205 protein-coding genes (2 of these 205 running past the window's edge) are annotated in these 225574 nt (G+C 71.8%); 87 read left to right on the forward strand and 118 right to left on the reverse strand.

Annotation, left to right across the window (positions count from 1 at the left end; translation table 11 throughout):
• The 5 genes in view from ACI2LY_RS02665 to ACI2LY_RS02685 are tightly spaced (at most 15 nt apart) and all read left to right on the forward strand, a layout consistent with a single transcriptional unit that may run on beyond the window.
• On the forward strand, positions 1–209 hold the 3' end of the coding sequence (locus ACI2LY_RS02665; protein WP_404705503.1) for an exo-beta-N-acetylmuramidase NamZ domain-containing protein. It extends 958 nt beyond the left edge of the window; the window shows 209 of its 1167 coding nt (coding positions 959–1167); its start codon lies beyond the left edge, outside the window; it ends in the stop codon at positions 207–209.
• 15 nt (positions 210–224) lie between these two features.
• On the forward strand, positions 225–1205 hold the full coding sequence (locus ACI2LY_RS02670; protein ID WP_404705504.1) for a GNAT family N-acetyltransferase: 981 nt from the start codon (positions 225–227) through the stop codon (positions 1203–1205).
• Positions 1202–2521 (forward strand): ABC transporter substrate-binding protein, encoded by a 1320-nt coding sequence (locus ACI2LY_RS02675; protein ID WP_404705505.1) that lies wholly within the window; start codon positions 1202–1204, stop codon positions 2519–2521. The genes ACI2LY_RS02670 and ACI2LY_RS02675 overlap by 4 nt, the downstream gene beginning before the upstream one ends.
• On the forward strand, positions 2515–3483 hold the full coding sequence (locus ACI2LY_RS02680) for a carbohydrate ABC transporter permease (RefSeq protein WP_404705506.1): 969 nt from the start codon (positions 2515–2517) through the stop codon (positions 3481–3483). Before ACI2LY_RS02675 ends, ACI2LY_RS02680 begins: the two co-directional genes overlap by 7 nt.
• A complete protein-coding gene (locus tag ACI2LY_RS02685; protein ID WP_393912363.1) occupies positions 3480–4349 on the forward strand; it encodes a carbohydrate ABC transporter permease in 870 nt (289 codons plus the stop codon). The genes ACI2LY_RS02680 and ACI2LY_RS02685 overlap by 4 nt, the downstream gene beginning before the upstream one ends.
• Positions 4350–4358: 9 nt before the next feature.
• On the opposite strand, the gene ACI2LY_RS02690 is transcribed toward ACI2LY_RS02685, so the two are convergent.
• Positions 4359–4538: a DUF6480 family protein gene (locus ACI2LY_RS02690; protein WP_389005494.1), complete on the reverse strand. Its 180-nt coding sequence runs from the start codon at positions 4536–4538 to the stop codon at positions 4359–4361.
• A 102-nt stretch (positions 4539–4640) separates the two neighbouring features.
• Positions 4641–5501 carry a UbiA family prenyltransferase gene (locus tag ACI2LY_RS02695; RefSeq protein WP_404705507.1) on the reverse strand — a complete coding sequence of 287 codons (861 nt, stop codon included), beginning with the start codon at positions 5499–5501 and terminating at the stop codon, positions 4641–4643.
• A 131-nt stretch (positions 5502–5632) separates the two neighbouring features.
• Here ACI2LY_RS02695 and ACI2LY_RS02700 point away from each other — a divergent pair, with 131 nt between their 5' ends.
• Positions 5633–6691, forward strand: coding sequence for a type III polyketide synthase (locus ACI2LY_RS02700; RefSeq protein ID WP_404705508.1), 1059 nt, complete (start codon positions 5633–5635; stop codon positions 6689–6691).
• A gap of 18 nt (positions 6692–6709) precedes the next feature.
• On the opposite strand, the gene ACI2LY_RS02705 is transcribed toward ACI2LY_RS02700, so the two are convergent.
• From ACI2LY_RS02705 to ACI2LY_RS02715, 3 genes are all read right to left on the reverse strand, one after another.
• Positions 6710–7762, reverse strand: coding sequence for a hypothetical protein (locus tag ACI2LY_RS02705; protein WP_404705509.1), 1053 nt, complete (start codon positions 7760–7762; stop codon positions 6710–6712).
• On the reverse strand, positions 7752–8702 hold the full coding sequence (locus ACI2LY_RS02710) for a protein phosphatase 2C domain-containing protein (RefSeq protein WP_404705510.1): 951 nt from the start codon (positions 8700–8702) through the stop codon (positions 7752–7754). The genes ACI2LY_RS02705 and ACI2LY_RS02710 overlap by 11 nt, the downstream gene beginning before the upstream one ends.
• Before the next feature lie 167 nt (positions 8703–8869).
• Entirely contained in the window at positions 8870–9535 is a 666-nt protein-coding gene (locus tag ACI2LY_RS02715) for a VWA domain-containing protein (RefSeq protein WP_404705511.1), read from the reverse strand.
• Between the two features lie 320 nt (positions 9536–9855).
• On the opposite strand from ACI2LY_RS02715, the gene ACI2LY_RS02720 reads away from it, so the two are divergent.
• The 4 genes from ACI2LY_RS02720 to ACI2LY_RS02735 all read left to right on the forward strand — a co-directional run bounded on the left by ACI2LY_RS02720 (position 9856) and on the right by ACI2LY_RS02735 (position 15071).
• Entirely contained in the window at positions 9856–10236 is a 381-nt protein-coding gene (locus tag ACI2LY_RS02720; RefSeq protein ID WP_404705512.1) for a hypothetical protein, read from the forward strand.
• On the forward strand, positions 10233–13418 hold the full coding sequence (locus ACI2LY_RS02725; RefSeq protein WP_404705513.1) for a tetratricopeptide repeat protein: 3186 nt from the start codon (positions 10233–10235) through the stop codon (positions 13416–13418). Before ACI2LY_RS02720 ends, ACI2LY_RS02725 begins: the two co-directional genes overlap by 4 nt.
• A gap of 118 nt (positions 13419–13536) precedes the next feature.
• The gene (locus ACI2LY_RS02730) at positions 13537–14061 is read left to right on the forward strand and encodes an isoprenylcysteine carboxyl methyltransferase family protein (protein ID WP_404705514.1); all 525 of its coding nucleotides are present in this window, start codon (positions 13537–13539) and stop codon (positions 14059–14061) included.
• Positions 14058–15071 carry an NAD(P)/FAD-dependent oxidoreductase gene (locus ACI2LY_RS02735; RefSeq protein WP_404705515.1) on the forward strand — a complete coding sequence of 338 codons (1014 nt, stop codon included), beginning with the start codon at positions 14058–14060 and terminating at the stop codon, positions 15069–15071. The genes ACI2LY_RS02730 and ACI2LY_RS02735 overlap by 4 nt, the downstream gene beginning before the upstream one ends.
• Positions 15072–15080: 9 nt before the next feature.
• Here ACI2LY_RS02735 and ACI2LY_RS02740 read toward each other — a convergent pair whose 3' ends face one another.
• Positions 15081–15935 (reverse strand): YqjF family protein, encoded by an 855-nt coding sequence (locus ACI2LY_RS02740; protein WP_404705516.1) that lies wholly within the window; start codon positions 15933–15935, stop codon positions 15081–15083.
• Between the two features lie 164 nt (positions 15936–16099).
• Between ACI2LY_RS02740 and ACI2LY_RS02745 the strand changes: the two genes are divergently transcribed.
• Both ACI2LY_RS02745 and ACI2LY_RS02750 read left to right on the forward strand, forming a co-directional pair.
• Positions 16100–16822 (forward strand): SDR family NAD(P)-dependent oxidoreductase, encoded by a 723-nt coding sequence (locus ACI2LY_RS02745; RefSeq protein ID WP_404705517.1) that lies wholly within the window; start codon positions 16100–16102, stop codon positions 16820–16822.
• Between the two features lie 39 nt (positions 16823–16861).
• On the forward strand, positions 16862–17959 hold the full coding sequence (locus ACI2LY_RS02750; protein ID WP_404705518.1) for a glutamate--cysteine ligase: 1098 nt from the start codon (positions 16862–16864) through the stop codon (positions 17957–17959).
• Between the two features lie 159 nt (positions 17960–18118).
• Here ACI2LY_RS02750 and ACI2LY_RS02755 read toward each other — a convergent pair whose 3' ends face one another.
• From ACI2LY_RS02755 to ACI2LY_RS02810, 12 genes are all read right to left on the reverse strand, one after another.
• A complete protein-coding gene (locus ACI2LY_RS02755; RefSeq protein ID WP_404705519.1) occupies positions 18119–18529 on the reverse strand; it encodes a hypothetical protein in 411 nt (136 codons plus the stop codon).
• A 47-nt stretch (positions 18530–18576) separates the two neighbouring features.
• A complete protein-coding gene (locus ACI2LY_RS02760) occupies positions 18577–18879 on the reverse strand; it encodes a gas vesicle protein K (protein WP_404705520.1) in 303 nt (100 codons plus the stop codon).
• A gap of 21 nt (positions 18880–18900) precedes the next feature.
• Positions 18901–19134: a gas vesicle protein gene (locus ACI2LY_RS02765; protein ID WP_404706467.1), complete on the reverse strand. Its 234-nt coding sequence runs from the start codon at positions 19132–19134 to the stop codon at positions 18901–18903.
• Between the two features lie 2 nt (positions 19135–19136).
• Complete coding sequence (locus ACI2LY_RS02770; protein ID WP_404705521.1) at positions 19137–19919, reverse strand: GvpL/GvpF family gas vesicle protein; 783 nt, start codon at positions 19917–19919, stop codon at positions 19137–19139.
• Entirely contained in the window at positions 19912–20322 is a 411-nt protein-coding gene (locus ACI2LY_RS02775; protein WP_404705522.1) for a gas vesicle protein, read from the reverse strand. The genes ACI2LY_RS02770 and ACI2LY_RS02775 overlap by 8 nt, the downstream gene beginning before the upstream one ends.
• Positions 20323–20379: 57 nt before the next feature.
• Positions 20380–21552, reverse strand: coding sequence for an SRPBCC family protein (locus ACI2LY_RS02780; RefSeq protein ID WP_404705523.1), 1173 nt, complete (start codon positions 21550–21552; stop codon positions 20380–20382).
• Positions 21545–22087 (reverse strand): hypothetical protein, encoded by a 543-nt coding sequence (locus tag ACI2LY_RS02785; RefSeq protein ID WP_404705524.1) that lies wholly within the window; start codon positions 22085–22087, stop codon positions 21545–21547. Before ACI2LY_RS02785 ends, ACI2LY_RS02780 begins: the two co-directional genes overlap by 8 nt.
• 46 nt (positions 22088–22133) lie before the next feature.
• Positions 22134–22391, reverse strand: coding sequence for a gas vesicle protein GvpG (locus ACI2LY_RS02790; protein ID WP_404705525.1), 258 nt, complete (start codon positions 22389–22391; stop codon positions 22134–22136).
• Positions 22392–22431: 40 nt separating this feature from the next.
• Positions 22432–23145: a GvpL/GvpF family gas vesicle protein gene (locus ACI2LY_RS02795; protein WP_404705526.1), complete on the reverse strand. Its 714-nt coding sequence runs from the start codon at positions 23143–23145 to the stop codon at positions 22432–22434.
• A 4-nt stretch (positions 23146–23149) separates the two neighbouring features.
• The gene (locus ACI2LY_RS02800) at positions 23150–23602 is read right to left on the reverse strand and encodes a gas vesicle structural protein GvpA (protein ID WP_393598024.1); all 453 of its coding nucleotides are present in this window, start codon (positions 23600–23602) and stop codon (positions 23150–23152) included.
• Positions 23603–23670: 68 nt separating this feature from the next.
• Entirely contained in the window at positions 23671–23979 is a 309-nt protein-coding gene (locus ACI2LY_RS02805; protein WP_393598022.1) for a gas vesicle protein, read from the reverse strand.
• Positions 23980–24192: 213 nt separating this feature from the next.
• Complete coding sequence (locus tag ACI2LY_RS02810; protein ID WP_404705527.1) at positions 24193–24534, reverse strand: STAS domain-containing protein; 342 nt, start codon at positions 24532–24534, stop codon at positions 24193–24195.
• 364 nt (positions 24535–24898) lie between these two features.
• On the opposite strand from ACI2LY_RS02810, the gene ACI2LY_RS02815 reads away from it, so the two are divergent.
• Positions 24899–25918, forward strand: a complete 1020-nt coding sequence (locus ACI2LY_RS02815; RefSeq protein WP_404705528.1) for a DUF2993 domain-containing protein — start codon at positions 24899–24901, stop codon at positions 25916–25918.
• 24 nt (positions 25919–25942) lie between these two features.
• Here ACI2LY_RS02815 and ACI2LY_RS02820 read toward each other — a convergent pair whose 3' ends face one another.
• On the reverse strand, positions 25943–26737 hold the full coding sequence (locus ACI2LY_RS02820) for a TetR/AcrR family transcriptional regulator (protein ID WP_404705529.1): 795 nt from the start codon (positions 26735–26737) through the stop codon (positions 25943–25945).
• 237 nt (positions 26738–26974) lie between these two features.
• On the opposite strand from ACI2LY_RS02820, the gene ACI2LY_RS02825 reads away from it, so the two are divergent.
• The 3 genes from ACI2LY_RS02825 to ACI2LY_RS02835 all read left to right on the forward strand — a co-directional run bounded on the left by ACI2LY_RS02825 (position 26975) and on the right by ACI2LY_RS02835 (position 30470).
• On the forward strand, positions 26975–28687 hold the full coding sequence (locus ACI2LY_RS02825) for an MFS transporter (protein WP_404705530.1): 1713 nt from the start codon (positions 26975–26977) through the stop codon (positions 28685–28687).
• Between the two features lie 79 nt (positions 28688–28766).
• Positions 28767–29888: an aminotransferase class V-fold PLP-dependent enzyme gene (locus ACI2LY_RS02830; protein WP_404705531.1), complete on the forward strand. Its 1122-nt coding sequence runs from the start codon at positions 28767–28769 to the stop codon at positions 29886–29888.
• Between the two features lie 72 nt (positions 29889–29960).
• The gene (locus ACI2LY_RS02835; RefSeq protein ID WP_404705532.1) at positions 29961–30470 is read left to right on the forward strand and encodes an SRPBCC family protein; all 510 of its coding nucleotides are present in this window, start codon (positions 29961–29963) and stop codon (positions 30468–30470) included.
• A 3-nt stretch (positions 30471–30473) separates the two neighbouring features.
• Here ACI2LY_RS02835 and ACI2LY_RS02840 read toward each other — a convergent pair whose 3' ends face one another.
• Positions 30474–30716, reverse strand: a complete 243-nt coding sequence (locus ACI2LY_RS02840; protein ID WP_404705533.1) for a DUF6479 family protein — start codon at positions 30714–30716, stop codon at positions 30474–30476.
• A gap of 210 nt (positions 30717–30926) precedes the next feature.
• On the opposite strand from ACI2LY_RS02840, the gene ACI2LY_RS02845 reads away from it, so the two are divergent.
• Positions 30927–31097, forward strand: a complete 171-nt coding sequence (locus ACI2LY_RS02845) for a DUF5670 family protein (RefSeq protein WP_399713745.1) — start codon at positions 30927–30929, stop codon at positions 31095–31097.
• A gap of 81 nt (positions 31098–31178) precedes the next feature.
• Here ACI2LY_RS02845 and ACI2LY_RS02850 read toward each other — a convergent pair whose 3' ends face one another.
• Positions 31179–32180: a mechanosensitive ion channel family protein gene (locus ACI2LY_RS02850; protein WP_393598005.1), complete on the reverse strand. Its 1002-nt coding sequence runs from the start codon at positions 32178–32180 to the stop codon at positions 31179–31181.
• 276 nt (positions 32181–32456) lie between these two features.
• On the opposite strand from ACI2LY_RS02850, the gene ACI2LY_RS02855 reads away from it, so the two are divergent.
• Complete coding sequence (locus ACI2LY_RS02855) at positions 32457–32636, forward strand: hypothetical protein (protein WP_393912343.1); 180 nt, start codon at positions 32457–32459, stop codon at positions 32634–32636.
• Between the two features lie 5 nt (positions 32637–32641).
• On the opposite strand, the gene ACI2LY_RS02860 is transcribed toward ACI2LY_RS02855, so the two are convergent.
• From ACI2LY_RS02860 to ACI2LY_RS02890, 7 genes are all read right to left on the reverse strand, one after another.
• Positions 32642–34762: an alpha-galactosidase gene (locus ACI2LY_RS02860; RefSeq protein ID WP_404705534.1), complete on the reverse strand. Its 2121-nt coding sequence runs from the start codon at positions 34760–34762 to the stop codon at positions 32642–32644.
• Between the two features lie 10 nt (positions 34763–34772).
• Complete coding sequence (locus ACI2LY_RS02865) at positions 34773–36785, reverse strand: beta-galactosidase (protein ID WP_404705535.1); 2013 nt, start codon at positions 36783–36785, stop codon at positions 34773–34775.
• Entirely contained in the window at positions 36782–37669 is an 888-nt protein-coding gene (locus ACI2LY_RS02870; RefSeq protein ID WP_404705536.1) for a carbohydrate ABC transporter permease, read from the reverse strand. The genes ACI2LY_RS02865 and ACI2LY_RS02870 overlap by 4 nt, the downstream gene beginning before the upstream one ends.
• Positions 37666–38571: a carbohydrate ABC transporter permease gene (locus ACI2LY_RS02875; protein WP_404705537.1), complete on the reverse strand. Its 906-nt coding sequence runs from the start codon at positions 38569–38571 to the stop codon at positions 37666–37668. Before ACI2LY_RS02875 ends, ACI2LY_RS02870 begins: the two co-directional genes overlap by 4 nt.
• Entirely contained in the window at positions 38558–39913 is a 1356-nt protein-coding gene (locus tag ACI2LY_RS02880) for an ABC transporter substrate-binding protein (RefSeq protein ID WP_404705538.1), read from the reverse strand. Before ACI2LY_RS02880 ends, ACI2LY_RS02875 begins: the two co-directional genes overlap by 14 nt.
• Before the next feature lie 245 nt (positions 39914–40158).
• Positions 40159–41151 carry a LacI family DNA-binding transcriptional regulator gene (locus tag ACI2LY_RS02885; RefSeq protein WP_404705539.1) on the reverse strand — a complete coding sequence of 331 codons (993 nt, stop codon included), beginning with the start codon at positions 41149–41151 and terminating at the stop codon, positions 40159–40161.
• 52 nt (positions 41152–41203) lie between these two features.
• Complete coding sequence (locus ACI2LY_RS02890) at positions 41204–42115, reverse strand: alpha/beta fold hydrolase (protein ID WP_404705540.1); 912 nt, start codon at positions 42113–42115, stop codon at positions 41204–41206.
• A gap of 116 nt (positions 42116–42231) precedes the next feature.
• On the opposite strand from ACI2LY_RS02890, the gene ACI2LY_RS02895 reads away from it, so the two are divergent.
• Complete coding sequence (locus ACI2LY_RS02895; RefSeq protein ID WP_404705541.1) at positions 42232–42834, forward strand: TetR/AcrR family transcriptional regulator; 603 nt, start codon at positions 42232–42234, stop codon at positions 42832–42834.
• Between the two features lie 23 nt (positions 42835–42857).
• Here the strand turns inward: ACI2LY_RS02895 and ACI2LY_RS02900 are convergent, their stop codons facing one another.
• Positions 42858–43331, reverse strand: a complete 474-nt coding sequence (locus ACI2LY_RS02900) for a MarR family winged helix-turn-helix transcriptional regulator (protein ID WP_389005552.1) — start codon at positions 43329–43331, stop codon at positions 42858–42860.
• Positions 43332–43428: 97 nt separating this feature from the next.
• Between ACI2LY_RS02900 and ACI2LY_RS02905 the strand changes: the two genes are divergently transcribed.
• The gene (locus ACI2LY_RS02905; protein WP_404705542.1) at positions 43429–45558 is read left to right on the forward strand and encodes an MMPL family transporter; all 2130 of its coding nucleotides are present in this window, start codon (positions 43429–43431) and stop codon (positions 45556–45558) included.
• Positions 45559–45611: 53 nt separating this feature from the next.
• Here the strand turns inward: ACI2LY_RS02905 and ACI2LY_RS02910 are convergent, their stop codons facing one another.
• Complete coding sequence (locus ACI2LY_RS02910; protein ID WP_404705543.1) at positions 45612–45995, reverse strand: VOC family protein; 384 nt, start codon at positions 45993–45995, stop codon at positions 45612–45614.
• Positions 45996–46074: 79 nt separating this feature from the next.
• Here ACI2LY_RS02910 and ACI2LY_RS02915 point away from each other — a divergent pair, with 79 nt between their 5' ends.
• Together ACI2LY_RS02915 and ACI2LY_RS02920 are read left to right on the forward strand one after the other, a co-directional pair.
• A complete protein-coding gene (locus tag ACI2LY_RS02915; RefSeq protein WP_404705544.1) occupies positions 46075–46407 on the forward strand; it encodes an antibiotic biosynthesis monooxygenase family protein in 333 nt (110 codons plus the stop codon).
• A gap of 77 nt (positions 46408–46484) precedes the next feature.
• Positions 46485–46820, forward strand: coding sequence for a hypothetical protein (locus ACI2LY_RS02920; RefSeq protein WP_404705545.1), 336 nt, complete (start codon positions 46485–46487; stop codon positions 46818–46820).
• A 21-nt stretch (positions 46821–46841) separates the two neighbouring features.
• On the opposite strand, the gene ACI2LY_RS02925 is transcribed toward ACI2LY_RS02920, so the two are convergent.
• On the reverse strand, positions 46842–47900 hold the full coding sequence (locus tag ACI2LY_RS02925; protein ID WP_404705546.1) for an enoyl-CoA hydratase/isomerase family protein: 1059 nt from the start codon (positions 47898–47900) through the stop codon (positions 46842–46844).
• A gap of 182 nt (positions 47901–48082) precedes the next feature.
• Here ACI2LY_RS02925 and ACI2LY_RS02930 point away from each other — a divergent pair, with 182 nt between their 5' ends.
• Both ACI2LY_RS02930 and ACI2LY_RS02935 read left to right on the forward strand, forming a co-directional pair.
• Positions 48083–48430 (forward strand): tetratricopeptide repeat protein, encoded by a 348-nt coding sequence (locus ACI2LY_RS02930; protein ID WP_404705547.1) that lies wholly within the window; start codon positions 48083–48085, stop codon positions 48428–48430.
• A 96-nt stretch (positions 48431–48526) separates the two neighbouring features.
• Positions 48527–49171 (forward strand): peptide deformylase, encoded by a 645-nt coding sequence (locus ACI2LY_RS02935; RefSeq protein ID WP_404705548.1) that lies wholly within the window; start codon positions 48527–48529, stop codon positions 49169–49171.
• 8 nt (positions 49172–49179) lie between these two features.
• Here the strand turns inward: ACI2LY_RS02935 and ACI2LY_RS02940 are convergent, their stop codons facing one another.
• Positions 49180–50610, reverse strand: coding sequence for a dihydrolipoyl dehydrogenase family protein (locus ACI2LY_RS02940; RefSeq protein ID WP_404705549.1), 1431 nt, complete (start codon positions 50608–50610; stop codon positions 49180–49182).
• Between the two features lie 194 nt (positions 50611–50804).
• Here ACI2LY_RS02940 and trxA point away from each other — a divergent pair, with 194 nt between their 5' ends.
• Positions 50805–51197, forward strand: coding sequence for a thioredoxin (trxA, locus tag ACI2LY_RS02945; protein WP_389005569.1), 393 nt, complete (start codon positions 50805–50807; stop codon positions 51195–51197).
• A gap of 1 nt (position 51198) precedes the next feature.
• On the opposite strand, the gene ACI2LY_RS02950 is transcribed toward trxA, so the two are convergent.
• Positions 51199–52197, reverse strand: coding sequence for a LacI family DNA-binding transcriptional regulator (locus ACI2LY_RS02950; RefSeq protein ID WP_404705550.1), 999 nt, complete (start codon positions 52195–52197; stop codon positions 51199–51201).
• A gap of 164 nt (positions 52198–52361) precedes the next feature.
• Between ACI2LY_RS02950 and ACI2LY_RS02955 the strand changes: the two genes are divergently transcribed.
• The gene (locus tag ACI2LY_RS02955) at positions 52362–53024 is read left to right on the forward strand and encodes a TetR/AcrR family transcriptional regulator (RefSeq protein WP_404705551.1); all 663 of its coding nucleotides are present in this window, start codon (positions 52362–52364) and stop codon (positions 53022–53024) included.
• A 17-nt stretch (positions 53025–53041) separates the two neighbouring features.
• Positions 53042–54214: an FAD-dependent oxidoreductase gene (locus tag ACI2LY_RS02960; RefSeq protein WP_404705552.1), complete on the forward strand. Its 1173-nt coding sequence runs from the start codon at positions 53042–53044 to the stop codon at positions 54212–54214.
• Here ACI2LY_RS02960 and ACI2LY_RS02965 read toward each other — a convergent pair.
• Positions 54126–54869 carry a TetR/AcrR family transcriptional regulator gene (locus ACI2LY_RS02965; RefSeq protein WP_404705553.1) on the reverse strand — a complete coding sequence of 248 codons (744 nt, stop codon included), beginning with the start codon at positions 54867–54869 and terminating at the stop codon, positions 54126–54128. The two genes, ACI2LY_RS02960 and ACI2LY_RS02965, sit on opposite strands and share 89 nt — an antisense overlap.
• 102 nt (positions 54870–54971) lie before the next feature.
• Here ACI2LY_RS02965 and ACI2LY_RS02970 point away from each other — a divergent pair, with 102 nt between their 5' ends.
• Positions 54972–55535, forward strand: a complete 564-nt coding sequence (locus tag ACI2LY_RS02970; RefSeq protein WP_389005579.1) for an NAD(P)H-dependent oxidoreductase — start codon at positions 54972–54974, stop codon at positions 55533–55535.
• A 65-nt stretch (positions 55536–55600) separates the two neighbouring features.
• Here the strand turns inward: ACI2LY_RS02970 and ACI2LY_RS02975 are convergent, their stop codons facing one another.
• A complete protein-coding gene (locus ACI2LY_RS02975; RefSeq protein ID WP_404705554.1) occupies positions 55601–56569 on the reverse strand; it encodes an SDR family NAD(P)-dependent oxidoreductase in 969 nt (322 codons plus the stop codon).
• Between the two features lie 134 nt (positions 56570–56703).
• Here ACI2LY_RS02975 and ACI2LY_RS02980 point away from each other — a divergent pair, with 134 nt between their 5' ends.
• The 9 genes from ACI2LY_RS02980 to ACI2LY_RS03020 all read left to right on the forward strand — a co-directional run bounded on the left by ACI2LY_RS02980 (position 56704) and on the right by ACI2LY_RS03020 (position 65509).
• Entirely contained in the window at positions 56704–57705 is a 1002-nt protein-coding gene (locus ACI2LY_RS02980; protein WP_404705555.1) for an alpha/beta hydrolase, read from the forward strand.
• A gap of 31 nt (positions 57706–57736) precedes the next feature.
• A complete protein-coding gene (locus ACI2LY_RS02985) occupies positions 57737–58183 on the forward strand; it encodes a type II toxin-antitoxin system PemK/MazF family toxin (protein ID WP_350906899.1) in 447 nt (148 codons plus the stop codon).
• A 384-nt stretch (positions 58184–58567) separates the two neighbouring features.
• A complete protein-coding gene (gene egtA, locus ACI2LY_RS02990) occupies positions 58568–59905 on the forward strand; it encodes an ergothioneine biosynthesis glutamate--cysteine ligase EgtA (protein WP_404705556.1) in 1338 nt (445 codons plus the stop codon).
• Complete coding sequence (egtB, locus tag ACI2LY_RS02995) at positions 59902–61236, forward strand: ergothioneine biosynthesis protein EgtB (protein ID WP_404705557.1); 1335 nt, start codon at positions 59902–59904, stop codon at positions 61234–61236. Before egtA ends, egtB begins: the two co-directional genes overlap by 4 nt.
• On the forward strand, positions 61236–62015 hold the full coding sequence (gene egtC / locus ACI2LY_RS03000) for an ergothioneine biosynthesis protein EgtC (RefSeq protein ID WP_404705558.1): 780 nt from the start codon (positions 61236–61238) through the stop codon (positions 62013–62015). The genes egtB and egtC overlap by 1 nt, the downstream gene beginning before the upstream one ends.
• Positions 62012–62971 carry an L-histidine N(alpha)-methyltransferase gene (egtD, locus tag ACI2LY_RS03005; protein ID WP_404705559.1) on the forward strand — a complete coding sequence of 320 codons (960 nt, stop codon included), beginning with the start codon at positions 62012–62014 and terminating at the stop codon, positions 62969–62971. The genes egtC and egtD overlap by 4 nt, the downstream gene beginning before the upstream one ends.
• Positions 62972–63129: 158 nt before the next feature.
• The gene (locus tag ACI2LY_RS03010) at positions 63130–63342 is read left to right on the forward strand and encodes a dodecin (protein ID WP_030817079.1); all 213 of its coding nucleotides are present in this window, start codon (positions 63130–63132) and stop codon (positions 63340–63342) included.
• Positions 63343–63455: 113 nt separating this feature from the next.
• Positions 63456–63650 carry an antitoxin gene (locus tag ACI2LY_RS03015; RefSeq protein WP_031182137.1) on the forward strand — a complete coding sequence of 65 codons (195 nt, stop codon included), beginning with the start codon at positions 63456–63458 and terminating at the stop codon, positions 63648–63650.
• Positions 63651–63754: 104 nt separating this feature from the next.
• Positions 63755–65509 (forward strand): NlpC/P60 family protein, encoded by a 1755-nt coding sequence (locus ACI2LY_RS03020; RefSeq protein ID WP_404705560.1) that lies wholly within the window; start codon positions 63755–63757, stop codon positions 65507–65509.
• A gap of 98 nt (positions 65510–65607) precedes the next feature.
• On the opposite strand, the gene ACI2LY_RS03025 is transcribed toward ACI2LY_RS03020, so the two are convergent.
• From ACI2LY_RS03025 to ACI2LY_RS03035, 3 genes are read right to left on the reverse strand one after another with little or no spacing between them, the layout of a single operon-like run.
• Complete coding sequence (locus ACI2LY_RS03025; RefSeq protein WP_393912312.1) at positions 65608–66357, reverse strand: succinate dehydrogenase/fumarate reductase iron-sulfur subunit; 750 nt, start codon at positions 66355–66357, stop codon at positions 65608–65610.
• The gene (locus ACI2LY_RS03030; RefSeq protein WP_404705561.1) at positions 66354–68300 is read right to left on the reverse strand and encodes a fumarate reductase/succinate dehydrogenase flavoprotein subunit; all 1947 of its coding nucleotides are present in this window, start codon (positions 68298–68300) and stop codon (positions 66354–66356) included. The genes ACI2LY_RS03025 and ACI2LY_RS03030 overlap by 4 nt, the downstream gene beginning before the upstream one ends.
• A gap of 2 nt (positions 68301–68302) precedes the next feature.
• Positions 68303–68974, reverse strand: a complete 672-nt coding sequence (locus ACI2LY_RS03035; protein WP_389006008.1) for a succinate dehydrogenase — start codon at positions 68972–68974, stop codon at positions 68303–68305.
• A 118-nt stretch (positions 68975–69092) separates the two neighbouring features.
• Between ACI2LY_RS03035 and ACI2LY_RS03040 the strand changes: the two genes are divergently transcribed.
• Positions 69093–69977, forward strand: a complete 885-nt coding sequence (locus tag ACI2LY_RS03040) for a LysR family transcriptional regulator (RefSeq protein ID WP_404705562.1) — start codon at positions 69093–69095, stop codon at positions 69975–69977.
• A 104-nt stretch (positions 69978–70081) separates the two neighbouring features.
• Here ACI2LY_RS03040 and ACI2LY_RS03045 read toward each other — a convergent pair whose 3' ends face one another.
• The 3 genes from ACI2LY_RS03045 to ACI2LY_RS03055 form a co-directional block, all read right to left on the reverse strand.
• Positions 70082–72223: a putative bifunctional diguanylate cyclase/phosphodiesterase gene (locus ACI2LY_RS03045; RefSeq protein ID WP_404705563.1), complete on the reverse strand. Its 2142-nt coding sequence runs from the start codon at positions 72221–72223 to the stop codon at positions 70082–70084.
• Complete coding sequence (locus ACI2LY_RS03050; RefSeq protein ID WP_389005602.1) at positions 72220–73032, reverse strand: SAM-dependent methyltransferase; 813 nt, start codon at positions 73030–73032, stop codon at positions 72220–72222. The genes ACI2LY_RS03045 and ACI2LY_RS03050 overlap by 4 nt, the downstream gene beginning before the upstream one ends.
• A 230-nt stretch (positions 73033–73262) precedes the next feature.
• The gene (locus ACI2LY_RS03055; protein ID WP_404705564.1) at positions 73263–74210 is read right to left on the reverse strand and encodes an SCO0930 family lipoprotein; all 948 of its coding nucleotides are present in this window, start codon (positions 74208–74210) and stop codon (positions 73263–73265) included.
• Between the two features lie 809 nt (positions 74211–75019).
• Between ACI2LY_RS03055 and ACI2LY_RS03060 the strand changes: the two genes are divergently transcribed.
• A complete protein-coding gene (locus ACI2LY_RS03060; RefSeq protein ID WP_389005605.1) occupies positions 75020–75148 on the forward strand; it encodes a hypothetical protein in 129 nt (42 codons plus the stop codon).
• Between the two features lie 30 nt (positions 75149–75178).
• Positions 75179–75937, forward strand: a complete 759-nt coding sequence (locus ACI2LY_RS03065; protein ID WP_404705565.1) for a DUF4239 domain-containing protein — start codon at positions 75179–75181, stop codon at positions 75935–75937.
• A gap of 96 nt (positions 75938–76033) precedes the next feature.
• Here ACI2LY_RS03065 and ACI2LY_RS03070 read toward each other — a convergent pair whose 3' ends face one another.
• Positions 76034–76939, reverse strand: a complete 906-nt coding sequence (locus tag ACI2LY_RS03070) for a hypothetical protein (protein ID WP_404705566.1) — start codon at positions 76937–76939, stop codon at positions 76034–76036.
• A 333-nt stretch (positions 76940–77272) separates the two neighbouring features.
• On the opposite strand from ACI2LY_RS03070, the gene ACI2LY_RS03075 reads away from it, so the two are divergent.
• Complete coding sequence (locus ACI2LY_RS03075) at positions 77273–77962, forward strand: class F sortase (protein WP_404705567.1); 690 nt, start codon at positions 77273–77275, stop codon at positions 77960–77962.
• A gap of 32 nt (positions 77963–77994) precedes the next feature.
• On the opposite strand, the gene ACI2LY_RS03080 is transcribed toward ACI2LY_RS03075, so the two are convergent.
• Positions 77995–78834 (reverse strand): polysaccharide deacetylase family protein, encoded by an 840-nt coding sequence (locus ACI2LY_RS03080; protein WP_404705568.1) that lies wholly within the window; start codon positions 78832–78834, stop codon positions 77995–77997.
• Between the two features lie 140 nt (positions 78835–78974).
• Here ACI2LY_RS03080 and ACI2LY_RS03085 point away from each other — a divergent pair, with 140 nt between their 5' ends.
• Positions 78975–79448 carry a universal stress protein gene (locus ACI2LY_RS03085; protein ID WP_135784989.1) on the forward strand — a complete coding sequence of 158 codons (474 nt, stop codon included), beginning with the start codon at positions 78975–78977 and terminating at the stop codon, positions 79446–79448.
• Here the strand turns inward: ACI2LY_RS03085 and ACI2LY_RS03090 are convergent.
• Entirely contained in the window at positions 79384–80631 is a 1248-nt protein-coding gene (locus ACI2LY_RS03090) for an MFS transporter (protein ID WP_404705569.1), read from the reverse strand. The genes ACI2LY_RS03085 and ACI2LY_RS03090 overlap by 65 nt on opposite strands.
• A gap of 109 nt (positions 80632–80740) precedes the next feature.
• Between ACI2LY_RS03090 and ACI2LY_RS03095 the strand changes: the two genes are divergently transcribed.
• Both ACI2LY_RS03095 and ACI2LY_RS03100 read left to right on the forward strand, forming a co-directional pair.
• The gene (locus ACI2LY_RS03095) at positions 80741–81661 is read left to right on the forward strand and encodes a LysR family transcriptional regulator (RefSeq protein WP_404705570.1); all 921 of its coding nucleotides are present in this window, start codon (positions 80741–80743) and stop codon (positions 81659–81661) included.
• A gap of 90 nt (positions 81662–81751) precedes the next feature.
• Positions 81752–83173 (forward strand): amino acid permease, encoded by a 1422-nt coding sequence (locus ACI2LY_RS03100; protein ID WP_404705571.1) that lies wholly within the window; start codon positions 81752–81754, stop codon positions 83171–83173.
• Here ACI2LY_RS03100 and ACI2LY_RS03105 read toward each other — a convergent pair whose 3' ends face one another.
• A complete protein-coding gene (locus ACI2LY_RS03105; protein ID WP_404705572.1) occupies positions 83174–84277 on the reverse strand; it encodes a CapA family protein in 1104 nt (367 codons plus the stop codon).
• Between the two features lie 228 nt (positions 84278–84505).
• Between ACI2LY_RS03105 and ACI2LY_RS03110 the strand changes: the two genes are divergently transcribed.
• From ACI2LY_RS03110 to ACI2LY_RS03120, 3 genes are all read left to right on the forward strand, one after another.
• The gene (locus ACI2LY_RS03110) at positions 84506–85051 is read left to right on the forward strand and encodes a sigma-70 family RNA polymerase sigma factor (RefSeq protein ID WP_404705573.1); all 546 of its coding nucleotides are present in this window, start codon (positions 84506–84508) and stop codon (positions 85049–85051) included.
• A 135-nt stretch (positions 85052–85186) separates the two neighbouring features.
• Entirely contained in the window at positions 85187–85711 is a 525-nt protein-coding gene (locus ACI2LY_RS03115; protein WP_404705574.1) for a hypothetical protein, read from the forward strand.
• A gap of 184 nt (positions 85712–85895) precedes the next feature.
• Entirely contained in the window at positions 85896–86549 is a 654-nt protein-coding gene (locus ACI2LY_RS03120) for a zf-HC2 domain-containing protein (protein WP_404705575.1), read from the forward strand.
• A gap of 3 nt (positions 86550–86552) precedes the next feature.
• On the opposite strand, the gene ACI2LY_RS03125 is transcribed toward ACI2LY_RS03120, so the two are convergent.
• Both ACI2LY_RS03125 and ACI2LY_RS03130 read right to left on the reverse strand, forming a co-directional pair.
• On the reverse strand, positions 86553–87416 hold the full coding sequence (locus tag ACI2LY_RS03125; protein WP_404705576.1) for an Fpg/Nei family DNA glycosylase: 864 nt from the start codon (positions 87414–87416) through the stop codon (positions 86553–86555).
• Positions 87417–87458: 42 nt separating this feature from the next.
• Entirely contained in the window at positions 87459–89534 is a 2076-nt protein-coding gene (locus tag ACI2LY_RS03130; RefSeq protein WP_404705577.1) for a SpoIIE family protein phosphatase, read from the reverse strand.
• A gap of 177 nt (positions 89535–89711) precedes the next feature.
• On the opposite strand from ACI2LY_RS03130, the gene ACI2LY_RS03135 reads away from it, so the two are divergent.
• Together ACI2LY_RS03135 and ACI2LY_RS03140 are read left to right on the forward strand one after the other, a co-directional pair.
• Positions 89712–91124, forward strand: a complete 1413-nt coding sequence (locus ACI2LY_RS03135; RefSeq protein WP_404705578.1) for a lipase maturation factor family protein — start codon at positions 89712–89714, stop codon at positions 91122–91124.
• A gap of 84 nt (positions 91125–91208) precedes the next feature.
• Positions 91209–92552: an amidase gene (locus ACI2LY_RS03140; protein ID WP_404705579.1), complete on the forward strand. Its 1344-nt coding sequence runs from the start codon at positions 91209–91211 to the stop codon at positions 92550–92552.
• Here ACI2LY_RS03140 and ACI2LY_RS03145 read toward each other — a convergent pair.
• The 8 genes from ACI2LY_RS03145 to ACI2LY_RS03180 form a co-directional block, all read right to left on the reverse strand.
• Positions 92549–93031 (reverse strand): GNAT family N-acetyltransferase, encoded by a 483-nt coding sequence (locus ACI2LY_RS03145; RefSeq protein ID WP_404705580.1) that lies wholly within the window; start codon positions 93029–93031, stop codon positions 92549–92551. The two genes, ACI2LY_RS03140 and ACI2LY_RS03145, sit on opposite strands and share 4 nt — an antisense overlap.
• A 53-nt stretch (positions 93032–93084) precedes the next feature.
• Complete coding sequence (locus tag ACI2LY_RS03150) at positions 93085–93258, reverse strand: hypothetical protein (RefSeq protein WP_107030878.1); 174 nt, start codon at positions 93256–93258, stop codon at positions 93085–93087.
• A gap of 301 nt (positions 93259–93559) precedes the next feature.
• Complete coding sequence (locus ACI2LY_RS03155) at positions 93560–95098, reverse strand: SDR family NAD(P)-dependent oxidoreductase (protein ID WP_404705581.1); 1539 nt, start codon at positions 95096–95098, stop codon at positions 93560–93562.
• A gap of 147 nt (positions 95099–95245) precedes the next feature.
• Entirely contained in the window at positions 95246–96577 is a 1332-nt protein-coding gene (locus ACI2LY_RS03160) for a wax ester/triacylglycerol synthase family O-acyltransferase (protein WP_404705582.1), read from the reverse strand.
• 146 nt (positions 96578–96723) lie between these two features.
• Complete coding sequence (locus ACI2LY_RS03165; protein ID WP_404705583.1) at positions 96724–99042, reverse strand: GH92 family glycosyl hydrolase; 2319 nt, start codon at positions 99040–99042, stop codon at positions 96724–96726.
• 126 nt (positions 99043–99168) lie between these two features.
• Positions 99169–100389, reverse strand: a complete 1221-nt coding sequence (glgC, locus tag ACI2LY_RS03170; protein WP_404705584.1) for a glucose-1-phosphate adenylyltransferase — start codon at positions 100387–100389, stop codon at positions 99169–99171.
• A 52-nt stretch (positions 100390–100441) separates the two neighbouring features.
• Positions 100442–101593, reverse strand: a complete 1152-nt coding sequence (gene glgA / locus ACI2LY_RS03175; protein ID WP_404705585.1) for a glycogen synthase — start codon at positions 101591–101593, stop codon at positions 100442–100444.
• Positions 101594–101633: 40 nt separating this feature from the next.
• Entirely contained in the window at positions 101634–102371 is a 738-nt protein-coding gene (locus ACI2LY_RS03180; protein WP_404705586.1) for a (2Fe-2S)-binding protein, read from the reverse strand.
• Positions 102372–102574: 203 nt separating this feature from the next.
• Here ACI2LY_RS03180 and ACI2LY_RS03185 point away from each other — a divergent pair, with 203 nt between their 5' ends.
• Complete coding sequence (locus tag ACI2LY_RS03185) at positions 102575–103666, forward strand: DMT family transporter (RefSeq protein ID WP_404705587.1); 1092 nt, start codon at positions 102575–102577, stop codon at positions 103664–103666.
• A gap of 3 nt (positions 103667–103669) precedes the next feature.
• Here ACI2LY_RS03185 and ACI2LY_RS03190 read toward each other — a convergent pair whose 3' ends face one another.
• Positions 103670–104863, reverse strand: a complete 1194-nt coding sequence (locus ACI2LY_RS03190) for a transglycosylase family protein (RefSeq protein WP_404705588.1) — start codon at positions 104861–104863, stop codon at positions 103670–103672.
• A gap of 284 nt (positions 104864–105147) precedes the next feature.
• Here ACI2LY_RS03190 and gndA point away from each other — a divergent pair, with 284 nt between their 5' ends.
• The gene (gene gndA / locus ACI2LY_RS03195; RefSeq protein ID WP_404705589.1) at positions 105148–106587 is read left to right on the forward strand and encodes an NADP-dependent phosphogluconate dehydrogenase; all 1440 of its coding nucleotides are present in this window, start codon (positions 105148–105150) and stop codon (positions 106585–106587) included.
• A 416-nt stretch (positions 106588–107003) separates the two neighbouring features.
• Here the strand turns inward: gndA and ACI2LY_RS03200 are convergent, their stop codons facing one another.
• From ACI2LY_RS03200 to ACI2LY_RS03235, 8 genes are all read right to left on the reverse strand, one after another.
• Positions 107004–107339, reverse strand: coding sequence for a GNAT family N-acetyltransferase (locus ACI2LY_RS03200; RefSeq protein ID WP_389005660.1), 336 nt, complete (start codon positions 107337–107339; stop codon positions 107004–107006).
• Between the two features lie 31 nt (positions 107340–107370).
• Positions 107371–107790 carry an aspartate 1-decarboxylase gene (gene panD, locus ACI2LY_RS03205; RefSeq protein WP_404705590.1) on the reverse strand — a complete coding sequence of 140 codons (420 nt, stop codon included), beginning with the start codon at positions 107788–107790 and terminating at the stop codon, positions 107371–107373.
• 624 nt (positions 107791–108414) lie between these two features.
• Complete coding sequence (locus ACI2LY_RS03210; protein ID WP_404705591.1) at positions 108415–109497, reverse strand: hypothetical protein; 1083 nt, start codon at positions 109495–109497, stop codon at positions 108415–108417.
• Positions 109498–109547: 50 nt separating this feature from the next.
• Positions 109548–109856, reverse strand: coding sequence for a DNA-binding protein (locus ACI2LY_RS03215; RefSeq protein ID WP_404705592.1), 309 nt, complete (start codon positions 109854–109856; stop codon positions 109548–109550).
• Positions 109853–110596: a hypothetical protein gene (locus ACI2LY_RS03220; RefSeq protein WP_404705593.1), complete on the reverse strand. Its 744-nt coding sequence runs from the start codon at positions 110594–110596 to the stop codon at positions 109853–109855. Before ACI2LY_RS03220 ends, ACI2LY_RS03215 begins: the two co-directional genes overlap by 4 nt.
• 277 nt (positions 110597–110873) lie before the next feature.
• Positions 110874–111665, reverse strand: coding sequence for a hypothetical protein (locus ACI2LY_RS03225; RefSeq protein WP_404705594.1), 792 nt, complete (start codon positions 111663–111665; stop codon positions 110874–110876).
• A 109-nt stretch (positions 111666–111774) separates the two neighbouring features.
• Complete coding sequence (locus ACI2LY_RS03230; RefSeq protein WP_404705595.1) at positions 111775–112485, reverse strand: Crp/Fnr family transcriptional regulator; 711 nt, start codon at positions 112483–112485, stop codon at positions 111775–111777.
• A gap of 153 nt (positions 112486–112638) precedes the next feature.
• Entirely contained in the window at positions 112639–116958 is a 4320-nt protein-coding gene (locus tag ACI2LY_RS03235; protein ID WP_404705596.1) for a hypothetical protein, read from the reverse strand.
• Positions 116959–118146: 1188 nt separating this feature from the next.
• Between ACI2LY_RS03235 and ACI2LY_RS03240 the strand changes: the two genes are divergently transcribed.
• The 6 genes from ACI2LY_RS03240 to ACI2LY_RS03265 all read left to right on the forward strand — a co-directional run bounded on the left by ACI2LY_RS03240 (position 118147) and on the right by ACI2LY_RS03265 (position 123228).
• Positions 118147–118446: a hypothetical protein gene (locus ACI2LY_RS03240; RefSeq protein WP_404705597.1), complete on the forward strand. Its 300-nt coding sequence runs from the start codon at positions 118147–118149 to the stop codon at positions 118444–118446.
• A gap of 89 nt (positions 118447–118535) precedes the next feature.
• Positions 118536–119147 (forward strand): Crp/Fnr family transcriptional regulator, encoded by a 612-nt coding sequence (locus ACI2LY_RS03245; protein WP_404706468.1) that lies wholly within the window; start codon positions 118536–118538, stop codon positions 119145–119147.
• Positions 119148–119315: 168 nt separating this feature from the next.
• Entirely contained in the window at positions 119316–120053 is a 738-nt protein-coding gene (locus ACI2LY_RS03250; RefSeq protein ID WP_404705598.1) for a hypothetical protein, read from the forward strand.
• A gap of 51 nt (positions 120054–120104) precedes the next feature.
• Complete coding sequence (locus tag ACI2LY_RS03255) at positions 120105–122321, forward strand: hypothetical protein (protein WP_404705599.1); 2217 nt, start codon at positions 120105–120107, stop codon at positions 122319–122321.
• Positions 122318–123010: a hypothetical protein gene (locus tag ACI2LY_RS03260; protein ID WP_404705600.1), complete on the forward strand. Its 693-nt coding sequence runs from the start codon at positions 122318–122320 to the stop codon at positions 123008–123010. Before ACI2LY_RS03255 ends, ACI2LY_RS03260 begins: the two co-directional genes overlap by 4 nt.
• Positions 123007–123228: a hypothetical protein gene (locus tag ACI2LY_RS03265; RefSeq protein WP_404705601.1), complete on the forward strand. Its 222-nt coding sequence runs from the start codon at positions 123007–123009 to the stop codon at positions 123226–123228. The genes ACI2LY_RS03260 and ACI2LY_RS03265 overlap by 4 nt, the downstream gene beginning before the upstream one ends.
• Before the next feature lie 200 nt (positions 123229–123428).
• Here ACI2LY_RS03265 and ACI2LY_RS03270 read toward each other — a convergent pair whose 3' ends face one another.
• The 10 genes from ACI2LY_RS03270 to ACI2LY_RS03315 form a co-directional block, all read right to left on the reverse strand.
• Complete coding sequence (locus ACI2LY_RS03270) at positions 123429–125054, reverse strand: AMP-binding protein (protein ID WP_404705602.1); 1626 nt, start codon at positions 125052–125054, stop codon at positions 123429–123431.
• 3 nt (positions 125055–125057) lie between these two features.
• On the reverse strand, positions 125058–126065 hold the full coding sequence (locus ACI2LY_RS03275; RefSeq protein WP_404705603.1) for an acyl-CoA desaturase: 1008 nt from the start codon (positions 126063–126065) through the stop codon (positions 125058–125060).
• Positions 126066–126070: 5 nt separating this feature from the next.
• Positions 126071–126904 (reverse strand): SDR family NAD(P)-dependent oxidoreductase, encoded by an 834-nt coding sequence (locus ACI2LY_RS03280; RefSeq protein ID WP_404705604.1) that lies wholly within the window; start codon positions 126902–126904, stop codon positions 126071–126073.
• Positions 126901–128232 carry a protoporphyrinogen/coproporphyrinogen oxidase gene (locus tag ACI2LY_RS03285; RefSeq protein ID WP_404705605.1) on the reverse strand — a complete coding sequence of 444 codons (1332 nt, stop codon included), beginning with the start codon at positions 128230–128232 and terminating at the stop codon, positions 126901–126903. The genes ACI2LY_RS03280 and ACI2LY_RS03285 overlap by 4 nt, the downstream gene beginning before the upstream one ends.
• A gap of 4 nt (positions 128233–128236) precedes the next feature.
• Positions 128237–129286 (reverse strand): AfsA-related hotdog domain-containing protein, encoded by a 1050-nt coding sequence (locus ACI2LY_RS03290; protein ID WP_404705606.1) that lies wholly within the window; start codon positions 129284–129286, stop codon positions 128237–128239.
• On the reverse strand, positions 129283–130680 hold the full coding sequence (locus tag ACI2LY_RS03295) for an NAD(P)/FAD-dependent oxidoreductase (RefSeq protein ID WP_404705607.1): 1398 nt from the start codon (positions 130678–130680) through the stop codon (positions 129283–129285). Before ACI2LY_RS03295 ends, ACI2LY_RS03290 begins: the two co-directional genes overlap by 4 nt.
• On the reverse strand, positions 130677–131687 hold the full coding sequence (locus tag ACI2LY_RS03300) for a 3-oxoacyl-ACP synthase III family protein (RefSeq protein ID WP_404705608.1): 1011 nt from the start codon (positions 131685–131687) through the stop codon (positions 130677–130679). The genes ACI2LY_RS03295 and ACI2LY_RS03300 overlap by 4 nt, the downstream gene beginning before the upstream one ends.
• Complete coding sequence (locus ACI2LY_RS03305) at positions 131669–135637, reverse strand: type I polyketide synthase (protein ID WP_404705609.1); 3969 nt, start codon at positions 135635–135637, stop codon at positions 131669–131671. Before ACI2LY_RS03305 ends, ACI2LY_RS03300 begins: the two co-directional genes overlap by 19 nt.
• 3 nt (positions 135638–135640) lie before the next feature.
• Positions 135641–141490 (reverse strand): SDR family NAD(P)-dependent oxidoreductase, encoded by a 5850-nt coding sequence (locus tag ACI2LY_RS03310; RefSeq protein ID WP_404705610.1) that lies wholly within the window; start codon positions 141488–141490, stop codon positions 135641–135643.
• Between the two features lie 443 nt (positions 141491–141933).
• Positions 141934–142782 carry an alpha/beta fold hydrolase gene (locus ACI2LY_RS03315; protein WP_404705611.1) on the reverse strand — a complete coding sequence of 283 codons (849 nt, stop codon included), beginning with the start codon at positions 142780–142782 and terminating at the stop codon, positions 141934–141936.
• Between the two features lie 370 nt (positions 142783–143152).
• Here ACI2LY_RS03315 and ACI2LY_RS03320 point away from each other — a divergent pair, with 370 nt between their 5' ends.
• The 5 genes from ACI2LY_RS03320 (at position 143153) to ACI2LY_RS03340 (ending at position 147649) form a co-directional block, all read left to right on the forward strand.
• Positions 143153–143404 (forward strand): acyl carrier protein, encoded by a 252-nt coding sequence (locus ACI2LY_RS03320; protein WP_404705612.1) that lies wholly within the window; start codon positions 143153–143155, stop codon positions 143402–143404.
• Positions 143401–144276 carry a class I SAM-dependent methyltransferase gene (locus ACI2LY_RS03325; RefSeq protein ID WP_404705613.1) on the forward strand — a complete coding sequence of 292 codons (876 nt, stop codon included), beginning with the start codon at positions 143401–143403 and terminating at the stop codon, positions 144274–144276. Before ACI2LY_RS03320 ends, ACI2LY_RS03325 begins: the two co-directional genes overlap by 4 nt.
• A 62-nt stretch (positions 144277–144338) precedes the next feature.
• Positions 144339–145664, forward strand: a complete 1326-nt coding sequence (locus ACI2LY_RS03330; protein WP_404705614.1) for an NAD(P)/FAD-dependent oxidoreductase — start codon at positions 144339–144341, stop codon at positions 145662–145664.
• A complete protein-coding gene (locus ACI2LY_RS03335) occupies positions 145661–146671 on the forward strand; it encodes an SDR family oxidoreductase (protein ID WP_404705615.1) in 1011 nt (336 codons plus the stop codon). The genes ACI2LY_RS03330 and ACI2LY_RS03335 overlap by 4 nt, the downstream gene beginning before the upstream one ends.
• Before the next feature lie 57 nt (positions 146672–146728).
• Entirely contained in the window at positions 146729–147649 is a 921-nt protein-coding gene (locus tag ACI2LY_RS03340) for an SDR family NAD(P)-dependent oxidoreductase (RefSeq protein ID WP_404705616.1), read from the forward strand.
• 15 nt (positions 147650–147664) lie between these two features.
• Here the strand turns inward: ACI2LY_RS03340 and ACI2LY_RS03345 are convergent, their stop codons facing one another.
• The 8 genes from ACI2LY_RS03345 to ACI2LY_RS03380 form a co-directional block, all read right to left on the reverse strand.
• Positions 147665–148411, reverse strand: a complete 747-nt coding sequence (locus tag ACI2LY_RS03345; protein WP_404705617.1) for a 4'-phosphopantetheinyl transferase family protein — start codon at positions 148409–148411, stop codon at positions 147665–147667.
• Complete coding sequence (locus tag ACI2LY_RS03350; RefSeq protein ID WP_404705618.1) at positions 148408–148725, reverse strand: helix-turn-helix transcriptional regulator; 318 nt, start codon at positions 148723–148725, stop codon at positions 148408–148410. The genes ACI2LY_RS03345 and ACI2LY_RS03350 overlap by 4 nt, the downstream gene beginning before the upstream one ends.
• Before the next feature lie 266 nt (positions 148726–148991).
• Positions 148992–149822 (reverse strand): sterol desaturase family protein, encoded by an 831-nt coding sequence (locus ACI2LY_RS03355; protein WP_404705619.1) that lies wholly within the window; start codon positions 149820–149822, stop codon positions 148992–148994.
• 1 nt (position 149823) lies between these two features.
• Positions 149824–150537, reverse strand: a complete 714-nt coding sequence (locus ACI2LY_RS03360) for a FadR/GntR family transcriptional regulator (RefSeq protein ID WP_404705620.1) — start codon at positions 150535–150537, stop codon at positions 149824–149826.
• Positions 150538–150617: 80 nt separating this feature from the next.
• Positions 150618–151769: a galactonate dehydratase gene (dgoD, locus tag ACI2LY_RS03365; RefSeq protein ID WP_404705621.1), complete on the reverse strand. Its 1152-nt coding sequence runs from the start codon at positions 151767–151769 to the stop codon at positions 150618–150620.
• A 32-nt stretch (positions 151770–151801) separates the two neighbouring features.
• Entirely contained in the window at positions 151802–152413 is a 612-nt protein-coding gene (locus ACI2LY_RS03370; RefSeq protein ID WP_404705622.1) for a bifunctional 4-hydroxy-2-oxoglutarate aldolase/2-dehydro-3-deoxy-phosphogluconate aldolase, read from the reverse strand.
• Positions 152401–153147, reverse strand: coding sequence for an IclR family transcriptional regulator (locus ACI2LY_RS03375; protein ID WP_404705623.1), 747 nt, complete (start codon positions 153145–153147; stop codon positions 152401–152403). The genes ACI2LY_RS03370 and ACI2LY_RS03375 overlap by 13 nt, the downstream gene beginning before the upstream one ends.
• 3 nt (positions 153148–153150) lie before the next feature.
• A complete protein-coding gene (locus ACI2LY_RS03380; RefSeq protein ID WP_404705624.1) occupies positions 153151–154059 on the reverse strand; it encodes a sugar kinase in 909 nt (302 codons plus the stop codon).
• A 126-nt stretch (positions 154060–154185) separates the two neighbouring features.
• Here ACI2LY_RS03380 and ACI2LY_RS03385 point away from each other — a divergent pair, with 126 nt between their 5' ends.
• Positions 154186–155535 carry an MFS transporter gene (locus tag ACI2LY_RS03385; protein WP_404705625.1) on the forward strand — a complete coding sequence of 450 codons (1350 nt, stop codon included), beginning with the start codon at positions 154186–154188 and terminating at the stop codon, positions 155533–155535.
• On the opposite strand, the gene ACI2LY_RS03390 is transcribed toward ACI2LY_RS03385, so the two are convergent.
• On the reverse strand, positions 155519–155884 hold the full coding sequence (locus ACI2LY_RS03390; protein WP_404705626.1) for an STAS domain-containing protein: 366 nt from the start codon (positions 155882–155884) through the stop codon (positions 155519–155521). The two genes, ACI2LY_RS03385 and ACI2LY_RS03390, sit on opposite strands and share 17 nt — an antisense overlap.
• Positions 155885–156056: 172 nt before the next feature.
• Between ACI2LY_RS03390 and ACI2LY_RS03395 the strand changes: the two genes are divergently transcribed.
• Both ACI2LY_RS03395 and ACI2LY_RS03400 read left to right on the forward strand, forming a co-directional pair.
• On the forward strand, positions 156057–157535 hold the full coding sequence (locus ACI2LY_RS03395; RefSeq protein ID WP_404705627.1) for a sugar porter family MFS transporter: 1479 nt from the start codon (positions 156057–156059) through the stop codon (positions 157533–157535).
• Between the two features lie 51 nt (positions 157536–157586).
• A complete protein-coding gene (locus ACI2LY_RS03400) occupies positions 157587–158579 on the forward strand; it encodes a helix-turn-helix transcriptional regulator (protein WP_404705628.1) in 993 nt (330 codons plus the stop codon).
• Here the strand turns inward: ACI2LY_RS03400 and ACI2LY_RS03405 are convergent.
• The 7 genes from ACI2LY_RS03405 to ACI2LY_RS03435 form a co-directional block, all read right to left on the reverse strand.
• Positions 158570–159508 (reverse strand): SDR family oxidoreductase, encoded by a 939-nt coding sequence (locus ACI2LY_RS03405; RefSeq protein WP_404705629.1) that lies wholly within the window; start codon positions 159506–159508, stop codon positions 158570–158572. The genes ACI2LY_RS03400 and ACI2LY_RS03405 overlap by 10 nt on opposite strands.
• Positions 159509–159582: 74 nt before the next feature.
• Entirely contained in the window at positions 159583–160425 is an 843-nt protein-coding gene (locus ACI2LY_RS03410) for an SDR family oxidoreductase (protein ID WP_404705630.1), read from the reverse strand.
• A gap of 63 nt (positions 160426–160488) precedes the next feature.
• Positions 160489–161385 (reverse strand): sucrase ferredoxin, encoded by an 897-nt coding sequence (locus ACI2LY_RS03415; protein ID WP_404705631.1) that lies wholly within the window; start codon positions 161383–161385, stop codon positions 160489–160491.
• Between the two features lie 7 nt (positions 161386–161392).
• Positions 161393–162598 carry a cupin domain-containing protein gene (locus ACI2LY_RS03420; RefSeq protein WP_404705632.1) on the reverse strand — a complete coding sequence of 402 codons (1206 nt, stop codon included), beginning with the start codon at positions 162596–162598 and terminating at the stop codon, positions 161393–161395.
• Complete coding sequence (locus ACI2LY_RS03425) at positions 162595–162957, reverse strand: BatC protein (protein ID WP_393591147.1); 363 nt, start codon at positions 162955–162957, stop codon at positions 162595–162597. Before ACI2LY_RS03425 ends, ACI2LY_RS03420 begins: the two co-directional genes overlap by 4 nt.
• A gap of 165 nt (positions 162958–163122) precedes the next feature.
• The gene (locus ACI2LY_RS03430) at positions 163123–163710 is read right to left on the reverse strand and encodes a lytic transglycosylase domain-containing protein (protein ID WP_404705633.1); all 588 of its coding nucleotides are present in this window, start codon (positions 163708–163710) and stop codon (positions 163123–163125) included.
• 126 nt (positions 163711–163836) lie between these two features.
• Complete coding sequence (locus ACI2LY_RS03435) at positions 163837–164652, reverse strand: SAM-dependent methyltransferase (protein WP_404705634.1); 816 nt, start codon at positions 164650–164652, stop codon at positions 163837–163839.
• 45 nt (positions 164653–164697) lie between these two features.
• Here ACI2LY_RS03435 and ACI2LY_RS03440 point away from each other — a divergent pair, with 45 nt between their 5' ends.
• Positions 164698–166131, forward strand: coding sequence for a PP2C family protein-serine/threonine phosphatase (locus tag ACI2LY_RS03440; RefSeq protein WP_404705635.1), 1434 nt, complete (start codon positions 164698–164700; stop codon positions 166129–166131).
• A gap of 6 nt (positions 166132–166137) precedes the next feature.
• On the opposite strand, the gene ACI2LY_RS03445 is transcribed toward ACI2LY_RS03440, so the two are convergent.
• The gene (locus ACI2LY_RS03445; protein WP_404705636.1) at positions 166138–166578 is read right to left on the reverse strand and encodes an ATP-binding protein; all 441 of its coding nucleotides are present in this window, start codon (positions 166576–166578) and stop codon (positions 166138–166140) included.
• Between the two features lie 162 nt (positions 166579–166740).
• Between ACI2LY_RS03445 and ACI2LY_RS03450 the strand changes: the two genes are divergently transcribed.
• The 3 genes from ACI2LY_RS03450 to ACI2LY_RS03460 are packed head-to-tail and all read left to right on the forward strand — an operon-like array spanning position 166741 to position 168728.
• A complete protein-coding gene (locus tag ACI2LY_RS03450) occupies positions 166741–167619 on the forward strand; it encodes a helix-turn-helix domain-containing protein (RefSeq protein ID WP_404705637.1) in 879 nt (292 codons plus the stop codon).
• Positions 167616–167873, forward strand: a complete 258-nt coding sequence (locus ACI2LY_RS03455; RefSeq protein ID WP_389005716.1) for a DUF397 domain-containing protein — start codon at positions 167616–167618, stop codon at positions 167871–167873. Before ACI2LY_RS03450 ends, ACI2LY_RS03455 begins: the two co-directional genes overlap by 4 nt.
• A gap of 48 nt (positions 167874–167921) precedes the next feature.
• Positions 167922–168728, forward strand: a complete 807-nt coding sequence (locus tag ACI2LY_RS03460; protein WP_404705638.1) for an SAM-dependent methyltransferase — start codon at positions 167922–167924, stop codon at positions 168726–168728.
• Between the two features lie 91 nt (positions 168729–168819).
• On the opposite strand, the gene proP is transcribed toward ACI2LY_RS03460, so the two are convergent.
• A complete protein-coding gene (proP, locus tag ACI2LY_RS03465) occupies positions 168820–170316 on the reverse strand; it encodes a glycine betaine/L-proline transporter ProP (RefSeq protein ID WP_404705639.1) in 1497 nt (498 codons plus the stop codon).
• A 187-nt stretch (positions 170317–170503) separates the two neighbouring features.
• Here proP and ACI2LY_RS03470 point away from each other — a divergent pair, with 187 nt between their 5' ends.
• Positions 170504–172012, forward strand: coding sequence for an MFS transporter (locus ACI2LY_RS03470; RefSeq protein WP_404705640.1), 1509 nt, complete (start codon positions 170504–170506; stop codon positions 172010–172012).
• 16 nt (positions 172013–172028) lie between these two features.
• Here ACI2LY_RS03470 and ACI2LY_RS03475 read toward each other — a convergent pair whose 3' ends face one another.
• The 3 genes from ACI2LY_RS03475 to ACI2LY_RS03485 all read right to left on the reverse strand — a co-directional run bounded on the left by ACI2LY_RS03475 (position 172029) and on the right by ACI2LY_RS03485 (position 175819).
• Positions 172029–173162: an amidinotransferase gene (locus ACI2LY_RS03475; protein WP_404705641.1), complete on the reverse strand. Its 1134-nt coding sequence runs from the start codon at positions 173160–173162 to the stop codon at positions 172029–172031.
• Positions 173163–173283: 121 nt separating this feature from the next.
• Positions 173284–174399 carry an aromatic acid exporter family protein gene (locus tag ACI2LY_RS03480; protein WP_404705642.1) on the reverse strand — a complete coding sequence of 372 codons (1116 nt, stop codon included), beginning with the start codon at positions 174397–174399 and terminating at the stop codon, positions 173284–173286.
• A gap of 124 nt (positions 174400–174523) precedes the next feature.
• Positions 174524–175819, reverse strand: coding sequence for a PP2C family protein-serine/threonine phosphatase (locus ACI2LY_RS03485; protein WP_404705643.1), 1296 nt, complete (start codon positions 175817–175819; stop codon positions 174524–174526).
• 114 nt (positions 175820–175933) lie between these two features.
• On the opposite strand from ACI2LY_RS03485, the gene ACI2LY_RS03490 reads away from it, so the two are divergent.
• Positions 175934–177121 carry an epoxide hydrolase family protein gene (locus ACI2LY_RS03490; RefSeq protein WP_404705644.1) on the forward strand — a complete coding sequence of 396 codons (1188 nt, stop codon included), beginning with the start codon at positions 175934–175936 and terminating at the stop codon, positions 177119–177121.
• A gap of 62 nt (positions 177122–177183) precedes the next feature.
• Here the strand turns inward: ACI2LY_RS03490 and ACI2LY_RS03495 are convergent, their stop codons facing one another.
• Positions 177184–178203: an SRPBCC family protein gene (locus ACI2LY_RS03495; RefSeq protein ID WP_404705645.1), complete on the reverse strand. Its 1020-nt coding sequence runs from the start codon at positions 178201–178203 to the stop codon at positions 177184–177186.
• Positions 178204–178206: 3 nt separating this feature from the next.
• Complete coding sequence (locus ACI2LY_RS03500; protein WP_404705646.1) at positions 178207–179043, reverse strand: histone protein; 837 nt, start codon at positions 179041–179043, stop codon at positions 178207–178209.
• A gap of 260 nt (positions 179044–179303) precedes the next feature.
• Here ACI2LY_RS03500 and ACI2LY_RS03505 point away from each other — a divergent pair, with 260 nt between their 5' ends.
• The 8 genes from ACI2LY_RS03505 to ACI2LY_RS03540 are packed head-to-tail and all read left to right on the forward strand — an operon-like array spanning position 179304 to position 183147.
• On the forward strand, positions 179304–179657 hold the full coding sequence (locus ACI2LY_RS03505) for a gas vesicle protein (protein ID WP_404705647.1): 354 nt from the start codon (positions 179304–179306) through the stop codon (positions 179655–179657).
• Positions 179658–179681: 24 nt separating this feature from the next.
• Positions 179682–180143, forward strand: a complete 462-nt coding sequence (locus ACI2LY_RS03510) for a gas vesicle structural protein GvpA (RefSeq protein ID WP_404705648.1) — start codon at positions 179682–179684, stop codon at positions 180141–180143.
• 3 nt (positions 180144–180146) lie between these two features.
• Positions 180147–180860: a GvpL/GvpF family gas vesicle protein gene (locus ACI2LY_RS03515; protein ID WP_404705649.1), complete on the forward strand. Its 714-nt coding sequence runs from the start codon at positions 180147–180149 to the stop codon at positions 180858–180860.
• A gap of 15 nt (positions 180861–180875) precedes the next feature.
• Positions 180876–181124 carry a gas vesicle protein GvpG gene (locus ACI2LY_RS03520; protein WP_404705650.1) on the forward strand — a complete coding sequence of 83 codons (249 nt, stop codon included), beginning with the start codon at positions 180876–180878 and terminating at the stop codon, positions 181122–181124.
• A gap of 45 nt (positions 181125–181169) precedes the next feature.
• Positions 181170–181715 (forward strand): gas vesicle protein, encoded by a 546-nt coding sequence (locus tag ACI2LY_RS03525; protein WP_404705651.1) that lies wholly within the window; start codon positions 181170–181172, stop codon positions 181713–181715.
• On the forward strand, positions 181708–182505 hold the full coding sequence (locus ACI2LY_RS03530; protein ID WP_404705652.1) for a GvpL/GvpF family gas vesicle protein: 798 nt from the start codon (positions 181708–181710) through the stop codon (positions 182503–182505). Before ACI2LY_RS03525 ends, ACI2LY_RS03530 begins: the two co-directional genes overlap by 8 nt.
• Positions 182502–182747 (forward strand): gas vesicle protein, encoded by a 246-nt coding sequence (locus ACI2LY_RS03535; RefSeq protein ID WP_404705653.1) that lies wholly within the window; start codon positions 182502–182504, stop codon positions 182745–182747. The genes ACI2LY_RS03530 and ACI2LY_RS03535 overlap by 4 nt, the downstream gene beginning before the upstream one ends.
• Positions 182737–183147, forward strand: a complete 411-nt coding sequence (locus tag ACI2LY_RS03540; RefSeq protein WP_393912246.1) for a gas vesicle protein K — start codon at positions 182737–182739, stop codon at positions 183145–183147. Before ACI2LY_RS03535 ends, ACI2LY_RS03540 begins: the two co-directional genes overlap by 11 nt.
• Before the next feature lie 21 nt (positions 183148–183168).
• Here ACI2LY_RS03540 and ACI2LY_RS03545 read toward each other — a convergent pair whose 3' ends face one another.
• Positions 183169–185493 carry an FdhF/YdeP family oxidoreductase gene (locus ACI2LY_RS03545; RefSeq protein WP_404705654.1) on the reverse strand — a complete coding sequence of 775 codons (2325 nt, stop codon included), beginning with the start codon at positions 185491–185493 and terminating at the stop codon, positions 183169–183171.
• An 83-nt stretch (positions 185494–185576) separates the two neighbouring features.
• Positions 185577–186095 carry an SRPBCC family protein gene (locus ACI2LY_RS03550; protein ID WP_404705655.1) on the reverse strand — a complete coding sequence of 173 codons (519 nt, stop codon included), beginning with the start codon at positions 186093–186095 and terminating at the stop codon, positions 185577–185579.
• A gap of 119 nt (positions 186096–186214) precedes the next feature.
• Here ACI2LY_RS03550 and ACI2LY_RS03555 point away from each other — a divergent pair, with 119 nt between their 5' ends.
• Positions 186215–187216 (forward strand): SDR family NAD(P)-dependent oxidoreductase, encoded by a 1002-nt coding sequence (locus ACI2LY_RS03555; RefSeq protein ID WP_404705656.1) that lies wholly within the window; start codon positions 186215–186217, stop codon positions 187214–187216.
• An 18-nt stretch (positions 187217–187234) separates the two neighbouring features.
• Here ACI2LY_RS03555 and fxsT (ACI2LY_RS03560) read toward each other — a convergent pair whose 3' ends face one another.
• The 9 genes from fxsT (ACI2LY_RS03560) to ACI2LY_RS03600 form a co-directional block, all read right to left on the reverse strand.
• Positions 187235–190204, reverse strand: a complete 2970-nt coding sequence (gene fxsT / locus ACI2LY_RS03560) for an FxSxx-COOH system tetratricopeptide repeat protein (RefSeq protein WP_404705657.1) — start codon at positions 190202–190204, stop codon at positions 187235–187237.
• 153 nt (positions 190205–190357) lie between these two features.
• Positions 190358–193369, reverse strand: coding sequence for an FxSxx-COOH system tetratricopeptide repeat protein (fxsT, locus tag ACI2LY_RS03565; protein WP_404705658.1), 3012 nt, complete (start codon positions 193367–193369; stop codon positions 190358–190360).
• A 55-nt stretch (positions 193370–193424) separates the two neighbouring features.
• Positions 193425–197282 carry an FxSxx-COOH system tetratricopeptide repeat protein gene (gene fxsT, locus ACI2LY_RS03570; protein ID WP_404705659.1) on the reverse strand — a complete coding sequence of 1286 codons (3858 nt, stop codon included), beginning with the start codon at positions 197280–197282 and terminating at the stop codon, positions 193425–193427.
• Positions 197279–198286: a hypothetical protein gene (locus ACI2LY_RS03575; protein WP_404705660.1), complete on the reverse strand. Its 1008-nt coding sequence runs from the start codon at positions 198284–198286 to the stop codon at positions 197279–197281. Before ACI2LY_RS03575 ends, fxsT (ACI2LY_RS03570) begins: the two co-directional genes overlap by 4 nt.
• Positions 198283–199308, reverse strand: a complete 1026-nt coding sequence (locus tag ACI2LY_RS03580) for an AAA family ATPase (protein WP_404705661.1) — start codon at positions 199306–199308, stop codon at positions 198283–198285. Before ACI2LY_RS03580 ends, ACI2LY_RS03575 begins: the two co-directional genes overlap by 4 nt.
• A complete protein-coding gene (locus ACI2LY_RS03585; RefSeq protein ID WP_404705662.1) occupies positions 199305–200552 on the reverse strand; it encodes a toll/interleukin-1 receptor domain-containing protein in 1248 nt (415 codons plus the stop codon). The genes ACI2LY_RS03580 and ACI2LY_RS03585 overlap by 4 nt, the downstream gene beginning before the upstream one ends.
• A gap of 22 nt (positions 200553–200574) precedes the next feature.
• Positions 200575–201459 (reverse strand): DUF4231 domain-containing protein, encoded by an 885-nt coding sequence (locus ACI2LY_RS03590; RefSeq protein ID WP_404706469.1) that lies wholly within the window; start codon positions 201457–201459, stop codon positions 200575–200577.
• Positions 201460–201511: 52 nt separating this feature from the next.
• Entirely contained in the window at positions 201512–202777 is a 1266-nt protein-coding gene (locus ACI2LY_RS03595) for an FxsB family cyclophane-forming radical SAM/SPASM peptide maturase (RefSeq protein ID WP_404705663.1), read from the reverse strand.
• Between the two features lies 1 nt (position 202778).
• A complete protein-coding gene (locus ACI2LY_RS03600; RefSeq protein WP_404705664.1) occupies positions 202779–202982 on the reverse strand; it encodes a hypothetical protein in 204 nt (67 codons plus the stop codon).
• Positions 202983–203263: 281 nt separating this feature from the next.
• Here ACI2LY_RS03600 and ACI2LY_RS03605 point away from each other — a divergent pair, with 281 nt between their 5' ends.
• Positions 203264–204466 carry an MFS transporter gene (locus tag ACI2LY_RS03605; protein WP_404705665.1) on the forward strand — a complete coding sequence of 401 codons (1203 nt, stop codon included), beginning with the start codon at positions 203264–203266 and terminating at the stop codon, positions 204464–204466.
• A gap of 55 nt (positions 204467–204521) precedes the next feature.
• Here ACI2LY_RS03605 and ACI2LY_RS03610 read toward each other — a convergent pair whose 3' ends face one another.
• From ACI2LY_RS03610 to ACI2LY_RS03620, 3 genes are read right to left on the reverse strand one after another with little or no spacing between them, the layout of a single operon-like run.
• Entirely contained in the window at positions 204522–207308 is a 2787-nt protein-coding gene (locus ACI2LY_RS03610; RefSeq protein ID WP_404705666.1) for an amino acid adenylation domain-containing protein, read from the reverse strand.
• A gap of 14 nt (positions 207309–207322) precedes the next feature.
• The gene (locus tag ACI2LY_RS03615; RefSeq protein ID WP_404705667.1) at positions 207323–208147 is read right to left on the reverse strand and encodes an SDR family oxidoreductase; all 825 of its coding nucleotides are present in this window, start codon (positions 208145–208147) and stop codon (positions 207323–207325) included.
• Positions 208144–208848: a thioesterase II family protein gene (locus ACI2LY_RS03620; RefSeq protein WP_404705668.1), complete on the reverse strand. Its 705-nt coding sequence runs from the start codon at positions 208846–208848 to the stop codon at positions 208144–208146. Before ACI2LY_RS03620 ends, ACI2LY_RS03615 begins: the two co-directional genes overlap by 4 nt.
• Positions 208849–209332: 484 nt before the next feature.
• Between ACI2LY_RS03620 and ACI2LY_RS03625 the strand changes: the two genes are divergently transcribed.
• The 4 genes from ACI2LY_RS03625 (at position 209333) to ACI2LY_RS03640 (ending at position 214643) form a co-directional block, all read left to right on the forward strand.
• Entirely contained in the window at positions 209333–211870 is a 2538-nt protein-coding gene (locus ACI2LY_RS03625) for a beta-ketoacyl synthase N-terminal-like domain-containing protein (RefSeq protein ID WP_404705669.1), read from the forward strand.
• Entirely contained in the window at positions 211863–212621 is a 759-nt protein-coding gene (locus ACI2LY_RS03630) for a thioesterase II family protein (protein ID WP_404705670.1), read from the forward strand. Before ACI2LY_RS03625 ends, ACI2LY_RS03630 begins: the two co-directional genes overlap by 8 nt.
• Before the next feature lie 89 nt (positions 212622–212710).
• Entirely contained in the window at positions 212711–213958 is a 1248-nt protein-coding gene (locus ACI2LY_RS03635) for a condensation domain-containing protein (RefSeq protein ID WP_404705671.1), read from the forward strand.
• Positions 213945–214643 (forward strand): hypothetical protein, encoded by a 699-nt coding sequence (locus ACI2LY_RS03640; RefSeq protein WP_404705672.1) that lies wholly within the window; start codon positions 213945–213947, stop codon positions 214641–214643. The genes ACI2LY_RS03635 and ACI2LY_RS03640 overlap by 14 nt, the downstream gene beginning before the upstream one ends.
• On the opposite strand, the gene ACI2LY_RS03645 is transcribed toward ACI2LY_RS03640, so the two are convergent.
• A complete protein-coding gene (locus tag ACI2LY_RS03645) occupies positions 214618–216336 on the reverse strand; it encodes a non-ribosomal peptide synthetase (RefSeq protein ID WP_404705673.1) in 1719 nt (572 codons plus the stop codon). The two genes, ACI2LY_RS03640 and ACI2LY_RS03645, sit on opposite strands and share 26 nt — an antisense overlap.
• 191 nt (positions 216337–216527) lie before the next feature.
• On the opposite strand from ACI2LY_RS03645, the gene ACI2LY_RS03650 reads away from it, so the two are divergent.
• A complete protein-coding gene (locus ACI2LY_RS03650; protein ID WP_404705674.1) occupies positions 216528–218072 on the forward strand; it encodes a condensation domain-containing protein in 1545 nt (514 codons plus the stop codon).
• 37 nt (positions 218073–218109) lie between these two features.
• Here ACI2LY_RS03650 and ACI2LY_RS03655 read toward each other — a convergent pair whose 3' ends face one another.
• The 5 genes from ACI2LY_RS03655 to ACI2LY_RS03675 form a co-directional block, all read right to left on the reverse strand.
• On the reverse strand, positions 218110–219105 hold the full coding sequence (locus ACI2LY_RS03655; RefSeq protein WP_404705675.1) for an aldo/keto reductase: 996 nt from the start codon (positions 219103–219105) through the stop codon (positions 218110–218112).
• Between the two features lie 125 nt (positions 219106–219230).
• Positions 219231–219686 carry a GNAT family N-acetyltransferase gene (locus ACI2LY_RS03660; protein WP_404705676.1) on the reverse strand — a complete coding sequence of 152 codons (456 nt, stop codon included), beginning with the start codon at positions 219684–219686 and terminating at the stop codon, positions 219231–219233.
• A gap of 59 nt (positions 219687–219745) precedes the next feature.
• The gene (locus tag ACI2LY_RS03665) at positions 219746–221035 is read right to left on the reverse strand and encodes an ATP-grasp domain-containing protein (RefSeq protein WP_404705677.1); all 1290 of its coding nucleotides are present in this window, start codon (positions 221033–221035) and stop codon (positions 219746–219748) included.
• Positions 221036–221038: 3 nt separating this feature from the next.
• Positions 221039–222274 (reverse strand): hypothetical protein, encoded by a 1236-nt coding sequence (locus ACI2LY_RS03670; RefSeq protein WP_404705678.1) that lies wholly within the window; start codon positions 222272–222274, stop codon positions 221039–221041.
• Positions 222271–223587 (reverse strand): acetyl-CoA carboxylase biotin carboxylase subunit family protein, encoded by a 1317-nt coding sequence (locus ACI2LY_RS03675; RefSeq protein WP_404705679.1) that lies wholly within the window; start codon positions 223585–223587, stop codon positions 222271–222273. The genes ACI2LY_RS03670 and ACI2LY_RS03675 overlap by 4 nt, the downstream gene beginning before the upstream one ends.
• Positions 223588–223796: 209 nt before the next feature.
• Between ACI2LY_RS03675 and ACI2LY_RS03680 the strand changes: the two genes are divergently transcribed.
• On the forward strand, positions 223797–224588 hold the full coding sequence (locus ACI2LY_RS03680) for a class II aldolase/adducin family protein (RefSeq protein WP_404705680.1): 792 nt from the start codon (positions 223797–223799) through the stop codon (positions 224586–224588).
• A gap of 29 nt (positions 224589–224617) precedes the next feature.
• On the opposite strand, the gene ACI2LY_RS03685 is transcribed toward ACI2LY_RS03680, so the two are convergent.
• Positions 224618–225574: the 3' portion of an MFS transporter gene (locus ACI2LY_RS03685; protein ID WP_404705681.1), read on the reverse strand. Its footprint extends 240 nt past the window's final position; the window shows 957 of its 1197 coding nt (coding positions 241–1197); its start codon lies off the right edge, out of view — the gene reads right to left on this strand; its stop codon occupies positions 224618–224620.

Here is a 225574-nt window from a genome sequence, read left to right on the forward strand (position 1 = left end):
CCCCCGTACGCACCGCCGTCGCCATGCTCGGCACGCTGCGGCGGCTGTACCCGGACGACTTCGCCTGGTCCGGTGACTTCATCGACCGCCTCTGGGGCTCCGACGAACTGCGGCGTACGGTCGACGCGGGCGGGGACCCGCTGGCGCTGTGCGAGCCGCCCGCACCGCCCGGCCGGTGGGCCGGTGACGACGTACTCCTCTACCCCTGACACGGAAGGACGTCGATGACCGATCCCACGACGAGGGCCCGGACCCTGATCCGCGGGTTCCGGGCGGGTGACGGTCCGCCGCTGGTGGCGGCGTGGTGCCGGAGCGCGCCCGCCGACCCCATCACCGCGGACCGCTTCCGCTCCCTGGTGCTGCTCGACGCCAACTTCGACCCGGCCGGGCTCCGGGTGGCGGAGGAGGACGGGCACCTGGTCGGCGCGGCCTACGCGGTGCGTCGACTGACCCCGATGACCGGCACCGACCTGGAACCCGAACAGGGCTGGCTCCCCTTCTTCTTCGTCGACCCGGCCGCCCGAGGGCGCGGTGTGGGACGGGAGTTGCTCACCGACGCCCTGGACTGGCTGCTCGCCCACGGCCGCACCCGGGTCGACTTCGCCCCGTACACCCCGAACTACTTCCTCCCCGGTCTGGACGCCGGGACCTACCCGGAGGCGGCCGCTCTGATGGAGTCCCTGGGCTTCCGCACGGTGGACGAGGCGGTGGCGATGGACCGCTCGCTGACCGACTACGCCCTCCCGCCGGAGGTCGCACGGCGGGTCGGCGAACTGACCCGGCACGGCTATGAGTTCGACACCCCCACCGACGACGACCTGCCCGCGCTCCTCGCCCTCGCCGCCGTCCACTTCGTCCCCGACTGGGCGCGCGCGATCCGGGAATGCCTCCTGACCGGCGCCCCGCTGGACCGGATCGTCGTCGCCCGGGACCCCTCGGGCCGTCTGGTGGGCTGGGCGATGCACGGCACGTACGAGTCGGCCGTCGAGCGGTTCGGCCCGTTCGGGGTGCTGGACGAGATGCGCGGGACGGGGCTCGGCGGGGTGCTGCTGCACCTGGTCCTGGAGCGGATGCGGGCGCGGGGCGCGGGGTCGGCGTGGTTCCTGTGGACCGACCGGGAGTCGTCGGCGGCCCGGCTGTACCGCCGGACCGGATTCGGCACCACGCGGGTGTTCCGCGTGCTGCGCCGGGAGGCGGCCCGGTGATCGGGGCACCGCACGGGCTGAGCCGCCGCCGCTTCGCGCTCGCCGCGACCCTGCTCGCGGCGGGCTGTGCCGCCCCGCACCAGGGCACCGGACGGCCCGGCGACCCCATCGTCCTCACCGTGCTCTCCCACTATGCGAGCGGTGAGCTGAAGGCGGCCCTGCAGGGCCCGGTCGACGAGTGGAACGCCACCCACGACCGGGTGAAGGTGCGCACCAAGGCCGTCGAGTTCAACGACCTGCTGACCACCTTCATGGTCCGGCAGGCCGCGGGCCAGGGCGCCGACATCCTCCAGCCGTACTGCCTGTGGAACGGCCAGCTCGTCCGCGCCGGAGTTCTGCGGCCCGCCCCGCCCGAGGACGCGGCGGAGATCACCCGCGGCTACGGCGCGGCGGCGGTCGGCTCCGCGTCGGTGGACGGCCGGGTCTACGGCTACCCCACCGAGGCGCAGACCTACGCCCTCTACTACAACCGGCGCCTGCTCCGCGAGGCCGGTATCGCCCATCCCCCGCGCACCTGGCGGGAGTTGGAGGACACCGCGTACCGCACCACCCGACGCGACCGGTACGGCAACACCCTGGTCCAGGGCTTCGGCCTCTCCACCTACGACGACTCCACCACCGTCGGCCAGACCCTCGCCCTGCTCAACGCGTCCGGGGGCACCTTCATGTCCCGGGACGGCAGGAGCACCGCCATCGACTCTCCGTCCGGCCGGGCGGTGCTCGACCTGGAGCACCGTCTCGTCAGCCGGGGGGCGAGCGCGCCCGGCGTCAACGTCTACAAGGCGTTCCAGTCCGGGCAGGTGGCCATGGTGATCAGCGCTGGATGGTGGACCGGCAGCCTGAAGTCCCAGATGGGCGACGCCTATCGGGACGTGGCCGTGGCCCCGGTGCCCGTCCCGGAGCTGGGCGACAAGCCCGCCACCCTCGCCACCGGGTTCATGCTGGGCGTCAACACCTCCAGCCAACACCCGCGTGAGGCATGGGAGTTCCTGCGCTGGCTCAACACCGAGAAGGTGAGCCCGCGCAACGGGGCGGCCGCGACACGGATGAGCGCTCTCCAGGTGTCGGTGGGCTCCCTGACCGGCCGCGCCGACGACATGCGGACCCTGCTCGGCACGGGCGGCGACCCCAACCTGCGCCCGTTCCTCGACGCGTTGGGGTACGCGGTGCCGGAGCCGAACGTGCCGGGCGCGCAGCAGGCCAAGTCGCTGCTGCGCAAGAACATCGAGGCGTTGTGGACGGGCCAGCAGTCGGTCGAGCAGTCGCTGCGCACGATCCGCCGCCAGGTAGACCAGGAGGTGTCGCGCTCATGGTGAACGCCCTGACCCCGGAGACGACCGCCCGGCCACCGCGCCCGCGCTCCGTCGGCCCGGCCCGGACGGCCGTGGACCATCGCGGCCGGGCCCGCCGTCATCAGGCGGTCGTCGCCTATCTGTTCCTGGCGCCGGTACTGCTGTTCTTCGCCGTCTTCCTGATCCTGCCGCTCGGCTTCGCGCTGCTGCTGTCGATGTCCCGCTGGGCCGGGTTCGACCTCGGCGACATCCGGCCGGTCGGCCTGGACAACTTCACGAGCCTCTTCGCGGACGGCTCGACGTTCCTGACGCCGATCCTCACCAACACCCTGCTGTTCGCGCTGGGCACCGTGGCCCTCGCGCTGGCGGGCTCGGTGCTGGTCGCCACCTGCATCGACAACCTGCGCTTCCAGGGGCTGTGGCGCACCCTGTACCTGCTGCCGATCGTCACCACGGTGGTCGCCGTCGGCAATGTGTGGAAGTACATGTACGAGCCGGGCGGCCTGGTCAACGGCGCCCTGAACGCCGTCGGGCTGGACTCGGTGGCGTTCCTCCAGGACCCGGACACCGCGCTGCCCGCGGTGGTGGTCGTCCAGGCGTGGGCGTCGGTCGGCTCGGCGATCCTCATCCTGACCGCCGGGCTGAAGTCCATTCCGGGGTCGTACTACGAGGCGGCCGCGCTGGACGGGGCCGGTCCGGTGACCGTCTTCTGGCGGATCACGCTGCCGCTGCTGCGGCCGTCGCTGCTGTTCGTGTGCGTCACCCAGTTCATCACCGGGCTGCAGTCATTCGCGCTGATCATCGTGATGACCAAGGGCGGTCCCGGTGACGCGACCAACGTGGCCGCGCTGGAGATGTACCGGCAGGCGTTCTCCTACGGTGACTGGGGCACCGCGAGTGCCGCCGCCTTCGTGCTGTTCGTGGTGATCCTGCTGGTCACCCTGGTGCAGTTGTGGATCTTCCGGCGCAAGGGGGAGGACGCGTGATCCGCCGCCGTTTCCCGTGGCTGTCGTACCTGCTGGTCGTGACGGGCGCCGTGCTCACGGTAGTGCCGTTCCTCGACATGGTGATGACGTCGTTCAAGGGGCCGGGTGAGTCCGGCACGCTGCCGTACCGGTTCCTGCCCGAGGCGTTCGACCTGGGCAACTACCGGGCGGCGGTCGACCAGCTCGATCTGCCGGTGCTGTTCCGCAACAGCGTGATCGCCACGACCGTGATCAATGTGTCGGTGCTGCTGACGTCGTCGCTGGCGGGTTACGCGCTCGCCAAACTCCGCTTCCCCGGCCGGGACTTCATCTTCCGGCTGGTGCTGTCGACGATGATGTTCCCGCCGTTCCTCTTCTTCATCCCGCACTTCCTGATCCTGGTGCACTGGCCGCTGGCGGGCGGCAACGACCTGCTGGGGCGGGGCGGGGCCGGGCTGACCGTGAGCATCGTGGCGCTGGCGATGCCGTTCCTGGTCAACGGCTTCGGGATCTTCCTGATGCGCCAGTTCATGGTCTCGATCCCGGACGAGGTGCTGGAGGCCGCGCGGATCGACGGGGCCGGGGAGTTCGCGGTGTGGTGGCGGATCGTGGTGCCGCAGACCAAGCCGGTCATGGTGACGCTGGGGCTGCTGACGTTCGTCGACGCCTGGAACGAGTACATCTGGGCGCTGCTGGTGTCGACGGCGAACCCGGCCGTGATGACACTGCCGGTCGGCATCCAGCTGCTCCAGGACTACGTGGACCCGACGCGCACGATGCCGATCGTGATGGCGGGCCTGGTCCTGAGCATCTTGCCGGTGCTGGTCCTCTTCCTGCTGCTCCAGCGGCATTACATCAGGGGGATCATGCTCAGCGGCCTGAAGTGAGCGCGCCTCTCACAGGTCGACCATCCTGACCAGGAAGAACGCGGCGATGAGCGCGCAGCCGAGGAGGATGAGGAACAGCCACACCCGGGGGTGCTCGAAGGGGCCGCCGTCCGGCCGCTCGGGGTGGGCCTCGGCGGTCGATCCCTCGACAGGCGGGGTCTCGCCGGGCGGCTGCAATGAGTCGGGCATGGTTCACCTCTGTTCACCTGCGACGACGCCACCACCGGCGCCGGGCGACACATGGGTACTTCGCTCCGCCGGAGCCGCGCGGATGCGGCCCGGTCCCCCTTCTCAGGATGCCTCGGTCCCCAGGCCGCCGCTGCCGAGCAGCAGTGCCACGTCCAGCACCGCCACGGCGACCGCCGCCGCGAACGCCGCCCGCGCACGGCGGCGGCCCAGCACCGTCCCGGCCACCGCGATCAGCCCGGCGCCCGCCAGCGCGGCCAGCTGCCGCGCGCCGGGCCGTCCGGCGGGTCCGAGCGCCAGCAGGGCGGAGGCGGCGACCAGGGGCACCGGCAGCAGCAGTCGTACGCGCTCCGGGCCCAGCCGCTGCGGCCAGCCCCGTACGCCGGTCGCCAGGTCGTCCCGGATGTCCGGCAGCACATTGCCGAGGTGGGCCCCGACGCCCAGCAGCGCCCCGGCGGCGACGACCCACCACGCGGGCCACGGCCGTCCCGGCAGCCCCAGGGTGACGAAGGCCGGGAGCGCGGCGAACGCCACCGCGTAGGGCGCCCAGGACCAGCGGGTGGCCTTGAGCCGCAGGTCGTACGCCCAGGCCGCCGCGACGGCGGTGAGGTGCACGGCGCCCGCCGACCGTCCGCAGGCGAAGGAGAGGGGTACGCACAGGGCGAGGGCGGCGCACGCGGCCGTCCACACCTGCCCGGGCTCGATCGCGCCGTCGGCGACGGGTTTGCCCCGGCGGCCCACCGCGAGGTCCCGGCGCGCGTCGAAGGCGTCGTTGCACCAGCCGATGGACAGCTGCCCCGCCAGTACGGCGCCGGTGGTCAGCAGGCAGCGGCCCGGTTCCTGACCGGCGTTCACCGCCATCGCCGCCGTCAGCGCGGTGACCACCACCAGCGGGCCGGGATGGCAGGCCCCGGCCAGGGCGGAAACCGTGCGGACCGGGAACGTCGACTGCTCGGGAGTCACCACCCGGCGATCGTAGGAGCCCACCCGGCGCACCACGATCAGGAACCGCCGGACGGGCGATCTCTGGTGCCGGGGTACCGGTCGCGGGAAGGACTGCTGAGTCCACCCCGGGCCGGTCGACGTACGGGAGCCTCATGACGCGGATCGCCGCCGTGCACGGTGCCCTCGCGCCGTATCGCTTCGCCCAGTCCGAGATCACCGACATGGTGGCCCGTGCCTGTCTGCCCGAGGGCGCCGACCGCGAGCTGCTGGACCGGCTGCACCAGAACGCCGGGGTCCGCTCCCGCCACATGACCCTGCCGCTCGACCGGTACGAGACGCTGGACGGCTTCGGCGCCGCCAACGAGATCTTCATCGCCACCGCCACCGATCTGGGCGCCAGGGTGGTCCGGGAGGCGCTGCGAGAGGCCGGGCTGACGGCGGCCGACGTGGATCTGCTGGTCTTCACCTCGGTCACCGGTGTCGCCGTCCCGTCCGTCGACGCGCGGGTGGCGGGCCGCCTGGGACTGCGGCCGGACGTGCGGCGGGTGCCGCTGTTCGGGCTGGGCTGTGCCGGGGGCGCGGCCGGGCTGGCCCGCGTGCACGACTTCCTGCTGGGGCGGCCGGACCAGGTGGCGGTGCTGCTGTCGGTCGAGCTGTGCTCGCTCACCCTCCAGCGCGGCGACGCCTCGACGGCCAACCTGGTCGCCACCGGCCTCTTCGGCGACGGCGCCACCGCCGTGGTGGCCCGCGGCGCCGGTCGCGCGGACGGGTGCATGGGCCCCACGATCGTGGACGCCCGCAGCCGTCTGTACCCGGACGCCGGTGGCGCCCTGGGCTGGGACATCGGGGACTCCGGCTTCAAGGTCGTCCTCGACCCGGAGATCCCCCAGGTGCTGCGCCGCCATCTCGCCGACGACGTCGAGGAGTTCCTCGGCGACCACGGCCTGAAGCCACAGGACGTGACGGGCTGGGTCTGCCACCCCGGCGGCCCCCGCATCCTGGAGGCCGTCACCGACGTACTCGACCTCCCCACCGAGGAACTCGCCCTGAGCTGGCGCCACTTGGCGGAGGTCGGCAACCTCTCCTCGTCCTCCGTCCTCCACGTACTACGCGACACCCTCACCGACCGCCCCCCACCGTCCGGCACGCCGGGGCTGCTGCTGGCGATCGGGCCGGGGCTGGCCTGCGAGTTGGTGTTGTTGCGCTGGTGAGTGAGGGCAGCCCCCGGACTACCGCCCCGACACCCTCAGATTGATCGGCTTCCGGTCGCGGACCTCGCGGGAGGGGGGCGGTGTCGAGAGCGGCGGCTCGGGCTCCGCCGGGTCCGGGTCGACTCGAGTGGTCTGCTCGGGTTCCTCGGTGCGCTGGTCCAGGTCGAGATACAGCGGCCTGGTGTCGCCGGTCTCCTCCGGGAACAGCGGGGTCTGCAGCGCCTCCCTGCCATGGTCACTGAGGGCATGGAGCCACTCGCTCAGCACCGGCCGCGTACGGCGCGCCCCGGCCGCGTCGGAGAAGAGCCTGCGCACCGCGGCCTCCTGGTAGCGGTCCAGACTCTCGGGAACCGGGTCCAGGCCGTCGCCCGGTACGAGATAGGGGTTCTGGGCGATGATCCGGGTGACCGCGAGGGCGGTCTTGTAGGCATCGCTGTCGAAGTCGTGCTGGGACGGCGGGGTGAGCGGGTCACTCCAGTCCGGTGTGTCGGTCGCGGGCAGAACCGTCACACCGTCGACCGGACGGAAGCCGTCGCAGTCCAGGAAGAACACCCGGGGTTCCGGCCGCAGACTCCACAGCACGTTGGCGTGCGAGATGTCGCCCACGACCATTCCCCGGCGATGGAACCAGTCGACGACCCGCGCACAGGCCAGCGCCAGAGCGCGACGCTCCGGCGGCGTGGGCTGAGGGATCGTCCGGTAACCGACCTTGGACGGCCGGATCAGATACTGCAGTTCCAGCAGCTTGCTCGTCTCCTGCGGTGTCCGCCACGAGAACTCGCCCGGCGCACGACGCATCAGGAACCCCACACCGCGTCCCCGGTCGGTGACCCGGCTCAGCGGCCATGCCGCGATCGAGTCGAGGAACTCGCGCTCCACCGGCGCCAGGCGCTGACGGAACGCCGCGAGCACGGCGAGCGCCTCACCGTTGGTCCCCGCGGGGTCCCGGTATCTCTTGCACAGGACGTCGGTCCCGGCCAGCTCGAGTACCTGGCCCTGGCCTCCGCTGCCGACCAGACTTCCGAGGGGAAGGGAGGACAGCTCGATGTCCGCCCCGCCGTCAATCCGCATCGCCCGGTCCTCTCTCCCAGAGACACACGACCGTGCGGTCGTCGTCGTACGACTTCGCCCGAAGCTGCGCCTGCCACAGGAAGTCCGACGGCGCCGGGACCTCTCCCCTCCCCCAGTGACCGGCGAGCCGGTCGGCGAACTCGCGTTCCTGGTGCAGCGGCCCGGTCATCCCGTCGGTGGCCACCATCAGGACGTCCGCCGGGGACGAGGAGAACAGCAGCGTCTCCACGGTGTCGTAGGAGCCGGGCAGTGCGGCGGTCCGCGGGTCGAGAAGCGGCGCGGGCTCGGACTCCTGGTCGCCCCTCGTCCAGGCACCGCCGCGGCACACATGGAGGCCACCGTCTCCGACGCTCAGCAGGAGACGTTCCCGGATGGCGGCCAGGACCGGTACCAGCAGGACGTGGAGCGTGGTCGCGTGGTCCCGGTCGTGGTAGCGGTCGCCCGCCTGGGCCCGCCACTTGGGCCGGAGTTCCCCCACCGCCTGTCCGATGATCTTGTTGGCGAGGCCGTTGAGCTGGGGTTCGTCCCGTTCCCGCAAAGCCCGGTGTACGGTCTCCGCCTGCTCGTCCAGATTGGCGACCGTCTGGTGCACGAGATCCCGCGAGGCCACATGGGAGCGCCCGGCCGAGCTGACGCCGTCCGCGACGGCCAGCACCAGCATCTCCGTGTCGGGCGGGCCGATACGCGCGATCGCCATGGAGTCCTGCCGACACTGCCCTTCCCAGCGATGGGAATCTCCCCGCACCGAGACTCCCAGAGCTGTCAGCCGACCGACGGCTATCCCGTCCAGCAGCATGTCCGGTGCCAGCGCCGCGAGTCGGTCGCCGCTCCGCATCGACGGCTTGGCGCGCGGATACGGCGGATAGCTGGGGGGCCGCCTTCCGATGTGCTCGGCCACACCGCGCAGTACACCGGGTTCCGGCCCGGCGCTCTCCGCCACCGCCACGGCTCCCGCCGGGGAATCCGGCGCCGTGTGCTCACCCGGGGTCTCCCCGTCGGGCCTTGGACCGGCGTCCGGTCCCGTCGCCACCTCGGGAGCCGGATGCGCGGGCCTCGGCGCCGCCGCGGCGCGAGCCGGATTCCCGTCGCCGTGCTCGACGGCGCCGTTCACAGCTTGTCCAGGGAGAGAGAGCTGAAGCCGGGCACCTGGTCATCGACCTGGAGGGTGAATCCCCGGTTCTCACGGGACGAGACGCTGGCCGCCGAGGTGACGATGGACCGGGTGAGGCTGGTGGCGAACTCGCGCAGGGCCATGGCGGGGCGCACGGTCGGGTCCTGCTGGATGAACGCCTTGAAGTTGCCCACCTCGGCCAGAATGGCGGGGTCGGCGTCGCCGATGCCGAAGGCGATGATCTTCGGCGCGAAGGCGGCGGAGTTCAGGTCCCGGAGCGAGGTCTGCCAGTCCGGGTCCGTCGGCATACCGTCCGAGAGGAAGAACACGACCGGCCTGAAGACCTGATGCCCCTGGTTCTTCAGCAGGTTGACGTCCTGCTCGATCGTGTCCCTCAACAGCCGGAAGGCCGCGCCGTAGGAGGTGACGCCGCCGCCCGACAGCGAGGGCAGCGTCTCCAGTTCGCTGAGGTCGGTCAGCGGCTGCAGGACGGTGGCCTCAGTGGAGAAGGCCACCAGGCAGAACCTGGTCTTGTCCGCGACGCTGGGATTGGTACTGATCTCCGCATGCAGCTCGGGCAAGGAAGTGTTCAGGGTGTCCACGCCTTCGCCCATCATGGAACCGGACTCGTCGCACACGAGGTAGAAGGGAAGGAGCTGCATGGCCTGTCTCCCGAGTCGTAGCAGGTGACGACTGAGCCGTCGCCGACCGCTTTGGGTAACTCTCCTGTTTGACGTGACTCCATCGGCAATGATGCGTGAGCGGTGTCGCCGCGACCCACCGCGCACGGGCGTTCAGGCCAAGATACCGTGACATCTCGTGCCACGACCGGGCGTTGAACAGGTCCGCTTCTGTCGAGCGAGGCGATCGGGGCCGCCGACCCGGTCTCGTCCGACGGTCCGTCAGAACTCCGGACGCGCACGGTGGTTTCGCCTAACATGAGGGGATCTGGAGCGCACGCGGACCGGGCGGGGGAACGGGCATGCACATCAGGATCGTCTCGGACGAGGACGAGCAGGCACTCACGGACCTGCGGTCCTGGCTCCGCCGTGATCCGGCCACCCGCACGCTCGCCGTGACACCGGTCTCCGGGACCGGGCCGACGATGAACGCGCTGGAGGCGCTGGACATCGTCCTCGGGCACGCCGTGGACATCGCGAACTTCGCCATCGCCTACGCGACATGGCGATCGACGCGGGCAACCGGCGCGCGCACCGGGGCACGCACGCTCGCACACGGCGGCTCGGCCAACGACATCGGCGACCTCACCGCCGAGCAGCTCACCGAACTGATCCGCGCGCTGGAACGCGAGGCCGCGAGCAGGGAGGCGGACGATCCCGACGAGGACCTTGCTCCGTCATGACGGAGGGCGGGGCATCCGCTTGCCGGGCGGTTCTCCTCGGTGTCGACACCTACGACCACTTCGGCGACCTGGGCGGCATCCGGAACAACGTCCCCGCACTGAGCGCCCAGCTCACCGACGCGGTGGTCGGCGGCATCCCCCGGGAGCACTGCGCATGCCTCCCGGCCGACAGTTCGCAGAGCGCCGTCCTCGACGCCGTGCAGCGGGCCGCCGAGGAGGCCGAGGACCTGCTGCTGGTCTACTACGCGGGCCACGGTCATCTGCACCGCGACGGCGAGAGCCTGCTGCTGTCCACGAGGACCTCGCACCACAACAGCCCGCACCGGTCCGTCCCTTACGCCGAGATCCGCGCCCATGTGACCGCCTCGCCCGCACGGCGCAAGGTCGTCGTCATCGACAGTTGCTTCAGCGGACACGCGCTGCACATGGACGGCTCCCCCGCCGTGCCGAAGACACAGCTCGCGATCGCCGGTGCCTGCGTCATCACCTCGGCCGCGGAGACGCAGCGGTCGCTGTGCACGCCGGAGGGCAGCGTCTTCACGCTGGAGCTGGTCAAGCTGCTCCGGCACGGGCTCACGGGCCCGTTGTCCGACGACCGCCGAGGGGAGGACCAGTCACATCTGACCACGGCGGACATCTACGAGGCACTGCGCGACCGTCTTCGCGGCAAGAAGGTGGACGGCCGGGCCGTTCCGGAACCCCATATGGCCACCCTCGACGGCGGCCACGGCATCCCGCTCGTCCGTAACCGCGCGTACCGCGAAGCACCGGTGGGACCTCCCGGCCCGGCGCGGGGGTCGCACACGGCGTTCGCGCCCAGCCCGCACTTCACGGGCCGCGAGGAGGAGATCAGCGAGCTGATCCGAAGAGCCTCCACGCCTCCGGCCATCTGTCTGATCCACGGTCGCAGCGGACAGGGCAAGTCCGAGTTGCTGCGCGCCACGGCGGCCCGCATCGCCCACCTGTTCCCGGCGGGCTGCATCGAGGTCGATCTGCGCGGCTGGACGGAGGGCGAGCAGCCCCGAGATCCGTACGACGTCATCGGCGAGCAGCTTCAGCACATCGGCTACGAGCCGGAGCGCATCCCCCGGGACCGCACCGCGCGTACGGAGGCATGGCGGCTCTTTCTGAAGAACCGCCGCCTGCTGCTGCTTCTCGACAACGTCCGTGACGCGGTCCAGCTCCGGCCCCTGCTACCGGGAGCCGGAGCGCAGAGCGTGCTGTTCGTCTCCAGCCGCAACGAGCTCACCGACCTGACCGTCGACTGGAGCCACGCGCTGGCCCGGCTGCCGGGAGCGGACTGTGTGGCGGTCTGGCGCAAGATGGGGGTCACCCAGGACGGGCCGCGTCTCGTCGAGTTGGCGGAGCGTATCCACGGCAGCCCGTACGCCCTGGGGGCCCTCGCCACGGCGCTCAAGCGCGGCGCCGCCCCCCGCTCCCTCCTCGCCTCACTGACCGGGGCCACTCCGTTCCGGCTGTATCCGGAACTCGACGCCATCGAACTGGCGGCCTTCACCAGCGCCTACGACGCGCTCGATCCCGAGCTGCGTGAACTCGTCCATCACTGCGCCTGGCATCCGGGGCCCGACTTCGGTCCGGACGGGATCGCCGCGATGGCGGGACGGCCGGTGGTGGAGGTGGACATCCGGCTCACGCGCATCGAGCAGCTGCTGATCGGCAAGCACGCCCGGTACACCTTCCATGAACTGAGCCGGATCTACGCCCGCCGACGCGCGGCGGAGGAGACCGGCGGAAAGGGCGAGCGCCAGAGCCGGGAGAACCTGTTCGCCTTCCTGATGAACGGTCTCGCGGTCAGAGGACGGATCATCCGGGACAGCGAGACCGGTCCGGAGAGCGACCCGGAGGAGGCTCGCCGCTGGCTCGACCACCACGCGAGGGAACTCTCCGCCGCCGCCCGTGCCGCGCTGGATGACGGCTGGGACCGCGCCCCGGACTTCCTGCTGGAACTCGGCAGATGGCACTACCTCGAGGGATCGTACGGGGACGCGGAGGCCCTCTCGCGGCTGGTGCTGGAACACGTCACCCCCGCCACTCCCCTCCACGTGGACGCGCTGCGCGACCTGGGCGATGTGCACCGCGCCCAGGGGCTCTACGACGAGGCGACATCCCTGTACCGCGACGCGCTGGTCTCCAGCGGCGCCCTACGGGACCCGCGCCGCCAGGGCGATGTCACCCGGGGACTGGCGGATGTGCACTACGCCCGCGGGGAGTACCCCGAGGCGGCCACCGACTACCGGGCGGCGCAAGCGCTGTACCGGGAACTGGACGACACCCGGGGTCAGGCCGGTGCGATCAACGGACTCGGCGACGTGCACTACGCGCAGGGCCGGTACGCCGAGGCCGAGGAGGCCCACCGGCAGGCCCTGCTCCTGTACCGGAAGGTGGGAGACCGTCGCGGCCAGGCCGATGCCACCAGCGGACTGGCCAACATCCACTACGTCCAGGACCGGTACGCCGAGGCCACCGTCTCCCACGAGGAGGCCCTGGCCGTCTACGAGGAGCTGGGCGACGGACGCGGCCAGGCCAATGCCAGGCGGAGCCTGGGCGACATCCTCTATGTCGAGGGGAAGTACCGCGAGGCGCTCTTCTCGTACGCCCAGGCATACGAGCTGTACGAGCGGCTGGGCGACCGGCATGGCAAGGCGGGCGCCCTGAGCGGTCAGGCGGAGGTGCACTACGCGCAGGGCCGGTACGGGCAGGCGGCCGAGACCCACCGGGAGGCGTTCGGCGTCTACGAGCAGCTGGGTGACCGGCACGGCAAGGCCGGGGCGCTCGGCGCCCTGGGGGACGTGTACTGCGCGCAGCGGGAGTACGGCCGGGCGGTCGACGCCTACGGCCACTCCCGCGACGTCTGCGAGGAGTTGGGCGACCGACGCGGTGTGGCGGACGCCGACCGGGGACTCGGCGTGGTCCGGTACACGCTGGGCGACTACGAACGGGCGGCACAGGCGTACGAGCGTGCGCTGACCCTGTACGACGAGCTGGGTGACCGGCGCGGTCAGGCCACCGTCCTGCGCGACCTCGCTCATACGGCGCTCCTCCTCGGCAGTCCGGAAGCGGCCGTGGAGAAGGCCCGTCGGGCCCGCGACCTCTTCACGGAGCTCGGGCGTTTCGACCGCGTCGATGTCATCGACCGGCTCCTGGAGGAGCTCGCCGGTTAGCCATCCGGCGCAAGCCGCGGCTCATCCGCCCGCTCGTCCGGGTGTGTCGCCGACCGATGCCGGTCGGACGCCGCACCATCGTCGAGTAGCGCGTCGGCGAGTGGAAGGCATGGGGCACATGGCCTGGTACGCACTGCTGGTGGCCGCCGTCGCGGTCGAGCGGGTCGCCGAGCTTGTCGTGGCGCGGCGGAACGAGCGGTGGAGCAGGGCTCGCCGGGCGATCGTGGCGGGTGACGGGCACTATCCGGCGATGGTGGCGCTGCACGTGGGGCTGCTGGTCGGGTGCCCGTTGGAAGTGTGGCTCGGCGGGCGGCCGTTCGTGCCCGTGCTGGGGTGGCCGATGCTGGCGGTGCTGGTGGGGGCCCAGGGGCTGCGCTGGTGGTGCATCGGGACGCTGGGGCCGCGGTGGAACACCCGGGTGATCGTCGTACCGGGTCTGCCGCTGGTGGCGCGGGGGCCGTACCGGCTGCTGCGGCATCCGAACTACGTGGCCGTGGTGGCCGAGGGGCTGGCACTGCCGCTGGTGCACACGGCGTGGGTGACGGCGGCCGCGTTCACGGTGCTGAACGCCGCCGTGCTGACCGTGCGCATCCGGTGCGAGAACCAGGCGCTGGCCGCGGCCGACGCGCCGGTTCCGGCGTGATCGACGTCCTGGTCGCCGGTGGCGGCCCGGCGGGGCTGGCCGCGGCCGTGCACGCCAGGCTCGCCGGGCTGACCGTCGTGGTGGTCGAGCCGCGCACCGCGCCCGTGGACAAGGCGTGCGGGGAGGGTGTGATGCCGGGCGGGGTCGCCGCGCTGCGGGCGCTCGGTGTCGAGGCGGCGGGCCGGGAGCTGCGCGGCATCCGCTACGTGGACGGCGTCCGCCGGGCCGAGGCGCCCTTCCGGGGCCGCCCGGGGCTGGGCGTGCGCCGTACGACCCTCCACCAGGCGCTGCACGAGCGGGCGCTCGCCCTGGGTGTGCGGATCGAGCACGGCAAGGTCGGCGAGGTGGTCCAGCGCCCCGACCGTGTCACCGCCGCCGGGATCACCGCCCGCTGGCTGATCGCCGCCGACGGGCTGCACTCCCCCGTCCGCCGCCGCCTCGGGCTGGAGCTGCCCGGCGGTGCGCGAGGCCGCTACGGACTGCGTCGGCACTACCGGGTCGCCCCCTGGACGGACTTCGTGGAGGTCCACTGGTCCGGCCGGGGGGAGGCGTACGTGACCCCGGTCGCCGACGATCTGGTGGGGGTCGCGGTCCTCAGCCGCGTCCGGCGCGGGTACGACGAGCATCTGGCCGGTTTCCCGGCGCTCACCGCCGCGCTGAGCGGGGCTCCCGCGACCGAGGTGCGCGGTGCCGGACCGCTGCTGCAGCGGGTGCGGCGCAGGGTCGCGGGCCGGGTGCTGCTGGTCGGGGACGCGGCGGGGTATGTGGACGCCCTCACCGGGGAGGGCATCGCGCTCGCCCTGGCGACGGCCGAGGCCGCCGTGCAGGCGGTCGCGGCCGGGCGGCCGGAGCGGTACGAGCGGGACTGGACCCTGCTCACGCGGCGCCACCGCCTGCTGACCAGGGCGTTGCTGGCCGCGAGCAGCCGTCCGGGCACCGCCCGGCTGATCGTGCCCGTGGCGTCCCGGCTGCCCCCGGTGTTCGCGGCGGCGGTGCACGCGCTCCGGTAGCCGGGTTCGCTACTCGTCGTCCTCCGGCAGCCGCTCGCCCTCGGCCTGCGAGGGAGTCGTGCGCGGCACGTCGGGGTGGATGGTCCGGCCGGGCCTGCCGTCGGTCTCGGGGTCCGGGTCCCGCTCGCCCTCTGCCTGGGACGGGGTCCATTCGCTCATGACCGGCCTCCTTGTCGGGTGTTCGGTGGGATCGGGGGGTCGTACGGGCCGGGTCGCGCCCACCCATGCGTGGCTGACGCGGGCGGAGAACCGCGCCACGGGCTCGCCGCGCGGGGCCGGGAGCCCCGCCGCGCCGGTGACCGTCTGCTCCAGCGCCTCGACCTCGGCCCCGGCCAGCGCCCACGGCTCATGCCCGACGGGCGTCTGCCAGAACACACCCAGCCGTCGGCTGTACGCGTGCCACCGCGAGGTCAGCCACTTGTCGAGCCCCGTCGGCGCGACGGACGCGCCGGGCCGCACGGTCAGGCGGTAGGCGGCTCCCCCGCTCCGGCGTGCCCCGGTGTACGTGACCGTGTCCCCGTCGGCGGAGACACGCAGGTCGGCCCGGTGGTAGGGCACACCGAGAGCCCGGCCCGCCAGGAACGGCGGGCAGGTCACGTCGAGGGAGAAGAACCACACACCGTCCCGCCCGCGCACATAGGTCCGCAGGTTGGTCTCCGCGAAGGTCGGGAGCGCGGGCAGGCCGAGCACGCGGACGTCCGCCATGAGGAGCGGGGTGAGGGTGACCCACGCGGCGCCGTCGTACTCGTCCACGACGAGCCCCTCGGGCAGCAGCGCCTGGACCGTCCGCGGTTCGTAGGGCCAGCTGACGAAGGTCTGCGTCAGCCAGCGGGCCCGCAGCACCGGCACACGGTTGGCCACCATGGACGGCGAGTTTCCCCGCGCGGGACCGCGGAAACGCCCTCGCGGGAGGCTGTCGTGTCCCGGCCGTCGCGTTCCGGCCGTTCAGGAACGGCCGATCTGGGAACTGCGGGAGGTACGCGAAGCGCCCCCGCCCGCGCCGACCTCGTCCAGGGAGAGATCCGGCCATGAACCACGTCAAGCCTCTCGCCCTGGTCACGGGCGCGTCCAGCGGTATCGGCTTCGAGCTGGCCAAACAGCTCGCCGAGCGCGGTTACGACCTGATCATCAACGCCGAGAACGACACCCGGCTACGGCAGGCGGCCCAGGAGATCCGGGCGGTGGCCGAGGTCTCCGTGGAGCCGGTCCGGGCCGACCTGCGCCACTACGACCAGGCCGAGGAGCTGTGGACGGCGGTCACCGCGACGGACCGTCCCCTGGAGGTCGCGGTGCTGAACGCGGGTGTGGGGCAGGGCGGTGCCTTCGCGGACACCGATCTCGAGGACGAGCTGGAGATCGTGGACCTCAATGTGCGCGCGACGGTGCATCTGGCCAAGCGGGTCGTGCGCGCGATGGTCTCCCGCGGCCAGGGCCGCATCCTCGTCACCTCGTCCGTCGCCGCCGCCACGCCCGGTACCTTCCAGGCCGTGTACAACGCGTCGAAGTCGTTCGTGCAGTCCTTCACCCAGGCGTTGCAGAGCGAGCTGAAGGACTCCGGCGTCACCCTGACCGCGCTCATGCCCGGCCCGACCGAGACCGAGTTCTTCCACCGGGCGGAGATGGACGACACTCAGGTCGGCCAGGGGGAGAAGGGCGACCCGGCGGAGGTCGCGCGGGAGGGACTGGACGCCCTTTTCGAGGGCAAGGACAAGGTAATCGCGGGGTCCGCCGGGACCGACGGGACGCACTGAAGGGGACCGGTCCCCGGACCGGCCAGGGAGGACGGCCGCGTGCGCAGCGTGGGAGTGGAGGAGGAACTCCTCCTGGTGGACGCGGAGAGCGGCGAACCACGAGCCGTCGCGGCGGCCGTACTGGCGCAGGCCGACGGATCGGTCAGGTCCGACGGGGAGCAGGTCTTCGAGTCGGAGCTGCAACGCCAGCAGGTGGAGTTCGCCACCGCCCCGCAGACCCGGGCGGACGAACTCGCGGCCGAGATCCGCCGGTGCCGTGCCGAGGCGGGACGGCTCGCCGGGCGGACGGGGGCCGCCGTGGCCGCCCTCGGCACCTCTCCCCTGCCGGTCAGTCCCACGCTGACCGCGGACAGCCGGTACCGGTGGATGGCCGAGCGCTTCGGACTGACCCTGTCGGACCAGCTCACCTGCGGGTGTCATGTGCACGTCTCGGTGGACTCCGACGAGGAGGGCGTGGCCGTACTGGACCGCATGCGCCCCTGGCTGCCCGTGCTGCTCGCCCTGAGCGCCAACTCCCCTTTCTGGCAAGGCCAGGACAGCTCCTACAGCAGCTATCGCAGCCAGATGTGGGGGCGGTGGCCGTCGGCCGGGCCGACGGACCTCTTCGGCTCCGCCGACCGGTACCACGAGCGGGTACGGGACATGGTCGGCACCGGGGTGCTCCGGGACGAGGGGATGATCTACTTCGACGCCCGGCTCTCCGCCCAGTACCCCACGGTCGAGATCAGGGTCGCGGACGTCTGCCTCGCCCCGGACACCACGGTCCTGCTGGCCCTGCTGTGCCGCGCGCTCGTCGAGACGGCCGCCCGCGCGTGGCAGGCGGGGGAACCTCCGGCCCGGCTCGAGACCTCCCTGGTCCGGCTCGCCGCCTGGCAGGCCGCCCGCTTCGGCCTGGAGAAGCACCTGCTGCATCCCCTGACCATGCGCCCCGCCCCGGCGGAGACGGTGGTCCGGGCACTGTTCGACCACGTACGCGACGCCCTGGACGACCACGGTGACACCAAGGGCGCCCAGGACACCCTCTCCGGCCTGCTGAAGCACGGCAACGGCGCGATGACCCAGCGCGCGATCCTGCGCCGCACGGACAGCCTCCGCGCCGTCGTCACCGAGTGCGTGCGCCTGACCGGCGAGGAATGACCGCGAGCGCTGATCCGGGCGGCCGCGTGCGTACGTCCTGATCCGGGCGGGCGAGCACGTATGTCCTGATCCTGATCCGCACGCACGAGCACCTCCCGCGCGTCGGCGGACGCGGGGGAGGTCGCCGTGGGTGGTGCTGTTCTCGCGGAGCGAGTGTGCTCAGATCCGGCCTCGGGCCAGCCTGGTCAGCGGGCCCATCTGGGGCTTGGCCGTCGAGCGGCCTATCGCGAACGCCGCTCCGGCGACACCCGCCACACCGGCCGCGGCCGCGGCGGCCACCGCCTTGCGGTGCTTGATGACCGTCCACGCGGTACCCGCGACCTCGACGGCCTTGGCGGTGTTGGCCGCGACGACCTGCTGTCCGGTCTGGAGACCGGCGACGGCCGCGCGGCTCACGCGCTGGGTGGTGTCACCGACCGACTGAGCGGCGGAGACCGTCGACTTCTTGGCCTCCTGCGCCTGCTCCTTGGCGTCGCCGGCCGTCGCCCGCGCCGTGGCGGTGCGGGAGGAGGCGGCCTTCTTGGCGCGCGCCGCGGTGGTGCTCCTGGTGTTCTTTTTGTCGTCAGTCATAATTCTCTACTGTCCTTTCCCCCGGCGGCAAAACAGGGTTTTCGAATTCAGAGGTCTCGGGGCAGCAACGATCCCAACGGCCCGAGATCCAGATTCAGTTCGTCCATTGTCAGGTTGTACCGGTCACATAGTTCTTCCATGCGTTCCTGGAGAATCATCAGCGTCATACCGATGCGTTCCTCCTGGTCGTCATCGAGATCTCCCTGGTCCACCCGGTGAATGGCGGTGCGCTCCATGAGCTGGCGCAGCAATTCGATGATGGTGAGCACCAGCTTCATCAGATCCCGCTCGACCGTGTCGGGGTCCGTCCGCAGATGGGCGGCGAGGGCGTTCGCGGGTGTTTCCGGCATCACAGAACTCCTCAGCGCTCCTCAGCGCTCTTCGGTACGGGAACGCGGCGGCATGATGGCGGGCCCGGGCGCGTCCCCCGTGATCGAGCGGATGACCGCCCGGAGGTTGATGTGCACCAGGTCGACATCGGCGATGCTCAGCACGATGTCGCCGGTGAGCACGGCCCCGCCGTTCAGCAGCCGGTCCAGCAGGTCGATCAGGGCGACGGGCGGCTGGGCCACCGGCTCGGCACCCTGCCCGTTCGCGGGCCACATGCTCAATTCGAGACCCCGCCCGCGAAGGAGTACGGCGCCCAGGGCCCGGTCACCTCGATGGTGACACCGGGGGTCTCCGACGCCAGCGCGCCCAGCTCCGTACGGAACCGGTCCACGTCCTGCCGGGGCACGAGATACGCCTCGTTGGCCACGTTCTCGCCCCGCCCGGCCGACCATTCGCCCTGCTGGGGGCGGTGGACGGCGCGGGCGGAGGCGAGCGCCGACGCCACCGCCACCGCCCGCTCCGCCGTGTCACGGGCGGCGCCGTAGGTGTCCTGGGCGAGGCGCCGCTCGGCGCGACGGCGCTGCAGATAGGCGCGGCCGGGGCTCGCGCCCGCGGGCTCGGGCTCCTGCGCGGCCGCCGACGCCGCCCGGGGCTCGGCGTGCACCTTCAGCCCGAGTTCGACGTGGCCGTCCAGCGTGCGCAGCAGCTCCTCGAAGTACGGGTGCTGCTCGTCGAGCATCGCGGCGACCCGCGCCTGGTCGCGGTAGACCGTGGCCAGGCGCATCGGGAGGACCGTGGCGGTGGCGAAGGCGGTGTCCACCACGGCGTGGTGGGCCCGCGCGATCGCCTCCAGCCTTTCCAGGTCCTCCAGTTGGGGGGCGAGGTGCTCCTCGGCGAACCGGTCGGCGGGGACGGCGGAGACCAGGGCGGTGAGGCCCCGGCCGCCGCCGACCGTGCGTACGGCGCCGCCGTCGACCCCGGTGAGCGGGGCCGTCGTCCCGTCCAGGCTCAGGTCACCGAGGCCGACGGCGTACACGTACTCCATGTCCGTCTCACTCACGGCCGGTCTCCCGTTCCGCGGGCTCCGGCCGGGCGTCCCCGTCGGCCGTGTGGCCGGTGGGCAGCTCGGCGGCGGCGCGCAGCCGGGCGATCTCGGCGCGCAGCCGCTCGTTCTCCTCGCTCAGCGCCGGATCGGAGGCGGCGGGAGCGGTGGAGGCGGGCTTCGCGCGGGAGGACAGCGAGGGGTCGTGCTCCCACCAGTCGATGCCCATCTCCTTCGCCTTGTCGACGGATGCGACGAGCAGGCGGAGTTTGATGGTCAGCAGCTCGATGTCGAGCAGATTGATCTGGATGTCCCCCGCGATCACAATTCCCTTGTCGAGGACCCTCTCCAGAATATCGGCCAGATTGGCGCTGCTTCCCTGCCCCGCGTAGGACGGCGCGGTGCGCGGAGGGGCCGGCATTCGACCGGCGAGTGAATCGGACACGTTCTCTACCCTGTCTTTCGGCTGTTTCCCGGATCAGGCCCTGGCGTCGGCGGTGCGCCGACGCCGGGAGGTCCGGGGAGCCGCCTCTTCTTCTTCCTCGGGCTCCTCGTAGGGCTCCTCGGCGTCCGGCTCGTCGGCCTCCGCCTCGTACTCCTCGGCGTCGTCGGCGTCCTCGTCGAGGTACTCGCCTTCGGCTTCGTCGGTGAACTCGTCGTCGGCGTCCTCGGGCTCCTCGAGGTCTTCCTCGTCGGCCGCGTCGGCCAGCTCGCCGTCGTCGCCCTCTTCGCGCTCTTCGCCCTCTTCGCCCTCTTCCTCGGCGCGGGGCTCGTCCTGCTCCTCCTCGGGCTGCTCCTCCTCGGCCTGTTCCGCCTCTTCCTGCTCGATCGCGTCGTCGTGGGTGACGACCACGTCGCCGTCGCGGATCTCGCCGCGCCAGCCGTCGGTCGCCTCGCCGCGCATCATGATGAACTTGCGGTAGAGCTTGAGGTCCAGCCGGGCCCGGCGGCCCTGGGCGCGCCAGATGTTGCCCGTCTTCTCGAACAGCCCCTTGGGGAAGTACTCGAGGACCAGCAGCACCTTGGTGAGGTTGTCGGTGACGGCGTGGAAGGTGACGACGCCCTTGACCGTGCCCTTGGCGCCCTCGGTCGTCCAGGTGATCCGCTCGTCCGGCACCTGCTCGGTGACGTTGGCCTTCCAGCTGCGGGTGGACTTGGCGACCTTCACCTTCCAGTTGCTGGTGGTGTCGTCCGCCTTCTCCACGCTCACGACGCCCTTGGCGAACGTCGAGAACTCCTGGAACTGGGTCCACTGGTCGTACGCCTCGCGCACCGGCACGCCGACGTTGATGTCCTCGACGATCGTCACGCTCTTGGACTTGCCGCCGCCGGACTTGCCGCCCTTGCCGAACAGGCCCTTGACCTTGTCCTTCACGGTGTCCTTGAGGTGGGAGACGCCCGCAGACATGGCCGCCTGCGCCGGTGACTTGCCGTCGGCGAGCGCCTGCCCGCCCTTGGCGAGGCTCTTGAGCGGGCCGCCCTCGCCCGGTGTGCCGAGCTTGGTGACGCTCTCGCCGAGCTTGTGACCGAGCTGGCTGACGGTGTGCTCGGCGCGGGCGCGCAGATAGTTGCCCAGCGCCTCCTTCAGGCGGTCGGTCGACTCGTTGTGGACGACCTGGTCCTTGGCCTTGCTCAGGGCGGAGTCAGCCATTGCCGTTACCGCCGCTCTTGCGCGTGGCGGAGGAGGCCCGCTTCTTCGCGGCCCCACCGGCGCGGGAGGCCCCGCTGCGGGAGGCGGCGGACTTCGCGGTGCCGGTCCGCTTGCGGGCGGGGGCGGCGGTCTTGCGGCGCGTGCCCTCGGAGGCGGCGGAGGCGGAGGAGTTCTGCCGCTTCGCGGGCTTCTCCTCCTCTTCCTCCTCCTCGACCTCGTCGTCCTGGGGCCCGTCGAGGGCCTTGGTGCGCTGGGCCAGGGAGTCGGTGAGCGAGTCGGCGAAACCGGCGGCGCGCTTGGTCAGCGCCTCGGTGGCCGCGGCCTTCGTGGTCTCCACCAGCTCCTTGCGGACCTGGGCGTTGAGACCGGCGAGGGCGGGCGACTCGGCGAGCAGCGTGCCGATGCGCCTCGGGTCGAGGTCGAGCTTCTTGCCGGCCAGGAACATGCCGAGGCCGATGGCCATCTTGGCCTTCTTGGTCCGCCCCAGCACGTATCCGCCCACCAGGGCGGCGGCTATCTTGACGTTCTTCGTCATTCGTTGAGCACCTCAGTCTCTGCGGGTCGTCGATTGCGCTGTCCGGTCAGCGACTTCCTCCGTTCTCGCGCCGGTGGGCGTCGATCTCGTCCAGCCGGTCGAGCAGTTCGTCCTCGCGGCGGTCGAACTCCTCGTCGGAGATCTCGCCGCTCGTCAACTGCCTCTCCAGTGCGGCCAGTTCGCGTCGCACGGGTTCGGGGTCGTAGTACTCCTCCTCCGCCGCGGACAGCACCTGGTCGATGACCCAGAGCGATCCGCGTACGGGGGCGAGGGGAAAGGTCACGATGCCGGTGATGAGTCCCACTGCGACGCTCCCTTCCGTCGTCGGCCGGACGGGTGTCCGCTCAGACGAAGCTGTACGGCGGCAGCGGCCCGGTGAGGGTGAAGGTGTAGGCGTCCCCCCGCTGGTCCGACTCGCGCTCCACGGCCTGGACGAAGTTCTCCACCCCGTCCTCGGGGACGAGGAAGGACACGCTCAGGAAGTGCGTCGAGCTGGGCTCGCCCATCGAGAGGCGGGTCGCCGCGGGCGCCAGGCGCCCGCTCAGCTCCTCGGCCTCCGCGCCGCTGCGGGCGGACACCTCGTGGGAGATCAGCTCACCGAGGGCCACGCGCTCGTCGTGCGCGCCGGACTGGTCCCGCGTGCGTTCCCGCAGCTCACGGACCTGGTCGGACTGGGTGACGATCTCCCGCAGCAGGTCGTCCTCGTCGCGGGCGACCTTGAGGTGGTACTCGACACGGCCGTCCAGCTCGTCGAGCCGGGCGCGGTAGCGCTCGCCCTCGGTGTCCAGCGCGCTCGCCACCTGCTCGTCGTCGGGGGCGAGCAGCCCGAAGCGCATGGGGAGGGTCGCGCCGTCGCCCATCAGGACCTCCAGCACGCGCTGGTGGGCCTGCACATCGCGGCGCTTGGCCCGCAGGCCGTCCGGCGCGTCACTGACGACGGCGGTGAGATCGCCGGTCCGTACGGTGCGCAGCGGGGCCGGGGACTCGCCGACGCCGAAGACCTCCTCCAGGTGCAGTGGATGGTCGGCTCCGGTGATGCCGTATACGTAGGTGGGCACGTGCTTACTCCCCGCGGCTCTGGCTGCTGGACTGGCGGCTGGACGTGGACTTGCGCGGCGCGCGCTTGCGGGGCTGTGACTCCTCCTCGGAGTCGTCGCGCTTGCTCCCGAGCGAGTCGGTGAACGCCTCGACGGCTCCCGTCAGCGCTCCTTTCGACTTCCCCTTCGCCCCGCTCTCGGTCATGTCGCCGACGAGGTCGGTGAGTTGACTGGGCGCCTTGCGGCCGGACTCGAGGTCGAGCCGGTTGCACGCCTCGGCGAAGCGGAGGTAGGTGTCCACGCTGGCGACGACGACACGGACGTCGATCTTGAGTATCTCGATGCCCACGAGGGAGACGCGCACGAACGCGTCGATCACGAGCCCTCGGTCCAGGATGAGTTCGAGGACGTCGTAGAGATTTCCTCCGCCGCCGCCGCTTCCGCCGGACTGGGTGCTGGACTGCTGTACGAGTGACATGCTGACTTCTTTCCGTTGATCCGTTCAGGGCGCCGCGCGACTCGATTCATCGCGGCGATCCCATTGATTCAGCGGCGGTCGATCTGGCCCCTGGCGTAGCGGCGTACGCGCTCATAGGCCATGAGCCGCCCCCGCTGGTCGAGTTCGACGCGGTAGGACGCCATGACACTCATGGTGTCCGGCACCTTCTCGACCTCCACGACCTCGACGTCGGCCACCCAGCCGTCGTCGGTGGCCTTCACGGCGGAGACCGCGCCCACTTCACGCTGGAGCAGTCCGGAGAGCTGTGCGCTCGCCTGCCGCATCACGGTCGGCAGGTCCATGCGCTCGTCCGAATCCTGGCCGCTGTTCTCGTTCTTGCTGTCTGTTCTGTCCACGATCCCCTCCCCTGAACGGGAGTCTTCGAGGAGGTCCTTCACCTGTCCTCTACGCCTTCCGCTTCGGTTGCCCGTGGGTCTCGCACATATGCGTGAACGATCGAATCGAACGATGGTGCTACCGGGATGGGCCGCTTCAGGACTTTGAAAGAGGGTCAGGGCCCGCCCGACCACAAAGGTCGGGCGGGCCCTGATCGACTGGTGCGGGAGCCTCTACTCCTCGATGACGGCCACCACGTCGAGCCCTGCGTGACGCAGGGTTCGCTGGACGGCGCGGCGGGGGCCGCGGATGGTGAGGTCGGCGGGTTCCGGGCGCAGGGTGGCGCCGCGCAGGAGGGCGTAGGCGCAGGCCAGGTCGATACGGGTCACCTGGCTCATGTCGACGGTCCAGGCGGCCGCCGTGTGGAGTGGCGGGGCCCCGAGGACCTCCTCCAGCTCCCGCAGGGCGTCGGCGCCGATGTCCCCGGCCAGGATCAGCTCGGGCAGCCGGACATCGGCGGCCGAGACCGTCAGGACAGGCCCGATCGGCGGCACGAAGGGCGGTTCGGCTGCCATGGTGACCTCCTTCGCAGCCGGAGGCGGAACACTGCTCTGCCTCCATGGTCCCTCAGGTCACCGGATCGGTGCCTCCTGAACCGCACGTGAGCGACACATGATCGACCGCACTCCTTCACCCGTGCCCCGTATCCCCGTCACCGGGATGTGAGAACCGTCGCCCGCCAAGGGCTGAACTTGCGTCCGACCTGCGGTGACGTGTTTGGGTGGCGTGATGCGCTCCTCCACTCGCCCAGCGTCGCACCGCTCGATGAACGACCAGGAACACGCCGTGTCCGATGGGCAGTCGGGAGACCGGCAGCCCCCTGGGACGCGCAGGGCCGGGCGGAGGCGTCCTCGCAAGTTCAAGAATCTGCGGCGTGCGGTGAAGGCGAGCATCGCGATCGCCGTCACGCTGGCGTTCCTGGTGCTGGGCGACCGGTTCGCGGTGCTCTTCGCGGAGCGGAAGACCGAGGACCAGCTGCAGAAGTCGCTGCATCTGGAGGCCGCGCCGCAGGTGGAGATCGACGGCTTCCCGTTCCTCACCCAGGTGCTGGACAAGCGGATCGACACCGCGCATGTCACCGTCCCCGACCTGGCCGCCGACCGGGTGTCACTGGCGAGGGTCCACGCCACGGCGCACGACGTACGGCTCGACGGTGAACTCCCCTCCCACCTCAAGGGCGGCACCGTCAGCTCCCTCGACGGGGACGTACTGCTCTCCTTCGAGGACCTCGACCGTGAACTGGGCTCCTCGCAGGTGGAGTTCAGCCGTCTGGGCCCCGGTGCGATCAAGGCCGACGGACAGATACCGGTCGCCGGACAGCGGCTCGGGGTGCACGCGGAGGCGCGGATCGGGCGGTCGGGTGACCGCGGGGTGTCGACCGACATCAGCCGTATGCGTCTCGACATCGGGGACGTGGCCGTCTTCCGCCCCGGCCGCGACGCGGGGCTCCAGCTCACTCCCAAGGCGGCGCGTGCGGTCGCCGAGCAGCGGGACAAGGTGCGGGCCATGCTGGCCGTACCGGTGATCGCGGAGCGCGCCGGGATCGACCGGTCCGAGATCCGCGACGCGATGCGCAGCGAGTCGGCCCTGGAGCGGCTCACCGGCAGGCCGGGGTTCGTCGGCAGCCTGATGAAGGTCAACCTGTTCGACGTGGTCGCCGAGCAGCCCGACCTGCCCGCGAAGCTCGGCATCGACCCCAAGCTGCTCGGCGCGGTGCAGGGCGTCACCAAGCCCCAGCTCGCGGACCAGCTCAACCTGTCCTTCCAGCTGCCGAAGACGCCGGGCGACATCCGCGTCCAGCGCATCACGGTGGAGCGGGACGGCATCCGGGCCCACCTCAGCGGCGGCGCGCTGCCCTTCGGTGACACGACGAAGGCACGGGCGGCCGCCGAGCGCTGAGCGGGGCGGGCCGGGAGTCCCCCGTCAGGCGTCGGGTGCCGCCTCGGCCGCCGCGTCCGGCAGATAGCTCGCCAGCCCCCGCAGGATGATCTCCAGGCCGATGTCGAACCGCTCGTCGGAGGAGTCGCTCACCATCACGTCCGCCAGTGCGCGCAGGTGGGGGAAGTCCGCGGGCGGCAGGGACGCGAAGTAGTCCTGCATCTCCCCGGCCATCTCGCGCCAGTCGGGGCGGGCCAGTGAGGAGTCGCCGTCGTCGGGCCGGGCGGCGGCCCGGTCCTGCCACATGCCCTCCTCCAGGACGAAGCCGTCGATGTAGGTGGAGATGAGGTCACCGGCCTCCGCCGCGATCCGGTCGGGCAGCCCGGCCGTGCGGAATATGGCGAGCAGCCCCTCGACGTGCGGCAGCAGTTCGGCCGTGAACGGGACGTGCGCCATGGAGATCCGGGCCACGTCCCGGTGGGACAGCAGGCGCTCGCGCCCGGCGCGCGCGTAGTCCCGGATCTGCTCGCGCCACCGCTCGGGGTCGGGCTCGGGCATCCGGAAGCCGTCGAAGAGGCGGGTGTACATCAGCTCCAGCAGGTCGTCCTTGGAGCTGACGTACGCGTAGAGGGCGGAGACGGTGACGCCCAGTTCGGCCGCCACCTGGCGCATCGAGAGCCCGTCGAGCCCCTGGCGGTCCAGGACCGTGAAGGCCGCCTCGACGATCCGCTCGCGTGACAGCGGGGTGCGCTGCGGTGCCGTCTGCGGGCGGGCGGGACGCTCACGCTCCCAGGGGGACGGCGGAGGGGGTGCGGGATTGCCGGCGGCCGCGTCGCTCATGGGGACAGTCTAGGGCCGTCGGAGAACAGTGTTCACGACTGGTGAGCGGCACTTCTCCACAGCCAACGCGATATATCTTGTCCTCGCGGCGCGCTTGCGCTATATCTTGATGAACAGCGTTCTCCGAGTGAGCACCGTTCTGCTACGGTGAACAGTGTTCTCCAGGTCTGTCCGTCCGTCCCACCGCGCCCATGGCTCATCACCGGGGGCCGCGGCCCCTTTCCGCGAGGAGTACCGATGTCCACCACCGGTGTCGCGTCCGCCGAGACGCCCACTGACGCACCAGCGCCCTACAGATGGCGCTGGGCAGCGCTCTTCGTGATCCTCGCGGCCGAGGTGATGGACCTCCTGGACGCCGTCGTCACGAACATCGCCGGTCCGTCCATGCGCGCAGACCTGGGCGGCGGTGCCTCCACCCTCCAGTGGCTCGCCGCCGCGTACACGCTCTCGATGGCCGTCGGCCTGGTCACCGGCGGCCGCCTCGGCGACATCCACGGCCGCCGCACCATGTTCCTGGTCGGCGCCGCCGGGTTCACCGTGGGCTCGCTGCTGTGCGCGGTGTCGGTGTCCCCCGAGATGCTGATCGGCGCCCGCGTCGTACAGGGGCTCTTCGGCGCGGTGATGCTGCCGCAGGGCCTCGGCATGATCAAGGAGATGTTCCCGCCGAAGGAGTCGCAGAAGGCGTTCGGCATGTTCGGCCCGGTCATGGGGCTGTCGGCGGTCTCCGGACCGATCCTGGCGGGCTGGCTCGTGGACGCCGACTACTTCGGCACCGGCTGGCGCATGATCTTCCTGCTGAACCTGCCGCTGGGCGCCGCCGCCCTGCTGGGCGCCGTGCGCTATCTGCCGAGGACCCGGTCCGACAGCAAGCCGCGCCTCGACATCCCCGGCATGCTCCTGGTCTCGCTGGCCGCGCTGCTCCTGATCTTCCCGCTGGTCCAGGGCCGTGAGTACGACTGGCCGCTGTGGACCTTCGCGATGATGGCCGCCTCGGTCGTCGTCTTCGCCGCCTTCGCGCAGTACGAGGCGCGGCGCAGCCGGGCGGGCCGGGACCCGCTGGTCGTCATCAGCCTGTTCCGCAAGCGCGGATTCAGCGGCGGCATGATCCTCGGGCTGGTCTTCTTCTCCGCCATGCAGGGCTTCATGCTGGTCTTCAACCTCTACACCCAGATCGGGCTGGGCTATTCGCCGCTGAAGGCGGGCCTGGTGATGGTGCCCTGGTCCGGCGGCATGATCGTCGGCTTCGGGCTCGCCCAGGCGGTCACCCGGTTCGGCCGCATGGTGCTCCAGGGGGGCGCGCTGGTCATGGCGGCCGGGGTGTTCGGTGTGTGGCTGACCCTGGACCTCGCGGGCAGCGGTGTCGGCCCCTGGCAGCTCCTGCCCTCGCTGCTGGTCACGGGCATCGGGATGGGCCTGCTGATGGCGCCCTTCTTCGACACCGTGCTCGCCAGTGTCGAGCAGCATGAGACGGGTTCGGCGTCCGGCACCATGACCGCGGTCCAGCAGCTCGGCGGCGCCTTCGGCGTGGCCATCCTCGGCACCGTGTTCTTCGGCCTGCTGGGCGGCGGGATCGCCACCGCCGTCGACCAGCACGCGGGCGGCCTGCGCGAGCAGCTGACCGCCGCGCATGTCGCGCCCGCCGCCCAGGACCGTGTCGTGGCGGATCTGCGTACCTGCGCCTCGGACCGCGCGGTCGCCAAGGACCCGGCCGCGACCCCGGCCTCCTGCGTGACGCTGGAGAAGGACACCCGGTCGGTCATCACCTCGCCGCGGGACGGCGCCCGGATACCGGCCGCGCTCCGGACCACCGCGACATCGGCCTTCAAGGGCGGTTTCGGCTCCGTCATGAAGACGGTCCTGTGGATCGTGGACGGGATGCTCGTCCTGACGTTCCTGCTCGCCTTCCTCCTGCCGCGCCACGCGCGCCCCGAGGAAGCCACCGGGCACTGAGCGGACGGACGGGCCGGGCATCCCCATGGCGGGGTTGCCCGGCCCGTCCCCGTACCAGGCCCGTCCCGTACCAGGGAGGATGAGCCCCGTGCTCACTTCGTACGCAGCTCACTTCGACACACCGGCCGGGTATCTCGACTTCGCGCGGTTCGGCCCGCCCTCGCGGGACGCCGTGGACGCCACCGCGCGTGCGCTGGCGGAGTCCGCCCGCGCGGACCACACTACCGTGGACGGCCTGATGCGCGCGGAGGAGACCGCGCGGGACACGGCCGCTCGCCTCGCGGGCACCGACGCCCGGCACACCGTGCTGCTGCCGAACGCGTCCACCGGCCTCTTCCACGCCGCGCTCGGCATCCAGGAAGGCGCGGTCCTCGTGCCCCGCACCGACTTCCCGGCCAACCACTACCCGTGGCGCCGCACCGCGGACCTGGGCCGGGTCGCGCCCCGCTGGCTCGACCCGGAGCCCGGCGGCGGGGTGACTCCGGAACTGGTCCGGGCCGCGCTGACCGAGGACGTCGTCGCCCTGTCGGTGAGCGCCGTGGACTTCCGTACCGGCTTCCGGGCTGATCTGGCGGGGCTGCGCGAGGCGATCGGGCCGGACCGGCTGCTGATCGTGGACGCCATCCAGGCGTTCGGCGCGGCCGAGTTGCCGTGGGAGGCGGCCGACGTGGTGGTGGCGGGCGGCCAGAAGTGGCTGCGCGCGGGATGGGCCACGGGCTTCGCCACGCTGTCCGACCGCGCGCTGGAATCCCTGGAGCCGGTCCTCACCGGCTGGACGGGAGTGGAGGAGGTCGGCCTCTTCGACGGCGCGGAACACCCGCCCGCCCCGGAAGCGCGCCGCTGGTCGATCACCAACCTGAGCCCGGTGACGGCCGCCGCGTTCGCGGCCGCGCTGGACCTCGTCGAGCGGCACACCGTAAGGGCGATCGAGGCCGCGATCGCCGAGCGGGTCGGCGAACTCACCGAGGTCGTCAGGGAGTACGGGGGCCGGGTCCTCTCCCCCACCGATCCGGCACGCCGCGCGGGCATCCTCTCCTTCACGGTGCCGGACCGCGACCCCGCCCTGGTGGCGAAGGCACTGCACGCCGAGGGCGTCACCCCCACGGTGCGCGCCGACTCGCTCAGGCTCTCCCCGCACGCGTCGACGCCGCGGGAGGTGGGTGACCGGGTCGCGGCCGCTCTGTCGGCGCTGGGGAACTGACCGGAGAGGAGACGGGGCGTGCCATGATTCCTACTCGACAGTAGCTTCAGGTTCGCGGTAGGAGGCAGCGCAATGGCCCGTGTGTTGAGTGTGAGCGACAGCATCGTCATCGACGTCACGCCGGAGGTCGCCTACCGGGCGGTGAGCGACCCCGGCGACATGGGCCGGTGGAGCCCGGAGAACCTGGGCACCACCCCGGACTCGGTGGACGGCCCGGCCGAGGTGGGCACCAGCTTCGTCGGACGGAACAAGCGCGGGCGCTTCCGCTGGGTGACCCGGTGCACGGTCACGGCGGCCGAACCGGGCCGTCACTTCGCCTTCCGGGTCCATGCGATCGGCGTCGGCAGCCCGCGCCTGCGCGGCCCGATCGCCACCTGGGAGTACCGCTTCGAGCCGGAAGGGGAGGGCACTCGCGTCACCGAGACCTGGACCGACGACCGCCGCACCTGGCCCGACCTCGTGGCGGGCGTCTTCGATCGGATCGTCACCTCGGGCCGCACCTTCGCCGACTTCCAGGCCCGCAACATCCGCACCACGCTGCGCAATCTCAAGCGGGAGCTGGAGCGGCAGCCCGCGCGGTAGCGGTCAGCGGCGGTGGGTGTGGTTCTCCGGGTTGTCCTCCGGGGTCTGCCAGCCGACGCCCGACTGCTCCTGGGGGCCGCGGCGGGCCTCGGCGCCGGGGGGCTGGGTGGACAGGCGGCGCGAACGCGCGCGTCGGCTGCCCAGCAGGAACCCGCCGAGCAGGAGCACGGCGACGATCACGCCCACGATCAGGAGCCAGAGCGCGCCCTTGCCGGACGCGGCGAGGAATTCAGCAGCGATGTTCATGCAGGGCGGTTACCCCCGCGCACGCGGAGAATCCCTCTTCACCGGCCCTGTCAGCCCTCATGGCGCCCGCACTGCACCGAACGGAGCACCGCACCACCGGGGACCCGCACCGCAACACGTCCTCATGCCCTTCAAGTCGTGTGGATAACTTGGCAGTTGTGTGCGTGTATTCGCTGGTCAGGGGCAATCGACGGTCAGGAGGTTATGACAATGGTTCCCTTGATTCTGGTTCTTCTTCTGGCTCTGATCCTCTTCGGCGCGGGCTTCGCCCTGAAGGCGCTGTGGTGGATAGCGGTGATCGTCCTGGTGGTGTGGCTGGTCGGGTTCTTCGTGCGCCCCTCGGGCAGCGGCGGCCGTCGAGGCCGCTGGTACCGCTGGTAGGCGCAGAGCGCGCCGACGCTGGATGACATGACGAGGGGCCCGGCCTTGGGTAGGCCGGGCCCCTCGTCATGTGTGGAAGGTTCAGCGGGCGACGGCGGCCGTCTCGGAGTCCTCGTTGCGCAGCCAGATCGTGCGCTGCGGGAACGGGATGTCGATACCGGCGGCGTCCAGCGCGTCCTTCACCCGGCGGCGCAGCTCACGGGTGACGGACCACTGCTGGAGGGGCACCGTCTTCACGGCGAGGCGCACGACGACCCCGTCCGCGTCCAGCGACTGCACACCCCACACGCTGGGGTCCTCCAGCAGCACGCCGGAGAAGGCCGGGTCCTGGCGCAGGGTGCGGCCGGCGTCCTCCAGCACCTGGTAGACGGTGTCGAGGTTGGCGTCGTAGGCGACGGCGACGTCCAGCACGGCGCGGGCCCAGTCCTGGCTGTCGTTGCGGACGCGGAGGACCTCGCCGTTGCGGATGTGCCACAGGCCGCCGTTGAGGTCGCGGACGTGGGTCAGGCGCAGGCCGATGTGCTCGACCTCGCCGATGGCCTCGCCGAGGTCGACGGTGTCACCGACGCCGTACTGGTCCTCGACCATGATGAGCAGGCCGGAGAGGTAGTCGGCGACCAGGCTCTGGGCGCCGAACCCGATGGCGAGGCCGACCACTCCGGCGCTGGCCAGCAGGGGGCCGAGCGCGATGCCGACCTGGTCGAGGATCATGGCCGTACCGAGCAGGGCCAGCACGATCGTGACGCCGCTGCTGAGCACCGAGCCGATGGTGCGGGCGCGCTGCTCGCGGCGCTGGGAGGCGCGGGAGCGGTCGCGGAGCAGGACGGCGGCTCCGCGTCCGGCGCGGCGCGGCGGGCGGGCCTCGCCGTCGTCGCCGGAGGGCTGCAGGATGTGCTGGACGACGCGGGTGATGGCCCGCTTGGCGACCCAGCGGATCACCCCCAGGACGACGACGATGAGGGCGATGCGCAGCGGCACCTCGACCAGCGCCGTGGTGTGCTCCTCCAGCCAGTTCGGCCAGGACGCGGCCAGCTGTACGGCTCCGGACGCGCCGGGCTGTGGGGAAAGGTGCGGTGTCGGCACAACAACTCCGTGTTCGATGACTTTCTGACTCGTCGGCCGCGTCTACCCACGAATTCGCGATACATGATCATCTAAGCTGTGCGGTTGGGTCGGGTCCCCGGGCGCGCGTTGTCGGTACCGCCCCTTAAGGTGTCGTGTGCCCGTTCCTGGCCGGGCGTTCCTCGGGGCCGCCGTCTTTTCGGCCCGCTGATGGTCCGGCCACGGCAGGTGACCGTCACCCGTCCCGTCGCGCCCCCCACCACCCGGCGACCCACTGGAAAAGAGCAGACTCGAGTCATGTTCACCGACACCCCCATCTTCAGCCGTCTCGTCGCCGAGCGCGGCGACGTCCCCGCCGAGGTGCGGGGCGAGGCCGACCGCATACACCGCGACCTGGCCCGGGTGATGCCTCCGGGGACTGGTCTGCCCACCGCCTCGCACGCGCCCGGCCCGATGGGTCCGCCCCCCGGCCGCTGACCGGGCTACGCGACCCTGCGCAGGCGCACCAGCGCGCTCGCGCAGTCGCCGTCCGGCAGGGCGGGGACGGCCAGGCCGAAGCCCGCGAGGGTCGCCCCCGACCATTCCGCGCCGGTGTCCTCGTCGCGGTAGCGGGCGCCGGGGTCCAGGCCGCGCAGGCGGAGCGGAGGGTGCGCCGGGCCGAAGGAGGCGCTGGGCCGCCACACCAGCACCACCGTCCGGTCGGCGTCGGGATCGACGTACTGGACGGCGGTCAGGGCGCCGTCGCCCGGTGCGAGCAGCCGGTACTGGTGTCCGTGCTGCACCAGCGGGCGGATGTCCTTGTAGACCTCGATCAGCCGGGCCGCCTCGGTGAGTTCGGCCGGTGTCCAGCGGTCCAGGTCTCCACCGAGGCCCAGGACGCCCGCCATGGCCGAGTGGAAGCGGAAGCCGAGCGGGACCGTGCGGCCGGTCAGCGGGTTGGGGCTGTCGGTGACCCAGGCCGACATGACACACGCCGGGTGGACCTGGCTGAAGCCGTGCTGGATGGCCAGCCGTTGGACGGCGTCGGTGTTGTCGGAGGCCCACACCTGGTCGGTGCGGGCGAGCATGCCCAGGTCGGTCCGGCCGCCGCCGCCCGCGCAGGACTCGATCCGCAGGTCCGGGAACCGGGCGCGCAGCCGGTCGAGCACCCGGTGCACCCCGCGCGCGTGCTCGATGTGGACCCGCCGTCCGTCCGGCCCGCCGCCCCGCGAACCCGCCTCGGTGAAGGACCGGTTGAAGTCCCACTTGAGGAAGTCCACCGCGTTCTCGGCGACGAGCCGGTGCAGCCAGTCGTACGCCCAGTCGGTCACCTCCGGGCGGGAGAAGTCCAGCACGAGCTGGTGGCGCAGTTCGGTGGCGGCGCGGTCGGGCAGGTGCAGTACCCACTCGGGGTGGGCGCGGTACAAGTCGCTGTCGGGGTTGGTCATCTCGGGTTCCACCCACAGCCCGAACGCCATGCCCAGCCGGTGCACCTCGTCGGCCAGGGGGCGCAGTCCGCGCGGGAAGCGGCGTGGGTGCGGGGTCCAGTCGCCGAGGCCGGAGCGGTCGTCGTCGCGGCTGCCGAACCAGCCGTCGTCCACGACGAACAGCTCCACACCGAGGTCGGCGGCGCGCCGGGCCAGCCTCAGCTGGCCCTCCTCGGAGGTCTCGAACCCGGTCGCCTCCCACGAGTTGTAGAGGACCGGCCGGAGTTCGCAGGGGTGGGGCAGGACATGCCGACGGATGTGGGTGTGGAGGGCGCGGCTCACGGCGCCGAAGCCGTCCGTGGTGTGCAGGGCCACGCTGACCGGCGTGACATGCCGCTGACCGGGGGCCAGGGCGATCTCGGCTCCCTCGTGCCCCTCCCCCGCGACGACGCCCACCGCTCCGGCCGCCGTGCGCTGCACGGTGAGACGCCAACTGCCGCTGGCGGCGAGCACGGTGGCCCAGACCTCGCCGTGCTCCTCGTCGGCGGTTCCGGTGTCCAGCGCGAGCCAGGGGGCCGCCTGATGGCTGGTGTGGCCGCGCCTGCTGGTCAGGGTGGTCTCGCCCACGGCCACCTCGGTGCGGGCGAGCCGGTTCTCGTCGGACCAGCCGCCGTGCACGGCCGACATCCGCCAGCCGTGCCGCCGGGGCAGCGGCCAGTGGGCCGCGGCATGGCGTACGAGGAGCAGCGGGCCGGTGTCGCCGGTGTGCTCGAACTCCGTCCAGCGCTCGATGACATCACCGCCGGGCGGCACCCGGTAGTGCGTCTCCCACGCCAGCGGCCGCGCCCGGTCCCGCAGCGCGACCACCACGTGCGCCGCCCCCGCGATCCGGACGCCGGTCACCTCGGGCTCGACCGGACTGTGCCCGTCGGCGAAGCGGACCTCCAGCGCGGGCACGCCGAACCGGGCGCCGCCCTCGACGGGATACTCCTCCACCCCGTCGAAGCGCCCGGCGAAGCTGTTGTCGTGCTCGGCCCGCACGGGCAGCCTGACCGCGTCCTCCAGGGGCAGCCGCGCACCCCAGTGCACATGCAGCACGGCACCCCGCGACCGGTCCACCCGCAGGACGTAGCAGGTGTGCTCGGTGCGCAGGACGACGGTGCCGCTGGGCTCGTCGTACTCCACGGGCAGCGTCATGGACACCCCGTCACTCGTGTTCGCGGACGACGACGACTCCCCCGGCCGGGACCAGGGCGCCGGTGTCGGTGACCTTGGCGTCCAGCAGGCCGGTGCCCCGGACCGGGACGGTCACGTCGTCGGCGGTGTGGTTGACCAGGAAGAGATAGCTGCCCTGTGGGCCGGTGCGGCGCACCGCTTCCACGCCCTCGGGCGCCACGGGTCGGACGCCCGCCTCGTCGGCCAGGGTCCGCATCAGCTCGCGCAGGGTGGGGGCGGAGGGGCGCGTGGCGACGTACCGGGCGCTGCCCCGGCCGTGTGCGTGGCGGGTGACGGCGGGGCCTCCGGCGGCCGGGCCGCCGTCGGGCGTGTCCGCGAAGCGCAGTACGGCGGAGCAGCCGCGCGGTTCGACGCGTTCGGCCCAGTCGTGCGCGAGGGTGCCGTCGTCGAGGAGGGCGCTCTGACCGGGCCGGAGCGGCAGGTACTCGTCGACGCGCAGCCCGAGGACGTCGCGCAGGGCGCCGGGGTAGCCGCCGGGGCGTACCCGGTCCTGGGTGTCGGCCACCCCGCTGAAGCAGCCGACCGCGAGGTGGCCGCCCTGGCGGACGTATCCGTCCAGGTTGGCGGCGTCCTGGTCGGCGAGGAGGTACAGGTTCGGGGCGACGACGGCGCGGTAGGGCGTGAGGTCGGCGCCGGGTGGGACCAGGTCGCAGGTGAGGTTGAGGGCCCACAGGGCCGCGTACCAGTCGCGGACCACGTCCAGGTAGCGCAGCCGGTCGGAGGGGCGGGCCTGGAGTTCCAGGGCCCACCAGTTGGGCCAGTCGAAGAGGAGCGCCACGTCGCCCTGGACGCGGGTGCCCGTCACCTCGGAGAGGGCGGACAGCTCGGCGCCCAGGGCGCTGACCTCGCGCCAGATCCGGCTGTCGGTGCCCGCGTGCGGGAGCATCGCGGAGTGCCACTTCTCGGCGCCGGCCGTGGACTGCCGCCACTGGAAGAACATGATGCCGTCGGCGCCCCGGGCCAGGTGGGTGAGGCTGTTGCGGCGCAGCTCGCCGGGGTGTTTGGCCACGTTGACGGGCTGCCAGTTGACGGCGGAGGTGGAGTGCTCCATGAGCAGCCAGGGTGCGCCCCCGGCCATGCCGCGGGCCAGGTCGGCGTTGAGGGCGAGGTCGATGTGCCCGTCGGGGTCGGCCGCGGTGAGGTAGTGGTCGACGGAGACGAGGTCGCAGGCGGGGGCGAAGGCGTACCCGTCGGCCTTCTTCTCCAGGGTGCCCATCAGGTTGGTGGTGACGGGGATGCCGGGGGCGAGGCGCCTGAGCAGGGCCGTCTCCGCGTGGTGCCGGGTGAGGAGGGCGTCGGAGGAGAAGCGGCGGTAGTCGAGTTCCTGTCCGGGGTTGCGGAAGGCGGTGGTGTCGCGGGGCGGGTCGATCTCGTCCCAGTCGCCGTAGCGCTGGCTCCAGAAGTCGGTGCCCCAGGCCGAGTTGAGGGCGTCCAGGGTGGTGTAGCGGTCCCGCAGCCAGGTACGGAAGGCGGCCGCGCTGGTGTCGCAGTAGCAGAGGGCGTTGTGGTTGCCCCACTCGTTGTGGACGTGCCACAGCGCGACGGCGGGATGGTCGGCGTAGCGCTTCGCCAGCGCGGTGACGACGGCGTCGGCCGCCTCCGCGTAGGCGGGGCTGCTGGGGCAGAAGACCTGCCTGCTGCCGTGGGCGAGCCGGGTGCCGGACGCGGTGACCGGCAGGGCGTCGGGGTGCAGCTTGGTGAACCACGGCGGGGGTGCGGCGGTCGGGGTGGCGAGGTCGACGGCGATGCCGTGGGCGTGCAGCAGGTCGAGCACCTCGTCCAGCAGCTCCCAGTCGTACGCACCAGGACGCGGCTGGACACGGGACCAGGAGAACACCCCCACGGTCACGAGGTTAACGCCCGCCTCCCGCATCAGGCGGACGTCCTCCCGCCACACCTCGCGGGACCACTGTTCGGGGTTGTAGTCGCCGCCGTAACCGATGCCGCCCAGCCGCTGGTTGAGCGCGGTGAGGGGGTGGGTCATGACTTCACCGCCCCGGCGGAGAGTCCGGCGCGCCAGTAGCGCTGGAGGAGGACGAAGGTGAGCACGATGGGCACGACGGAGACCAGGGCTCCCACGATGGTGAGGGTCTGCAGCACGGGCAGGCGGCTGGTCTGCGTCTGCCAGGTGTACAGGCCGAGGGTGACGGGATAGAGGTCGTCGTCCTGGAGCATGACCAGGGGCAGCAGGAAGTTGTTCCAGATGACGACGAACTGGAACAGGAACACGGTCACCAGCGCCGGTGACATCATGCGCAGCCCGATGCCGGTGAAGATGCGCAGCTCGCCCGCGCCGTCCATGCGCGCGGCCTCGATCACCTCGTCCGGTACGGACGCGGCGGCGAAGATGCGGGACAGGTAGACGCCGAAGGGGCTGACGATGCTGGGCAGGAACACCGACCAGAAGGTGTTGGTGGCGTCCACCTCGGCGAACATCAGGAACAGCGGCAGCGCGAGGGCGGTGGCCGGTACGAGGACGCCGCCGAGGATCACCGAGAACAGCAGCTCGCGGCCCTTGAAGTGGTACTTGGCCAGGGCGTATCCGGCGGCCGCGGCCAGCGCGGTGGCCACGGCGGAGCCCGCACCGGCGTACAGCAGGCTGTTGAGGAGCCAGCGTGCGAAGACGCCGTCCTGCTGCTGGAAGAGCGCGGTCAGGTTGTCGCCGAAGTGCCAGTGGGCGGGCCGCAGTCCGGCCGTGGTGACCAGGTCGCCCTGGCTCTTGGTCGAGGAGACCAGGAGCCAGTACACCGGGAGCAGCATGTAGCAGGCGGCCAGGGTCATGAAGGCGACGGCGGCCGCCGTGGACGCGCGGCCGGTGCGGACCCCGTGGGTCGCGTGGGCGCCGTCGGTACGGGTGAGCAGGCTCATCCCTGCCTCCTGGTGGTGAGGCGGAGGAACGCGAAGGACAGCGCGAACGTGACCGTGGCGAGCAGTACGGAGAGCGCGGCGGCTCCGCCGTAGTCGTCCCCGGCGGTGAGCGAGTAGGCGGCGAGGTTGGGGGTGTAGGTGCTGGTCACGCTGGTGGCGATGGACCGGAACACCTGTGGCTCGGTGAACAGTTGGAGGGTGCCGATGATGGAGAACACCCCGGTCAGGACGAGCGCCGGGCGGATCAGCGGGACCTTGACGCGCAGCGCGATGGTCCAGCCCCCGGCCCCGTCGACGCGGGCCGCCTCCTCGATGTCGGCGGGGAGGGCCTGGAGGGCGGAGTACAGGATGAGCATGTTGTAGCCGGTGTAGGTCCAGGTGACGACGTTGCCGATGGACCAGAGCACGAGGTGGGGCCCCAGCAGGTCGGCCCGGATGCCGACCGACCCCAGCAGGTCGGTGATCGGCGACAGTCTCGGGTCGTACAGGGAGGCCCACATCAGCGCGGCGACGACGCCCGGGATGCCGTACGGGACGAAGTACACCAGCCGGAAGAAGCGCTTCAGCCGGGCCACGGCCGAGTCCAGCAGGAGGGCGAGGACCAGGGCGAACAGCAGCATCACCGGGATCTGCACGAGGGCGAACAGGCCGACCCTGAGGACGCTGTCGGCGAAGTACGGCTCCCGGACGACATCGGCGTACTGCTCGAAGCCGGAGAACACCGAGTGGGTGCGGCCGAAGGTGCCGCCGGTGCGTGCCGTCTTGTGCAGGCTCTGCCAGAAGGCGTAGCCGACCGGCAGCAGGGTGAAGAGGACGAACGGCACGAAGAAGGGGACGAGGAAGGCGTACGGGGCGAGGGTCCGGCGCTTCGGCCGGTCGGCGCGTGACTCAGCGCGTGACATCGAGCGACTGCTTGCGCAGGGAGTCCGTGCTGTCGGCCGCGGTCCGCTTCAGTACGTCGCCGAGGGTGCCCTTGCCCGCGGTGACGTCCGAGGTGCCGTCGCTGAGGAAGCGGTAGGTGTCGGTCATCGTCGGACCCCAGGTGAAGTCCGTGTCCACGTCGGCGGACGCCTGCTTGAAGACGTCGAAGATCTTCTGGTCGCCGTAGAACCCGACGGGCTTCTGCAGAGCGGGCAGGGTCAGTCCGGCCTTGGCCGCCGGGTAGAGGCCGCCCGCGCGGTTGAGGATCTCCAGGGCCTTCGGGTCGGTGTTGAGCCAGAGCGCGAACTCGGCCGCCTCCGCCGGGTGTCGGCTGCCGGAGAGGACGGCGGTGGTGGAACCGCCCCAGTTTCCGGCGTTCTTGTCGCCCTGCTTCCACTGGGGCATGGGGGCCACCGCCCACTTGCCCGCGGTGGACGCGGCGTTGTCGCGGATGGTGCTGTACCCCCAGGCGGCGCTGATCCAGGTGACCACCTCGCCGGAGTTCCACGACTTGTACAGCGCGGGCGAGAAGCCCTGGAGGTCGGTGGCGACCAGCTTGTCGTCGATGAGCCGCTGCCAGTAGTCGGCCACCTGGCGGCTCTCGGGCCGGTCGACGGTGACCTTCCAGGCGTCGCCCTTCCGCTCGAACATGGTGGCCTTGTTCTGCCACAGCAGGCCGGTGAACCAGTTCGGGTCGGTCTGGGAGAAGTGGGTGATGTACTTGCCCGCCTTCTTCAGGACGCGCGCGTCGGCCTCGTACTCCGCCCAGGTGGTGGGGGCCTTCAGGTGGAGCTTGTCGAAGATGTCCTTGCGGTAGTACAGCGCCATCGGACCGGTGTCCTGGGGTATCGCCCAGACGCCGTCCTTGCCGCCCGCGCCGAAGTCGACCTGGGACCAGGTCCAGTCGACGAACTTGGGCTGCGCCTGGGCGACTTGGGGGCAGGACTCGATGTTCTTCAGGCCGCCCTTGAGCCGGAAGCTGGCCAGCGAGTCGTACTCGATCTGCCCGAGGTCGGGAGCCTTCTTCGCCTTCAGCGCGTTGGACATGTTCTGGTAGGTGCCCGCGTTCCCGGCCGGGGTCGTACGCAACTTCACCTGCACGTCCGGGTGTTCGGCGTTCCAGGCGCGCACCGCCTGGTCCATGCCGGGTACCCAGGACCAGTACTGGAGGGTGACCTTGCCGGAGGACGGCTTGCAGGAGGAGTCGGCCGCACCGTCGTCCTCACCACCCCCGCCTCCACAGCCGGCCACCGCCGTGAGTGCCAGGACCGCCGCACCGGCCAGGCATCGTCTTGTGGTGGACATGCGAACGGACATCGCCATGAGGGTGCTCCTTGCGCCGAGGGTCGCGCTCCGGGGACGTGGTGGGCGCAACCTTCACAACAGGAATCCACAAAAGTCAACAGGCTTGCGGGAATTGGGCGACATCGAGATCAGTCCGTGAGCACGGGATTTCTTTGGAAAACGTCCACTGACCTGCAAGTTCCCTGTATCCGCGGGCAACTGCCGCCGTCGGGCGGAATCGATTACGCGCCACCCTGCGACCGGCCGGGTCGGAGGGGGGAGAATCAGACCGAGGCGCGGGCGACGAACTCCGCCCTGACCCGCACCGTGCGGTGGGCGGTGCGGCCGTCCAGCCGCTCGCGGAGCAGCCGGGCGGCGGCCCGGCCGACCTCCTCGGCGGAGTAGCGGATCGTGGTCAGCCGAGGGCGGACCAGGGAGGCGAAGGAGGCGTCGTCGTGGCCGACGAGCGCGACCTCGCCGGGGATGTCGATGTCCAGCTCACGGGCCTTGTCCAGGGCGCCGACCGCGATCACGTCGTTGGCGCAGAACACCGCGTCGGGCCGGTAGCGGCGGTCCATCAGCTCGGCGAAGCCCTCGGCCCCGGCCTCCCGGGTGTGCTCGCCGCGCACCACGAGTTCGCGCGGCAGGGCGGTGCCGAACTGGCGGGCGAGCGCCCGGAGCAGCTCCAGCCGGGGGTCGCCGCCGGTGGCGTCCCGGGGGCCCGCGATCATCGCTATGCGGCGGCGCCGCGCGGCGGTCACCAGCTCCAGCGCCTGCCGGGTCGCGGCCCGCGCGTCGGGGGCCACCTGGTCGACCGCGCCGAAGGGCACGTCCGCGCTGACCACGGCGGGTATGCCCGCGTCGGCCAGCACCCCCAGGTCCTTCGGCAGCAGCCGGAACGGGGTGATGACCACCCCGGCGAACCGCTGCTGCACCGCCTCGGCCAGCAGGGCCCGCTCCTCCTCGCGGCGGGCGCGGGTGTCGCAGACGACGACATGCAGCCCGAGTCCGCGCAGTTCCTCCTGGAGGGTGGCGGCGAGCTGGGCGAAGAACGGGTTGGCGATGTCCGGCACGATCAGCGCGACCAGGCTGGACCGCCCCGTACGCAGGCTGCGCGCGGCCGTGTTGACGACGAACCCCAGCTCGGCGATGGCCGATTCGACGGCCGTACGGGTCTCGGGGGCGACGGCGCGTTTGCCCGACAGGACGTACGACACCGTGGCGGAGGAGACTCCGGCCGCACGGGCGACGTCCGCCATGGTGACCCGCTCCCGCACCGCTCACACTCCTTCCGCGCGGTCACCCTACAGGGACCTCGCTGAGCCGACGTCAGTCGTGGGAGGCCATGAAGCTCAGCATGCGTCGGTTGATCTCGTCCGCGTGGTCGATCTGGGGCCCGTGTCCGGTGTTGGAGATGACTTCGGCGCGGGCGCTCGGGATCAGGCGCGGGACGCGCTCGACCTGCCGTCGCGGATGCACGAGGAGGCTCCGCTGGCCGAGCGCCAGGTAGAGCGGGGTGCGGATGGTGGACAGGTCACCCTCGGACAGCGGGAGTGGGGCGGGACGGCGTATACGGAAAGCGCGACCGCCCAGCCGCACCATCGTGCGCAGCTCCGGCACGACGAGGACCGGCTGCTCCAGCCACGCCGCGAGTCGCGGGCGCAGCGCCTTGGGCGCGAACGTCGCGAACAGGCTGGCGAAGATCCACACGAAGAAGCGCAGCCCCACCTTCTCCAGACCGCCGGGGTCGAGGAGCGTGACCGAGGCGAGGCGGTCGGGCGCGCGGTGCGCCTGGTTCAGGGCGAGCCAGCCGCCATAGGAGGAGCCGACCAGATGCACGCGGTCGAGCCCCAGTCCGGCGAGCGTCTCGTCCAGCCACTGTGCGGCGTGTTCGGGCTGGTGAAGCGGTGCGCGCTGGAGGCTGCGGCCGGGATCGCCCGGGGTGTCGATCGCGTAGACCGGCCGGTCGGCGCTGAGCGCCGGGGTGTTCGGGTACCACATGGCGGAGCAGGCACCCGCTCCGTGCACCAGGACAACGGGGGTGCGTGACGTGGCGGCCGGATCGGTGGGGCCGTACCGGTAGACGTGCGTGGTGCCGAAGGACGTCTCCACGTCCGTCTCCTCGTGAGCGGGCGCTCCCAGCGCGTAGACCGCGTCGCAGGCCGCGAAGTAGCGGTCGCGCAGGGTGTCGCTCACATAGCGGCCGACGTCGGCCTGGGCGCGGGTCGCGGTCTGGGACATGCCTGCCTCCGGGGTTCGATCTTTCGTGATACGAACGTACCATCATTGGTACGGCCGTACCATAAAGGCCGGTGGGCGGACCCGCCCGGCGGACGCGACGACAGGAGGAGCGGTCGATGCCCAAGCGTGTGGATCACACGGAACGGCGCACCGAGATCGCGGAGGCGCTCCTGCGAGTGGCGGCGCGGCGCGGGCTGCATGCCGTGGGCATGCGGGACGTGGCGGCGGAGGCGGGTGTCTCACTGCGGCTGGTGCAGTACTACTTCGAGACCAAGGAGAAGCTGCTGCTGTACGGGCTGGAGCAGCTGACGACGAGGTTCGGGGAGCGGGTCGCCGCCCGGCTCGAGTCGGCCGGTAGGCATCCGGGACCGCGCGCGAGGGTCGAGGCCGTACTCGGGGCGGCGCTGCCGTCCGACGAGGAGAGCCGCGTCTTTCACCTCGTCCTCACCTCGTACGCCGTTCTCTCCATCACCGACGAGGTGCTCGCCGCCCAGCCGTTCATCGGAGACCCCGACGCGGCCGAGGCCACCTTGACAGCTCTCCTGGAAGAGGCGGAGGCGGACGATCTCCTTCAGCCCGGCGTGGACGCGCGCTTGGAAGCCGCCGGGCTGCTCGCCCTGTCCGCGGGACTCGGCACCAGCATCCTGGTCGGCCAGCGCACCCCGGAGTCGGCCGCCGCGATCCTGGACCACCAACTGGATCGGATCTTCCTGACCTGACCCGGTCCGCCGCCCTCGAACCCTCAGCGTTCCGCGGCGAGTTCGTGGTTGAGGGTCTGGAGGAACTCGGCGACGGTGTCGAGCTGTTCGGGGGTGAAGCGGCGCCGGGCCGCCTCCGTGCCGCGGGCGAGGGGGCTGAAGTAGTCGCGGGCCAGGGCGCGCGCGCCGGGGTTGTAGTGCAGGTGCACCACTCTGCGGTCGGCGCTGTCGCGGGCGCGGTTTATATGACCGGCGCGCTCCAGGCGGTCCAGGCAGGCCGTGACGGCGCCCGAGGTGAGGTCGAGTCGTTCGCGCAGGCGGGACGGGGTCATGGGCTCGCCGTCCAGGGCCGATGCGTCCATGATCGCGGCGAGCGCGTGGATGTCCGTGGCGTGGAGACCGTGCGCCTGGGCAAACGCGTGGGCGATGCGGTTGATCTCGCTGTTCAGGGTCCGCAGGAGGACGGCGTACCCCTGGAGGTCGCTGGGAGGACGCTCCTCCGGGCGTTCGGGCTGCATACCCGCAAGGATATGATCTCCAAGTACCTCGATCGTTGAGATACTTTGTGATTGAGTTACTTTTCCTCGGCATCCGCCCACTCCTCCTGGGGAGCGAATGAACTCCGTACGCCGACCGGTCCGCTGGCTGGTCCCTCTCGTCCTCGTGCTCGTCTGGCTCGGTCTGGGCGGAGCCTTCGGCTCCTACGCGGGCAAGCTCGGCGAGGTGTCGACCAACGACCAGACCGCGTTCCTGCCCCGCAGCGCCGAGTCGACGAAGGCCGTCGCCCTCCAGAAGACGTTCGAGCGGCAGGAGACCCTGCCCGCCGTGGTGGTCTGGACCGGGAAGGACGGCGGCCGGATCACCCCGGCCCAGCGCGAGGCGGCGACCCGGGCCCTGGCCTCGCTCACCGGCACCGACGGTGTCGTGGGCCGCCCGTCCCCCGCGCTCCCCTCCAAGGACGGGGCCGCGCTGGAGGGTGTCGTCCCGCTCAGTCCCGAGCTGGGCAAGCGGGTCACCGACGTGGTGGACCGGGTCGAGCGGGCGGCGGCGGGCGTCGACGGTACGCGCGCCCAGGTCGCCGGGCCCGCCGCCACACAGGCCGACCTCACCCAAGCCTTCGGCGGCATCGACGGCATCCTGCTGGGCGTGGCGCTGGCGGCGGTGCTGGTCATCCTGCTGCTGGTGTACCGCAGTGTGCTGCTGCCGTTCGTGGTCATCCTCAGTTCGGTGTTCGCACTCGGCATCGCCTGCGCGATCGTCTACGTCCTCGCCGACCACGGTGTCGTACGGGTGGACGGCCAGGTGCAGGGCATCCTGTCGATCCTGGTGATCGGCGCGGCCACCGACTACGCCCTGCTGCTCACCGCCCGTTTCCGCGAGGAACTGGCGCGGGGCGCCCAGCGGGCGGAGGCGGCGTGGGGCGCGCTGCGCGGCTCGTTCGGCGCGATCACCGCCAGTGCCGCCACCGTGGCGCTCGGACTGCTCGCTCTGCTGCTCAGCGACCTGACGAACAATCGCGCGCTGGGTCCGGTGGGCGCGATCGGCATCGGGTGCGCGGTGCTGTCGACGCTCACCTTCCTGCCCGCCGTGCTCGCCCTGCTCGGCCATGCCGCGTTCTGGCCCGCCAAGCCCCGCCCGGCCGATGTCGCCACGGGCGGCCACGGAGTGTGGCGCCGGGTGGCGCACCGGGTCGACAGCAGCCCCCGGAAGGTGTGGCTGGCGACCTGTGTCGTGCTGGTCGTGGGCGCGGCGTTCTTCCCGGCGCTCAAGTCCAAGGGTGTCCCGCTGGACGAACTGTTCGTCAACGACGCCCCGTCCGTCTCCGCGCAGCAGACGCTGGGCAAGCACTTCCCCGGCGGCTCCGGGCAGCCCGTGGTCGTCATCGCGGACGCGGCCAAGGGCGCGGAGGTGATCGCGGCGGCAGACCGGACTCCCGGCGTGGCCTCGGCCGCCGCGCTGAGCGCGACCGGCGCGCCGGGCGGTGCTCCCCGGGTGGTGGACGGCCGGGTACGGGTCGACGCCACCCTGACCGACGCGCCCGACAGCGACGCCGCCAAGGAGACCGTGCAGCGGCTGCGCGACCGGCTGCACACGATCGACCCCGGCTCGCTGGTGGGCGGCTACAGCGCCCAGCAGTACGACACCCAGCGCACCGCCGAGCACGACCGCGACCTGATCGTGCCCGTGGTCCTGCTGATCATCCTGGTGATCCTCATCGCCCTGCTGCGCTCCCTGCTGCTGCCGGTGCTGCTGGTGGCGACGGTGGCGCTCAACTACCTGGCCACGCTGGGCATCGCGGGCCTGGTCTTCCGGCACGGCTTCGGCTTCTCCGGCACGGACGCGTCGGTACCGCTGTACGGCTTCGTGTTCCTGGTCGCGCTCGGGGTGGACTACAACATCTTCCTGATGTCCCGCGTCCGCGAGGAGACGGTGCGGCACGGCACCCGGGAGGGCATCCTGCGCGGCCTGATCGCCACGGGTGGCGTCATCACCTCGGCGGGCGTCGTCCTCGCGGCGACCTTCGCCGCGCTGATCGTGATCCCGCTGGCGTTCCTCGTCCAGATCGCCTTCATCGTCGCGTTCGGCGTCCTCCTCGACACCCTCGTCGTCCGCTCCCTCCTGGTCCCGGCCCTGGTCCGCGACATCGGCCCGGCGGTGTGGTGGCCTAGCGGGCTGTCCCGCGAGCGGCACAACCCGGGGGAGCCGGAGTCGGCCGAGGGGGGCCGCGTGGAGCAGAAGCAGTAGCCTTCCGGGACGCCCGGCCGCCGCTCCCGGTGCACGGGGAGCGGCGGCCGCGGCTATACGGGGTCCAGGCGCCTGCGCAGGAGGCAGAACTCGTTGCCCTCCGGGTCGGCCAGGACGTGCCAGTTCTCCTCGCCGGTCTGGCCGATGTCGACCGGGCGGGCGCCGAGGGCGAGGAGGCGGTCGAGTTCGGCGGGCTGGTCGCGGTCGGTGGGGCTGACGTCGATGTGGAGGCGGAGCTTGGCGGGGCGGGGGTCGGTGGTGGGGCTGAGGACGAGGGTCGGCTGCGGGCCGCCGAAACCGGTGCCGGGCGGCCCGATCTCGATGCTGCCGTCCGCCTCGCGGCCGAGTTCCACGTAGCCGAGCACGTCGCTCCAGAACGCGGCGAGCCGCTCGGCGTCGGCGGCGTCGATGACCAGCTCACTGATGCGGCATGCCATGCGGGTCAGTGTACGGAGAACGGGCGAATCCGGTGGGCCGGAAGCGAGCCGAGCGTGCCGTACCGGGGAGCCTTCCGGCATGACCCTCACCGCACACATCGACACCACGCGCCCGGTGGCCACGCTCATCAACGTGTTCACCGTGGCCCCGGACCGCCAGATCGAGCTGCTCGACCTCCTCGCCCGCGCCACCGAGGAGACGATGAAGCACCAGCCCGGCTTCATCTGCGCCAACTTCCACGCCTCCCTGGACGGCGAGAGCGTCGTCAACTACGCCCAGTGGGAGACCGAGGAGCAGTACCGGGCGATGCTGGCCGACCCCGAGGCGAGGGTGCACATGGACAAGGCGGCCACCATCGCCACCCACGTCCAGCCCCGCCTCTTCCGCGTGGAGTCGATCCACACGAGCTGAGCCTGCCCGGGGCTCCAGCCTCAGGCTCTCCTCAAGTCCCTTGGCAGCACCGGAACATGACCGCCAGGATCGCTCGTATGACAGGACTCGTGGGACTCAGCAGGGGCCGGGCCTTCGTGCTGCCGCTCAAGGACTCGGACGCGATTCTGGCGGCGGTGCGCCAAGCGCTGGCGGACGCTCAGCCGGAGGAACGGGCGGGGCTGGAGCGGGCCGTGGCGCTGGTCGAGTCCACCGCCGCCGCTTCCGAGGACGCGCTGTGCGCCCGCTGGGTCCGCGCCCGGCTGGCCGACACCGGCTTCACCGGCGACCTCGCCTCGATGGCCGCCCTGCGGGCCCTGCGCAAGGCCGAGCCGAGCCTCGGCCTGCTGATGGCGGTGGAACTCCAGAAGAAGGCGGTGGCTCACCCGGAGTGAAGGGCCCCGGCCCGCGTTCCCTCACCTGGAGTGAGGGGCGTCCCCCAGTCCGAGTTCCCGCTCACCCAGTGGCGCGAAGAACCGCTCCACGTCGGTGACCTCCGCCAGGGTGGCGGGTGACCAGCGCGGTGAGCGGTCCTTGTCGATGATCTGGGCCCGGACGCCCTCGACCAGGTCGGGGGTGGTCAGGGCCGCGCAGGAGACGCGGTACTCCTGGTCGAGGACGGCTTCCAGGGAGTCGAGTCCGCGGGCGCGGCGGAGGGCGGCCAGGGTGATCTTCAGGGCGGTGGGGGACCTGGTCAGCAGGGTGTCGGCGGCCGCCTTCGCCTCGGGGGAGCCGTGGTCCAGGAGGCGGGCGATGATCTCCTCGACCGTGTCGGCGGCGTAGCAGGAGTCGATCCACTCCCGCTGGGCCGCCAGTTCGCCCTCCGGCGCCGGTCGGCCGTGGCGGGCGAGCACCTCCTCCACTTCGAGCGCGTCGAGGTCGGCCACCAGGTCGGGAAGCGCGGCGGACGGTACGTAATGGTCGGCGAGCCCGCACAGCAGCGCGTCGCCCGCGCCGATCTGCGCGCCGGTCAGCGCCAGGTGGGTGCCCAGTTCGCCGGGGGCGCGGCTGAGCAGGTAGGTGCCACCGACGTCGGGCACGAACCCGATACCGGTCTCGGGCATGGCGATCCGGGACCGCTCGGTGACGACCCGGACGCTGCCGTGCGCCGAGATGCCGACGCCCCCGCCCATCACGATCCCGTCCATGACGGCCACGTACGGCTTGGGGTAGCGGGCGATCCGGGCGTTCAGCCGGTACTCGTCCCGCCAGAACTCCGCCGAGGCGGTGCCGTCGCCGTCGCGGGCGTCGTCGTGGACGGCGCGGATGTCGCCGCCCGCGCACAGGCCACGCTCCCCCGCCCCGGTGACGACGACGGTCCGCACGGTCGGGTCCCGCTCCCACTCGGTGAGCGCTTCGTCGATGAGCCCGACCATGGTGTGGTTCAGGGCGTTGAGGGCCCGGGGCCGGTTCAGCGTGAGGTGGGCGGCCCGGCCGATGGTGTGCACCAGTACGGGTGCCTCGGCGCCGGTCATCCGATCACCTTCGGCGGGCAGTGGGCCACGATGACGCGCATGATGTCGTTCGTTCCTTCCGGGTCCGGTGGACGGGCGGGACACCGACGATCTTGCCTCCGCGGGGGCCTCCGGCGACACCCCCAGCTTTGGTGGAATATTCAACAACCCTGGGACGCTGTACCCGCCGAAGGAGGTCTCAGGTGGACACGAAGTACTACGACCACGGCACCGCCGCCGAGCGCTGGGAGCGGGCGGGGATGTTCTTCGACGCCAAGGAGTACGCGAGCGCCGCGCGCGTGCTGACCGGGCTGGTCGAGGAGGTCCCGGAGCAGACCGCGCCCCGGCTGCTGCTGGCCCGCGCCTACTACCACTCCGCACAGCTGGCCCGCGCCGAGGCCGAGCTGCGGATCATCGTGGAGCGGGACCCGGTGGAGCAGTACGCCCGGCTGATGCTGGGCCGCACGCTGGAGCGCCAGTCCCGCGGCGAGGAGGCCGCGCCGCATCTGCGGCTCGCCGCCGCCCTCGCGGGCGACTTCCCGCAGGACTGAGCACGTTCGGGCGCGTCGTATGAACGGCCGGTTTCGCACCGGCCGTTGGTGCGGCGCGCACCTCTTCTACGCAGGCGGGCGTGGCATCCTGGCGCGATGACACCTGTCAGTGATCACGCTCCCCTGGCCGAGCGGGTGGCCGAACTCCTCGCGGCGGGCGGCCCGTTGCCCATCGTCGCGGCCGGACACCCGGTGCTGCGCCGCCCGGCCGAGCCGTACGACGGCCAGCTCGCGCCCGGACTGCTGGCCCGCTTCGTACAGGCCCTGCGCGACACCATGCACGCGGCCCCCGGTGTGGGGCTCGCCGCCCCGCAGGTCGGGGTGGGACTGCGGATCGCGGTGATCGAGGACCCGGCCCCGGTGCCGGAGGAGATCGCGGTGGTCCGGGGCCGGGTGCCGCAGCCGTTCCGGGTGCTGGTCAATCCCGCTTACGAGGCGGAGGGCACGGAGGGTGCCTCCTTCTACGAGGGCTGTCTGAGCGTGCCCGGCTGGCAGGCCGTGGTGACCCGGCACGCGCGGGTACGGCTGCGCGGACAGGACGAGACCGGGCGGGAACTGGACGAGGTGGTCGCCGGGTGGCCCGCCCGGATCGTGCAGCACGAGACGGACCACCTGGACGGCACCCTGTACCTCGACCGCGCCGAACTCCGCTCGCTGTCGACCAACGAGGCGGTGACGGCCCGCTGGGCGCAGCCGTCACCGGAGGCGGCCGCCGAGGCACTGGGCTTCCAACTCCCCTGAACGGGACGTCAGTTGTCCCGGTAAGCCTCCAGCAGCCGCAGCCATACCTCGCTGAGCGTCGGGAACGGCGGCACCACGTGCCACAGCCGGTCCAGCGGCACCTGCCCGGCGACGGCGACGGTCGCCGACTGGACCAGTTCCCCCACGCCCGGCCCGACGAAGGTGACCCCGCGCAGGATCTCCTCGTCCAGGTCGACCACCATGCGGGCACGCCCCCGGTAGCCGTCCCCGTACAGGCTCGCCCCCGCGACGGAGCCGAAGTCGACGTCGACCGCGCGCACCCGGTGCCCGGCCTGCTCGGCCTCCGCGAGGGAGAGCCCCACGGCGGCGGCCTCGGGGTCGGTGAAGACGACCTGGGGTACGGCGTAATGGTCGGCGGTGGCCGCGTGGGCACCCCAGGGAGCCTCGTCCAGCGGGCTGCCGGAAGCGCGGGCGGCGATGACGGCGCCCGCGATCCGGGCCTGGTACTTGCCCTGGTGGGTGAGGAGCGCCCGGTGGTTGACGTCGCCGACCGCGTACAGCCAGTCGGTGCCGGGGACCTGGAGGGTGTCGTCCACTTCCAGCCAGGAGCCGGGTTCGAGGCCGACGGTGTCGAGGCCGATGTCGTCGGTCCCCGGGGCGCGGCCGGTGGCGAACAGGATCTCGTCGGCCTCGATGCGCTCCCCGTCGCCGGTGACGGCCACGACGGTGCCGTTCTCGCGGGTGACGGACTCGACGGAGATGCCGGTGCGCACGTCCACGCCCGCCTCGGTGAGCGACTGCGCGACCAGTTCACCCGCGAACGGCTCCATGCGGCTGAGCAGGCCCTTGCCCCGGACCAGCAGGGTGACCTGCGAGCCGAGCGCCTGCCAGGCGGTGGCCATCTCGGTGGCGACGACACCGCCGCCGACCACGATCAGCCTGCCGGGCACCGTCTGCGCGCTGGTCGCCTCCCGGCTGGTCCAGGGCCGCACCTCGGCGAGCCCGGGCAGGTCGGGGAGCTGGGCGCGGGTGCCGGTGGCGACGACGACCGCCTGCCGGGCGGTGAGCGTGGTGACCGTGCCGTCCTCGGCGGTGACCGTGACCGTGCGGGGTCCGGCGAGGCGGCCGTGGCCCCGGTACAGAGCGATCCCGGCGCCGTCCAGCCACTGGACCTGGCCGTCGTCCTTCCAGTGCGAGGCGAAGTCGTTCCGTCGGGCGAGCACCGCCCCGGCGTCGAGCGGCCCTTGGTTCGCGGGGGCGAGGCCGGGGAGGCGGCGGGCGTCGGCCTGGGCGATGACCGGCCTGAGCAGCGCCTTGCTGGGCATGCAGGCCCAGTACGAGCATTCGCCGCCCACCAGCTCGCTCTCCACGATCGCGGTGCTGAGCCCGGCCGCGTGGGCGCGGTCGGCGGCGTTCTCCCCCACGGGCCCGGCCCCGAGCACCACGACGTCGTACGCGATGGTTTCCGTTTCCGTCATGCGGCCAGTGTGGTGGGTGGGCGTCCCTGGGGCCACATGATCCGGCGGCGCGGGAATGCCGAAAGGTTTCCTTGAGGGGAAGCTGTAGGGGACCGAATCAGGGAAGACGGGGGCGGGAACGCCCGGAATAGGCGCCCTGGCGGGCATGTTTCCGCCGGTGGCACTACCTCCACACCAGGAAGAGGGATCACACCATGAGCGGCACCGTGGAGCTGACCAAGGAGAACTTCGACCAGACGGTGGCGGACAACGAGTTCGTCCTCATCGACTTCTGGGCGGACTGGTGCGGACCCTGCAAGCAGTTCGCCCCCGTGTACGCGAAGGCCGCCGAGGAGAACCCCGACCTGGTGTTCGCCAAGGTCGACACCGAGGCCCAGCCGGAGCTGGCGCAGGCGTTCGGCATCCAGTCGATCCCGACACTGATGATCGTCCGCGACCAGGTGGCGATCTTCGCGCAGCCGGGCGCGCTGCCCGAGGCCGCGCTCACGGACGTCATCGACCAGGCCCGCAACCTCAACATGGACGAGGTCCGCAAGGACATCGCGGCCCAGGAGGCCCAGGGCCAGGGACAGCAGCCGGGCGAATGAGCTAGCTGGACGCCCGGTGCACCAGGGTGGCGTCCAGTACGGTGCGGACCTCGGGCTCGGCACCGGGGTGGCGTACGGCGTGGTCGACCAGTTCGGCGAGGTCGCGGCCGGAGGGCAGATGGATGCGGACGGTGCTCAGCCGGGGCCGTAACAACCGGCCGAGCATCAGGTCGTCGGCGCCGACCACGGCCACGTCCTCCGGTACGCGCAGCCCCGCGTCCTGGAGGGCGCGCATCAGGAGCATCGCGTACTCGTCGTTGTGGGCGAACATGGCGTCGAGGCCCAACTCGGGCAGACGGGCGGCCAGTTCACCGGCCGCCCGTTCCGTGTACGCGAGGGGCAGCCCGGTCACGGTGGCGGCGGTTCCCGTGAGGGCGGCGCGGACGCCCGCGAGGCGGGGGCGGGAGAAGAGTTCCAGGCCGGGTTCCTCGGGGAGGATCACGCCGATCCGGCGGCGGCCCCGGGCGTACAGGTGGGTGGCGGCGCGGTGGCCGATGACGGTGTGGTCCATCAGCAGGGCGTGCGCGCCCTCGACGCGCGCGGGTCCGAGGGTCACCACGGCGCGGGCCCCGGCCCGCTTGAGCACCGCCACGCCGCGCGGGCCGAGCCCGGAGCCGGGGACCAGGACGGCGACGGGGCGTAACTCGGCCCAGGCGCGGACGGCTTCGTCGCCCTGGCCGACGGCGCCGTGCTGGACGACGGTGTAGTCCAACCGACCGAGCGCGGCCTGGAGTTCGCCGAGGAAGCGGTGGTGGAGGGGGCCCGCCGGGACGGCCGGGGCGGGCATCAGGACCATGCGGCTGTGTCCGGCGCGCAGGGTGCGGGCGGCCGCGTGGGGCACGTACCCGAGTTCGCGGGCGGCCGCGTGGACGCGGCGGCGGGTGGGCTCGCTGATCCGTACGGCGTCGGTGTCGTTGAGGACGTAGGACACGGTCGCGCGCGAGACTCCGGCCAGGCGGGCGACGTCGGCGCTCGTGGGCGTGTTCGGTATCTGCACCATGACAGGGCGCATCCTGGCAGAGGCGGCGGGGGCGGGTTCGGGCGGGGCGAGGCCGTACAGGACTGGACTAAAGCGGGTCGGGCGACCTGCGGATTCACCCACCATTTTACGAACATGTTCGCCACGAACTTGTTCGGAGCGAACATGTTCGTTACTGTCCAGCCATGACCCCACCCCCCGGTTCCCGTCGGGAGCGACCCGCCAAGCCCGCCCTCACCCGGGAGGGCATCGTGGCCGCCGCGGTGGCGATCCTGCGCGCCGAGGGGCTGCGCAAGGTCACCATGCGACGGCTGGCCCAGGAACTCGACACCGGACCCGCCTCGCTCTACGTCTACGTCCGCAACACCGACGAGCTGCACGCGGCCGTCCTGGACGAACTCCTCGGCACCCTCCCGCCCGTCCCCGCCGAGGGCACCTGGCGGCAGCGCCTGGAGCGGGTGCTCACGTCCGTCACGGCGATGCTGCTGGCCCACCCCGAGCTGGCGCGCTCCGCGCTCACCGCGCGGCCGAGCGGACCGCACTACCTGAACCTGATCGAGACCCTGCTCGGGCTGCTCGCCGAGGGCGGGGTGCCCCGCGACCGCGCAGCCTGGGGCGTCGACCTGCTGCTCCAGCACGCCACCGCGACCGCCGCCGAGCACGCCGGTGAGGAGCCCGCGGACGACTGGCGGAACCTGGTCGGCGTCCTGCGCGAGGTGTCCGAGCGGACCCACCCGCACATCGCGGGCAGCGCCCAGGTGCTGCTCTCGGGCACCCCCGAGAACCGGCTGTCGTGGGCCTTCCAGACCCTGATCAACGGCATCGAGCGGACCGCCGTACCCGAATGAGCCACCAGGAGACCGCCATGACCGAAACCACCACCACCCCGCTCCCCCACCACCCGATAGCCGTCGTCGGCGCCGGACTCGGCGGGCTCACGCTCGCGCGGGTGCTGCACACGAACGGCGTCGAGGCGGCGGTGTTCGACCTCGACCCGTCGGCCGAGGCGCGCACACAGGGCGGGATGCTCGACATCCACGACGACACCGGGCAGGAGGCGCTGCGCGCGGCCGGACTGCACGACACGTTCCTCGCACGGGTCCACGAGGGCGGCCAGGCCACCCGCGTCCTCGACCGGCATGCCGAGGTCCACTGGTCGCACGCGGACGACGGCAGCGGCGGCCGCCCCGAGATCGACCGGGGCGAACTGCGGGCGCTGCTGCTGGAGTCGCTGCCCGAGGGCCTGATCCGCTGGGGCGCGAAGGTGACCGGGGCGCGCGCGCTGGGCGACGGGCGGCACGAGGTGACGCTCGCGGACGGCACCGCCTTCACCACGGACCTGCTCATCGGCGCGGACGGCGCCTGGTCACGGGTACGGCCCCTGCTGTCGGACGCGATCCCCGCCTACACCGGCATGTCCTTCGTCGAGGCGGACCTCCACTCCGCCGACACCCGGCACCCGGTCAGCGCCGAAGTGGTGGGCGGCGGCATGCTGTTCGCGCTCGGCGCGGGCCGCGGCTTCCTCGCCCACCGCGAACCGGACGGCAGCCTGCATGTGTACGCGGCCGTCGAGTCGCCGGAGGAGTGGCTGGACGGCATCGACTTCACCGACCCCGAGGGTGCGGCGGACGCGGTGCTCAAGGAGTTCGACGGCTGGACGGAGAGCCTGCGCGCCCTGGTGGCGGACGCGGACGGTCCGCTGGTGCCCCGGCGTATCCACGCCCTCCCGGTCGGCCACCGCTGGCCGCGCACGCCGGGCGTCACCCTGCTCGGCGACGCGGCCCACCTGATGTCCCCGTTCGCGGGCGAGGGCGCCAACCTGGCGCTGATCGACGGCGCCGACCTGGCCCGCGCCCTGCTCGCCCACCCCGGCGACACCGAGGCCGCGCTCGCCGCCTACGAGGAGCGGATGTTCCCGCGCGCCGAGCACGCGGCCGCCGACTCGAAGCTCATGGGCGGGATGCTGTTCCGGCCGGACGCGCCGGAGCGGCTGGCGGCGATGTTCGGGGGGCATCAGCCGTGGGCCGGGCAGCGGTGATCCGGTCGACCAGATCGCACCAGCCCGCCTCCACCCGCGCCATCGGCATGCCGAGCTGGCGGGTCAGATGGTGGATGAGGGCCGGGTCCAGGTAGGCCAGCAGCACCGGGGCGAGCAGCTCGCAGTCCTCGCCGGGCAGCAGCTGGCGCAGCAGGACCAGCAGGTGGGCGCGCATGGCCTGGGTGGAGGGGTGCAGATGGCGCCGGGTGGGCTCGGGCAGCGCGGCCAGTTGCAGGTCGAGCTGGTCGGCGCACAGGTGGAGCACGGCGACCCCGAAGGCGTGCAGCCGTTCGCGCGGGGGTGCGCCGGGGCCGAGCGGGGGTGGGCCCGCGAGGAAGTCGGCCTGGAGCCGGGCGGAGGAGTGGTCCAGCAGGGCGGTGAGGAGTCCGGTGCGGTCGCCGAAGCGACGGAAGACGGTGCCCTTGCCGACCTGGGCCGCGGTGGCGACGGCCTCCATGGTCACCCCGGCCACCCCGTGCTCGGCGATCAGCCGGGTCGCGGCCTCCAGCAGCCGGGCGCGGTTGCGGGCGGCGTCGGCGCGCAGGCACGGGTCCTGGGGGCCGGTGCCGACCTCCAGCAGAAGGGGTGTGTCGACGGGCTCCTGAGGCTGTGGGCAGGGCGGCAGAGCGCTGGACATGAAGACAGCGTAAAGCATCGGGAACAAAACTGGACCCCGGTCCGGTTAAGGTGGTAGAAAATTAAACGGACCCCGGTCCGGATCGTTTCCAGCGTGTTTCACCACCCTTTGGAGTACTCCATGTCCGTTCGCATCCTCGCGCTCGTCGGCAGCCTCCGCGCCGGTTCGCACAACCGTCAGCTCGCCGAGGCGGCCGCCAAGCTCGCCCCCGAGGGCGCCGAGGTCGTGATCTTCGAGGGTCTGGCCGACGTTCCGTTCTACAACGAGGACATCGACGTCGAGGGCCAGGTCCCGGCCGCCGCCGCCGAGCTGCGCGCCGCCGCCCAGGCCGCCGACGCGTTCCTCCTGTTCTCCCCCGAGTACAACGGCACGATGCCGGCCGTGCTCAAGAACGCCATCGACTGGCTGTCCCGCCCGTACGGCGCCGGCGCCTTCGGCGGCAAGCCCGCCGCCGTCATCGGCACCGCCTTCGGCCAGTACGGCGGCGTGTGGGCGCAGGACGACACCCGCAAGGCCGTGGGCATCGCGGGCGGCAAGGTGATCGAGGAGATCAAGCTCTCCATCCCCGGCTCGCTGACCCGCTTCGCCGAGACCCACCCGTCCGACGACACCGAGGTCGCCGCCCAGCTGACCGAGGTCGTCACCCGCCTGCACGGCACCGTCGGCGACGTCGTCGCCGCCTGACCTCTCCCGTACACGCCCGAGGGCCGGAGTCCACTGGACCCCGGCCCTCGGCGCGTGCGCGGAACCTACTTCGCGAAGGCGTCCACGCCCGTCAGCTCCGCCGACAGCGTCCACAGCCGGGCCGCCTGCTCCGGATCGGTCGCCCAGTCCTTGACGCCGCCCCAGGTGCCGTCCTCGGGGGCGGGCTCGGCGATGTCGCAGTCCTCCAGGTACAGGCCGCCCAGGCCGTCGAGCTGGGGCGAGGTGGCGGCCCAGACCTGGGTGGCGGCGCCCTGCTCCGGGGTCTTGAAGCCCGCCGGGTTCAGCGGATTGCCCTGCTCGTCGATCCAGCCGCGCTCGACCATCTCCTCCTTGGGCAGGTGCCGCTGGAGCGGGGTCATGATGCCGCCGGGGTGCAGCGAGAAGGCCCGGACGCCGGAGTCCCGGCCCAGGGTGTCGAGCTGCAGGGCGAACAGCGCGTTGGCCGTCTTGGCCTGACCGTACGCCTGCCACTTGTCGTACCCCTCGGTCCACTGGACGTCGTCCCAGCGGACCGGGGAGAGGTGGTGGCCGCGCGAGGACACCGAGACGACGCGGGCGCCGTCACCGGAGGCGAGCGCGGGCCAGAGGCGGTTGGCGAGGGCGTAGTGGCCGAGGTGGTTGGTGGCGAACTGGGTCTCCCAGCCGGGCCCGACGCGGGTCTCCGGGCAGGCCATGATCCCGGCGTTGTCGATGAGGAAGTCGATGGTCCGCCCGGACGCGAGGAACCGCTCGGCGAAGCCGCGCACGCTGTCCAGGTCGCCGAGGTCCAGCTCGTCCACCTCGACACCGTCGATCCCCGCCAGCTCCTGTCGGGCCACCTCGGGACGGCGGGCCGGGACGACGACATGGGCACCGGCCTTGGCCAGCGCGCGGGTGGTCTCCAGGCCGAGGCCCGAGTAGCCGCCGGTGACGATCGCGAGCCTGCCGGAGAGGTCGATGCCCCGCAGGACCTCGTCGGCGGTGCTGTCGGCGCCGAAACCCGAACCGATCTTGTGCTGTGCAGGAGTGCTCATGACCGGAACGCTACGAATTGGAGTGCTCTCGAAGTCAAGCGCAGCACAAGGACGCGCCGGAGAGCTGCGCCGCGTCCCTCGGCCACCGATGCTGAAGAAGTGAATCGCACGCGAGCGAGGGAAGAGGCACGATCATGACCATGGACCCGCCTCCGTTCGACCCGGAACTCGCCGCCGCTCTGGAACCGCTCAAGGACGTGATGGAACCGGGCCTGACCCCGGACGGGATCGAGGCGGCCCGGGAGGAGGCGGCCATGGAGGTGTTCGGCTCGCTGGACCTCACCCTGGACGGCGCCTTCGAGGTCGAGGACCGCGAGGTACCGGGCCCGCCCGGCGCGCCGGACGTCTCGCTGTACATCTGCCGCCCCGTCGACGCCCCGTCCGGCGCCCGGCTGCCGGTGATCTACTACGTGCACGGCGGCGGCATGATCCTCGGCACCAACCGCGCGGGCGTGGACGCCGCCCTGTCCCTCGCCCTGGACCTGGGCGGCGCGGTGGTCGTCTCCGTGGAGTACCGGCTCGCCCCCGAGCATCCGCATCCGGCGCCGGTCGACGACGTGTACGCCGGGCTGCTGTGGACGGCGGAGCACGCGAAGGAGCTGGGCGGCGACCCGGAGCGGATCGTCCTCGCGGGCGCCAGCGCGGGCGGCGGTCTCGCCGCCGCCGTGGCCCTGCTGCTGCGGGACCGCCAAGGTCCGCCCGTGCTCGGCCAACTGCTGCGGTACCCGATGCTGGACGACCGCAACGACACCCCCTCCGGCCACCAGATGGCCGGGACCGGCGTCTGGGACCGCACGGCCAACGAGACCGGCTGGAACGCCCTGCTCGGCGAGCGCCGGGGCGGGCCGGACGTCTCCCCGTACGCCGCCCCGGCCCGCGCCACGGATCTGTCCGGGCTGCCCCCGGCCTTCCTCGACGTCGGCTCGGCGGAGACGTTCCGGGACGAGGTGGTGGCGTACGCGTCCCGGATCTGGGAGTGCGGCGGAGGGGCCGAACTCCACGTCTGGCCGGGCGGGTTCCACGGCTTCGACGCCTTCGCGCCCCAGGCGGCCATCTCGCGGGCGGCCCGCGCGGCCCAACTGGGCTGGCTGCGAAGGCTGCTCGCCGACGGGACGGACGAAACCCCGGCTGCCTAAGGGTCGTTGCCCGGCCACTAGGGTGCACGGCGTGAGCACGTACAGCGAAGAGAACGTTCCCGGCCGCTTCGGCCCCCACGCCACCACCGAGGCCGACCCGCGCCAGGTCGGCCCGGTCGCCACCGAGTACACGCCCGAGCGTGACGGCGACCCCGATCCGGGGGAGATCGTCTGGACCTGGGTGCCGTTCGAGGAGAACGACGGCCGGGGCAAGGACCGCCCGGTGCTGGTCGTCGCCAGGGAGGCCACCGGCACCTTCCTCGCCGTCCAGCTGTCCAGCAAGGAGCACGACGGCGAGCGGGAGTGGGTGGCGATAGGCCAGGGCCCCTGGGACCGCACCGGCCGCGACTCCTGGGTGTCCGTGGAGCGGGTGCTGCGGCTGCACGACGACGGCATGCGCCGGGAGGCGTGCGCGCTGGACCGGATGCGCTTCAACCTGGTCCGGCAGCGGCTCTACGAGCGCTACGGCTGGACCTGACCGCCCCGAGGAAGGCCCGTCCCGACCCGGGGCGGGCCTTCCTCGTGCCCGCGACCGTGCCCGCGACGGACTCACCCGGTCGGAGCAGACCCGCCCGCACCCCGCGAGCCCTCCTGAGCTGCCCGAACCGTCCTCACCGGCCGCTCTCCCCGCCGTGCCCGCACGCGCCGCCGGGGTAATGCTGGTGGGGTGCCGCGAAGGCGCCCGGAACCGGTCGACCGGTACGGGAGGAAACGCGCGAGGAGACGGAGATGAACGATCCCGGACGTCCCATGGGGCGCTCTTGTGCGATGCGGTGCGAGGGTCTTGGGTGGTACGCGTCTCTGCCCGGCACACCCCGAGCCGGGCTCCGTCGGCACGCTGGCATACCAGGAGAGTCCCGACATGTCTGACACCCAGAACGGTGACTGTACGGAGCACCACTGCACGAAACACGACTGCGCCCGGCACCGAAGCGTCGTGACCGAGGCCGAGGTGGACGCCCTGGTCCGCGGCATCTGCTTCAAGACCGGTCCGCCCCGCACCCTCGGGGTGGAGGTGGAGTGGCTGGTCCGTGACCCGGAGCGGCCCTGGCTCCCCGTACCGCCCGAACGGCTCGAAGCGGCCCACGCGGCCGTCCGCACCGTCCCTCTGGACTCACCGCTCACGGTCGAGCCCGGCGGCCAGTTGGAGCTCAGCTCACTGCCCGCCGCCTCCCTGACGGAATGCGTGAACTCCGTCTCCGCCGACCTGACCGCGGTGCGCAAGGTCCTCGCCGGGCACGGCCTCGCCCTCCTCGGCGTGGGCCACGATCCCTGGCAAGAACCCCGCCGCTTCCTCCACGAACCCCGCTACGACGCCATGGAGGCGTGCCTGGACCGCACCGGCCGGGCCGGACGGCACATGATGTGCGCGTCGGCCTCCGTGCAGGTCTGCGTGGACGCCGGGTACGAGGAGCCGGGCCCGCTGGGGTACGAGCGGCGCTGGTGGCTGGCGCACCAGCTGGGCGCGGTCCTGGTGGCCGCGTTCGCCAACTCCCCGCTGACCGGACGGCGGCCCACCGGCTGGCGCTCCACCCGGCAGCTGCACTGGATGGAGATCGGTCCCGGCCGGGCCGGGGCTCCCCCGACCGATGGCGAACCACGGGCCGACTGGGCCCGGCACGTGCTGGACTCCCCGGTGATGTGCGTCCGCCGCGACGAGGGCCCCTGGGACGTGCCGGAGGGGCTGACCTTCCGCGAGTGGACCCGGGCGCGGGCGCCGCGCCCGCCCACCCGCGCGGATCTCGACTACCACCTGACCACGCTGTTCCCGCCAGTTCGGCCGCGCGGCCATCTGGAGCTGCGGATGATCGACGCGCAGCCCGGTGACGACGGCTGGATCGTGCCGCTCGCGGTGACGGCGGCCCTCTTCGACGACCCGGAGGCCACCGAGGCCGCGCACCGCGCGGTGAAGCCGCTGACGGAACGCGCGCTGGACCGGCCCGCCCCGCACAACCCGCTGTGGTCGGACGCCGCCCGGCTCGGGCTCGCCGACCCGGGACTGCGGGAGGCCGCGATCGCCTGCTTCACGGCGGCGCTGGCGGCGCTGCCCCGGCTCGGTGCCACGCCCGAGGTGTCGGACGCGGTGGCGGGGTATCTGGGCCGTTACGTCCTGCGGGGCCGCTGCCCGGCCGACGATCTGCTGGCGGGTCCCGGCGCCACGGACCCGCGCGCCCGAGCGAGGAAGGACATCCGCGCATGACCGCCCAGGAGAACGGCACGGCGACGGCCGGCACCGAGACGCTGCGCGAGCGGCTGCTCGCCTCGCTGGTCACCGCCCGCGCCCGCACCACACTGCTGACCAGCTGTGTCGAGGACCCGGATCTCACCGCCCAGCACTCCCCGCTGATGTCGCCCCTGGTCTGGGACCTCGCGCACATCGGCAACCAGGAGGAGCTGTGGCTGCTGCGCAACGTCGGCGGCCGGGAGGCGATGCGGCCCGAGATCGACGGGCTGTACGACGCCTTCGAGCATCCGCGCTCCGCACGCCCCTCGCTGCCGCTGCTGCCGCCCGAGGAGGCGCGGAAGTACGCGGCCGAGGTGCGCGGGCGGGCGCTGGACCTGCTGGAGGGCGCGGACTTCGAGGGCGGCACCCGGCTGACCGAGGCCGGTTTCGCCTTCGGGATGATCGCCCAGCATGAACAGCAGCACGACGAGACGATGCTGATCACCCATCAGCTCCGCACCGGCCCGGCCGCGCTGACCGCGCCCGCCCACGAGCCCGTGCCGCCGTACCCCGGTCCGGCCGAAGTCCGGGTCCCCGGCGGCCCGTTCACCATGGGCACCTCCACCGAGCCCTGGGCGCTGGACAACGAACGCCCGGCGCACGTGCGGGAGGTGGCGCCGTACTGGATCGACACGGTGCCGGTGTCGAACGGGGCCTACCAGGCGTTCATCGCGGACGGCGGCTACGACACCGAGCGCTGGTGGACCCCGGAGGGCTGGGCACACGTCCGGGCCAACTCCCTGAAGGCACCGCTGTACTGGCGCCGGGACGGGGACCAGTGGCTGCGGCGCCGCTTCGGGGTCACGGAGGTGGTGCCGCCCGAGGAGCCGGTGCTGCACGTGTGCTGGTACGAGGCGGACGCGTACGCCCGCTGGGCCGGGCGCAGGCTGCCCACCGAGGCGGAGTGGGAGAAGGCGGCCCGGCACGACCCGGTCACCGGCCGCTCCACCCGCTACCCGTGGGGCGACGCCGAACCGGGCCCGGAACACGCCAACCTGGGCCAGCGGCACCTCTCCCCCGCCCCCGTCGGCAGCTATCCGGCCGGTCAATCCCCGCTCGGGGTGCGCCAGTTGATCGGGGACGTGTGGGAGTGGACGTCGAGCGACCTCGCACCGTATCCGGGGTTCGCCGCGTTCCCGTACCGGGAGTACTCGGAGGTGTTCTTCGGGCCCGAGTACAAGATCATGCGCGGCGGTTCGTTCGCCGTGGACGCGGTGGCCTGCCGAGGGACGTTCCGCAACTGGGACTATCCGATCCGGCGGCAGATCTTCGCCGGGTTCCGCACCGCCCGCTCGGAGTCCGCCTGATGTGCCGCCACCTGGCCTATCTCGGCCCCGAACAGCCCCTCAAGCGCCTGCTGCTGGACCCGCCGCACAGCCTGTACCGGCAGTCCTGGGCACCCCGGCGGCAGCGCAACGGCACGGTGAACGCCGACGGCTTCGGGGTCGGCTGGTACGCGGACGGCGACCCGGTCCCGGCCCGCTACCGCCGCTCCGGACCGATCTGGGCGGACCAGTCGCTGCTGGACCTGGCCCGGGTGGTGCGCTCGGGCGCGGTGCTGGCGGCCGTGCGGGACGCCACCCTGACGGGGGCGGACGCGGAGGCCGCGGCGGCGCCGTTCGCCTCCGGGCGCTGGCTGTTCAGCCACAACGGCGCTGTCGCGGGCTGGCCCGACTCGGCCGCCCCGCTGGTCTCCCTGTTGCCCCCGGTCGACGTGCTGTCGCTCCAGGCGCGCACCGACTCGGCGTTCGTCTGGGCCTTGGTCCTGCACCGGCTGCGGTCGGGCGAGGCGCCGGAGCACGCCCTCGCCGGAACGGTCCGCCAACTGGCCGAGGCGGCCCCCGCCTCCCGTCTCAACCTCCTGCTGACCGACGGCGGGACCGTCACCGCGACCGCCTGGGGCGACAGCCTCTGGTACCGCGCGGAACCGGGCCGTGCCGTGACCGTCGCCTCGGAGCCGTACGACGACGATCCGCTGTGGCGGGAGGTCCCCGACCGCACCGTGGTCACCGCGAGCCGTACCGAGGTGCGGCTCGACCCCGTCGAGGACCTTGTGTCCATGCCACCGAAGGAGCCCTGTACGTGAGCCTGCACGTCACCCGCACCCTCCCGGAGGACGCGACCGACGCCGCACTGCGCGCCGACGTCCTCGACGGCCTCTCCGCCGACCCCAAGACCCTCCCGCCCAAGTGGTTCTACGACGCCCGCGGCAGCGAGCTGTTCGAGCGGATCACCGAGCTGCCCGAGTACTACCCGACCCGCGCCGAGCGGGAGATCCTCCAGACCCGCTCGGGCGAGATCGCCGCGGCCAGCGGCGCGCGCACCCTGATCGAGCTGGGGTCGGGCTCCTCCACCAAGACCCGCCATCTCATCGACGCGCTGACCTCGCTGGAGGCGTACGTCCCGGTCGACGTCAGCGAGAGCGCGCTGGTGCAGGCGGGGCAGGCGCTCACCGAGGAGCGGCCCGGTCTCGCGGTGCACGCGCTGATCGCGGACTTCACCGCGCCGATGACGCTGCCCGAGACGCCCGGTCCCCGGCTGGTCGCCTTCCTCGGCGGCACGCTCGGCAACCTGCTGCCCGCCGAGCGGTCCGACTTCCTGACCACCGTCCGCGCCCTGCTGGCACCGGGCGACGGGCTGCTGCTCGGCACCGACCTGGTGAAGGACGAGGCGGTGCTGGTCCGGGCGTACGACGACGCGTCCGGGGTGACGGCCGCGTTCAACAAGAACGTGCTCAACGTGGTCGACCGCGAGCTGGGCGCCGACTTCGACCCGGACGCCTTCGACCATGTGGCCCGCTGGGACCCGGAGCGGGAGTGGATCGAGATGCGGCTGCGCTCGCGTACCGCGCAGACGGTGAAGATCCCGGCACTCGGCATGGTCGTGGACTTCGCTGCCGGTGAGGAGCTGCGCACCGAGGTGTCGGCGAAGTTCCGCCGGGAGGGCGTCGGCGCCGAACTGGAGAAGGCGGGGCTGGAGTTGACCCACTGGTGGACCGACTCCGAGGACCGCTTCGCGCTGTCGCTCAGCGTGGCGCGCTGAGCGGACCGGCGGACCGAGTTGCCGTGTCCCCGCCCGGCGGGCGTTGTCTCGCGCGCCGGGCGGGGATGCGGCACGGTGGATTACGGCGCGACAAACCGGCCCTTCCGGGACAGCCGGGCGCCGCCACCCTGCCGTACGGCGAAGAGGAGCACCCGCGCATGTCGAACCACACCTACCGGGTCAGCGAGATCGTCGGCACCTCCAACGACGGTGTCGACCAGGCCATCCGCAACGCCATCGGCCGTGCCGACCAGACCCTGCGCAACCTGGACTGGTTCGAGGTCACGCAGGTCCGGGGGCAGATCGAGAACGGGCGGATCGAGAAGTACCAGGTGTGCCTGAAGGTGGGCTTCCGCCTGGAGGACGTCTGAGACGCCTGAGACCACTGACCGGCACCGTCGGCTCAGGTGGGCGTTCGAGATGCGAAGCCGGGCCGGGACGGTGACCCTGGGAGGGGAAGCCTCAAGCGACCAGGAGGGCTGTCATGTCCTTTATGGACAAGATCAAGGGAATGCTCAAGGGTCACGAAGACATGACCGACAAGGGCATCGACAGGGGTGGCGACTACCTCGACCAGCGGACCGGCAACAAGCACCAGTCCCAGGTCGACACCGCTCAGGACAAGCTGAGGGACCAGTTCGGCTCCCAGCAGCACCGCGACAACCCGCCGCAGTCCTAGGACCTCGCCGAAGTCCATCACGCCTACGTCCACGTCCGGCCCGGATCAACTCTGGGCCGGACGCGGACGTCTGCGCGCGGGACGGCTGAGAGATCATGCTTCACATGATCCACACTTCACGCCGTGGCCTGCTGGCCGCCTTCGCCGTCACCGCCGCCTCGCTGCCGCTGGGCGCCCTGGCCACCGCCCCCGCGCGGGCCGACGCCCTTCCCGCCCCCGTGGACCCGCTGCCCGCCCCGGCCGGGCTGACCTCCGCACGCTCCTCGGTGACCCTGCCGCCGCTGGACGCCTCCTACTTCACCCAGGTGACCCTCACGGCACCGCTCACCGCCACCGTGCTGCCGGGCACTCCGGCGCGGACCGAGATAACCAGCGGCGGCAGACGGGTCGCCCTCCTCACCCAGGGCGCCCGGACCGTGCTGGTGCCGGGCCCGCGCAGAACGTTCGCCGAGAACAAGCGGCCCTTCGTGGACGACTTCGGGCGCACCCTGCCGGACACCTCGCTCCCGGCCGCCGACCGCGCGTACTGGGGGACCTCGCCGGGCGGTGGCAGCTGGTCCACGCTCGGCCCGGCCGACACCGACTACGCGGTGCTGCCCGGCACCGGCGTCATCGCGCTGACCACGGACTACGCCAGCCGCCACGCGACCCTGCGGGACGACCGGATCACCGACGTGGACGTGCGCGCGACCGCCCGCTTCGACAAGGTCCCCACCGGCCAGGCGTGCTCCTACGCGCTGTCCTTCGGCTACCAGGACACCCACAACAACTACCGGGCCCGGCTGTCCTTCCTGACCAGCGGCGCGGTGGAGCTGCGCGTCGAGAAGGAGGTCGCCGACACGGTCACCCAGCTCGCCACGGCCGCCACCCTCGCCACCGGCGTCCCGGCGGGCACCGACTTCACCATCCGGGTGCGCCGGGAGGGCGCCCGGATCAGGGTCAAGGCATGGCGGACGAGCACGGCGGAGCCGTCCGGCTGGGCGGTGGACGTCACGGACTCCGCGTTCGGTCCGGGCCGGGTGGGCCTGCGCGCGCTGGCCAACCAGGGCTGCACCAACCTGCCGGTCAAGCTCCAGGTGAGCCGCTTCGAGGTGGACGCGGCGAACTGGGACACCCCGCCGACCGTCACCCACGGCGACTGGGTACGCGTACTGCCGCAGCCCTTCGACGGCACCTGGACGGCCGACCTGGAGCGCACGGTCCGCGGCTGGGCCGGATCGACCGCGCCGGACGTGCTCGCGTACGCCGCGATGTTCCTCGGCGGCGCCCCGGCGGTCACCGCCGGGGACGGCCCCGCGCAGGGCAAGCAGGTGCTGGGCGAGGCCGGTTACGGCTATCTCGATCCGCAGGGCTACCGCTACGAGGGCGCCGACTTCCACGAGTACATGAACGTGGGCTGGACCTTCCCCGACGGCACCTACACGGGCCCGTCCAGCAAGCAGGTCGGCAACCTGGACTGCTCGGGCTACACGCGGATGGTGTACGGCTACCACCTGGGCGTGCCGCTGGCCGCGGGCGCGGACACCTCGGGGACACGGATACCACGCAAGTCCCGCGACATCGTGAACTACGCGCCCGGTGTCGTCGTCGACCGCACGAACGGCACCGCGCCGCCCGCCGCCGCGCAGCTCCAGCCCGGGGACCTGGTGCTGTTCAACGCCGACTCCGGCGACGACCACCCGACGGTCACCGTGGACCACGTGGGCATCTACCTGGGCCCGGACGCCGACGGCAAGCGCCGCTTCCTGTCCAGCCGGAAGACGGTCGACGGTCCCACCATGTCCGACCTGGGCGGCGCGTCCCTCCTCGACGGCACGGGTACATACGCCACGTCCCTGCACACGGTCCGCCGTATCTGACCCCCGGAACACCCCGGAACACAGCAGACGGGGCCGGGGATGAGCACCACTCCCGGCCCCGCCCGTCCGCCCCCTTTGGCGAACGTCTGCTGTGGCGGCTACCGCTTGCCCGCCTTACGGGTGGCGCGCAGCCACTCCTTGTTCATGCCGGTGATGGAGAACAGCGGGATGCCCTTGGGGCAGGCCGTGGCGCATTCACCGGCCAGGGTGCAGCCGCCGAAGCCCTCCGCGTCCATCTGGGCCACCATGTCCAGCACCCGCGTCTCCCGCTCGGGCCCGCCCTGCGGGAGGACGTTGAGGTGGTTGACCTTGGCCGAGGTGAAGAGCATCGCGGCGCCGTTGGGACAGGCCGCCACGCAGGCCCCGCAGCCGATGCACTCCGCGTGCTCGAAGGCGAAGTCGGCGTCGGGCTTGGGCACCGGCGTCGAGTGGGCCTCCGGTGCGGCGCCCGTGGGGGCGGTGACATAGCCGCCCGCCTGGATGATCCGGTCGAAGGCGGAGCGGTCCACCACCAGGTCCTTGATGACCGGGAAGGCGGCGGCCCGCCAGGGCTCGATGTCGATGGTGTCGCCGTCGCGGAAGGACCGCATGTGCAGCTGGCAGGTGGTGGTGCGCTCGGGGCCGTGGGCGTCGCCGTTGATGACGAGGCTGCACGCGCCGCAGATGCCCTCGCGGCAGTCGTGGTCGAAGGCGACGGGGTCCTCGCCCTCCAGGATGAGCCGTTCGTTCAGGACGTCCAGCATCTCCAGGAAGGACATGTCGGGCGAGATGCCGTCCACCTCGTAGGTGGACATGGCGCCGTCGGTGTCGGCGTTCCGCTGGCGCCAGACGCGCAGGGTGAGCCTCATGCGTAGCTCCGCTGGGTGGGGTGGACGTACTCGAAGACCAGGTCTTCCTTGTGCAGGACGGGGGCCTCGCCGGTGGCGGTGAACTCCCAGGCGGCCGCGTAGCCGAACTCGTCGTCGTGCCGGGCCGCCTCTCCGTCCGGGGTCTGGGACTCCTCGCGGAAGTGGCCGCCGCAGGACTCGGCGCGGTGCAGGGCGTCGAGGCACATCAGCTCGGCCAGTTCGAGGTAGTCGACGATGCGATTCGCCTTCTCCAGCGACTGGTTGAACTCCTCGCCGGTGCCGGGCACCTTGATCCGACGCCAGAACTCCTCGCGGATACGCGGGATTTCGGCGAGCGCCTTGCTTAGGCCCTCGGCGTTGCGGGCCATGCCGCAGAACTCCCACATCAGTTCGCCGAGTTCACGGTGGAAGGAGTCGGGGGTGCGGTCGCCGTCGACGGCGAGGAGCAGGTTGACCCGGTCCTCGGTCTCGGCCAGCACCTCCTGCACCTCGGGGTGTTCGTCGGTCAGCGACTCCTGGTGCGGGTGGCGGGCCAGGTAGTCGTTGAGGGTGGCGGGGAGCACGAAGTAGCCGTCGGCCAGGCCCTGCATCAGCGCGGAGGCGCCGAGCCGGTTGGCGCCGTGGTCGGAGAAGTTGGCCTCACCGATGGCGAAGAGTCCAGGCACGGTGGTCTGGAGGTCGTAGTCGACCCAGAGCCCGCCCATCGTGTAGTGCACGGCGGGGTAGATCCGCATCGGCACCTCGTACGGGTCCTCGTCGGTGATCCGCTGGTACATGTCGAAGAGGTTGCCGTACTTCGCCTCGACCGCCTTGCGGCCCATGCGCGCGATGGCGTCGGAGAAGTCCAGGTAGACGCCCTGGCCGCCGGGGCCGACCCCGCGCCCCTCGTCGCAGACGTTCTTGGCGGCGCGGGAGGCGATGTCGCGCGGGACCAGGTTGCCGAAGGAGGGGTAGATCCGCTCCAGGTAGTAGTCCCGCTCGTCCTCGGGGATCTCCTTCGGCGGACGGGTGTCGCCCTCCGCCTTGGGCACCCAGATACGGCCGTCGTTGCGCAGCGACTCGCTCATCAGCGTCAGCTTGGACTGGTGGTCGCCGGTGCGCGGGATGCAGGTGGGGTGGATCTGGGTGAAGCAGGGGTTGGCGAACAGCGCGCCGCGCCGGTGCGCCCGCCAGATGGCGGTCGCGTTGGAGTTCATGGCGTTGGTCGACAGATAGAAGACGTTGCCGTAGCCGCCGCTCGCCAGGACGACCGCGTCCGCGAAGTAGGTGTCGATCTTCCCGGTGATCAGGTCGCGGGCGACGATGCCGCGCGCCCGGCCGTCAACCACGATCAGGTCGAGCATCTCGGTGCGCGGGTGCATCTCCACGTTCCCGGCCGCGATCTGCCGGGACAGCGCCTGGTAGGCGCCGAGCAGCAGCTGCTGGCCGGTCTGGCCGCGGGCGTAGAAGGTGCGCTGGACCTGGACGCCGCCGAAGGAGCGGGTGTCGAGCAGGCCGCCGTACTCACGGGCGAAGGGCACGCCCTGGGCCACGCACTGGTCGATGATCTCGACCGAGACCTGCGCGAGGCGGTGCACATTGGACTCGCGGGCCCGGAAGTCGCCGCCCTTGACGGTGTCGTAGAACAGCCGGTGCACGGAGTCGCCGTCGTTGCGGTAGTTCTTCGCCGCGTTGATGCCGCCCTGCGCCGCGATGGAGTGGGCGCGGCGCGGGGAGTCCTGGTAGCAGAACTGGACGACGTGGTAGCCCTGTTCGGCGAGCGTGGCGCCCGCCGAGCCGCCCGCGAGGCCGGTGCCGACGACGATGACGGTGTGCTTGCGCCGGTTGGCCGGGTTGACCAGCTTGGCCTCGAAGCGACGGGTGTCCCAGCGCTCCTGGACCGGGCCGGAGGGGGCCTTGGTGTCGGCGACCGGGTCGCCGGTCGCGTAGTCGGTGTAGGTCATGGTCAGCTCACCACTCCGGTCATGACGCCCACGGGTACGGCGATGAAACCGGCCGTGAGCAGCAGCGCGAGTACGTTTGCGGCACCCTTCAGGAACCGTTCGCGGGTCCGGCCGCCTGCGCCGAGGGTCTGGGCGGCGCTCCAGAAGCCGTGCCGGATGTGCAGGCCGAGGGCGAGCATCGCCACGATGTAGATGACGTTGCCGTACCAGGTGGAGAAGGTGTCCACCACGTTCTGGTACGGGTGGCCCTCCTGGAAGCCGCCGGAGTGCACGGTGCCGGTGGTCAGGTCCAGCAGGTGCCAGACGATGAACAGGCCGAGGATGATCCCGCCCCAGCGCATGGTCCGGGTGGCGTAGCTCGTACGCGCCTTCTTGTGCACGTACTTGCTGGGCCGGGCCTTGATGTCGCGGCGGCTGAGCTGGTACGCGGCGGTGGCGTGGGCGACCACGGCGACGACCAGGACCACCCGGACGATCCAGAGCGTCCACTCGTAGTGCATGAACGGCTCGCCGACCGTGCGCAGCCAGTGGGCGTAGTGGTTGAAGTCGCCGGCCCCGAAGTAGATCTTCAGGTTTCCGATCATGTGCGCGACCAGGTACAGCAGCATCACGATGCCGCTGACGGCCATCACGGTCTTCTTGCCGACGGAGCTGTCCCAGACTGTGCGCGCCATCGACGGCCGTCGGTCCGTCCGCGTTGCCAGAGCCATGGACAGGACGCTACGACCATGCCGCCGATCGGTCCAAGACATGGTTCGGCTGGTTTCCATAGCCTCTCGCTATCCTGGAGGGGTGCAGTTCCAGCAGCTCCAGTACTTCGTGGCGGTGGCCGAGACCCGGCACTTCACCCGTGCCGCCGAGCGGGTCCATGTGGCGCAGCCCTCGCTGTCCCAGCAGATCCGGGCGCTGGAGCGGGAGCTGGGCGCGGATCTGTTCGTCCGGGCGCGGGGCAACATCGCGCTGACCGACGCGGGCGAGGCGCTGCTGCCGCTGGCCCGGCGCATCCTCGCGGACGCGGACACCGCCCGGCACGAGGTGCAGGAACTGGTGCAGCTACGACGCGGGCGGGTCCGGCTGGGCGCGACGCCGAGTCTCTGTACGGGGCTGCTGCCCGACGTGCTGCGTGCCTTCCACGACCGGTATCCGGGCATCCAGCTGCTGGTGCAGGAGAGCGGGTCGCGGGATCTGGTCCGGGAGCTGGGCCGGGGCGCGCTCGACCTCGCCCTGATCGTGCTGCCGCTGCCCGCGCCGGCGCCTGCGCTGACCACCGTGGAGCTGCTGCGGGAGGACCTGGTGGTGGTGTCCTCACCGGAGGCACCGGCCCCTGGCGGGGGGCGGCCCGCTGTGGAGATCTCCGACCTCGAGAACGAGCGCCTGGTGATGTTCCGGTACGGGTACGACCTGCGGGAGCTCACCGTGAACGCGTGTCGCTCCGCTGGGTTCGAGCCGGAGTTCGCTGTCGAGGGGGGTGAGATGGACGCGGTTCTTGGGTTTGTGCGGGCTGGGCTGGGGGTGGCTGTGGTGCCTCGGATGGTGGCCAGTCGGGCGGGGCGGGGGCTTCGGGTGACTCCGCTCGCGCGGCCCGGCCTGTCCCGGACCATCGCGTTGGCTCATCGGAGTGATGTGGCTCCGCCTCGGGGGGCTCAGGAGCTTCAGCGGATGCTGTTGGAGCGGTAGGGGGCGCCTGTTCGTCTGCGGGTGCGGGTGCGTCGTGGCTGGTCGCGCAGTTCCCCGCGCCCCTGACGGGGTGCGGCCTGCTTCGCGGCCACACCCCGTCCTCCTTACCTCGTCGCGTCCGCCAGCGCCAAGGTGTGCAGGTTCTCCGGGGGGCCCGGTCTGGCGTAGTACCAGCCCTGGGCGGTGTCGCAGCCGAGGAGGCGGAGTTGTTCCGCCTGGGAGCTGGTTTCCACGCCCTCGACCGTGACCGCCAGGTCCAGGCTGTGGGCCAGGGAGACTATGCCTTCGACGATCTTGAGGTCGACCGGGTCGGCCGGGAACTGCTGCATGCCCTGGGTGAAGGAGCGGTCCAGTTTGAGGACGCTGACCGGCAGGCGGCGGAGGTTGGCCAGGTTGGAGTAGCCGGTGCCGAAGTCGTCCAGGGCTATGTCGACGCCCATCTCGGCCAGTCGGCGCAGCGGCTTGAGCAGGCCGTCGTCGGCGCCGATCAGCGCGGACTCGGTGACCTCCAGGCACAGCGCGTCCGGCGTGACCCCCGCGCGCTCCAGGATGTCGACGGTGTCCTGTACCAGGCCGGGGTGGGTGAGCTGGCACGGGGAGAGGTTGACGTTGATCCGCAGCGGGCCCGTCGCGCTCCCGTCCTGTTTCTCGCGCCAGGTCCGGGCCTGCCGGATCGATTCCTCAAGGACCCACCGGCCCAGCGGGACGATCAGCCCGGTGTGCTCGGCGAGCGGGATGAAGCGGTCCGGGCCGAGCACCCCGTGCTGCGGGTGCAGCCAGCGGACCAGCGCTTCCGCGCCGCTCACCGTGCCGTCGCCGAGGTGGACCAGGGGCTGGTACTCGATGAAGAACTCGCCGCGTTCCAGCGCGCTCGGCAGCGCGGTGGTGAGCCCGTGCCGGGTGATCGCGCGGGCGTCCGCCTCCGGGTCGGCCAGCTCGGCCCGGTTGCCGCCCGCCGACTTGGCCCGGTACATCGTGATGTCGGCGCTGCGCAGCACCTCCGCCGCCGTACGCTCCCCCGCCGGGCCCTCGACGATGCCGAGGCTGCCGCGCACCAGCAGGTCGCGGCCGTCGATGCCGACCGGGGTGAGCAGGGCGTTGGTGATGCGCTCGGCCAGCTCCTCCACCCCGCGCTCGGTGTCGCGGCCGGTGGTGAGGGCCACGAACTCGTCCCCGCCGAGGCGGGCGACCATCTCGCCGGACGCGGTGGTGCAGGACTGGAGCCGGTCGGCGACCTCCACCAGCAGCCGGTCGCCCGCCGCGTGGCCGAGGCTGTCGTTGATGGCCTTGAAGCCGTCGAGGTCCAGGTAGCACAGGCCGAAGCGCTGGCCGTCGCCCGCCGCGAGGGCCTTCTCCAGGCGCTCGAAGAACAGGGTGCGGTTGGGCAGCCCGGTGAGGGCGTCGTGAGTGGCCTCGTAGCGCAGCCGGAGATGGAGCAGGCGGCGCTCGGTGGTGTCCTCCATCAGCGCCAGCTGGTACTGCGGGGTGCCGTCGGCGTCGCGGAGCAGGGAGACCGTGAGGTTGGTCCACAGGGCGGTGCCGTCGGTCCGGTTGAACGCCTTCTCCACGTGGTAGTGGTCGCGTTCGCCCCGGACGAGTTCCTCGTAGAGCCGCCAGGTCTGGGGCGCGTCCTCGGGGTGGGTCCAGTCCCGGACCTTCCGGCCGCGCATCATGGTCTCGGAGACGCCGAACATGCGCTGGAGGGCGCCGTTGACCTGGAGGACGTTGCCTTCGAGGTCGGCGATGCCGATGCCGATCGCGGCGCCCTCGAACACCGCGCGGAAGCGGGCCTCGCTGGCGTGCAGGGCCTCGGCGACCACGCCCTGGGCGCGCAGCGCGGCCTGCGCGATGGACTCCTGCTCGGCGAGGGTGCGTTCGCGCAGCGCCTGGGCGTACCCGGCGGCCATGGCGTGCTGCAACCGCGAGGAGCGCATGCGAAGTTGGTCCTGCGGGCTGTCGTCACCGCAGTACAGGACGAGGTAGGCGTCCACGCAGTCCAGGGTGCGGGCGAGCACCTCGGGGTCGGTGCCGTGCGCGTCGACCAGCGCGGCGCCGACCGCCCTGGCCTCCCCGGCGTCGAAGCTGTGGGCCCTGAGCGCCCGGCTGAGACGGTGGGCGAGGGGGAGCAGCCGCTCCTCGAACCCGGCGCGGGTGAGCGACGTGGAGGTGACGGGGTAGACGGCCCGGCTCCATATCGTCGTCAGCCGCCGCACTCTGCCCTCCGGCCCGTCCGGCTCGGCGCTCACGCCGTACGCCCCACGCCGGCGTACCCGGAGAACGCGAAGTCGTCCTCGTCCTCCGGCGCCGACTCCGGGCGCCAGTCCGGGAGATGGACGAGTCCGGGGTCGAGCAGCTCGAACCCGTCGAAGAAGCGGGCGATCTCCTCGCGCGGGCGCATGACCAGCGGGGTGCGGATGTCCCGGTACACGTCCACCGCGCCCTCGGCGCGTTCCTCCGGCAGCGGGATGCCCTCGTAGGAGGCGTGGGTGAGGATCAGCAGGCTGCCCGGCGGGAGCGCGGCGCGCAGTTCGGCCACGGCCCGGTGGGGTTCGTCGGTGTCCTCCAGGAAGTGCAGGACGGCCACGAGCAGCAGGGCCACCGGCCGGTCGAGGTCGATCAGCCGGGCCACCTCGGGGCTGGTGAGGATCTCCTGCGGCTTGCGCAGATCGGCGGCGACGACGTCCGCGTCCGCGTTGCCCTCGAGCACCGACCGGCTGTGCGCGACGGCCACGGGGTCGTGGTCGACGTAGACGACGTGCGCGCCGGGCCGGGCCTCCTGGGCTATCTCGTGGACGTTGCCGAAGGTGGGGATGCCGGAGCCGATGTCGAGGAACTGGTCGATGCCCTGCTCGGCCGCGAAGCGCACCGCCCGGCGCAGGAACGCCCGGTTCGCCTGCATGATCTTGGGCAGGCCGGGGAGGAACTCCATCGCCTTGCGGGCCGCTTCCCGGTCGACCTCGAAGTTGTGCGAACCGCCCAGGTAGTAGTCGTACATGCGCGAGACGCTCGGCACCGAGATGTCGATGCTGCGGGGGGCCCAGGCGGGGCGCTCCATGTATCACTCCAAGGCGTGGGCGACGGGGACGGGTGAGGCGGTGTTCCGAGCTGAGGCTACTGATCGCCCGCCAAAGGGGCGACCCGAAACGGAAATTGACCATCCGTTCCCGGTCACCGCCTGCGGAAAGCACCCGTCCGACCCCGCTGGGTGACCGTCCGGCCGCACGGGTGAGGGCCCGTACCCTCCGCGTGACACGGACGGTACGGGCCCTTCAGCCGGGCGGTGCCTTACTCGGCGGGTGCGCCGATCGGCTTGCCCTCCGGCGAGACGGCGTACCAAGTGCCGCCCACGCCCTGGCCGTTGGTGTCACCGGGGACCTTGTCGCCGGAGAAGGTGTAGATCGGCCAGCAGTTGACGGACATCTGCTTGACGCCGTCCGGACGGGTGAAGGGCATCAGGCCCTTCTTCTTCACGCCCTGGGTGTCGTCGGCGCTCACCGGCGCGACCGCGGGCCACTTCTCCAGGCAGGCCCCGACGCAGTTGGAGACGGACTTCGGCCACGCCTTGTCCTTGAGGAAGCGGTAGACCGTGCGGCCGTTCTTGTCGACGACGATGTCACCGAGCTTCGGGTCCTTGCGGACGGAGAGGCCGGGCAGCGTGGACAGGGACGCCTTCTTGCCGTTGGGCGCGAGCGCGAACCACTTGCCGCCCACACCCTGGCCGTTGACGTCGCCGGAGTTGAGGTCCTTGGCGTAGCGGTACGCGGGCCAGCCGCCGATGGTGAGCTGCTTGGTGCCGTCGGCGCGGGTGACCTCGCCGAGCATGGCCTTGTCGATACCGGCACCGGCGTTGGCGTCGTCGGCCGGGACGGGGGGCCAGGTGGTGGCGCAGTCGCCGTCGCAGTTGGTCTTCGGCGGCTCGGCCGTGTCCTTGTCGAACCGGTACAGGGTGAGGCCGGACCCGTCGGTGAGCACATTGCCCAGCTGGGGGTTGGTGGCCACGGTCAGCTTGCCCGCGGGGGCGGCGAGGGTCGGGGAGGCACTGGCCTGGGCACCGTCGGCGCCGTAGCCGTTGCCCGAGCCGAGTCCGGTGCCGATGCCCGCGGCGCTGGCCGACGCTCCCACGTTCTGGGCCGCCGCCGGGGGCGTGACGTTGTCCTGACCGCACGCCGTCGTCAGCGCCAGCACCGAAGCGGCTGTGGCCACCAGTGCGGCGGTCCGCCAGGAGGTCTTCATCCTCAACTCCCCATTTTCGCCAGTTTGTTGCGGCGTCCAATGAGTCACCGCACGGCCATGGGTACGGGGCGCGGGGGGCGGAGCGTTCAACGGGGCGGCGAAATTCTTTCGGCGGTGTCCGACGGACGGTGCCGAGGGGGTGGCGGTGCGTACGGGCGTACCCATCGACCCCGGCGGGGTCGCCCGGCGCGTCAAACCAGGTGGGGCGCGTTGTCCCTCCTTCGGACCAATCGACGTACGAATGGTCGCGGGGGCGTCGCGCGGCCCCCATGATCTCGCTCGTGCAAGGTCCCCAAGCAACCCGATGCGCGGTCGCCACCAGGGCGTTGGCGCTGCTCGCGGTGGTGTGGAGCGTGGTCGGCTGCCCGGTCGGCTCGGCGTCGGCCGACGCCTGCGCCTACGCCTCCACGGGCCCGGACGGCACGGTGGCCGTGGCGGTGGCCGGAAGCCACCACCCGGGCCCCCCGCCCTGTCCTCCGCCACCCCCGCCACCGTGCCCGCCGACGCCCACGCCGACCCCGACTCCCACGCCGACCCCTACGCCGACACCCACCCCGACTCCGCCACCACCCCCGACGCCCACACCCACCCCGACCCCCGCTCCTCCTCCCCCGCCGCCGCCGAAGCCCCAGCCCCGGCCGACGCCGCCCGCCCCGAAACCGCCCGTCCGGCCGACGCCGCCCCCACCGGCACCGCGCCCGACCCCGCCGCCACCCCCGCCCGCCCCGGCGCCCGAACCCGCGCCGCCGAGGCCGGTACCGAAACCCACTGCCCCGCCGAAGCCCACCCCCCGGCCGACCGTGACCCCGGTGAGCTACCCGGCGTACCACGCCCGTCCCGTCCGGCACACCGCTCCCTCCCACACCTCGCCGGTCCGCTACGTCCTGCTCGTCACCATTCCCGCGATCGTCGCCGTCGCGGCGCTGCGCCCGCGGTGACGCGGCCGCACCCATCCCTGGAGGTATCCGTTGTCGGATTGGCTCGTTCTCGTCCTGGCCATGCTGGGGGCCTGTGCCGTGGTGGTGATCATCACCCTCGTCCGGCACCGTCGGGCCCCCGAGGACGAGGACCCCAGTGAGACCCCGGACGTCATCGAGTACATGACGATGTGGATCGGGGTGGTGTACGCGATCGTCCTGGGCCTGGCCATCGCGGGTGTCTGGGAGGCGCGCAGCGCGGCCGGGGACACCGTCCAGGCCGAGGCGCAGGCGCTGCACGAGGTCTCCGAACGCGTCCGGGTCTACCCGGTGGACGTGCGGGACCGGGTGCGCGCGGACGTCGACGCCTACGTCTCCTACGTCGTGGACACCGAGTGGAAGTCGATGACGGACCGGGGGGAGGTCACCGAACAGGGGACGCGGCTGCTGGACCGGGTGCGTCAGGACGTGACGGACTACCAGCCGCGCAGCGACTTCGAGGCGCAGGCGTACCAGCCGCTGGTCGACCAAGTGGCCGCGGCCGACCAGGCACGCAACGCACGCGCCGACTCCACCGGCGCCACCATGCCGTCCGTGGTGTGGTGGGGGCTGCTCTCCGGTGCGGTGATCACGGTGGGCATGGTGTTCGCGCTCCAGATCCGGCGCACCGCGCGGGAACTGGTCCTGGCCGGGCTGTTCTCGGCCACCATCGCGTTCATGCTGTTCCTGATCTGGGACTTCGACGCCCCGTTCAGCCGGGGCATCGCGGTGACGGCGGAGCCGTTCCTCACCCTGTTCCCGCACACGTAGGGCACGCCGGAGGCCCCCGTCCCGGCCCGGCGAGGGGTGGGGCGAGGGCCCGTGGTGGCGTGTCCCGCGTCGGCGAGGACGCGGGCGGTGCTGTGCTCAGGCGCGCTTCTCGTGGCGGCGGCGCAGCCAGAAGACGCCGCCGCCGAGCGCGGCCGAGGCGACGAGTCCGCCGCCGATGGCGGTGTCGGCGCGGGTGGCGCCGGTGGTGCTGCTGCCGCCGAGGCCGCCGTTGACACCGCCGAGCACGGTGAAGGCGTTCGGGCGGGTCAGGGTGCGGCCACCGCAGTCGACGGTGAGGTCGTAGCGGCCGGGACGGGCGCTGCGGTCGATGGTGACGACGGCGCGGGAGTTGTCGTTGCCGTTCGAGTTCAGCCGGGCGCTGCCGAAGGCGCGCGAGGAGACGGTGCCGCCGCGGCAGCCCTGGACGGTGATGGTCAGCCGGCCACCCGCGGGGAGCACGCTGGGGGTGACGGAGATGTTGCGGAGGTTGCCGTTGTCGTGGCCGCCGCCGTGACCGCCGTTGCCGTTGCCGTTGCCGTTCCCGTTGCCGAAGTTCCCGTTGCCGTTCCCGAAGTCGTTGCCCCGGCCGTTGCCGTTCCCGTTGCCGAAGTTGTCGTTGCCCCGGCCGTTCCCGTTGTTGCCGCCGTTGCCGAAGTCCCCGTTCCCGTTCCCGTTCCCGAAGTTGTCGTTGCCCCGGTTGCCGTTGCCGTTGCCGTTCCCGAAGTTCCCGTTGTTGTTGAAGTTGCCGTTCCCGTTGTTGTTGAAGTTCCCGTTGCCGTGCCCGTTGCCGTTGCCGTTGAAGTTCCCGTTGAAGTTGCCGTTCCCGTTGAAGACGCCGGTGTTCGGGACGACACCGGGGTTCGGCACGACGATGCCCGTGTTGGGGGCGACGCCGGTGGTGCCGTTCCCGTTGCCCATGCCGTCCGCGACGGCGACGGGAGCGGCGAGACCGAGCACGGCGATCGCGGCGCACGTGACCGCCAAGGCACGCTGGTTACGCATGTGTTCCTCCGCGAGAGGCACGCCGGGGCCGGTCCCCGGTCGATCGGCGAGAAAGCACCTCCCGACTGAACCCTCAGGTGCAAGGAACACGCCCGCATGTCGAGAATGGTCCGTCCTGGTGAGCACCCCTCCCGTCCGACAACCACACAATCGGATATCGCCGCAGGTCACACCCCGTCAGAAATTATCTCCGCCCCGCAACTCGGATGGCGCACCCCGAAGCCCGGCCGCCACCCGTTCGCCCGCCGCCCCGTCGCCGCCCACCGGCGCGGGACTTAGCGTTTTCCCATGCGCGACGGACGTGGCGGCAGCCACGTCGAGAGGGGATGGCGAATGTCTGCGTCCGAACTGGCGGAGTGGAGCGAACGGGAGGAGCGGCGTAGGAGACGCGCCCCCTGGGGCGTGCTGGCGCTCGTGCTGCTGACCGGTGTGGCGCTGATCCGGAACGGGTCCGGCGAGTTCGACGTGGGCCCGCCCCAGCCCGCCGCGGCCGCCGCCCCGGCCCCGGACGTACGGTCCGCGCCGACCGCCGAGGGAGCCGCGCCCGCGTCCGCCCCGGTCGGCCTGTCCTTCTCGCCCGCGGACCGGGTCCGTATCCCGGCGATCCAGGTCGACGCCCCGGTCACCCCCGTGGGCCTGGACGCGGACGGCTGGGTCGGCGCGCCCCCGCCCGAGGACCCGAACCTGGCCGGATGGTTCACCGGCGCGGTCTCCCCCGGCGAGAAGGGCACCTCGGTGATCGTCGGCCATGTCGACAACACCCAGGGCCCGGCCGTCTTCTACGGGCTCGGCGCGCTGAAGAAGGGCGACCGGATCGACGTGGCCCGGCAGGACGGCCGGACCGCGGTGTTCGAGGTGTACGGCGTCGAGGTGTTCGAGAAGAGCAAGTTCCCCGGCGACCGCGTCTACGGCTCCAAGGGCACCCCGGAGCTGCGGGTGATCACCTGCGGCGGCGGCTTCTCCAAGCAGAACGGCTACGACGGCAACGTGGTCGTCTTCGCCCGCCTGGTCACGGGAGCCTGAGCCCACCGCGACCAGGCACCCCGTACGGCGTCTCAGGTCATCCGGCGGGGCGGCACGGTGAGGTGGTAGCCGTGGTCGAGCAGATAGGGCAGGTACTCGCGGATCGCGCGGACGCTCTGCGTCCGGTCGCCCCCGGCGTCGTGGGAGAGGATCACGACGCCGGGGGCGGCGCCGTGTTCGACCCGTTTGACGACCGTGCTGGTGCCGGGGGTCATCCAGTCGGTGGTGTCGACGGTCCAGGCCATCGGCTCCATGCCCATCTCGGCGCCGAGCTGGAAGGTGGCCCGGTTCCAGGCGCCGTAGGGGGCGCGGAACCACTGCGGGCGGTCCCCGTAGGCGTCCTCGATGACCTCGCTGGTGCGCTCGATCTCGTCCCGGATGTCGCGCCGGGCCATCTCGGTGAGCAGCGGGTGGGTCCAGGTGTGGTTGCCGACCACATGTCCCTCCTCGGCCATCCGGGCCAGGAGTTCCTTGTTGTCGACGGCCATCTCCCCGCACACGAAGAACATCGCGCGTACGTCGTACTTGGCGAGGGTGTCCAGGATGTGCGGGGTGTAGTCGGGGTGGGGGCCGTCGTCGAAGGTGAGCATCATGTTCCGGCCCTTGCCGGTGAGGCGCAGGATGGGCTGGTGACGCACCTTCAGCTGAGCGGGGGCGGAGTGCGGGGGGCCGTAGCCGATGAGGGGCTGGAGGCGGAACGCGGAGGGCTTGAGGGCCTGGCGGGCCTGTGGCCCGGCGAGGCCGGTGGTGGTACGGGCGGCCTGGTCGCCGCCGCCCGTCATGAGGACTCCTCCGGCGCCCGCGGCGCCGAGGACGGCGGCCGCCGAGCCGAGGAGCATCCGGCGCCGTGTGAACAACTGATCCTTCTCCATGAACCATCAGTCGCCCGCCGACCCCGCGCCGCACCGCACCGACACCGGTGCGGCGGGTCCGGTCCACCCGGTCGGCGCAGCGCGGACGCGCTGCTGCCCGCACACTGGACGGAACCGTTCCTTCCGATAGCCTCACCGCCGTGACGGAACAGCAGGCAGAGCACGAGCGGCACCGGTTCGAGCGGGGCACGGACGGTCCCAAGGTCATCGTCGTCGGCATGGACGGCTCCGACTCCTCGCTGCGGGCGGCCGCGTACGCGGGAGGTCTGGCCCGGCGGCAGGGGGCGCTGCTGGCGGTGGTGTACGTGCAGCCGGTGCTGGCGGCCGGGGCGGCGCTCGGGGTGCCGGTGGCGCAGGCCACGGACGAGATCGCCGAGGACCTGATCGCGCAGATCAGGGAGGCGGCGGAGCGGGTGAAGGGGATATTCGACGTGCGCTGGGAGTTCCACACCTTCCGCGGCGACCCGTTCAACGGTCTGGTGCAGGCGGCCGACGAGCTGAAGGCGGACGCGGTGGTGGTGGGCGCCTCGGAGCAGGCCGGGCACCGGATCATCGGGTCGGTGGCGGTCCGGCTGGTGAAGGCGGGACGCTGGCCGGTGACGGTCGTCCCGTAGCGAGAGACCGCAGCATCGGCGCGGTCGCGAGGAGCAGCACCCCGGCCGCGGCGATGGCGGTGCGCGGGCCGGTGAGCGAGGCGAGCACGCCCCACAGCGCGGTCAGCGCGGCCGTACCGGTCTTGGTGGACACCGACCAGGCGGAGAGGGTGCGGGCCACCCGGTCGTCCGGGGTGCGTTCCAGCCGCTCGGCGGCGAGCACCGGGTTGAACACGCCCGCGCAGGTGATCAGGCACAGCTCGACCGCCATGACGAGGACCAGGCCGGGCACGCCGGGCCGGACGAGGGCCAGCCCCACCGGCCAGCAGGCGCGCAGCACGCCCGAGGTGAGCAGCACCCGCCGCCTGCCGTACCGGGCGGCCAGCGGCCGGGCGAGCCGGGAGCCGAGCAGTCCGCCGAGGCAGGGGACGGCGAAGGCGAGGCCGTACTGCCAGGGCGCGAAGCCGAGCGGGCCGAGCATGAGGACGGCGAGCGGCGGGGCCTGGGCCATGATCAGGCCGTTCACCAGGACCGCGTTGAGGAACAGCGGGCGCAGCTCGGGGCTGGCGAGCAGGTGCCGCCAGCCGTCGAGGAGGTCGGCGGCTCGCGGGCGTCCGGGATCGCGGGGCGGGTCGGGCTCGGTGCCCTTGATGGCGTGGATGCCGAGGGCGGACAGCAGGAAGCTGACGGCGTTCGCGGCGACCGTCACCACGGGCCCGAACAGGCCGACGGCGGCGCCGCCGAGCGGGGGGCCGAGCACGGTGGCGGTCCAGGTGGTGGACTCGAACCTGCTGGTGGCGGTGAGCAGCCCGGCGCGCGGCACGAGGCTTTTCAGGTGGGCGCCGGAGGCCGCGGTGAAGGTCAGGTCGGCGGCGGCCACGACCATGGAGACGAGCAGCAGCTGACCGAAGCCGAGCATGCCGAGGACATGGGCGGCGGGGACGGCGAGCAGGGCGGCGCACCGGACCAGGTCCGCCGCGATCATGACGGGGCGTTTGCGGCGGAACTCCATCCACGGCCCCAGCGGCACCGCGAGCACCGCCCCCACGGCCGGTCCGGCGGACGCCAGCAGCGCCACCTGGGCGGGACCCGCGTGCAGCACGAGGAGCGCGATCAGCGCGAAGGCGTCGAACGCCAGCCAGGTCCCGGCGGCGCTCACCGCGTACGCGGCCCACAGCCATCCGAACCGCGACCCCAGCTTCATGTACAACCTCCCGTTGACCGGGGTCATGAAATCGGCCGGGATACGGCGGGAGCAAACAACCAAACCCCTCATCGACACAACCAACGGTTGTACGGCTACCCTGTCGGGCATGGATCTCAAGGCCGTGCGCACCTTCGTCGCCGTGGCGGACACCGGGCAGTTCCAGGAGGCGGCCGCCGTGCTCGCCCTCACCCAGCAGGCCGTCTCCAAGCGGATCGCGGCGCTGGAGCGGGACCTCGGGGTGCGGCTGTTCAGCCGTACCGCGCGGGGTGCCGAACCGACGCTGGACGGGCGGGCGTTCCTGCCGCACGCGCGGGCGCTGCTGCTGGCCGAGGAGCGGGCGGCCGCGTCGGTCCGGCCGGGCCGACGGGCGCTCCGGGTGGACGTGATCGGCCCGCGCGTCGCCCCGGCCGTGCTGCTGCGCGGCTTCCACGAGGCGCATCCGGGGGTGGAGCTGGACGTGGTCACGCTGTTCGACGCGGACACCGCCGTCGCCGCCGTGCAGGCGGGCCGGGTCGACGCGACGTTCCGCGCGGTCGGCATGCCGGGGCGGCGGCTGCCGGAGAGCCTGACGAGCGCCCGCGTGCTGGACGAGCCGCTGTATCTGCTCACCGGCCCGGAGCACGCCCTGGCCGACGCGGACTCGGTGACCCCCGCCGAGCTGGCCGGGCACCGGATCTGGATGCCGAGCATCGTGGAGGGCGTCGAGTGGGCCGCGTACTACGCCTCGCTGGCGGCGGAGTTCGGGCTCACCATCGACTCGGCGGGCCCCAACTTCGGCAGCGCGGCGATGCTGGACCGGATCGCCGGGTCACCGGAGCTGGCGACCTTCATGGGGGAGCATCCCCGGCACGCCGGGCGCGACCTGCGGCTGATCCCGATCACCGAGCCGACGCCGGTCTATCCGCACTCCCTGATCTGGGACCGGGCCAACGCCCACCCCGCCCTGGCCGCCCTGCGCGCGCATCTGACCGGCGAGTCCCCGGCGCGCCCCTCCGGCACCTGGGTACCGGACTGGGCCGGGAGCTGAGCCCCCGTGCGTGGCGTCTTCCGAACCGGCCGCCCCTGAGCCATCATGATCCGCCGTCAGCCGTTTGCCGTCGGGGAAGAGGTGAGGCGTGTGGCCAAGATCCGTTCGGGTGAGGGAATTCTCCGTCGCAAACCCATCGAGCACATCGAGGAGGCCGAGGCGGCCGAGGGCGGTCTCGACCGCTCGCTCGGCCTGTGGCAGCTCACCGCGATCGGGGTGGGCGGCATCATCGGCGCGGGCATCTTCACGCTCGCGGGCACGGTCGCCAACGGCAAGGCCGGGCCCGCGGTGGTGGTGTCGTTCCTGATCGCCGGTGTGGCGAGCGCCTGCGCCGCGCTGTCGTACGCCGAGTTCGCGGGGATGATCCCGAAGGCGGGCTCGGCCTACACCTACGGATACGCGGTGCTGGGCGAGTTCGTGGGCTGGTTCATCGGCTGGGACCTGCTGCTGGAGTACACCGCGATCGTGGCGGTGGTCGCCATCGGCATCTCCGGCTACTTCAGCTTCCTGGTCGAGGAGGCGGGCGCGGACCTGCCCGCGTGGATGCTGGGCGCGCCCGGCACCGGCTCGGGGCACCGGGTCGATCTGTTCGCGGCCATCCTGTGTCTGCTGATCGCCTGGCTGCTGAACCAGGGCATGAAGAGCGCGGCCCGGTTCGAGACGTTCGTGGTGGCGCTGAAGGTGCTGGTGGTGCTGCTGGTGATCGCGGTGGGCTTCTTCCACATCAACACCGCGAACTACCACCCCTTCTTCCCCTTCGGCATCAGCGGCGCCTTCACCGGCGCGGCCACCGTGTTCTTCGCGGTGTTCGGCTACGACGCGATGTCGACGGCGGCCGAGGAGTCCAAGGACGCCCAGCGGCACATGCCGAAGGCGATCATCTACTCGCTGATCATCTCGATGGTGCTGTACGTCGCGGCCTGCCTGGTGCTGACCGGCATGCAGAACTACAAGGACATCGACCCGGAGAGCGGGTTCTCCTCGGCCTTCAAGTCGGTGGGCCTCGGCGGGCTGGCCGACGTGATCGCGGTCGGCGCGATCATCGGCATCCTCACCGTGATGTTCACCTTCATGCTGGGCGTGACCCGCGTCTGGTTCTCGATGGCCCGCGACGGGCTGCTGCCGCGCTGGTTCGCCAAGACGCACCCCACCCGGCACGTGCCGACCCGGGTGACCTGGATCGTGGGCGTCGGGGCGGCCTGCATCGCCGGGTTCGTGCCGATCGGTGAGGCGGCCGAGCTGACCAACATCGGCATCCTGCTGGCGTTCGTGGTGGTGTGCGCGGCGGTGATCGTGCTGCGCTACAAGCAGCCGGAGCTGCCGCGCGCCTTCCGCACCCCGCTGATGCCGTTCGTGCCCGGGCTCGGCGCGCTGTTCTCGCTCTGGCTGGTCACCTTCCTGGAGTGGCAGACCTGGGTGCGGTTCGCCATCTGGTTCCTGATCGGCTGTGTCATCTACTTCGGCTACTCCTACCGGCATTCGGCGCTGGCCCGGCGGGCGCCCGCCGAGTGATCACTGCGCCATGGTGAGCCCGGCCTTCGTCGCGTTCCGGCTGAGTACGGTGTGCGCCACCCGGTCGCGGGTGGCGGCGAGGTCGGCGCCCGCGGCGATGGCCCGGTTCATGTCGATGGCGCGTCCGGCGTCGAGGTCGTACACCTGGGGCAGGAACTCGGCGGTCCGGACCTCCCAGCGGCCGCCCTGCTTGGCGGGCGGGGCGAAGGTGAAGCGGGCGAGGGTGGACTCGTTGCCGCGCCACTCCCCCGCGCCCGCGCCGCCGTCCGCGATCTGGTCGCCCATGCCGTAGACCACCCAGGTGCCGTTGACCTTCTCGAACGGCTGGGGCACGTGGGCGTGGGTTCCGAGGACGAGGTCGATGTCGGGGCGCCCGCCGGTCTTGGCGGCCGTCAGCTGCTTGGCGAGGGTGACCTGCCCGGCGTCGGGGGCGTCCTGCCAGGCGGAGCCCCAGTTGACGGAGAGCACGACCACGTCGGCGCCCGCCTTCCGGGCGGCCCGCGCGGCGGCGGCGATCCGGCCCGCGTCGGCCGGGTCGACTGCCCCGGACTGCCCGGTGGTGTCGTAGGCGTACGACAGGTGGGCGACCTTGGCGGTGCCCGCGCGCAGCAGGGTGACGGTGCGGGCCTCGGTGTCGGTGCGGGAGGTCCCCGCGTGCCGTACCCCGGCCTGGTCGAGGGCGTTCAGGGTGCGGGTGACTCCGGCGCCGTCGGCCTGCGGGGAGGCGGTGGAGCAGCTGTCGTAACCGGTAGCGGCGAGGCCCTGGGCGAGCTGGGGCAGGGCGGTGACGGCCGGGTCGCCGTCGGCGCCCTGGACCGGCTCCAGGTGACACAGCGCCAGGTCGGCGGCGGACACCGCCGGGCGGGCCCCGGCGAGCATGGGGCGGAAGTCGTGTCCGGCGCCGGAGGCGTCGAAGGCCGCCCGGTCGGTGGCGGACGCGTACGGCTGGACGCCACCGGCGGCGACGAGCGTGAAGCCCTTCCCGGCGCCCGGTGCGGGCTGCCCGGAGGCGCCGGGCTCGGCCCGGTCCTGGTTCTGGCAGGCGGCCACCGCCGCGAGCGCGGCGGTCAGCGCGAGGGCCACCTGATGCCTGCGTCCGATCATCAACTCACCCCAGGGTTGCCGGAGGGGACTTGTCGTATTGACAGACAAGCTCTGACGGGCATATGGGTATGAAACTCTCCCCCCTCGCAAACAGGGCCTAGCCCATCCGGTGCTGTCGGCCCCCTGGGTGACCGTTCGTCCGACCGCTCGTCGCCCCCTGGCGACCGCCCGTCGCACCGGCGTGCGCGCGGGGTGTCGCCCGGAGGCGGGCTGCGCTGCCATACGGCCATGACGGCCGGGACCACTGCCCCAGGGACGACGACCGCCGAGCATGAACTCGCCGCGCTGGCGCGGGAGCACGGGCGGCCCCTCTTCGCGCTGCTGCTGCGGCTGAGCGACGGGGACCGCCAGCGTGCCGAGGATCTGGTGCAGGAAACCCTCGTACGGGCCTGGCAGCACCCGGAGGCGCTGCGCGCGGAGAACTTCGCCTCGGCCCGCCCCTGGCTGCTGACCGTCGCCCGGCGCCTGGCCATAGACGCCCGGCGGGCGCGGCGGGCCCGGCCGCCGGAGGTGGTGGACGAGGTGCCGGAGACCGCGCGCGTCACCGCCGACCACGCCGAGCGGGCCGCCGCCGCGCTCGATGTCCGCGAGGCTGTGAAGACACTCACTCCGCACCACCGTGACGTGCTGGTAATCGTGTACTTCCGCGGGGCCAGCGTGGCGGAGGCCGCCGAGATCCTGGGCATTCCACCCGGTACCGTGAAGTCCCGCGCGTACTACGCGCTGCGTGCCCTGCGCCAGGTTCTTCCGGGATACGCGACTGACCTGCGGTGAAACCGGGCGCCTGGTCAAGCCTCGGTAAAGCGCCTTGCCGTGACCCCCGTCGGGGTCATGAGCTGTCCTCATCCGTGTTCCGGGCGGGGGGCCGGGTTCGGGCGACGCGCACGCACCGGAGGAAGGCAGGCAGGGATGCTCCACAGAGGTCACGAGAGTACGAACGGTGCCGGTGGCGGTGAACTCGCCGTCCCCATGGCCTGGTTCTACGCCGAGTACATCGCGGACGAGTTGCTGCGCACCGGCGATCTGATGCCACCGACGTCCTTCGAGTTCCGGGCGGGGCGGGACGCGCTGGCGCTCACCGTCTTCCTGTCCGACACCGAGGGCGAACTCTCCGGGGTCCGGGTCATCTCCCAGCTGGAGACCTGGCTGTCGCTGACGGCGTACGACCAGCCGTGGCGGGAGTGGGTCGGCGGCCGGATGGCCGAACTGACGGCGGAGGCGGCCGCGGCGGCCGCTTCCGGCACTCCCGATCCGGACCTGGCGCTCGCGGGGGACGCCTGGCGCTGGCTGGAGGAGACCGAGCTGCTCGCACCCGACCTGGACGCGGTGCCCGGCGGCGGCGCGGCCTACGGCGAGGACGACGGCCCGAAGGTGTGGACCCCGGCCTGGCGGCTCGGGCTGCCCCTCGGACACCTGGCCATCCATCTGTTCTGAAGCGGGCTCCGACGCCATCCGGGTTCTTTTTCGGGCCACTTGGAACTCGGACCAATCCGGGGGCCCGACCGCTCCGAATCCCTCGGCGGGTTTCTGCGCGCGGCTTGAGTCATTCGGCCGCGCGGTGCGTACCAATGGGTGCACCGCGTAACCCCACCCGCACCCATAGGCACGAGGATTCGGCATGAGGTCCCTGGAAAGGCATCGCGCCGTCGGCGCGTACGCGCTCGGCGTGCTGGACGAGGCGGAGACCTTCCGCTTCGAGGACCACCTCGCCGAGTGCCCCCGGTGCGCGCACGACGCGACCGAATTCGGCCCTACGGCACGGCAGTTGATGCTGTACCGGGAGGCCACGCCCGCCTTCGTGCCCGCGCTGGCCCAGCCCGGCCCCCGCATGCTGGACCGGCTGCTCGGCGAGATCACCGTACGCCACCGCGCCCGGCGGCGCAGAGTCCTCTACGGGCTCGCCGCCTCGGTGGTGCTGGCGGTGGCCGGGCCCGCGGTGATGGCCTTCGCCGGGCACGGGCAGCCCGCGTCCCACGTCACGGCGGCGACCGATCCGGGCACCGGGGTGTGGGCGCGGGTCACCACCGAGGGCGAACGCTGGGGCAGCGGGCTGCGCCTGGAGGTGCGGGACAGCGCCGGTCCGCACTCGTGCAGGCTGATCGTGGTCGGCCGGGACGGCTCGGAGCAGGTGGCCGGTGGCTGGACGGTCGGCGCGCACGACGAGGGCACCACCGCGACCACGGCCGGCTCCTCGCTGGACCCGGACGACATCGACCACTACGAGGTGCGCACGGACAAGGGCGAGCGGCTGGTGACCCTGCCAGCGCGCTGACCGTCACTTCAGCAGGCGGGACAGCCTGCGGTCGGCGAGCGGCTTGCCGCCGGTCTGGCAGGTGGGGCAGTACTGGAGCGAGGAGTCGCTGAAGGAGACCTCGCGGATGGTGTCCCCGCACACCGGGCACGGTTCGCCGGTACGGCCGTGGACCCGCAGCCCGCTCTTCTTCTCCGCCTTCAGCCGTCCCGCCGCGATCCCCCGCGAGCGCTCGACCGCCTCGGTGAGGGTGGTGCGCAGCGCGGTGTACAGGCGGGTGGTCTCCTCCGGGGTGAGGGAGGCGGCCAGCTTGAACGGGGACATCTTCGCGGCGTGCAGGATCTCGTCGCTATAGGCGTTGCCGACCCCGGCGATCAGAGACTGGTCCCGCAGCGCCCCCTTGAGCTGGCGCCGCTCGCTCTTCAGCAGCCCCGCGAAACGCTCCTCGTCGAAGTCGTCGGCCAGCGGGTCGGGGCCCAGCCGGGCGATCCCCGGCACCTCGGCCGGGTCGCGCACCACGTACACCGCGAGCCGCTTCTGCGTACCCGCCTCGGTCAGGTCGAAGCCCTCGCCGCCCTCCAGCGCCACCCGCAGCGCCAGCGGCCCCTTGCCGGGGCGCGGCGGGGTGTCCGGCACGCTGTCGCGCCAGTGCAGCCAGCCCGCGCGGGCCAGGTGGGTGACGAGGTGCAGGCCGCCGTCGCTCTCGAGGTCCAAGAACTTGCCGTACCGGCGCACGGCGGTGATCCCGGTGCCCTCCAGGGCGGTGACCGGCGGGTCGTAGGTCTTCAGCACGCTGATGGCGAGCGGCAGCACCTGGGTCACCCGGCGTCCGGCCAGGTGCTCGGTGAGGAAGTCCTTCAGCGCTTCTACCTCGGGCAGTTCCGGCATGTGTCCAGGGTGCCACCGGCGGGCGGCGGTGCCAGGCGAGGGTCAGCCGTCCGGGTCCGTCCGGAACTCGCACCACACCGCCTTGCCGCCGCCGCGCGCCTCCACGCCCCAGGCGTCGGCCAGCAGGTCGACCAGGAGCAGCCCACGCCCGGAGACGCCGTCGTCCTCCGGTTCGCGGCGGCGGGGCAGCGCGCTGGAGGAGTCCTCCACCTCGACACGCAGCCGCCGCTCACCGCCGGAGAGCAGGCGCAGGGTGACGGTGGCCGAGCCCTCGGTGTGCATCAGCGCGTTGGTGATCAGCTCGTCGGCGACGAGTTCGATCTCGTCGGCGCGGTCCCCGGCGCCCCAGGCCCGCACCTCGGCGCCGATCTGGTGCCGGGCGCGGGTGAGGGCCTCGGGGTCGCCGGGGGCGACGTGCTGGCGGAGCCGGCCGTGTGCCCGGGGTTCCTCGGGCTCGCGGCGGCGCAGCAGGAGCAGGGCGACGTCGTCCTCGCCGCCGCGTTCCTCGGCCATCGCGATCAGGCGTCCGGCGAGTTCGCGTACGTCGTCCGGGCCAGCGGCGAAGACCTCCGCGAGGTCCCGCATGCCGTCGTCGAGGTCGGCGCCGGGCTGCTCGACCAGGCCGTCGGTGCACAGCAGCAGGATGTGCCCGGGGTCCAGCTCCAGGGTGGCGACGGGGTACTCCAGTCGGCCGAACTCGGCGGACAGGCCGAGCGGCAGCCCGCCCTCGACGTCGACGCGCCGGGTGGTGCCGTCGGTGTCCCGCAGCAGGGGGTCGAGGTGACCGGCCCGGACGACCTGGACCACGCCGGTGGTCAGGTCGGCCTGGGCATACAGGCAGGTGGCGAAGCGGTCGGTGTCGAGTTCGTCGAGGAAGACGGAGGCGCGGGCCATGACGGTGGCCGGGGTGTGCCCTTCGGCGGCGTAGGCGCGCAGCACGATCCGCAGCTGGCCCATGACGGCGGCGGCGTGGGTGTCGTGGCCCTGGACGTCCCCGATGACGGCGCCGACCCGGCCTCCGGGCAGCGGGATCAGGTCGTACCAGTCGCCGCCGATGTCCCGGCCGAGGGCGCCCGCACGGTAGCGCACGGCCACGTCGGCGCCCCGGACGCTGGGGATGGTACGGGGCAGCATGGCCTGCTGGAGGCTCTGCGCGAGGTCTTTCTCCTGCTCGTAGAGCATGGCGCGCTGCAGACTCTGGGCGATGCTGCTGCCGAGGGCGACCAGGACGGCGCGCTCCTCGGTGGAGAAGCCGCGCCGGTCGCTGTAGAGCAGGCCCATGGCGCCGAGCGGGCGGGCCTGGGCGATCAGCGGGAGGTAGGCGGCGGAGGTGATGTGCAGCTCGGTGATGTGCGGCCAGAGGATGGGGTACTGCGCCGCGAACTCCTCGGGCGACTCGATGAAGCGCGGGACGAGGGTGCGTACGACCTCGCTCATCGGGTACGGCTCGTCGATCCGGGTGATGCGGGTGCCGGGCACGAAGCTCTCGGTGGGGCCCTCCGCGACCAGCCGGATACGGCCCGCCTCCACCAGTCCGATGACGACGCTGGCCGCGCCGAGGTGGCGGATGCCGTGGGTGTCCTTGAGGACGTCGATGACGTCCTGGACGCTGCGGGCGTGGGCGAGCGCGGCGGAGATGGCCTCCACGATGCTGGTCTGCTGCCGGAACGCCTCCTCCTGCGCGGTGCGCGGGGCGCGGGCGGGGCTGTCGGCGAGTTCCCGGGTGGCGTCGCGGACCAGGCCGACGACGCGGCGGGGGCGGCCGGTGCCGTCGCGGCGGATGGCGCCCTGGCTGTGGGTCCAGCGGGTGGTGCCGTCGCGGCGGCGGACGCGGAAGTAGGCGCCGTAGGTCTCGCTGCCGTCCTTGATGGCGCGGGCGACCGCCGCGTCCAGCTTGGCGGCGTCCGGCGGGGGGACCCGGACGGCGAGGGAGGTGGCCCGGCCGTCGTACTCCTCGGGGAGCAGGTCGAAGATCTCGTGGGCCCGGGCGTCCATGTGGAACAGGCCCGCGTCCAGGTCCCAGTCGAAGCTGCCCATGTGGTTGAGCGCCAGGATCGTGTCCGGGGCGGCGGGCCGGTTCTCCGGGAGTGACAGGGCACTCGCACCCCGATCAGCCATGGGGCCACCTTGCCAGCAAATGTCCGAATCTTCGAGTGGGGCGTGGCAGGGTGTGCCCGCCCGGCCCGTACCGGTTATGCGGGCCGGGCGGCGCGGTACACGGAAGGTCGGGCGGATACGACGGGTGGGGAGCGGCCCCGGCCGGGCGGCCGCCGTGGAGGCAGGAGCGCGAGCGCGATGGAGTGGTTCACCGCCCCCGACTACTGGCTGAGCCGGCTGGTGCTCCAGCGTGGGCTGGCCGCGCTCTATCTGGTGGCGTTCCTGGCCGCGGCCCGCCAGTTCCGGCCGCTGCTGGGTGAGCGCGGGATGCTGCCGGTGCCGCGGTACACCGCGCGGGTGCGCTTCCGGGAGTCGCCCAGCGTCTTCCACGCGTACTACTCGGACCGGTTCTTCGCCGGGTGCGCCTGGGCGGGCTGCGCGGTGTCGGCGGCGCTGCTGGCCGGGGCGGATGCGCTGCTGCCGCTGTGGGCCGGGATTCTGCTGTGGCTGGTGCCGTGGGCGCTGTATCTGTCGATCGTGAACGTGGGGCAGACCTGGTACGCGTTCGGCTGGGAGACGCTGCTGCTGGAGGTCGGCTTCCTCGCCGCGTTCCTCGGCAACGACGAGGTGGCGCCGCCCGTGGTGGTGCTGTTCCTGCTGCGCTGGGTGCTGTTCCGGGTGGAGTTCGGCGCGGGGCTGATCAAGCTGCGCGGGGACGCCTGCTGGCGGAAGCTGACGTGTCTGGACTACCACCACGAGACGCAGCCGATGCCGGGCCCGCTGAGCTGGTTCTTCCACCACTTGCCCAGGCCCCTGCACCGGGTGGAGGTGGCCGCCAACCACGTCACCCAACTCGTCGTCCCCGTCCTGCTGTTCACTCCGCAGCCGATCGCCTCGGCGGCTGCCGCCCTGATGATCGTGACCCAGCTCTGGCTGGTCCTCTCCGGGAACTTCTCCTGGCTGAACTGGATCACCATCGTGCTCGCCCTGTCCGCGCTCCGGCTCCCCGCCGATCCGCCCGCCGTGCCCGCCGCGCCCCTCTGGTACGAGGTGCTGGTGCTCGCGGTCGGCGTGGTCCTGCTGGCGCTCAGCTCCCGCCCGGTGCGGAACATGGTCTCCCGGCGCCAGGTGATGAACCGCTCCTTCGACCCGCTGCGCCTGGTGAACACCTACGGCGCCTTCGGCAGCGTCAGCCGGGTCCGTTACGAGGTGGTCATCGAGGGCACCGACGACGAGCGGCCGCGCGAGGACGGCGACTGGCGGGAGTACGAGTTCCACGGCAAGCCGGGCGATCCCCGGCGCTGGCCACGCCAGTTCGCGCCCTACCATCTGCGGCTGGACTGGCTGATGTGGTTCGCCGCGCTGTCGCCCGCGTACGCCGGGGACTGGTTCGGCAAGCTGGTGGAGCGGCTGTTGGAGGACGACCGCGACACCCTGCGGCTGCTGCGCCGCTCCCCCTTCCCGCCCGGCGCCCCGCCCCGCTACATCCGCGCCCGGCTCTTCCGGTACCGCTTCACCACCTGGAGCGAGCTGCGGGAGACGGGCGCCTGCTGGGAGCGCGCGTACGTCCGGGACTTCCTGCGGCCGACCCGGCTCGGCACCTCCCGCTGACCCGCCTCTCGACGTGGGGCGCGGGAGCGGGCACAGTGCTGCCGTGCGCGCCGTCCGCGCGCCCGGAGTCCCCAAGGAGTGCACGTGAGCAGCTGGGTCGGCCGTACGGCCGCCGAGATCGCCGCCGCCGTCCGCGAGAAGCGGGTCACCCCCCGGGAGGTGGTGGCGGAGCATCTCGCGCGGATCGCGGAGCTGGACGGCCGGGTCGGCGCGTTCCGCACCGTGCGCGCGGAAGCGGCGCTGGCGGAGGCGGACGAGGTCGGCGCCCGCCCGGACCTATCCCAACTCCCGCTGGCGGGCGTGCCGGTGGCGGTCAAGGACAACCTCGGGGTGCGCGGCGAGTCCACCCGCAACGGCTCGGCCGCGACCCCGGACACCCCGGCCGCCGAGGACCATGTGACCGTGGCCCGGCTGCGGGCGGCGGGCGCGGTGGTGGTCGGTCTGACCAACGTGCCCGAGCTGTGCGTGTTCGGCACCACCGAGGGCGTGTACGGCACGGCCCGCAGCCCCTGGGACCTCACTCGCACGGCGGGCGGTTCGTCCGGGGGCAGCGCGGCGGCGGTCGCGGCCGGTCTGGTCCCGCTGGCGCTCGGCAACGACGGCATGGGCTCGCTGCGCATCCCGGCGGCGGCCTGCGGTCTGGTGACGCTGAAGCCGGGCCACGGGGTGGTCCCGGCGGGCATCGGCCACGGCGACTGGTTCGGCATGTCGGAGAACGGCCCGCTGGCCACCACCGTCGAGGATCTGCGGCTGATGCTCGGCGTCCTCGCGGAGACCGCGTTCCCGGCACCCGAGGAGCGCACGCCCCGCCGGATCGCGGCGGCCGTACGCAGCCCGCTGGCCGGGGTGACGGTGAGCGAGCCGTTCCGCACGGCGGTCCGGGAGGCGGCGGGCCTCCTCAACGGCGCCGGTCACACCGTACGGCGGGCCGAGCCGCCCTACCCCCTCGACCTCGGCCTGACCGCACTCCGCCACTGGACGGCCGGTACGGCGGTGGACTCGGCGGAACTGGACCCGGCCCGACTGGCCCGGCGCACCCGCACCCACGCGGCCGTCGGACGCCGCTTCGTCCGCTCGGTACGCACCGGCGACGCCCGCGACCGGCTGCGCGCCCGCCTGCTGCCGTTCCTCACCGAGTACGACGTGCTCCTCACCCCGGCCCTGGCCCGCCGCTCCCCCGCCGCCGCGCCCTGGCACGAGCGGAGCTGGCTCGCCAACGTCGCGGTGAACACGGCCAGTTCACCCTTCACCCCGGTCTGGAACCTGACCGGCTGGCCCGCGATGTCGATCCCCTTCGGCGCCCTGCCGACCGGCGCCCCGGCCGCGGTGCAGTTGGTGGGCCGCCCCGGCACGGAGGCGGACCTGCTGGCGGTGGCGGAGGACCTGGAGCGACTGCGTCCCTGGGCGCGTACGGCACCCCTGGGCTAAAGCGCCCTGTGCATGATGTGCAGCCCGACCAGTCCGTCGCGGGGGTGGTCGAAGGCGTTCGGGATCGTGGCGAGGATGGTGAAGCCGAGGGAGGTCCAGAGGCGGACGGCGGGGTTGGTCTCGACGACGGCGTTGAAGACCATCGCGCGGTAGCCCTGGGCCTTCGCCTCGGTGAGGAGGTGCTCGGCGAGCGCCCGGCCGACTCCGCGTCCGGACCGGTCGGGGTCGACCATGAAACCGGCGTTGGCCACGTGGGAGGCGGCTCCGCCGTAGTTCGCGGTGAGGTAGGCCGTGCCGAGGAGGGTGCCGTCGGCGTCCTCCGCCACGTACACCCGTTTGGCGGGGCTCATCCAGAGGGCGCGGGCGGTTTCCTCGGGGGTGCCGGGGTCCCAGGTGTAGGTGTCACCGGCGGCGACGATGCGGTGCCAGACGGGCCAGATGCGGGGCCAGTCCCCGGCCTCGGCTTCTCTGATCGGCATGGGCGTGAGTCTGTCACGCCCATGCGCCCGACGGTCACGGGAGGCGGAAGGGGTCAGTCCACGCTGGGCAGGATGTGGGGCTCGGCGAGGTCGTCCTCGTAGCCCGCCAGGCGGATCGGGGCGGAGCGGGCCCACACGTCCAGGCTGCCGAGTTCTCCGGGCCTGCGGCGGGATCGCTCCGTGCGTTCGTCGGGGCCCTGTTCGCTGGTCGTCTTCTCCGGTGTCACCGCGCACTCCTTATGTGTCGGATCACCCTGGGGGGCGTCCCGGACCTCCAGATTAACCAAATGAGCGGACCCGCGCTCGATAGGGAATGCAAACAAGACGTAACTTCCGCTCGCCCACCGCCCCCTCAATCCCCCTTAATATGGGGCCGTTTACCGCAAAGCGCATCCCCTGCGGGGGCCGTCGGTTCACCCACTCGGCCTAGTTGTCCGTCTGCCCGGCCGATGCCCCGTCATACGACGGCGCGGCACCGGACCGAGGGGTCCGATGCCGCGCCGTAAGGGGTATGGGAGGGCGGTTGCGTCACCACTTGCCGGGCGCGTAGTCCTTCATGAAGACGCCGTACAGGTCCTCGCCCTGCTCGCCGCGCACGATCGGGTCGTACACGCGGGCCGCGCCGTCGACCAGGTCCAGCGGGGCGTGGAAGCCCGCCTCGGCCAGCCGCAGCTTGTCGTAGTGCGGGCGCTCGTCGGTGATCCAGCCGGTGTCGACCGAGGTCATCAGGATGCGGTCGGTGTCGAACATCTCCTGGCCGCTGGTCCGGGTCACCATGTTCATGGCGGCCTTGGCCGCGTTGGTGTTGGGGTGGCCCGCGCCCTTGTAGCCGCGGGCGAAGACGCCCTCCATGGCGGAGACGTTCACGACGTACGCGCGGCCGTTGGCGGCCTGCTTCGCGGCGGCGGCCATGGCCGGGCGAAGCTTGCTGATCAGGATGAACGGCGCCGTGTAGTTGCACAGCTGGGTCTCCAGCAGCTCCACCGGGGAGATCTGCTCGATGGACTGCACCCAGGTGTTGGTGTCGACCACGTCGGGCAGCAGACCGCCCGCGTCGATGGCGGTGCCGTCCAGGTGCCGGGCGACACTGGCGTTGCCCGCGACCAGGGCGAGGTCGGCGACCTTCTGGGCCTCCAGGCCGCTGGTGCCGACGGGCAGCGCGGCCAGTCCGTCGACCGCGCCGGAGTTGAAGGCGCCGATGACCTGGTGGGCGGGCAGCTCACCGGCGGGCAGCGGGGCGCTCTCGCCGTCGACCAGCGCGGCGTAGGCGGAGGGCAGGCGGCGTACGGTCTGCGTCGCGTTGTTGATCAGGATGTCCAGCGGTCCCGCCTCGCTGACCTGGTCGGCGAGGGCGACGGCCTGGGCCGGGTCGCGCAGGTCGATGCCGACGACCTCCAGGCGGTGCAGCCAGTCCGCGGAGTCGTCCATCGCCTTGAAGCGGCGGATGGCGTCCTTGGGGAACCGGGTGGTGATCGTGGTGTGGGCGCCGTCGCGCAGCAGCATCAGCGCGATGTACATGCCGATCTTGGCGCGGCCGCCGGTGAGCAGGGCACGCTTGCCGGTGAGGTCCGCGCGGGCCTCGCGGCGGGCGCGGTTCTCGGCGGCGCAGTCCTGACAGAGCTGGTGGTAGAAGTAGTCGACCTCGGTGTACCGCTGCTTGCAGATGTAGCAGGAGCGGGGGCGCTGGAGTATGCCCGCGATCCGGCCGGCCTCGATCTTGGAGGTGGGCAGGATGCCCTCGGTCTCGTCGTCGATGCGCTCGGCGGAGCCGGTGGCGGTGGCCTCGGTGACGTTACGGTCGTGCGCGGTCTTGGCGGCCCGGCGCTCCTGGCGGCGGCGCTGCTTGACCGTGCGGTAGATGCCGGAGGTGGCCCGGCGGACCTGGATGGCGTCGGGGTGGTCGACGTCGATCCGGTCCAGCTCCTCCAGCACGCTGAGGCAGACGGCCAGGCGCTCGGGGTCGATGCCCGGGCCATACACCATCTCGTCCGTGGACACCGAGTCCGTGGACACCGCGTCCCTGGACACCGCGTCCGTGGACGCCGCGCCGTCCTCTGTCACCGTCATCGCGCTGCCGCTTCCCTGATCACCCGCGCGGGGGCAAGGGCGCGCCCGCTGTCGAACGGGGAATTTTACGGAGCGCCCGGCCCCTGGACCAAACCCGCGCCGGTGGCAGGGGGCTCAGGAGCCGGGAACGGCCCCTGACGACAGGGGTCAGACCTCGCACGCTGTGAGCAGGGTCTCCATCTCGTCGGTCAGCGCACGGGCCAGGACGTCGAGGTCGGGCACCGCGCGGGCGTCGGCGACGAGCCCGTAGTGGACGCGTCCCCGGTAGGTGGAGACGGCCACCGCGAGGGACTGGCCGGGGGCGAGCGGGGCGAGCGGGAAGACCTCGGCCAGCTCGTGGCCGCCGAGCTTCAGGCCGATGCCGGGCAGCGGGACGCTGGTGACGAGGATGTCGAACCAGAGCCGCGCCGCCTGCCCGACCAGCGGCCCGCCGAGCCGGTGCCCGAGCGCCGGGACATGGTCCGCGAGCAGGGCGACCGCGCCCGCGCCCCGGTCGGCACCGGCGTCCTTGTTCCGGACCATCGCGGTGCGCACCGCCTCCAGCCGGGCCAGCGGGTCGGGGTCGGCGACCGGAAGCCGCATCAGGTACCCGGAGAGCCGGTTGCCCTGCGGCTGGGCGGTGCGCGGGCGGCGCCGGGAGACCGGGATGAGGGCGCGCGGGGCGACGCCCTCGCTGCCGTCGCCGCGCTCGTCCAGCCAGCGGCGCAGGGCACCCGCGACGACCGCGATCAGTACGTCGTTGACGGTGCCGCCGACACTCTTGCGGACCCGGTGCACATCGTCGATGTCGAGCACGGCCCCGGCGGTGCGGCGGGTGCCGCTGGGGGCGGAGGTGAGGGCCGGGGCGGGGCTCATGCCGAGGGTGGAGCGGGTCAGCGAGGCGCCGATGTCCAGGGCCCGGCCCAGGTCGGAGATGGCGCCCCGGACCAGGTCGGGGACGCGGCCGGGCAGCGCCCGCACCTCGGAGAGCAGGCCGGGGCGCTGCTCGGCGGGGCGCGGGGCACGGTCGGGCAGGTCGACGGGGTCGAGCAGGGACGCGGCCAGCTTCAGGGCGCGCAGGCCGTCGGCGAGGGCGTGGTGGAACTTGAACAGCACGGCGAAGGACACCCCGTCCGCGCCGGGCAGTACGTGCGCCTCCCACGGCGGCCGTCCGCGCCGCAGCGGGCGCTGCATGAGCCGTCCCGCCATGCCGTGGAAGTCGTCGGTGGGGGCGTGCAGCCGTACGTGGTCCAGCGGGTCGAAGTCCGGTACGGGCTCCCGCGTGGCGCCGCCGAAGGCGAGGGGCCGCCAGACGTCGCGGATGCGCATGCGCAGGCCGGGGACGGCGGCTGCGCGGGAGGCGAGCAGGTCGGCGGCGTGCGCACCGGCGGTCGGTGACTGGGTGGCGAAGACGCCGAGCGCGCCGAGGTGCATGGGGTGCCGGGCGGACTCCATGTTCCAGAAGGCGAGGTCGAGAGGGGCGAGCAGATCGGAAGTCAAGGGCGTGCCTCGCGTCGTCGACTAGTGGGCTTTCCCCGAGTCAATCCCCGAACCCTGATTACGGTCAAGTGCGATCAGGTTACGCACAGTTAACAGCAGATAAAGTCCCGCCCCTGGAGAAGGGCGGGACTCGGCAGACCCTCAGGTCACCTGAGTGCCGGGGGTGCCGCCTGGGGTCCGGTGCCCCACTCGGACGGGCGCGGGCCGACCGTGAACGCGAGTGTCCTGAGCGAGCGCAGGGCGCGGGTCGTCAGGTAGGTGCGGTCGTGTGCGGTGCGGTCGGTGCGGACGCCCTGGATGTAGCGGTCGGCGGCCGAGGTGCCGGGGGCGGTGACGGTGAGGGCGCCGGTGGGCCAGTAGCGGCGGTCCAGGGTGAGGTCGACCCGGTCGAAGACGGGGGTGGACAGGCCCCAGGTGTCGTAGCCGGGCTGGACCGGGAAGACGCCGATGGAGGTCAGCACGTTCCAGGCGGACATGGTGCCGAGGTCGTCGTTGCCGGTCATCCCGGTCGGGGTATCGGTGAACAGGGTCAGCGCCGCGTGCACCACGTCGGTGGTCTTCCAGGGCTGGCCGGTGGAGAGGTAGGTGTAGGGCGCGATCAGGTCGGGCTCGTTCTGCGGGTTGTACTTGTCGGCGTCGTAGTAGTCGTACGCGTTGCCGTGCACCCACACCTGGCGGGCGGTCGTCTCAGGGTCGGCGAGGACTTTCTCGTAGGCGAAGAAGGAGTCCAGGCGGCGTTCGGCGGCCTGCTTGCCGCCGATCAGGCCGATCATGCCGGGGAGGTCCTGGGGGACCAGCCACTGGTACTGCCAGGACGTGCCCTCGTGGAAGCCCACACTCCGGGCCGGGTCGGCCGGGCCGGTGAAGGCGCCGGAGGCGTCTCGGGCACGGAAGAAGCCGGTCGCGGGGTCGAAGACATTGCGGTAGTTCCGGGACCGGGCGGCGTAGCGGTCGGCGTCGTCCCGGTGGCCGAGGGCGCGGGCCATCTGGGCGAGCATGGCGTCGGAGAGGGCGTACTCCAGGGTGACGGAGCCGCCGAAGTGGTAGTCGGAGTCACCGTTCTTGGCGTACGGGCGGCCTTTGACGTAGGGCGCGTAGCCGTGGGCCAGGTACTCGGCGTTGGATTCCCGGCCGACGCCCGGGTTGGCGGTGGGCGGCACGCCGTCGGCGTTCTTCTTCAGGGCCCGGTAGGCGCGGTCCTCGAAGCCCTTCAGCAGGCCGAGGTGGAAGGCGGTGGTGAGGAAGGGGGTCACCGGGTCGCCGGTCATGATGTTGGTCTCGACCGGGCCGTAGCCCCACTTCGGCAGCCAGCCGCCGTCCTCGTCGATCCGGACGACCGAGCGGGCCATGTCGCGGGCCTCGCGCGGGGCGAGCAGGGCGAGCAGCTGGGCCTGGGTGCGGTAGGTGTCCCACAGGGACCAGTTCTGGTAGTAGGTGAAGCCCCGCGCGCGGTGCGGTTTCTGGTCCCATCCCAGGTAGCGGCCGTCGGCGTCGCTGCCGATGTTGGGCGCGAGGAACGAGCGGTACAGCGAGGAGTAGAAGGTGCGGCGCAGCGCCGGGTCGCCGCCGCGCGCCCGGACGGTCGAGAGCCGTTTCTCCCACGCCTCGCGGGCCCGGCGGCGCACGGTGTCGAACGATGTCCCGCCCTCGGCGCGCAGGTTGGCGGCGGCGCCGCGCGCGTCGACGTACGACAGCGCGGTGGTCGCCTCGACCGTACGGTCCTCGGTGGTGTCGAACCGGACGTACGCCCCGCCCGTCCCGCTCCGCGCCCCGGCCGTCACCGCGCCGGAGTCCCAGGCGCCGTAGCTGGTGAAAGGGCGGCTGAACCGGGTGACGGTGTACACGGTGTACGGGCCGGTGTCCCGGCAGAAGCCGTGGCCGGAGATCTTGGTGCGTACGGTGCGGTCGTCGAGGATCTCGACCTCGGCGCCGCCCGGTTTGTGCAGCGACTGGGCGGCGTTGAGCAGGACGTTGGCCTGCTTCGTGGCCGGGAAGGTGTAGCGCTGGACGCCGGTGCGGGCGGTGGCGGTGAGTTCGGCGCGGATGCCGGTGCCGAGGCCGACGCGGTAGTAGCCGGGGCTCGCCTCCTCGTCGTCGTGGGAGAACGCGGCGGCGTAGCGGGCGTTGTCGGTGGCGGTCACCTCGCCGGTAGTGGGCAGCACGGGCAGGTCGCCGCCGATGCGGCAGCCGACGCCGGAGACGTGGAGCAGGGAGAAGCCGCGGATGTGGTCGTGGGTGTGGTCGTAGCCCGTCCGGTGCCCGGTGTCCGGGGAGAGCTGGACCATGCCGAACGGCACGGCGGCGCCGGGGAAGGTGTTGCCCTCGTTCTGGGTCCCGATGAACGGGTTGACCAGATCGGTGAGGTGGCCGTCGGACGGTTCGGCGGCGCGGGCGGGGGTGGCGGCCAGCGCGGACGCTGCCATCACCCCGGCCAGGCACAGCCCGGTGCGCCGGGTCCCTCTCATGTCGGATGACCTCCGCTGGTTCGACGTCGTTGCCTGCATCGTGCGGGGCGAACGGCGTGAACTCGGGCATCCGGGACGGTTCGAGGGCGGCGCGTCGCGGGGGACGCGCCGCTTTCCGGCGGTGGGTCAGGTGACGAGCTGGCCCTTGCCCAGGGCGATCACCCCGCCCTGGGAGACGGTGTACAGCTCGGCGTCGCGGTCGGGGTTGACGCCGATGGTCGCGCCGGGCGGTACCTCCACGTTCTTGTCCAGCACCGCGCCCCGCACCACCGCGCCCCGGCCGACCCGCACGTTGTCGTGCAGCACCGAGCCCTGGACCACCGCGCCGGGGTCGACCCGGACACCGGGCGAGAGCACCGAGCGGCTGACCTGGCCCCGGATCAGGCAGCCCGCGCTGATGATGGACTCGCTGGCGATGCCGCCCGCGCTGAACCGGGCCGGGGACAGCTGGTTGGCGTGGGTGTAGATGGGCCACTGCCGGTTGTACAGGTTGAACGCGGGCCGCTCGGCGATCAGGTCCATGTGGGACTCGTAGTAGGCGTCCAGGGTGCCGACGTCCCGCCAGTAGCCCTGGTCGCGGGTGGTCTCGCCGGGGACGTGGTTGTCCTGGAAATCGTACAGCTGGGCCTCGCCGCGGCCGGTGAGCTGGGGCAGGATCGAGCCGCCCATGTCGTGCGCCGACTGCTCGTCCTCGGCGTCCCGTTGGAGGGCCTCGATGAGGACCTTGGTGGTGAAGACGTAGTTGCCCATGGAGGCGAACACGCTGGCCGGGTCGTCGGGCAGGCCGGGCGGGTCGGTGGGCTTCTCCAGGAAGCGCTGGACCGTGCGGCCGTCCGAGCCCGGAGTGATCACGCCGAACGACGAGGACTCCGCGCGCGGCACCCGGATTCCGGCGACGGTGACGCCCGCGCCGCCCTCGATGTGGCGGCTCAGCATCTGCCGGGGGTCCATGCGGTAGACGTGGTCGGCGCCGAACACCGCGACGTACTCGGGCTGTTCGTCGTGGACCAGGTTCAGCGACTGGAGGATGGCGTCGGCGCTGCCCAGGTACCAGCGCGGGCCCAGGCGCTGCTGGGCGGGGACGGGGGTGACGTAGTTGCCGAGCAGGCTGGACATCCGCCAAGTGGTGGTGACGTGCCGGTCCAGCGAGTGCGACTTGTACTGGGTGAGCACGCAGATCCGCAGCACGTCGGCGTTGACCAGGTTGGACAGGACGAAGTCGACCAGCCGGTAGGTGCCGCCGAAGGTGACCGCGGGTTTGGCCCGGTCCGTGGTGAGCGGCATCAGCCGCTTGCCCTCACCGCCGGCCAGCACGATCCCGAGAACCGAAGGACCTCCTCGGCGCATGGCGCCTCCCCTCCCCTTGGTTGAATCCACGAATGCCCTGGCATCCGCCGGATCAATCCTGCTTGCGGATCTCCTCGTACAGTCCCGCGGTGCGCCGGGCCACCGCGTCCCAGCCGAACTCCCCCACCGCGCGGGCCCGTCCGGCCTCCCCCATCCGCCGCGCGGCCGCCGGGTCGGCGAGAACGGTGTCCAGGGCGCGGGCGAGGTTCGCCTCGAAGTCGGCGTCGGCGTCGACGAGCAGTCCGGTGCGGCCGTGGTCGACGACCTCCGGGATGCCGCCGACGCGGGAGGCGACGACCGGGGTGCCGCAGGCCATGGCCTCCAGATTGACGATGCCGAGCGGCTCATAGACCGAGGGGCAGACGAACACGGCCGCGTGGGTGAGGAGTTGGACCACCTCGGCGCGCGGCAGCATCTGCGGAATCCAGAAGACCCCGGCCCGGACCGCGCTGAGTTCCTGGTAGCGGTCCCTGAACTCCCGGTCGATCTCGGGGGTGTCGGGGGCTCCCGCGCACAGCACGACCTGGGTGTCCCGGTCGATCTCCCGCACCGCGCGCAGCAGTTGGGGGACGCCCTTCTGCCGGGTGATGCGGCCGACGAAGAGGACGTACGGCCGCTCGGGGTCGATGCCGTGCCTGCGCAGGGCGTCGGTGCCGGGGTCGGGGCGGTAGAGGTGGGTGTCGATGCCGTTGTGCACGACGTGCACCCGGTCCGCGTCCAGTGCCGGGTAGCAGGCGAGGATGTCGTCGCGCATGGCGCCGGAGACGGCGATCACGGCGTCCGCCGACTCGATGGCGGTGCGCTCGGCCCAGCTCGACAGGGCGTAGCCGCCGCCCAGTTGCTCGGCCTTCCAGGGCCGCAGCGGCTCCAGCGAGTGCGCGGTCGTGACGTGCGGGATGCCGTACAGCAGCTTGGCGAGGTGGCCCGCGAGGCCCGCGTACCAGGTGTGGGAGTGGACGAGGTCGCTGCCCTGGAGGGCGGCGGCCATGGAGAGGTCCACGGAGAAGGTGCGCAGGGCGTCGTTGGAGCCGTCGAGCACGGGCCACGGGCGGTGCCGTACGACGCCGACGCCCCGGCCCTCGCCCCAGCAGTGCACCTCCAGGTCCACCAGTGCGGCCAACTCGCGGGCCAGGAACTCCACATGGACGCCCGCACCGCCGTACACGTCCGGAGGGTACTCACGCGTCAGCAGTCCCACTCGCACCCGGTGACTCCCTGCGTTTCGACGGCAGTTCCCTTCATGGTCACCCAGAAGCGGCGCGCGGGGAAGAGCCCGGCGGGCGGGTGAAGCAGCAGTCCCCGCAGACGCCTCCGCCGGGGACCCGGTAGTAGAGGCAGCAGCTGCGGCGGCGGAAACCGGTGCCCGAGCGGACTCCGGTGTCGCGCAACAGGGGGTGTGCGAAGAGGGAGTCGGTGAGGGTCGTGGTCTGGTGGACCACGTCGGCACGGGAGTTGGCGCGGGCCCAGTGGTCGAGCTGCCGGGCGGCTCCGGCGAGTGCGGAGGCGGCGTTGCCCCACAGCAGTCCGGGCGCGACCCCGTACCGGCGGGTCAGGGCTTCCCCTAGGGGCTCCAGGTGGGCGTGCAGCACGGTGTCCGCGAGGGTGTGCGCGTCTCCGGGCAGCGGGCGGACCTCGGTCAGCCACAGGTCGTCGGGGGCGGTGGCGGCGGGGTCCCAGCGCAGCAGGCGGGGGTCGAGGTCGGGCACCCGGCCGTACAGCGCGGCGCAGGCGAGCGCGGCCGACCAGAGGCGGGCGGCGAGCCCTTGCTGGGCCAGGGAGGCGCAGACCCGGGGCTCGCGGACGCGCAGCCGGTCCGCGACGACACCGATCCGCTCCGCGAGGACGTCGGGTTGAACGCCCGTCAGCTGTCCCGCGTATGTCTGGTCGAGAGGAGAGGCCGTCAGGCCCGCGGGGCGGCCGGTACGCAGGACGAAGAAGCCGCCGAGCGGGCGCAACGCGGTGAGGCCGGGATCGAGTTCCACGGTCAGCACTTGTACCAGTCCCCGAGAGCGCGGGCGTCGAGTCACCCGTCTTGGGGATGATCGGGGCGCCCTCGTACTCCATCGGCAGTAGGACGCATCGGGTGCTCAGGGACGACGACCGGGCGGGCTCGAGCGGGCAGAGTGTCCGGCATGGAAGCCGACCGTGCCCTGAGCCGGGCCCGCCTGCCGCGAGGAGGCCGCCGATGAGCGCCCTCGCGTTGTCCGTGCTGCTGTCCTTCGTGTCCGCCGTCGCGTACGCGGGCGGTGCCGTCGTGCAGGAGCGCGTCGCGGTGTCCTGTTCCGATGAGCGGTTCGCGGCGACGCGCAGGCCGGGGTGGTGGGCTGCGCTGGGGCTGAACGGCCTCGGCGGGATGCTGCATGTCGTGGCGCTGGCCTTCGGTCCGCTGAGCCTGGTCCAGCCGCTGGGCGCGCTGACCATCGTCTTCGCCCTGCCGATGGCGGCGCTGTTCGTCGGCCGGAGGGCCGGGGCGACCGCCTGGCGCGGGGCCGTCATGGCCACGGCCGGTCTCGCGGGCCTGCTCTCGCTGGTCGGCACGTCCGACGCTGGCTCCCTGGGCCCGGCGCAGCGCACGGGGCTGGCGCTGGTGACGGGCGGGGCGATCATGGCGCTGATGGTGGCGGCGCGGGCCGCGCACCGGCATCCGGCGGTCCGCAGTGTGCTGCTGGCGACCGGCGCGGGGGTGGCCTTCGGCATGTCCTCGGTGTTCACCAAGACGGTCGCCGTCGACTGGAGCGCGGGTGTCGCCCTCACCGCGCTGCCGTCGCTCGGGGTGATCGGCGTCCTCTCGGCGGCCGGGGTGTTCCTGTCCCAGTCGGCCTACCGCGACGGCGGGCTCGCCGCGCCGCTGGCCACGCTGACCGTGGTCAACCCGGTGCTGGCCGCCGTCGTCGGGATCGCCGTGTTCGGCGAGACCTTCCGCCATGGCACCACGGGCACGGTACTGGCGCTGGGCTGCGCGGTGGTGACGGGCGGCGGGCTGATCCTGCTGACGACGGAGCGGCTGGGCGGCCCGGCGAAGGTGGAGGCGGAGGCTGCCCCGATGAACGGCGTGCGCGGCCCGGTGCCGGTCGTGGAAGCGCGTGGACCGGCCGTCCCGGCCGCGAGGCGGGAGCCGAGGTGGCCCGCGGACCCCGACGCCCCCGTGGTCGCGGTCCTCACTCCCGTGGACGACGTGGACGACGAGGACGCCGGACCGGGGCCGGGTGACGATGGCGGGGACGTCCCCGCCACCGCGCACCCCCTGCCCAGGCCCGACGTCCCGTTGTGCGCCTGACGGTCAGAGCTGGGCGCCGTGTGCCCGGAGGTAGGCGACCGGGTCGAGGTCGCTGCCGAAGCCGGGGCCGGTACGCATCTCGAAGTGCAGGTGGGGACCGGTGACGTTGCCGGTGGAGCCGGAGCGGCCGATGCGCTGCCCGGCGCTCACGCTCTGCCCGGACCGCACGGAGATCGCGGAGAGGTGGGCGTACTGCGAGTAGCGGCCGTCATGGTGCCGGACGACGACCTGGTACCCGTAGGAGCCGCCCCAGCCCGCCGAGACCACGACGCCGCCCGCGACGGAGTGGACCGAGGTGCCGGTGGGCACCAGGAAGTCGACGCCGGTGTGGTAGCCCTTCGACCAGTGCGAGCCGGCCGTGCGGTAGCCGGTGCCGATGGAGGCGTGCACGGGGGCCACGACGGTGTCGCCGGAGTGGCTCGAAGACGTCTTGTGCTCGGTGGCCGCCTTGCGCTGCGGCTTCGGCGCGGCCTTCTTCGGCTCCGCCTCGGGGTGCGTCCGGTGCTTCGGGGCGGCCGTGGCGGGCGCCTTGGCGGCGCCGTGCAGGCTGAGCCGCTGGCCGGGGACGATCAGGTCGGGGTCGGCGCCGATGACGGTGCGGTTGTCCTCGTAGAGGCCGCGCCAGCCCTCCCGTACCCGGTGTTCACCGGCGATGCCGGACAGCGTGTCGCCGCGCACCACGGTGTACATCTCGGCGCGGCCCGCGCGGGACTGCGGGGTGGTCTGCGGCCGTACGTCCTGGGCGGCGACGGGTCTCGCGTGGCTCGTGGCCGACCTGGCCGGATGGCTCGGCGCGCTCTCGACGTGGGGCGCGTTCCCGCCGCGGGCGAGTCCGGCGCGCGGTCCGCAGGCGGGCCAGGCGCCGGGGCCCTGGCCATCGAGGACCTTCTCGGCGACGGTGATCTGCTGCGCCCGCGTGGCCTGGTCGGCGCGGGGCGCGTACCGGGTGCCGCCGTACGCCTCCCAGGTGGAGCGGGTGAACTGGAGGCCGCCGAAATAGCCGTTGCCGGTGTTGGTGCTCCAGTTGCCGCTGGACTCGCAGGCCGCGACCTTGTTCCAGGTGGAGGCGTCCGCCGCGTCCGCGGCGCCCGCCGCGACCAGCGGCATGGCGAGTCCGGCGCCTCCGGCCGTGACGGTGAGTGAGGCGCGGTTGATCCTGCTCGGCTGGTACCGGCGATGCCGGCCGCGTACGGCCATGGTCCGAAATCCCCTCGACATGCGTCAGGAGGGGCAAAAGTAAGCGCCGGGAACAGGCCAGGACAAGAGCGGAATCCGGCCTGCCATCGGCTCAAGTGGCCAGGAACCGGCATCGGTTGAGGTCGGAGGTTTTCCGGACCCGGCGAACTGAGCCGTCGGCGGTCCCCCGTCCGTACTGATGCCTGGCGAGCCGGATGTGCGCTCGCCCGGGTGGCGCGACAGGATGGGCCGCGAGGCCCGGACCGACGGAGCCGCAGCAACGACGCAGCTAGGGAGCAGGCGGTATGAGCACACACGCGCAGATCGGCGTCACGGGCCTGGCGGTCATGGGCCGCAATCTCGCCCGGAACTTCGCGCGCAACGGCTACACGGTCGCCGTCCACAACCGCACGGCGTCGAAGACACGTGAGCTGGTCGAGGAGTTCGGCGGCGAGGGCGACTTCGTCCCGGCCGAGACCGCGAAGGAGTTCGTGGAGGCGCTGGAGCGGCCGCGCCGACTGGTGATCATGGTGAAGGCGGGTGAGCCGACGGACGCCGTGATCGAGGAGTTCGCGCCGCTGCTGGAGCCCGGCGACATGATCATCGACGGGGGCAACGCGCACTTCGCGGACACCCGGCGTCGGGAGCGGGAGCTGCGTGAGCAGGGCATCCACTTCGTCGGCACCGGTATCTCGGGCGGCGAGGAGGGCGCGCTGCACGGGCCGAGCATCATGCCGGGCGGCTCGGTGGAGTCGTACGACTCGCTGGGCCCGATGCTGGAGAAGATCTCCGCGAAGGCGGACGACGGAGCCCCCTGTGTGACGCACGTGGGTCCCGACGGCGCCGGGCACTTCGTGAAGATGGTGCACAACGGCATCGAGTACGCCGACATGCAACTCATCGGTGAGGCGTACCAGTTGCTGCGCGATGTCGCCGGGTACTCGCCCGCCGAGATCGCGGACATCTTCCGTACCTGGAACCGGGGGCGGCTGGACTCCTACCTGATCGAGATCACCGCCGAGGTGCTGTCCCACGTGGACGCGGAGACCGGCGAGCCGTTCGTGGACGTGGTGGTCGACCAGGCCGAGCAGAAGGGCACCGGGCGCTGGACGGTGCAGATCGCGCTCGACCTGGGCGTGCCGGTGTCGGGCATCGCGGAGGCGGTCTTCGCCCGCTCGCTCTCCGGGCACGCGGCGCTGCGGGAGGCTTCGCGGGACCTGGCGGGCCCGAAGCCGACGCCGATGAGCAAGGAGGAGGCGGCCGCCTTCGCCGACAAGGTGGAGCAGGCGCTGTACGCCTCCAAGATCGTGTCGTACACCCAGGGCTTCCACGAGATCGCGGCGGGCAGCGCGGAGTACGACTGGGACATCGACCTCGGTGAGGTCGCCGCGATCTGGCGCGGGGGCTGCATCATCCGCGCGGCCTTCCTCGACCGCATCCGCGCCGCGTACGACGCCCGCCCCGACCTCCCGAGCCTCCTCTCCGACGAGACCTTCGCCCGCGAGATCGCCGAGGCCCAGGACGACTGGCGCGAGGTCCTCATCGCGGCCACCCGCCAGGGCGTCCCGACCCCCGGCTTCTCCGCCGCCCTCGCCTACTACGACGCCCTCCGCGCCGAACGCCTGCCCGCCGCGCTGACCCAGGGCCAGCGGGACTTCTTCGGCGCGCACACCTACCGGCGCGTGGACAAGGAGGGGTCGTTCCACACGCTGTGGGGCGGGGAGCGGAACGAGGTCGAGGCGTAAGGAAGCCTGCTGCCGCTCGGGACCCGTGTGGGCGCGACTCCGGGAAGGGAGTCGCGCCCACACGGGCACTCGGCCGGGCGCGCCCTCAGTGGGTCAGCGGGGGACCCGGTTCCGGGCTGGGGACGGGCTCCGGGCCCGGCGGGATGGGCGACGGGGCGGGGCCCGGAGGTACCGGCCCCGGTGCGGGCGGGCCGGGGGGCGTCGGCTCGGGCGCCGGGGGTGTCGGCTCGGGGCCGGGCTGGGGCGGCGGGACCGGCGTCGGATACGGGTCCGGCGGCGTGGGCCCGGGGCCAGGGCCGGGTGCCGGGGGTACGGGGTCGGGGTTCGGCTGGGTCATGACTGCCTCCGTGCGGTCGCCGTACTTCGTGGTGACCACCTCCCGACTACCCGCCGCACCCCGCCCCACTCCCCCGCGATCAGCGACCGGCGCGCAGCCGCTCCTTCGCGGCGGCGACCAGCGCGGGGTCGGCGGCGGGCGCCTCGTCCGGATGCCGCTCGGCCCAGGAGACGACGTACGGACACAAGGGAGCGACCGCGATCCCCTCCCGCCCCGCGAGCGCGTACAGCTCGCGGGCGAGCGAGCCCGCGATGCCCTTGCCCTCGTGGGCGGGCTCCACGATGGTGTGGACGGGGACCAGGGCGCGCGCGGGCGACTCCAGCACGAAGTACTCGATGTGCCCGACGACTTCACCCCCGGCGACGGCCTCCAGGCGGCCGGCCGCCCGGTCGTCACGGATCTCGACATCACTCATGGGCATACACGCTCCTGGTCGTCGTCCACGGTCAGGCCGACACGGCCTGCGGGCTGCGCCGCTGGTCGGAACCGGGCACGGGCTCGGACGGGTCGGCACCGAGGGACACGATCCGGTTGTCCGCGTCGACATGCACGACCCGCGGCTTCAGCTCCCGCGCCTCGGCGTCGGAGACCTGGGCGTAGCTGATGAGGATCACCAGGTCACCGGGGTGCACGAGGTGCGCCGCGGCCCCGTTGATCCCGATCACCCCGGACCCCCGCTCCCCCTCGATGACGTACGTCTCCAGCCGGGCCCCGTTGGTGACATCCACGATGTGCACCAGCTCCCCCGGCAGCAGATCGGCCGCGTCCAGCAGGTCGGCGTCGATGGTCACCGATCCCACGTAGTGCAGGTCGGCCTGGGTGACGGTGGCTCGGTGGATCTTGGATTTGAACATGGTGCGCAGCATGTTGGACTCCTGAATTTCGGCTCCCTGCCTGCTTTGCGCAGGTCAGGTGCGTCGTTCAGCCTACATCGGCGCATCCTGGACTCGAAGACCTTCCAGAACATGGTGCGCCGTTGCCAGCAGATGTCTCACCTGCACAACCTGTGCGAATCAAGCTGCCACGAAGCCGTCCGATCGGGAACATGCATGGAAGAGAGACCCGGCCCAATGCTGGCCCGATGCTGATTTACCTGGTAAGCCATCAGGTAAATCAGCAACCAGAAGAGGTCGTGTGTCGCGGAGCGTGCCCCCAAACCAGGATCCGGATCAGACGTGGGCAGGTGAGCACCTCCGCGCGGCCATTGCCGGCCCGGCAGCCTCAAGGGGCCGACGGCGCTGCCGAAGGATGCAAGGTCGCCGGTTCAGCGACGCAGGGAGTGCTCCTCGCGCGGTTGTGTGGGGATGAAGCGGTGCGCCGAGGCTGTCCCGGTGTGGGGTTGGGCGCACAGATGAGTCCCAGGCACAGATCAAGGACTTCTGCCTAGGATGCCTCGATTCCCGGCTGGCGTACGCTCACCCTTCCAGTATGCCTACTGAGCAGGAACAGGACCCGGGCCTCCGAAGAGGTCCGGGTCTGCAAGGGCTGCGTCATACGACGGAACTGTGTGCCATCGCACGGGCCTTGGCTGCCCACTCCCCCATCCTCGTGATGGAGGACGTCAGTTGCCTCACCGCGGCGGAGATGTCCTTGACCGGCTTCCGGAGGTACCGGCTCAACTGGGTCATGGCGTTCGCCGATACACCGAAGTGGCCGATCTGCACCAGAGTCTCCTGAGCGGTCTCGTCCAGGGACATCAGCTGCACAAGAAACTCCTCTGTTCCCTCGCCACGCTCGTCGGCCGGCGTCATCTCGATAAGCGCCAACGCGGCTCGCACCCCGCTGTCCATGGACAGCATCCGCTCCGCGAACGCGGCGGCGACGGTGTTCAGCTCGCCCGCCGGTGCACTGATCGTCGTCGCGTACCGTGCGACGGCGGCGAGCCGGGCGCTCGAAGGCGCGTTCGCCTGCGCCAGGTCGAGCATTTCGGTGCTGGACTGCTCGGTCAACGCTCCGATCGTCTCGATCGTTTTTGTGATGGTGTCCATGTCGGCGGTCACCTCGTCCAGCCCGTCCTCGATCACGGCGAAGTTGTCGAGCAGTCCGGGTGAGTCGTCGTCCTCTTCGTTCCCTCCGTTGCCGACCTCCGAGACGAAGTCTGGTCCGTCACCGGTCTGGAGTCCGCGCAGTACCCGGGCCGGCGTGAGGAGTTCGAAGCCTTCTCGGAGGCCGACTTCCAGAGCGCTCTCGATCTCCTTGCGTGCTCCGGCCAGATGGCTACGAGTCCGCTGGTAGCGGATCGTCCTGATCGACGCGATGTCGAAGGGCAACTGCCCGGCCTCACCGATGTGGATCGTCGGCTTGCCGGTGATGTGCCGCAGCCCGAGTTCGTACATCACGTTGGGGTTACCGCCGCTGACGTCCGCGACCACCAGGTCGGACTCAAGGACGTGCCGACAGATCTGCTCGTTGATGTCTCCGGCATGCGCGATACCGTCCGCGCGTACGGCACTGATGCCGTACCTCTCGCAGGCAGGGGCGATCACCTGCTCGAAGATACCGAGGTAGTGCTCATACGCCTCGCGCTCGGGGCTGCCGTGCGCGGCGTGCGGGTCGCCGATGGGACCGACCACGAAGCACCTCCGGGGCTGGTCGGACTCCTGTTGGAGCGTCTGTGAAGTGATCATTCAGGAACCTCCGACGAGGGATCGAGGATGTCGTTGAACTGGGCTCCGGGCGCCGCGTCGTCCTCCAAGGGGACGGCGTACACCGGCCGCTCTTCGATGCCGAGGGCGCGCAACAGGTAGGCGGTGGGAATGCGGTAGCGTCCACCGATCCACAGCACGGGGCACGGGAAGGAGCCGAGACGAATCAGCTTGTACGCCGTCGCCGTGCAGATGTCGAAGGCTCGGGCCGCCGTGCGCAGGTCGACACACAGAGGCAGGTCGAGGGCCTCCGCGAAGCCGAGCGGCGGGCTGGACCGGCGCCTCACCGCTGGGCTCCCGCGGGGCGCAGGACCAGCGTGCCGATGAGGTCGGCCTCCTCGTGACGGCGCGCTCGTAACACCAGTTCAGGCAGGCGAGTACCGGTACGTCGGTCGTCCTGCCGAGGGCGCGGCTCGGCGAAGCGGAGTGTGGCACGCAGGCCCTCTCGGCAGGGCGGGGGCGTGATGTGCAGTTCCCATCCCTCGGGCGGGCGAGGCAGTTCCTGCGACGGGACGACGGCGTTTCGCGCCTCCGCGAAGACACCGACGTCGACGAAGGGGATCTCCCGTGAGACCCGTTTCGCGTAGGCCCACATCCCGTTCACCGCCTCCTTGATCAGTCGACCGCCCGTGTCCGGGTCGTCCGGGTCCGCCGCGCCGAGAGCGACGAGGACGGCCAAGACGGCCTCCGCCTCGAGGTCCGGCTGGTCGAGCCACTGCCAGAGGCGCAGGATCCGGTACAGATTGCGATACAGCCCGGGAAGGGCCAGCCACACGACGAGCAGCCGTCCGGCGCCGTTGTCACGACGCGGCTCCCGCATGGCCTCAATGAGAGCCTCTCGCCAGACCGTCGCACCCACCGTCGCGTCCCGTCGTGGGCCGTAGAGCGCATTTCTGCTCTCTTCCAGGGTGAGAGGGACCGATCGGGAGCCGACGTGCACTGTGAGGGACCGCTGCGGGGCGCCGGGCGGTCCGAGAACAGCCTGGTCGATACGGGCGAAGACGCTTCCGGGTCCGGTCGATGTCATGCCCTCTCCTTTCTGGCCTCGTCGGGCCGGAGGTGTGTCATGGCGGCAGCGGCTCGATCGCAGGCACGTGTGAGGTCGGTCAGGGCGGATGACACGGTCGTGTGCCACGTCGTACGGGCTCGGAGCGCCGACCCGTTCCGGCTCAGGGATGGCGTGACAAGTGAGGCGGGCGGGTGGAAGTGAATCCCGCCGTACACGGCGTGGCCGACGTTCACCCCGTAATCCGCCCACTGGCTGCTGCCCCGCTCGTGCCAAGGCGGGGCCTTGTAGAAGCCCTTCAACGCGCGGGCCCTGAGCCGGCCGCCGGTGGGCACACGGGTAGGCCGATGGTGAGACCACCGACAACGTCCCGGCCGACAGCGGCGCCCTGGTGGACGTACTGCGACAGGGGTGACTGGCTTGACACTTCGGCGTCCGGCGAGGGCTTCGGCTCCGGCGCCTCCGCCACGGCCGAGCGCACGTCGTCCGGCGTGGTGCCCGGCACATGGATCCAGCCGTAGCCGCCGAACTCCTTCACCCGCACATGAGCCCGCACGTACTGCTCAGGGTCCAGGTCGGGGCGTCCGGACCGCACGACGTCCTGGTACAGGCGGTCCGACACGATGACGGCCAGATCCGCTGCCGTGAGGGCGGCAAGCACGGCTTTGAGCTGGACCGCGTTGACATAGCGCGCCACGGCGACCGGGGCCGGACCGGCGTGGCCGAGGGCGGCGTCCGCGATGACGCCGGTGTCCACAGCCATCCGCAGTCTGACCCGCTGGGCCGCCGGACGGGCGTTGCGGTCCCGGAGGCGGACCGCGAGATGGTGAACGAAGGGGCCCAGCACCGCATCTTCCGGCGTGGCTTCGGGGAGGACAGCGAACTCCAGGTCGCCCTGCGGTTGACGCTTCCAGGTCGCCCGGTCCAGTCCGGTCAGCGCCGCCGCCTCGTCCAGCATCCGGACCAGCTCGGACTGGACGGCCGACTGCGTCCGGGTGTCGAGGCGGCTGTAATGCTCCACATCCGCGGCCAGACACAGCCGGTGGTGCGGCAGGCCGGCCGGCGGCTGGGGAGGAGAGAGCTCTTTCATAACAACTCGCCACCTTCCAAAGGGGTTGGGTGCGGTACACGCCAACTCTGAGCCGAAGAGGTGGGAGCAAAGAAGGAAGCCGCATTAGTGCGGCTTTCTGGACGTGGCCCTATGCGGCCGGATCACTCAGCAGGGCTGCATCCCGCAGACGTGCCATGTTCTCGATGAAGGTCTGTCGACAGCCGGTGGTGATGATTCGCTCCTTACCCAGCCGGGCGAGAGCCTTGTGGACGGTATGCGTGGTGGTCGCGGTGAGTGCGGCGAACTCCGACTGGGACAAACTCACGCCGATGCGCACCCTGTTCCGATCGGGACCACGGAGCGTGCGTCTGGGATGCCCGTGCGATTCCGCGAGTTCGACGAGGACGCGAGCCAGCCGGACGGCGACGGGATATGCGCCCAGCTCCAGCCGTAGCCGGTTGGCTCGGCGCAACCTGTCGCAGAGCATGCGGTTGAGTGCCAATGACGCCTCGGGATGGGCGAGGAAGAAGGGCTCCAGTTCATTGCGCGGGACGACAGTGGCAGACACGTCGCCGCAGGACGTGACGGTGGCCGAGCGGGGCCCGATGCCCATCGCCGCCACCTCGCCCACGATGTCCCCAGCAATCCTGATGTCTCTCAGTAACACACGGTCACGGTCCAGCCGGGCGGTCACTTTGACCAAGCCCTCGTGCAGAACCACCAGTTCCTGGGTCTGGTCGCCCTCGTGAATGAGTACGTCTCCCACGGCGTAGCGGAGTCGGGTACCGAGCCGGGTGAAGGCCGAGCGCGTTCCGGGCGACAACGTGTCGAGGAAGACCGCGCATCCGTTGGGGTTCATGCTGTGCATCATCTGCACAGCACAGCACTCGGTCACCGCGGCGACGAGCGGTTCCCGCGGCTCCTTCGAGGCACCGGACGCATGCGAGGGCGCGCAGCGGCGCACGGCTGGAGCGTCCTGCGGACCGGAACCAGAGAGAGCCGCTGGTCCCGCTCAGCTGCGCTCAGACTCGTGGATCGCATCGGCCACGCCGTAGGACCCGAGGAGCAACAACTCGTCCAACAGATCGAGGACCGCGGACCGGCACGTGGGTGACGACGCCTGGACATACGCGCGGACCAGCAGGCGGCCGATATGGCGCGCGTCAGCCGCCACACCACGCGCGAGGTCGGCGGAGGCGGCTCCGAACACCGCCACGAAGCGCCGCGTACACGTCAAGACCAGCTCGTCGACGCGGTCAGGGGCTTGTTCAAGCGTGATCAGCAATTGAGGCAGTGCGATCTCGAAGGCATGGGAGTCCATCAGCGCGGTCAGTGTCCGCCGGTAGGCCCTCAGACGTCGGCCGCGCAGCGCGGAAGCCACCGTGGCGGCGGCTGCCCGCACGTCCTCATCGCGATCGTGGAAGAACCGAACGAGCGCGTGATGGGCAAGCGCCACATCACCGGTGTTCAAGAGGCGCTGAGCGCACACCTCGGCGGCTCCCTGCCGCTGTGCCGCGTTGTTCCCGGCAAGCACCTTGGCCAGCAGGTAAGGCGACTCCCACTCCATCGCCGCCAGCGCAGCGACCTGTCCACCGACCCGGCGCACTGGCGCCACCGGCGAGTCCAGCATCCGCTCTGTCAGCGGTCCCGCCAACGTCGGATCTCCGTGCATCAACGCAACGGCCAGGCGAGCCACGTACGGTGATGCCAGCAGGTGGTCAGGAGCCCGTACAAGCACCGCGAACGCGTCGGACGCCGCTGCGCGGTCGTAGCGGATCGCGGCGTGCAGTGTCCGGGCCACACATGCCCGGACGTCGAGGGAGGGGTCGGTCGCCAGTCGACCCAGCCGGGGGACGATCAATGCGGCCCGGGACCCGTCCGCGTCGCTGATGAGTAGATCGCCCAGGCTCTCGGCCGCACTACCCCGTACGGTGTTGATCCCAGCGGTGAGCAAGTCACGGGTCACCTCCTGCCTATCCGCGCCCAGTAGATCGTCGGCGTCGCTCGGCCCACCCAAGTTGAGAGCACAGCTCAGAAGTGTCTCCACCAGGTCGAGCGGCACATGATCGAGGTAGCTCCGCAAAGCGTGCCCCAACCACCGGTCGTGTTCTGGCCTCCCTCTGCTCGCGAAGTGGCGCACCGCCGCGAAGACGGTCTCCGGATCGTCGTACGGTTCGGCTTCTCCTAAGCCAAGGAGCAGCGAGGCACCGTAGGCCGGGTGCGTCCCGGCGTCCATCCGCACGGCGAGCCGCGCGAATCGACCGGGGTCCGCAACCGCCATGCTGCGCAGCACGTGGGACAGCTCGCGTGCCCCACCGGTGTGGGTCGACCAGTCGGTCCGGTCCTGGCTGTGCTTCCTCATGGCCCTCAGCCACTGATCGTCACTCATGTGCCGGGCTGCTTCCGTCGGTATGGGCGATCCGACGAACCCAACCGTCATCCCCTCCGGTTCCTCCGGCTCCCGTCTATCGCCGTGGAGTCGGCGAAGTTCTGCGAGTCGGCGCGCCGCCCGCTCGGAAAGTCGCCCTTCTGGAAGCGCCGTCAACAGGGTGAACTCATGCCACGGCGAGGGTTTCTCCTCCGGAGGAAGGCGCAGGTGGAGCAGACACTGCTCCAGCCTCCCGAAAGTATCGTCGGGCAACGCGGACCCGATGGCGCAAAGGACCTCACGGGCGCCCCACACTGCATTGGCCGTATAGCCGGACAGCAGACGATATCTGCCCTGAAGAAGGATTTCGGCGGCCCACGGGGCGAGATCAGGTCCCCCGGCGGCCAGCGCTTGGTAGAGCAGCCACTGCGCCGCTTCGTACGGCTCAGTCACCAACTGCTCCACGAATTGACGCGCTCGCGCCGCATCCCGACCGGCTGCACGCCGCAGAGCTTCGGCCGCTCCTAGCAGGAGAGCGTCACCCAGGTCGCCGGGGTCGTCGCCAGGAAGGCGGTGCGAGAAGTGGCGGTCGTGAACGGGCCGCCCCGTCCACACCGGATAGGCAGTCAGCCTCATCACGGCCAAGAGGATCGGCAGCACCCGGACGCAGAACTCCTCCGGTGCGCCGACAGCGGCGCCGGCCACCATCTTGAGTGCCGTGTAATCCCGGCTCAGCAGTACCGCGACCCGGCCATTGTCGTCGAGTGAGAGCGCATTCGGGTGTTCCTCCAGTAGTGCCCCCAGCAACTCGACCACCCATACGGGTTCTTCGTCCGTCAGGTCAACCGCTGGATCCCAAAGGGCACGTTCGACACCAGTGAAGAGACCGGCTCGCACACCGTCGAGCAGGAGGTCGAACAGCCGTCGGCTCCCTGCAAGGCGGGCGCGGGGAACGATCCGCACCAGCAGCGCGCCGTATTCAGGGTCAGCGGCGTGCGGCTCCAGAAGGCGGGCCACCCGATCGGGCAGGGCGTCGGCGATCGCCACCAACAGCCCTTCTGCCCAGTCCCGTTCTCTCGGGTCGGCGCTGTCGAGCCAGCCCTCGAAGACCCCCTCCTCGTCCCCGCGGCAGAACCAGGCGGGCGTGCCGAGCAGGGCGACGAGATGGCCACGGAAGGGCGGACGCGTATCCAGCACACGGGCGACGACACCCCACTCGGCGGCGGTAGGAGCATCAAGCCCGCGCAGTACGGCCAGGGTCAGATGCTTGAGGTGGTAACGGATGTCCGTACTGGTCAGCAACGCCTCGACCTCCTCGGCGAACCGTTCCGGGTCGAGGTCCCGGAGGTGATCGAGCACCTGCCGAACCTGTCCACGGCGGAACAACTCCTGCTCGCCACCGGTAAGGAAGGCAACCATGCTCTCCTCGCGCCTGAGCCATTCGCGGGCGAAGGCATAGTCGAAGAAGCTCTCGTGGAAGAAAGCCAGTTGGCGGCCGTCGCGCACAAAAACGTGTTCCGACTCCAATACCTTCCGGCTGACGGCGAGGTCGTCTGTGTCGAGCATGCTGTATGGCACGGACAGCCGCTGTCGCGTGCTCATGGCGGCGACCACGGCTGAGACCGCGTCGTGGAATCGCACGGACGAGCGCCGGGCACACTCCTCCTGTTTGGTGTCCCAGAAGGCGTCGAAAAGCTGCCGGGTGTTTCGGAAGAGAAGGGCCTTCTCCCGGTTGGCGACCTGGGCGAGGAGGACGAGATGCAGCGGTGAGCGCAGCAACGCCTTTTGTGACAGGTCCAGTCGGGAGGCATCCAGACCCATGTCGCTGACGGCACTGTCGACCTGGGCGTCGGAGAGCGATGCGACCGTGATGCGTGTGCAGTGGTCCGAGACGGTGAGCCTGCGAATACGGGCGTCGGCCTCGACGTCGAACGCGCGGCAGGCCAGAACGACCCGCATGCCAGGATGTGCCGCAGCCTCGTCAACAAGGTCGGCCACCGCGTCGAAGGTTTCCGGAATACGTCCCGATGCCATGCTGACTGCATCGAGCTGGTCCACGACGAGGACGCAAGGCCGCCCGCCCGCAATGGCGCCGAGGGAGCTGACCGGGGACATCTGCAGACCTACACGCTGCCCCAGTTCTTGGGTCGAGTTGAAGGGTTCCAGACGGTCGAGACGGAAGGCGAGCACCGGAGTGGCCGATTCGTCGAGGGCGGTGAATGCCTGATGCAACACGGCGCTCTTCCCACCGCCAGCGGTCCCGGTCAGCAGGACCAGCTGCCGGGCGCCATCCATGACCTCGGCCACGAGGCGGACACCTTCATCCCGGGGAATTGTGGGTTGGAGCAGCGCCCGTTCGACACTCGCAGCCCATCGGTGCGTCACCGTTCTCATGGTGTCGGCTACCGAGACCGCGTCGGCCCGCGCGACGTGTCGCAGTCCGTACGACGCAAGCCGGGTGATGAGGGCCGCGGCATCAAGCGTGGTTCCCAGGTTGTCGAGCAGGACCTGACCGATGGCAATCGCCGCCAAGCGGCCCGGCGCTCCAGCCAAGACTTGTTCGGCCAGGACGGCGTTGATGTGTACGAGGTCCCGTTCATCGTGCCACTCCACCCAGAGTCCTCTTAACATCCTCCAGGCCATAGCGGTCGAGCCGTAGATGCTCCTGGAGGCAAGGGTATGGAAGGGGCCCCGGAGTTGGTCCGTCAGCCACTCGGCCTCGAACGAGGCAAGATCGTCGGAGCGGCGGGCACGGTCTGCTAGCTCATCGAGCACACGTGCGGGAATCACGGAGACAAAGTGGAACGTCCTGCCCGCCTCGACATGCGAACGCAGGCTCTCCCACACCCCCTTGTCGCGGAGAGACGCCACATTCCAGCTGTTCGCGTTGCGGTTCTGCCGCTTTACTTGGTGCGCCTCCTCTCCATGATCGTGCCGGTAGACGAACTCGACCCCCTCGCCCACCGCTCCCCCCGGTTCAACACAGAGCGACGTGGCCGAGCCCAGCAGTACATACAGGGCATGTCTGATCGTCCAGGCCCCCTCGTAGCGGTTGCCGAACTTGTCCGTCTCGCCACCTAGCCTTGGTGCCACCGTCTCCCCTGTCCCCTAAGACCGCAGACGCACCGCGCGCGGACGCTACCGCATACGCGCGAGGCGCATCGAGTCCCCTGAGCCGACCTCATGGAGCAGGGATGAAAGACAATCCACGCCCTACAACAGTCTGCGCAGCAACCCCGGCATTGGAAGCCGCCACAACGAATCTGACACTGGCCCATTCCGAGCTCCTGGCCATATGCGAGTGCACCGAAGACCCGATGGTTATCGCGGACTGGCCGTCTGAGGTCGCCTTCAGAAAGGTGACCTCTTCAGAGTCGCCTCGTGCACGTTCGGAGCGACCCGGCGGGAGCGCACCGGCAAGGTTCTTGTGACCGTGGCGACCACCACTCGCGGCAGCGTGACGGGGCAGCGCCCCGCTCCACAAGGTCGAAGCCGACCCAGTCTGGCCCCCTCGTCGACCACCGCGAAGAACCGCAGAACGGCACGGGAGCCAGCGAAACACATATCAAGCCTTCCGAGCAGGGAGACGGGCGGCGCAGAAGGACCCTGCCACGGGGGCAGATCAGCATGCCGCACACCGTCCTGCCCCATGCTGACCTCTTGCTGACCTCTTGCTGACCGAAGGTCACAGATAGAGCACTGACCTGCGAAAACACCTAAACGCTAGATCTTGAACTTGAACACGGTTCACAGCATGGCTGACTCCTGAAAGGCGGCTCCTCGCCTGCGTTTTGCAGGTCAAGGACGTTCCTCACCCTAGACGGCACGCCTCAGACTCGAAGGCCGTGAGAACTTCGATTGCCACCCTCGACTCCGGCTGTGACCGAGCGACCACGGCCGCTACCACGTGGTGGGCAGCAGCTTTCCGGTCGCCTGCCCAGACTGCACTCCAAGTCGTGACACAACGAAGAGGAGAAGGCATTGGAAGGCCCGGAGCCGCAGAACGTCCCGCCGTGCGCCTCGGCATTGACTGCTACGCCCCCGAGTACGGACAGCGGGATGTTCATCGAGGTACAGCGTGCGGATACAAAAGCTACGGCGCCGTGCGCACCGGTCGACTCATCCCGCTTGCTCAGAGCGGCTGTGGCACTAGTGAGCACACTGCTCGGGGCAGCCCTGATATCGGCGCTGACAGCCTTGCGCCCCACCTTCCCGAAGGACGACCGGCCCATTTGGCGTGAGGAGTTCGCCAGCGGAGGCGGCGAGAGCGGGCGCACGTCATCATCCGTCCCGCGATGCCCGGTGAACCGCTCCGGGCTACCGGAACGTGAGCCCGCTCTGACGGTCCTCGCGCACCGAAAGTTCCGGGCGATCAAGGTGACCGTCGATCTCATCGTGGCCGCAATCAGTGTGGCCGGATTAGTCCTGTTGCTCACCTTCCATGCGTCCTGAAAATCTCACTCATGTGGGATGGTTCCTACGTTTGGGGGGATATGTATCAGTCACACATGTCTGTGCTCGGCGAGAGTCTGTGGTCGCGGTTGCGCAGCCTCGCTCCCATACGGGTACGCCCTGCCCGCAGCGTCCTCCTGCGGCAGGGAGATCCTGGCACCCATGTAGTTCTTCTCGCCTCGGGATCCACCCTCGTGACACTGACGGGGCCGAACGGAGAACGCGCCCTGCTCGCGGTACGCGGCCCCGGTGAACTGCTCGGTGAACTGGCCGTCCTGGACGCCCAACCCCGCTCGGCTTCTGTGATCGCCGCAGAATCCTGCCGCGTGCATCTCATTCCGGCCCCTGAATTCCTTTCCTTCGTCGAGAACAACGGCCTGCTCAACCCGTTGCTGCGCCATGCGATAGCGCGGGTCAGGGAATCCGAGGCCGTCAGACTCGAACTCGCCACCTCGTGTGTACCGGTGCGCTTGGCCAGTGCCCTGCGCCGGCTCGTGAATGCGGCTTCGACGAATCAGCTCGCGGTCAGTGTGCGACTGACGCAGGCAGAGCTCTCGCAGATGATCGGTGCGTCCCGCAACGCCGTTGGTATGGCGATCAAGCCATGGCGAGAAAGGGGCTGGCTGGAGGCAGAGGCAGGCGGCGGACTACTGATCCACGACATCACATCGATCGTGGCGCACGCCCGCAACTCGATGTGACCGGCGGCACTTTGACCGTGCCCAGTACTGGGCACCGGAGCGCGCTCTGGCCGATCAGCATGGGGCACTCGATCCCTCCGTCATGACCTGAAGGTCGGTGACCGCATGTCCTTTGCCCCGCCCTCGCCCCTCGAAGTTCCTCCAGAGCAAGCGCTTCTGGCTGTGGACATGCAGGGCTACAGCCAGATCCCGGAAGCAAAGATGGCTCCGGTCCGTTCGGACCTGGACGACGTCCTCGGCAACGTGCTGGCTCACGTCGGGCTACAAGGCCCAAGAGGCCGTCCAGGTGCTTTCAAAGACACCGGTGACGGGGCCATCTTCGTCATGCCCGCCAAGGACATCGCACGACTGGTCGACCCGCTGCTGGAACACCTGCACCAGGCGCTCGTCCGTTATGACCATGAACGGCTTGCCAGCGCTCCGGCGATCCGGTTGCGCGCTGCCGTACACGTCGGACCGCTCTCCCTGCCCGCACACCGCGGTGATGCCATCAACGAGGTGTGCCGACTGCTCGACAGCCAGATCGTGCGCGCGGGTCTGACCGTGGCCCGGGAACACCGGGGCGGCTATTTGGCCGCCGTCATCTCCGAGACGGCGTTCCGGCGTACCGTCCGCGCGGGGCGCACTCCGAAGCTTGAGGAAGAACAGTTCCTGAGCACCACGGCGCGGGTGGACGGCAAGGCATTCGAGGAGCCGTGCTGGCTGTTCGTACCCCAGATGACGCCGCTGGCCCTCAGCTCGCTCATCAACCGGGAGCCGCCCGGAAGCGGGGGCGGAGCAACCACACCGATGCCCTCCGGCCCAAGTAACCCGCCTGGGGCCGTGTTCCAGTTCAACGGCGAAATGACCGACACGACTGTGATCAACAAGGTCGGGACCATGCGCATCGACCGGCGCCGGATCTGACCCCTCTCGTGTCCTCGCTCCCGTACCACGTGGAAAGGTACCCGAAAGCGCATGTCCGAAGATCGCTCCCACCTTCCGCCCCGCCCTCCCGACGAGCCCGGGGCTCCATGGCAGGGAGATGACGGCATTACTCCGCCGCCGGACCCGGGCGGCAGTGCCTCTGGAGACGCCGACGCAGTCGGCGAGGAACGGGTGCGCCCGGCGGCGTTTGCCATTCCCCCGCTACCGGACACCGAGCCGAAGCCGATCACGGTGAACCGTCCGGAGCTGTTCGTCCACCACGCCGACAAGGTCATCAACGAGACCCGAAAGCAGGGGATCCTCGAAGGCCCCACTCTTGCTCGTCACGAGTTCAAGAAGGAGCCGATCGTCTGCGAAGGCCAATGGGCCGAGACGTGGCAACAGGCTCTCGATCCGGAGGGAGTACGTCTGCGGAAGCCCGTCTTGATCATTGTCGCCCCGCGTTCGTACGGATCGACCACTCTGGCGCTCCATCTCCTCGCCCGGCATACGGACGAGGAGACCGACATCGTGAAGCTGGACGCGGACTGGAGGACGCCTAAAGTGGGGCGGCTTCCCGCCGAGGAGCGCCACGCCTACCAGGTCGATCTCAAGGACCCTAACCACGACCGTGTCTCCGCCGATTTCCTCACCATGCTCGAAGAGCATGCCGGGCTCCTTGACAGACTGGGCTCCTATCTCGTCTTGAACGTGGCCCAGGATCTCTGGGCTGATCACTACATTCCGGTCCAGTCACGGATTCACGTCGTCCACCTCAGTGAGCCGCCGTCAGCCCAGGAGGTGGCGGAGTTCCGGCTGAGGGCTCGCAAGGTCCCCGGCCTGATTGCCTACCTGCGCTCGGGCGACAAGACCAAGGCTTTACTGAGCCAACTCGACGCCGTGGAAGCGGTCCGGGCGGCGGACTCGATCGTGCTCGCGTGGCAGGAGCATGAACGGCTGACCGGTTCTTCGTTCCCCATGGGCCTCCCGTCGTCGTGGGCTGCGCTCGACGACGAACTCGCCAAACGGATCACGTCTGCCCTGTCCGACTGGCGGGAGAAACTCGACGTCCTCTTCGGGGAGACGGCCCCCGTACACAGAGGCAAGGACACGTCACTGCCACTGGAGGATCGCTGTCTCCTCCTGGCTCTAGCTGTGCGCCAATCCGCTCCGATGCCCGAAGTCGCTAAGGCCGCCCGGGATCTCCAGAACATCATCAGCGCCGACGCCGCAGGCACGAGCGGCTTCACTTCGACGACAAGCACAGCGTTTGCCGGGCGAGGATTGCGCCGCCGTGTCGTCGATTCCGGCGCCCGCGTCGGCACGCACGACGAGGTGGTCTTCGACCAGCCCGGCTATGGTAGAGCCGTCCTGGCCTACGTATGGGACAACTACGAGGTCATGCGCGAGCCCTTGCTGAAGTGGCTCGTGGAAGGGGATGGCGACACCAAGACGAACGAGCACGTCGTTGATTCCATCGCCGCTCTGACCCTGCGGCACGGCAACGTCGACCACCTCGTCCAACTCGGTTCTCCAACCCGCCCCGTAAAGCAGGAACTCCTCAGCGCCGTCCTGGTCCAGGCAGTCCAGGACGAGCACGTCGGCCGCCAGGCGTGGGCCATCCTGTACGGCTGGGCATCGACCAGGGAACGTGCGACCACCGTGGTGGCCACATGTCGACAGATCCTGAACACCCCGGATGTCACGTCTTCTCAGGCCAGGATGGCAATGGTCCGGCTGCGACGAGCCGCCAACAGCGGGCAGGAGACAGCCTGGCCCGAGGCCCTCAAAGCCTTCGTGGAGCAGGCGCAGCACCCCGTCGGGGTGGCTCGGCTCATCACCGAGGTTCGCGCATGGCAACAGGCGGGGCGGTCTCGCGGTGCCGGCACCGCAGCCTTCCTGGCCCTCATGTCCGTCCCGGGCACCACCACTCCGTGGCTGCTGTCGGACGAAGTCCCGTCCGGGGTGGACGTGAAGCGGGCACTGCAGGACCTGTTGGCGGACCTAGCCACGGCACCGGACACGATCAACCGTCTCACGACCTGGATCAGCCAGTCGGCAACCGACCCTGTCACCTACACGTGCGTCCGCGACGAGTTGCTGCCCATTCTGCGTGGCCAGAAGATCTTCAAGGCTTCCATGGGCTTGATGCATGCATTGGAGTCTGTTTCGGTCGACGGTGACACGAACGCGGCCAACGACTTTTGGGATCGTCTCGTAGACCCGCGTGTCCGCACGGTGATCCAGATCAACAGGGATCCGGCGTGAAGTGGTTCTGGCAACGCCGGGCCCGCACGATCCACTGCACTCAGCCACGGATGCTCCGCTGCGCAACCCCTGGTATCCATTTCGAGGCCACGTTCACGGTCGAGTGGCGCCCCGCGCTGCGGACCCGGCCCAATCTTGAGGAACTAGTACTCAGCCGTACCCTGGCTCGGGCCAGCGAGGTCGCGCAACTCTTCTCAGCCGTCGAGGTGCGCACCGCTCAGGACACCGTCAACGCCGAGCTCGGCGCCCCGGAACACACTCGTGCCACCGAGTACCGGTGTCTGACTGCCCGTGTGCAGCTGGCCCTCTCGGAGCACGCGCAGGAGGTCCTTGCTCAGCAACAGGCGGACGAAGCCCGGGTGCGACGCCTGCGATTCCTGCGCACGAACCTGTACGAACAGCCCGACCTCTTCGTGCTCGACCGGATCGAGCGACACGGCGACTGGCCCGGCTCCGGGCAAGTCGCCGAATGGCAGCGCCTGGCGCGGTGGATGGTCGCGGCTGACGAATGGTGGCAGCCCATGCTCGACCAGTGGGAAAAGGTCGGCCAGGGCTTCAACGACATCGAGATGCAGAACCGGGCCATGCTCGCGCTCTGCGATGCGCTCCAGAAGCTGAAGGGCGATGACGCGTCGGACGAGTCTTCCGTCAAATCCCCCGCGTCCACGGAAGGGCGGCGTGGGGCATGAGTGTGGCTCTGTGGCGCATCCTCCTGGACCCTCTCTCTTCCTGGCGTGCGCTTCGCCTGCGCCGCGAGGCGGGCGACCATCTGTCGTTCGACGCGGCCTGGAGGCAGGCCCGGATGCTAGCTGCACCGGATGAGATGGTCTACCGCCTGTACGGCCATCAGTTCCCCAACGAGCACGAGGAAGGCTCTGAACAACCGGAAGGGAAGACGTACCGCTGAGCGAAACCGGCACGGCTCGGTGGCCCAGCCACTACTCGATCGTAGGGGGTCTTGTTGAGCGCATAGCTACATGGTGCGCAGCATGGCTGACTCCTGAAAGGCGGCTCCCTGCCTGCGTTTTGCAGGTCAAGGGCGATGTAGCGATTTTACAGAAGGAGTCGCGGGTGCGGGGGCCCGGGTTGGCCGGGCCCCCGGGTCCGTCAGGTGAAGGTCACTCGGGCGACGGGGGTGAAGCCGTCCGTGGTGAGCAGGGCTCGGCAGCGGAAGCGTTGGATCTTGCCGCTGGGGGTCTTCGGGAGGACCCCGCGTGGCAGGAAGAGGCACTCCGCGAGGGCCACCCCGGCCCGCTCCAGGGCAAGCGACGCCGCCTCCTCGGCGATGGGGCGGTAGTCGGTCGGGGTGCCCTTCGGCTCCACCATGAGCACCAGCCGGGTAGGGCCGCCGTCGCTCACGTCCACGACCGCCGCGCAGCCCTTGCGGATGTTTCGGTGGTTGTCGACGACCGACTCGATCTCGGAGGCGTACACCTTGCGTCCGCCCACCGACAGCATGTCGTCGGCGCGGCCCAGGACGTACAGCTCGTCGTCCTGGACGAAACCCAGGTCGCCGGTGTGCAGCCAGCCGTCCTGGAACCGGGCGGCGGTGCGGTCCGGGTCGGCGTAGTAGCCGGAGGCCAGGCTCGCCGAGGCCACCTGGATCTCGGCGACTCCCCCGGCCGTCCCGGCCCGCACGCTCACGCCGGGCAGCGTCCGGCCGTTGGAGACCAGCCGGGTGGCGCGCGGGTGGTCCGCGGGCACCTCGATCACCGTTCCCTCGACGAGCGCGGGCCCGTCGAAGGAGAGCGTCCTGGGGACCTCCGCCCAGGGTTTGCCGGTCACCGCGAGCGTCGCCTCGGCCATGCCGTACGCGGGCTGGAACGCGGTGTCGGTCAGGCCGAAGGGGCGGAAGGTCTCCGTCGCCGCGGTCAGGGTCTCCCAGTCGACGCGCTCGGCGCCGATCACGGCGGCCCGCAGCTTCAGCTGCTTCGGGAGCGAGCCCTTGCCCTGGGCCCGGGCGGCGAGATACACGGCGGTGCTGGTGCCCGCCGTCATGGTCGCCCCGTACTCCGCCATGTCGCGGAACCACGTCCGCGGCGCCATCCCGAACCGGTCGGGCGAGGACAGCACGAAGTCGAAGTCGTACGCCCACGTGTACAACAGGCATCCGAACATGCCCATGTCATGCGAGAGGGGCAGCCAGGAGGCCACGGTGTCCGCACCCGGCCGCCCGCCCGTCAGGTGCAGGATGATCTGCAGCTGCTGCTCGATGGCGCGGGTGGTGAGAGCGCACCCCTTGGGCGTGCTGGTGGACCCGGACGAGTACTGGATGAAGGCCAGGTCGTCCCGGCCCGGCGGGCTCGGTTCGATACGCCCCGCGCGGCGCAGTGCCGTGAAGGCGTGGACCGGTGCCTGCGCGGTCAGCTCCGGCGGGACCAGCGCGGTCAGCCACTCGTCCACGAGCAGCAGCGTGGGGTCCAACTGTGCCGCGAGCGCGATGAGTTGTTCGCCGTACGCCTCGGGGCTCTGACCCCGGGTGGGCAGCGGCAGGGAGGCCACCGCGCCGCCCGCGAGCCAGATCGCGAGCAGTCCGCGAACCGTGCCGGGGGTGTTGGTGAGGATGCAGGCGACCCGGGTGCCGGGCCCCACCCCGAGGGAGCGGAGTCCGACGGCCATCGCGTGGGCGTCCTCGACCACCTCGCGCCAGGGGGTGTGGTCGAACTCCTCGCCGTTCCACTCGTGCAGGACGCCGTGCGAGGAGCCGTTGGTCAGGGCGTTGAAGAGCTCCATGTCCTACTCCACATCCACGAGGGAGGCGTCGGCGTCGTGGCGCCGCTCGGCCATGGGGGCCAGGGCCTGCTGGGACTCCAGGAGGCGCCGCTTGTCCGTCGACGCCGCCTCGACCCGGCTGACGTTGGCCTCGCGCATGGTCATCCGCTCGGGGTCGATACGGATGACCTTCCAGGCCAGGCCGGTCTTCTCCAGGCTCCAGATGAGGATGGCGGAGAGGTCGATCTCGTACCACTTCATGCCGTGGCGGGCCGAGCGCGGGAAGGCGTGGTGGTTGTTGTGCCACGCCTCGCCGAACGAGGGGACGGACAGCCAGGCCACGTTGCGCGACTCGTCGGTGGTGTCGAAGCGGCGGCGTCCGAAGACATGGCCCACCGAGTTGACGGCGTACGTCATGTGGTTGATCAGGAAGATCCGGACGAGGCCGCCCCACAGCAGGCCGGTGAGCCCGGCCCGCACCGAGCCGCCGGTGATGCCGAAGGCGATGAGGCCGGGCAGCACCACGCTGGCGGCGATGACCAGCACCATGTTCTCGCTCAGCCAGCGCAGGGGCTTCTCACGGACCAGGTCGGGGCAGTAGCGCATCGGGTCGGAGCTGAGGTCGACGTCGAAGAGCCAGCCGAGGTGGGCGTGCCACAGCCCGGCCATGGTGCCCTTGAAGCCCGGTTCGAAGTCCAGGTGCGGGGAGTGCGGGTCGCCCGGCTTGTCGGCGACGCGGTGGTGCTTGCGGTGGTGGGCGGCCCAGATCAGCGGCGGGCCCTGCCCGGCCATCACGCCCGCCGTCGCGAGGGCGTAGCGGATGGGCTTGTACGTCTCGAACGAGCGGTGGGTGAGCATGCGGTGGTAACCGGCGGAGATCCCGAAGCCGGAGACGGCGTACATGATGACCAGGACGACCACGTCCGACCAGTTGAAGATCTCGTTCCACAGCAGGCCCATGGCGCCGAAGACCGCGAGCAGCGGGATCAGGGACGCGGCCAGGATGAACCAGCGATGCTTTCTGCCGTCCATGTGCTTCACACTTTCCGGGAGTTGACCGATTGAGGGTGCGCGGTGGTGCCCGCCCTGCGGAACAGGGGCAGAACGGTCCTGCCGAGCACGGGGAAGAGCAGCGTGCGGGGAAGGTGGCGGCCCGCGAGGTACTGGGCCTTCGCCACCGGGCCGGGCACGACCACCCGGCGCCCTTCCGCCATGCCGCGCAGGCCCGCCTCGGCGACGCGGCGGGGGGTGAGCCAGGCGAGGAGCGGGTTCTTCTGGAGGTCCCGCATGCCTCCTTCCGCGTAGAAGTTGGTGCGTACGGGGCCGGGGGCGAGCAGGGTGCAGGTCACCCCGGTGCCGCGCAGCTCGACGTGGAGCGACTCGGCGAAGCTGTTGGCGAACGCCTTGGTCGCCGCGTAGGTCGCCGCGGTCGGTACGGGCTGGCAGCCCGCGGTGGAGCCGGTGACGAGGATTCGGCCGTGCCCGCGCGCCAGCATCCCGGGCAGCAGGGCCTGGGTGAGGGCGTGCAGCGCGACGACGTTGACCTGGACCTCGGCGCTCTCCCTGGCCGGGTCGTTGGTGCTGAGCGGCCCGCAGGTCGGGAACCCGGCGTTGGCGCAGAGCACCGACACCGGTTCCGCGGCGAGTTCCTCCGTCAGCGCGTCGCGCGCGACCGGGTCGGCGAGGTCGCAGGTTCGGACGTGGACGGTGACGCGATGTCGGTCCCGCAGTTCCTGGGCGATCCGCTCCAGGGCGGCGGTGCCGCGCGCGACGAGCCACAGGTCGTGGCCGCGGGCGGCGAGGCCCTGGGCGAGGTGTTCGCCGATGCCCGAGGAGGCGCCGCTGACCACGGCCCACTTGCCGCCGCTCATGCGGTGCGCCGCGGCGAGCCGAGGTGGTCGGCGATCCGCCCGGCGGCCGCGCGGCCCGTCCGTGCGCAGCCCTCGATGGACACTCCCTGGATGTAGTCGCCCGCCAGTTCCAGCCCGGCGATCCCCGCGACGCTCTCGCGGACCTCGGCCAGGAACTCGGCGTGATAGGGCAGGTAACCGCTGTAGGCGGCCTTCCAGTGCTTGACCAGGAGGTTGACCCGCTCGGCGCGCGGGGCGCCCAGGTGGGTGCGCAGCCGCTCCTCGGTGCGGCTCGTGAGCCGGTCGATGTTCTCCGGGCCGAGGTCGGTGAGCCTGCCCTCGGAGCCGCTGTACGTGTACCGGACGATGTGGCGTTCCTCCTGGCCGTACGAACCGGCGTTGGTGCACGGCCCGTCGTCCATGGCGAGCGCGCGCACCTCGTGGGTGAAGATGTCCCGGTCGTACTCGACGAGGACCACGGTCGACGGGAAGTACCTGACGTCGGCCAGCCTGCCCGCGAGTCGGGGCCGGGCCGAGCGGACGATCTCGGCGGTGGCGTAGGCGGGGGTGGCCAGTACGACGGCGTCGTAGTCGGTGGTCCTCGGCTCGGCCCCGGCCTCGGAGATCCGCAGGCCCGTGACCTTGCCGTCGCGGATCTCGAGGTCCGTCACGCGCGCGTCGAGCCTGACCGGCACCCGCTTGGCGAACGCCTCCAGCACGGGCTGGATGCCGCCCGAGAGCTGATCGTAGTGGTCCAGCAGCATGGCGATGTTGGTGCCGAAGGTGCCGGGGTGGACCTCGTGCGGCTCGGCTCCGTTGTTCCGGATCACCATGGGCCGTATCAGCGTGTCCGTCAGCTCGGGGCCGAAGAACTCGCTGAGCGGGGCGTGGTCGTGCTTGCGGGAGACGCCGGTGAAGTAGCGGGAGCCGAGGAAGCGGTTGCGCCGGTCGGCGCGGATGCGGGCCGCCATGGACGCCAGCCGGGCGAAGTCCCGGGCCGAGCCCATGCGCCGGATGTTCTTCAGGGTCTGGCCGCGGCGCTCGCTGTCGATCGTCAGGAGTTGGCCGTCCTTGATGCGGGAGGCGTTGTACCCGAAGCTGTCGTAGGCGTCGCAGCCGAGTTCCGCGGTGAACCAGCGGAAGGTGTGGTACTCGCGGCCGATGTTCTTGCCGCCGGTCATCACCGGCCGGTCGCCGAGCTTGTCCAGGCCGAACCGGCCGCCGAGCGTGCTGTCGGCCTCGATGACCTCGACGTCGTGGCCGAGCAGTTCGAGGCGGAGGGCGGCGGTCAGGCCCGCGATGCCGCCGCCGACCACGGCCACCCGCCGCTGTGTGGGTTCCAGTGACATGAATTCAGACTCCGAGGTCGTGAGCGCGGGGGTGGGACGGTGTTCCGGTGGACGGCAGCAGGTCGACACGCCCCTCGACGACCGTCGCGCCGAACTGGCGCAGCCGGACGGTCACCGGCAGGCGGCCGTCCGGGGCGAGCGGCTGGACGTCCGCCTCGTAGGTGAGGTCCGCTTCGAACTCGGCGAAGTCCAGGAAGGACGCCTCGCAGCCGACCGACAGGGCGGACGGCGAGGCGAGGGCCCCGCTGCGGCAGGCCGCCGCGACGGCCGCCTGCCGCAGGCCCTCGACCATCAACGGGCCGGGCACGTGGTCGTACTCGTGGTCGAAGAAGGCGGGGTGGCTCAGGTCGGCGGCGAGCAGATAGCGGGCCCTGCCGTCGCCGGGCCCGGTGGGGTCCGGGTCCGGCGAGGCGATGACCACGTTGCGCCGCAGCTCGCGGCCGACGCGTACCGGCGCGAGCGGCCGCGCGGGGGTCGACCGGGCGTCCGCCACCGGCTTCCGCGCCCGTTGGAAGGCCCGGAAGACGTCGTAGTCCTCCTGCGACATGAAGGCGAGGACCGCGCTGAGGGTCATCGCGCGGCGGCCGGCGATCTCCATGACGCCCTCGAGGACCATGCCGACCACGTCCGAGCCCTTGCCCTGCCGTTCGGCGACGCGGAAGTGCAGGTAGCCCTGGAGCGGGGTGGACCCGTCGTCCACGTAGGCCAGCGGGTCGTCGACCCGCAGCGCGATCCGCTGGAGGCTGAAGGGGCTGCCCACGGGCACGCCCACGTACCGGTGCAGCAGGACGAAGATGGCCTGCCGGGCGGCTTCGGCGGACGCGAACGGGTCATGGTGCGCGGGGTCCCGGTCGGACCACAGGCTGTGCGCGCGCGGCAGCTGGAAGGACAGGTGGAAGTCGTCGGCCGAACTCCGCGCGGAGTCGGCGACGAACACCTCGCCGATCTGCCTGCGGTGTGCCAGCGCGCGCGGCACGGTCTGCTCGAAGTCCAGCCGGACACCGGGCGGCGGCAGGGTCGGCGGGGTGTTCGCGGACGGGAGGGTACGGGTCATCTGGTCGGCTCCGGTTCGAGCGAGTCCTGCTGGACGGGGCCCACGTGAGGGGCGTTCTCGTAGACGGGCGTGCGCATCGCCCTGCGGCGGCGGATCTCCGTCGCGGCGAGCCGGGCGAGCTCGTCCACGCAGGCGCGGCGTCCGCCCCGGCCGCGCCACAGTGCCGCGCCGGTGGCGCCCAGGACCCGGCCGGGTGTGAGGACGTCCAGGACGGAGGCCCGGTGGCTGAGCAGGTTCAGTACGTTGTCCATCCGGCCCTTGGCGTGCAGCGTGCGCACGACTTGGGGGACGACACCCGCGATGGGTCCCGCGACACCGAGGTCCGCGGCCAGCCCGTAGTACTCGGCATAGGTGCGGTCCCGCCACCGGCCGAACTCGGCGATGGCGCGGTCGAGTTCGGCCGTGGCGGGGAGCGTCGAGCCGATGGCCGCGGCCAGCCGGTCCGCCTGGTGGAAGGCGTCCCCGATGCCGCGGCCGCCCGCCGGGTCCTTGAAGTGCCCCGCGTCGCCGAGCAGCACCCAGCCCGCGCCGGACGCCTCCCGGAAGTACCCGTAGAAGCGGCGGACGCCGTAGATCCTGTCGACCCGGCGGGCGCCCGCCACGGCCTCGGCGATGGGCGCGCAGCGCGCGATGTGCGCCGCGACGGCCCCTTCGAGGTCGGCGCGGAACGACGCGCGCTCGTGCCGCTCCGGGGAGACGCCCACGATGTAGCGGCCGTTGTCGGCGGGGCCGCCGAGCATGTGCCGGTCACCCCAGCGGTGGAAGACGAAGGTGGGGCGCTTCCCGAGGTCGGCGCCCTCGAAGTAGGTCCAGTAGTAGCTGCGTTCGCCGGGGCTGACGTGGTACATGCGGGAACCGCATGCCTCGGCGATCGTGGAGGTGCGGCCGTCGGCGCCCACGACGAGCCGGGCGCGCAGCACGGACTCGGTGCCGCCGGTCACGGTCCGGACCCCCGCGACCCGGCCGCCCTCGCGGATCACCCCGAGCACGCGGGTGCCGAGCCGGACCTCCGCGCCCGCGGTGCGCGCCGCGCCGACGAGCACCGGGTCGAGCACCTCCCGGCGGATGCAGGCCGCGCCGCCGACGTCCCCGTCCCGCTGCGGGAAGGCGGCCACCGCGCGGAACTCCTCCAGACGCATGTCGACATGGCTCATCGTGGTGGCTCCGGCCGCCCGCAGCTCGTCCATGACGCCGAGGCGGTGCAGGAAGGCGAGGGAATCGGCCTGGAGGATGTTCGAGGAGAGCGTGGAGCGGATGCGCGCGGCCTTGTCGAGCACGGCGACCCTCAGGCCCCGGCGGGCGAGGAGGGCGCCGAGGGTGGCTCCGGCGCACCGCGCGCCCACGACGACGACGTCGAAGTCCTCCGTGGCGACGCCCGTTCCGGTGCCGCTCATGAGGCGCCGTTCCAGCGCACCGCGGCCGCGGCGGCGAAGTCCCCGGCGTGGGCGAACCCCGACATGACGACGAGGTCGCCGTCGTGCAGTACCCCGGCGCGTGCGGCCAGGTCGAGGGTGACGGGTACCGCCGCGCCGTAGAGGTTGCCCAGGCGGTCGAAGGTGTCGAGGTGCCGCTTGGCGTCGAGGTCCAGCGCCTGCTGCCAGTTCCGGAGGAAGATCCGGTTCGGCTGGTTGGTGACGAGGACGTCGATGTCGGACGGCTTCTCACCGAGGTCGGCGCAGAGTTCCCGGACGAGTTCGGGTACGAGCCGGTTGCCGCGGTCGAGGATCTCCTTCTGCTTCTCCGCGTCGAACCAGATGTCCGTCTGTCCGGCGCCGGGCTCCCAGTACTTGCGCCCGTCCGATGCCGCCAGCCCCAGATCGACGGCGTACTCGGGGGTGTTGCGCCTGCGTACCCCGAGGATCGGCGAACCCCCGCCCGCCTGGAGGAGGGCGACCCCGCAGCCGTCGCCGGGGATCGCGGCGTGGGGACGCTTGCGCACCTCGGACTGGGCGAACATCTGCCCCGCGGTGTTCTGCACGTTGGCGATCAGGGCGGTGCGGGCGGTGCCGTCGGCCATGAGCTTCTGGGCCAGCTGGAGCATGTACATGAACGAGGCACAGCCCGCGTTGTGCAGGTCCACGATCCACGCGGGGTCGATGCCGAGCCGATGGGCGGCCTGGGCGCCGACGCCCATGAACGGCTCGTCCGGGAGCAGGACGTTGGTGAGGAGCACGTCCACCGCGGGTGTCCCGCCGTGCCGCTCGAAGAGGGGCCGGGCGGCCTTCGCGATCATGTCGGAGGCACGCTCGTCCGGTGCGACGTGGTGCCGGGTCGCGGGGACCTTGAACAGCGGGGCGTTGGCGAACGGGTCCACCGGGGCGTCCGCGTCGTGGAAGAACTCCGGTCCCACGACGTTCTCGGGCAGATAGCTGCCGAAGTCGACTATGCCGACGGGCTGCATGAGCGTTCCTTTCGAAGCCAGTCCTCGACCGTCCGTGCCGTGTCGGCGGCGTGTTCCTCGAGGAGCGAGAAGTGGTCGCCCGGGACACGTGTGACCGTGTCGGCCGCCTGCCAGAGGCGCCAGGCCCCGCTGTCCGGTGCGTCGGGGCCGTGCTCGGCGGCCAGCAGCAGGGCGGGCGCGGCGAGCGGGTCGGCGGTCCAGTCGTCGAAGAGGCGCAGATAGCCGCCCATGGCCAGGACGGCCGCGTCGTCCACGACCGCCGACGTCTCCTCCCCGGACAGGATGTGCCCCATGGCCCAGCCGAACACCGCGCTCTGCTGCCCGGGTTCGGGCTCGTAGGTGTCGATGAGGACGACTCCCGCGACCTCGTGCCCGTCGCGCTCGAGGCGGGCGGCGACGGCGTGCGCGAGGGCCCCGCCGATGGAGTGCCCGGCGAGCAGCACCGGGGCGCCGGACGCGGTCGCGAGGGCCGCGTCGGCCAAGGTGTCCAGCGCGCTCCCCCAAGTACCGGGCACCGGGCCCGAGTCGGCGCCGATGCCGGGCAGGGCGAGCGCCGACATGCGCAGCCGGTGCCGGAAGCCCGCGGCGAACCGCGCGAACTGGTGGGGGCCCGATCCGGCCAGGAACGACGGCACGCACACCACGGCGGGCTCCGCGGGTCCGTCGGAGAGCAGCACGGGCCTGGGCGGGGCGGCGGGGCGGCCCGAGAGGGAGGGAAGTCCGGCGGCGGCCTGCCGCAACCTCGGTACTGTATACGGGAGTTCACCCCTGGCGTGGGCGGCTCTCAGGAGCGCGGCGGGGCCCTCGTCGGCCGGGGGCTCCCGCGTCGCCGGTCCGTCGGCGCCGGTCAGCAGCCGCAGATGGTCCGCGATCGCCCGTGGCGTCGGGTGGTCCACGAGCAGCGTCGCGGGCAGGTCGAGTCCGGTGACCTGGGCCAGCCGCCGCTGGAGCCGGACCGCACCCAGTGAGTCGATGCCGAGCTGCAGCAGGGTCTTGTCCGGGGCGACGGCCGTGGCGTCGTCGTAGCCGAGGACGAGCGCCGCCTGGGCCCGGACGAGTCCGAGGACGTCAGGTGTCGGCGCGGGAGCGGCGTGTTCCTCGGCGGGCCGGTCCGGTAGGGACGCACCGGTGTCCGGGTGTTCCTGCGCGGGTGCGGTCCGCGGCACGTCGATCCAGTGCCGACGCCGCTGGAAGGCGTAGGTGGGCAGGCTCACCCCCCGGCCCGCCCCGGGCGGGAACAGGCCCGTCAGGTCGCCGCCCGCGCCCTGGACATGCAGTTCGGCGAGCGCGGTCACCAGCGATACGGGCTCCGCGTCGTTCCCGGCGTCGCCGTCGTTCCCGTCGAGCGCGGAGACGAGCACCGCTGCCGTGGGGTCCGCCAGACAGTCCTGCGCCATGCCGGTGAGCACCCCGGCCGGTCCCAGCTCCAGGAAGGCGGACACTCCCGCGTGCTCCAGAGCGCGGACGCCGTCCAGGAAACGGACCGGCCGCGCGGCCTGCGCCACCCAGTAGTCGGGGGTGGCGAGGGCGGCCGGGTCGGCGAGGGCGCCGGTGACGGTGGAGACGAGGGGGATGCGCGGCGCCCGGTAGCTAAGGCCGCCCGCGATCTCGGCGAACGGGCCGAGCATGGGCTGTACGAGGGACGAGTGGAAGGCGTGGCTCACCCGCAGCTCGCGGACGCGGCGGCCCTGTTCCCGCCAGCCCGCCGTCCAGCGGTCGAGGTCCTCGACGGTTCCCGACACGACGACGGAGCGCGGGCCGTTGACGGCTGCCACCGCCAACGACGCGTGCCCTGCGAGGCTCGCGCGCACCTCGTCCTCCGACGCCCGCACGGCGACCATCCCGCCGCCGGTCGGCAGCGCCTGCATCAGCGTGCCGCGGGCGGCGACCAGGGTGCCGGCGTCGGCGAGCGAGAGGATTCCGGCGACATGGGCGGCGGCCAGTTCACCGACCGAGTGCCCGAGCAGGAAGTCGGGGGTCGTGCCCCACGACTCCACGAGCCGGTACAGGGCGACTTCCAGGGCGAACAGGGCCGGCTGGGTGTAGCCGGTACGGTGCAGCAGGGCCGCCTGCTCGGTGCCCTCGGCGGCGAACATCACCTCCCGCAGCGGGGTCGGCAGCCGACCGTCCAGCGCGTCGCACACCGCCTCCAGCGCCTCCGCGAACACCGGTTGAGTGGCGAGGAGTTCGCGTCCCGTTCCGGCGCGCTGCGAGCCCTGCCCCGAGAACAGGAAGGCCGTCCTGCGGACACCGGTGGCGGCGCCCCGGACGGCACGGGCCGGTAGTTCCCCCTCGCCCAGACCGGCGAGGGCGGCGAGGAGTTCGTCCTGTCCGGCGCCGATGACGACCGCGCGGTGCTCGAAGCGGCTCCTGGTGCGGGCCAGCGCGGCGCCGACCTCGGCGGGCGCGGTGCCGGGGTGCGCGGTGAGGTGGGTGTGCAGGCGGCGGGCCTGGCCGCACAGGGCGGCGGGGGTGCGGGCGGAGAGCACCCAGGGGATCACGGGCGGGGCGTACTCGACCTGGCCCGCGACCTCGGCCGCTTCGTCGGGTGCCTCCTCGGGTGCCTCCCCGGGGGCTTCCTCCACGATGACGTGGGCGTTGGTGCCGCTGATGCCGAAGGAGGAGACACCGGCCCGGCGGACCCGCTCTCCGCGCGGCCAGGGCACGGGCTCGGTGAGCAGCCGGACACCGCCGGACCAGTCGGCCTCGGGGGTGGGCCGGTCCACGTGCAGGGTCCGGGGCAGCACTTCGTGGCGCAGCGCCTGCACCATCTTGATGAGGCCGCCGACCCCGGCGGCCGCCTGGGTGTGCCCGAGGTTGGACTTCAGCGAGCCGAGCCGGAGGGGAGGTGTGCCGCCGCGCTCGCGGCCGTAGGCGGCGTTCAGCGCCTCGGCCTCGATGGGGTCGCCGAGCGAGGTGCCGGTGCCGTGGCCCTCCACGGCGTCGACGTCCGCGGGGCGCAGCCGGGCCGCGGCCAGCGCCTGGCCGATGACGCGCTGCTGGGCGGTGCCGTTGGGTGCGGTCAGGCCGTTGCTGGCGCCGTCCTGGTTGACGGCCGAGCCCTGGACGACGGCCAGCACCCGGTGTCCGTTGCGCCGGGCCTCGCCGAGCCGCTCCAGGAGGACGACCCCGGCGCCCTCGCTCCAGCCGGTGCCGTCGGCCGCCCCGGCGAAGGACCGGCACCGGCCGCTCGGCGAGAGGCCGCGCTGCCTGCTGAACTCGGTGAACACACCGGGCGTGGACATCACCGTCACACCGCCCGCGACGGCGAGGTCGCACTCACCGGCGCGCAGTGCCTGCGCCGCCAGGTGCACACCGACCAGGGACGAGGAGCAGGCCGTGTCGATGGTGAGGGCGGGGCCCTCGAAGCCCAGCGCGTAGGAGAGCCGCCCCGACAGGACACTGCCCGCCGAGCCGATCCCCCAGTAGCCCTCCAGGTCGCTCGGACCGGACCGGGCGAGCTGGGCGTAGTCCTGGCCGGTCGTACCGACGTACACGCCCGTACGGGAGCCGCGCAGCGTGCCGGGGTCGACACCGGCGTTCTCCAGGCACTCCCAGACGGTCTCCAGGAGCAGTCTCTGCTGCGGGTCCATGGCGAGGGCCTCGACGTGCCCGATGCCGAAGAACTCGGCGTCGAACTCGGTCGCCCCGTCGAGGAATCCGCCGGAGCGGGTGTACGTGGTCCCGGGATGGTCCGGGTCGTCGTGGAAGAGGCGGGAGAGGTCCCAGCCCCGGTCGTCCGGGAAGTCGCCGACGACGTCACGCTCCCGGATCACGGCGTCCCACAGCTCGTCGGCGGACGTGATGCCGCCCGGGTAGCGGCAGGCCATGCCGACGATCGCGACCGGCTCCTCCACGCGCTGCCGGATCTGCGCCAACTCCTCGCGGCTGCGCCGGAGTTCTTCGAGTACGCGCTTGAGATACCGCAGTGTCCTGTCGTCGTCCGGCATGGCTCAGGCCACCCCCAGGTCGTTGTCGATCAGGTCGAAGATCTCGTCGGCGGTGGCGTTCTCGACCAGCAGCCCGGGGTCGGTTCCGCCGCGCGGCTCGCGGTCCCGCAGCGCGGCGATCAGGGACCGCAGCCGGGCACCGACGGCCTCGGCGTCGGCGGCCGGGACCGTGGGGAGGAGCGCGGCGAGCCGGTCGAGACCCTCGTACACGTCGGGGGCGCCCGCTGTCTGTCGCGTGCCGTCGGGTTCGGCGTCCCGCTCCAGCAGGGTCCGCAGATGAGCGGCGAGCACCGGCACCCGGGGATGGCTGAAGACGAGGGTGGAGGGCAGCGTGAGCCCGGTGGCCTGACCGAGCCGGTTGCGCAGCCGGACCGCGCCGAGCGAGTCGAGCCCCATGTCCCGGAAGGGCCGTTCCGGATCGATCGCGTCGGTGTCCGACTCGCCCAGGACCGCGGCCAGTTCGTCGGCCACCACCCGTTCGAGGAGCGCGTCGCGCTTCTCGGGCGGGGTGGCCGCGAGCCGGGTGAGCAGGGCGGCCGGGCGGGCCCGGGCCGGGCTCGCCGAGGCGGGGACGAGCAGCGTGAGGACGGGGGGAAGGGCGCCCTCGCGGGCCAGGGAGCGCAGTGCGGCCAGGTCGAGCCGGGCGGGCAGGAGCAGCGCGTCGTCCGTGCCGTGCACGGTGTCGAAGAGGCGCAGCGCCTCGTCGGTCGCCAGCGGGGCGAGTCCCGACCTGCCGAGCTGGGCCACTCCGGCTCCTTCGAGGTGCCGGGTCATGGCGCTCGCCCGTGCCCAGAGTCCCCAGGCGAGCGAGGTGCCGGGCAGCCCCTGCGCCCGCCGCCACTGCGCGAAGGTGTCGAGGAAGGTGTTGGCGGCGGCGTAGTTGCCCTGCCCGGGGCCGCCGAGGGTGCCCGCCACGGAGGAGAAGACCACGAAGGACCGCAGCGGGGCGTCCGCCGTGAGCTGGTGCAGCTGGAGTACGGCGTCCACCTTGGACCGCAGGACGCGGTCGAGGCGGTCGGGGGTGAGGGCTTCGACGAGGGCGTCGTCCAGCACTCCGGCGGAGTGGATCACCGAGGTGAGCGGGTGTGCCCGCGGGACGGCGGCGAGGAGCCGGGCCACCTCGTCGTGCTCGGCGAGGTCGCACGCGGCGAGGGTGACGTCGGCGCCCAAGGCGCGTAGCTCGGCGGCGAGTTCGGCGGCCCCGTCGGCGGCCTCGCCGCGTCGGCTCGCCAGGAGGAGGTGCCGGGCGCCGTGCTCGGCGGCGAGGTGCCGGGCCACCTGGGCGCCGATGCCGCTGGACCCGCCGGTGACGAGCACGGTGCCGTCCGGGTCGAAGGGCAGCGGTCCGGCTTCGTCCGCGACGCGGGCGCGCACGACGCGGGGTACGTGGACGACACCGTCCCGCACGGCGAGTTGCGGCTCGGCTCCGGCGAGCAGCGCGGCGGGTACGGGGCCCGGCGTGCCGTCGAGGTCCACGAGGGCGAACCGTCCGGGGTGCTCGGACTGGGCGGCGCGTACCAGCCCCCACAGGGGTGCGAGGCCGGGACGGACGGCGGTGGTGTCCGCGCCGACGGCGACGGCGTCACGGGTGACGAGGACGAGCCGGGAGCCCGCGAGGCGCTCGTCGGCCAGCCAGCCCTGGAGCAGGGCGAGCGTGCGGTGCGCGAGGGCGCGGACCTCGGCCGCGTCCGGTGTGACCGGCGGGGCGGGTTCGGGGGCGATCACGGTGTCCGGCACGGGGGCACCGGCGTCGAGGGCCGCGATGAGGGCGGTCAGGTCGGGGTACACAGTGGCGTCCGCGTCGTCCGGGACGGCGCGGGCGCTCTCGGGTGTGCCCAGCACCGCCGTCGTGGCGCCCGAGCGCATCGGCGCGGTCGCGGTCGGCACGGGCTGCCACTCCAGCCGGAACAGGGTCTGCGCGGCCGGGCTCGGGAACCCGGCTCCGGGCGCGGAGACCGGGCGGGCCACCACCGAGTCGACGGACACCACCGGGGAACCGTTCTCGTCGGTCGCGGTCATGGCCACGACCCCCTCCCCCCGCGTGCTGAGCGTCACCCGCAGCCGGGTCGCGCCCGGACCGGTGATCCGTACGCCCGACCACGTGAAGGGCAGCCACACGCGCCCCGACCCGCCCTCGGGAGCGGGGAGTTCGCTCAGCTCGGCGTGGAACGCCGCGTCGAGCAGCGCGGGGTGTACGCGGAAACCGTCGGCGTCCGCCGTGGTGTCGACCTCCGCGATCAGCCCTCCCGGGTACCGCCAGGCCGCGCGCAGCCCCTGAAAGGCGGGGCCGTAGTCGAAGCCCCGGTCGGCGAGGCCGTCGTAGAGGGCGTCGATGTCCACCGGTGTGGCGCCGGGCGGGGGTCCGGCCGCCGGGGGTGGCGCCGGTGAGTCGGGCAGCGGTGTCACCGCGAGGTGGCCTCCGGCGTGCCGGGTCCATGGCTCCTCGGGGGCGCTGTCGGAAGAGCGGGAGTACACGGCCAGCGTTCGCCGTCCCGTCCCGTCGGGCGCCCCCACCGTCGCCTGTATGTCCCTGGCCTGCTCGTCCGCGAGGACCAGCGGCTCCTCCAGGGTCAGCTCGCCCACCGTGTCACAGCCGGTCAGCTCGGCCGCCTGCGCGGCCATGTCCACGAAGGCGGTGCCGGGCAGGAGGACGGTGCCGTGCACCGCGTGGTCGTCCAGCCAGGTGTGCGAGGCCCGGGAGACCCGGCCGGTCAGCAGCCACCCGTGGCCCTCCGCCAGCTCGGTGGCCGCGGTGAGCAGCGCGTGCCCGGTGCGTCTGAGGCCCGCCCCGGTGACGTCGCTCGTGCCGGTGCGCGGGGTGGCCCAGTGCCGGGTCGCCTGGAAGGCGTACGTGGGGAGTTCCGTGCGGCGCGCCTCGGCGGGGTCGAACACCGTGTCCCAGGCCACCGGCGCTCCGTGCGTGTGCGCCTCGGCCAACGCGGTGGTGAAGCGGGCGAGTTCGGCGTCCCGGCGGGCCGAGCCCAGCACGGCGGCGGAGCCGCCCGTCGCCTCCACCGTCTGCTCCATCGCGACCGTGAGGATGGGGTGCGGGCTCACCTCGATGAACGTGGTGTGCCCCTGGGCGAGGAGGTCCCGCAAGACCTCTTCGAAGCGGACCGTCCGGCGCAGGTTCCGGTACCAGTAGTCGACGTCGAGCCGCGCGGTGTCCAGTTCGGCGGCGGTGACCGTGGAGTGGAAGCGGATCTCGCCGGACCGGGGCGCGAGCGGGGCCAGGGCGTCGGCGATCCAGTCCTTCACGGCGGCGACCTGCGGGGAGTGCGAGGCGTAGTCGACGGGGACACGCCGGGCCCAGACGTCGTCGGCGGCGCACCGGGCGAGGAGTTCGTCGAGGGCGGCCGGGTCGCCGGATACGGTCACGGAGGACGGCCCGTTCACGGCCGCCACGCAGACGCGTCCGCCCCAGTGCTCGAGCAGGGGCGCGACCTCGTCGGCCGATGCCGCGACCGACGCCATGCCACCCTGCCCCGCCATGGTGGTGGCGATGGCCCGGCTGCGCAGCGCCACGATGCGGGCGGCGTCCTCGAGCGAGAGTCCCCCGGCGACGTGGGCGGCCGCGATCTCGCCCTGCGAGTGCCCGACGACGACGTCCGGGACGACCCCGTGGTGCTGCCAGAGCGCGGCGAGCGAGACCATGACGGCGAACAGGGCGGGCTGTACGACATCCACACGGTCCAGCTCGGGCGCGCCCGGCGCGCCGCGCAGCACGTCGTCGAGCGACCAGTCCACGTGGGGCGCGAGCGCGTCGGCGCAGGCGCGCAGTCGGGCGGCGAAGACCGGGTGTGCCGCGGCGAGTTCGCCGCCCATGCCGAGCCACTGGGAACCCTGCCCGGGAAAGACGAAGACGGTTCCGCCGCCGGTGCGGGCCCGTCCCGCGGCGGACCCCTCGGGGGTCTCGCCGCGGGCGAGAGCGGCCACGGCGCCGAGGAGGTCGGCACGGGTGGCCCCGGTGACACAGGCCCGGTGTTCGAAGTGGGTCCGGGTCAGCGCCAGCGCGGCCCCCACCTCGACGGCGCCGGTCTCGGGCCGGGCGGTGAGGTGGGTGTGCAGCCGGTCGGCCTGGTCCCGCAGGGCGGCCGGGGTCTTGGCGGACAGCAGCCACGGCACGACGGGCAGTCCGGCGCCCCCGGCCGAAGGGGCTCGGGGCACCGGCTGGTCCTCGGGCGGCTCCGTCACGATGACGTGCGCGTTGGTGCCGCCGACGCCGAACGCCGACACCCCGGCCCGCCGGACCCGTCCGCCTCGCGGCCACGGCGCCGCCTCGGTCAGCAGGGAGACCGCTCCGTTCGTCCAGTCCGCCTCGGGGGTCGGCCGGTCGACGTGCAGGGTGCGGGGCAGCACCTCGTGGCGCAGCCCCATGATCATCTTGATGAGGCCGCCGACGCCCGCGGCGGCCTGGCTGTGGCCGATGTTGGACTTCAGCGATCCGAGCCGCAGCGGACTGTCGGCGGGACGGTCCTCGCCGAAGACCGAGGCGAGCGCGTCGATCTCGATGGGGTCGCCGAGCTTCGTACCGGTACCGTGCCCCTCCACCGCGTCGATGTCACCGGGGCGGAGTCCGGCGGAGGCCAGCGCCTGCCGCACCACCCGGCGCTGCGAGGGGCCGTTCGGGGCCGTCAGACCATTGCTCGCGCCGTCCTGGTTGACGGCCGAGCCGGGGATGAGGGCGAGGACGCGGTGGCCGTGCCGACGCGCGTCGCTGAGGCGCTCCAGGACGAGCACGCCGACGCCCTCGGACCAGCCGGTGCCGTCGGCCGCCTCGGCGTAGGACCTGCACCGCCCGTCCGGGGAGAGCGCGCGCTGTCTGCTGAACTCCGTGAACACCTTGGGTGTCGCCATCACCGCGGCACCGCCTGCCAGGGCGAGGGAGCACTCGCCGCCGCGCAGCGCCTGGGCGGCCAGGTGCACGCTCACCAGGGAGGACGAGCAGGCCGTGTCGACGGTGAGGGCGGGACCCTCGAAGCCGAAGGTGTACGCGATGCGGCCGGACAGCACGCTGCCCGCCGAGCCTATCCCCCAGTAGCCCTCCAGTTCCCGCGGTCCGGAGCGGGCCACCTGCTCGTAGTCCTGGCCGCTGCTGCCGATGTAGACGCCGGTCGGGGACTTGCGCAGGGCGGTGGGGTCGATCCCGGCGTTCTCCAGCGACTCCCACATGGTCTGCAGGAGCAGCCGCTGCTGCGGGTCCATCGCGAGGGCCTCGCGCCGGGAGATCGCGAAGAAGTCGGCGTCGATGTCGGCGGCCGAGTCGAGGAATCCGCCGGTACGGGCGTAGCTCGTGCCCGGCTGCTCCGGGTCGTCGGAGAAGAGGCCGTCCAGGTCCCAGCCCCGGTCGGTGGGGAAGTCCGCGATCACGTCCCGCCCGGCGGCCACGACCTCCCACAGGTCGGCGGGCGAGGCGATGCCTCCGGGGTAGCGGCACGCCATGCCGACCACGGCCACGGGGTCGTCGGCGCTGTCGTGAGCCGCCTCTGGCTCGGCGTCGGCCTCGGCCGTTTCGGCGGCTTCGGGGGCGAAGCCCAGCAACGCCCTTAGCTGGTACGCCACTTCGGTGGGCGTCGGGTGGTCGAAGAGCAGGGTGAGGGGCAGGTCCAGTCCGCTGGCCATGCTCAGACTGTTCGTCAACTCCATGGCGGCCAGGGAGTTGTAGCCGAAGTCGCGGTAGGCGAGGTCGGGTGCGACGTCCTCGGGGCCGACGCCGAGGAGTTCGGCGGTCTTCTCCCGCACCAGGCGCAGCAGGACCGGATGGCGGTCTTCCGACCGCAGTGCGGCCAGCCGCTCCCCGAGGGAGCCGCTCCGCCCGCCCAGCGGACCGGCCGCGTCCCTGGCGTCCGTCATGTCAACCTCCACGTCATCGCTCCGCGCTCGCTTCTCGCCACGCTCCCGCGCACGGGAGTGGCTGGGGAGGGTCCCGCTCTTCGGCTGGGGCACAGTGCTGTCCCGGCTCGGTCGTGTCGCGCCGTTCGCCGCCCGGTCAGGACGCCTGCGCGAGACGCGGTCCGGCATCCCCCTGGGACCGGTCGGCTCCGTACCGGGACGTCCCGAGGGCCGACGGCATCGACGCACCCCCACCGGTCTCGTGACCGGATTTCCGGGCCGCCCGGCCCGCTGTCCTACCGCTCGGCACGGCCCCCGGACGGGGTGTACGTCCGGTCTCAGTCATACGTTTCCGCCCGTGGGCCCCCCAGCGCCCCCGTCACCCCGGGCCACGGGCCGTGCCCGGGTGAACCCTCCGCGCACCGGTGCCCTGAGGCACCGGCTTCCCGATCAGCGCCGCGGAGTCAGGCGGCGGCCTTCCCCGTGAGCAGGAACGACCTGATGTGCTCGGCGAGGCGTTCCGGCTGGTCCTCGGGGATGAGGGTGTAGCTGTCGGCGATCTCCACCAGTTCGCTCTTGGGCAGCAGCTCGGCGAGCCTGCGCCCGTGCTCGACCGGCATCACCTTGTCCTCGGTGGCCCAGACCACCAGCGCCGGCCGGTCGAAGTCCCGCAGCTTCTCCGCCCAGTTGAGGAGTTCCTCCTTGGGCGGGACTCCCAGCACGTACTTGCGCAGGTCCCGGCGGATCTCCGCCGAGCCCCACAGGGGCGCGAACCAGGCGTCCATCACCTCGGGCGGGACGGGTCGCTTGGTCATCCAGCCCCAGGTCATGGGCAGTCGCCGCATCGGCTTCGCCTTGAGCAGCTTGAAGGCGAGGTTGATGCCTCCCGGCATCTTCGCCGACATGTACAGGTTCGAACCCGGCACACCTGGCGGGAAGTTGTCGAACGCCTCGCAGGACGTGATCACGAGTCGGCCGATCCGCTGGTCCAGGCCCAGCGCGACCAGGGCCTGCGCCCCTCCCCAGTCGCTCATCACCAGGGTGACGTCGCTCAGGTCCAGTTCGTCGAGGAACTCCGCGACGAGCCGGGCCACGCCGGGGATCGACAGGTCGGCGTCCGGCCGCATGGGCGTGCGGTGGCCACCGAGGGGCAGCGTCGGGACCACACAGCGGAAGTCCGCACTCAGGGACGACACCACGTTGCGCCACAGGGAACCGTCCATCGCGACGCCGTGCAGCAGGACCACCACCGGGCCCGTGCCGCCGGTGTCCTGGTACTCCACCGTTCCCGCCGCAAGGCGCACTTCCGCCATTCTCATCTCCTCGGTCCTGGTGCGAAATGGAGAGGTCGGGAGCGGCGCAGCGGCAAGCGGCCACGATATACGGCCGGCCATCGGCACACCGCCCCCGTCAGGGTGAGCCGCGAGCTAGCAAAACACCTCCCGCGCGATTTCGCCAGCAGGAAATTCGCCGAAAATGATCATTACCCTAAAGGGCAATATTCTCGCGTCGGCCACCTGGGTACGCTGACAACCCTCCTGCGTTGGCCAGAACTTGCCGCGGCGTGACTCGCGGCCGTCCCACCGCCCCCGAACCCTCCACCGGCTCTCTCCGGCGGTGCGGCGGGGTCGCGTGTCACAGGAACTCGCCGACATCACCAGCTCGCACCGGAAAGGGCATCCCGTGATCACTTCTGAAGAGGTCTGCGCCCGTATCGCCAAGAAGATCGGCAGCAAGGCGGATTCCTACACGCTCAATGCGGACACTTCGTTCGACGCCGTGGGTCTTTCGAGTCTGCAGATCGCGGACATCGTCTACTCCATCGAGGACGACCTCGGCATCGAGTTCGACGAGAGCAAGGCCGCCGGTGTCAAGACGGTCGCGGACCTCGTGCGGCTCGCGGAGGAGAGCGCGAAGAGCGGAGAGGCCGCGTGACGGCCACCGGTTACCAGGGCGCCACGGCGGAGTCGATCCGGCACCACTACGACCTGTCGAACGACTTCTTCGCCCTGTGGCTGGACGCCGGCCGCACCTACACCTGCGCCCTCTGGGACGGCGGCGATCCCACCGACACGCTGGAGAAGGCCCAGGAACGCAAGCTCGACTGGCTGATCGAGGGGGCCCGCGCCCCCGGCGCCGACCGGGTCCTCGACGTGGGCTGCGGCTGGGGCAGCCTGCTCGACCGCCTGGTCAACACCCACGGGGTGCGGCACGCGACGGGCCTCACGCTCAGCGACAGCCAGGCCGAGTGGCTGCGCGAGACCGGTCTGCCGGGCACCGAGGTGCGCGTGGAGAACTGGCTCGACCACCAGCCGGAGGAGCCGTACGACGCCATCATCTCCATCGGCGCCTTCGAGCACTTCGCCCGCACCGGTCTGACCCGCGCGGAACGCGTCTCGGCCTACCGGGAGTTCTTCGACCGCTGCCGGGAGTGGCTGCCGAAGGGCGGACGGCTCGCCCTGCAGACCAACATCAAGGGCAACAACGTCCGGATGGACAAGCAGACCGTCCGGGACCTGCTGTTCATCATGGACACCATTTTCCCGGAGTCCGAGATCCCGGCCCTGTCCGAGGTCGTCGAGGCGGCCGAGAAGCGGTTCGACATGGTGCGCCTGCGCAACGATCCGGACCACTACAGCCGCACCTGCCAGGAGTGGCTGGACCGCCTGCGGGCCGACCGGCCCCGCGCCGTGGAGCTGGCCGGTGAGCAGAACGTCGCCGACTACGAGCGCTACCTGGGCTCGACGGTGACCCACTTCGCCAACCGCCACCTCGGCCTGTCCCGGATGATCCTCGAAGCCGTGTGAGGAGCGGTCCGGGAGCCCGGCGGCCGACAGCCCCGCAGGTGGACCTGTTGAGGAGCACTGAAGTGAACGCATACAAGCACGTCGTCTACTGGCACGACTCCGAACAGGTCACCCCCGGAGCCCCGCTGCGGGACACCGTCGACTGTGACGTCTGCATCGTCGGAGGCGGCTTCACCGGACTGTGGACCTCCTACTTCCTGAAGGAGGCCGAGCCCGCGCTCGACATCCGGATCGTGGAGGCGAACCACTCCGGCTACGGGGCGTCGGGCCGTGCCGACGGCTTCGTCACCCCCACCATCGGCAAGGACATCCAGGCCCTGGTCAAGGAGTTCGGTCTGCGGCGGGCCCTGGACGCCTCGCAGGCGGTGGGCCGGTCGATCCTGGAGATCGGCAGGTTCCTGCGCAGGAACCGCGTCGACGCGGAGTACGAGGCCAACGACTACCTGATGGTCGCGACCGACACCGCACAGCTCAGGCGGCTGGAGCAGGACCGGGACCTCGCCGAGCGGATGGGGGCGGCGCGGGCGGAGGTCCTGCCGCGCGAGGAGTCCCAGGCCGTCATCGGATCGCCCGCGGTGATCGGCAGCATGCGCACCGGCGGGGCCCTGGTGAACCCGTTCAAGCTGGCGCGCGGCATCGCCCGGGTGGTCCGCGACAAGGGCGTCACGATCTACGACCAGTCGCCCTGCCTGCGTGTCGAACCCGGCGTCCGGCCCACCGTGGTCACCGCCGGGGGCCGGGTGAAGGCGGACAAGGTGGTCCTCGCCACCAACGTCCACATGTCCGCCTTCCCGCCGTTCCGCAGGAAGGTCGTGCCGATCTGGACGTACGCGATGGTGAGCGAACCCCTCACCGACGCCCAGCTCGCCCGCGTGGCGTGGGCCGGGCGGGAGGGCATGGTCGAGGCCAAGTCGCTGCTCACCTGCGCCCGTTTCACCCACGACAACCGCGTCATGTTCGCCGGTGGCCCCGCTCCGTACTACTTCGGCGGGGACAAGCGGCAGCGGAACATGAACCGCCCGGAGGTCTACCGGCGCATCCACGAGGAGTTCCTCCGCTTCTTCCCGATGTGGGCCGACGTCGAGTTCACCTACGCCTACGGGGGCACCGCAGACGTCGTACGGGACTACGCCCCCCACTTCGGCACCCTGGGCGGCGGCAACATCCTCTACGGGTACGGCTACTGCGGGAACGGGATCGCCGCGACCCACACGGGCGGCAAGGTGCTCAGGGACCTCGCCCTCGGCAAGGACACCGACTACTCGCGGCTGCTCTTCGTGGACGACGAGCGGCGCAAGCCGCCCGCGAACTTCCCGCCCGAGCCCGCCCTCTACGTCGGCGCCCACGCGGTGACCCGCCTGATGAACTGGAAGGAGTCACGGGTATGACGGCCCGTCGCACGATCCTGCTCACCGGAGCCTCCGGGGTGGTGGGGCGCAGCATCCTGCGGGAGAACGGACCGTCCGGGCCCCGGATCATCGCCGCCACGCACAGCGCTCCGGTCCCCGAGGCGCGGGAAGCGCCGCTCGCCCTGGACCTGTGCGCCGACCGCTTCGGCCTGGACGCGGACAGCTACGCCGCGCTGGCCGCCGAGGTCGATGTCGTCATCCACTCGGCGGGCCTGACCGAGTGGGGTCTGCCCGCCGAGCGCTACGAGCCGATCAACATCGAGGGCACCCGGCGGGTCGCCGAGTTCGCCGAACGGAGCGGCGCCGTCGTCCACTTCATGAGCACGGCCTTCGTCGCCGCGCTCGCCCCGGACGCACCCGTACCGCTGAGCGAGGACAACGTCTGCGTCAACTACATCCGTTCCAAGCACCGGGCGGAGCAGGTGCTGAGGGACAGCGGACTGCCGCACACGGTGTTCCGGCCCACGAACCTCATCGGCGACTCGACCACGGGCTGGACCTCACGGGGCCAGATCGTCCAGCTGATGTCGGACTGGCTGGGCCGGGGGCGGGCGCCCTACGTTCCCGTACACCCCGGCATCCGCATGGACTTCGTACCGCAGGACCTGCTGTCGCAGGCCGTTCTGCGGGCCATCGAACTCGGTGATGACGAGGGCGAGTTCTGGGTGACGTACGGCCCGGAGGCGATGGACGTGGAGACCTGTCTGCACGTGCTCGCCAAGCACGCGGCCGACCGCGGCCGGGCGCTGACCCTGCCGCCGCTGGTGGACGCCGACGGCATCGACGCGGACGCCCTGGCCAGGACCGCCCCGATGACCCGCTCCTACCTCTCGGTGCTCCGGGACGTCAGCGAGGTCACCCGGTGCTGCGGCGGCGTCCTTCCCACCTCCATGCCCGAACTGCGCGAGCGCTACGGCGTGCCCCGCGTGGACGACACGGCCGCCTACCTGGCCAGCCTCGAGTACGCCGCCGAACACCTCGGCTGAGCGGACCGCCCGGCGCGGGCGCAGCACGATCGGCATCGACGGAAGGGACACACTGGCGTGGACGACGGACGGAATTCCCCGGATCTGGGCGGAAAGGTGGCCGTGGTCACCGGGGCCAGCCGGGGCGTGGGCCGCGGCATCGCCCTCGCTCTCGGCGAGGCGGGCGCGACCGTGTACGTCACGGGGCGCAGCAGCCGGACCGGTGAGCGCACCGAGGACATGCCCGGCACGGTCGAGGACACCGCGGAGGAGGTGACCCGGCGCGGCGGCAAGGGCATCGCGCTGCGCTGCGACCACGGGGTGGCGGCGGACAACACGGCTCTGGCCGAACGGGTGGAGAGCGACCACGGCCGTCTCGACCTCCTGGTCAACAACGCCTGGGGCGGGTACGAGCGGTCCGCCGAGGTCCGCTTCGACGCCCCGTTCTGGGAACAGCCGCTCTGGCGCTACGAGTTGTTCGAGGCGTCGCTGCGCGGGCAGTACGACGTGACGCGCAAGCTGGTCCGGCTGATGCTGCCACAGCGGAGCGGTCTGGTGGTGGGCATCAGCTTCTCCGACGGCGACATCTACCTCGGCCAGGTCGGCTACGACGTCTTCAAGTCGGCCGCCGACCGCATGTGCCGGGGCATGGCCGCCGACCTGCGCAAGCGCGGGGTGGCCGCGGTGTCCCTGCATCCGGGTTTCGTGCGGACCGAGCGGGTGGAGGCGGCCTGGGAGGCGATGGGCAGCGGCCCGGCGTCGGTGGTGCACTCGCCCGAGTACGTGGGCCGCGCGGTCGCCGCGCTGCTCACCGACCCGGACGTCATGGAGCGCTCGGGCCAGGTGCTGAGCACCGGCGACCTGGCGGCCGAGTACGGCTTCACCGACGTGGACGGGCGGCGCCCGCCTGCTTTCCGCCTGGAGGGCCGGATGAGCCTGGCGACGCGGATGCACCGGCTGAACAAGGTGGTCAGCGCGAGCACCGACGCGGCCCGATAGGCGAGTCCGGCCGCTCTACGGCAGGCGCAGGGGGCGTACCCGCACGGTCGGAGCGCGGTCGTCCGCCGGGCCGCCGTCGCCGTCGTCGCGGACGGCGACGGCGGCCCGGTATCCGGCGGGGGCGGGTACGTCGATGAGGGACCAGCCCGGCGGTCCGGCGGGGGCCTCAGCGGGTGCGAACCGCGCGGGAAGCCCGACGTGATGGCGCCCTATCCCGGCGGCGAGCCCGGTGCCGAGGCCCTTGAAGTACGCCTCCTTGCGCACCCAGCAGCCCAGCAGGGCCGGGCCGCGCAGGGCGGGGGGCAGGGCGGCGATCGCGCGCTGTTCCTCGCTGTGCAGTCGGCGGCCCACGCTGTCGAGACCGCCCGCCATCAGCTCGGCCGACTCGATGTCCGCTCCCACGGGCGACTCGGCGATCGCGTAGAGGGCCGTGTCGCCCGCGTGCGAGAGGGAGAAGGAGGGCCCCGGGCGGCCGGCGATCACCGGCCGCCCGTGCGGCTGCTCGCAGTCCGTCATCCCGCAGACTTCACGGCGGAACGCGACGTCCCGCGGGGCGATCCCCAGGCACCGGCCGATCAGCAGACGAAGGCCGACATGGGAGGTGACGTACCGCCGGCGGGCCAGCGGGTCCCGGAAGCCCGCGGCCCGCTCGGCCTCCTCGGCGTCCAGCATCCCCGCCAGCCGAGCCGCCGCCGCCGCGTGATCGGGTATCCACAGCGTCCAGACGGCGACCTCGCGGGAACGGTCCGGCGTCTCCGTCATGTGCGGTTCAGGCACGTCCCGCCCGAGCCGAGCTGCTCCGCCCAGCGCACCGACACCAGCGTGGCTTCCACCCGGTTCCGCAGGCCCAGCTTGCGGGTGATGCTGGTCAGATGGGCCTTGACCGTCCGTTCGGCGATACCGAGGCGGCGGGCCAGGGCCCGGTTGCCGTCGCCGATCGGCAGCACTCTGAGTACTTCCCGCTCGCGCGGTGTCAGTGTGTCCAGCGCGGAGACGTCCACGCCTTCGACCCCGCCCGCGCCGTGCAGTAACGCGGTCCCCTGCGCGCCTGCTTTCGGTGCACCGTCCCCGTTCATGCGTTCCCCGTCCCTCGTGTCAATTTCAGCCACGGGGGAATGCCAATGAACGCCCATACCAAATGTCCATCACCCCCGTGATGCCTGAACTCTACTGCGCCGCAGGAGGGTTGTCAGCCGTAGCTCGAACAGCTTTTCCCTGCCATGACGCGGGGGAGGAATCGGGTGCGAACGGCGGGTTCCGCGGTTCCGATTCCGGCGAGAATAGACGACGAAACACAATGGGGAATTCGCTCGGTGTCCATACGGAGCCTTCTCGCCCAGGGTCAGCGGGACGCCGGTGTCCAGCCGGGTGGGCCCAGCAGGTATCCGGCGCGGTCCCGCCAGGTGCGGGCCGTGCGGATGTCGCGCCAGGTGGCCGCGTACTCGTGGAAGGCGACGCGGAGCGGGTTGTGGGTGTCGATGTTCTTCGTCAGGCCGTACACCACGCGCTCGCCCTCGGCCTCGAAGGTGCCCAGCAGGCGGTCCCAGACGATGAGGATGCCGCCGTAGTTGCGGTCCAGGTAGACGTAGTTGGAGCCGTGGTGCGCGCGGTGGTGGGACGGGGTGTTGAACACCCACTCCACCGGCCGCCACAGCTTGTCCACCCGCTCGGTGTGCAGGAAGAACTGGTAGACCAGGCTGACCGACTGCTGGAGCAGGATCATCCAGGGCGGTACACCGAGCAGCGCCAGCGGCAGCCAGAACGGCAGCGTCGTCATCGGCGTCCAGCTCTGCCGCAGCGCGGTCGACAGGTTGAAGCGCAGGCTGGAGTGGTGGACCACATGGCTCGCCCACAGCACCCGCACCCGGTGATGGGCGCGGTGGAAGACGTAGTACGCCAGGTCGTCGGCGAAGAACAGCAGCAGCCAGGTCCACGGGGAGGACGGCGAGAGGTGCCAGGGGGCGACGGTGAAGGCGGCGGCGAACACCACGACCGTCACCGCCTTCCACGGCAGCCCGATGACCTGGCTGCCCGCGCCCATGGACATGCTGGTGACGGTGTCGCGCAGTTCGTAGCCGCGTTCGTCGTCGTCGGGGAGGAAACGGTACGACAGCGCCTCCACGACGACGAGGAGCACGAACGCGGGTATCGCGTAGACGACGGCCGGGATCATGTCAGTTCACCGCTTCCGGGGCTTCGGTGGGGACACTGCGGGAGAGCAGTTCACGGGCGAGGTGTTCGGCGGCGTGGGCCTCGCGGGCGGCGATCAGCGTGCCGAGCCGCACATGGGCTTCCACGTCCAGGAGTTCGTCGGCGCGCAGGGCGTCGGGTGCCTCGGCGACCGGGAGCGCGCCGGTGACCAGGCTGTTGAAGGCCAGCAGGTAGGCGATGTTCCCGGAGCCCTCCACGATCAGCCGCCACCAGGCGACGTCCGCCTCGCCCAACTCGGCCAGATCCGGGCCCTGTACGGCGTACCGGCCCGCGCTCTCCATGATTCTCGAGGCGGCCTGGTCGGAGCAGCGCAGCGCGCACAGTCGGGCCGCGTCGGCACCGATGCAGACCCGCATCTCCAGTGCGTCGCGGGTGAGTTCGGCGATCGTGGGTCCGGTGTCGGCGGCGGCGAGCCCCAGGGCGAGGTCGAGTCCGGCGGTGCGCCGCCAGTCCAGGACGAGAGTGCGGCCGCCGTGGCTGACCTCGACCAGCCGGGCCTGCTGGAGCCGCTTCACGGCCTCGCGGACCGCGTGCCGGTTCACCCCGAACTCGGCGGCGAGGTCCCGTTCGGCGGTGAGCGGGGCGCCGGGCGGAAGGGCCCCGCCGAGAATCCGGTCGCGCAGTACGGCGTACAGCTGGTCGGAGACCGCCTCACGCCGTACGGGTAAGGGAGTCATGGCGAACAGAGTGGGTGACGGCCGGGCACTGGTCAACTGGTTGGACCAGATTGGCCGTCACACCTCTCACCGTGCCGGGCTCACCACTCCGCGAAGGAGCCGTCCGCGTGCCGCCACACCGGGTTGCGCCAACGGTGGCCGTTCTCGGCGGCCTTGGTGACGGCGGCCTCGTCGATCTCGATGCCGAGGCCGGGCGCGGTCAGCCGGGCCATGTGGCCGTCGGTGGTGTCGAAGTCGAAGACTGAGGTGTCGACCAGGTAGTCACCGAGGTCGGAGCCGACGTTGTAGTGGATGCCGAGGCTGGTCTCCTGGATGAACGCGTTCGGGCTGGCGAAGTCAACCTGGAGGCAGGCCGCGAGGGCGATGGGGCCCAGCGGGCAGTGCGGGGCGAGTCCGACGCCGTGCACCTCGGCCTGGGCCGCGATCCGGCGCACCTCGGAGATGCCGCCCGCGTGCGACAGGTCGGGCTGGGCGAGCGCGATGCCGGAGCGCAGGACCGGGTCGAAGTCCCAACGGGAGTAGAGGCGTTCGCCGGTGGCCACCGGGATGCTGGTGGAGGCCGTGAAGTCGCGGTACTGGGAGGTGAGTTCGGGGAGCAGCGGTTCCTCGATGAACATGGGCCGCAGCGGTTCCAGGGCGCGGGCGAGCTGCTTGGCGAGGGCGGGTGAGGTGCGGCCGTGGAAGTCGATGGCGACGTCCCCGTCCTCGCCCATCACCTCGCGGACGGAGGCGACGCGGGCGAGCACGGCGTCGATCTCGCGGGAGGTCTCCAGGTGCTTCAGGCGGCCGCCGACGTTCATCTTCACGGCGCGGTAGCCCTGTTCGAGGCGCCGCGCCGCGTGCTCGGCGGCCTCGCTGGGGTCGTCGCCGCCGATCCAGGAGTACATCCGCATCCGGTCCCGTACCGCGCCGCCGAGCAGATCGTGCACCGGGACGCCGTGGTGCTTGCCCTTGATGTCCCACAGCGCCTGGTCGATGCCGGACACGGCGGACGACAGGACGGGACCGCCGCGGTAGAAGCCGCCCTTGGTCATGACCTGCCAGTGGTCCTCGATACGCAGCGGGTCCTGGCCGATGAGGTAGTCGGAGAGTTCGTCGACGGCCGCGGCGACGGTGTGCGCGCGGCCCTCGACCACGGGCTCGCCCCAGCCGGTGATCCCCTCGTCCGTCTCGATCTTGAGGAAGAGCCAGCGGGGAGCGACGAGGTAGGTCGTGAGAGCGGTGATCTTCATGGTGCGGCGGCTCCTGTCTGCGTGCGGGTGGTTCAGGGCTTCAAGAGGTCGGCCAGTGAACGGAGTTGCTCCGGGTCTTCGAGCGCCGAGCCGACGGCGACGACCTTGGCGCCCGCCGCCAGGTACGCGGCCGCGTTCGACGCGTCGATGCCGCCGGTGGCGACGAACGGCACCTCGGGGAAGGGCCCGCGCATGGCGCGGAACCAGTCCGGGCCGAGCACGCTCGCCGGGAACGCCTTCAGCCAGTCCAGGCCCAGCGCCCGCGCGGCCTGGACATCGGTGGCCGTCGCCACACCGGGCAGATGCGGCAGCCCGGCGGCGACGCTGGCCCGCGCCACCTCGACGTCGAGCCCCGGCGCCACGGTGAAGGCGGCTCCGGCCGACACCGCCCACGCCAGCCGCTCCGCCGAGGTGACGGTGCCCGCGCCGACCGGCTTTCCGCGCTCGCCGCCCGCCGCCACGACGGCGGTGAGCACCTCCGCTGCCTCCCGGCTCTGCACCGGCACCTCGACGCACTCGATGCCCAGATCCCAGGCGCGGGAGGCCAGTTCGACGGACTTCTCCCGCGACATCCCGCGCAGGATCGCCATCACGGGCGCCTGCGCGAAGATCCGGTCGAAGGACAGGGGGTTCACGGTCGCCATCCCAGCTCCCTGGAGATCGTCTCTGCGGTGGTGATCAGCTCGGGCAGCACATCCCGCTCCAGGGCGGTGAGGTCCGCCTTCGCCTTGAGCGCGGTCACGGAGATCGCGGCGACCACCTCGCCACCGCTGTCCCGGACGGGTACGGCGACGCAGTTCACGTAGTCCTCGTACTCGCCGTCGTCCACGGCGAAGCCGCGGGCGCGGGTCTCGTCCAGCGCCTTCCGGTAGGCGACCGGGTCGGTGATCGTGGTGCCGGTGTGCGGGGCGAAGTCGCAGGTGGCGAGCAGGGCTTCGGCCGTGGGGCGCGGTACGTGGGCGAGGATCGCCTTGGCGACACCGGCGGTGTGCAGGGTCACGGGCCTACCGATCTGGGAGTACAGGCGCACCCCGTCCACCGGGTCGACCTTGTCGACGTAGACGATCCGGTCGCCCTCCAGCGCGGCCAGGTGCACGGTGTGTCCGCAGCGCTCCCCGAGGGCGCGCAGGTGCCCGGCCGCGATCTCCTTGAGCCCGAACTGCTCCAGGGCCAACTGGGCTAGCCCGGCGAGCCGATGGCCGACCGCGTACCGCCCGTCGGGCAGCCGTCGCGCGAGTCCGCCGTCGGTCAGCGACTCCAGGATGCGCAGCGCGGTCGACCGGTGTACGCCGAGGTGGTCGCCGACCTCGGTCTGGGTGCGGGGTCCGCGGGCGATGAACTCCAGGATGTCGATGGCCCGTCTCACCGTCTGTGACATGGCTCAGTTCCCTTCCAAGGTGTCGGCGGGCACATAGTCCTCGATGCTGCGCAGGGTGCGCCCGGCCAGGCGGTGGCCGAGGGCGAGCCGTTCGCGGGACGCCGATCCGCGCAGGAGACCGCTGAGGTATCCGGCGGCGAAGGCGTCTCCCGCGCCGACTTCCTCGATGACATCGACAGCAGGTGCGCGTACGAACTCCCGCTCACCGCCGCTGAATTCGGTGGCGCCGACCGCACCGTCCTTCACGACCAGCGTGCCGCGCGGCGCGAGGTGGGCGTGGATCTCCTCCGCCGTGGCGGTGCCCCACAGCCGCTCGCCCTCATCCCGGCCGACGAACACGACGTCGGCTCGCCGGGCCAGGTCGCGCAGCACCGTCCCCGCCTCATCGCGCGAACTCCACAGCGCGGGCCGGTGATTCACGTCGAACGACACCAACACCCCCGCCCTAGAGGCCCGTTCCATGAGCAGCTCCACCAGCTCCCTGCACCCCTCCGACAACGCGGGTGTGATCCCCGTCAGATGCAGCAGCCGAGCCCCGGCCAGGTCGACGCGCTCGGCGTCGGAAGGCCCCATCCGCGAGGCCGCCGAGCCACGCCGGTAGTAGTGCACACGGGTGCCCTGGGGGCCAGGGTCCTTGAAATAGACGCCCGTTGGCGCGTCCGGATCAACTCGGACCCCGCCGACATCCACCCCGCGCCCAGCGACCGCCGCGACGATCCGCCGCCCGAGCGGATCGTCCCCGACGCGGCTCACCCACGCGGCCCGATGCCCCAGGTCGGCCAGATACTGCGCGACCGTCGACTCGGCTCCCGCGACGGCGAGCCGCAACTCCCGGCTGTGTTCCAGCCCTTCGCCGTCGGCCGGGGTGACCTGCGCCATCGTCTCGCCGAGGCAGACCGTCGTACCGGTCATCGCCATCCCCTCCATTGACATGCGGCTGTGGCCGTGAAGAACATTAGCAGCCCTTGCGCAACAGGCGTGCGTATGTTGCAACACGCAGGGCGCACACGTCCCCGACCGATGGTGAAAGGGAGTGCGATGAGCCCGACGACGAGCGCATCCGCCCGCCAGGAATCCGCCCCGCGCCCGCCGCTGACCGCCCGGACGCGTCAGCGCAGAACGGCGGCCGCGAGCGTCGTAGGGTCGATCCTGGAGTGGTACGACTTCTTCCTCTTCGGCGCCTGTGCCGCGATCGTCTTCAACAAGATCTTCTTTCCGTCGATCTCGCCCTTCGCGGCCACCCTGGCCTCCTTCGCCACCTTCGGACTGGGCTTCGCGGTCCGCCCGATCGGCGGGCTGCTCCTCGCGCACCTCGGTGACCGGATAGGCCGTCGCCCGGTGCTGATCCTCACCGTCGTCCTGATGGGTGCGGGCACCCTCGCCATCGGCCTGCTGCCGACGTACCACCAGATCGGCATCTGGGCCCCGGTGCTGCTCGTGCTGTGCCGGATGATGCAGGGCTTCGGCGTCGGCGCCGAACTCGGTGGCGCGTACGTGATGTCGACGGAGGCCGCCCAGGAGCAGAAGCGCGGCTTCTACGGATCGCTGCCCGGCGCGGGCGAGTTCATCGGCGTCGTCATCGCCTCCGGCGCGGTCGCCGCCGTCTCCACGCTGCCCGAGGACGACTTCCTCAGCTGGGGCTGGCGCGTCCCGTTCCTGGCCAGTGCCCTGGTCGTGGTGATCGCGCTGCTGATCCGCAACGCGGCGCCGGAGACCGAGCAGTTCGAGGCCGCCCGCGACAGCGGCAGGCGCGAGAAGCTGCCCGTGCTCGCCGCGATCAAGGCCCGTCCCAAGGCGATCGCGCTGCTGATCGGTTCCGGCTGCGCCACGGCCATCGCCTCGTACGCGATCCAGGGCTATCTGCCGAGCTACCTCACCAACCAGCTCGGGCTGTCGTCCGGCACGGCCGTGCTCGGCATCACCATCGCCTCGGCCGTCTCGATCCTCACCATCCCGCTGGCGGGCGCGCTGTCCGACCGGGTGGGGCGCAAGCCGGTGATGATCGGCGGGGCGGTGGCCATCACGCTGTTCGCGTACCCGTTCTTCCTGATGGTGGACACGCGGGAGCCGTGGCTGATCTACACCGCGATCACCATCGCGTTCGCCCTCTTCCTCAACTCGATCTTCGCGGTCGCGGGCACCTTCTACGCCGAGTCGCTGCCCACCGAGGTCCGCTACAGCGGGCTGGTCTTCGTGCGCGAGATCAACGGCGTCATCTTCGCCGGGACCTCCCCCTTCATCGCCACCCTGCTGGTCGGCGCGGGCGGGGACCGGCCCTGGTACCTGGCCGCGTACATGGCGGCGGCCGGCCTCGCCAGCGCCCTGTGCACCTGGCGGCTGCCGGAGACCGCGCCGGTGCGCACCAAGGGCGCTACCCCGCGCGGGTGAGCCCGGCCTCGGCCGCCTCCGGGCTGGCGAAGGTGGGCAACACCGCGGCGGTGCCGGTGACTTCCAGCATGCGGTCCACGTACCGGTTGGTGCCTATCAGGCCGACCGGACGCTGCCGCCGGGTGGCGAGCAGGTGGTTGACGAGCAGGGAGTCGGCGAAGCTCAGGTGCCGGAGGTCGTACACGAGCGGGCCGGGGAAGAGCCGCAGGACGTCGGCGGTGGCGCGCTCGACGCGGTCGATGAAGGCCAGGTCGAGTTCGCCGCGCAGCTCCATCACCCACACCGAGCCCCGCTGCGCGGAGGCGGACACCCCCGTTCCGCCCCCGTCGTGCTGTTGCTGGGAGTACATGGACACGAGCATTCCGCATTGCTTGACCCATGACAACATTGCGTGTCCATGCGAACACGGCACGTCGCCAACTGGTATGGTCCGCCCCTTCCGTGCGCATCACCCGCTCTCATCAGGGCAGACGTTCCCCGTCCGGGCGCCGAGAGACCCGGATTCGAAGGAATGGATCACGGTGTCAGTGCAGAGCGTGGACGACCGCCGCCCCGGCGAGTCACACGAACGAGGGACAACCAGCAAGCCTCGCCGTACGGATCAGGCCAAAGCCGCAGTGGGCGGGCTGAACGGGCACATGCTGATGGCGGCCGTGGTGTCGGCCATCAGCGGTCTGCTGTACGGCTACGACACCGGCATCATCTCCGGCGCGCTGCTCCAGATCTCCGACGAGTTCCACATCGGCGGCACGATGAAGGAGACGATCGCGGCGGGCATCCTGCTCGGTGCCGTGATCGGCTCCCTGGTGTGCAGTCGGCTGTGCGAGCGTCTCGGGCGGCACCGCACCATCCTGCTGATCTGCGGGGTGTTCATCGTGGGCAGCCTGACCTGCGCCTTCGCCCCCAACGCGGTCGGTCTGGCGCTCGCCCGCGTGCTGCTCGGCTTCGCCGTCGGCGGCGCCACCCAGACCGTGCCGATGTATGTCGCCGAGCTGGCCCCCATGGCGATCCGGGGACGGCTGGTGCTCTGCTTCCAGCTCGCCATCGGCGTCGGCATCGTCATCGCCACGGTCGTCGGTGCCACCGAGGCCGTGTCCTGGCGGGTGGCGATCGGCGCGGCCGCCGTCCCCGCCCTGCTGATGCTGCTGGGCCAGCTGCGGCTGCCGGAGAGCCCGCGCTGGCTGATCCTGCGCCATGGGCGGACGGACCGGGCACGCGAGGTCCTGGAGGAGCTGCGGCCCGAGGGCTACGACGTGGACGCCGAGCTGGACGAGATCACGGGGCTGGCCAGGCAGCAGGAGGACACCGACCGTGCCGAGCGGGGCTGGCGCGGGCTGCGGCAGCCGTGGGTGCGCCCGGCGCTGATCGTGGGCTGCGGCATCGCGGCCTTCACCCAGCTGTCCGGCATCGAGATGATCATCTACTACGCGCCGACCATCCTCACCGACAACGGCTTCCCGCAGACCGACGCCCTGCGGATCAGCGTCGCGCTCGGCGTGGTCTACCTGGTGATGATGATCGTGGGCCTGTGGATCGTGGACAAGGTAGGCCGCCGCAGGCTCACCCTCATCATGGTGCCCGGCGCCGCGCTCAGCCTCTTCGCCCTCGGCGCCCTCTACGTCACCGGCCACGGCACCCGTGCCTACGTCCCGGCGATCGTGGGCTGCCTGCTGGCCTTCATGTTCTTCAACGCGGGCGGCCTCCAGCTGATGGGCTGGCTCACCGGCTCCGAGATCCACCCGCTGTCGGTCCGGTCGGCCGCCACCAGCGTCCAGTCGGCCACCCTGTGGAGCACCAACCTGCTGATCACCCTGACCCTGCTCACCATGATCAGCGCCTTCGGTGTGGGCCAGGTCTTCTGGATCTACGCCCTCTTCAACGTCGCCGCCTGGGTGTTCGTCCGGCTCAAGATGCCGGAGCTGACCGGGCGCAGCCTGGAGGACATCGAACGGCACCTCAAGGAGCGGAAGTTCCGGCCGCGGGACTTCGCCCGGTCGTGAGGCGGCGGGGGCGCCCCGGCCCGGGGCGCCCCCGTGCACGATGCTGGACCCATGCGCGCCGCCCGCCTGATCCGCATGGCCCTGCTCGTCCAGTCCAGCCCCGGCCTGACCGCCGACGCACTCGCCCGTGAACTGGACGTCTCCCGGCGTACCGTGATCCGCGACGCCCAGGCCCTCCAGGAGGCGGGCGTCCCCATCCGGGCCGAGCGCGGCCGCGCGGGCGGCTACCACCTGGCGCCGGGCCATCGCACGCGGCTCACCACCCTGCACCCCACCGAGGCCGAGACCCTCTACCTCTCCGGTCTGCCCTCCGCCCTGCGCGACCTCGGCCTCTCCGACGCGGCGGACACCGCCCGGCTGAAGCTCTCCGCCACCCTCCTCCCGTCGCTCCGCGCGGCGGCCGAGTCGTCGGTGCGCCGGTTCCACCTGGACGCCCCGGCCTGGTTCCGCGAACCGTCGACACCCGAGCTGCTGCCCGAGCTGGCCCGTGCCGTGTGGTCCGACCGCACCGTCCGGATCAGCTACGCGCGGCCGGGCCGGGACGACGCGGTGACCCGCCTGCTGGAGCCGTACGGGCTCGTCCTCAAAGCGGGCGTCTGGTACGTCGTGGGCCGGGTCCCGGACGCCTCCTGGCGCACATACCGCGTCGACCGGGTCACGGCCCTCTCCCCCACCGAGGGCGAACCCTTCGTCCGCGACCCCGGCTTCGACCTGACCGAGTACTGGCGGGCGAACGCGGCGGTGTTCGCCCGGACGCTGCTGCGGACGACGGCCACCCTGCGCCTGACCGAGCCCGGTCTGCATCGCCTCGCCGCCGTCGCGGACCCGGCCGGGGTCACCGAGGCGCTGGCGGCGGCGAGCGCGCCGGACCCCGACGGCCGGGTGACGGTCGAGCTGCCGGTGGAGTCGGAGGAGATCGCGTTCGCCCAGCTCAGCGAGTTGGGCGCGGAGGTGGAGGTACTGGCCCCGGACGGCCTGCGCGAGCGCTTCCGCGCGCACGCGCGAGCCCTCGCCGCGCTGTACGGCGTGACCGGTCAGCGGTAGTCGTCGGGGGTGCCCTCCTTGCGGCCGGACTTGACCTCCTCGAAGTACGCCCAGACGTCCGGTCGGCTGCCGTCGATGTCGGTGAGGTCGTAGGTCCGGGCGAGTTCGGCGCTGGAGGTGGACCTGCCGTTCCAGCGGGCGGCGCGGTCGGGGTCGGCGGCGAGGGCGGCGATGCCGCGGGCGAGGTAGGCGGGCGACTCGGCGGTGGCGAAGTCGGGTTCCTGGGCGGCCGCGTCCCGCCAGTTCTCCTCGGTCACGCCGAAGTGGCCGAGCATCTGCTCCGAGCGCAGGAAGCCGGGTGTGACGGCGACGGCCGTGCCGCCGTACTCCTCGAGTTCCTCGCCCAGGCCGAAGGCGATGCGGATGGGGGCGTTCTTGGCGAGGTCGTAGTAGAGGTTCTCCCGGTAGCGGCGGTTGAAGACCGCCGTGCCGTCGGTGACCTCCACGTGCAGCGGGGCGTCGGACCGGATCAGGAGCGGGAGGGCGAGCGCGGCGGTGATCACGTGCGAGCGCACGCCGAGTTCGAGGATGCGCAGGCCGTCCTCGAGGGGGGTCTCCCAGCTCTTCTTGCCGAAGACCGCGTTGACGAGGAGGTGTTCGCCGCCCCAGAGGTCGTTGACGAGGATGTCGAGCCGCCCCTGCTCGCGGTCGATCCGCTCGACGAGGGCGCGCACCTGGTCGGGGTCCAGATGGTCGGTGGGTACGGCGATCCCGGTGCCCCCGGCCGCCGTGACCAGCTCCGCCGTCTCCTCGATGGTCTCGGTGTCCCGGCCGACCTCACTGGTCCGCTCGCGGGTGGTGCGTCCGGTGACGTAGACGGTGGCTCCGGCCCGGCCGAGTTCGACGGCCATCGCCCGCCCGGCGCCCCGGGTGGCCCCGGCGACGAGTGCGATCCGGTCGGCGAGCTGAGTGCTGAGGTCTTGGGTCATGCTTCTACGGTGCACGCCAAAGGTGACAGTTCACGTCACCTTTCTTTTCGCGTCTTTCTTTTCGCGTCGCGTTTTCACGGGGCCTCCGTCTCGTCGCTGACCACCGAGAGGGCCGCGTCCCGCTGGCCGTCGTGTTCCGTCAGGCGGGCCATCAGGTCGGCGCGGACGTCGTGGTACGTGTCCGAGCCGAGGGGCAGCCGGAGCGGGGCCGCGCCGCTGTCGACCAGGTCGATCATGGCCTGGGCGATCTTCTCCGGGGCGTTGGGGAGGACGAAGGTGCCGTCGGTGAGGGCCTGCCGGATCTCACCGGCCGGGGTGGCGGCGTACTCCGGCATCGGTGGGGCGGTGTCCAGGGCGGTGCCGAAGCCGGTCGGGGTGGCGCCGGGTTCGACGATGGTGAGGGCGATGCCGAAGGGAGCGATCTCCTGGGCGGCCGTCTCGCAGAAGCCCTCGATGCCCCATTTGGAGGCGTGGTAGTAGGCGAAGCCGGGGTAGGTCGTCTGGCCGCCCGCAGTGGAGACCTGGAGGATGCGGCCGTGGCCCTGGGCGCGCAGGTGGGGCAGCGCGGCGCGGATGACGTGGATGGAGCCGAGCAGGTTGGTGTCGATCACCCGCCGGATCTGTTCGTCGGTGGCCTCCTCGACGGACGCGAAGACGCCGTACCCCGCGTTGTTGACGATGACGTCGATCTCGCCCAGGTCCGCGAAGGCGTCGGCCACGACCTGACCGACCTGGGCGGTGTCGGTGACGTCGAGCCGGGCGGTCCGCAGCCGGTCGCCGTGTTCGGCGCGCAGGTCGTCCAGGGCCTCGGGGCGGCGCAGGGTGGCCGCCACCCGGTCGCCGCGCGCGAGCAGCCGCTCGGTGAGGAGGCGGCCGAACCCGGACGAGGTGCCGGTGATGAACCAGGTTCTGGTCATGATGCTCCTTCCGGTAAGTCCCCCTCCAACGCTAGGAGTTGGCGTGCGCTCGAAGGCAAGGGGTCAGGCCGAGTGGATGGACCGCACCTCGTAGGCGACCGCGGGGCTCGGCACGGGGCCCCGGCAGGTCAGCCGGTAGGGGGCGGTGCGGTGGGCGTGCACCTCGATGTCGAAGGCGGTCGGGCGGGGGGCGTGGAGTTCGACGCGGATGCGCCAGTCGTCGCCGTCGCGGGCGGTCCCGGTGACCGTGTAGTCGTAGCGCCCGGCCGGGCCGAAGCGGGCGAGCAGGGCGGCGACGGCGACCTGCTGCGGCGGGGCGAGGTCGGTGTACCCGCGCAGGAAGTCCGGGTGGACGCGTCCGGCGAGGTGCTCCCCGACCACCTCCACGGCCGAGGTGGGGTCGAGAGCGCCGTAGTACGTCCCGTCGGGCACGACGACGACGTTGGCGGCGAACCGGTCCCCGCCCACATGGGTGCACTCCCAGACGAGGTTGGGCCAGCGCTCGCTGAGGGCCCGGGCCACGGGACGTCCGCGCACCGCGCAGCAGATGTCGTGCTGCCCGTGGACGCAGACCAGGACGACCGGCGGCTGGTCGAGCAGGCCCGGTGAGCGCAGGGCGTCGGCGATCTCCACGAGGTCCTGGTCGCCGGTCCAGCTGCCCCAGCGCTGGCGGCAGGCGCCCGACCGCTCGTAGTGCAGTACGGCCCAGCGGCCGGGCCCCTGGGGTCTGGGACGGGCGAGACGCCTGATCAGGAAGATCCGGGCCCGGACCGCGTGGGCGGCCGCCCAGACGTGGGCCTTGACCACCGGGTCGAAGTCGATGCCGTCGTAGCCGTTGGTGGGCCAGGCGCCCCGGTACTCGATCAGCACCCAGACCGTGCCGCGCGGCGCGGTGCCCGCGATGGAGTCACCGCGTATCCGGGCGGCGTCGGCGCAGAAGAACCGGTCTGTGGTGGTCACCGGGCCGCTACTGTCCGGCCGGTACCAGTACGCCCGCGCGCAGCAGCCGTCCGGCGAGTCCGAGCCCGAGGTCACCGGCGGTACGGACCTCGCCGTCGAGCAGGCGGGCGACCAGGGGCAGGTCGGCCGCGGGGAAGTCGAGCCAGCCGACCCGCGTCGTCAGGCGGGCGCCCTCCAGCCGTGCTGCCAGCGCGTCGCGCAGCCGTACGGGCGACTCGGGTCCGAGGGCGTCGACGGCGGCGAGCTGGGCCAGCGGCCCGAGCGGTGCCGGGCGGCCCTGGCCGCGCCGGGCGCGGTGGAACAGCGGTTCCGAGTCGGCGCCGGAGACGGCCTCGGTGAGGCGTTCGCGGACGTCGTCGAGCACCTGGGCCGTGGCGTCGGCGCCGAGCGGCAGGGAGGCGCGGGCCCAGGGGTCGTCGCGCAGCGCGGCGAGCGCGGCCTCGGCGAGCTGTTCTGCCAGCGCGTAGCGGGTCCAGACGTGGACGCCCAGGGTCAGGTGGATGGAGACCTCGCCCTTCGCCCGGGCGGCGTGCAGCCAGCCGCGCGGCAGGTAGAGGACGTCGCCGGGCTCCAGCACGGTGTCGATGTACGCGGGCCCCTCGGCGGCCTCGGCGACGGCATCCCGGCGGTCGGTCCAGGGCTGGTCCCGGAGCGGGTCCGGGTGGACGGGCTCGCGCACCAGCCAGCGTTTGCTGCCCTGGATCTGGACCACGAAGACATCGTGGACGTCGTAGTGGTCGTCGAAGCCCTGGCTCTGCGGCGGGGTGATGTAGGCGTTGGCCTGCACCGGGTGCCCCAGTTCGGCGCTCAGCCCGGCGCACAGCTCCCCGACGGGCCCCCAGGTGCGCTGGAGCGCCTGGAGGACGAGCGTGGCGCCGTCCGCGAACAGCCGCCACAGGGCGGTGTCGTCGAGCTGGTCGGAGATGGTGGCGCCGACCCCGCCGGGCGAGGTGTAGGACGACTCCGGGAGCACGGTGCCGTTCTTGGCGACCCGGAGGAAGGGCGTGCGCAGGCCCCGGCGCGAGAGGAGTTCGTCCACCGCGTCGGCGTCGAACACGTCGGAGAAGTCGCTCGCGCGGCGGGTGAGCAGCGCGGTGCGCGACCAGACGTCCCGCGCGAAGTCGTCCAGGCCGAGGTCGGTCAGGCGGCGCTCCAGCGTCCCGGCACCCGCGAGGGCGCCGGGATCACGGGAGCCGTCGGCCGGGCTGGTCAAGCCCCGCCGTCCGCGCCGCCGTCGGCACCGCCGTCGTGGACACCGGGGACACCGGCCGCGCCGCCGTCGGCAGGACCCTCGGCGCCTTCGTCGGCACCGTGGTCGGCGCCATGGTCCGCGCCGTGGTCCGCGCTGCCGTCGGCTCCGCCGTCGTGGACGCCGGGGACACCGGCCGCGCCGCCGTCTCCGGGACCCTCGGCGCCGCCGTCGGCTCCGCCGTCGTGGACGCCGGGAACGCCCGCCGCCCCGCCGTCCGCGGGACCCTCGGCGCTGCCGTCCGCTCCGCCGTCGTGCACGCCGGGCTCGCCGGCCGCTCCGCCGTCCGCGGGGCCCTCGTGCTGGTGATCGGAAGTAGCCACAGTTCCTCCTCGCCGTCGCCGTGGTGGACCCCGCCGCCCGGTCGAGAAGGCCGGGCGGACCCTCCGGCCGTGCGCGGGCACGTCGGCTGGGCCTCTCCGACTACCGTCACCCAGAAACCGGCCGCCTGCATCCGGTGGGCCGCGGCGGGCGGCCGGAGCGGCGGTTCAGCCCGCCACGGCGTCCGTGTCGCGCGGCCTGCCGCCCTCCGCCAGCGCGTCGGCGGCGCGGCCGCGGCAGTCGCGGTAGCGCCGCAGGTACGACCGTGCCATGGGGCCCGGCGGCACGCCCCGGGCGAAGGCCCGCATGTTCCGTTCGCCCGCGTTGTAGCCGAGGGCGAGGAGTTCGTCGCGGGTGTAGCGGCGCCCGTGGCGCGCGGGCAGGGCCCGGTCGAGGTCCCGCAGGTGCAGGGCGGCGACGCGGAGGGCGAACGCGGGGTCGTCGCGCAGGTCCTGGAACCGCCCGGACAGACCGTAGGCGCGCCGGACCGACTCGAAGGCGGCGCGGTGCATGTTGGCCACCCCGAAGGACGCGCCGGGCTTCCACCACTGCCAGAGCCGTTCGAGGAGCGGGTGGTGCGGTTTGTACGCCTCGTTGTGCAGCACGGTCATCAGCAGCACCGGCGACACCCCGGCCGCCTCGGCGGCCCGGGCCACGGTCCCGGCGTAGTCGGCCGGGTCGTAGCCGCCGGGCAGCAGCGGCGGTGTCGGGGCGTGGCCGGTCCCGTCCGGCGCCGGAGTCGGTCTTCTGTCCATGAGCACGGCCTCTCCCTGCCACCAGCCGGACGGCGGAACGCCCGCCGTCCTCTGGCCCCAGGTGCCCGTGTGCCCCGGCCTCAATCCTGCCGGTCCCCTGCTTGGCGCAGGCGCGGCCGACCCCGGCTACTTGGCGGTGGCGCGGCCGACCCCGGCGTACACCCAGTACTCGGTCGGGTTGTCCGGCAGGGGTTCGGCCGGGTCCGGGCGCCACAGCGGGACGTGGACCAGGCCGGGCTCCACGAGGTCGAAGCCGGAGAAGAGGCCGAGGATCTCGTCGTGCGAGCGGGCGGTCACCGGGGAGGTGGCGCGGGACCGGTACAGCTGCCCCACGGCGGCGGCGGTGTCGGGGCGGTCCTGGTTGGTCGCGTGGGACATGGCCAGCCAGCTGCCCTCGGGCAGGGCGTCCCGGAAGGTGCCCACGATGCGGTCCGGGTCCTCCTCGGGCGTGATGAAGTGCAGGATCGCGTTCATCAGTACGGCGACGGGCCGCTCGAAGTCGATCAGCTTGCGCAGCTGGGGGGAGTCGAGGATGTCGCCCGGCCTGCGGATGTCGCCGTCGACGATGTCGGCGTGCGGGTTGTCGGCGAGCAGGGACGCGCTGTGCGCCACGGCGACGGGGTCGTTGTCGACGTACACCACGCGGGCGTCCGGGTCGGCGGCCTGGGCCACCTCGTGGACGTTGCCCTGGGTGGGGATGCCCGAGCCGAGGTCGATGAACTGCCGCACCCCCGAGTCGACCAGGAAGCGCACCGCCCGGCCGAGGAAGTCCCGGTTGGCGCGGGCCAGGGTGCGCACCTGGGGGTCGATGGCGGTGAAGGCGGCCACCGCCTCCCGGTCGATGGCGAAGTTGTGCTGTCCGCCCAGCATGGCGTCGTACATCCGGGCCACGCTCGCCTTGTCAGGCTCTGTCCCGGAACCTGGAACCACGCTGTCCGACATGGCAACTTCCTTTCCACACATGCGACTTGACGACGCATCATATAGTTGCCCCGAACGACGAGCGACGCGCTCCGCCCCTTTGGCCGCGCGGTCGCCGTCCTCGCCCCCCGGAAAGGCACGACTCTGCGGAACGACCCGTGCGGCCGCACCGACGAACCGCCCGCCGCCCGGCCCTCGCCGCGCCGGCCGCTGCTCTCCCCTGCCGCCGACGCGATCGGCTCGGCGCTCGATCTGCCGCTCACCGGCAGCCAGTTCACCCACGCGCTGACGCCCGCCTTCGCCGACGCGGCGTCGGTGTACCTGCTGGAGCGGTGGCGCCGGGGGGAGAACGCGGGCGTGGCTCCGGACCCGCCGCGCATCGAGGCGCACCGGCTGGCCCTGCGGGTGGGGGCGGACGCGCGGGAGGACTGGGAGAAGCTGCTGCCGGTCGGCGAGGTGATCGTCTTCCCCCGCGGGACGCCGTACGCCCGCGCGATGTCCTCCGGGCAGGCACAGTTGCTGGACTCGGTGGACCCGCACACCTCCGCGCGGCTGCTCGCCTCCGGCAACGGGGACGCGCGGATGGACGAGCTGCTGCGGACGGCGTCGTTCCTCGTCGTGCCACTGCGGCTGCGGGACGTCACGATCGGCTTCGTCGCGTGCACGCGGGGGCCGGACCGGGAGCCGTTCACCTCCGCCGAGGTGGCGGCCGTGGAGGCGCTGGCGGCACGGGCCTCGGTGGCCCTGGACAACGCCCGGCGCTACGCGCACGAGCGGCGCACCACGCTCGCCATCCGGGGCAGCCTGCCGTCCGGCGCGCTCCAGCTCTTCGAGGGCTGCCGGGTCGGCCACGGCTCGCTCCCGGCCGGGCCGGACACGGTCATAGGGGGCGACTGGTTCGACGTGCTGCGGCGGCCCGACGGACGGATCAGCCTGATCGTGGGCGACGCCATGGGCCACGGCCCGGAGTCCGCCGTCGCCATGCTGCAACTGCGCACCGCTGTACGGGCGTTCGCCGGTTTCGACATCCCGGCGGTCGATCTCGTACGGCGGCTCGACGCGCTCGCCTGTGACACGCCCGGTGCCTCCTTCGCCACCTGCGTCTACGCCGAGTGGTCGCCCGGGGAGCGCACCTGCACCGTCGTGAGCGCCGGTCATCCGCCGCCGTTGCTGCGCGGCCCGGACGGCAAGACCGTGCCGGTCCCGCTGACCGAGCCCGGACTGCCCCTGGGGCTGGGCACGGGCCACTACGAGGCGACCGTGTTCGCCGTGCCGGAGCCCGCGCTGCTGGTGCTCTACAGCGACGGTCTGGTCGAGTCCCGCGACGCCGACATAGACCACCAGATAGCCCGCCTGGCCGACGCCCTGGACACGGCCGCAGCCGAGCCGGGGACCGATCTGCCCGCACTGTGCGAGCAGCTGCTGAACGCGCCCTCGGGCACGGGCGGCGCGGACGACCGGACGTTGCTGCTGGCCGAACTGACGCCCGCGGCGGACTGACGCGGGTCAGCAGGCCAGCGTCGCCCACACCGCGTTGCCGCTGGTGAGCCGGGACCGGTCCACGCCCCAGCGGTCGGCGAGCTGTTCGACGAGCAGGAGTCCCCGCCCGCCCTCGTCGTCCGGTCCGGGTTCGCGCCGGGAGAGGCCCTGCCCGGAGTAGTCGTGGTCGTGCACCTCGATGCGCAGACGGCCGGGGGATAAAAGGCCGATGCCGCACAGGATGCGCACGCTGGAGGTGTGCAGGACGGCGTTGGTGGCGAGTTCGGACACGAGGAGCACGGCGTCCGCGCGCAGCTCTGCGGGCAGTGGCCACCCGGTCAGCCGGTCCCGCATGGAGCGGCGCGCGATCCGGACGCTGGAGTGGTGCGATCGCAAAGTGATCCAGTGGGTCTGGTCCGGGTCCGCTACGTCCAACAGGTCCGGTGACGAGGTCGTGGTGGGGGTCACGATGATTGCCTTCCGTGAGGCGGTCACTCAAGTAACTATGCTCGCAACCGAGTTCAGGCTGCAACCAACTCCCTGATAATTACAGAGAGCCGCTATCCGTCTGGTGACTTCACCAACTCCCTGTCACACTCTTACGAGTGACAGCCCATCAGGAGGTAGGGCGTGAACGAAGGCCGTTCGAGCGCGGGCAGCACCACGAGTGCGCCCACCGTGCTCCGCATGGTCCTGGGCCGGAGGCTCCAGGAGCGGCGCCAGGAGGCGGGCGTCTCGCTGGAGGACGCGGCGCGGGCGCTCAGGGTCACGGCCCTGACCATCCGCAGGCTGGAGAAGGCGGAGGTGGCGCTCAAGCCCCTCTACGTGGAGAAGCTGCTCGAGACCTATGGCGCCGACCGGCAGGAGCGGGACGAGTTCGTCGCCTTCGCCGAGCGGGCCAACGCACCTGGCTGGTGGCACGCCTACCGCGACGTGGTGCCGGGCTGGTTCAGCGCGTACGTGAGCCTGGAGACCGGGGCGAAGACCCTGCGCACCTACGAGCCGCACTACGTGACGGGTCTGCTCCAGACCCACGCGTACGCGCGCGCCGTGCTCACGGGCGGCTTCCCGAACGACGGTGACGAGGACCTGGCGCGCCGGGTGGACCTGCGGCTGCGCCGCAGCGCCCTGCTGGAGCGTGCCGACTCGCCGACGCTGTGGGTCGTGATGGAGGAGGCCGTCCTGCACCGGGTGGTGGGCGGTCCCGAGGTGATGCGGGAGCAGATCGACCGGCTGCTGGAGCTCTCGGAGCTGGAGCACGTCAGCGTCGACGTGGTGCCGTTCGCCGCCGGTGCCCATGTGGGGGCGTGCGCGCCGTTCACGTACTTCCGGTTCGAGGAGCCGGAGCTGCCGGACATCGTCTACAGCGAGATCCTCTCCGGCGCGATGTACCTGGACCAGCGCTCCGACGTGGTCGCCCATCTGGAGGCGCACAACCGGATGTCCCTGCTGTCCTCCGACGCGCAGAGCAGGGCGCTGCTGAACCGCATGCGCAAGGAGTACTCATGACCACCATCGACGACCGCGGCCACGCCTACAACGGGATGCCCGCCTCCGACCTGGGCGAGCAGGGGTGGGAATCCCCCTGGAGCGGCCCGAACGGCGGCCAGTGCGTGCAGACCAAGCAGCTCGCCGACGGCCGGGTGGCGCTGCGCCAGTCGACCGACCCCGCCGGACCCGCGCTGATCTACACCCCGGAGGAGATCACCGCGTTCGTCGCGGGGGTCAAGCGGGGCCTCGCCGACCATCTGACCAACGGCTGACTCCTCCCCCATGCTTCTCCCCCCACGCACACACCGAAAAGGGACAGGATGACCAACTCACACGCGGCGCGGGACATCGACACGAGCAGGCCCCACTCCGCCCGGATGTACGACTACTACCTGGGCGGCAAGGACCACTTCGAGATAGACGAGCACGCCGCCGAGTCGGTGGCGTCGGCCTATCCCGGCATCTTCGTGTGCGCCCGCGAGAACCGCGCCTTCATGCACCGCGCCACCCGCGTCCTCGCCCGGGAGCACGGCATCCGGCAGTGGCTGGACATCGGCACCGGCATCCCCACCGAGCCGAACCTGCACCAGGTGGCCCAGTCGGTGGTGGCCGACGCGCGGGTGGTGTACGCCGACAACGACCCGCTGGTCCTCAAGTACGCCGAGCGCCTGATGCGCAGCACCGCCGAGGGCCGTACCGCGTACATAGAGGCGGACGTCAACGACCCGCAGTCGCTGCTGGACGCCCCCGAGCTGGCCGACGTGCTGGACATGGAGCGGCCGGTCGCGCTGTCCCTGAACGCCCTGATGCACTTCGTGCCGGACGACCGGGACCCGTACGGCATCGTCAGCCGCCTGCTGGACGTGCTCCCGTCGGGCAGCGCGCTCGCCCTGAGCCACTGCACGCCCGACTTCGACGCGCCCACCTGGCAGAAGGTCACCGACATCTACAACGGTGCCGGGACCCCGGTGCAGTTCCGCTCCCGCGCGGACGTGGCGCGGTTCTTCGACGGGCTGGAACTGCTCGAGCCCGGCGTCTCGGTGGGCCACCGCTGGCGCCCGGACACCGAACCGACCGCCACCGACGCGGAGGTCAGCCTGTGGACCGCGGTGGGCATCAAGCCGTAGCGCCCGCGACCCGGAAGAGTGCCGGAGACGCCGGAACGCCCCCGTGCCGCGTCGGCCGGGGGCGTTCCGTCGTACGGCGGACCGTGGCGGGTCAGAACCTGGGCGCGGGGGCCTGGGCCTGGACGATCTCCGCGGCCTCCTGCTCCGTCTCCACGGCCGGAGGCGAGCCCGCGAGCGGCTTGTTGGCCGTCTCCTTCATGCACAGCACCGCGATGACACCGACCACCGCGGCCGCGGTGGCGTAGTAGGCGGGCATGAGGTTGGTGTGGAAGACGCTGATCAGGTAGGTGATCACCAGCGGGGTCGTGCCGCCGAAGATCGAGGTGGCGAGGTTGTAGGCCACCGACAGGGAGCCGTAGCGCACCTGGGTCGGGAAGATCGCCGGGAGCGCCGCCGACATCGTGCCGAGCATCGCCACCAGGGAGAGCCCCATCATCAGCAGGCCCAGGGTGATGAGGACGACGCTGCCCTGCCGGATGAGCAGGAAGGCGGGCACCGACAGGAAGAGGAACCCGAGCATCCCCGCCATCAGCAGCGGCTTGCGCCCGAAGCGGTCCGAGAGCCGCCCGACCTGGCTGATGACACCCATCTGGAGCACCATCACCAGCAGCAGGATCAGCAGCCCGTGGTTGGTGGGGTAGCCCAGCTCGTCCGACAGATAGGTCGGCATGTACGACAGCAGCATGTAGTCGGTGATGTTGTACGCCGCGACGAGCGCGAGGCACAGCACCAGCGGCCGCCAGTACCGGGTGAAGATCTTGCCGAGGTCGGCGGCGGCCGAGGTCTCCACCGCGTCGGCGGCGTCGGTCGCCCGGACGTTGCCGCCCTCCAGCTTCTGGAAGGCGGGCGTCTCGTCGAGCTTGAGCCGCAGATAGAGGCCGATGAAGCCGAGCGGCGCCGCGACCAGGAACGGGATGCGCCAGCCCCAGTGCAGCATCTGGTCGTCGCTGAAGACGCTGCTCAGGATGACGACCAGGCCGGAGGCGCCGACGTATCCGGCGAGCGTGCCGAACTCCAGGAAGCTGCCGAAGAACCCGCGTCGCTTGTCCGGGGCGTACTCCGCGATGAAGGTGGAGGCGCCGCCGTACTCGCCGCCGGTGGAGAAGCCCTGGATCAGCCGGAAGAGGATCAGCAGGGCCGGGGCCCACAGGCCGATGGCGGCGTGCGAGGGGATCAGCCCGATGGCGAAGGTGCCCACGGCCATCATGATCATGGTCATGGACAGGACGCGCTTACGGCCGATCTTGTCGCCGAGCGGCCCGAAGACCATGCCGCCCAGCGGACGCACCAGGAACGCGACGGCGAAGGTGGCGAAGGAGCTGAGCAGCTGCACCGTGTCGCTGCCCGAGGGGAAGAACACCTTGCCGAGGGTGGCGGCGAGATAGCTGTAGATGCCGAAGTCGTACCACTCCATGGCGTTGCCGAGGGCGGCCGCCTTGGTGGCGCGCTTCACGGCGGCCTGGTCGGTGACGGTGATGTCGCTGCGGCGCAGCTTGGGGTTGCGCCGTCGCTCGATCGCACGGAACAGCACACGGTGGCGTCTGACCGCGCCGGGGTCCACCGGATCTTCGTTGTCGAGGGCCGCCATGGGTGTTCCTTTCGCCGTACACGTTTTCAAGCAGAACACCTGCACCGTCAGCGCGTGCTCAAACGATCCTCTTCACTGTGCGCCTGCCCTGCTACCGAGGGTGATCGAAAAGCGGCCGTACGAGTGCCGGGCGGCGGGGCGGGGAACCCGGTGCCGGGTGTGGTGTCCCCCGGCGAGAGGAGTCCTGGTGACTCGGTCGGCATCGACGACGGGCGGCGGGCGCCCGGCCGCCCCGGCGGACGGCTACGAACCGGACCCGCGCCGGTGGCGGGCCCTGTGGGTGACCCTGGTCGCCGGTTTCATGAGCCTGCTGGACGTGACGATCGTCGCGGTGGCGCTGCCCACCATCCAGCGGGATCTGCACGCCACCCCGGCCGAGGTGCAGTGGGTGGTGTCCGGGTACGCCCTGACCTTCGCGCTCGCCCTGGTCACCGCCGGGCGGCTGGGTGACGCGCTGGACCGGCGCCGTATCTTCCTGCTGGCGCTCAGCGGGTTCGTGGTCTTCAGCGCGGCCTGCGGCGCGGCGCCGGACATCACCCTGCTGGTGCTGGCCCGGCTCTGCCAGGGGCTGGCCGCGGGGTGCATGGCCCCGCAGAACTCGGCGCTGATCCAGCAGATGTTCCGGGGCGCGGAGCGCGGCCGTGCCTTCGGCTTCTTCGGCGCGACCGTCGGCATCTCCTCCGCGATCGGCCCGATCACCGGTGGCACCATCCTCGCCCTGGCCTCCGGCGAGCAGGGCTGGCGGTGGATCTTCTACGTCAACGTCCCCATCGGACTGCTCGCCGTCCTGCTGGGCCGCCGTCTGCTGCCCCGCGTCCAGCGGTCGGGGCGGGGGCGGGTGGACGTGGTGGGCGTGGCGCTGCTCGGGGCCGGGGTGCTGGCGCTGATGTATCCGCTGGTCCAGGCGGACTCCGGCGGGATCGGGCGGCTGTGGTGGCTGTTCCCGGCCGCCGCCGTGCTGCTGGTCGGCTTCGTGCTGTGGCAGCGGCGCCTGGTCGCCCGGGACGCGCAGCCGCTGCTCGATCCCCGGTTGTTCACCTCGGTGCGCGGCTACGCGGTCGGCGCGGGGGTGGGCACGCTGTATTTCATCGGCTTCAGCGGGGTGTGGCTGGTGTTCGCGCTGTTCTATCAACACGGTCTCGGCTACTCGCCGCTGATGTCGGGCCTCGCCGTGACCGCCTTCGCCCTCGGTTCGGCGAGCGCGGCCGTGCTGGCGGGGCGGCTGGTGGAGCGGTTCGGGCGGGTGCTGACGGTGTGCGGTCTGGCGGGCGTGATCGCGGGGCTCGGCGGTACCGCGCTGCTGCTGCGGTTCGCGCCGCTCGGGATCGCGCCCTGGGTGGCCGCGCCGGTGCTGTTCCTCGGCGGGATCGGCAGCGGCTTCGTGGTCTCGCCCAACATCACCATGACCCTGCGCGATGTGCCGGTGCGCATGGCGGGCGCGGCCGGGGGTGCGCTGCAGACCGGGCAGCGCCTGGGTGCCGCGGTGGGTACGGCGGCGCTGCCCGGTCTGTTCTACGTGGTGTTCGGCAGGAGCGGCGACTACCGCACCGCGCTCGTCGCCGCGCTGGCCGCCGCCCTGCTCGGGATGGCCGCCTCGCTGGCGCTCGCCGCGTTCGACTGGCGGCGCGACCGGCGTTCCCGGCACGGCTGTCCGGACGAGGTGGCCCACAGCCCGGTGCACGCCCGGCACACCTGACCGGCGGCGCCCGGTTTCAGGGGAAGTACGACTGCGCCGAGCCGCGCCGCCGGACGTCGAGCGTGGCGCAGTGGAAGGAGCCGCCGAAGGGCGCGTAATGCAGCAGGTCGCACGGGACGGGCTCGAATCCCCAGCGTTCCAGGGCGCGCACCATGCCGGTGTGGTGGCGTTCCACGATCACGCGCCGCTCGTCGAGCATCAGCACGTTCATGCTGAGCCACTTGCCGCACATCGAGGTGACCTTGAGCAGGGGGTCGTGGATCGGGTCGGGTTCCGGGGCGGTCAGCACGTCCCAGGACCTCAGGACGCCGGGCAGCCGGTCGACGTCGACGTACTCCGGGTTGACCATCACCTTGCCCGGCGCGAGCAGCACGAACGTGGTGTCGATGTGCATGGGCGTACGGCAGCGGCTCTCGATCTCGTGGACGCGGTACCGGGGCCCGAGATGGCGGCGCAGCCACTCGATCCCCATGCCGTTGGTGACATTGCTGCGGGTCACGAAGAGGTCGCGTCCGGCGCGTACGAAGTCCGCCGCGTCGAAGACCGGCTCGAACTCGGTGAGGATGTGCCGCACGGGCTCGCCGGGCCCCGGCACCCGGAAGTCCCGCTCGTACAGCTCGTCGGTGAGCTGGGGCTTCGGTGCCGCCGTCCAGCGGGCGCCGCGCCGGAAGTAGTCCTTGAGCAGGCCGCGGTAGGAGTGGGTCTCGAAGTACCGGCAGGGCCACGCCATCGGCGTCTCGATGATCTCGTCCCCGATCACGAGCAGGCTGTCCCGGGGGCAGGTGTTGCAGAACCCCCGGGACGACCAGTCGGGGGTGGCGAAGGGCCGCCGGTGCGCGACGGCTTCCGGGCGGGTGACGGTGACGCCGAGGGAGCGCAGCAGGTCGATGAACCGGTCGAGTTCGCGCTGCGCCCGCCGGATCAGCGTGCGCGGGTAGCTCCGCCCGGCGGCCAGCCCCTGGAGCCCGGCGCCCCAGCGGGGCACGTTGCAGGACACCACGGGGTGCTTCGAGGGGATCGTGGCGCCTTCGAGACGCCCGACGATGATCTCCTCCAGCGGGTCCCACTCGTTGTGCGAGTTCACCGGGGAGACGGGGGATGCGGCGGCGGTGGCGGTCGGGGGCGTGGTCGTGCTCGTGGAGGTCGGCATCACGGGCGGTCCCTTCGATCACCGAAGGTAATGCGTTGGCAAAAACCCTTACATGGTTCTCGTACCACTTTCGGCGGCGCGGAACCCTTCCGGACGGCCCCGACCGGGCCCGTCGAGCGGTTCAGTTGGCCGAGAGGACCATCTGGCGGGCCAGGCGGTGGGCCTGGGCGAGCAGGGCGCCGTAGACGGCGACTCCGGCGGGGTCGTCGCTGCTGGTGCGGACCAGGTCCTGGCGGAGGGTCTGGAGGGTCTCGCGCATGTCGTGCACCGCCTCGCGCAGTCCGTCCTCGGTCGCCGGGCCGAAGCGGCTGTTGCTGTACAGGCGCAGGGCGTGCGCGGTCAGGCTGAGGTAGCGGGCGTAGTGCCGGGCCAGGCTCGGCTCCAGCCGGGTGGCCTCGTCCTCGTCGGAGACGGTCTCCAGCACGGTGCGGGTCACGCCCGTGGTGTGCACGGCCGCGTACTCCAGCACGGTGACCGCGTCGTCGTAGCCGCGGCCGGGCTGGGGCATGACCTTGGGGCGGTGGCGGAGGTTGATGCGCAGGCTCTCCCGGTTCCAGCCGACGGCGGCCTTGGCCTGCTCGACCCGCGGGTAGAGCCGCACCGCGCGGTCGTGCCAGCCGGTCACCTCGTCGGGGTCCAGGCTGCCGTGGGCGAGCCCCTCGGCGACCTGCTGGAGGATGTCGTGGGTCTCGTCGGCCGCGTCCTGGAGCAGGGCGCGGGCGTCGCGGAGGTAGAGGGGCGGCCGGACCAGGGCGTTGACGGCGAGGCCGACCACCGCGCCGAACAGCGCCTCGCCGAGCCGGGCGGCGGAGGTGACGACCGAGACGGGTCCGGCGGTCAGGGTGAACAGGGCGCCGGTGGCGGCGTAGATGCCCTGGCTGCCGAGCCTGCGCCACTGGCCGAGCAGCAGCACCACGGGCAGCACGACGGCCATCGCGGCCTCGGTGTGCGGGAGCAGCAGCCCCACGGCGGTGGCCACGATCGTGCCCACCGCGATCGCCGCGAGCTGCTGGAGGCCGTGGGTGAGGGAGCGGTAGACGGTGGACTCCACCAGCACCACCGCCACCCAGGGCGCGACGAACGCCACCGGCGCCTGGAGCCACCAGCCCGCCACCGCCCAGGCCACCCAGGCGGCCAGCGCCGCCTTGAGCGCCTGCACCACGAGGTCGCGCTCCCGGCTGGGTCCCGCCCAGGCCCGTCGCGCGGCGTCGGACGCCGCCGAGAGGTCCGCCGTCATTGCTTGCCATGCTGCATGTATCCCTCGCACACAGGGCGGGTGCCACGCGGACGCGCCCGTCATGCCTCGGCGCGGCGCCCGGTTGGAACGGTGGAACGGCGCCGGACGGCCGGGTTCGTCGAGGTCAGGGGGGTGAGGTGGGCAGCCGCAGGGCGATCATGGCGACGTCGTCCTCGGCGTCCGGGGCGAGGCCGGTGAGCAGTTCCTCGCACATCACGTCCAGGTTCCGGTCGACCAGGGCGGCCGCGTGCTGGCGCAGCCGGGTGAGGCTGTGGTCGAGGGGTTCGCCCCGGCGTTCGACCAGACCGTCGGTGTAGAGGAGCAGGGTGCCGCCGGGCGGCAGCACGGCGCTGGCGCCGAAACGCTGGGCCTCGGGGTCGACGCCGAGGACCATGCCGCGGGCGGCGTCCAGATAGGTGGTGTCTCCGGCGGGGGTGATCAGCAGCGGTGGCAGATGGCCGGCGGACGCCCAGTCCAGCTGGTACCGGCCGTTCTCGGGGCCCTTGAGCAGGGCGTAGACGCAGGTGGCGGTCTGGTGCGGATACAGCACGGCCATCGCCAGGTCCAGACGGCGCAGGATGCGGCCGGGCGGCTCCTGGCGGTCGCAGGCGATCCCGCGCAGCATGTTGCGGATCTGGCTCATGGTCACGGCCGCCTGGAGGTCGTGGCCGGTGACATCGCCGATGATCAGCGTGGTGTCGCCCTGCGGCAGTACGAAGCTGTCGTACCAGTCCCCGCCGACCTGCGCGGCGGAGGCGGCCGGGGTGTAGCGGGCGGCGATGCGCAGGCCGTCCATGACGGGCAGGCTGGGCAGCAGGGAGCGCTGCATGCGCTCGGCGATGGTCTGCACCTCGGTGTGCAGCCGGGCGTTGTCCACCGCGAGGCCGATCCGGTGGGCCAGCCCCTCCGCCAGTGCCAGGTCCCGCTCCCCGAACGGCTCCCGCTCCGGTCCGCGCACCAGGGTCAGCGCGCCGAGCACCCGGCGCCGGGCCCGCAGCGGGGCGACGATCCCCGAACCGCCGCCGAGCCGACGGAACAGCTCGCTGTTCAGCGCGTGCAACGGGTCGGCGGTCTCCGCGTCCGGCACGATTTCCCCGGCCGACAGCAGCAGCGCCCCGGCGCCGCGCAGCACCCGCGACCAGGGGTCCTCGGAGTCCCCCACACCGGGCAGCACCCCGGTCAGCCCGGTCGGCGGGGTGCCCGGCTCGCCGTGCGTGACACAGACCCGCTCCAGATGGCCCGCCTCGTCCATGAGGTCGCCCACGCTCCAGTCCGCCAGCGCCGGGACGAGCACCCGGCACACCCGGCTCATCCCCTCCACCGCGTCGAGCGTGCTCGCCAGTACGGCCGCGGTCTGGTCCAGCAGGGTGAGCCGGTCCAGGGCCTCCCGCAACGCCGAATCCACGTCGAAGCTGTCCATGCAGGGCACGTACCCGGCGCATGCCGAGCCGCACCGGGCGAGAGCCGTTCGGCCGATGGGCCCCGCCGAAAATGAGCCGCCGCACCGGACCTGGGACGCCTAGGCTGCGCCGCCATGACGACTTCACCGGACTCCGGCCTCCGACCGTTCCGCATCGACGTCCCGGAGAGCGAGCTGGCGGATCTGCGCGACCGTCTCGACCGCACCCGCTGGCCCGACGAGCTGCCCGGTGTCGGCTGGGCCTACGGCGTTCCGCTCGGCTATCTGCGCGAGCTGGCGCACTACTGGCGGCACACGTACGACTGGCGGGCGGCGGAGGCCCGGCTGAACGAGTGGCCGCAGTTCACCACCACGATCGACGGCGCGAACATCCACTTCGCGCACCTGCGTTCCCCGGAGCCGGACGCCACCCCGCTGGTCATCACGCACGGCTGGCCCGGTTCGTTCGCCGAGTTCGAGCGGATCGCGGGCCCGCTGACCGACCCCCGCGCACACGGCGGCGACCCGGCCGACGCCTTCCATCTGGTGCTGCCGACCATCCCCGGCTTCGGCTTCTCCGGGCCGACCCGCGAGCCCGGCTGGGAGTACCGCAGGACCGCGGCCGCGTTCGCGGAGCTGATGGACCGCCTGGGCTACGGGCGGTACGGCGCCCAGGGCGGCGACTGGGGCGCCGCCGTCAGCCGTGAGCTGGGCCGTATCCGCCCCGAGCGGGTCATCGGCGTCCATCTGAACCTGATCCCCGGCGCCGGGGCGACGGCCGAGCCGACCGGGGAGGAACTCGCCGTGCTGAGCCCCGCCGAACGCGAACGCACCCTCGCCTCCTGGGAGCGGATGCAGGAGTGGAGCCGGGAGAAGCAGGGCTACGCCGACCTCCAGTCCACCCGCCCGCAGACGCTCTCCTACGCCCTGACCGACTCCCCCGTCGGACAACTGGCCTGGATCGCGGAGAAGTTCAAGGAGTGGACGGACTCCGCGGACCGTCCGGAGGACGCCGTCGACCGCGACCAGCTGCTCACCGACGTGACGCTCTACTGGCTGACCGGCACGGCGGGCTCCTCCGCGCGCATCTACTACGAACGGGCCCACGCCGACCACGGGGGCGCACCGGTCGAGCCCTCCACGACGCCGACCGCGTTCGCCTCGTTCCCCCGGGAGAACTTCATCGTGCTGCGGCATCTCGCGGAGCGCACCGAGAACATCGTCCGCTGGACGGAGTTCGACCGGGGCGGCCACTTCGCCGCGATGGAGCGGCCGGAGCTGCTCGTCGGCGACATCCGCGCGTTCTTCCGGCAGTTGGGCTGATCACACTCGCCGGGCGCGGCCGCCGTGGCGGGGGCGGGCGCGCCCGGTGAGCGGTGCGGATGTCACCTCGCTTCCTCTTCCTCCTCGTCCTCCTCTTCCTCTTCGTCCTCGAAGTCGCCTTCTTCGTCGGGGGCTTCGTCGTCGTACTCCTCGTCGTCGCCCTCTTCCTCGTCGTACTCGTCCTCGTACTCCTCGTCGCCCTCGCCCTCTTCGCCTTCGGCCTCGCGCTCTTCCTCCTCGACGACCTCCTCGTGGGAGCGGACCACCTCGCCGTCGCGGATCTCGCCGCGCCAGCCCTCCACCTCGTCGGGGTCGGCGAAGCTGACGTAGCGCTGGAAGTTCTTGAAGTCCAGGCGCAGTCGGCGCCCCTGGGCGCGCCAGATGTTGCCGGTCTTCTCGAAGAAGCCGGACGGGGAGTACTCGACGACGAGCACGATGCGGGTGAGCGTGGGGCCGAGTTCGTGGAAGGTCACGCAGCCGCGCGTGGTCCCCTTGGCGCCCTCGGAGGTCCAGACGATCCGGTCGTCCGGGATCTGCGTCTGCGTGGTCGCCTTGTAACTGCGCTTGGAGGGGCCGACCTTCAGCTTCCAGTCGCTGGTGACCTCGTCGCTCTGGGAGACGCTCTGCACGCCCTTGGTGAAACCGCTGAACTCGTCGTACTGGGTCCAGTGGTCGTACGTCTCGCGCAGCGGCAGGCCGATGTCCAGCACCTCGATGATGTTCATCACCTTGGCGCGGCCGGATTTCCCCTTGCTCTTGCCGAACAGGCTCTTGGCCCCTTCGACCACCTTGTCCTTGACGTCTCCGGCCTTCTGGGCGACGAGGGCCTTCAGCGGGGACTCGCCCCCCAGGATGCGGCTGCCGACGCCGGTGAGGAAACCGCCGCCCTTGCCGTCGGCCGACTGCAGGAGCTGCTGGGTCAGGTCGGTCAGTCTCTCCCCCGTCTTCTCGACGAGGTGTCCGGCCTGCGCCTCCAGGTATTCGACGAGTTCGTCGCGCAGCATGTCCAAGCCGGAGCCGGCACCGTCCTTGGCGTCGTCCTTGACGTCGTCCTTGACGTCACTCTTGTCCGTGTCAGCCATGGCCTACCTCCGGCGCCCGGTGGTCTTCTTGGCGGCCGACTTCTTCGCCGGGGCCTTCTTGGCGGGGGCCTTCTTCGCGGCCTGCTTCTTCGCGGGCGCGGACTTCTTCGCGGGCGCCTTCTTCGCGGCCTGCTTCTTCGCCGGTGCGGACTTCTTCGCCGGGGCCTTCTTGGCGGGAGCCTTCTTGGCCGCCTGCTTCTTGGCGGGCGCGGCCTTCTTGGCGGGGGCCTTCTTGGCGGCGGGCCGCCGGGACGGCTTCTCGGGCTCCTCCTCCGGCTCCTCTTCCTCCTCAGGCTCCTCCTCGGGCTCCTCTTCCTCGGGCTCCTCCTCCACTTCCTCCTCGAAGTCCTCCTCCTCTTCGTCCTCCGGCTCTTCGTCCTCCTCGGGCTCCTCGACCTCTTCCTCGGCCTCGAAGTCCTCTTCCTCTTCCTCTCCCTCCTCGGGCTCCTCCGCCTCGTCCTCGTACTCCTCGCCGTTCTCCTGCTCTTCCTCTTCCTCCTCGGACTCCTCCGGCTCCTCGGACTTCTTCTGGCCGATGCGCTGGGTGCGCTCGCGGAGGGACTCGGCGAGGTCGCCGAGGCGGCGGTCGGCGGTGGCGGCCAGCGCCTTGCGGCCCGCGTTCAGCAGTTCGCCGCGCACCTGCTCGTTCAGCTGCTGGACGCCCGGCACCTCGCCGAGCTTGCCCAGGCCCTCACCCAGGAGCGCCTGCGGGTTGAGGTCGGTACGGCGTCCGGCGAGGTAGGTCGCCAGGGCGAAGGCGAGGCGTCCCTTCTTCGTACGTCCGAGCACATAGCCACCGGCGACGGCGGCGGCGAGAGCGACCTTGGTCGTGTCATTCATGAACCGGTTCCCTTCGGAAAGGGTCAGGAAAGAAACGGGGGTTCCGCCCCGGCCCGCGATCGAGGAAGAAGGGATCGCACGCACCGGGTGCCGTGCCGGGGCTCCGCGAGAACCGCACGCGCGGTCCGGGCGCGGCCCACGCGGAGCCGTCCGACACCGATGCGACCTATAACCCTATATGCTGAAATTGTATGTTCATGCGTGGAATCTGGCGCCCGCTCCGACCAATCGGAGAGACCGCCTCGACCACCGGAGAGGCCATGGCCGCAGCAGAAGAGCCCGCACGGCGGCACTCGAGCGGCACGCGCGGCACCGGTCGGCGTCCAGCCGACGCCGAGAGCCGCCGCCCCGCGAAGAAGGGGCCCGCCTGGGCGATGCGGACCGCCTCCGAGCAGCTGACGGAGCTGATCGGCCGCCCCCCGGAATCGATCTCGGCGCTGAAACCGACGAACGACGGTTGGGAGGCCGACGTAGAGGTGCTCGAACTGGAGCGAGTGCCCGACACGACCAGCGTGATGGCGACCTACCGCGTCACCCTCGACAAGGAGGGCGACCTCGTGTCCTACGAGCGCACGCGCCGCTACACCAAAGGGCAGATCGACCGGCGCGGCTGAGGCCCGCCGGTGAAGGGAGGCACCATGACCGTGGTGCCGCAAGGCGGAGGCAATGTCACCCGTGGCGGTGGCGGCGGCAGCCTCTACGACGTCCTGGAACTCATCCTGGACCGCGGACTGGTGATCGACATCTTCATCCGGGTGTCCCTGGTGGGCATCGAGATACTGAAGATCGACGCCCGTGTCGTCGTGGCCAGTGTCGACACGTATCTGCGCTTCGCGGAGGCGTGCAACCGGCTTGACCTGGAGGCCGGGCGCAAGGCGCCCGCCCAGCTCACCGACATCGTCGGCGACACCATGGAGAGCGGGGCCAAGGGCAAGTCCAAGGGTGCGCTGAGCGGGGCCGCCGAGGCGGTCACCGACTCTCTCAAGGCCGTCACCGGCGGTGACAGCGATGAAGAGGAAGAGGAGGAGCGGGAGCCCGCGCGGAAACGGCGGCCTGCCAAGCGGACCTCCAAGCGCACCTCGACCCGCGAGAGGGAATGAGCCATGGGCGTGTACGTCTACTCCGTCACCGACAAGCAGCATCCGCTGCGCCTCGACGACCTGCGCGGCGTCGGTGAATCCCCCGGCCCCCTGCGGGCGGTGACCGCCGGATCGCTGTGCGCGGTGGTCAGTGACGCGCCCGAGGACCTGCGCCCCAAGCGCCGCGATGTCGGCGCCCACCAGGAGGTGCAGGAGCGGCTGATGGCCGACGGCACCGTACTGCCGCTGCGGTTCGGGCTGGTGGCCGCGAGCGACGACGAGGTACGGGCCGCGCTGGAGGAACGCGCCGATGAATACACCGACCGGCTTCGGGAGCTGGAGGGTTGTACCGAGTACCACCTGAAGGTGGCGCAGGACGAGGACTCCCTGCTCCGTCAGATCCTCGCCGAGTCGCCTCCGGCGCGGCAGCTCAACGACGAGATCCGGGACGGTTCGGCGGACCCGTCGGCGGCCATGCGGCTAGGTGAGCTGGTGGCACAGGAGGTGCAGGCCCGTCAGGAGGCGCTGGCCGCCGGGGTGGTCGAGGCGCTGCGCCCGTTCGCGCGCGAGGTGGACTCCACGCAGCCGACCGGGTCGGACTTCCTCAGTGTGTCGTTCCTGGTGGCCGACGATCAGGAAGAGCCGTTCCTGACCACGGAGTTGAGCGTCGCCCATCAGCTGGGCGAGGGACTCGACTTCCGGCTGAACGGCCCGCTCCCGCCGTACAGCTTCGTCTGAGAAGTGTGACTCGCCATGGGCCTGTTCACCCAGATCCTCACCCTCCCCCTGGCGCCGGTGCGCGGGGTCGGCTGGGTGATGGAACGCGTCCTGGAGGCGGCCGAGGACGAGTACTACGACCCGGCGCCCGTGCAGAGCGAACTCGCCGCGCTGGAGAAGCAGTTGCTCGCCGGGGAGATCGACGAGGAGACGTTCGACCGACGCGAGGACGAACTGCTCGACCGGCTGGAGGAGATACGGAACTTCCGCAACCAGCAGCCCTGATCCGGCACGGGGGAACACGCGCTAGGGAAACACGAGGCCACCACCGTGAGTGAACCACTGGGCAACCGGCTCGGCTCCTCCCCGTCGCGGGCGGCGCAGCCGTACGGGCAGGGCTCGTCCGCCAACCTCGCCGACATCCTCGAACGCGTCCTGGACAAGGGCATCGTGATCGCGGGGGACATCCAGATCAATCTGCTCGACATCGAGCTGCTGACCATCAAACTCCGGCTGCTGGTCGCCTCCGTCGACAAGGCGAAGGAGATGGGCATCGACTGGTGGGAGCACGATCCCTCGCTGTCCTCGCGGGCCCGGGGCGAGCACTCGCTCGCCGAGGAGAACGCCCGCCTGCGGGCCGAACTGGCGTCGCTCCGGCAGCCGGAGGAGCTTCTCGAGGCCGAGCCGGAGCTGCTGGACGAGGAGGAGGAAGAGGCGGAGGAAGAGCCCGAGGAGGAGGTGGAAGAGGCCGAGTGGGAGGAAGAGGAACCCGAGGAAGAGGAGGAGGAGGAAGAAGAGGGCGAAGTGGAGGAGGAACCGGAGCCGGAGCCTGAGCCGCGCCCCGCCCGCCGCCGGAAGCGGGCCCGCCATGAGTGACCCCATGACCTACGTCTACGGCGTGACCCGCGCCGACGACGCGCTGGCGGAGCGGGTGGCCGCGCTGGAGGGCGTGGTCGGCGCCCCCGTGCACCTGGTGCCCGGCGGCGACGGCTTGGCCTTGGTGGCCAGCAAGGTACCGGCGGAGGACTTCCGCGAGGAGGCGCTGCGCCGTCGGCTGGAGGACCTGGACTGGCTGTCGGCGGTGGCCCGCGCCCATCACGGGGTCGTGGAGGCGGTCGCCGCGCACACCACGATGCTGCCGCTGCGCCTGGCCACCGTGTATCTGGACGACACGCGGGCGCGCGAAGTGCTGGACAGCGGGCGGGAGTTCTTCACGGACCGGCTGACGCGGCTCTCGGGGCACGTCGAATGGGGGGTGAAGGTCTATGTGGACCCCTCGGCGGCTCCGGAGGCCCCGGCCGCCCCGACCGAGGCGGAACTGAGCCCCGGCCGCTCCTACCTGCGCGGCCGCAGACAGCAGCAGCACCATCGGGACACCGTCCACCAGTCGGCCCAGCGGGCGGCGGAGGGCATCGAGGCGGCGGGGCGCGCGTACGCCACCGAGCGGGCCCGGCACCGGGTGCAGCAGGGGACGCTCGCCGAGGCGGCGGGCGAGAACGTCATGAACGACGCCTATCTGGTGCCGTTGGAGAGGGGCGAGGAGTTCCGGGCCGAGGTGGCGCGGGCCGCCGACGGGCTGGCGGGGGTGCGGGTCGAGATCACCGGGCCGTGGGCGCCGTACTCCTTCGCGATGGCACCGGAGGAGCCCGAGGAGACCGGAGCATGACGACGCCCGACCGGCAGGCCGCGAACGAGCCGCTGGCGCAGCGGCAGGTCGCGCTCATCGACCTGCTTGACCGCCTGCTGAGCGGCGGGGTGGTGCTCACCGGCGACGTGGTGCTGTCCATCGCCGGGATCGACCTGGTACGGGTGTCGCTGCGGGCGCTGATCGTGTCCATCAGCGCGGAGGTGCCTTCTCCGTTCGCGGAGACGCGGTCGATCGCGCAGCGGGGCGAGCATGACGGCTGACGAGACGCGGGGCGGGCCGGAGCGGCGCAGGGCCGAGGTCGCGGCGGCCGCCGAGCGCGCGTTCCGGCTACTGCCCGCGGCCCCCGCCGATCTGGCCCCCTCCGGCGAGCGGGCGTCCGTCCCGGCGCGCCGGATCACCGCTGATCCCGACACGGTGGAGCGGGACCTGATGAAGCTGGTCCTGACCCTGGTGGAGCTGCTGCGTCAGCTGATGGAGCGGCAGGCGCTGAACCGCGTCGACCAGGGTGACCTGACCGAGGAGGAGGAAGAGCGGCTCGGGGCGACGCTGATGCTCCTGCACGACCGGATGACCGGGCTGTGCGAGCGGTACGGCCTGACGATGGAGGATCTCAACCTGGACCTGGGTCCGCTGGGCACGCTGCTGCCGCCCCCGGAGTGAGGGCGGCAGCGGCGGCGGGGGTCACTCGTGCCAGTGGGTGGGCTTGGTGCCGGGCGGCGGGCTGCCCGGTTCGAGCCGGACCACGAACCCCTTGGAGGTGGGCTGGTTGCTGATCTCGGCGACGCTGTCGAGCGGGATCAGCGGCTGCACCTCCGGGTAGTACGCGGCCGCGCACCCTCGGGTGGTCGGGTAGGGGATGACCTCGAAGCCCTCCACCCGGCGGTCGACGTCGTCGTGCCAGACGCCGATGATGTCGACGAACTGCCCGCGGATCAGCCCGAGATCGACCATGTCCTCGGGGTTGATCATGATGATGTTGCGGCGTCCGTGGATACCGCGGTAGCGGTCGTTGTTGGTGTACGGGATGGTGTTCCACTGGTCGTGCGAGCGCGTGCTCTGCAGGACCAGGTGGCCGGGGGGCGCCGCGGACATGTCCCACTGGTTGACGGTGAACATGGCCTTGCCGGTGGCGGTGGCGTAGACGCCCTCGTTGACCGGGTTCGGGAGCTTGATGCCGCCGGGCCGCGAGACCCTCCGGTTGAAGTCGTAGAAGCCCGGGATGATCTCGGCCACCCGGTCACGGATGTTGCCGTAGTCGGCCTCGAACTCCAGCCAGGGGACGTCGACCTGGTCGCCGAGGGTGCGCTCGGCCAGGCGGCACAGGATGGCGACCTCGCTGAGCAGCAGCCGGGAGGCGGGGCGGAGCTTGCCGTAGGAGGTGTGCACCTCGCTGGAGGTGTTCTCCACGGTGACGAACTGGACGCCGCCCGCCTGGATGTCGATCTCGGTGCGGCCGAGGCAGGGCAGGATCAGCGCGGTCTCGCCGGTGACGGTGTGCGCCTTGCTCAGCTTGGTGGAGATCTGCGCGGTGACCTTGCAGCGGCGCATGGCTGCGTCGGTGACATGGGTGTCGGGGGCGGCGCGTACGAAGTTGCCCGCCAGCGACAGGAAGACCTTGACCTTGCCCTCGGCCATCGCCTTGACGGCCTTCACCGCGTCGTAGCCGTGGTGGCGGGGCGGGTCGAAGCGGAACTCGGACTTGAGCGCGTCCAGGAACTCGTCGGGCATCTGCTCCCACACGCCCATGGTGCGGTCGCCCTGGACGTTGCTGTGTCCGCGCACGGGGCTGGCGCCGCAGCCGACCCGGCCCAGGTTGCCGCGCAGCAGCAGGAAGTTGATGATCTCGCGGACGGTCGGCACGCCGTGCTTCTGCTGGGTGACGCCCATGGCCCAGCAGACGATGGCGCTCTTGGCGTGCATGACGTAGTCGTGGGCCTCCTCGATCTGCTCCCGGGTGAGCTGGGTGGCGGTGAGGATGTCGTCCCAGGAGATGCTGCGGGCGTGCGCGGCGAACTCCTCGAAGCCGGAGGTGTGGTCGTTGATGAAGTCGTGGTCGAGCACCGTGCCGGGCGCGGCGTCCTCGGCCTCCAGCAGCAGCTTGTTGAGGCCCTGGAACAGCGCGAGATCGCCGCCGCTGCGGATGTGCAGGAAGAGGTCGGAGATCTTGACGCCGTCGCCGATGACGCCCCGGATCTGCTGGGGGTTCTTGAACCGCATCAGACCGGCCTCGGGCAGTGTGTTCACCGAGATGATCTTGCCGCCGTTGTCCTTGCACTCCTCCAGCGCGGACAGCTGGCGGGGGTGGTTCGTCGCCGGATTCTGGCCGACGAGGAAGACCAGGTCGGACTGGTAGATGTCGTCCAGCGAGACGGTGCCCTTGCCGGTGCCGAGCGTCTCGTGCAGGCCGAAGCCGCTGGTCTCGTGGCACAGGTTGCTGCAGTCGGGCAGGTTGTTGGTGCCGAGGGCGCGGGCGAAGAGCTGGAGCACGAACGCCGACTCGTTGCTGGCCCGGCCGGAGGTGTAGAAGCACGCCTCGTCCGGCGAGTCCAGGGCCTTCAGCTCGTCGGCGAGCAGGTCCAGCGCGTCGGCCCAGCTGATCGGCTCGTAGTAGTCCGAGTCGGCCCGCTTGATCATCGGCTCGGTGAGCCTGCCCTGCTGGTTGAGCCAGAGGTCGCTCTGCTCGTTGAGCCAGGAGACGGGGTGGGCGCGGAAGAAGTCGCGGGTGATCCGGCGCCCGGTGGCCTCGTCGTTGATGTGCTTGGCACCGTTCTCGCAGTACTCGTTCATGTGCCGGTGGCCCGGTGCCGGGTCGGCCCAGGCGCAGCCGGGGCAGTCGATGCCGCCGACCTGGTTCATGGTGAGCAGCGTCGTCGCCGTGGTCTTCAGCGTCGCCTCGTCGAGGGAGTACTCCAGGGCGTGCGTCACCGCGGGGACGCCCGCCGCCCATTTCTTGGGCGGGCTGACGGTCAGTGGCTCGTCCGGCTCGTGCTTCGGCGCCTTCTTCATGACACATGCCTCTCGCTCTGTCCTGCGGAACGCGGACCGCCGGGGTCGTCCGGGTCGTCCGGTGTCGCGTGTCGGCCCGGGGGTCAGCCGACGGGCCACTTGGGGACGCGGCTCCTGGGCGGGTCCGGCTCGGAGGGCGAGACCCGGCCGTGGTGGATGGAGCCCCGCCAGGCGCCGCTGGCGTCGCCGAGGCCCTCGATGAACTCCTTGAAGTTCTCCAGCGACTCGCGGACGACCCGGCGCGCCCGGTCCGCCGATCCCGGCAGCCTGCCGCTGAGCCCGCGCGGCTCGATGTGCATCTTCACCGTGATGACGGTGCGGTCCGGCGCGGCCGCGCGGAAGGACACGTCGCCCCACAGCCAGGGGTCGCGCCCCACGCTTCGCCAGGCGATCAGCGAGTCCGGTTCCTGCTCCACGATCTCGGCCATGAACTCCTTGCTGAAGAGCCCCGCCTTCACCTTCCACCGGGTCATCGCGGGGCCGACCTGGTCCACGCGCTGCACGGCGGTCATGATCCGGGGAAAGCTCTTGAACTGGGTCCACTGGTCGTACGCGGTGCGGACGGGTACTCGGACCTCGACCGACTCTTCGATGCTGCTCATGGTCCACCTGCTTCCAGGCACGGATGAATCCAGTGTTGCCGGACCGCGCACCCGTCGCCACAGCGGGAAATCGGGCACTCGAAGTCGCATTTGCGAGCTTTTCGGCGAAAGGCGGCGTCATGACGCGCAGCGACGAAACCCTGTCCGAGGGCATGTCCGCACTGGTCACCGGCGGCTCCCGCGGTCTCGGCCTGCTGACGGCCGCGCGGCTGTCGGCTCGCGGATGCGAGGTGACGATACTCGCGCGGGATTCCGACGAATTGGCCCGTGCGATGGGCTGGATACGGCGCCGGACCGGCCGCACGGTGCGCGCGGTGGTGTGCGACGTACGGGACGAGGCCGCGGTGTCGGCGGTGGTCGAGGAGACGGTGGCGGCGACCGGCGGCCTCGACGTGGTGATCGCCAACGCGGGCGTCATCCAGGTCGCCCCGGCCGAGGCGGCGGGCAGCGCCGCCTTCCGGGACGCCATGGCGACGATCTTCGAGGGCACCCTCTACACCTGCCTGGCCGCGCTCCCCCATCTGCGCCGCAGCCCGGCGGGCGGCCGCCTCGGCCTCATCGGCTCGGTCGGCGCCCTGGTCTCCCCGCCGCACCTCGTCCCCTACTCCTGCGCGAAGGCCGCCGTACGGGCGCTGGGCGAGGGGCTCCAGGCGGAGACGGCCGGGAGCGCGGTGAGCGTGACGACCGTCCATCCGGGCCTGATGCGCACCGGCTCGCACCTCCAGGCCGAGTTCGGCGGGCAGGCGGAGGCGGAGTACGCCTGGTTCTCCACGCTCGCGGGCACGCCGGTGCTGTCGATGGACGCGGAGCGGGCGGCGGAGAAGGTCGTGCAGGCGGTGGAGCGCCGCCGTACCCGGGTGGTCCTCACCCCGGCCGCCCGGCTGGCCTCGGTCGCGCACGGGGTGGCCCCCACGGCCACGACCCGGGCGACCGGTCTGGCCGCCCGCACCCTCCCCCGGTCCCCGGCCGACGACCACCCCCGCCCGCTGCGCCAGGGCCACTCCCTGCGCACTCCCCGCACCCCCTGGCGCCGGGCCCTCAACAAGGCGGGCCGAGCCCTCAACGACCGGGCGGCCCGCCGCTACAACCAGCGGACCCCGGGCCCGCCCACGAGCGCGTGAGTCCAGCGGGGAGCTGCGTCAGATCGGCTGGGGTTCGAAGTCCCAGTACGGGCGGGAGTGGGAGCGCATGTAGCGGGTCTGGTCGTGGTTGGCGCCGTGGCTGGCGGAGAGGGTGTTCAGGGCGAGGCGTTCCAGGGTGGCCGACTCCTCCCGGCGGCCCAGGGCGCGCAGGTCGAGGGCGAGGGCCGCGCGGAGGTTGGCGGACAGGACGTGCGCGGAGCCCATGGCGGGGATCGCCCGGCGCAGGGCGTCGCGGCCCAGCCGTTCGGCCTGCTCCAGGTCGCCCACGGCGGCGAGGGCGGCCGTGCAGTTCATCGCGCAGCCCAGCGCCCAGACGTGGTCCCGCCCGATCGCGGCCTCCATCTGCCGGGTCGACTCCTCCGCCAGCCGCAGCCCGTCCTCGGCCTCGCCGTCGTCCAGCAGCGTCAGCGCGCAGTTGTTGCGGGCGCCGATCGCGTACGGATGGAGTTCGCCCAGCCGCTGGGCGTACGACTCGGCGGCGCTCTCGGCCAGCCCGCGCGCCTTGGGACGGTCGCCCAGGACGCGGAGCAGCATCGCGTAGTCGAGGGAGACCATGAGCACGTCGGGGTGGTCGGCGCCGCTGACCTCCTTGAGGCGCCTGCGGGAGTCCCGCATCATCTCGCGCGCCTCCTCGAACTCGGCGTCGCGCCGCAGGCACAGGGCGAGGTTGTGCTCGGCGAGCAGGGTCTGCCGGTGGGCCTCGTCGAGGGTCCGGCGCATCAGGTGCACGTTGTACGACTGGAGGCTGCGCGCCTCCCGCAGGCGTCCGAGCAGGCGCAGCATACGGGCGGTGTAGTAGCCGGACTGGAGGGTACGGCGGGCCCGCCCGCCGAGGAGGCCGACCCGGCGTTCGTACACCTCGCGGTGGAGCTTGCCGGACTGCTCGTAGTGGCCCTGGAGGCCGAGCGCGAGGGCGAGGTTGGTGCGGAACTGGAGGGTCTGCGGGACATAGCGGTCGCCGAGCCAGTCGGTGGCGTTCTGCGCGGCCTCCTCGTACAGGGCGCGCGCCTCGTCGTAGCGGCCGCGGGCCATCAGGGTGGCGCCGAGGCCGTCCTTGGCGCGCAGCAGCTCCAGGCCGCTGTCGACGCCTGCCTCGGAGAGGAGGCCGAGGATGGAGCGGTCGACCCGCTCCGCCTCCCGGTAGCGGCCGAGGCCGCGCAGCATCCGGGCCTGCTGGTGGCTGGCGGCCAGCACCGCGCGGTCGGTCGGCTCGGAGGTGCGGCGCCAGCGGCCCAGCACCCGGCGGGTCAGCGCGTAGCCGTCCTGGTACTCGCCGCGCACCCGGAGGTAGTCCACGCAGTTCAGCAGGAGTTGGCGGACGTCGCCGTCGTCGGAGTCGAGGGCGCCGGAGGGTTCGAGGTGCGGGAGGATCTCGGCGTAGCGGTGCCAGTTGCGCGGCGAGCCGGGTTCGCCGGGGTCGGAGGCGACCAGGACGCGGGCGGCGGTGGCGGCGTAGCCGCGCTCGGTCTCGGGGGTGAGCGAGTCGCGGATGAAGCGGCGGAAGCTGCGGTGCATCCGCAGCGACACCACGCTGGTGGTGGTGTCCTGTCCGGCCTCGGTGGCGAACTCCACACGCATGGAGGTCAGTTCGGAGATCGTCAGCAACGCGGCGTCCCAGCTGCCGGGTTCGGTGACGGGTCCGGCGAGGTGGCCGGGCAGGTCGCTGGGGCGGGCGGAGCGCAGCAGCCGTACCGGGAGCATGTCGGGCGAGAAGAAGGTGAGCAGGAGCAGCAGTTGGTACACGGAGGGCGAGCGCGCGGCCAGTGAGTCGAGGGTCTGGGCCCACACCTGCCGGTGTGCGACGGGGACTTCGGGCGCCTCGGGGCCGGAGCCGGTGGGCCGCAGGGCGCGCAGATAGCGGGGGATGTCGGCGGCGGGGTGGGCGTCGATCCAGGCGGCGCTCTGGTCGATGACGAGCGGCAGATCGCCCAGGGCGTCGGCGAGTTCACCGGCCTGGGCCTCGGTCATCCGGGGTGCGCGGCGGCAGGCGAAGGCGACGCTCTCGGTACGGGCGAAGGGCGGCAGGGCGTACGGTTTGGCGCCGTACCGGGACCAGCCGGTGTTCTGCGCGGTGAGCAGGACCTGTCCGCGTCCCTCGGGCAGCAGGGGCGCGATGCCGTCGAGGTCCTCCGCGCCGTCGAAGATGATCAGCCAGCGCCCCTTCTCGTCGCGTCCCAGCGCCCCCTGCACCGCCTCGATCTGCCCGGTGAGCTGGTCGCCCTCGCTCAGTCCGACCTCTCTGGCGAGCGCCGCGAACCCTTCGCGGGCGGCCGCCTTGGTGGCGGCCGGGACCCACCAGATCAGGTCGTACTCGCTGCCGAACCGGCGGGCGTACTCGACGGCGGCCTGGCTCTTGCCGACGCCGGGCGGCCCGTGCAGCAGCACCCGGCTGCCGTGCTCGCCGCCGGAGTCGAGCACGTCGTGCATCTCGTTCAGCAGGTCCTCGCGGCCGGTGAACCGGGGGTTGCGGCGCGGGGTGTTGGACACGTCCGGCGGGTCCTCGGGGTAGCGCGGGCCCTCGTCGCGGCGGGAGTAGGGCGCGCCGGGCAGCAGCCCCACCTCGGCCAGCACCCGGCGCCGGGCCTCCTCCGGGCCGACCCCGCGCAGGGTGACGGCGCCCAGGCTGACCGCCTCGTCGGGCAGGGCGCGGGTGGTCACGGTGACCGCGCCGACCCGGTCGTGCAGCCGTGGCATCACCTCGCGCAGCACGCCCGCCCACTCCTGGTTGCGTCCGGTGTCGAAGCGCAGGTACCAGTCGTCCAGGACCAGCAGGACGCGGCCGGGGCGGCCGAAGAACGCCTCCAGCGACGCCATGTCGGGCAGCCTGCTGAGCGGGGACCACCGGATGGTGTCCACCGCGCAGCCCTCCTGGCCGAGCACCCACCCGATCCACTGCGCCCAGCCGTTGCTGACCCCGGCGTGGACGAGCGACACGGGCAGCGGATAGGTCAAGCGCCCTACGGTCATGGGCTGACTCCTGCACGGGAGTGACGGTCGGGGAAGGCGGCGCGTGCCGTTCGGGCTACGCATACCCAACTGCCCCGCATACTTGCCGGTCCGGACACTTCCGGCAACGCCCGGGAACGACCGAATGGTTCCCGGCCGGGGACTCGACCGCTCTCACAGCGGCTGCGGTTCGAAGTCCCAGTAGGGGCGCAGCCTGCGCTGGGCGTCCCGGGTGTGCGGATGCTCCGGGCCGAGGGTGGCGCTCAACGTGCGTACGGCGTACCGCTCGTGTCCGGCCGCCTCCGCCGATTCGCCGAGGCCGCGCAGGTCGTCGGCGAGGGCGGCGCGCGCGGAGAGCGCCAGGGGGTGGGTGGCGCCGAGCAGGCGGGCCGCGCCGAGGGCGGTCTCCCGGCTCAGCTCGTGGGCGCCCGGCACGTCGTAGGCGAGGCTGCGGGCGCCGCTCAGGTTCAGCGCGCAGCCCAGCGCCCACGGGTGGTCGCGGCCGACCGCGTCGGCGATGCCCCGGTAGGCCGTCTCGGCCAGGGCCAGCGCCCGCCGGTGGTCGCCGGTGTGCCCGACGGCCAGGCCGAGATTGCCCAGCGCGCCGACGGTGTAAGGGTGTTGGGGTCCCAGGAGTTCGCCGTAGAGCTGGGCGACGGACTCCGTCACGCGTACCGCCGTCTGGAGGTCGCCGTGTTCGCGCAGGAAGGCGGCGTGGTCGGACTGGATCACCAGGGTGTCGGGGTGGCGCGGGCCGAGGACCTGGGCGGCGCGGTGGGCGGCGCCGGACAGCCGCTCCTCCGCCTCGGCGTAGTCCCCGGACCGGCGGCGGGAGACGCCCAGTTGGTGGTCGGCCATGATGGACTGCGGGTGCCGTTCGTCGGAGAGCTGGCGGAGCATGCGGACGATCTGCTCCAGCCGGGACACCGACTCGGGGTAGTCGCCGAGCATCCGGATCAGGCGTGCGTAGACGGCGCCGGAGTGCAGGGTGAGGTGGTGGCGGGAGCGCAGCCGCCGCTGCCGGATCTGGAGCACGTCCCTCAGGATCGCGCGGGCCTCCGGGTAGCGGCCGAGGAGCAGCAGGGCGAGGCCCTGGTTGTGGCGGGCGGCGAGGGTCTGCGGGGCCTCGGTGCCGAACTGGTCCGCGAAGCGGGCCGCCGCCTCGGCGAACAGTTCGCGGGCCCGGCCGTACTGGCCCAGTGCCAGCAGGGTGCTGCCCAACGCGTCCTTGGCGCGCAGCAGTTCGGGGTGGTCCTCGGGCCGGTCGGCCTCCAGCCGGGTGACCACCGCGCGGCCCAGCCGTTCGGCGCGCGGATAGCGGCCGGCCATGCGCAGGATGCCGCCCAGCTTGTGCTGGAGGGAGAGCAGGGCGCCGTGGGCGGGGTCGAGGTCGCGCCGCCAGTGCGTGTGCACCTCCTCGCAGAGCACCAGCGCGGTGCGGTACTCGCCGCGCACCCGGAGGTATTCGACGCAGTTCAGCACCAGGTCCTGGACGGCGGCGCGAGGTGAGTCGAAGGCGCCCGCGAAGCCGAGGTGCGGGACCAGCAGGGCGTAGCGCTCCCAGTCACGGGTGTCGGCGGGGCGCCGGGGGTCGGCGCCGACGAGAACCTGGCAGGCCGTCTCGGCGTAGGTCCGGCGTTCCTCGGGGGTGAGGTTCTCGCGGAGGAAGCGCTGGTAGAGGCGGTGCATCCGGACCTGTTCCACGGCCGGGTTCTCGGCCAGGTCCTGTTCGTAGTCGAGGCGTACCGCGGTGAACTCGGAGAGTCCGCGCAGGGCGAGGTGCCAGGAGCGGGGGTCGCGGACCAGTTCGTCCAGGGCGGGCGGGAGGTCGCCGTGGCGCACCTCGGTGAGCAGGCGGACGGGGATCTCGTCGGGGGCGAAGAAGGCCAGCAGGTTGAGGAGTTCGGCGGCCTCGGGGTTGCGTTCGCGCAGGGTGGCGAGGGTGGTGGACCAGGCGGTGCGGAAGCCTTCGGGGTAGGCGCCGGTGTCGTCGTCCGCGTCGCCCGCGCTGCCTTCGTCGCCGGTGATCTCGTGCTTCAGCAGCCGCAGGTACTCGGCGGGGGTCACGTCGCCGTTGGCCGCGAGCCAGGCGGAGCTCTGGGCGAGGAGCAGGGGCAGGTCGAGCAGGGTGGCGGCCAGCTCGTCCGCCTCGGCGGGGTCGAGCCGGGCGGCGCGGCGGCGTACGTAGGCGACGCTCTCGGTACGGGTGAAGGAGCGGACGCCGCTCACTTGGGTGCCGGGGACGCCGGACCAGTCGCGGGTGGTGGCGGTGAGCAGGACGTGGGCGGGGCCGTCCGGGAGGAGGTCGGTGAGCTGGGCGGGGTCCTCGGCGCCGTCGAAGACCAGCAGCCAGCGGCCGGGCGGGGCGGCGCGGGCGGCCTCGTGCACGGCCCTGATCCGCTCGCCGATCCGCTCCCCCACCGGCAGGCCCAGCCGGGGCGCGAGGGCGGCGAGGCGCTCGCGGGCCTTGGCGCGGTGGCTGGCGTCGATCCACCAGACCACGTCGTGGTCGCTGCCGAAGCGGTGGGTGTACTCGATGGCTATCTGGGTCTTGCCGGTGCCGCTGATGCCGTGCAGCACGATCCGGGCGGCGCCGTCCGCGGGGGTGGGCCCGGTGAACGCGGCGCGGATGCCGTCCAGTTCGGCGTCGCGGCCGGTGAAGCGGCGGTTGCGGCGGGGGGTGTCGAAGACCTCGGGGGGTTCGTTGGGGAAGCGGGGCGCGGCCGCGGGTGCGGGCCGGGCCGGGAGGGCGGGGTCGATGGCGAGTCGGCGCAGCAGCCTGCGGGCCGCCTCCTGCTCGTCCAGGTCGTGCAGGTCCGCGGGGTCCAGCAGTTGTACGGCCTCGGGGACGGGCTGGGTGGCCACGGTGACGGCGGCGAACCGTCCGGGCTGTCGGCCGAGGGTGTCGCGCAGCACCCGGTTCCAGTCGTCCTCGGGGATGGGGCCGAGCCCGAAGTACCAGTTGTCCAGCACGAGGAGGACCCGGCCGGGGGCGCGGGCGAGGGTGCCGAACTCGTCCTCGAAGGGCACGTCGACGCGCGGGTCCCAGCGTGCCAGGGCGACCTGGTGGCCGCGTGCGGCGAGCTGGTGGGCGATCCAGGCGGCCCAGGGCCGGTTGAATCCGGCGTAGCTGATCGTGATGTGCCGGTCGTCGGCGCTTCTCGGGCTGTCCTCGGGTGTCGTCATGGGTGTCGTCACCTCCGCGGCCGCGCCGCACCGGGTGCGGAGCCTTGCTGACGGGTCAGATGGGCTGGGGTTCGAAGTCCCAGTGGGGGCGCTTGAGTGCCTCCGCCGAGCGGGTGTGGGGGTGCTGGGGGCCGAGGGTCTCGCGGAGCCGGGCCACCGTGTCGCGCCGCAGTTCCTCCACGTCCTCGGGCCTGCCGAGGGTGAGCAGGTCGCAGGCGCGGGCGGTGGCGGCGGCGAGGGTGAGGGGGTGGTCGGTGCCGAGGTGCCGGGCGGCCGCCCGGTGCAGTTCGCTGTCGTGGGCGAGGCTGATCGCCGTCTGGTCGTTCTCGGCGAGCCGGGCGGCCAGGTTGAGACGGCAGCCCATGGTCCAGGGGTGGTCGTCGCCGACGGCACGGGACATCAGCTGCCAGGCGTTGTGCGCGGAGACCTCGGACTCGCCGCGTTCGTCGCCGTCGGCCCACTGGGCGAGGGAGAGGTTGGCGAGGGAGCCCGCGGTGTAGGGGTGGTCGGGGCCCAGCAGGCGCAGATAGCGGTCGTACAGGGCGCCCGCCAGGTCGTGAGCGCCGCGCGGGTCGCTCATACGGAGCAGGGTGGCGTGGTCGGAGGCCATCATCAGGGTGTCGGGGTGGAGTTCGCCCTGCACCTGCTGCGAGCGGGCGAGGACGCTGGTGAACAGGGTGGTGGCCTCGTCGAGGCGGCCGTCGCGGCGCAGGCACTGGGCGAGGTTGTGCTCGGCGCGCAGGGTCTGCGGGTGGCGCGGTCCGAGGACCCGGCTGTGCAGCCGGGCGTTGTTCTCCTGCACGGTGAGGGCCTGGCGGTAGCGGCCGAGCAACCGGGTCATCCAGGCCAGGCACAGTCCGGAGTAGAGCGTCTCGTAGTGGTCGGCGCCGAGGTCGTGGGCCCGTAGTTCGAACAACTCCCGGTGGATGCGCAGCGATTCCTCGTACTCGCCGAGCAGGCCGAGGGTGAGGGCCATGTTGCTGCGGGCCCGCAGCGCGCGCGGTTCCTGGGGGCCCGAACGGCCGGTGTGGCCCCGCCAGACCTCCTCGAACAGGTCGCGGGAGCGCTGGAACTGGCCGAGGGCCATCAGGGTGCCGCCCAACCCGTCCTTCGTACGCAGCAGTTCGGGGTCGTCGGGGGCGCGGCTGCCGGACAGCTCGGCCACCGCGGCCCGGCCGACCGCCTCGGCGTCACGGTAACGGCCCACCCGACGCAGCAGGTTGGCGTGCTGGTGGACCAGGATCAGCATGTCGGCGTCGGCGTCCGGGTACCGGGGCCGCCAGCGGGCCACCGCCTGCTGGCACAGTCGCAGCCCGGTGTCGTACTCACCGCGCAGCCTGAGGGTGTCGACGCAGTCCAGCACCAGTCGGCGCACGCCCGGCTCGTCGCGGTCCAGGGTGTCGGCGAAGTCGAGGTGCGGGATGAGGGCCGTGTAGGTGTGCCAGCCGCGCCGGTCGGCCGGGCGGCCGGGGTTGGCGGCGGCCAGGACGGCGTTGGCGGCGCGGGACAGCTCCGCCCAGCGGCCGCGGCTGAGGCCGCCGCGTACATAGCGGTGGTAGAGCCGGTGCATCCGCGCCGACTCCACGCCGTACTCCAGGGACGGGTCCTGGCTGTAGGTGAGGTGGATGGCGGTGAGGTCGGCGAGGCTGGCCAGGGCGCTCTGCCAGCGGGCGGAGTCGGCGAGGACCCGGGCGAGGCGGCCGGAGAACACCGAGGCGGGGGCGGTCTCGATGAGGCGCACCGGGATGGCGTCCGGGGAGAACAGCACCATCAGCTCGATGAGTTCGGCGGCCTCGGGGTCGCGTTCGCGCAGCGAGTTCAGCAGCAGGCCCCAGGAGCGTACGAAGCCCATGGGGTAGTCGTCCTCGGTGCGCACCGCCAGTTCCTCCGGGGACTGGCGGTCCAGGTCGTCCAGATAGGCGTCCACGGACTCGGCGGGGTCGGCGATCAGCCAGGCGGTGGTCTGGGCCAGCACCAGCGGCAGGTCCTGAGCGGCCTCGGCCAGGCGCACGGCCTGCTCCTCGGTGGCCCTCGGGACCCGGCGGCGGATGAACGCGGTGCTCTCCTTCCGGGTGAAGGGGCGCACCGTGTACTCCTGGAAGCCGAGCAGGGCGGCCCAGTCCCGGCTGAGGCTGGTAATCAGCACATCGCCGGGGCCCTCGGGCAGCAGGTCGCGTATCTCGCCCAGGTCGTCGGCGCCGTCGAAGATCAGCAGCCAGCGGCGGCGGGGCCCGCCGCGATGGCGCAGCTCGGCGTGGACGGCGCGGATGCGTTCGCCGACGTCACGGGCGACCGGCAGGTCCAGATGGGCGGCGAGCGCGGCGAGTTCCTCGCGGGCGGTGCCGCGCTGTGCCGCGGTGACCCACCACACCACGTCGTAGCCGTCGCCGTAGCGGTGGGCGTACTCGGTGGCCAGGTGGGTCTTGCCGACGCCCGAGATGCCGTGCAGGACGACGCGGGCGCCCGCCTGGCCGAGGAGTTCGGACAGCTCCTCCAGGTCGTCCTTGCGGCCGGTGAAGTAGCCGTTGCGCCGGGGGGCCTCGCGGGCCTGCTGCGGGTCGTTGGGGAAGCGCGGGCCGTCCGGGTTCCGGGGGTCCTCGCCGGGCTCGATGCCGAGCCGCCGCAGGATCTTGTGGCGTGCCTCGGCCTCGTCGAGTCCGGCGACGTCGACGGCGCGCAGGATGTCCATGGCCTCGGGCAGCGGCTCGTAGGACAGGGCGATGGCGGCGAAGCGGTCGCGGTGCGGCTGGACGATCAGCCCGCACGCCTCGGCCCAGGCGGACTCGTCGCGCAGGTCGGGCCGGAGGGCGCGTTCGTTGATGAGCAGCAGGACGCGGCCGGGGGCGGCGAGCAGGGCGCTCAGCGATTCGGTGGGGGTGCGGGTGGCGGTGTCCCAGTGCAGCAGGGTGGTGGTGCAGCCCGCCCGGTCCAGCTGGTGCGCGGTCCACAGCGCCCAGGGGCGGCTCTCGCCCGCGTAGCAGATGCTGATGTGCCCGGCGCCGGGCCGCTGGGGGGCCTGCTCCTCGGGGGCGGCCTCCGGCAGCGGGCCGGGCTGCCGGACGAGCGGGGTGGGCAGGGTGTACGTGGCTCCGTCGGCGGTGTGCAGCAGTCCCCCGTCGGGGCCGACCCACTCCTCCACGGCCGTGTCCCGGCCGATCAGGATGGTCCGGGTGGAGCTGGCGGTGACGAGTTCCACCACCCGCGGGTCGGTGTCGGGGACCGTGATGGCGAACTGGCCGGGATCGAGGGGCGAGTCGCTCAGCATCAGCCGGGGGCCGTCCCAGCCGAGGTGCAGCCGGGTCGTCGGCAGCCCCTCCGCGATGATCGCCACGTCGGCGAGGGCGAGCCGCCGCAGCGGCGGCGGCGGTTCCGGCGGGTCGAGGGTCAGGCGTACGGCGGAGAGGGTGAGCAACTGCCATGCGGTGGTGGAGCGTTGGACGCGGTCGGGCAGGGTCTCCCACACCTCGGTGAACCAGCGGGCGACGGCGTCGCGCTCCTCCTCGACCAGCGCGCGCAGCGCGGGCCGCAGCGCCTCCTCGATGCGGACGTCGGCGTCGGGCCGCCCGCTCACCGCCTGCCAGGTCGCCGTCTCCTGGGCGACCATGGCCGGGGAGGCACCGGCGCGTAACTCCTGGAAGGTGGGCCAGAGCCGGTGGACGGGGTCGTTCTCGCGGGCCTGCGCGAGCCGGTCGGTGAGTTCGGCGCGCAGCTCCGCCAGCAGGGCCGGGTTCAGCTCGACGTATCCGAAGCCCCGGTGGGTGACGAGGTCGCCGAACCACAGGTCCACCTCGGCGGCGACGTCCAGTCCGGGGGCCGCGCGCAGCCGGACCGCCCGCATCAGCTCCGGTTCGATCCGGGCGGCGACGCTGAGCAGCACCGCGAGGGTCCGCCCCGGCCGCTGCTCCGCGTTCAATGCCGGGCCCCGAGTGCCTTGCCGACGGTGGTGCCCCGGTCCCAGACCACCAGCGGCAGCAGGGTGCGGGCCCAGCGGGGCCAGTGGCGCTCGGGCAGCGGTACGAGGGCGACGGGGGCACAGCCGCGGCGGCGGATGGCGCCGACGGTGGCCCGCCACTCCTGTTCGGTGGCCCGCCAGGGGTTGAGGGCCGGTCCGCCCGCGCCGAGGTCGGAGAGGATCAGCACCCGGGCACCGGGGCGGGGCGGCAGGTAGGGGCGCCGCCAGGTGGCCCGCGCGCGCTCGCCCGCCCCCCGCGTGGGGACGTCGGCGAAGCGCAGCACCTGGGTTCCGGCGACTCCGGCGAGCGCGCGGACATGACCGATCACGTCCTCCACGTCGCGGGCGAAGGGTTCCATGGCGCGGGAGGTGTCGGCGAGGATCTGCACCCCGTGGCGGAGCGTGGCCAGCGGCAGCCGGGGGATGGCGGTGAGCGGGCGGGCGTGGGCGAGTTCCTCGGTGGCCCGGTCGACGTCGAGTTCGCCTTCGGGCGCGATCCGGGACAGCACCGAGGTGAGCAGCGCGGCGGTGGAGCGGGGGGCGAGCAGCGGCAGGTGCGGGGGCTTCGGGGCGGCCTCGCCCCGGCCGCGCGGGCGGGGCAGCGAGGGGGTACCCCAGCTGTGGTGGGGGCGGTGCGGCTCGTCGCCGGGGACCAGCACGGTGACGGTGGCGTGTTCGGCGGGCTCGTCGCGGCGGCCGAAGACGGAGGGGTCGGGGTCCTCGGCGGGGGGCCTGCCGGGGTCCTCGGGGCGGGCCGGTGCCTGGCGGCCGGGTTCGTCGGGGGTGAGGTCCGCCTCGCCGGGGCCCGGTGGTCCGGCGGGTGTGCCGCCCATGCCGAGGAGGGCGGCGATGCGCGCGTAGTCCTCCGGGGAGCGGGTGCCGAGGGCCCTGGCGGCCCGCGCCACGTCACCGAGCCAGACCTCGCCGGTCAGTCGCCCGTCATCGAGCCGGACCTCGCCACTCACGCCGGGTCGCCCGTCATCTGCTGCGGTTTGATCAGCACGTTGCGGGTCAGCAGCCGCCATTCGTCGTCGCCGGGGCGGATGCCGAGGGCCCGGCAGGCGCGCAGGGCGTCCATGTACTCGGCGGTGCTGGGACGGCGTACGTCCTGCTTTCCGGCCTGGTCGCGGACCTCCATCAGCTTCTCGGCGACGGCCTCGGCGAGTTCCAGGTCGGCGGCGGTCACCTCGCCCGGACCGTCCTCCATGTGCTCCTTGGCGATCTTCACCAGCATGCGCTGGTCGTGCTCGGGCAGCATGTGGACCACACAGCGGCGCAACAGGGCCTGGGGCAGCTCGCGTTCCTCGTTGGTGGTGAGCACCACCAGGTGCCGGGCGCGGGCGGTGCCGTGGGCGTCGGCCGGGAGCACGGGCTGCTCGGTCTCGATGTCCCGGCCGATCTCCGCCACCCGGAAGCGGTGCGAACCGAGCGGTACGAGAAGGCTGTTGGGCACGTCCGGGTCGGCCTTGTCGATCTCGTCGATCAGGACGACCGCGTGGTCCTGGCTGCGGCCGGAGTTGACCTTGTCGAAGGGGTCGGGGCACGGGTCGGTGATCTCCGCGCCGTCGGGCCTGCCGCGCCTGCGGGCGGACTCGGGCGCGAGCGCCCACCACAGCACGCCCGGCTGGACGTAGGCCGCGTCGTCGGGGGCGTCGCCCCGGCGGGCCGCTACCTGGGCGTCACCGAGCCTGCGGACGCTGTCGAAGCTCCACAGCAGTTCGCGCGGCTGGGTGCGGTAGGTCACCACGTGCTCGTAGTACCGCCAGCCCAACTCGCGGGCGATGTAGGGCGCGAGGGAGGATTTTCCGGAGCCGGGCCTGCCGCGCAGCAGCAGCGGGCGGCCGGTGGCGAGGGCGACCCGGACGGCGAAGTCGAGTTCCGGGGCGATCACATAGACGCGTCCGTCGCCCCGGTCGGGGGTGTCGAGCCAGTCGGTGCCGCCCCGTTCGCCGGACCGCTCACGTGCGCCGGTCTGTTCCTGGGTCACCACGCCCTCCTGCCGCTGGGCTGTACGCAATCCCGCACCCGCCGGTCGACGGCCGTGACCAGCGTCTCATGCCCGGCCTCGAACCGTGGGTCGAGAACCAGCACTTCGTCGGGGTTTCCCGGCCAGCTCTCCCGGACGTCGACGCCCCGGCCGGGGATGACCAGGACGTTGAGCCAGGAGACCTTGCCGTGCAGCCGGTCGAGCACGCGGTGGACCACGCTCAGGTCGCAGCGCGTGGCGTCCAGCAGCAGGAAGAGCCGGCCGAAGCCGCGGGGCTCCTCGGCGCCGTCGAGTTCGTCGTGTTCGTCCAGGCCGATGGCGTACTTCACGGCCCGCTCGCACTGGTCGAGGAGGTGGTCCTCGGGGTCGTCGTCACCGGGCGGGCGGCCGTCGGCCTCGGCGATGTAGTAGCTGCGGGTGTCCACGCAGAACGCCCTGGCCAGGTAATGGTGGCCGATCAGCGGGGTGTTCACGGTCAGGACGACGACGCGGCGCACCGTGCCGTCGATGTCGCTGACGATGCGCCGGGCGTCGTCGCGGTCGACCCAGACCGGCAGGATCATCCGGGCCAGGTCGTCCACCCGTTCCCGCTCCAGGCCGCCCATGCGGGCGACGAGGATCGCCTTGAGGAGATGGTCCACCTCATGGGTGTCGAGCATCTGCGAGGCCAGCAGCAGGGGCGCGAAGCCGGGTATCAGGGCGGTGTGTTCCTCGGCGGGGATGTCGAGTTCGCGGGCCATCCGGGCGAAGACGGACTGGTCCTTGATCTCGCGGAGCACGATGCCGATGTTCTCCAGCCAGAGGCCGACTCCGTCGTCGCCCGCCTGCCGCAGCCGGGGAAAGAGCCCGACGAGCCGGGCGACCTCCAGGGCGGTGTCCGGGCCCATCCGCTCCACGTCGTCGGTGGCCAGATAGCGCAGGCCGGAGTCGCGCAGCTCGCCCGCGCCGACGCCGTCCACCAGGACGGTGACCAGCACCATGCCGGGGTACAGGGTCTTGCGCCAGTGCAGGATGTTGGTCTCGCGCCGCACCCAGGGGGAGCCCAGGGCCGCCTTGTTGACGAGGACCAGGGCCGCGTCGCACTCGCCGAGGAACTTGGCGAGCTTCAGCTCCCAGGGGCGGCCCGGCAGTTTGATGCGCTTGTCGAGCAGGACCTCGTGCTTCCTGTCGTCCAGGCCCTCGGCGAACGCGTCCAGCAGGCGTCCGGTCCGTTCATCCGCGCTGGTGCTGTGACTGATGAACACCCTGACCACCCTCGCCCCGCCTTCAGTCCGCGATCCACTTGGCCATCCAGCCCTCGTTCTGTACGGAGACGACGTGTTCGGCCCGCTCGGCCAGCCGGTCGGCGTCCGCTTCGGTGACCGGGTCGGCCTCCCGCCACCAGCGCAGCAGCCGCTCCAGCTCACCGGCGGTCCGGCCGAACTCCATCTGCTGGGCCACATAGCGCGCCGACGCCCCGTGGGAGACCACGGCGGCCGAGACGGCGGCGACGACGGGTATCCAGGCGGCCGCCTCCTCCACCGCGAAGGCTCCGGCGACCGCGCCCAGCACCACGGAGACCGCCGCGAGCACCTGCCCCCAGCGCTCGACCAGCCGGGCCCGCTCGCCCATCTCCACCGTCTTCGGCCGGTAGTAGCCCTCCAGTTGGGGCCGCAGCCGCGCCTCGACATAGCCGGTGATGTCCTGGACGGGCGGCAGCGGGCGCTCGACCGGGCGCAGGCCCGCGAGGGCGGCCTCCAGGTCGGCGGCCTCGGCGAGCACGGCGTCGGTGCGCTCGCGCAGCACCCGGTCGCGGACGTCCGTCTGCCGGTACTGGGCGACCCGGGCGAGCCGGACGTACAGCTCGCTCTTGAGTTCCTCGGACACCGAGCGCAACCGGGTCCAGTCCCGGACCCGGTCGGGCGCGGCTCCCCGGGCGGCGAGCGGGGCCGCGCCCGCGGCCAGCAGGGCCAGGAAGGCGCACACCCGGCCGGTCACCGGGCTGTGCGGCATCAGCTGCGAGGCGGCGGCGCCGAAGACGGCCGCGCAGACGACGGCGCCCAGGGTCGCCGCGCGTGCCCGGCCGATCGCCGCCTTGTGCCGGTTGGCCGCCTGGGACCATATGCTCTGGGCCCGCCAGACGTCCTCGGCCGTGCCCACTCCCCCGTCCATGCTCACGCAAGGATTCTGACGCGGCTTCAACTGCGGTGCAATGAGAATGCGTTCAATCGGTCAGGAGCGGTCCGGATCGCAGAACCGGTTCGATTCTTCGTGCGATATGCCTGATGAGCAGAGCGAGATCTGTGCAGTAAATCGACCTGTTACGGAATCCGGTGCCCGTCTGATAGCGGTGGGCGTAGTGCCCGCCCCCGCACACGCGCACGACCGGGCAGGTCAGACAGTCGCGGGACAGGGCGAGGGCGCCCAGTTGCCGGGCCGCGATGCCGGGGTGTTCCAGCACCTCGTCGAAGCTGTTGCGGAAGACGTTCATCCCGGTCGAGGGCGCGTTGGCATATGCCGATTTCAGGGAATCCACCTGTTCGATGGCGCCGTCCGTCTCCACCAGGACGGCGGCGACCGGGGAGAGTCCCACGGCTTCGGCGCGGCTGGGGAATCCGAGGAGCAGGCCGATGATTTCGGTGAAGATCCGAATACGGCAGGGCCGGTGGTCCTCGTCGAACCAGCGGTCGAAGACCCGGGCCAGCCATGCGCCGTAGGGCGCGCTCGTGACGGTCGCCGGGCCCTTGCCGGGCGGTGGGAACGCCCAGTTGGCGTGCGGCAGGAGGAGGTCGAGGGCGGGGGGACGGAACTCCATCAGGGAGTCGTAGACGTCCTCGGGGTCCAGGTCGAGGTCGATGGTGCACAGGATGCCCGCGTACGCCTCGGGGCTGCGGGCGAGGTGGGCGAGGCCGCGGGTGGCGGCGTCCCAGGCGGGGCGTCCGGCGTGGTCGACGCGGCGTTTGTTGTGCTCGGGGCGGCCGCCGTCGAGGCTGACGCCGACCCGGACACCGGCCGCCGCGAGCTGGTCCACCGCGTCGGGGTTGAGCAGGGTGCCGTTGGTCTGGACGCTGACCCGCACCGCGCACTCCGGCCCCGCCGCGGCCCGTACGGCGGCGCGCACCGCGTCGACCTGCGCGAGCGCCGTACGAGGGCCGCCCAGAAGCGGCTCTCCCCCGTGCAGTTCGACCCGGATCTCGCGCAGGCCGTGGGTGCGTACGTGCTCCCCGATCCGGGTGGCGCTGCGTTCCAGCACCGGCTGGGTGACCCGGGCGGGTCTGCCGCGCCAGGAGTCGTCGGCGGCGTTGTAGACGTAGCAGTAGTGACAGAGGAGGTTGCAGCGGCTGTTGAGCTTCAGGACGAACTGGTGGAACGGGACCGGTTCGGTGCCCGCCGCGCGGAGGGCGGGCACGTCCAGCAGCCGGTGCGGCCATGGGGCCGACGCGTGCACGTCCGCCGTGTCCGCCGCTCCCCCGTCCGGACCGTGGTTCACCTCAGGGACTGTCCTCGTAGTAGGCGATCGGCCGTCCCACGGTGTGCTTCTCCCGTTCCCGCAGCTCGCGCAGCACTTCGGTGAGCACGGGGTGGCCGTGGTCGTGCGGCGGGCGGTCCTGGCCGCCGCCGGGCACGGGACCGAGCCGGACGGCTCGGCCGGGGCCGACGGCCACGAAGTGGTCGTCCAGCCGGGGATTCGACACTCTGCTCCCTCCGCGTTCAGCCACGCGGGCGTGGCTGTGCCCGGTCGCGTCGCGCGGGACGGGCAACGGGGCCAATCGTAGAGGCAGCCGGGTGCCCGCGAGTCGCCAACGGCCCTTCCGCCCCAGGCGAGTCGGGCAGGTGAGCGAACGCGGCGCGGGCATCCGGCGCGTCGGACGGGACGGTGGCCCGGCATACCGATCGGTAGTTCCGCTAGCCTCACGATCCGGAGCAGTCGATCGAGCTCGGTGATCGTGGGTTGCCAGACACGGGGAGTGAATCTATGCGGACCGGCTTAGAGCCGTCGGAGCCTGCGGTCGAGACCACCGACAAGCGATCTCTACGGCACGCGCTGTTGATCTCGCTGGCGAGTGGGATCGGCTACATGCCGTTCGCTCTGACCATCCCGGTCCTGCCCGGCCATGTCACCGACCACCTGCACGGTGGCCCGGCGGAGGTCGGCGCGGTCATCGGCGGTTACGCGCTGACCTCGCTGCTGTCCCGCCCGGTGTCCGGCGCGCTGATGAACCGCCTCGGCGCCCGGGCCCTGACCATCGGCGGCACGGTGCTGACCTCGCTCGCCACCGTCTGCTATCCGCTGGCCGGCTCGATCGCCGAACTCATCGCCCTGCGCATGCTGGTGGGCGTCGGCATGGGCGTGATGCTGGCCGCGACCGGGGTCTGGCCGGTCCAGCTGGTCGCCAAGGACCGGCAGAGCTGGGCGCTGGGACTGGGCGGCACCGTCAACTACGTGGCCATCGGCGTGGGCGCTCCGCTGGGTACGGTGATCGAGCATCTGGTGGGCACCGCGAGCATGTTCGTGATCTCCGGCCTGATCGCCCTGCTCGTCATCCCCCTCGCTCTGTGCGTACCCGAGGTGCGCCTCGCCGCGAAGACGGAGCGGGCCGACATCGAGCAGGGCCGGGCACTGCTCGGCACCGCGCTGCCCAGCGTCGCGCTGATCTTTACCGCGTTCGGCTTCGCGGCGGTCTCCAGCTTCGCGGTGGCCAAGTTCAACAGCCTCGGTGTCGCCGGGGGTGCGGCGGTGGTCACCGCGTACTCCCTGACCGTGGTGCTGTTGCGCGTCGCGGGCACCTGGATTCGCTGGGAGGCCACGCGACCCGTCGCGCTCGCCGGTCTGTTCCTCGTCGAGGCTCTGGGGGTCGCGCTCATCGGGGTGTCGGACGACCTCGGTACGGGGGTGATCGGCGGTGTGCTCGTCGGTCTGGGCATGTGGCAGATCTACCCGGTGCTGGGGCTGTTCGTGGTCCGCTCGGTCAGCGAACGCCAGCGCGCCACGGCGCTGTCCACCTTCGGTGCCTGCTTCACCGTGGGCCTCGCCGCGGGCAGCGGCTCCCTCGGCCTGGTCGCCCAGGCCACCGGCTACCAGACGATGTTCCTCGTCTGCGCGGCCTGCGTCGGCCTGGGCCTGCTGGTGGCCGTGGCGTCGGCGCGGGTCGCGGGATCGGCCGACACCTCCCGGTGACGAGGCGCACTCGGCGCCTCGCCCCGAAGCACCCGAAGCACCCGACCGCTCGACGTCACCGGTCGGCTTCGCCGAGCCGCCGGACGAGTTCGACGAACTGCGCCGCGGTCGAATGGCCGTAGAACTGCCTCGGTGTCACCTTCGGCAGATTCCGGTCCCGCATCTCGGCGAGAACTCGGACCACCAGGAGTGAGTTCCCGCCCAGGGTGAAGAAGTTGTCCTCCGGGCGCACCGGGGTCTTCAGCAGGTCGCTCCAGATGCTCAGGACGACGTCGGCCACCCCGCCGGAGGAGGTCTCCGGGGCGTCGGACGCGGGCGCCGGTACGGATGCGCCGGTCGGCCCGGTCCGTGGATCGGGCAGCCTGGAGGTGTCCGGCTTCCCGTTGATCGTCAGCGGGATCTCGGCGACCTCGGTGATCGTCGTGGGCATCATGTAGTCGGGGAGCATCGCCTTGGCATGCGTGAGGACCTGCGCGGAGTCTGCGGCTGCCTCGAGGACGACGTAGGCGTCGATCCGGCTGCTCGCCGGATCGTCCGGCTGTTCCCGGTCGACCACGACGGCCGCGGCGGTCACCTGGGGCGCGCCCAGCAGGACCGTGCGGATCTCATCCAGTTCGATGCGGTGACCGCGCACCTTGACCTGGTTGTCCAGCCGACCGAGGTGATCGAGGCGGCCGTCGGGACGCAGCCGCCCCTTGTCGCCGCTGCGGTAGATCCGTTCACCGGTCAGCTCGTCGACGACGAACCGCTGCCCGGTCAGCTCGGGCAGCGCGAGGTAATGGGCGGCCACTCCCGCGCCGCCCACGTAGATCTCACCCGAGGCTCCGGGCGGCAGGACCCGGCCTTGTTCGTCCCGGACGGACACCGACCAGCCCGGCAGCGGACGGCCGACCGAACGTGAGCCCGCCACGACCTCCCGCGGTGTCACCGTCTGGGCGGTCACGTGCACGGTGGTCTCGGTGATGCCGAACATGTTGACCACCCGGCAATCGGCGGCCGGATGCCGGGCGAACCACGGAGCCAGCATGCGCACGTCGAGCGGTTCGCCGCCGAAGACGACCAGTCGGAGGGCCGCCAGGTCGCCGCGGACTCGGAGATCGTGCCGGATGAGCTGCGCGAACGCCGACGGCGTCTGGTTCAGCACCGTGACGCGCTGCTCCGCCAGCAGAGCGTAGAACTCCTCCGTGTCGCGGGTGGTCCAGTAGGGCACGACGACGAGGCGACCGCCGGTGAGCAGACACCCCCAGATCTCCCATACGGAGAAATCGAAGGCGCTGGAGTGGAACAGCGTCCAGGTGTCGCCCGGACCGAAGGCGAAGTCCTCGGCGGTGGCCCCCATCAACGCCAGGACGTTGCGGTGGGGTACGACCACGCCCTTGGGCGTGCCGGTGGAACCGGACGTGTAGATCACGTAGGCGGGGTCGTCGCCCTCGGCGGAGGGTCGTGCACCGGCCGTCGACCGGCCCGCTCCGAGTTCCGTCAGCGCGGCGGGGGTCAGCTGCCGGGTCCCGGGGACCGGGGGGAACTCCGGTGCGCGGGTGATGATGACGGGCATCTCCGCGTTCCGCGCGGTGAAGCGCAGGCGCTCCGCCGGATAGCGCGGGTCCATCGGTACGTACGCACAGCCCGCCTTGAGGACACCGAGCAGGGTGACCACGAGATCGGCGTCCCGTTCCAGGCAGACGCCGATCCGGCTGCCGGGCGCGATGTCCAGCGTGGACAGGCCCGCCGCCACCGCGTCGGCTCGATCGTCCAGTTGGCGGTAGGTCAGCCGCTCGTCGCCCGCCTGCACCGCCACGGCGTCCGGCTGCTGGGCGGCCATCTCCTCGAAGGCGCGATCGATCCTCCCCCGCGCCCGCGGACCCTGCCCCGCTCCGCCTGCCCGGAGGAGTTCCACCTGTTCGGCGCGCGGCGACAGTTCCAGCTCGGACAGCGGCCGATCCGCCGTACCGTCCGCCAGTTGCCGGGCCAGATGCGCCACATGTGCGCAGAACCGCTCCGCGACGGAAGCGTCCACAATGCCCCGGTCGAACCGGCAGGTCGCGTACGACGAGCCCCGGTCGAGCTGGATGGTGAGCGGGAAGACGGGCGACAGGCAGGCCGTGTAGCCGCCCTCGTCGAAGGCCGGGCTCAGGATGACGCCGACCGGCGGCGGCTCCTGCGGCGTGACCGGCGCCTTCTCGAACCGGTGGAGGAAGTCCGCGATCGAGGACTCCGGATGCTCGTCCACCGGATGAACGCGGATCGGTTCGCCGGTGCCGTCGTCCACGTCGTCCAGGTCCAGCACGCCCAACTCCGCCCGATTCCCGCCGCTGTACCGGCTCACGGCCAGCGCGATCGCGGGGAGGAGCCGTTCGGCACGGCCGCCGAGGGCGGTGAGATCGATCCGCGCACTGCCGACGGCCCCGCGCAGCTCCGGGTCGCCCATGCCCCACTCGAGGCCGCCGCGATATCCGAGGCCCGGCCGGGCGGCGGCAGCGGCGGGCAGGCGTGGCATGTCATCGCCGGACCCGCTCAGCAGCAGCCGGGCGATGCGCCGCAGCACGGTCGGCGGGATCACCGTGCGGACGGCCACCAGTACCAGGTCCACGGCCCCATCGGCGTACCGGAGGGCCACGACCCGCAAGGGGGGTGCACCCGCGTGGATCGGCCGCAGGGCCTCGGCGCGCCTCCGGTTCTCGGCCGTCGGCTCGTCCGCGCCGGTCGGCACCGAGGTCTGCCAGACGCGGACCGGAGCGGGTATCGCGCCGGACAGCAGGCGGTCCGGGTCCGCTGTGCCGGGGAGCCGCAGGACGAGGCTGTGGCAGCCGGCGGCGGGATCGTCGATCGTCGGTGTCGTCACGAATGACCTCCTGGTCATCGGGAGGTGAAGCCGCCGTCCACGGTCAGGACGCTGCCGGTGACCTGGCGGGACTCGTCCGCCGCGAGCCACAGCGCCGCGTTCGCGATGTCGGACGGCTCGATCAGCGCGTTCATCGGCTGGTCCCGGACGAAGATCCGCTCGTGCTCGGCGACCGGGACCTCCAGCGATCGGGCGATCTCGGCGAGCATCCGGCCCTCCAGCACCGCGTCGTCCCGGACCGACCCGGGGCACAGCGCGTTCACCCGTACCCGCGTCGGCGCGTAGTCCAGGGCCGCGGCCTTGGTCAGGCCGATCAACCCGTGCTTGGCCGCGACATAGCTCGCGAAGTGCCGGTATCCGACCGTGCCCGCGGTCGAGGACACGTTGATGATGCTGCCGGATCTGCGCTGGACCATCACCGGTGCGACCGCCTTCATCATCCGCCAGGCGCCGGAGAGGTCGATGTCGAGCATGAGCGACCACTCCGGCTCGGTGATGTCATGCACGACCTTTCCGGAAGGCGAGGCGATACCGGCGTTGTTGACCAGCACGTCCACCGTGCCGAACCGGTCCAGCGCCTGCTCGACCGCCCGCTCGCACTGCCGGGCGTCCCGTACGTCGACGGCGGCGGTCTCGGTCGCGGCGCCCGCGCGTTCGCACAGGGTCGCGGTGTGTTCCAGCTGGCCGGACGATCCGAGCGGGTAGGGCACGTCGGCCAGGTCCCGCGTGATGTCCAGCAGCAGCAGGTCGGCTCCCTCGTCGGCGAACCTGAGCGCGCAGGCGCGGCCGAGGCCGCGGGCCGCACCGGTGATGATCACGGTCTTGCCGGTCAGCCTCATGCCGGAGTCCCGGCCACCACACGCAGCACCCGTTCCGGCTCATCGGCCAGGAACATATGGCCACCGGGGAGTTCCCGGTAGGTGAACGGCCCCCGCGTCTCCTCGGCCCATTGTTCGGACTGTTCCCGGGAGACGAGTTCGTCCTGTTCGCCGCGGAGCGCGGTGATCGGCACGGAGAGCGGCTCGGTGCCGGTCGCCCGGTAGTTCTCGTGCATCTCGACGTCGGCGCGGAGCAACGGGAGCAGGATCTCGACCAGTTCGGGATCGTCGAAGGCGGCATGCCGGTAACCGGCGAACCGTTGCACCCCGGCCAGGAACTCGTCGTCGGCGAGGCCGGTCGCCCGTTCGGTCCGCCCGTTGCGCGGTCCCGGTGATCCGCTGATGAACAGATGACACAGTCCGGGGTGGCCGATCCGCTCGAGTTCCCTGGCGATCTCGTAGGCGAGCACCGCTCCGAGGCTGTGCCCGAACAACGCGATGGCCGCTCCCTCGCCCGCGTCGGCCACGATCCTCGGGGTCAGCTCGGCCACGGCGGCGGCGACGTCGGTGAAGGGGTCGTCGAGGAATCGCTCCTCGCGCCCCGGCAGCTGGACCGGAAGCAGGGTGGCCTCCGATGTGCCCAGCTTTTCCCATTCCCGGAAGAAACCGGCACCACCGCCCGCGAAAGGCAGACAGGCGATAACGAGCTGCTGTGCACCCATGGACCTCATCTTTCCTCGTCGTCACGGCAGTTTCGGCACCCTACAGTCCGATTCTCCGGCATGTAAAGGGAATACCTATCCGCTGACCGACCGAGCCTTGTCCGCGACTACGTTTAACTGCTCGACAACGGGGAAACCCCGCCGCGGAGACTGCATGAAATGAGCCACTATCGATGCCAGGGGCCTCGTAAAGAGAATCAGTCACTCGCCAAATGCGCAGGTCAGCCAGGCTTTCACGGAGAGTGCATGATGCTATTGCGCCATCCGATCGCCGGGTCGGCTGCCGGGGCCCATTGTTAACCCGGAGAGCATTGACGCAGACTGGTTGGCCATGACAGCTTGTCACCTCGAGGGCGGATTCAATACCCGCCGATGCCGATCGGGAAAGCTGCCAGGGTTTATCTGACTGGATGGTTTTGATGACTTCTTCACACTGGGCGATATCCACTGATCACGGAGACGGACGACGCCGGGAAGTGATGCGGTGAGCACCCGCCAGCCCCCGGTCACCCAGACGGAGCGGATTCTCGCCGAGATCTGGTGCGATGTGCTCGAAGTCGACGAGGTCGGCGTACTCGACAACTTCTTCGAAGCCGGCGGGTACTCGATGCTCATGCAGCTGGTGCGAGAGCAGATCGCTCAGCGTACCGGTATCCGGCCGACCCTGACCGAACTGTTCACCCACGCCACGATCCGGTCCTGCGCCGCTTTCCTGGACGGATCGGCTCAGGAGCAGGAATCGGTCGCGGTTGTGCGGGAGAGGGTCGAGAGTTCGGAATCCGCCGATTCGGGAACCGGTCGGCGTGAGACGGATATCGCCGTCATCGGACTGGCCTGCCGTTTCCCGGACGCGGCGAATGTCGACCAGTTCTGGAGCAATCTCGTCTCCGGTGTGGACAGTGTCAGCCGTTTCCCCCCGAAAAGCATCCCGAGCCCTGGCGGCCGGACGCGGCAATATGTGCCCGCGCGCGGATTGCTGGAGGCGCCGGAATGGTTCGACGCGGGCTATTTCGGCTATACGCCGCGTGAGGCGCTGCTCATCGATCCTCAGCATCGGGTCCTGCTGGAATGCGCGGTCGAGGCGATCGAGGGCGCCGGTTACGACCCGGACCGATTCCCCGGCCAGATCGGCATCTACGCCGGGTGCAGTCTGTCCGCGTACACGGAGATCCTGCGGGCCAAGCAGCAGGAAGACGGCTCGATCACCGAGTGGGACATCCTGACCGGCTCCACCAGCGACTATCTGGCCAGCCGTGTGGCCTACAAGCTGGGGCTGCGGGGACCGGCCGCCAATGTGCAGGCGGCGTGCGCGACCTCGCTGTACGCCGTGCATCTCGCCGCGCGGGCGGTACTCACCGGGGAATGCGACATCGCGCTGGCCGGCGGCACTTCCGTACGGCTGCCCGCCAAGCTGGACAATTACCGGGTCGGTGGAATCACCTCACCCACCGGTACCTGCCGCCCGTTCGACGCGGCCGCGGATGGCGTGATCGGCGGTGAGGGATGTGGGATCACCGTACTCAAGCGACTGTCCGAGGCCATCGCCGACGGCGACCACATCCATGCCGTGCTGCGGGGTTCCGCGGTCAACAACGACGGCAGGGACCGTGCGGGGTTCACCGCGCCGGGAGTCCGCGGGCAGGTCGAGGTGATCAGGGCCGCCCACAGCGCCGCGGGCGTCACGCCTTCGTCCATCACCTACGTCGAGGCACACGGCACCGGCACCCGGGTCGGCGATCCGATCGAGGCCGCCGGGCTGAACCAGGTGTTCGCCGACGGGAAGCCACGCGAGCACCCGTGCTTGCTCGGCTCGGTGAAGGGCAACATCGGGCACACCGACGCCGCCGCCGGTATCGCCGGGTTCATCAAGACGGTGCTCGCCGTGGAGCGCGGGACCATCCCACCGAGCCTGCACTACTCCGAGCCGAACCCGGACATCGACTTCGCGGCGGGCCCGTTCGCCGTGGCGACCGAGCCCACGCCGTGGGCGCCCACCGGGCTGCCGCGCCGGGCCGGTGTCACCGCGCGCGGGCTCGGCGGCGGCAACGCGCACGTCGTGCTGGAGCAGCCGCCGTCACCGCCGCCGAGGGCGGACGCCGTGGACGACCAGGTGCTGGTGCTGTCCGCGCACACCCCGGCCGCCCTCGACGAGCTGACGGCGCGCCTCACCGGCTGGCTGACCGATCACGCCGAGCTCGAACTGCGGGACGTGGCGTGGACGTTGCAGGTCGGCAGGAGGCTGCACGGCCACCGCCGGTACGCGGTGGTGCGTGACCGGCAGGACGCGCTGCGGGTGCTCGCCGGGGACGCGCCGGAGCGGCTGGTCACCGGTGACCACGCCAGGGACGGGCGAGCCGTGGCCCTGCTGATGCCGGACACGGCCGACGTGGCGGAGATGCGGCGCTGGAAGGCCCTCGGTCTGGACCCGGACCTCACCCTGACCCCGGACTGCGGCGACGCCGAGATCCGGTCCGCACTGGACACTCCGGGCCGGGTGTTCCTGGAGATCGGCGGCTCACGGTTGTCCGAACGGCTGCGGGAGCACCCGCGGTGGACGCCGGAGCACATCGCCATCACCGTCACCGATCCCCTGGCGGCCCTCGGTGAACTGTGGCTCGCCGGGCTCCCGGTCGACTGGGCGGCGGCCCACACGACCCAGGTGATGCGGGTGCCCCTGCCCGGCTACCCGTTCCAGCGGCAGCGTTATCTGCTGGAGGCGGGGTCCGCCGCACAGCCGCCGTCGCCCGCTTCGGCCCCCGGGCCGGACACGGAGCAGCGGAACACGGAAGAGACGGTGTCCCTGCTGTTCACCGAGATGCTCGGTCTGCCGAACGTCGATCCGGAGGACAGCTTCTTCGACCTCGGCGGGGATTCACTGGTCGCGACCGATCTGGTGGGCAAGCTCGAGCAGTTGCTGCCGGTGGACCTGGACGTGCGGGAGATGTATCTCGCGCCGTCCGTGCGGGAGTTGACCGCGTTGCTCGAAGAGCGGATGCGTGACGAGGCGGGGCGTCATGGCTGACATACGGGTGATCGAGCGTCCGGCTCCGGCCACCGCTGTGGCCACCGTGTACTGCTTCCCGCACGCGGGTGGCGCGGCCGGGGAGTACGCGCGGTGGGCGGAGCACACGCCCGCCCTGCGACTGGCGGCCGTGCAGCCACCGGGCAGGTCGCACGATCTCGGGGCGCGGGCGTTCACCTCGATGCCGGAGCTGGTACGGGAGATCGTCGCGCAGGTGCGGTTCACCCCGCCGTTCGCCCTGTTCGGCCACAGCCTCGGCGGTCTCGTCGCGTTCGAGGTGGCCAGGGCTCTGGAGGCGCGGCGGCTGAAGCCGGTACGGCTCTTCGTCTCGTCGTGCCCGCCTCCGCCGCTGCGCGGACGGCCCCAGCCGCTGCACCTGCTGGACGATCCCGGGCTGCACGCCGAGATCGTACGACGCTGGGGCCCGCTGCCCGCGGTGATCAGCTCCGACAAGGACCTGCTCGCCGCCGCGCTGGCCTGCTACCGCGCGGATCTCCGGGTGCTGGAGACCCATGAGCACGTGCCCGGCCCGAAGCTGCGCTGCCCCGTCACCGTCATCGCCGGTACGGAGGAACCGGAGAGCGGGGCGTGGATGACGGGGTGGCCGGAACACACCGATGGAGCCGTCGCGTCGTGCCTGCGGCCGGGAGGCCACTTTCACACCCGGGACGACCTCGACGGCCTGGGCGGGCTGCTCGGCGACACGGTGCGCCGCGATCTGCTCCAGGCCGCTCGCGGTGCGACCGGATGAAGGACGCGGGCTCGCCGGGACGGTAGCGGTCCGGTGGCCGCCTGCGGGGTGAACGACCCGACGTGGAACAGGAACAGTGGGGATCAGCCGTGCATCGGAGCATCACCCGGACCTACCTCAAGCACTTCGCGACCGTCCAGGACGGACACGACGGAGCCGACGAGCTGATGCCACTGACCGGGGCACAGCGGAGGTTCCACCACACCAGGTCCGCCGATCCACACGACCGGGTCAGGGTCCTGCCGGTGTTTCTGGAGTTCCCGCCCGGCCTGCTGTCGGCTCCCCGGCTGGAACGGGCGACGCGTGCGGTCCTGCTGCGGCATCCGGCGTTGCGCGGGGCGGCGGACACGGTCGGCGGGGTACCGGTCCTGCGGATACAGCCCGTTCCGGAGGGCCCGCTCGTGCGGGAGATCACGGGCTCGGACGACGGTGCCGTGTGGGCCGCCCTGGACGACTGGCCCGACGGGTGTGGTTCGTTCCGCGTACTGCTGGCCAGGGACGACCGGCGGGATCTGCTGGCCCTCGGCTTCGACCATCTGGTCTGTGACGGCGAGTCCACCGGCCTGGTGCTGGACGAGCTGATGACCCAGTGTCAGAACGGGGAGCGGGTGCCGGATTCCGCGGCCGCCGCCGCACTGCGCCGCTACCGGGAAGCGGTGGAGGAGCAGCTGGCCAAGGAGCACGCGGCGAGCGGACCGGAGGCGCTGGAGCACTGGGTCTCCCGGGTGCGTGACGCGGGGCCCGGCCGGTGGGGCAGGGACCGGGACGCAGGCGAACCGGGCGGACAGGTGTCGGCCTGGCAACGCGTCACGCTGCCGGAATCGGCCACGGCCCGACCGTTCCCGGTGTTGCTGGCCGCCTGCCACACGGCGCTGGCCGGGGCACCGGGAACCGCGCCGGTCGCCTACACCTGGGGAGGCCAGGACCGGGCGGGTGTGGTCGGCTGCTTCCTCAACACCGTCCTCGCCAACCCGCAGGGCGACGACGTGCGCGAGAGCTGGTGGGAGGATCTGGAGTTCGTGGACACCCCGTTCGACGAGGTCGTCCGGGCCGCCCGGGCGAGTCACGCGTCGTGGACCGGGCACCTCGATCTCGTACTGACCCTCATCGACCGCACACGCCGCCCGGCGCCGGTGCTGGACGGGGTGCCCGGCCGGTTCAGGTACCTGCCGGGCAACAGGATCGAGGAACCAGTGATCGTCACGGCCGTCCATGACCAGGGGGAGCTGGCGCTGCGCATCGATCACGACCCCACGATCGTGCCCGGTGCCGCCGCGGCCGGGATCGCCGACGTGCTCCGTGGTTCCTTCGTGGACGCCGACCGTGTCGCGGGCTGACCTCGCCGCCCGGTCGGTGCTGATCTGCCTCGACGGGCGGTCACCGGCCATGGAACTGCCCGACGGCGACAGCGTGCTGTTCGGCTGGCGGGGCGGGGAGATCACCGTAGGCACCGACCAGGCACTGACCGCGGGCCGTATCCACGCGTTCGGCGACTACTGGCTGATGTCGAACCACGGCACGGCGGGCACCTACTGCGTGGAGAACCTGGAGGGCGCCGGGGAGTACGTCAAGGTGCAGGCGGGCCGGGTCGGGGTGCCGATCCCCTTCGAGCTGAGCCGGGTGACGCTGACCGTGGGCGCCGGGGGCAACAGCTTCACCGTCCATGCCCCGGAACGCCGGTCCGCCACCGGGCCGGGTGGCGCCGGGATTCCGTTGCTGGACGAGCAGAGCCGGTACTTCCAGGTGCTGGTCTGCCTGTGCGAGCCGAGACTGCGGGACTGCGGGGTGGCGGCGGTACCGACCCCGGCGCAGGTCTCGGCCCGGTTGTCCGCCGCCGACCGGCCGCTCGGCCGCTCGGCGGTCAACTATCACATCGACTACCTGGCCACGAAGCTCGGGATCGCGGCCCCGCGGGGGATGACCCGGGCGTGGAAGCGGGTCACGCTGGTAACGCTGGCGTTGAAGTTCGACCTGGTGTGCCCCGAGCATCTCGGTCTCATTCCGGGACCTGTTCCGGGGTGACGATCTCCGTGACCGCCTCGGTGAACTCCCCCAGGGTCGTCTTCTGGAAGATGATCCGCACCGGTACCCGGTGGCCCAGTTCCGCGCGGATGCGGCCGACCGCGTTCACCGCGAGCAGCGAATGACCACCGCGCTGGAAGAAGTCGTCGTGGTCCCGCAGTTCGATGCCGCCCAGCAGCTCGGACCACACCCGTCGGACCACGTCCCGCACCGGGTTCTCGGTGGGTGCCGGGCGGTCCGTGGCGGACACCGTGCCGCTCGCGGCGTGCGTGGCGCGCAGGGCCGCGAGATCCACCTTGCCCCGGTCGGTCATCGGCAACCGGTCCACGAACGTGATCACGTTGGGCACCATGTGGCCCGGCAGCCTGTCCCGCAGGTAGTCGTGGATCTCCTCGGCCGACTGCCGGTCGGCCGTGGCCACCACGTACCCGGCGAGGGCGTGATCCTGAGGCAGGATCACACAGTCCTCGACATCCGGATGCGTACGCAGAGCGGCCCGCACCTCCCCGATCTCCACCCGGAGTCCATTGATCTGCACCTGCTCGTCGTCCCGGCCGAGGAACTCCAGCACGCCCGCGGTGGTGGTCCGGACACGGTCACCGGACCGGAACACCCGGCCCAGGTCCGGCAGCCGGACGAACCGCTCCGCCGTGACCACGGTGTCGCCGAGGTAGCCACGCGCTACGCAGGCGCCGCCGATCAGCAACTCCCCCTCCGGGGAGGCATGCAGCTCGGCGCCGGTGACGCCGCGGCCGATCGGTACCTCCGGTCCGGTGTCCGTGCTCGCGTCGAACTCGTGGTAGGCGACCGCCACGGCCGTCTCGGTCGGTCCGTACCGGTTGAACAGCCTTGCTCCGGGGAGCAGTTCGGCGATCCGGCGGGCCGTCGAGGTCGGCAGCCGGTCCCCGCCGCTGATCAGGTACCGCAGGTTCGTGGCCTTCTGGAACTCCGGCTCGTCGAGCAGTGCCGGAAGTATCGCCGGGGGGAGCCGGACCGCGGTGATCTCGTGCTCGACGAGTGCGGTGGCGAGGGCGAGCGGGTCCAGATGATCGCCCTCGGCGAGTGAGACCACCGTGGCGCCCGCACCGAGCGGCCAGAGGAAGTCGGTCAGCGAGGCGTCGAACGTGTAGGGCGCCACCTGCAACAGCCGATCGCCCGGCCCCAGCGGGAGCCGCTCGGCGAGCCAGTCCAGATGGGGTGTGAGGTTGCGGTGCTCGACGACGACGCCCTTGGGCGTGCCGGACGATCCGGAGGTGTAGATGACGTACGCGGGATCGTCCGGGGCGGCGTCGGCGGCCGATTCACCTTCCGCATCGCCGTCCACGCCGAGTGTGCGGACCTGGTCGTGCCGGAAGCGGTCCGCCGTCGCCTCGTGCACCAGCGTCACGACCGGTGCGCAGTCCGCCAGGATCTGTGCCCGTCGGGGGGCGGGTTCCTCCAGACCAAGGGGCACGAACGCCGCACCTGCCCGCAGCACCCCGAGCATGGCGATCGCCATGTCGGCCCCGCGTTCCAGGAACAGCGCGACCCGCTCGCCGGGACCGGCTCCCGCGTCGGCCAGACGCCTCGCGAGCCGTCCCGACCGCTCGTTCAATTCCTGGTAGGTCAGCGGCCGTCCGGCACTGTCGAGCCAGGCCGTGCCCGTCCGCGCCTCATCGAGAACCGGAGTGTGCAGCAAACCGTTGTCCGACATCCTCATCCCCCGCGAGTGGATCGCTCACCGAGGTTCGATCCGATCACAGTCCGGGGGCCGCGTCATCCTGTCGAACGTCAGGGGCTCTCGACAGGCAGCCGTATCGCACGGAAATATCTCCCGCCCCGCACCCGGGCTGTAGCCTTGCCGAGGTCTGGGGAAATGCCTTCCAGAAAGGAGACGCCATGCTCATGGACTCCCTATCCGGTATTCCGCAGTTGGACCGGATGACCGCCGTGTGGGAACACGTCCTGAAGAAGGACGGGATCAAGCCGGACGACTCGTTCTTCACTCTGGGCGGCCAGTCCGTGATGGCCGGTTCCCTGGTGAGTGCGGCAGGGGAGGAATTCGGGGTACGTATCCCGCTCAGGGCACTTTTCGAGCACTCCCGATTGGGTGAATTCACCGAGCATGTGCTGGGGTTGACGGCGCCTTCGGCACCGCTTCCGTATGCCGTCTCCACGGATATTCCCCTGGAGATGACCGCTTTCCAGCGGCGTATCTGGCTGGCCGAGCTGATCGATCCGAGCGTGCGCAATCATGTGCCGCTCGCCTGGCGGGTGGAGGGCCACCTGGACCCCGACCGGCTGGGCCTGGCACTGGGTCGGCTGGTGGCCGAGCACGAGATACTGCGTACCCGGTTCGTCGAGGACGACAACGCGTTGTCCGTGCGGCTGCGGCCGCCGTGGGTGCCTCAGGTGGAGCCGCTCGACCTGCGGAACGCCCCCGACGGCATGAGGGACTGGCTGGACGCCGCCCTGCGCCTGCCGTTCGATCTCGAGTCCGGCCAGCTGCTGCGGGCCGCCCTCGGCGATCTCGGCGACGGCCGCCAGGCGCTGCTGCTCTGCCTGCACCACCTGGTGATCGACGGCGAGTCGGTTCCCGTCCTGCTCGCGGAGCTGGACCGTTGCTACACCGCCCCGGACAGGCCGCAACCGGTCGTCCAGTACCGGGAGTTCGCCGCTTACCAACAGTGGCAGCGGGACAGCGCTTCCCGGGACACCGACCTGGACTACTGGGCGTCCGCGCTGGAGGGAGCGCCCTCGGACACGCCGCTGCCCGCGCCGAGGCAGCCGGAGCCGAACGGGGCGTTCCAGATCCCGTTGCCCGCGGGGCTACTGGATGCGCTGCGCGCGGTGCAGTCCGAGCACGGCGTCAGCTGGTTCATGGTGGCCGCCACGGCGCTGGCGGTGACCCTGCACCGGTGGACCGGACTCGACGATGTCACCTTCGGCTCTCCGACGGCGAACCGGGACGAGCCGCGCTTCGCCGAACTGCTCGGCCCCTGCCTGAACACCACGGTGCTGCGCTCCCGGGTCACCGAGGACAGCACCGTGCTGGACGCCCTGCTGCGGATGCGCGGCGAGGCACTGGGTGCGCTGGAGCACCAGACCGTCCAGTTCGACGACGTCATCACCCGGCTGAACCCGGTCCGCCGGTTCGGGCACACCCCCTATATGAACGTCATGCTGAACATGAACCTGCTGGACGGCCACGCCGCCGTGCTGGACGGTACGCGGCTGACCCCGGTGTTGAACGACTCGTTGCGCAGCGAGAACGCCAAGTTCGGCCTGACCGTGACCATGGCGGAGCAGGACGACCAGCTGATCGGGCTGGTGGCCCATCGCGGAGATCAGCTCGGCGCCGACCACGCCCGGGAGTTGGCCGACGAGCTGGCCGACCTGCTGATCCGGTTCCCGGAAGCCCTGAAGGAGCCGGTCCTGCGGCAAGGCTGAGCCGACGCCGTGCGGTCAGCGCCACGCACCGGTCCGCTCAGTGCTGGCCGGGCAGCTGGGTGATGGGGTGTCCGACCACGTGGTGCGGCTGGTACGGCTCTTCGAGGTAGTTGATCTCTTCGTCGTCGAGTTCCACGTCCACCGCGTCGATGGCGTCCTGGAGATGGCTCATCTTGGTGGCGCCGACGATGGGGGACGTGATCTCCGGCTTGGAGAGCAGCCAAGCCAGCGCGAGCTGTGCCATCGGCAGCTCACGTTTGGCGGCCAGTCGTCCGAGCCGTTCGACGATCTCCTGGTCGGTGTCGCGGTAGAGGGTCTTGCCGAACTCGTCGGTCTCGCTGCGGACGCTGACGCTGTCCCAGGCCCGGGCGAGCCGCCCCCTGGCCAGGGGGCTCCACGGGATGACGGCGATGTTCTGGTCGGCGCACAGCGGCAGCATCTCCCGCTCTTCCTCGCGGTAGATCAGGTTGTAGTGGTTCTGCATGGTGGTGAAGGGGGTCCAGCCGTTCTTATCGGCGATGTACTGGGCCTTGGCGAACTGCCAAGCCCACATCGAGGACGCGCCGATGTGCAGGGCCTTGCCCGCCTTCACCACGTCGTGCAGCGCCTCCATGGTGGTCTCGATCGGCGTCGCCGGGTCCCACCGGTGGATCTGGTAGAGGTCGACGTAGTCGGTGCCGAGCCTGCGCAGGCTGTTGTCGATCTCGGTCATGATCGCCTTGCGGGACAGCCCGACACCGTTGGGTCCGGGCCGTGTTCGCCCGTGGACCTTGGTCGCCAGCACGATCTCGTCGCGGTGACCGTATTCGCCGAGTATCTGTCCGACGATCTTCTCACTGGACCCGGCCGAGTAGACGTTGGCGGTGTCCAGGAAGTTCACTCCGGACTCCAGCGCCCGCAGCATCATCGGCCGCGCCTCGTCGAGGTCCAGGGTCCAGGCGTGCACGCCCTCGCCGGGAAAGCCGAAACTCAGGGCACCCAGGCAGATCCGCGACACGTCCATACCGGTCGAGCCCAGCTTGACGTACTTCAAGAGGTTCCTCCTCGATGGGATCAGTGCCGGAGACAAGCAATCGATGTTGGCAAGGGCGCGGAGTGGCCCGCAAGTTGTTCAGCCGACACTGGCCGAGAAGCTCCCCCGGGCTCGACGCACGAGCGTCATTCGTGTCCGGGCACGATCTTCCAGTGGAAGCAGACCCGGTCCTGCCCCGGGCCGTCGTAGTCGATGCGCACGGGCAAGCCGTCGGCCTCGCGATCGCCCGGTTCGAGAGTGAACCCCATGCTCTGGTGGAACGCGATGGAACCGGTGTTGCCCGGCGAGGTGATCGCACGCACCTCGCGACGGCCCGCGGCGGCGGCACGTCGGAGGAACTCCGTGTAGAGCGTGCGGCCCAGACCCTGTCCGCGCAGCGTCGGGTCGACTCCCACGAAGTGGATGTAGCCCTCGTCGTCGTTGTCCGCGGCGTAGAACCCGATGAGGAACGCTCTGATCCCCGCGTCGTCCTCCAGTACAAGACTGGTGCCGGAGAAGAACTGCAGGAACAACTTCGGCAGGAGCAGCGACAGTTCGCGGGCCTGGTCGGGTGTGCGGGAGTCGCTCCACCACCGCTGCACGCACCGGACGATCGTCGGGTGATCCAAGACGTGTGCCTGGCGCGGTGCGAGTGCCGCGTTCACTTCCGGCTCCATTCGTCCTCCGACCCCCCTCGTGCGAACGGGTCCAGCGCTTCGTGGGCCTCGGCGAGAACGTCCCCCATCGTGGGCGCGGGCTCGTCGGCGACCGGTGTGGTCCGCATGACGATCGACTCGGCGACCTCCCGGACGCGCCGCGCGGCCTCCGCCCCGGTGGGCGCCCGCACCAGGACATAGCCCGGCCTGTCGTCGGACCACTGCACGGGCCGGACGACGTCCCCGACCTCGGCCCGCACGCTCAGTTCCACCACCCCGTCCATGGCTCGGGCGGCGTCGACACCGGACACCTCGGTGATCCGGCCCGGCGCCACATCGAGGAACTGGACGGCTGCCCCGCCCCGCGGCCGGGGGACCGGGACGGTGAAGCCCGGGTCGGCGGCCAGCTGGAACGGCAGCGCCTCCAGGTCGATCCCGGTGGCCAGTTCGACGAGCTTGCTGATGCGGTCGCCTCCGGCCCTGCTGTGCGACTCGATCACCCGCGGCCCCCGCGCCGTCAGCATGATCTCGGTGTGGGCCACACCGTCCACGAGGCCCACACCGTCCAGCACCGCACAGGTGAACTCGCGGACCGCCGTGGCGTCCTGTTCGTCCAGCGCCGCGGGCACGACGTGCCCCTGCTCGATCACCCCGTCCTTGGTGTCCTTCCCCGTGACCGCGAGGACGGTGTGCCGTCCGGCGTGGGAGAAGGTCTCGACGCTCAGCTCCTCGCCGGTCAGCAGCGCCTCGATCATGAAGTCGCCGACACCGTACGAGTCGATCCACTCCCAGACCTCGGGCACCTCGTCGACCGTGCGGACCTTGCGCACCCCGAGGCTGCCGGAGCCCATCAGCGGTTTGACGACCGCGCCCCCGTGCTCGCCCACGAAGGCGCGGAGGTCCTCGCGGGTCGTCCTGCGGGCGGCGGGCACGGGCCCCAGGCCCTTGTCGTTCAGCAGTTCCCGCAGCGCCAGCTTGTCGTGCAGGGTCCGGGTGACCTCCAGGCCGTTGCCCGGAAGTCCCAGGGTGGTGTTCAGATGCCCGGAGATGACCTGCCCGATCTCGCTGTGCGTGATGATCCGGGAGAAGGGGTCGACTGCGTGCAGCGTCCGGGCCAGTTCCGTGACGAGCCGTATGTCCTGGAAGTCGAAGAGATGCAGCCGGGAGCAGTACGGGACCACCTGCGGGTCGAACGTACCGGGCTTCTCGAAATTCGTGACACGCAGACCCAGCTTTGCCGCCTTCTCCAGAATGCGGGCGTTTCCGGCGAGAACAAGGATGTGCGGATGCGTCATTTCTTACCTCTGAACAGGAGTGTCGACCATTGATTTCGCCGGGCTGTAGATCATGCCGGGCATTTGCCGACGGAATCGGAGAGCGCCCGCGAAATACAGTGCGCAGGCCGCCGCCACCGCGGCCGCGGGAATCCAGCGGCCGACGGAACTGCCCGCATGCTCCGCCACATAGCCGCCCAGCGCGTTCCCGCAGGCCACGCCGATGTTCGCACTGGCACCGGCCCAGGTGAACACCTCCTGCAGCCGGGCCTGCGAGTCGGCGATCCGGCTGAGCAGGTTGAATTCCTCGATCCCGATCGCGGCCATCGGAATACCGGCGAGGAAGAGGGCGCCCGCCAGCAGCCAGGGGTCCGACGGCAGGGCGGCGAGGGCGAAAAGGGGGAGCCAGGCGAGCAGCAGTCGGCCGAATCGGCGGCCGGGCGCCGGTTCGGTCGGCAGCAGCCCATAGGCCGTGCCGCTCAGCACGCTCGCCAGCGCGGGCGCGAGCAGCACGAACCCCGCCGCCTCCGCGTCACCGGCGTCGCCCAGCACCGACACGACGGACACGTCCATGGCTCCGGTCACCACCGCCGTCACGCCGCCGACGGCCACCATCCAGGCCACCGGCGCCGACACCTTCCGGGAGGAGCCCCGGCGCCGGGCACCGCCGTCCGGGCCCAGGCACTCGCGCACGAGCCGGGTGCACGAGAAGCCCACTCCGCCGACGACGACACAGCCGTCGGCGAAGGCCAGGGCCAGTCCGGGGCGGAGCGCGGCCAGCACTCCGGTCACCGGCGGCGCGACGACGAAGAGCAGTTCCGTGACCACGGACTCCAGGGAGTTCGCCGTCCCCCGCAGCGGTTCCGGGGTCCCCGACCTCGGCCACAGGGCGCGCATCGCCGCCCCCATCGGCGGTGTCGTCATGCCGATGACGCAGCAGCCCGCGACGAACGAGGGGACCGACCCGCCGTCGGCCCCGGCCAGCGCCAGCACGGTGCCCGGGACGCTGACGCAGGCCATCGTGGCGTAGACCGCGGAGGTGCCGTACCGGGAACTCAGCCGTCCGGCGACGGGACTGCCGACGGCGACCCCGAGCATGAGCCCGCCCGCGCCCAGGCCACCGACACCGATGCCGAGGCGGGCGGTCCCCAGGAAGAGGGCTCCCAGCCCGCAGGCGACGTAGCCGAACCGGCCCAGGACCGAGAAGAACTCGGCCTGTCTCAGCCCCGGGCGGTGGAAGAGTTCGACGTACCGCCTCATCGTGCGCCGGGGCCGGGGGACGGTCGCAGCGGGGCCAGTTCCAGGGTGATGGCGCCCTCGATCGCCTTCAGCCGGGTGAAGAAGTCGCCGAAGTCGTCGCTCGTCGCGAGCACCCGGAACGGGTGCGAGATCGTCCCCTCGTCGGCGACCAGCCGGTCCCCGCGCCGCTTGGCGCGTACTACCTCCCGTACACCGGGGAGCCGGGCGATCTCCTCCTCGCCGCCGATCTCGATCACCTCGTACTCCCCCTGCGGCGGCTGCGGCGTGTAGTAGAAGGCGTGGCCGCGGAACCGGGGCAGGCCCGTGGGCGCCTGTCCGAGCGCGATGCGTGCCAGCTGTTCCACGACGTCGTATCCGGCGGCGGCGCGCAGGAGTTCGGACACTCCCCCGCCGATGCGCCCGTTGATCTCGATGACGACCGGGCCGGTGGCGGTGAGCATGAGTTCCGTGTGGGTGGCGCCGCGCGTGACGCCCAGGGCCCGCAGCGCGTCGGTGGTGGCCCGCCGAATCTCCGTGAGCCGGGGCTCCGGCAGGCCGGACGGCATCACGTCCCCCACTTCCCGGAAGGGTGGCGCCAGCGGCAGCTTGTCGGTGACCGCCAGATGGTGGACCGTGCCGTCGTGGATCAGGGACTCGACGCTGACCCGGGTGCCCATACGGTCGTCGGCGTGCCAGTTGCGGCCCTCGATGACCTCCTCCACGACGAACACCGGCGGAGCGCCGATGACGCGCGGGTCCGTCGCGTACATCCCGGCCGCCCGCCGGAAGGCGGCGACCAGTTCGGGCAGGTCGTGCACGAGCGTCACACAGAGGCTGCCGACGCCGACGGCGGGCTTGAGCACCACCGGGAACGCCAACTCCGCGGCGGCGGACCGCAGACCGTCCTCGTCCGACACGACGGCGAACGCCGGGCCGGGCACTCCCGCCGCCCGCAACGCCTCGCGTTGCAGGTCCTTGCGGCGCAGGCGAGCGGCCGCGACGGGCGGGTTGGACGGCAGCCCGAGCGCGGCGGCGGCCACGGCGGCGTGGTAGCTCACCAGCTCACTGAGGGCCAGCACGCCGTCCACGGGTCCGGACCGCGCGGCGATCCGGAGCACCTCGTCGATGGCTTGATCCGGTCGTTCGACGACCTGGACGGGGCCGAGTTCCGCCAACTGCCCGACCCGCAGGTCCTGGTCCTCGCGCGTGCCCCAGCGCAGCGTGACGACACTGCAGCGGGCCACGCCTGGCAGGGCGCTGAGGATGTCCCGCGATCCCGGTCCGGGAGGCGCGTCCACCAGGATCAGATGCGGCACGGGCGGCGACTGCGGCACTGCGTTCTCCCTCGTTACCCATATTCCGGTTCCGAAAAGGCCGCCGGAAGCGTATCCCGAGCTCTTTTCCGGCCAACACCGTGTTTCCAGCCAGTTGATCGTCTCCGCCCGCCGGGTCCGATGCCGGGGCTTTCCGGAAACCCCTTGGTCGACGGCGGGCGAATACGGCATGATGACGTCGCCTGATCGCGTTCCCGAAGGAGGATCGAGTGAGCCTCGCCGACCTGAAGCCGATACCGAGGGACCAGCTGTCCTTACGGGCGCCGCGCATTTACGAGGACGTCACGGAAGAGCGGCGGCATCGCCAGGAGAGTCTGGTCATCGCATTCCGCCTCTTCGGAAGATTCGGGTTCGAGGAGGGAATCGCCGGCCACATCACGGCGCGCGATCCCGAACACACCGATCACTTCTGGGTGAACCCCTACGGAATGTCTTTCCAGCACATCCGGGTCAGCGATCTGGTGCTCGTCAACTCCGCGGGCGAGGTGGTGCACGGCCGGTACGACATCAACGAGGCCGCGTTCGCGATCCACTCGCAGATCCACGCCGCGCGCCCCGAGGTGGTCGCGGCGGCCCACAGCCACTCCCTGCACGGCAAGGCACTCTCCGCGCTGGGCGAGAAGCTGGAGCCGATCACCCAGGACGTCTGCGCGTTCTACGAGGACCACGGCCTGTACGAGGAGTACAACGGCCTGGTGGACGAGACCGAGGAGGGCCGCCGCATCGCCCGCGCCCTGGGTGGGCACAAGGCGGTGATCCTGCGCAACCACGGGCTTCTCACCGTGGGACGGTCGGTGGAGGCCGCCGCCTGGTGGTTCGTCACCATGGAACGCTCCTGCCAGGCGCAGCTGCTGGCCAAGGCGGCGGGCAAGGTGGTGCACATCGACCACGAGACGGCCGCGGCGACCTGCCGGGACATCGGCGGTGACGACTTCGCGTGGGTCAACTTCCAGCCGCTGCGCGACAAGATCCTCCGGGACGAGACCGACCTCTTCGACTGACACCCCCGGCCCTGGGGCCGACCACGCCCTCACCCGCGATGCGCCTTCCCCTCCACCGCTCGGTCCCACCAGGCCGGGACGAGGGCCGTCAGCATCAGGGCCGCGGTGAGGACGAAGGCCCAGGGATAGCCGGTCAGACCGGCCACCGCGCCGAAGCCGACGGCGCCGATGCCCATACCCGCGTCGTAGGCGACGTTCCACAGAGCGCTCACCGTCCCGTATCCGGAGGCCGGGACCCGGGAGTACATCAGCGTGATGGTCGCGTTCTGGGTGATGCCGAAACCGATCCCGAACACGGCCACGCCCGCGACGACCGCGACGGGGACGTCCGTGAGGGCGACGACGAGTATGCCGACGGCCGAAGCGAGCAGCCCCGGCACCACCAGCCCGGCGGGCCCGTGCCGGTCGCCGTGCCGCCCGGCGAACCAGCGGGAGACGGTCGCGGCGGCGGGCTGCACGAACAGCGCCGCGGCCACCACTGCGGAATGGCGCGACGCCACGGCCAGCGGCAGGAACGTGACGACGATCCCCGCGCCCAGCGCGGTCACCGCGAAGACGGCCGTGGGACGGACGAGCGCGCCGGACCGGGCCCCCGCGAACACCCCGAGCGGCGGGCCCGACGCGGCCTCCCGGTCGGGGAGGCCCGGCACGGCGGCGATGGCGACCAGCGCCAGCAGGGCCGCCACCGCGCAGACCGGGCCGTATCCCGTGTGCGAGGCCAGCCACACCCCGAGCGGCAACCCCACGAGCGAGGGCACACCGGCCACGATGCCGGTCAGGGCCAGCCCCTCGCCGCGGCGCTCGGGCGGGATCAGCGACACCGTCAGCGCCCCGCCCGCCACGACGGCGAACGCGAAGCCGAGACCGCGTACGAAGCACACCGCGACGATCCACACCATGCTCTGCGAGACCGTCAGGGCCAGGGCCGGAGCACCCAGCAAGAGCAGCCCCGCGCCCAGTGCCACGCGATAGCCGCAGCGCGCGGC

Source organism: Streptomyces sp. NPDC002176 (genome assembly GCF_044903645.1).
Lineage (GTDB): Bacteria > Actinomycetota > Actinomycetes > Streptomycetales > Streptomycetaceae > Streptomyces.

Bases quoted from the DNA above. Each gene is read 5' to 3' on its own strand.
- ACI2LY_RS02670 (WP_404705504.1), top strand. From the start codon at position 225: ATGACCGATCCCACGACGAGGGCCCGGACCCTGATCCGCGGGTTCCGG.
- ACI2LY_RS02680 (WP_404705506.1), top strand. From the start codon at position 2,515: ATGGTGAACGCCCTGACCCCGGAGACGACCGCCCGGCCACCGCGCCCG.
- ACI2LY_RS02690 (WP_389005494.1), bottom strand. From the start codon at position 4,538: ATGCCCGACTCATTGCAGCCGCCCGGCGAGACCCCGCCTGTCGAGGGA.
- ACI2LY_RS02700 (WP_404705508.1), top strand. From the start codon at position 5,633: ATGACGCGGATCGCCGCCGTGCACGGTGCCCTCGCGCCGTATCGCTTC.
- ACI2LY_RS02705 (WP_404705509.1), bottom strand. From the start codon at position 7,762: ATGCGGATTGACGGCGGGGCGGACATCGAGCTGTCCTCCCTTCCCCTC.
- ACI2LY_RS02715 (WP_404705511.1), bottom strand. From the start codon at position 9,535: ATGCAGCTCCTTCCCTTCTACCTCGTGTGCGACGAGTCCGGTTCCATG.
- ACI2LY_RS02720 (WP_404705512.1), top strand. From the start codon at position 9,856: ATGCACATCAGGATCGTCTCGGACGAGGACGAGCAGGCACTCACGGAC.
- ACI2LY_RS02725 (WP_404705513.1), top strand. From the start codon at position 10,233: ATGACGGAGGGCGGGGCATCCGCTTGCCGGGCGGTTCTCCTCGGTGTC.
- ACI2LY_RS02730 (WP_404705514.1), top strand. From the start codon at position 13,537: ATGGCCTGGTACGCACTGCTGGTGGCCGCCGTCGCGGTCGAGCGGGTC.
- ACI2LY_RS02740 (WP_404705516.1), bottom strand. From the start codon at position 15,935: ATGGTGGCCAACCGTGTGCCGGTGCTGCGGGCCCGCTGGCTGACGCAG.
- ACI2LY_RS02745 (WP_404705517.1), top strand. From the start codon at position 16,100: ATGAACCACGTCAAGCCTCTCGCCCTGGTCACGGGCGCGTCCAGCGGT.
- ACI2LY_RS02755 (WP_404705519.1), bottom strand. From the start codon at position 18,529: ATGACTGACGACAAAAAGAACACCAGGAGCACCACCGCGGCGCGCGCC.
- ACI2LY_RS02760 (WP_404705520.1), bottom strand. From the start codon at position 18,879: ATGCCGGAAACACCCGCGAACGCCCTCGCCGCCCATCTGCGGACGGAC.
- ACI2LY_RS02765 (WP_404706467.1), bottom strand. From the start codon at position 19,134: ATGTGGCCCGCGAACGGGCAGGGTGCCGAGCCGGTGGCCCAGCCGCCC.
- ACI2LY_RS02775 (WP_404705522.1), bottom strand. From the start codon at position 20,322: ATGCCGGCCCCTCCGCGCACCGCGCCGTCCTACGCGGGGCAGGGAAGC.
- ACI2LY_RS02780 (WP_404705523.1), bottom strand. From the start codon at position 21,552: ATGGCTGACTCCGCCCTGAGCAAGGCCAAGGACCAGGTCGTCCACAAC.
- ACI2LY_RS02785 (WP_404705524.1), bottom strand. From the start codon at position 22,087: ATGACGAAGAACGTCAAGATAGCCGCCGCCCTGGTGGGCGGATACGTG.
- ACI2LY_RS02800 (WP_393598024.1), bottom strand. From the start codon at position 23,602: ATGTCACTCGTACAGCAGTCCAGCACCCAGTCCGGCGGAAGCGGCGGC.
- ACI2LY_RS02810 (WP_404705527.1), bottom strand. From the start codon at position 24,534: ATGGCAGCCGAACCGCCCTTCGTGCCGCCGATCGGGCCTGTCCTGACG.
- ACI2LY_RS02820 (WP_404705529.1), bottom strand. From the start codon at position 26,737: ATGAGCGACGCGGCCGCCGGCAATCCCGCACCCCCTCCGCCGTCCCCC.
- ACI2LY_RS02825 (WP_404705530.1), top strand. From the start codon at position 26,975: ATGTCCACCACCGGTGTCGCGTCCGCCGAGACGCCCACTGACGCACCA.
- ACI2LY_RS02830 (WP_404705531.1), top strand. From the start codon at position 28,767: ATGAGCCCCGTGCTCACTTCGTACGCAGCTCACTTCGACACACCGGCC.
- ACI2LY_RS02835 (WP_404705532.1), top strand. From the start codon at position 29,961: ATGGCCCGTGTGTTGAGTGTGAGCGACAGCATCGTCATCGACGTCACG.
- ACI2LY_RS02840 (WP_404705533.1), bottom strand. From the start codon at position 30,716: ATGAACATCGCTGCTGAATTCCTCGCCGCGTCCGGCAAGGGCGCGCTC.
- ACI2LY_RS02845 (WP_399713745.1), top strand. From the start codon at position 30,927: ATGGTTCCCTTGATTCTGGTTCTTCTTCTGGCTCTGATCCTCTTCGGC.
- ACI2LY_RS02855 (WP_393912343.1), top strand. From the start codon at position 32,457: ATGTTCACCGACACCCCCATCTTCAGCCGTCTCGTCGCCGAGCGCGGC.
- ACI2LY_RS02860 (WP_404705534.1), bottom strand. From the start codon at position 34,762: ATGACGCTGCCCGTGGAGTACGACGAGCCCAGCGGCACCGTCGTCCTG.
- ACI2LY_RS02865 (WP_404705535.1), bottom strand. From the start codon at position 36,785: ATGACCCACCCCCTCACCGCGCTCAACCAGCGGCTGGGCGGCATCGGT.
- ACI2LY_RS02870 (WP_404705536.1), bottom strand. From the start codon at position 37,669: ATGAGCCTGCTCACCCGTACCGACGGCGCCCACGCGACCCACGGGGTC.
- ACI2LY_RS02875 (WP_404705537.1), bottom strand. From the start codon at position 38,571: ATGTCACGCGCTGAGTCACGCGCCGACCGGCCGAAGCGCCGGACCCTC.
- ACI2LY_RS02880 (WP_404705538.1), bottom strand. From the start codon at position 39,913: ATGGCGATGTCCGTTCGCATGTCCACCACAAGACGATGCCTGGCCGGT.
- ACI2LY_RS02890 (WP_404705540.1), bottom strand. From the start codon at position 42,115: ATGTCCCAGACCGCGACCCGCGCCCAGGCCGACGTCGGCCGCTATGTG.
- ACI2LY_RS02895 (WP_404705541.1), top strand. From the start codon at position 42,232: ATGCCCAAGCGTGTGGATCACACGGAACGGCGCACCGAGATCGCGGAG.
- ACI2LY_RS02900 (WP_389005552.1), bottom strand. From the start codon at position 43,331: ATGCAGCCCGAACGCCCGGAGGAGCGTCCTCCCAGCGACCTCCAGGGG.
- ACI2LY_RS02905 (WP_404705542.1), top strand. From the start codon at position 43,429: ATGAACTCCGTACGCCGACCGGTCCGCTGGCTGGTCCCTCTCGTCCTC.
- ACI2LY_RS02910 (WP_404705543.1), bottom strand. From the start codon at position 45,995: ATGGCATGCCGCATCAGTGAGCTGGTCATCGACGCCGCCGACGCCGAG.
- ACI2LY_RS02915 (WP_404705544.1), top strand. From the start codon at position 46,075: ATGACCCTCACCGCACACATCGACACCACGCGCCCGGTGGCCACGCTC.
- ACI2LY_RS02920 (WP_404705545.1), top strand. From the start codon at position 46,485: ATGACAGGACTCGTGGGACTCAGCAGGGGCCGGGCCTTCGTGCTGCCG.
- ACI2LY_RS02925 (WP_404705546.1), bottom strand. From the start codon at position 47,900: ATGACCGGCGCCGAGGCACCCGTACTGGTGCACACCATCGGCCGGGCC.
- ACI2LY_RS02935 (WP_404705548.1), top strand. From the start codon at position 48,527: ATGACACCTGTCAGTGATCACGCTCCCCTGGCCGAGCGGGTGGCCGAA.
- ACI2LY_RS02940 (WP_404705549.1), bottom strand. From the start codon at position 50,610: ATGACGGAAACGGAAACCATCGCGTACGACGTCGTGGTGCTCGGGGCC.
- trxA (WP_389005569.1), top strand. From the start codon at position 50,805: ATGAGCGGCACCGTGGAGCTGACCAAGGAGAACTTCGACCAGACGGTG.
- ACI2LY_RS02950 (WP_404705550.1), bottom strand. From the start codon at position 52,197: ATGGTGCAGATACCGAACACGCCCACGAGCGCCGACGTCGCCCGCCTG.
- ACI2LY_RS02955 (WP_404705551.1), top strand. From the start codon at position 52,362: ATGACCCCACCCCCCGGTTCCCGTCGGGAGCGACCCGCCAAGCCCGCC.
- ACI2LY_RS02960 (WP_404705552.1), top strand. From the start codon at position 53,042: ATGACCGAAACCACCACCACCCCGCTCCCCCACCACCCGATAGCCGTC.
- ACI2LY_RS02965 (WP_404705553.1), bottom strand. From the start codon at position 54,869: ATGCTTTACGCTGTCTTCATGTCCAGCGCTCTGCCGCCCTGCCCACAG.
- ACI2LY_RS02970 (WP_389005579.1), top strand. From the start codon at position 54,972: ATGTCCGTTCGCATCCTCGCGCTCGTCGGCAGCCTCCGCGCCGGTTCG.
- ACI2LY_RS02975 (WP_404705554.1), bottom strand. From the start codon at position 56,569: ATGAGCACTCCTGCACAGCACAAGATCGGTTCGGGTTTCGGCGCCGAC.
- ACI2LY_RS02980 (WP_404705555.1), top strand. From the start codon at position 56,704: ATGACCATGGACCCGCCTCCGTTCGACCCGGAACTCGCCGCCGCTCTG.
- egtA (WP_404705556.1), top strand. From the start codon at position 58,568: ATGTCTGACACCCAGAACGGTGACTGTACGGAGCACCACTGCACGAAA.
- egtB (WP_404705557.1), top strand. From the start codon at position 59,902: ATGACCGCCCAGGAGAACGGCACGGCGACGGCCGGCACCGAGACGCTG.
- egtC (WP_404705558.1), top strand. From the start codon at position 61,236: ATGTGCCGCCACCTGGCCTATCTCGGCCCCGAACAGCCCCTCAAGCGC.
- ACI2LY_RS03010 (WP_030817079.1), top strand. From the start codon at position 63,130: ATGTCGAACCACACCTACCGGGTCAGCGAGATCGTCGGCACCTCCAAC.
- ACI2LY_RS03015 (WP_031182137.1), top strand. From the start codon at position 63,456: ATGTCCTTTATGGACAAGATCAAGGGAATGCTCAAGGGTCACGAAGAC.
- ACI2LY_RS03020 (WP_404705560.1), top strand. From the start codon at position 63,755: ATGATCCACACTTCACGCCGTGGCCTGCTGGCCGCCTTCGCCGTCACC.
- ACI2LY_RS03025 (WP_393912312.1), bottom strand. From the start codon at position 66,357: ATGAGGCTCACCCTGCGCGTCTGGCGCCAGCGGAACGCCGACACCGAC.
- ACI2LY_RS03030 (WP_404705561.1), bottom strand. From the start codon at position 68,300: ATGACCTACACCGACTACGCGACCGGCGACCCGGTCGCCGACACCAAG.
- ACI2LY_RS03035 (WP_389006008.1), bottom strand. From the start codon at position 68,974: ATGGCGCGCACAGTCTGGGACAGCTCCGTCGGCAAGAAGACCGTGATG.
- ACI2LY_RS03050 (WP_389005602.1), bottom strand. From the start codon at position 73,032: ATGGAGCGCCCCGCCTGGGCCCCCCGCAGCATCGACATCTCGGTGCCG.
- ACI2LY_RS03055 (WP_404705564.1), bottom strand. From the start codon at position 74,210: ATGAAGACCTCCTGGCGGACCGCCGCACTGGTGGCCACAGCCGCTTCG.
- ACI2LY_RS03070 (WP_404705566.1), bottom strand. From the start codon at position 76,939: ATGCGTAACCAGCGTGCCTTGGCGGTCACGTGCGCCGCGATCGCCGTG.
- ACI2LY_RS03075 (WP_404705567.1), top strand. From the start codon at position 77,273: ATGTCTGCGTCCGAACTGGCGGAGTGGAGCGAACGGGAGGAGCGGCGT.
- ACI2LY_RS03080 (WP_404705568.1), bottom strand. From the start codon at position 78,834: ATGGAGAAGGATCAGTTGTTCACACGGCGCCGGATGCTCCTCGGCTCG.
- ACI2LY_RS03090 (WP_404705569.1), bottom strand. From the start codon at position 80,631: ATGAAGCTGGGGTCGCGGTTCGGATGGCTGTGGGCCGCGTACGCGGTG.
- ACI2LY_RS03095 (WP_404705570.1), top strand. From the start codon at position 80,741: ATGGATCTCAAGGCCGTGCGCACCTTCGTCGCCGTGGCGGACACCGGG.
- ACI2LY_RS03105 (WP_404705572.1), bottom strand. From the start codon at position 84,277: ATGATCGGACGCAGGCATCAGGTGGCCCTCGCGCTGACCGCCGCGCTC.
- ACI2LY_RS03110 (WP_404705573.1), top strand. From the start codon at position 84,506: ATGACGGCCGGGACCACTGCCCCAGGGACGACGACCGCCGAGCATGAA.
- ACI2LY_RS03115 (WP_404705574.1), top strand. From the start codon at position 85,187: ATGCTCCACAGAGGTCACGAGAGTACGAACGGTGCCGGTGGCGGTGAA.
- ACI2LY_RS03120 (WP_404705575.1), top strand. From the start codon at position 85,896: ATGAGGTCCCTGGAAAGGCATCGCGCCGTCGGCGCGTACGCGCTCGGC.
- ACI2LY_RS03125 (WP_404705576.1), bottom strand. From the start codon at position 87,416: ATGCCGGAACTGCCCGAGGTAGAAGCGCTGAAGGACTTCCTCACCGAG.
- ACI2LY_RS03130 (WP_404705577.1), bottom strand. From the start codon at position 89,534: ATGGCTGATCGGGGTGCGAGTGCCCTGTCACTCCCGGAGAACCGGCCC.
- ACI2LY_RS03135 (WP_404705578.1), top strand. From the start codon at position 89,712: ATGGAGTGGTTCACCGCCCCCGACTACTGGCTGAGCCGGCTGGTGCTC.
- ACI2LY_RS03145 (WP_404705580.1), bottom strand. From the start codon at position 93,031: ATGCCGATCAGAGAAGCCGAGGCCGGGGACTGGCCCCGCATCTGGCCC.
- ACI2LY_RS03155 (WP_404705581.1), bottom strand. From the start codon at position 95,098: ATGACGGTGACAGAGGACGGCGCGGCGTCCACGGACGCGGTGTCCAGG.
- ACI2LY_RS03165 (WP_404705583.1), bottom strand. From the start codon at position 99,042: ATGAGAGGGACCCGGCGCACCGGGCTGTGCCTGGCCGGGGTGATGGCA.
- glgC (WP_404705584.1), bottom strand. From the start codon at position 100,389: ATGCGCCGAGGAGGTCCTTCGGTTCTCGGGATCGTGCTGGCCGGCGGT.
- ACI2LY_RS03185 (WP_404705587.1), top strand. From the start codon at position 102,575: ATGAGCGCCCTCGCGTTGTCCGTGCTGCTGTCCTTCGTGTCCGCCGTC.
- ACI2LY_RS03190 (WP_404705588.1), bottom strand. From the start codon at position 104,863: ATGGCCGTACGCGGCCGGCATCGCCGGTACCAGCCGAGCAGGATCAAC.
- gndA (WP_404705589.1), top strand. From the start codon at position 105,148: ATGAGCACACACGCGCAGATCGGCGTCACGGGCCTGGCGGTCATGGGC.
- ACI2LY_RS03200 (WP_389005660.1), bottom strand. From the start codon at position 107,339: ATGAGTGATGTCGAGATCCGTGACGACCGGGCGGCCGGCCGCCTGGAG.
- panD (WP_404705590.1), bottom strand. From the start codon at position 107,790: ATGCTGCGCACCATGTTCAAATCCAAGATCCACCGAGCCACCGTCACC.
- ACI2LY_RS03220 (WP_404705593.1), bottom strand. From the start codon at position 110,596: ATGACATCGACCGGACCCGGAAGCGTCTTCGCCCGTATCGACCAGGCT.
- ACI2LY_RS03225 (WP_404705594.1), bottom strand. From the start codon at position 111,665: ATGAAAGAGCTCTCTCCTCCCCAGCCGCCGGCCGGCCTGCCGCACCAC.
- ACI2LY_RS03230 (WP_404705595.1), bottom strand. From the start codon at position 112,485: ATGAACCCCAACGGATGCGCGGTCTTCCTCGACACGTTGTCGCCCGGA.
- ACI2LY_RS03250 (WP_404705598.1), top strand. From the start codon at position 119,316: ATGCAGGGCTACAGCCAGATCCCGGAAGCAAAGATGGCTCCGGTCCGT.
- ACI2LY_RS03255 (WP_404705599.1), top strand. From the start codon at position 120,105: ATGTCCGAAGATCGCTCCCACCTTCCGCCCCGCCCTCCCGACGAGCCC.
- ACI2LY_RS03265 (WP_404705601.1), top strand. From the start codon at position 123,007: ATGAGTGTGGCTCTGTGGCGCATCCTCCTGGACCCTCTCTCTTCCTGG.
- ACI2LY_RS03270 (WP_404705602.1), bottom strand. From the start codon at position 125,054: ATGGAGCTCTTCAACGCCCTGACCAACGGCTCCTCGCACGGCGTCCTG.
- ACI2LY_RS03275 (WP_404705603.1), bottom strand. From the start codon at position 126,065: ATGGACGGCAGAAAGCATCGCTGGTTCATCCTGGCCGCGTCCCTGATC.
- ACI2LY_RS03280 (WP_404705604.1), bottom strand. From the start codon at position 126,904: ATGAGCGGCGGCAAGTGGGCCGTGGTCAGCGGCGCCTCCTCGGGCATC.
- ACI2LY_RS03285 (WP_404705605.1), bottom strand. From the start codon at position 128,232: ATGTCACTGGAACCCACACAGCGGCGGGTGGCCGTGGTCGGCGGCGGC.
- ACI2LY_RS03290 (WP_404705606.1), bottom strand. From the start codon at position 129,286: ATGACCCGTACCCTCCCGTCCGCGAACACCCCGCCGACCCTGCCGCCG.
- ACI2LY_RS03295 (WP_404705607.1), bottom strand. From the start codon at position 130,680: ATGAGCGGCACCGGAACGGGCGTCGCCACGGAGGACTTCGACGTCGTC.
- ACI2LY_RS03300 (WP_404705608.1), bottom strand. From the start codon at position 131,687: ATGCAGCCCGTCGGCATAGTCGACTTCGGCAGCTATCTGCCCGAGAAC.
- ACI2LY_RS03305 (WP_404705609.1), bottom strand. From the start codon at position 135,637: ATGCCGGACGACGACAGGACACTGCGGTATCTCAAGCGCGTACTCGAA.
- ACI2LY_RS03310 (WP_404705610.1), bottom strand. From the start codon at position 141,490: ATGACGGACGCCAGGGACGCGGCCGGTCCGCTGGGCGGGCGGAGCGGC.
- ACI2LY_RS03315 (WP_404705611.1), bottom strand. From the start codon at position 142,782: ATGGCGGAAGTGCGCCTTGCGGCGGGAACGGTGGAGTACCAGGACACC.
- ACI2LY_RS03335 (WP_404705615.1), top strand. From the start codon at position 145,661: ATGACGGCCCGTCGCACGATCCTGCTCACCGGAGCCTCCGGGGTGGTG.
- ACI2LY_RS03345 (WP_404705617.1), bottom strand. From the start codon at position 148,411: ATGACGGAGACGCCGGACCGTTCCCGCGAGGTCGCCGTCTGGACGCTG.
- ACI2LY_RS03350 (WP_404705618.1), bottom strand. From the start codon at position 148,725: ATGAACGGGGACGGTGCACCGAAAGCAGGCGCGCAGGGGACCGCGTTA.
- ACI2LY_RS03355 (WP_404705619.1), bottom strand. From the start codon at position 149,822: ATGATCCCGGCCGTCGTCTACGCGATACCCGCGTTCGTGCTCCTCGTC.
- ACI2LY_RS03360 (WP_404705620.1), bottom strand. From the start codon at position 150,537: ATGACTCCCTTACCCGTACGGCGTGAGGCGGTCTCCGACCAGCTGTAC.
- dgoD (WP_404705621.1), bottom strand. From the start codon at position 151,769: ATGAAGATCACCGCTCTCACGACCTACCTCGTCGCTCCCCGCTGGCTC.
- ACI2LY_RS03370 (WP_404705622.1), bottom strand. From the start codon at position 152,413: ATGGCGACCGTGAACCCCCTGTCCTTCGACCGGATCTTCGCGCAGGCG.
- ACI2LY_RS03375 (WP_404705623.1), bottom strand. From the start codon at position 153,147: ATGTCACAGACGGTGAGACGGGCCATCGACATCCTGGAGTTCATCGCC.
- ACI2LY_RS03380 (WP_404705624.1), bottom strand. From the start codon at position 154,059: ATGACCGGTACGACGGTCTGCCTCGGCGAGACGATGGCGCAGGTCACC.
- ACI2LY_RS03385 (WP_404705625.1), top strand. From the start codon at position 154,186: ATGAGCCCGACGACGAGCGCATCCGCCCGCCAGGAATCCGCCCCGCGC.
- ACI2LY_RS03390 (WP_404705626.1), bottom strand. From the start codon at position 155,884: ATGTACTCCCAGCAACAGCACGACGGGGGCGGAACGGGGGTGTCCGCC.
- ACI2LY_RS03400 (WP_404705628.1), top strand. From the start codon at position 157,587: ATGCGCGCCGCCCGCCTGATCCGCATGGCCCTGCTCGTCCAGTCCAGC.
- ACI2LY_RS03405 (WP_404705629.1), bottom strand. From the start codon at position 159,508: ATGACCCAAGACCTCAGCACTCAGCTCGCCGACCGGATCGCACTCGTC.
- ACI2LY_RS03410 (WP_404705630.1), bottom strand. From the start codon at position 160,425: ATGACCAGAACCTGGTTCATCACCGGCACCTCGTCCGGGTTCGGCCGC.
- ACI2LY_RS03430 (WP_404705633.1), bottom strand. From the start codon at position 163,710: ATGGACAGAAGACCGACTCCGGCGCCGGACGGGACCGGCCACGCCCCG.
- ACI2LY_RS03435 (WP_404705634.1), bottom strand. From the start codon at position 164,652: ATGTCGGACAGCGTGGTTCCAGGTTCCGGGACAGAGCCTGACAAGGCG.
- ACI2LY_RS03455 (WP_389005716.1), top strand. From the start codon at position 167,616: ATGACCACCATCGACGACCGCGGCCACGCCTACAACGGGATGCCCGCC.
- ACI2LY_RS03460 (WP_404705638.1), top strand. From the start codon at position 167,922: ATGACCAACTCACACGCGGCGCGGGACATCGACACGAGCAGGCCCCAC.
- proP (WP_404705639.1), bottom strand. From the start codon at position 170,316: ATGGCGGCCCTCGACAACGAAGATCCGGTGGACCCCGGCGCGGTCAGA.
- ACI2LY_RS03475 (WP_404705641.1), bottom strand. From the start codon at position 173,162: ATGCCGACCTCCACGAGCACGACCACGCCCCCGACCGCCACCGCCGCC.
- ACI2LY_RS03480 (WP_404705642.1), bottom strand. From the start codon at position 174,399: ATGACGGCGGACCTCTCGGCGGCGTCCGACGCCGCGCGACGGGCCTGG.
- ACI2LY_RS03485 (WP_404705643.1), bottom strand. From the start codon at position 175,819: ATGGACAGCTTCGACGTGGATTCGGCGTTGCGGGAGGCCCTGGACCGG.
- ACI2LY_RS03490 (WP_404705644.1), top strand. From the start codon at position 175,934: ATGACGACTTCACCGGACTCCGGCCTCCGACCGTTCCGCATCGACGTC.
- ACI2LY_RS03495 (WP_404705645.1), bottom strand. From the start codon at position 178,203: ATGGCTGACACGGACAAGAGTGACGTCAAGGACGACGTCAAGGACGAC.
- ACI2LY_RS03500 (WP_404705646.1), bottom strand. From the start codon at position 179,043: ATGAATGACACGACCAAGGTCGCTCTCGCCGCCGCCGTCGCCGGTGGC.
- ACI2LY_RS03505 (WP_404705647.1), top strand. From the start codon at position 179,304: ATGGCCGCAGCAGAAGAGCCCGCACGGCGGCACTCGAGCGGCACGCGC.
- ACI2LY_RS03510 (WP_404705648.1), top strand. From the start codon at position 179,682: ATGACCGTGGTGCCGCAAGGCGGAGGCAATGTCACCCGTGGCGGTGGC.
- ACI2LY_RS03515 (WP_404705649.1), top strand. From the start codon at position 180,147: ATGGGCGTGTACGTCTACTCCGTCACCGACAAGCAGCATCCGCTGCGC.
- ACI2LY_RS03520 (WP_404705650.1), top strand. From the start codon at position 180,876: ATGGGCCTGTTCACCCAGATCCTCACCCTCCCCCTGGCGCCGGTGCGC.
- ACI2LY_RS03530 (WP_404705652.1), top strand. From the start codon at position 181,708: ATGAGTGACCCCATGACCTACGTCTACGGCGTGACCCGCGCCGACGAC.
- ACI2LY_RS03535 (WP_404705653.1), top strand. From the start codon at position 182,502: ATGACGACGCCCGACCGGCAGGCCGCGAACGAGCCGCTGGCGCAGCGG.
- ACI2LY_RS03540 (WP_393912246.1), top strand. From the start codon at position 182,737: ATGACGGCTGACGAGACGCGGGGCGGGCCGGAGCGGCGCAGGGCCGAG.
- ACI2LY_RS03545 (WP_404705654.1), bottom strand. From the start codon at position 185,493: ATGAAGAAGGCGCCGAAGCACGAGCCGGACGAGCCACTGACCGTCAGC.
- ACI2LY_RS03550 (WP_404705655.1), bottom strand. From the start codon at position 186,095: ATGAGCAGCATCGAAGAGTCGGTCGAGGTCCGAGTACCCGTCCGCACC.
- ACI2LY_RS03555 (WP_404705656.1), top strand. From the start codon at position 186,215: ATGACGCGCAGCGACGAAACCCTGTCCGAGGGCATGTCCGCACTGGTC.
- fxsT (WP_404705657.1), bottom strand. From the start codon at position 190,204: ATGACCGTAGGGCGCTTGACCTATCCGCTGCCCGTGTCGCTCGTCCAC.
- fxsT (WP_404705658.1), bottom strand. From the start codon at position 193,369: ATGACGACACCCGAGGACAGCCCGAGAAGCGCCGACGACCGGCACATC.
- ACI2LY_RS03590 (WP_404706469.1), bottom strand. From the start codon at position 201,459: ATGGACGGGGGAGTGGGCACGGCCGAGGACGTCTGGCGGGCCCAGAGC.
- ACI2LY_RS03605 (WP_404705665.1), top strand. From the start codon at position 203,264: ATGCGGACCGGCTTAGAGCCGTCGGAGCCTGCGGTCGAGACCACCGAC.
- ACI2LY_RS03615 (WP_404705667.1), bottom strand. From the start codon at position 208,147: ATGAGGCTGACCGGCAAGACCGTGATCATCACCGGTGCGGCCCGCGGC.
- ACI2LY_RS03620 (WP_404705668.1), bottom strand. From the start codon at position 208,848: ATGGGTGCACAGCAGCTCGTTATCGCCTGTCTGCCTTTCGCGGGCGGT.
- ACI2LY_RS03630 (WP_404705670.1), top strand. From the start codon at position 211,863: ATGGCTGACATACGGGTGATCGAGCGTCCGGCTCCGGCCACCGCTGTG.
- ACI2LY_RS03645 (WP_404705673.1), bottom strand. From the start codon at position 216,336: ATGTCGGACAACGGTTTGCTGCACACTCCGGTTCTCGATGAGGCGCGG.
- ACI2LY_RS03650 (WP_404705674.1), top strand. From the start codon at position 216,528: ATGGACTCCCTATCCGGTATTCCGCAGTTGGACCGGATGACCGCCGTG.
- ACI2LY_RS03665 (WP_404705677.1), bottom strand. From the start codon at position 221,035: ATGACGCATCCGCACATCCTTGTTCTCGCCGGAAACGCCCGCATTCTG.
- ACI2LY_RS03670 (WP_404705678.1), bottom strand. From the start codon at position 222,274: ATGAGGCGGTACGTCGAACTCTTCCACCGCCCGGGGCTGAGACAGGCC.